General features: G+C 69.8%; 221 protein-coding genes and 4 tRNA genes (1 of these 225 cut by a window edge). 62 read left to right on the top strand and 163 right to left on the bottom strand.

The window, feature by feature from the left end; genetic code table 11:
- From BG418_RS25815 to tsaB, 6 genes are all read right to left on the bottom strand, one after another.
- A protein-coding gene (locus tag BG418_RS25815) for a YciI family protein (RefSeq protein ID WP_188276356.1) crosses the window boundary here: on the bottom strand, positions 1-14 show its start. Its footprint begins 343 nt before the window's first position; only the first 14 of its 357 coding nucleotides appear in the window; the start codon lies at positions 12-14; the stop codon falls past the left edge of the window.
- A gap of 159 nt (positions 15-173) precedes the next feature.
- Complete coding sequence (locus tag BG418_RS25820; protein WP_188276357.1) at positions 174-1,028, bottom strand: polysaccharide deacetylase family protein; 855 nt, start codon at positions 1,026-1,028, stop codon at positions 174-176.
- Between the two features lie 60 nt (positions 1,029-1,088).
- Entirely contained in the window at positions 1,089-1,355 is a 267-nt protein-coding gene (locus tag BG418_RS25825) for a hypothetical protein (RefSeq protein ID WP_188276358.1), read from the bottom strand.
- Positions 1,352-2,452, bottom strand: a complete 1,101-nt coding sequence (gene tsaD, locus BG418_RS25830; protein WP_188276359.1) for a tRNA (adenosine(37)-N6)-threonylcarbamoyltransferase complex transferase subunit TsaD — start codon at positions 2,450-2,452, stop codon at positions 1,352-1,354. The genes BG418_RS25825 and tsaD overlap by 4 nt, the downstream gene beginning before the upstream one ends.
- Positions 2,452-2,949, bottom strand: a complete 498-nt coding sequence (locus BG418_RS25835) for a GNAT family N-acetyltransferase (protein WP_188276592.1) — start codon at positions 2,947-2,949, stop codon at positions 2,452-2,454. Before BG418_RS25835 ends, tsaD begins: the two co-directional genes overlap by 1 nt.
- Before the next feature lie 20 nt (positions 2,950-2,969).
- Complete coding sequence (gene tsaB / locus BG418_RS25840; RefSeq protein WP_188276360.1) at positions 2,970-3,623, bottom strand: tRNA (adenosine(37)-N6)-threonylcarbamoyltransferase complex dimerization subunit type 1 TsaB; 654 nt, start codon at positions 3,621-3,623, stop codon at positions 2,970-2,972.
- Positions 3,624-3,741: 118 nt separating this feature from the next.
- Here tsaB and BG418_RS25845 point away from each other — a divergent pair, with 118 nt between their 5' ends.
- Positions 3,742-4,326: a hypothetical protein gene (locus BG418_RS25845; protein ID WP_317453757.1), complete on the top strand. Its 585-nt coding sequence runs from the start codon at positions 3,742-3,744 to the stop codon at positions 4,324-4,326.
- 84 nt (positions 4,327-4,410) lie between these two features.
- Here BG418_RS25845 and BG418_RS25850 read toward each other — a convergent pair whose 3' ends face one another.
- The 5 genes from BG418_RS25850 to BG418_RS25870 all read right to left on the bottom strand — a co-directional run bounded on the left by BG418_RS25850 (position 4,411) and on the right by BG418_RS25870 (position 8,684).
- A complete protein-coding gene (locus BG418_RS25850; protein ID WP_188276361.1) occupies positions 4,411-4,593 on the bottom strand; it encodes a hypothetical protein in 183 nt (60 codons plus the stop codon).
- Between the two features lie 166 nt (positions 4,594-4,759).
- Positions 4,760-5,266, bottom strand: coding sequence for a tRNA (adenosine(37)-N6)-threonylcarbamoyltransferase complex ATPase subunit type 1 TsaE (tsaE, locus tag BG418_RS25855; protein WP_188276362.1), 507 nt, complete (start codon positions 5,264-5,266; stop codon positions 4,760-4,762).
- Positions 5,238-6,449: an alpha/beta fold hydrolase gene (locus tag BG418_RS25860; protein ID WP_188276363.1), complete on the bottom strand. Its 1,212-nt coding sequence runs from the start codon at positions 6,447-6,449 to the stop codon at positions 5,238-5,240. The genes tsaE and BG418_RS25860 overlap by 29 nt, the downstream gene beginning before the upstream one ends.
- 70 nt (positions 6,450-6,519) lie before the next feature.
- Positions 6,520-7,674, bottom strand: a complete 1,155-nt coding sequence (gene alr / locus BG418_RS25865; RefSeq protein WP_188276594.1) for an alanine racemase — start codon at positions 7,672-7,674, stop codon at positions 6,520-6,522.
- A gap of 41 nt (positions 7,675-7,715) precedes the next feature.
- Positions 7,716-8,684: a L,D-transpeptidase family protein gene (locus tag BG418_RS25870; protein ID WP_188276364.1), complete on the bottom strand. Its 969-nt coding sequence runs from the start codon at positions 8,682-8,684 to the stop codon at positions 7,716-7,718.
- Between the two features lie 438 nt (positions 8,685-9,122).
- On the opposite strand from BG418_RS25870, the gene BG418_RS25875 reads away from it, so the two are divergent.
- Positions 9,123-10,553, top strand: a complete 1,431-nt coding sequence (locus BG418_RS25875; protein WP_188276365.1) for an NAD(P)H-hydrate dehydratase — start codon at positions 9,123-9,125, stop codon at positions 10,551-10,553.
- A gap of 319 nt (positions 10,554-10,872) precedes the next feature.
- Here the strand turns inward: BG418_RS25875 and BG418_RS25880 are convergent, their stop codons facing one another.
- Positions 10,873-11,241, bottom strand: coding sequence for a holo-ACP synthase (locus BG418_RS25880; protein ID WP_188276366.1), 369 nt, complete (start codon positions 11,239-11,241; stop codon positions 10,873-10,875).
- Positions 11,238-13,085 carry a glutamine--fructose-6-phosphate transaminase (isomerizing) gene (gene glmS, locus BG418_RS25885; protein WP_188276367.1) on the bottom strand — a complete coding sequence of 616 codons (1,848 nt, stop codon included), beginning with the start codon at positions 13,083-13,085 and terminating at the stop codon, positions 11,238-11,240. Before glmS ends, BG418_RS25880 begins: the two co-directional genes overlap by 4 nt.
- Positions 13,086-13,242: 157 nt before the next feature.
- Between glmS and coaA the strand changes: the two genes are divergently transcribed.
- On the top strand, positions 13,243-14,232 hold the full coding sequence (gene coaA, locus BG418_RS25890; RefSeq protein ID WP_188276368.1) for a type I pantothenate kinase: 990 nt from the start codon (positions 13,243-13,245) through the stop codon (positions 14,230-14,232).
- An 83-nt stretch (positions 14,233-14,315) separates the two neighbouring features.
- Here coaA and glmM read toward each other — a convergent pair whose 3' ends face one another.
- From glmM to BG418_RS25910, 4 genes are all read right to left on the bottom strand, one after another.
- Entirely contained in the window at positions 14,316-15,674 is a 1,359-nt protein-coding gene (gene glmM / locus BG418_RS25895) for a phosphoglucosamine mutase (protein ID WP_188276369.1), read from the bottom strand.
- A gap of 128 nt (positions 15,675-15,802) precedes the next feature.
- A complete protein-coding gene (rpsI, locus tag BG418_RS25900) occupies positions 15,803-16,327 on the bottom strand; it encodes a 30S ribosomal protein S9 (protein WP_188276370.1) in 525 nt (174 codons plus the stop codon).
- Between the two features lie 41 nt (positions 16,328-16,368).
- Complete coding sequence (rplM, locus tag BG418_RS25905) at positions 16,369-16,812, bottom strand: 50S ribosomal protein L13 (RefSeq protein WP_188276371.1); 444 nt, start codon at positions 16,810-16,812, stop codon at positions 16,369-16,371.
- 266 nt (positions 16,813-17,078) lie between these two features.
- Entirely contained in the window at positions 17,079-18,701 is a 1,623-nt protein-coding gene (locus BG418_RS25910; RefSeq protein ID WP_188276372.1) for an ABC-F family ATP-binding cassette domain-containing protein, read from the bottom strand.
- A 56-nt stretch (positions 18,702-18,757) separates the two neighbouring features.
- Here BG418_RS25910 and BG418_RS25915 point away from each other — a divergent pair, with 56 nt between their 5' ends.
- The gene (locus BG418_RS25915) at positions 18,758-19,612 is read left to right on the top strand and encodes a hypothetical protein (RefSeq protein ID WP_188276373.1); all 855 of its coding nucleotides are present in this window, start codon (positions 18,758-18,760) and stop codon (positions 19,610-19,612) included.
- Between the two features lie 7 nt (positions 19,613-19,619).
- On the opposite strand, the gene truA is transcribed toward BG418_RS25915, so the two are convergent.
- The 35 genes from truA to BG418_RS26090 form a co-directional block, all read right to left on the bottom strand.
- Entirely contained in the window at positions 19,620-20,486 is an 867-nt protein-coding gene (gene truA, locus BG418_RS25920) for a tRNA pseudouridine(38-40) synthase TruA (RefSeq protein WP_188276374.1), read from the bottom strand.
- Positions 20,487-20,571: 85 nt separating this feature from the next.
- On the bottom strand, positions 20,572-21,057 hold the full coding sequence (gene rplQ, locus BG418_RS25925) for a 50S ribosomal protein L17 (protein ID WP_188276375.1): 486 nt from the start codon (positions 21,055-21,057) through the stop codon (positions 20,572-20,574).
- Between the two features lie 180 nt (positions 21,058-21,237).
- Complete coding sequence (locus BG418_RS25930) at positions 21,238-22,260, bottom strand: DNA-directed RNA polymerase subunit alpha (protein WP_003956430.1); 1,023 nt, start codon at positions 22,258-22,260, stop codon at positions 21,238-21,240.
- 153 nt (positions 22,261-22,413) lie between these two features.
- Positions 22,414-22,818: a 30S ribosomal protein S11 gene (gene rpsK / locus BG418_RS25935; RefSeq protein ID WP_006376016.1), complete on the bottom strand. Its 405-nt coding sequence runs from the start codon at positions 22,816-22,818 to the stop codon at positions 22,414-22,416.
- Between the two features lie 66 nt (positions 22,819-22,884).
- Positions 22,885-23,265 carry a 30S ribosomal protein S13 gene (rpsM, locus tag BG418_RS25940; protein WP_188276376.1) on the bottom strand — a complete coding sequence of 127 codons (381 nt, stop codon included), beginning with the start codon at positions 23,263-23,265 and terminating at the stop codon, positions 22,885-22,887.
- 185 nt (positions 23,266-23,450) lie between these two features.
- Complete coding sequence (rpmJ, locus tag BG418_RS25945; RefSeq protein WP_003956441.1) at positions 23,451-23,564, bottom strand: 50S ribosomal protein L36; 114 nt, start codon at positions 23,562-23,564, stop codon at positions 23,451-23,453.
- Positions 23,565-23,592: 28 nt separating this feature from the next.
- Complete coding sequence (gene infA, locus BG418_RS25950; RefSeq protein WP_003956442.1) at positions 23,593-23,814, bottom strand: translation initiation factor IF-1; 222 nt, start codon at positions 23,812-23,814, stop codon at positions 23,593-23,595.
- 278 nt (positions 23,815-24,092) lie between these two features.
- Positions 24,093-24,938: a type I methionyl aminopeptidase gene (gene map / locus BG418_RS25955; RefSeq protein ID WP_188276377.1), complete on the bottom strand. Its 846-nt coding sequence runs from the start codon at positions 24,936-24,938 to the stop codon at positions 24,093-24,095.
- A 129-nt stretch (positions 24,939-25,067) separates the two neighbouring features.
- Positions 25,068-25,727 carry an adenylate kinase gene (locus BG418_RS25960; RefSeq protein WP_188276378.1) on the bottom strand — a complete coding sequence of 220 codons (660 nt, stop codon included), beginning with the start codon at positions 25,725-25,727 and terminating at the stop codon, positions 25,068-25,070.
- On the bottom strand, positions 25,727-27,040 hold the full coding sequence (gene secY, locus BG418_RS25965; RefSeq protein WP_188276379.1) for a preprotein translocase subunit SecY: 1,314 nt from the start codon (positions 27,038-27,040) through the stop codon (positions 25,727-25,729). Before secY ends, BG418_RS25960 begins: the two co-directional genes overlap by 1 nt.
- 216 nt (positions 27,041-27,256) lie before the next feature.
- On the bottom strand, positions 27,257-27,712 hold the full coding sequence (gene rplO / locus BG418_RS25970) for a 50S ribosomal protein L15 (RefSeq protein WP_188276380.1): 456 nt from the start codon (positions 27,710-27,712) through the stop codon (positions 27,257-27,259).
- Between the two features lies 1 nt (position 27,713).
- Positions 27,714-27,896, bottom strand: coding sequence for a 50S ribosomal protein L30 (gene rpmD / locus BG418_RS25975; protein WP_007826007.1), 183 nt, complete (start codon positions 27,894-27,896; stop codon positions 27,714-27,716).
- On the bottom strand, positions 27,896-28,498 hold the full coding sequence (gene rpsE / locus BG418_RS25980; protein ID WP_017239585.1) for a 30S ribosomal protein S5: 603 nt from the start codon (positions 28,496-28,498) through the stop codon (positions 27,896-27,898). The genes rpmD and rpsE overlap by 1 nt, the downstream gene beginning before the upstream one ends.
- Before the next feature lie 46 nt (positions 28,499-28,544).
- Positions 28,545-28,928, bottom strand: a complete 384-nt coding sequence (gene rplR / locus BG418_RS25985) for a 50S ribosomal protein L18 (protein WP_188276381.1) — start codon at positions 28,926-28,928, stop codon at positions 28,545-28,547.
- A 3-nt stretch (positions 28,929-28,931) separates the two neighbouring features.
- Positions 28,932-29,471 carry a 50S ribosomal protein L6 gene (gene rplF, locus BG418_RS25990; RefSeq protein ID WP_188276382.1) on the bottom strand — a complete coding sequence of 180 codons (540 nt, stop codon included), beginning with the start codon at positions 29,469-29,471 and terminating at the stop codon, positions 28,932-28,934.
- A gap of 21 nt (positions 29,472-29,492) precedes the next feature.
- Positions 29,493-29,891, bottom strand: coding sequence for a 30S ribosomal protein S8 (gene rpsH, locus BG418_RS25995; protein WP_067163170.1), 399 nt, complete (start codon positions 29,889-29,891; stop codon positions 29,493-29,495).
- A 212-nt stretch (positions 29,892-30,103) separates the two neighbouring features.
- Complete coding sequence (locus BG418_RS26000) at positions 30,104-30,289, bottom strand: type Z 30S ribosomal protein S14 (RefSeq protein ID WP_004571834.1); 186 nt, start codon at positions 30,287-30,289, stop codon at positions 30,104-30,106.
- Positions 30,290-30,294: 5 nt separating this feature from the next.
- Positions 30,295-30,852 carry a 50S ribosomal protein L5 gene (gene rplE, locus BG418_RS26005; RefSeq protein WP_188276383.1) on the bottom strand — a complete coding sequence of 186 codons (558 nt, stop codon included), beginning with the start codon at positions 30,850-30,852 and terminating at the stop codon, positions 30,295-30,297.
- Positions 30,852-31,175, bottom strand: a complete 324-nt coding sequence (gene rplX / locus BG418_RS26010; protein ID WP_067163164.1) for a 50S ribosomal protein L24 — start codon at positions 31,173-31,175, stop codon at positions 30,852-30,854. The genes rplE and rplX overlap by 1 nt, the downstream gene beginning before the upstream one ends.
- Before the next feature lie 2 nt (positions 31,176-31,177).
- Complete coding sequence (rplN, locus tag BG418_RS26015) at positions 31,178-31,546, bottom strand: 50S ribosomal protein L14 (RefSeq protein WP_053727611.1); 369 nt, start codon at positions 31,544-31,546, stop codon at positions 31,178-31,180.
- A gap of 105 nt (positions 31,547-31,651) precedes the next feature.
- The gene (gene rpsQ / locus BG418_RS26020; RefSeq protein ID WP_008739702.1) at positions 31,652-31,936 is read right to left on the bottom strand and encodes a 30S ribosomal protein S17; all 285 of its coding nucleotides are present in this window, start codon (positions 31,934-31,936) and stop codon (positions 31,652-31,654) included.
- Entirely contained in the window at positions 31,936-32,160 is a 225-nt protein-coding gene (gene rpmC / locus BG418_RS26025; RefSeq protein ID WP_014047786.1) for a 50S ribosomal protein L29, read from the bottom strand. Before rpmC ends, rpsQ begins: the two co-directional genes overlap by 1 nt.
- Entirely contained in the window at positions 32,160-32,579 is a 420-nt protein-coding gene (gene rplP, locus BG418_RS26030; protein WP_188276384.1) for a 50S ribosomal protein L16, read from the bottom strand. The genes rpmC and rplP overlap by 1 nt, the downstream gene beginning before the upstream one ends.
- A 5-nt stretch (positions 32,580-32,584) precedes the next feature.
- A complete protein-coding gene (gene rpsC / locus BG418_RS26035) occupies positions 32,585-33,427 on the bottom strand; it encodes a 30S ribosomal protein S3 (protein WP_067163157.1) in 843 nt (280 codons plus the stop codon).
- Entirely contained in the window at positions 33,427-33,774 is a 348-nt protein-coding gene (gene rplV / locus BG418_RS26040) for a 50S ribosomal protein L22 (RefSeq protein ID WP_004571827.1), read from the bottom strand. The genes rpsC and rplV overlap by 1 nt, the downstream gene beginning before the upstream one ends.
- Positions 33,775-33,817: 43 nt before the next feature.
- Complete coding sequence (rpsS, locus tag BG418_RS26045) at positions 33,818-34,099, bottom strand: 30S ribosomal protein S19 (RefSeq protein WP_030154697.1); 282 nt, start codon at positions 34,097-34,099, stop codon at positions 33,818-33,820.
- 12 nt (positions 34,100-34,111) lie between these two features.
- A complete protein-coding gene (gene rplB, locus BG418_RS26050) occupies positions 34,112-34,948 on the bottom strand; it encodes a 50S ribosomal protein L2 (RefSeq protein WP_188276385.1) in 837 nt (278 codons plus the stop codon).
- Positions 34,949-34,987: 39 nt separating this feature from the next.
- A complete protein-coding gene (gene rplW, locus BG418_RS26055) occupies positions 34,988-35,308 on the bottom strand; it encodes a 50S ribosomal protein L23 (protein ID WP_188276386.1) in 321 nt (106 codons plus the stop codon).
- Positions 35,308-35,958: a 50S ribosomal protein L4 gene (rplD, locus tag BG418_RS26060; RefSeq protein ID WP_188276387.1), complete on the bottom strand. Its 651-nt coding sequence runs from the start codon at positions 35,956-35,958 to the stop codon at positions 35,308-35,310. The genes rplW and rplD overlap by 1 nt, the downstream gene beginning before the upstream one ends.
- A gap of 7 nt (positions 35,959-35,965) precedes the next feature.
- Positions 35,966-36,610, bottom strand: coding sequence for a 50S ribosomal protein L3 (rplC, locus tag BG418_RS26065; protein ID WP_188276388.1), 645 nt, complete (start codon positions 36,608-36,610; stop codon positions 35,966-35,968).
- A 13-nt stretch (positions 36,611-36,623) separates the two neighbouring features.
- Entirely contained in the window at positions 36,624-36,932 is a 309-nt protein-coding gene (rpsJ, locus tag BG418_RS26070) for a 30S ribosomal protein S10 (protein ID WP_003948644.1), read from the bottom strand.
- 1,067 nt (positions 36,933-37,999) lie between these two features.
- The gene (locus BG418_RS26075; protein WP_188276389.1) at positions 38,000-38,977 is read right to left on the bottom strand and encodes a type VII secretion system-associated protein; all 978 of its coding nucleotides are present in this window, start codon (positions 38,975-38,977) and stop codon (positions 38,000-38,002) included.
- Positions 38,974-40,701 carry a putative T7SS-secreted protein gene (locus BG418_RS26080; protein WP_188276390.1) on the bottom strand — a complete coding sequence of 576 codons (1,728 nt, stop codon included), beginning with the start codon at positions 40,699-40,701 and terminating at the stop codon, positions 38,974-38,976. Before BG418_RS26080 ends, BG418_RS26075 begins: the two co-directional genes overlap by 4 nt.
- Positions 40,701-41,369, bottom strand: a complete 669-nt coding sequence (locus BG418_RS26085) for a hypothetical protein (protein ID WP_188276391.1) — start codon at positions 41,367-41,369, stop codon at positions 40,701-40,703. Before BG418_RS26085 ends, BG418_RS26080 begins: the two co-directional genes overlap by 1 nt.
- On the bottom strand, positions 41,366-41,791 hold the full coding sequence (locus tag BG418_RS26090; RefSeq protein ID WP_399000425.1) for an SseB family protein: 426 nt from the start codon (positions 41,789-41,791) through the stop codon (positions 41,366-41,368). Before BG418_RS26090 ends, BG418_RS26085 begins: the two co-directional genes overlap by 4 nt.
- Before the next feature lie 462 nt (positions 41,792-42,253).
- Between BG418_RS26090 and BG418_RS26095 the strand changes: the two genes are divergently transcribed.
- Complete coding sequence (locus tag BG418_RS26095) at positions 42,254-43,126, top strand: hypothetical protein (RefSeq protein ID WP_188276393.1); 873 nt, start codon at positions 42,254-42,256, stop codon at positions 43,124-43,126.
- A gap of 409 nt (positions 43,127-43,535) precedes the next feature.
- Positions 43,536-45,683, top strand: a complete 2,148-nt coding sequence (locus BG418_RS26100; RefSeq protein ID WP_188276394.1) for a PIG-L family deacetylase — start codon at positions 43,536-43,538, stop codon at positions 45,681-45,683.
- 102 nt (positions 45,684-45,785) lie between these two features.
- Here BG418_RS26100 and tuf read toward each other — a convergent pair whose 3' ends face one another.
- The 18 genes from tuf to BG418_RS26190 all read right to left on the bottom strand — a co-directional run bounded on the left by tuf (position 45,786) and on the right by BG418_RS26190 (position 66,699).
- Positions 45,786-46,979 carry an elongation factor Tu gene (gene tuf / locus BG418_RS26105; protein ID WP_188276395.1) on the bottom strand — a complete coding sequence of 398 codons (1,194 nt, stop codon included), beginning with the start codon at positions 46,977-46,979 and terminating at the stop codon, positions 45,786-45,788.
- A 162-nt stretch (positions 46,980-47,141) separates the two neighbouring features.
- Positions 47,142-49,268 carry an elongation factor G gene (fusA, locus tag BG418_RS26110; RefSeq protein WP_188276396.1) on the bottom strand — a complete coding sequence of 709 codons (2,127 nt, stop codon included), beginning with the start codon at positions 49,266-49,268 and terminating at the stop codon, positions 47,142-47,144.
- Positions 49,269-49,306: 38 nt separating this feature from the next.
- Entirely contained in the window at positions 49,307-49,777 is a 471-nt protein-coding gene (gene rpsG, locus BG418_RS26115) for a 30S ribosomal protein S7 (RefSeq protein ID WP_101389595.1), read from the bottom strand.
- A 2-nt stretch (positions 49,778-49,779) separates the two neighbouring features.
- Positions 49,780-50,151 (bottom strand): 30S ribosomal protein S12, encoded by a 372-nt coding sequence (gene rpsL / locus BG418_RS26120; RefSeq protein WP_007265893.1) that lies wholly within the window; start codon positions 50,149-50,151, stop codon positions 49,780-49,782.
- A 271-nt stretch (positions 50,152-50,422) separates the two neighbouring features.
- Positions 50,423-51,055: a hypothetical protein gene (locus tag BG418_RS26125; RefSeq protein WP_188276397.1), complete on the bottom strand. Its 633-nt coding sequence runs from the start codon at positions 51,053-51,055 to the stop codon at positions 50,423-50,425.
- Positions 51,056-51,150: 95 nt separating this feature from the next.
- A complete protein-coding gene (locus BG418_RS26130) occupies positions 51,151-51,576 on the bottom strand; it encodes a helix-turn-helix transcriptional regulator (RefSeq protein WP_188276398.1) in 426 nt (141 codons plus the stop codon).
- Positions 51,577-51,764: 188 nt separating this feature from the next.
- Positions 51,765-52,046, bottom strand: coding sequence for a hypothetical protein (locus BG418_RS26135; protein ID WP_188276399.1), 282 nt, complete (start codon positions 52,044-52,046; stop codon positions 51,765-51,767).
- A 111-nt stretch (positions 52,047-52,157) separates the two neighbouring features.
- Complete coding sequence (locus BG418_RS26140) at positions 52,158-56,057, bottom strand: DNA-directed RNA polymerase subunit beta' (protein WP_188276400.1); 3,900 nt, start codon at positions 56,055-56,057, stop codon at positions 52,158-52,160.
- Positions 56,058-56,153: 96 nt separating this feature from the next.
- Complete coding sequence (gene rpoB, locus BG418_RS26145) at positions 56,154-59,639, bottom strand: DNA-directed RNA polymerase subunit beta (RefSeq protein ID WP_188276401.1); 3,486 nt, start codon at positions 59,637-59,639, stop codon at positions 56,154-56,156.
- 604 nt (positions 59,640-60,243) lie between these two features.
- Positions 60,244-60,630 (bottom strand): 50S ribosomal protein L7/L12, encoded by a 387-nt coding sequence (gene rplL / locus BG418_RS26150; RefSeq protein WP_188276402.1) that lies wholly within the window; start codon positions 60,628-60,630, stop codon positions 60,244-60,246.
- A 110-nt stretch (positions 60,631-60,740) separates the two neighbouring features.
- Complete coding sequence (rplJ, locus tag BG418_RS26155; RefSeq protein ID WP_188276403.1) at positions 60,741-61,271, bottom strand: 50S ribosomal protein L10; 531 nt, start codon at positions 61,269-61,271, stop codon at positions 60,741-60,743.
- Positions 61,272-61,583: 312 nt separating this feature from the next.
- Complete coding sequence (locus BG418_RS26160; RefSeq protein ID WP_188276404.1) at positions 61,584-62,546, bottom strand: hypothetical protein; 963 nt, start codon at positions 62,544-62,546, stop codon at positions 61,584-61,586.
- 134 nt (positions 62,547-62,680) lie between these two features.
- The gene (locus BG418_RS26165; protein ID WP_188276405.1) at positions 62,681-63,592 is read right to left on the bottom strand and encodes a hypothetical protein; all 912 of its coding nucleotides are present in this window, start codon (positions 63,590-63,592) and stop codon (positions 62,681-62,683) included.
- Between the two features lie 202 nt (positions 63,593-63,794).
- Entirely contained in the window at positions 63,795-64,517 is a 723-nt protein-coding gene (gene rplA / locus BG418_RS26170) for a 50S ribosomal protein L1 (RefSeq protein ID WP_188276406.1), read from the bottom strand.
- 112 nt (positions 64,518-64,629) lie between these two features.
- Complete coding sequence (gene rplK / locus BG418_RS26175) at positions 64,630-65,064, bottom strand: 50S ribosomal protein L11 (RefSeq protein ID WP_053731185.1); 435 nt, start codon at positions 65,062-65,064, stop codon at positions 64,630-64,632.
- 179 nt (positions 65,065-65,243) lie between these two features.
- Positions 65,244-66,140 (bottom strand): transcription termination/antitermination protein NusG, encoded by an 897-nt coding sequence (gene nusG / locus BG418_RS26180; RefSeq protein ID WP_188276407.1) that lies wholly within the window; start codon positions 66,138-66,140, stop codon positions 65,244-65,246.
- A 77-nt stretch (positions 66,141-66,217) separates the two neighbouring features.
- The gene (gene secE, locus BG418_RS26185) at positions 66,218-66,520 is read right to left on the bottom strand and encodes a preprotein translocase subunit SecE (protein ID WP_188276408.1); all 303 of its coding nucleotides are present in this window, start codon (positions 66,518-66,520) and stop codon (positions 66,218-66,220) included.
- Positions 66,521-66,626: 106 nt separating this feature from the next.
- A tRNA-Trp gene (locus BG418_RS26190) sits at positions 66,627-66,699 on the bottom strand.
- Between the two features lie 226 nt (positions 66,700-66,925).
- Here BG418_RS26190 and BG418_RS26195 point away from each other — a divergent pair.
- From BG418_RS26195 to BG418_RS26205, 3 genes are all read left to right on the top strand, one after another.
- Positions 66,926-68,152 (top strand): pyridoxal phosphate-dependent aminotransferase, encoded by a 1,227-nt coding sequence (locus BG418_RS26195; RefSeq protein WP_188276409.1) that lies wholly within the window; start codon positions 66,926-66,928, stop codon positions 68,150-68,152.
- Positions 68,153-68,274: 122 nt separating this feature from the next.
- Positions 68,275-69,294 carry an adenosine deaminase gene (locus BG418_RS26200; RefSeq protein ID WP_188276410.1) on the top strand — a complete coding sequence of 340 codons (1,020 nt, stop codon included), beginning with the start codon at positions 68,275-68,277 and terminating at the stop codon, positions 69,292-69,294.
- Between the two features lie 148 nt (positions 69,295-69,442).
- Positions 69,443-70,081: an NAD(P)-dependent oxidoreductase gene (locus BG418_RS26205; protein WP_188276411.1), complete on the top strand. Its 639-nt coding sequence runs from the start codon at positions 69,443-69,445 to the stop codon at positions 70,079-70,081.
- 85 nt (positions 70,082-70,166) lie between these two features.
- Here BG418_RS26205 and BG418_RS26210 read toward each other — a convergent pair whose 3' ends face one another.
- From BG418_RS26210 to BG418_RS26245, 8 genes are all read right to left on the bottom strand, one after another.
- On the bottom strand, positions 70,167-71,231 hold the full coding sequence (locus BG418_RS26210) for a UDP-N-acetylmuramate dehydrogenase (protein ID WP_223185477.1): 1,065 nt from the start codon (positions 71,229-71,231) through the stop codon (positions 70,167-70,169).
- A gap of 113 nt (positions 71,232-71,344) precedes the next feature.
- Complete coding sequence (locus tag BG418_RS26215) at positions 71,345-72,802, bottom strand: DHA2 family efflux MFS transporter permease subunit (protein WP_188276413.1); 1,458 nt, start codon at positions 72,800-72,802, stop codon at positions 71,345-71,347.
- A 111-nt stretch (positions 72,803-72,913) separates the two neighbouring features.
- Positions 72,914-73,480: a TetR/AcrR family transcriptional regulator gene (locus tag BG418_RS26220; RefSeq protein ID WP_188276414.1), complete on the bottom strand. Its 567-nt coding sequence runs from the start codon at positions 73,478-73,480 to the stop codon at positions 72,914-72,916.
- A 136-nt stretch (positions 73,481-73,616) separates the two neighbouring features.
- Positions 73,617-74,051: a MaoC family dehydratase gene (locus BG418_RS26225; RefSeq protein ID WP_188276415.1), complete on the bottom strand. Its 435-nt coding sequence runs from the start codon at positions 74,049-74,051 to the stop codon at positions 73,617-73,619.
- A 2-nt stretch (positions 74,052-74,053) separates the two neighbouring features.
- Entirely contained in the window at positions 74,054-74,506 is a 453-nt protein-coding gene (locus tag BG418_RS26230; RefSeq protein WP_188276416.1) for a MaoC family dehydratase N-terminal domain-containing protein, read from the bottom strand.
- A gap of 185 nt (positions 74,507-74,691) precedes the next feature.
- Positions 74,692-74,856 (bottom strand): 50S ribosomal protein L33, encoded by a 165-nt coding sequence (gene rpmG, locus BG418_RS26235; RefSeq protein ID WP_003956487.1) that lies wholly within the window; start codon positions 74,854-74,856, stop codon positions 74,692-74,694.
- Between the two features lie 97 nt (positions 74,857-74,953).
- Positions 74,954-75,026: transfer RNA gene (locus BG418_RS26240), tRNA-Met, on the bottom strand.
- Between the two features lie 44 nt (positions 75,027-75,070).
- Positions 75,071-75,143: transfer RNA gene (locus tag BG418_RS26245), tRNA-Thr, on the bottom strand.
- Between the two features lie 533 nt (positions 75,144-75,676).
- On the opposite strand from BG418_RS26245, the gene BG418_RS26250 reads away from it, so the two are divergent.
- Positions 75,677-76,939 carry an amidohydrolase family protein gene (locus tag BG418_RS26250; protein WP_188276417.1) on the top strand — a complete coding sequence of 421 codons (1,263 nt, stop codon included), beginning with the start codon at positions 75,677-75,679 and terminating at the stop codon, positions 76,937-76,939.
- Positions 76,940-77,095: 156 nt separating this feature from the next.
- Positions 77,096-77,752 carry an SDR family oxidoreductase gene (locus BG418_RS26255; RefSeq protein ID WP_188276418.1) on the top strand — a complete coding sequence of 219 codons (657 nt, stop codon included), beginning with the start codon at positions 77,096-77,098 and terminating at the stop codon, positions 77,750-77,752.
- 161 nt (positions 77,753-77,913) lie between these two features.
- Here BG418_RS26255 and BG418_RS26260 read toward each other — a convergent pair whose 3' ends face one another.
- The 3 genes from BG418_RS26260 to BG418_RS26270 form a co-directional block, all read right to left on the bottom strand.
- The gene (locus tag BG418_RS26260; RefSeq protein ID WP_188276419.1) at positions 77,914-78,612 is read right to left on the bottom strand and encodes an LAETG motif-containing sortase-dependent surface protein; all 699 of its coding nucleotides are present in this window, start codon (positions 78,610-78,612) and stop codon (positions 77,914-77,916) included.
- A 751-nt stretch (positions 78,613-79,363) separates the two neighbouring features.
- Positions 79,364-80,062 carry a hypothetical protein gene (locus BG418_RS26265; RefSeq protein WP_188276420.1) on the bottom strand — a complete coding sequence of 233 codons (699 nt, stop codon included), beginning with the start codon at positions 80,060-80,062 and terminating at the stop codon, positions 79,364-79,366.
- Positions 80,063-80,321: 259 nt separating this feature from the next.
- Positions 80,322-80,403 (bottom strand) — tRNA-Tyr (locus tag BG418_RS26270).
- Positions 80,404-80,596: 193 nt separating this feature from the next.
- Between BG418_RS26270 and BG418_RS26275 the strand changes: the two genes are divergently transcribed.
- From BG418_RS26275 to BG418_RS26285, 3 genes are all read left to right on the top strand, one after another.
- Positions 80,597-81,085, top strand: coding sequence for a YajQ family cyclic di-GMP-binding protein (locus BG418_RS26275; protein ID WP_188276421.1), 489 nt, complete (start codon positions 80,597-80,599; stop codon positions 81,083-81,085).
- Between the two features lie 87 nt (positions 81,086-81,172).
- Positions 81,173-81,718 carry a methylated-DNA--[protein]-cysteine S-methyltransferase gene (locus BG418_RS26280; RefSeq protein ID WP_188276422.1) on the top strand — a complete coding sequence of 182 codons (546 nt, stop codon included), beginning with the start codon at positions 81,173-81,175 and terminating at the stop codon, positions 81,716-81,718.
- Positions 81,715-82,374 carry an alpha-ketoglutarate-dependent dioxygenase AlkB gene (locus tag BG418_RS26285; RefSeq protein ID WP_188276423.1) on the top strand — a complete coding sequence of 220 codons (660 nt, stop codon included), beginning with the start codon at positions 81,715-81,717 and terminating at the stop codon, positions 82,372-82,374. The genes BG418_RS26280 and BG418_RS26285 overlap by 4 nt, the downstream gene beginning before the upstream one ends.
- Positions 82,375-82,400: 26 nt before the next feature.
- Here BG418_RS26285 and BG418_RS26290 read toward each other — a convergent pair whose 3' ends face one another.
- Positions 82,401-82,673 carry a GlsB/YeaQ/YmgE family stress response membrane protein gene (locus tag BG418_RS26290; protein ID WP_188276424.1) on the bottom strand — a complete coding sequence of 91 codons (273 nt, stop codon included), beginning with the start codon at positions 82,671-82,673 and terminating at the stop codon, positions 82,401-82,403.
- An 85-nt stretch (positions 82,674-82,758) separates the two neighbouring features.
- On the opposite strand from BG418_RS26290, the gene BG418_RS26295 reads away from it, so the two are divergent.
- Positions 82,759-83,976: an APC family permease gene (locus BG418_RS26295; RefSeq protein WP_188276425.1), complete on the top strand. Its 1,218-nt coding sequence runs from the start codon at positions 82,759-82,761 to the stop codon at positions 83,974-83,976.
- Positions 83,977-84,328: 352 nt separating this feature from the next.
- Here the strand turns inward: BG418_RS26295 and BG418_RS26300 are convergent, their stop codons facing one another.
- The 13 genes from BG418_RS26300 to BG418_RS26360 all read right to left on the bottom strand — a co-directional run bounded on the left by BG418_RS26300 (position 84,329) and on the right by BG418_RS26360 (position 96,461).
- Positions 84,329-84,718 (bottom strand): YccF domain-containing protein, encoded by a 390-nt coding sequence (locus BG418_RS26300; RefSeq protein WP_188276426.1) that lies wholly within the window; start codon positions 84,716-84,718, stop codon positions 84,329-84,331.
- Entirely contained in the window at positions 84,715-85,575 is an 861-nt protein-coding gene (gene htpX / locus BG418_RS26305; RefSeq protein ID WP_188276427.1) for a zinc metalloprotease HtpX, read from the bottom strand. The genes BG418_RS26300 and htpX overlap by 4 nt, the downstream gene beginning before the upstream one ends.
- A 148-nt stretch (positions 85,576-85,723) precedes the next feature.
- Positions 85,724-86,179 carry an MscL family protein gene (locus BG418_RS26310; RefSeq protein WP_188276428.1) on the bottom strand — a complete coding sequence of 152 codons (456 nt, stop codon included), beginning with the start codon at positions 86,177-86,179 and terminating at the stop codon, positions 85,724-85,726.
- 219 nt (positions 86,180-86,398) lie between these two features.
- Complete coding sequence (locus tag BG418_RS26315; protein ID WP_317453759.1) at positions 86,399-87,979, bottom strand: NADH-quinone oxidoreductase subunit N; 1,581 nt, start codon at positions 87,977-87,979, stop codon at positions 86,399-86,401.
- The gene (locus tag BG418_RS26320; protein WP_188276595.1) at positions 87,976-89,532 is read right to left on the bottom strand and encodes an NADH-quinone oxidoreductase subunit M; all 1,557 of its coding nucleotides are present in this window, start codon (positions 89,530-89,532) and stop codon (positions 87,976-87,978) included. The genes BG418_RS26315 and BG418_RS26320 overlap by 4 nt, the downstream gene beginning before the upstream one ends.
- 27 nt (positions 89,533-89,559) lie before the next feature.
- On the bottom strand, positions 89,560-91,560 hold the full coding sequence (locus BG418_RS26325; RefSeq protein ID WP_188276429.1) for an NADH-quinone oxidoreductase subunit L: 2,001 nt from the start codon (positions 91,558-91,560) through the stop codon (positions 89,560-89,562).
- On the bottom strand, positions 91,557-91,916 hold the full coding sequence (gene nuoK, locus BG418_RS26330) for an NADH-quinone oxidoreductase subunit NuoK (RefSeq protein ID WP_188276430.1): 360 nt from the start codon (positions 91,914-91,916) through the stop codon (positions 91,557-91,559). The genes BG418_RS26325 and nuoK (BG418_RS26330) overlap by 4 nt, the downstream gene beginning before the upstream one ends.
- Positions 91,916-92,497: an NADH-quinone oxidoreductase subunit J gene (locus BG418_RS26335; RefSeq protein ID WP_188276431.1), complete on the bottom strand. Its 582-nt coding sequence runs from the start codon at positions 92,495-92,497 to the stop codon at positions 91,916-91,918. Before BG418_RS26335 ends, nuoK (BG418_RS26330) begins: the two co-directional genes overlap by 1 nt.
- On the bottom strand, positions 92,494-93,078 hold the full coding sequence (locus tag BG418_RS26340; RefSeq protein ID WP_188276597.1) for a 4Fe-4S binding protein: 585 nt from the start codon (positions 93,076-93,078) through the stop codon (positions 92,494-92,496). The genes BG418_RS26335 and BG418_RS26340 overlap by 4 nt, the downstream gene beginning before the upstream one ends.
- Positions 93,079-93,194: 116 nt before the next feature.
- Entirely contained in the window at positions 93,195-94,163 is a 969-nt protein-coding gene (locus BG418_RS26345) for a complex I subunit 1 family protein (RefSeq protein ID WP_188276432.1), read from the bottom strand.
- The gene (locus tag BG418_RS26350; protein WP_188276433.1) at positions 94,160-95,362 is read right to left on the bottom strand and encodes an NADH-quinone oxidoreductase subunit C; all 1,203 of its coding nucleotides are present in this window, start codon (positions 95,360-95,362) and stop codon (positions 94,160-94,162) included. Before BG418_RS26350 ends, BG418_RS26345 begins: the two co-directional genes overlap by 4 nt.
- Positions 95,359-96,072, bottom strand: coding sequence for an NADH-quinone oxidoreductase subunit B (locus BG418_RS26355; protein ID WP_188276434.1), 714 nt, complete (start codon positions 96,070-96,072; stop codon positions 95,359-95,361). The genes BG418_RS26350 and BG418_RS26355 overlap by 4 nt, the downstream gene beginning before the upstream one ends.
- Positions 96,063-96,461, bottom strand: coding sequence for an NADH-quinone oxidoreductase subunit A (locus tag BG418_RS26360; protein ID WP_188276435.1), 399 nt, complete (start codon positions 96,459-96,461; stop codon positions 96,063-96,065). Before BG418_RS26360 ends, BG418_RS26355 begins: the two co-directional genes overlap by 10 nt.
- Before the next feature lie 314 nt (positions 96,462-96,775).
- Between BG418_RS26360 and BG418_RS26365 the strand changes: the two genes are divergently transcribed.
- The 6 genes from BG418_RS26365 (at position 96,776) to BG418_RS26390 (ending at position 105,780) form a co-directional block, all read left to right on the top strand.
- Positions 96,776-98,029: a sensor histidine kinase gene (locus tag BG418_RS26365; protein WP_188276436.1), complete on the top strand. Its 1,254-nt coding sequence runs from the start codon at positions 96,776-96,778 to the stop codon at positions 98,027-98,029.
- A gap of 217 nt (positions 98,030-98,246) precedes the next feature.
- Positions 98,247-99,557 carry a sensor histidine kinase gene (locus BG418_RS26370; RefSeq protein WP_399000429.1) on the top strand — a complete coding sequence of 437 codons (1,311 nt, stop codon included), beginning with the start codon at positions 98,247-98,249 and terminating at the stop codon, positions 99,555-99,557.
- 239 nt (positions 99,558-99,796) lie between these two features.
- Positions 99,797-100,456: a response regulator transcription factor gene (locus BG418_RS26375; protein ID WP_317453767.1), complete on the top strand. Its 660-nt coding sequence runs from the start codon at positions 99,797-99,799 to the stop codon at positions 100,454-100,456.
- Between the two features lie 292 nt (positions 100,457-100,748).
- Complete coding sequence (locus BG418_RS26380) at positions 100,749-102,695, top strand: 2-oxoacid:acceptor oxidoreductase subunit alpha (RefSeq protein ID WP_188276439.1); 1,947 nt, start codon at positions 100,749-100,751, stop codon at positions 102,693-102,695.
- Complete coding sequence (locus tag BG418_RS26385) at positions 102,688-103,737, top strand: 2-oxoacid:ferredoxin oxidoreductase subunit beta (protein ID WP_188276440.1); 1,050 nt, start codon at positions 102,688-102,690, stop codon at positions 103,735-103,737. Before BG418_RS26380 ends, BG418_RS26385 begins: the two co-directional genes overlap by 8 nt.
- 87 nt (positions 103,738-103,824) lie before the next feature.
- Positions 103,825-105,780 carry an APC family permease gene (locus BG418_RS26390; protein WP_188276598.1) on the top strand — a complete coding sequence of 652 codons (1,956 nt, stop codon included), beginning with the start codon at positions 103,825-103,827 and terminating at the stop codon, positions 105,778-105,780.
- A gap of 19 nt (positions 105,781-105,799) precedes the next feature.
- Here BG418_RS26390 and BG418_RS26395 read toward each other — a convergent pair whose 3' ends face one another.
- Complete coding sequence (locus tag BG418_RS26395; protein ID WP_188276441.1) at positions 105,800-106,201, bottom strand: helix-turn-helix domain-containing protein; 402 nt, start codon at positions 106,199-106,201, stop codon at positions 105,800-105,802.
- Positions 106,202-106,326: 125 nt separating this feature from the next.
- On the opposite strand from BG418_RS26395, the gene BG418_RS26400 reads away from it, so the two are divergent.
- Both BG418_RS26400 and rarD read left to right on the top strand, forming a co-directional pair.
- Positions 106,327-107,181, top strand: a complete 855-nt coding sequence (locus BG418_RS26400; RefSeq protein ID WP_188276442.1) for an SDR family oxidoreductase — start codon at positions 106,327-106,329, stop codon at positions 107,179-107,181.
- A gap of 272 nt (positions 107,182-107,453) precedes the next feature.
- Positions 107,454-108,362: an EamA family transporter RarD gene (rarD, locus tag BG418_RS26405; protein ID WP_262928612.1), complete on the top strand. Its 909-nt coding sequence runs from the start codon at positions 107,454-107,456 to the stop codon at positions 108,360-108,362.
- Between the two features lie 289 nt (positions 108,363-108,651).
- Here the strand turns inward: rarD and BG418_RS26410 are convergent, their stop codons facing one another.
- Positions 108,652-110,058, bottom strand: a complete 1,407-nt coding sequence (locus BG418_RS26410) for an MFS transporter (protein WP_188276443.1) — start codon at positions 110,056-110,058, stop codon at positions 108,652-108,654.
- 99 nt (positions 110,059-110,157) lie between these two features.
- Here BG418_RS26410 and BG418_RS26415 point away from each other — a divergent pair, with 99 nt between their 5' ends.
- The 3 genes from BG418_RS26415 (at position 110,158) to BG418_RS26425 (ending at position 112,441) form a co-directional block, all read left to right on the top strand.
- Positions 110,158-110,601, top strand: coding sequence for a helix-turn-helix domain-containing protein (locus BG418_RS26415; RefSeq protein WP_188276444.1), 444 nt, complete (start codon positions 110,158-110,160; stop codon positions 110,599-110,601).
- A gap of 158 nt (positions 110,602-110,759) precedes the next feature.
- Positions 110,760-111,734 (top strand): M28 family metallopeptidase, encoded by a 975-nt coding sequence (locus BG418_RS26420; RefSeq protein WP_188276445.1) that lies wholly within the window; start codon positions 110,760-110,762, stop codon positions 111,732-111,734.
- 131 nt (positions 111,735-111,865) lie between these two features.
- On the top strand, positions 111,866-112,441 hold the full coding sequence (locus BG418_RS26425; RefSeq protein WP_188276446.1) for a flavodoxin family protein: 576 nt from the start codon (positions 111,866-111,868) through the stop codon (positions 112,439-112,441).
- Here the strand turns inward: BG418_RS26425 and BG418_RS26430 are convergent.
- From BG418_RS26430 to BG418_RS26450, 5 genes are all read right to left on the bottom strand, one after another.
- Positions 112,407-113,012, bottom strand: coding sequence for a TetR/AcrR family transcriptional regulator (locus BG418_RS26430; protein WP_188276447.1), 606 nt, complete (start codon positions 113,010-113,012; stop codon positions 112,407-112,409). The genes BG418_RS26425 and BG418_RS26430 overlap by 35 nt on opposite strands.
- A 194-nt stretch (positions 113,013-113,206) precedes the next feature.
- Positions 113,207-114,238, bottom strand: coding sequence for an ABC transporter permease (locus BG418_RS26435; protein WP_223185369.1), 1,032 nt, complete (start codon positions 114,236-114,238; stop codon positions 113,207-113,209).
- Positions 114,225-115,172 carry an ATP-binding cassette domain-containing protein gene (locus BG418_RS26440; protein ID WP_188276448.1) on the bottom strand — a complete coding sequence of 316 codons (948 nt, stop codon included), beginning with the start codon at positions 115,170-115,172 and terminating at the stop codon, positions 114,225-114,227. Before BG418_RS26440 ends, BG418_RS26435 begins: the two co-directional genes overlap by 14 nt.
- A 118-nt stretch (positions 115,173-115,290) precedes the next feature.
- Positions 115,291-116,535 carry an outer membrane lipoprotein carrier protein LolA gene (locus BG418_RS26445; protein WP_188276449.1) on the bottom strand — a complete coding sequence of 415 codons (1,245 nt, stop codon included), beginning with the start codon at positions 116,533-116,535 and terminating at the stop codon, positions 115,291-115,293.
- A gap of 247 nt (positions 116,536-116,782) precedes the next feature.
- Entirely contained in the window at positions 116,783-117,784 is a 1,002-nt protein-coding gene (locus BG418_RS26450; RefSeq protein ID WP_188276450.1) for a CHRD domain-containing protein, read from the bottom strand.
- Positions 117,785-118,000: 216 nt separating this feature from the next.
- Between BG418_RS26450 and BG418_RS26455 the strand changes: the two genes are divergently transcribed.
- Positions 118,001-118,567, top strand: a complete 567-nt coding sequence (locus BG418_RS26455) for a hypothetical protein (RefSeq protein WP_188276451.1) — start codon at positions 118,001-118,003, stop codon at positions 118,565-118,567.
- Between the two features lie 38 nt (positions 118,568-118,605).
- On the opposite strand, the gene BG418_RS26460 is transcribed toward BG418_RS26455, so the two are convergent.
- The gene (locus BG418_RS26460; RefSeq protein WP_188276452.1) at positions 118,606-119,616 is read right to left on the bottom strand and encodes a polyprenyl synthetase family protein; all 1,011 of its coding nucleotides are present in this window, start codon (positions 119,614-119,616) and stop codon (positions 118,606-118,608) included.
- Positions 119,617-119,794: 178 nt separating this feature from the next.
- On the opposite strand from BG418_RS26460, the gene BG418_RS26465 reads away from it, so the two are divergent.
- Positions 119,795-121,306 carry a peptide MFS transporter gene (locus tag BG418_RS26465; protein WP_188276453.1) on the top strand — a complete coding sequence of 504 codons (1,512 nt, stop codon included), beginning with the start codon at positions 119,795-119,797 and terminating at the stop codon, positions 121,304-121,306.
- A gap of 33 nt (positions 121,307-121,339) precedes the next feature.
- Positions 121,340-123,337 carry a CocE/NonD family hydrolase gene (locus BG418_RS26470; RefSeq protein WP_188276454.1) on the top strand — a complete coding sequence of 666 codons (1,998 nt, stop codon included), beginning with the start codon at positions 121,340-121,342 and terminating at the stop codon, positions 123,335-123,337.
- Positions 123,338-123,490: 153 nt separating this feature from the next.
- On the opposite strand, the gene BG418_RS26475 is transcribed toward BG418_RS26470, so the two are convergent.
- Together BG418_RS26475 and BG418_RS26480 are read right to left on the bottom strand one after the other, a co-directional pair.
- On the bottom strand, positions 123,491-124,690 hold the full coding sequence (locus BG418_RS26475; RefSeq protein WP_188276455.1) for an NAD(P)-binding domain-containing protein: 1,200 nt from the start codon (positions 124,688-124,690) through the stop codon (positions 123,491-123,493).
- A gap of 38 nt (positions 124,691-124,728) precedes the next feature.
- Positions 124,729-125,988, bottom strand: a complete 1,260-nt coding sequence (locus BG418_RS26480) for an ATP-grasp domain-containing protein (protein WP_188276456.1) — start codon at positions 125,986-125,988, stop codon at positions 124,729-124,731.
- Between the two features lie 181 nt (positions 125,989-126,169).
- Between BG418_RS26480 and fahA the strand changes: the two genes are divergently transcribed.
- Complete coding sequence (gene fahA, locus BG418_RS26485; RefSeq protein WP_188276457.1) at positions 126,170-127,390, top strand: fumarylacetoacetase; 1,221 nt, start codon at positions 126,170-126,172, stop codon at positions 127,388-127,390.
- Positions 127,391-127,737: 347 nt separating this feature from the next.
- Here the strand turns inward: fahA and recQ are convergent, their stop codons facing one another.
- From recQ to BG418_RS26560, 15 genes are all read right to left on the bottom strand, one after another.
- Positions 127,738-129,594, bottom strand: coding sequence for a DNA helicase RecQ (gene recQ, locus BG418_RS26490; RefSeq protein ID WP_188276458.1), 1,857 nt, complete (start codon positions 129,592-129,594; stop codon positions 127,738-127,740).
- 223 nt (positions 129,595-129,817) lie between these two features.
- Positions 129,818-131,473: an NADH-quinone oxidoreductase subunit NuoN gene (nuoN, locus tag BG418_RS26495; protein ID WP_188276459.1), complete on the bottom strand. Its 1,656-nt coding sequence runs from the start codon at positions 131,471-131,473 to the stop codon at positions 129,818-129,820.
- Positions 131,470-133,041: an NADH-quinone oxidoreductase subunit M gene (locus tag BG418_RS26500; RefSeq protein ID WP_188276460.1), complete on the bottom strand. Its 1,572-nt coding sequence runs from the start codon at positions 133,039-133,041 to the stop codon at positions 131,470-131,472. Before BG418_RS26500 ends, nuoN begins: the two co-directional genes overlap by 4 nt.
- A 3-nt stretch (positions 133,042-133,044) precedes the next feature.
- Positions 133,045-134,928 (bottom strand): NADH-quinone oxidoreductase subunit L, encoded by a 1,884-nt coding sequence (nuoL, locus tag BG418_RS26505; protein WP_188276461.1) that lies wholly within the window; start codon positions 134,926-134,928, stop codon positions 133,045-133,047.
- 14 nt (positions 134,929-134,942) lie between these two features.
- Complete coding sequence (gene nuoK / locus BG418_RS26510; RefSeq protein WP_067163047.1) at positions 134,943-135,242, bottom strand: NADH-quinone oxidoreductase subunit NuoK; 300 nt, start codon at positions 135,240-135,242, stop codon at positions 134,943-134,945.
- A complete protein-coding gene (locus tag BG418_RS26515; protein ID WP_188276601.1) occupies positions 135,239-136,051 on the bottom strand; it encodes an NADH-quinone oxidoreductase subunit J in 813 nt (270 codons plus the stop codon). Before BG418_RS26515 ends, nuoK (BG418_RS26510) begins: the two co-directional genes overlap by 4 nt.
- The gene (gene nuoI / locus BG418_RS26520) at positions 136,051-136,773 is read right to left on the bottom strand and encodes an NADH-quinone oxidoreductase subunit NuoI (protein WP_223185370.1); all 723 of its coding nucleotides are present in this window, start codon (positions 136,771-136,773) and stop codon (positions 136,051-136,053) included. Before nuoI ends, BG418_RS26515 begins: the two co-directional genes overlap by 1 nt.
- Entirely contained in the window at positions 136,697-138,016 is a 1,320-nt protein-coding gene (gene nuoH / locus BG418_RS26525; RefSeq protein WP_223185496.1) for an NADH-quinone oxidoreductase subunit NuoH, read from the bottom strand. The genes nuoI and nuoH overlap by 77 nt, the downstream gene beginning before the upstream one ends.
- Before the next feature lie 97 nt (positions 138,017-138,113).
- Positions 138,114-140,615 (bottom strand): NADH-quinone oxidoreductase subunit G, encoded by a 2,502-nt coding sequence (locus tag BG418_RS26530; RefSeq protein ID WP_188276464.1) that lies wholly within the window; start codon positions 140,613-140,615, stop codon positions 138,114-138,116.
- Complete coding sequence (gene nuoF / locus BG418_RS26535; protein ID WP_188276465.1) at positions 140,612-141,982, bottom strand: NADH-quinone oxidoreductase subunit NuoF; 1,371 nt, start codon at positions 141,980-141,982, stop codon at positions 140,612-140,614. Before nuoF ends, BG418_RS26530 begins: the two co-directional genes overlap by 4 nt.
- Positions 141,982-142,794 (bottom strand): NADH-quinone oxidoreductase subunit NuoE, encoded by an 813-nt coding sequence (gene nuoE, locus BG418_RS26540; RefSeq protein WP_188276602.1) that lies wholly within the window; start codon positions 142,792-142,794, stop codon positions 141,982-141,984. Before nuoE ends, nuoF begins: the two co-directional genes overlap by 1 nt.
- Positions 142,795-142,820: 26 nt before the next feature.
- Positions 142,821-144,164: an NADH-quinone oxidoreductase subunit D gene (locus BG418_RS26545; RefSeq protein WP_188276466.1), complete on the bottom strand. Its 1,344-nt coding sequence runs from the start codon at positions 144,162-144,164 to the stop codon at positions 142,821-142,823.
- Positions 144,164-144,913, bottom strand: coding sequence for an NADH-quinone oxidoreductase subunit C (locus tag BG418_RS26550; protein WP_188276467.1), 750 nt, complete (start codon positions 144,911-144,913; stop codon positions 144,164-144,166). The genes BG418_RS26545 and BG418_RS26550 overlap by 1 nt, the downstream gene beginning before the upstream one ends.
- A complete protein-coding gene (locus tag BG418_RS26555) occupies positions 144,910-145,464 on the bottom strand; it encodes an NADH-quinone oxidoreductase subunit B family protein (RefSeq protein ID WP_006382209.1) in 555 nt (184 codons plus the stop codon). Before BG418_RS26555 ends, BG418_RS26550 begins: the two co-directional genes overlap by 4 nt.
- 17 nt (positions 145,465-145,481) lie before the next feature.
- Entirely contained in the window at positions 145,482-145,841 is a 360-nt protein-coding gene (locus BG418_RS26560; RefSeq protein WP_007383963.1) for an NADH-quinone oxidoreductase subunit A, read from the bottom strand.
- An 817-nt stretch (positions 145,842-146,658) separates the two neighbouring features.
- Here BG418_RS26560 and BG418_RS26565 point away from each other — a divergent pair.
- Positions 146,659-147,477 (top strand): C40 family peptidase, encoded by an 819-nt coding sequence (locus BG418_RS26565; RefSeq protein WP_188276468.1) that lies wholly within the window; start codon positions 146,659-146,661, stop codon positions 147,475-147,477.
- Positions 147,478-147,632: 155 nt separating this feature from the next.
- Here BG418_RS26565 and BG418_RS26570 read toward each other — a convergent pair whose 3' ends face one another.
- Positions 147,633-148,919 carry a geranylgeranyl reductase family protein gene (locus BG418_RS26570; protein WP_188276469.1) on the bottom strand — a complete coding sequence of 429 codons (1,287 nt, stop codon included), beginning with the start codon at positions 148,917-148,919 and terminating at the stop codon, positions 147,633-147,635.
- A 101-nt stretch (positions 148,920-149,020) separates the two neighbouring features.
- Here BG418_RS26570 and BG418_RS26575 point away from each other — a divergent pair, with 101 nt between their 5' ends.
- Positions 149,021-149,569, top strand: a complete 549-nt coding sequence (locus BG418_RS26575) for a GNAT family N-acetyltransferase (protein WP_188276470.1) — start codon at positions 149,021-149,023, stop codon at positions 149,567-149,569.
- 261 nt (positions 149,570-149,830) lie between these two features.
- Here the strand turns inward: BG418_RS26575 and BG418_RS26580 are convergent, their stop codons facing one another.
- The 5 genes from BG418_RS26580 to BG418_RS26600 all read right to left on the bottom strand — a co-directional run bounded on the left by BG418_RS26580 (position 149,831) and on the right by BG418_RS26600 (position 155,340).
- On the bottom strand, positions 149,831-150,742 hold the full coding sequence (locus BG418_RS26580; protein WP_188276471.1) for a glutaminase: 912 nt from the start codon (positions 150,740-150,742) through the stop codon (positions 149,831-149,833).
- A gap of 21 nt (positions 150,743-150,763) precedes the next feature.
- A complete protein-coding gene (locus tag BG418_RS26585; protein ID WP_188276472.1) occupies positions 150,764-151,459 on the bottom strand; it encodes a demethylmenaquinone methyltransferase in 696 nt (231 codons plus the stop codon).
- Between the two features lie 267 nt (positions 151,460-151,726).
- Positions 151,727-152,266, bottom strand: coding sequence for an imidazolonepropionase-like domain-containing protein (locus tag BG418_RS26590; RefSeq protein WP_188276473.1), 540 nt, complete (start codon positions 152,264-152,266; stop codon positions 151,727-151,729).
- A gap of 7 nt (positions 152,267-152,273) precedes the next feature.
- Positions 152,274-153,473, bottom strand: coding sequence for a cyclic dehypoxanthinyl futalosine synthase (gene mqnC, locus BG418_RS26595; protein WP_188276474.1), 1,200 nt, complete (start codon positions 153,471-153,473; stop codon positions 152,274-152,276).
- A gap of 145 nt (positions 153,474-153,618) precedes the next feature.
- Positions 153,619-155,340 (bottom strand): serine/threonine-protein kinase, encoded by a 1,722-nt coding sequence (locus BG418_RS26600; RefSeq protein ID WP_188276475.1) that lies wholly within the window; start codon positions 155,338-155,340, stop codon positions 153,619-153,621.
- A 251-nt stretch (positions 155,341-155,591) separates the two neighbouring features.
- On the opposite strand from BG418_RS26600, the gene BG418_RS26605 reads away from it, so the two are divergent.
- Positions 155,592-156,632 (top strand): esterase family protein, encoded by a 1,041-nt coding sequence (locus tag BG418_RS26605; RefSeq protein ID WP_188276476.1) that lies wholly within the window; start codon positions 155,592-155,594, stop codon positions 156,630-156,632.
- Positions 156,633-156,650: 18 nt separating this feature from the next.
- Here the strand turns inward: BG418_RS26605 and BG418_RS26610 are convergent, their stop codons facing one another.
- Complete coding sequence (locus BG418_RS26610) at positions 156,651-157,499, bottom strand: menaquinone biosynthetic enzyme MqnA/MqnD family protein (protein WP_188276477.1); 849 nt, start codon at positions 157,497-157,499, stop codon at positions 156,651-156,653.
- 283 nt (positions 157,500-157,782) lie between these two features.
- Here BG418_RS26610 and BG418_RS26615 point away from each other — a divergent pair, with 283 nt between their 5' ends.
- Positions 157,783-157,986, top strand: coding sequence for a cold-shock protein (locus tag BG418_RS26615; RefSeq protein ID WP_003967102.1), 204 nt, complete (start codon positions 157,783-157,785; stop codon positions 157,984-157,986).
- A gap of 99 nt (positions 157,987-158,085) precedes the next feature.
- On the opposite strand, the gene BG418_RS26620 is transcribed toward BG418_RS26615, so the two are convergent.
- Positions 158,086-159,864, bottom strand: a complete 1,779-nt coding sequence (locus BG418_RS26620; RefSeq protein ID WP_188276478.1) for a long-chain fatty acid--CoA ligase — start codon at positions 159,862-159,864, stop codon at positions 158,086-158,088.
- A 95-nt stretch (positions 159,865-159,959) separates the two neighbouring features.
- Between BG418_RS26620 and BG418_RS26625 the strand changes: the two genes are divergently transcribed.
- The 3 genes from BG418_RS26625 to BG418_RS26635 all read left to right on the top strand — a co-directional run bounded on the left by BG418_RS26625 (position 159,960) and on the right by BG418_RS26635 (position 163,432).
- A complete protein-coding gene (locus BG418_RS26625; RefSeq protein ID WP_188276479.1) occupies positions 159,960-160,970 on the top strand; it encodes an AraC family transcriptional regulator in 1,011 nt (336 codons plus the stop codon).
- A gap of 133 nt (positions 160,971-161,103) precedes the next feature.
- Complete coding sequence (locus BG418_RS26630) at positions 161,104-162,255, top strand: lipase family protein (RefSeq protein ID WP_188276480.1); 1,152 nt, start codon at positions 161,104-161,106, stop codon at positions 162,253-162,255.
- Between the two features lie 244 nt (positions 162,256-162,499).
- Positions 162,500-163,432 carry an alpha/beta hydrolase gene (locus BG418_RS26635; protein ID WP_188276481.1) on the top strand — a complete coding sequence of 311 codons (933 nt, stop codon included), beginning with the start codon at positions 162,500-162,502 and terminating at the stop codon, positions 163,430-163,432.
- Between the two features lie 57 nt (positions 163,433-163,489).
- Here the strand turns inward: BG418_RS26635 and BG418_RS26640 are convergent, their stop codons facing one another.
- From BG418_RS26640 to BG418_RS26650, 3 genes are all read right to left on the bottom strand, one after another.
- Positions 163,490-163,909, bottom strand: coding sequence for an RICIN domain-containing protein (locus BG418_RS26640; RefSeq protein WP_188276482.1), 420 nt, complete (start codon positions 163,907-163,909; stop codon positions 163,490-163,492).
- 1,070 nt (positions 163,910-164,979) lie between these two features.
- Positions 164,980-166,302, bottom strand: coding sequence for a UDP-glucose/GDP-mannose dehydrogenase family protein (locus BG418_RS26645; RefSeq protein ID WP_188276483.1), 1,323 nt, complete (start codon positions 166,300-166,302; stop codon positions 164,980-164,982).
- A 1,081-nt stretch (positions 166,303-167,383) separates the two neighbouring features.
- Positions 167,384-167,857: an ATP-binding protein gene (locus BG418_RS26650; protein ID WP_188276484.1), complete on the bottom strand. Its 474-nt coding sequence runs from the start codon at positions 167,855-167,857 to the stop codon at positions 167,384-167,386.
- A 119-nt stretch (positions 167,858-167,976) separates the two neighbouring features.
- Between BG418_RS26650 and BG418_RS26655 the strand changes: the two genes are divergently transcribed.
- Together BG418_RS26655 and BG418_RS26660 are read left to right on the top strand one after the other, a co-directional pair.
- Positions 167,977-168,834: a helix-turn-helix transcriptional regulator gene (locus tag BG418_RS26655; protein WP_188276485.1), complete on the top strand. Its 858-nt coding sequence runs from the start codon at positions 167,977-167,979 to the stop codon at positions 168,832-168,834.
- On the top strand, positions 168,831-169,058 hold the full coding sequence (locus BG418_RS26660) for a DUF397 domain-containing protein (RefSeq protein ID WP_188276486.1): 228 nt from the start codon (positions 168,831-168,833) through the stop codon (positions 169,056-169,058). Before BG418_RS26655 ends, BG418_RS26660 begins: the two co-directional genes overlap by 4 nt.
- A gap of 53 nt (positions 169,059-169,111) precedes the next feature.
- Here the strand turns inward: BG418_RS26660 and BG418_RS26665 are convergent, their stop codons facing one another.
- The 6 genes from BG418_RS26665 to BG418_RS26690 form a co-directional block, all read right to left on the bottom strand.
- Positions 169,112-169,555 carry an RICIN domain-containing protein gene (locus BG418_RS26665; protein ID WP_188276487.1) on the bottom strand — a complete coding sequence of 148 codons (444 nt, stop codon included), beginning with the start codon at positions 169,553-169,555 and terminating at the stop codon, positions 169,112-169,114.
- 288 nt (positions 169,556-169,843) lie between these two features.
- Entirely contained in the window at positions 169,844-170,530 is a 687-nt protein-coding gene (locus BG418_RS26670; protein ID WP_188276488.1) for a TetR/AcrR family transcriptional regulator, read from the bottom strand.
- Between the two features lie 103 nt (positions 170,531-170,633).
- Positions 170,634-170,930: a DUF4229 domain-containing protein gene (locus tag BG418_RS26675; protein ID WP_188276489.1), complete on the bottom strand. Its 297-nt coding sequence runs from the start codon at positions 170,928-170,930 to the stop codon at positions 170,634-170,636.
- 81 nt (positions 170,931-171,011) lie between these two features.
- Positions 171,012-171,536: a GNAT family N-acetyltransferase gene (locus BG418_RS26680; protein ID WP_188276490.1), complete on the bottom strand. Its 525-nt coding sequence runs from the start codon at positions 171,534-171,536 to the stop codon at positions 171,012-171,014.
- A 10-nt stretch (positions 171,537-171,546) separates the two neighbouring features.
- Positions 171,547-172,725: an aminofutalosine synthase MqnE gene (gene mqnE, locus BG418_RS26685; protein WP_188276491.1), complete on the bottom strand. Its 1,179-nt coding sequence runs from the start codon at positions 172,723-172,725 to the stop codon at positions 171,547-171,549.
- 54 nt (positions 172,726-172,779) lie between these two features.
- Positions 172,780-173,229, bottom strand: coding sequence for an Lrp/AsnC family transcriptional regulator (locus BG418_RS26690; RefSeq protein WP_067160265.1), 450 nt, complete (start codon positions 173,227-173,229; stop codon positions 172,780-172,782).
- A gap of 144 nt (positions 173,230-173,373) precedes the next feature.
- Here BG418_RS26690 and BG418_RS40600 point away from each other — a divergent pair, with 144 nt between their 5' ends.
- Positions 173,374-173,499 carry a hypothetical protein gene (locus BG418_RS40600; protein ID WP_262928613.1) on the top strand — a complete coding sequence of 42 codons (126 nt, stop codon included), beginning with the start codon at positions 173,374-173,376 and terminating at the stop codon, positions 173,497-173,499.
- Here the strand turns inward: BG418_RS40600 and BG418_RS26695 are convergent.
- Genes BG418_RS26695 through BG418_RS26705 form a run of 3 tightly spaced genes read right to left on the bottom strand, consistent with a single transcriptional unit; the run spans position 173,496 to position 176,595 of the window.
- Positions 173,496-174,203 carry a UbiX family flavin prenyltransferase gene (locus BG418_RS26695; protein ID WP_317453760.1) on the bottom strand — a complete coding sequence of 236 codons (708 nt, stop codon included), beginning with the start codon at positions 174,201-174,203 and terminating at the stop codon, positions 173,496-173,498. The genes BG418_RS40600 and BG418_RS26695 overlap by 4 nt on opposite strands.
- Positions 174,204-174,241: 38 nt before the next feature.
- Positions 174,242-175,144, bottom strand: coding sequence for a menaquinone biosynthesis prenyltransferase MqnP (gene mqnP, locus BG418_RS26700; protein WP_188276492.1), 903 nt, complete (start codon positions 175,142-175,144; stop codon positions 174,242-174,244).
- On the bottom strand, positions 175,141-176,595 hold the full coding sequence (locus BG418_RS26705) for a menaquinone biosynthesis decarboxylase (RefSeq protein ID WP_188276493.1): 1,455 nt from the start codon (positions 176,593-176,595) through the stop codon (positions 175,141-175,143). The genes mqnP and BG418_RS26705 overlap by 4 nt, the downstream gene beginning before the upstream one ends.
- Positions 176,596-176,684: 89 nt before the next feature.
- On the opposite strand from BG418_RS26705, the gene BG418_RS26710 reads away from it, so the two are divergent.
- Positions 176,685-176,969, top strand: a complete 285-nt coding sequence (locus tag BG418_RS26710) for a PLD nuclease N-terminal domain-containing protein (protein ID WP_188276494.1) — start codon at positions 176,685-176,687, stop codon at positions 176,967-176,969.
- On the opposite strand, the gene BG418_RS26715 is transcribed toward BG418_RS26710, so the two are convergent.
- The 8 genes from BG418_RS26715 to hemL form a co-directional block, all read right to left on the bottom strand.
- Complete coding sequence (locus tag BG418_RS26715) at positions 176,966-177,478, bottom strand: SRPBCC domain-containing protein (protein WP_188276604.1); 513 nt, start codon at positions 177,476-177,478, stop codon at positions 176,966-176,968. The genes BG418_RS26710 and BG418_RS26715 overlap by 4 nt on opposite strands.
- Before the next feature lie 97 nt (positions 177,479-177,575).
- Positions 177,576-178,673, bottom strand: a complete 1,098-nt coding sequence (ccsB, locus tag BG418_RS26720) for a c-type cytochrome biogenesis protein CcsB (RefSeq protein WP_188276495.1) — start codon at positions 178,671-178,673, stop codon at positions 177,576-177,578.
- Entirely contained in the window at positions 178,670-180,439 is a 1,770-nt protein-coding gene (locus tag BG418_RS26725) for a cytochrome c biogenesis protein ResB (protein WP_188276496.1), read from the bottom strand. The genes ccsB and BG418_RS26725 overlap by 4 nt, the downstream gene beginning before the upstream one ends.
- A gap of 3 nt (positions 180,440-180,442) precedes the next feature.
- A complete protein-coding gene (locus tag BG418_RS26730; RefSeq protein WP_188276605.1) occupies positions 180,443-181,180 on the bottom strand; it encodes a cytochrome c biogenesis CcdA family protein in 738 nt (245 codons plus the stop codon).
- A gap of 49 nt (positions 181,181-181,229) precedes the next feature.
- The gene (locus BG418_RS26735) at positions 181,230-181,838 is read right to left on the bottom strand and encodes a TlpA disulfide reductase family protein (protein WP_188276497.1); all 609 of its coding nucleotides are present in this window, start codon (positions 181,836-181,838) and stop codon (positions 181,230-181,232) included.
- A 122-nt stretch (positions 181,839-181,960) separates the two neighbouring features.
- Positions 181,961-183,181: a hypothetical protein gene (locus BG418_RS26740; protein WP_188276606.1), complete on the bottom strand. Its 1,221-nt coding sequence runs from the start codon at positions 183,179-183,181 to the stop codon at positions 181,961-181,963.
- 252 nt (positions 183,182-183,433) lie between these two features.
- The gene (locus BG418_RS26745; protein WP_188276498.1) at positions 183,434-184,126 is read right to left on the bottom strand and encodes a histidine phosphatase family protein; all 693 of its coding nucleotides are present in this window, start codon (positions 184,124-184,126) and stop codon (positions 183,434-183,436) included.
- Complete coding sequence (hemL, locus tag BG418_RS26750) at positions 184,123-185,445, bottom strand: glutamate-1-semialdehyde 2,1-aminomutase (RefSeq protein ID WP_188276499.1); 1,323 nt, start codon at positions 185,443-185,445, stop codon at positions 184,123-184,125. The genes BG418_RS26745 and hemL overlap by 4 nt, the downstream gene beginning before the upstream one ends.
- A 142-nt stretch (positions 185,446-185,587) precedes the next feature.
- Here hemL and BG418_RS26755 point away from each other — a divergent pair, with 142 nt between their 5' ends.
- The gene (locus BG418_RS26755; protein ID WP_188276607.1) at positions 185,588-186,178 is read left to right on the top strand and encodes a hypothetical protein; all 591 of its coding nucleotides are present in this window, start codon (positions 185,588-185,590) and stop codon (positions 186,176-186,178) included.
- Positions 186,179-186,278: 100 nt separating this feature from the next.
- Here BG418_RS26755 and BG418_RS26760 read toward each other — a convergent pair whose 3' ends face one another.
- Entirely contained in the window at positions 186,279-186,968 is a 690-nt protein-coding gene (locus tag BG418_RS26760) for a YdcF family protein (protein WP_188276500.1), read from the bottom strand.
- 192 nt (positions 186,969-187,160) lie between these two features.
- On the opposite strand from BG418_RS26760, the gene BG418_RS26765 reads away from it, so the two are divergent.
- The 9 genes from BG418_RS26765 to BG418_RS26805 all read left to right on the top strand — a co-directional run bounded on the left by BG418_RS26765 (position 187,161) and on the right by BG418_RS26805 (position 200,751).
- A complete protein-coding gene (locus tag BG418_RS26765; protein ID WP_188276501.1) occupies positions 187,161-190,625 on the top strand; it encodes a type ISP restriction/modification enzyme in 3,465 nt (1,154 codons plus the stop codon).
- A gap of 423 nt (positions 190,626-191,048) precedes the next feature.
- Positions 191,049-191,444 (top strand): molybdopterin-binding protein, encoded by a 396-nt coding sequence (locus BG418_RS26770; RefSeq protein WP_188276502.1) that lies wholly within the window; start codon positions 191,049-191,051, stop codon positions 191,442-191,444.
- Positions 191,445-191,564: 120 nt separating this feature from the next.
- On the top strand, positions 191,565-192,368 hold the full coding sequence (gene modA, locus BG418_RS26775; protein WP_188276503.1) for a molybdate ABC transporter substrate-binding protein: 804 nt from the start codon (positions 191,565-191,567) through the stop codon (positions 192,366-192,368).
- Between the two features lie 123 nt (positions 192,369-192,491).
- A complete protein-coding gene (locus tag BG418_RS26780) occupies positions 192,492-194,480 on the top strand; it encodes an ABC transporter permease (protein WP_188276504.1) in 1,989 nt (662 codons plus the stop codon).
- A 130-nt stretch (positions 194,481-194,610) separates the two neighbouring features.
- Positions 194,611-194,973, top strand: a complete 363-nt coding sequence (locus BG418_RS26785) for a helix-turn-helix transcriptional regulator (protein ID WP_188276608.1) — start codon at positions 194,611-194,613, stop codon at positions 194,971-194,973.
- Positions 194,957-197,602 (top strand): HAD-IC family P-type ATPase, encoded by a 2,646-nt coding sequence (locus BG418_RS26790; protein WP_188276505.1) that lies wholly within the window; start codon positions 194,957-194,959, stop codon positions 197,600-197,602. The genes BG418_RS26785 and BG418_RS26790 overlap by 17 nt, the downstream gene beginning before the upstream one ends.
- 445 nt (positions 197,603-198,047) lie before the next feature.
- Positions 198,048-198,578 carry a GNAT family N-acetyltransferase gene (locus BG418_RS26795; protein ID WP_188276506.1) on the top strand — a complete coding sequence of 177 codons (531 nt, stop codon included), beginning with the start codon at positions 198,048-198,050 and terminating at the stop codon, positions 198,576-198,578.
- Between the two features lie 378 nt (positions 198,579-198,956).
- Positions 198,957-199,733 (top strand): metallophosphoesterase, encoded by a 777-nt coding sequence (locus tag BG418_RS26800; protein WP_188276507.1) that lies wholly within the window; start codon positions 198,957-198,959, stop codon positions 199,731-199,733.
- Between the two features lie 274 nt (positions 199,734-200,007).
- Positions 200,008-200,751: a Mut7-C RNAse domain-containing protein gene (locus tag BG418_RS26805; protein WP_188276508.1), complete on the top strand. Its 744-nt coding sequence runs from the start codon at positions 200,008-200,010 to the stop codon at positions 200,749-200,751.
- Between the two features lie 74 nt (positions 200,752-200,825).
- On the opposite strand, the gene BG418_RS26810 is transcribed toward BG418_RS26805, so the two are convergent.
- Positions 200,826-201,299, bottom strand: coding sequence for a hypothetical protein (locus BG418_RS26810; RefSeq protein WP_317453761.1), 474 nt, complete (start codon positions 201,297-201,299; stop codon positions 200,826-200,828).
- 194 nt (positions 201,300-201,493) lie between these two features.
- On the opposite strand from BG418_RS26810, the gene BG418_RS26815 reads away from it, so the two are divergent.
- A complete protein-coding gene (locus BG418_RS26815) occupies positions 201,494-201,829 on the top strand; it encodes a YnfA family protein (protein WP_188276509.1) in 336 nt (111 codons plus the stop codon).
- 187 nt (positions 201,830-202,016) lie between these two features.
- Positions 202,017-202,781: an SDR family NAD(P)-dependent oxidoreductase gene (locus BG418_RS26820; protein WP_188276510.1), complete on the top strand. Its 765-nt coding sequence runs from the start codon at positions 202,017-202,019 to the stop codon at positions 202,779-202,781.
- A gap of 62 nt (positions 202,782-202,843) precedes the next feature.
- Here BG418_RS26820 and BG418_RS26825 read toward each other — a convergent pair whose 3' ends face one another.
- Entirely contained in the window at positions 202,844-204,037 is a 1,194-nt protein-coding gene (locus BG418_RS26825) for an RtcB family protein (protein ID WP_188276511.1), read from the bottom strand.
- Positions 204,038-204,236: 199 nt separating this feature from the next.
- Between BG418_RS26825 and BG418_RS26830 the strand changes: the two genes are divergently transcribed.
- From BG418_RS26830 to BG418_RS26840, 3 genes are all read left to right on the top strand, one after another.
- Positions 204,237-205,112 carry a DUF3558 domain-containing protein gene (locus BG418_RS26830; protein ID WP_188276512.1) on the top strand — a complete coding sequence of 292 codons (876 nt, stop codon included), beginning with the start codon at positions 204,237-204,239 and terminating at the stop codon, positions 205,110-205,112.
- 56 nt (positions 205,113-205,168) lie between these two features.
- On the top strand, positions 205,169-205,930 hold the full coding sequence (locus BG418_RS26835; RefSeq protein WP_188276513.1) for a DUF3558 family protein: 762 nt from the start codon (positions 205,169-205,171) through the stop codon (positions 205,928-205,930).
- A 114-nt stretch (positions 205,931-206,044) separates the two neighbouring features.
- On the top strand, positions 206,045-207,310 hold the full coding sequence (locus tag BG418_RS26840) for a DUF2637 domain-containing protein (RefSeq protein ID WP_188276514.1): 1,266 nt from the start codon (positions 206,045-206,047) through the stop codon (positions 207,308-207,310).
- 143 nt (positions 207,311-207,453) lie between these two features.
- Here BG418_RS26840 and lysS read toward each other — a convergent pair whose 3' ends face one another.
- Complete coding sequence (gene lysS, locus BG418_RS26845) at positions 207,454-209,190, bottom strand: lysine--tRNA ligase (protein ID WP_188276515.1); 1,737 nt, start codon at positions 209,188-209,190, stop codon at positions 207,454-207,456.
- A 180-nt stretch (positions 209,191-209,370) separates the two neighbouring features.
- Between lysS and argS the strand changes: the two genes are divergently transcribed.
- On the top strand, positions 209,371-211,131 hold the full coding sequence (gene argS, locus BG418_RS26850) for an arginine--tRNA ligase (protein WP_188276516.1): 1,761 nt from the start codon (positions 209,371-209,373) through the stop codon (positions 211,129-211,131).
- A gap of 46 nt (positions 211,132-211,177) precedes the next feature.
- Here the strand turns inward: argS and BG418_RS26855 are convergent, their stop codons facing one another.
- Complete coding sequence (locus tag BG418_RS26855; protein WP_317453762.1) at positions 211,178-212,467, bottom strand: helix-turn-helix domain-containing protein; 1,290 nt, start codon at positions 212,465-212,467, stop codon at positions 211,178-211,180.
- A gap of 336 nt (positions 212,468-212,803) precedes the next feature.
- Between BG418_RS26855 and BG418_RS26860 the strand changes: the two genes are divergently transcribed.
- Positions 212,804-213,484, top strand: a complete 681-nt coding sequence (locus BG418_RS26860; protein WP_188276518.1) for a DUF4232 domain-containing protein — start codon at positions 212,804-212,806, stop codon at positions 213,482-213,484.
- Between the two features lie 217 nt (positions 213,485-213,701).
- Here the strand turns inward: BG418_RS26860 and BG418_RS26865 are convergent, their stop codons facing one another.
- From BG418_RS26865 to BG418_RS26875, 3 genes are all read right to left on the bottom strand, one after another.
- Positions 213,702-214,907 carry a PLP-dependent aminotransferase family protein gene (locus BG418_RS26865; protein WP_188276519.1) on the bottom strand — a complete coding sequence of 402 codons (1,206 nt, stop codon included), beginning with the start codon at positions 214,905-214,907 and terminating at the stop codon, positions 213,702-213,704.
- Positions 214,908-215,007: 100 nt separating this feature from the next.
- The gene (locus BG418_RS26870; protein ID WP_188276520.1) at positions 215,008-215,868 is read right to left on the bottom strand and encodes an SCO6745 family protein; all 861 of its coding nucleotides are present in this window, start codon (positions 215,866-215,868) and stop codon (positions 215,008-215,010) included.
- Complete coding sequence (locus BG418_RS26875; RefSeq protein ID WP_188276521.1) at positions 215,858-216,301, bottom strand: ATP-binding protein; 444 nt, start codon at positions 216,299-216,301, stop codon at positions 215,858-215,860. The genes BG418_RS26870 and BG418_RS26875 overlap by 11 nt, the downstream gene beginning before the upstream one ends.
- A 112-nt stretch (positions 216,302-216,413) precedes the next feature.
- Between BG418_RS26875 and BG418_RS26880 the strand changes: the two genes are divergently transcribed.
- The 3 genes from BG418_RS26880 (at position 216,414) to BG418_RS26890 (ending at position 218,510) form a co-directional block, all read left to right on the top strand.
- Positions 216,414-217,244 carry a helix-turn-helix transcriptional regulator gene (locus BG418_RS26880; protein WP_188276522.1) on the top strand — a complete coding sequence of 277 codons (831 nt, stop codon included), beginning with the start codon at positions 216,414-216,416 and terminating at the stop codon, positions 217,242-217,244.
- The gene (locus tag BG418_RS26885; RefSeq protein WP_188276523.1) at positions 217,241-217,537 is read left to right on the top strand and encodes a DUF397 domain-containing protein; all 297 of its coding nucleotides are present in this window, start codon (positions 217,241-217,243) and stop codon (positions 217,535-217,537) included. The genes BG418_RS26880 and BG418_RS26885 overlap by 4 nt, the downstream gene beginning before the upstream one ends.
- Before the next feature lie 61 nt (positions 217,538-217,598).
- Entirely contained in the window at positions 217,599-218,510 is a 912-nt protein-coding gene (locus BG418_RS26890) for a hypothetical protein (RefSeq protein WP_188276524.1), read from the top strand.
- Here the strand turns inward: BG418_RS26890 and BG418_RS26895 are convergent.
- The 7 genes from BG418_RS26895 to BG418_RS26925 form a co-directional block, all read right to left on the bottom strand.
- Positions 218,507-219,490, bottom strand: a complete 984-nt coding sequence (locus BG418_RS26895) for a molybdopterin-dependent oxidoreductase (RefSeq protein ID WP_188276525.1) — start codon at positions 219,488-219,490, stop codon at positions 218,507-218,509. The two genes, BG418_RS26890 and BG418_RS26895, sit on opposite strands and share 4 nt — an antisense overlap.
- Positions 219,491-219,508: 18 nt before the next feature.
- The gene (gene hemB / locus BG418_RS26900; RefSeq protein ID WP_188276526.1) at positions 219,509-220,495 is read right to left on the bottom strand and encodes a porphobilinogen synthase; all 987 of its coding nucleotides are present in this window, start codon (positions 220,493-220,495) and stop codon (positions 219,509-219,511) included.
- A 200-nt stretch (positions 220,496-220,695) separates the two neighbouring features.
- Complete coding sequence (locus BG418_RS26905; RefSeq protein ID WP_188276527.1) at positions 220,696-222,357, bottom strand: bifunctional uroporphyrinogen-III C-methyltransferase/uroporphyrinogen-III synthase; 1,662 nt, start codon at positions 222,355-222,357, stop codon at positions 220,696-220,698.
- Positions 222,354-223,340, bottom strand: a complete 987-nt coding sequence (gene hemC / locus BG418_RS26910; protein ID WP_188276528.1) for a hydroxymethylbilane synthase — start codon at positions 223,338-223,340, stop codon at positions 222,354-222,356. The genes BG418_RS26905 and hemC overlap by 4 nt, the downstream gene beginning before the upstream one ends.
- Positions 223,337-224,914 carry a glutamyl-tRNA reductase gene (locus tag BG418_RS26915; protein ID WP_188276529.1) on the bottom strand — a complete coding sequence of 526 codons (1,578 nt, stop codon included), beginning with the start codon at positions 224,912-224,914 and terminating at the stop codon, positions 223,337-223,339. The genes hemC and BG418_RS26915 overlap by 4 nt, the downstream gene beginning before the upstream one ends.
- Positions 224,911-225,693, bottom strand: a complete 783-nt coding sequence (locus tag BG418_RS26920; protein ID WP_188276530.1) for a redox-sensing transcriptional repressor Rex — start codon at positions 225,691-225,693, stop codon at positions 224,911-224,913. The genes BG418_RS26915 and BG418_RS26920 overlap by 4 nt, the downstream gene beginning before the upstream one ends.
- Before the next feature lie 291 nt (positions 225,694-225,984).
- The gene (locus BG418_RS26925) at positions 225,985-226,278 is read right to left on the bottom strand and encodes a glutaredoxin family protein (RefSeq protein ID WP_188276531.1); all 294 of its coding nucleotides are present in this window, start codon (positions 226,276-226,278) and stop codon (positions 225,985-225,987) included.
- 150 nt (positions 226,279-226,428) lie between these two features.
- On the opposite strand from BG418_RS26925, the gene BG418_RS26930 reads away from it, so the two are divergent.
- The gene (locus tag BG418_RS26930) at positions 226,429-227,382 is read left to right on the top strand and encodes an HAD family phosphatase (protein ID WP_188276532.1); all 954 of its coding nucleotides are present in this window, start codon (positions 226,429-226,431) and stop codon (positions 227,380-227,382) included.
- The last annotated feature ends 224 nt before the right edge of the window (positions 227,383-227,606 follow it).

Consider the following 227,606-nt stretch of genomic DNA (forward strand, 5'->3'; position numbering starts at 1 on the left):
AGGTAGCGGGGCATGGCGTTCTCCTCGGGTCGCGAGAGGGCGGATGCGGGGCTGTTCCCCGCCTCACTGCGCCTTCTCACTCATACGTCGAACGGCCGGACCCGGATTCGACACGACCCGCGGATTTTCTCGGAGATTTTTTCGCGGCCGCCTTCACGACCCCGCCGGACCTGTCAGACGTAGTCCTCCAGGCGCGCCACCGTGAACCCCTGCTCCTGGATGTGGCGGAGCATGTTCGCCGTCATCTCGGTCATCGTGTGGCCCTTGAGCTCACTCTTGCCCCGGAAGTGGGCGAGGATGATGTCGCCGGGGTGCAGCTTCTTGTCGCCGCGCTGGTACTGCATGTTCTGGATCTGCATCGACTCGCGCCACAGCACGATCGCCTGGGGCCCGCACGCCTTGACCGCCGCGCGCGTGGCCTCGTTCCAGTTGCCGTACGGCGGACGGAAGAGCCGGGGGGCCTTGCCGTACTCCTTGGTCAGCTTCTCCTGCTGGCCGCATACCTCGTGCTGCTGCTTCGAACCGCTCTCCGTACGCATGTTGGGGTGCGTCAGGGTGTGGTTCTCGATGGAGTTGCCGAGCTCCTGGAGGGGCTTGAAGTAGGCCTTGTTGTCGCTGATGGCCGCGTCGGTCAGGAACATCGTGAAGGGGATCTTCAGATCGCGCATCATCTCGACGAACTTGGGGTCCTTCTCGGCCCCGTCGTCGAAGGTCACGAAGACGATCTTCTTGTCCGTGGGGATGTCGCTGATCACCGGGACCTCGCCCGGCTTCGGCTTCACCGGCTTGTCGGCCGGGGGCGCGGGCGGCGCGGGGAACGGCTTGAGGCCCCACTTGCGGTACGCGGCCTCGCTCGCGGCGCCGTTGTCGTCGGCGGAGGCCGACGCGGAGGGCTTCCCGGGCGCCGCACTGTCGCCCGTCTTGGCCGGAGTGTCCCCGGAGCCGCCCGACGAACCGGACGAGCAGCCCGTGGCCAGCAACACCCCGCCAAGGACCAGTGCCGCCGCTGCCGCGCTCTTCTTACCCACTGTGAACCAACCGTCCGAACCGCCGACCCGTATATGCCTGCGTACAGATCGATGCAGAATTCAGGCCCGAGGTTCCACTTCAAGTGACTCGAACCGCCAGCGGTGCACCGCCCGGGTCACCAACTCGCCGTCGGGCTCGGGGAGTTCGGGCAGTTCGGCGTCGTACGCCGCGTCCCACCAGGTGATCACCAGGACGCGGTCCCGGGGCGCCGCGAAGACCTCCCGGCGCAGGGGCACGGACGGCAGCGGCTGGGCGCGGGCCCAGTCCAGCAGCTCCGCGCCCCGGCCCTCGACCGCCCGCGCCTCCCACATCAGAGCGACCGTCACGAGTACAGGTTCTCCTTGCTGATCTCGTGCACATGGTCGTGGTCGTGCGAGTGGCCCGGCACGTGCGGGTCCGTCACCGGCAGCGAGGAGTCCGCCGACAGCTCCAGGTCGGAGGCGGGCCGGTTGCGGGCCACCATCTCGGCGCCGAGCGCCGCCACCATCGCCCCGTTGTCGGTGCACAGGCCCGGCCGGGGCACCCGCAGCCGGATGCCCGCCCGCTCGCAGCGCTCCTGGGCGAGCGCGCGCAGCCGCGAGTTGGCGGCCACGCCGCCGCCGATCATCAGGTGGTCGACACCCTCGTCCTTGCAGGCCCGTACGGCCTTGCGGGTCAGCACGTCGACGACGGCCTCCTGGAAGGACGCGGCCACGTCCCGGACCGGAACGTCCTCGCCCGCCCGGCGCTTGGCCTCGATCCAGCGGGCCACGGCCGTCTTCAGACCCGAGAAGGAGAAGTCGTACGCCGCGTCGCGCGGGCCGGTCAGACCGCGCGGGAACGCGATCGCGGTCGGGTCGCCCTCCTTGGCGAGCCGGTCGATCACCGGGCCGCCGGGGAAGCCCAGGTCGAGGACACGGGCGATCTTGTCGAAGGCCTCGCCCGCCGCGTCGTCGATGGTCGCGCCCATCGGCCGTACGTCGGCGGTGATGTCGGGCGCGAGCAGCAGCGAGGAGTGGCCGCCGGAGACGAGCAGCGCCATCGTCGGCTCGGGCAGCGGCCCGTGCTCCAGCTGGTCGACGCAGATGTGCGAGGCGAGGTGGTTGACGCCGTACAGCGGCTTGTTCAGCGCGTACGCGTACGCCTTGGCCGCCGAGACGCCGACGAGCAGCGCGCCCGCCAGGCCCGGACCTGCCGTCACCGCGATGCCGTCGAGGTCCTTGGCGGAGATCCCGGCGGTCTTCAGGGCGCGCTCGATGGTGGGGACCATCGCCTCCAGATGCGCGCGCGAGGCGATCTCCGGCACCACGCCGCCGAACCGGGCGTGGGTGTCCACGCTGGACGCGACGGCGTCGGCGAGCAGCGTCGTCCCGCGCACGATGCCGACGCCGGTCTCGTCGCAGGAGGTCTCGATACCGAGTACGAGCGGTTCGTCAGCAGCCATCAGTCAGTCTCTTCTGTTTCTCGGTCGTGTTCCTGGACGATCAGTCGCATCACGAGCGCATCCACGTTGCCCGGCTGGTAGTAGCCGCGTCTGAAGCCGATGGGCTCGAAGCCGAAGCGCTCGTAGAGCTTCTGGGCCCGGGTGTTGTCCACGCGCACTTCGAGCAGGACCTCGTCGCACTCGAAGGCGGTGGCGTGCTTGAGCAGGTCGGTCAGGAGCCGGGCGCCGAGCCCGGTCCCCCACTGGTCGCGGGCGGCGGCGATGGTCTGCACATCGCCGAGCCCGCCGGCGGCCGCGAGGCCCGCGTAGCCCACAATGCGGCCTTCTCCCGCGGCGGAGCCGCTATCGGAAACAGTCTCGGCGACCACATAGCGACGGGTCGCGCCCGGTCCCCTGGCATGCGCCAGTTCCGACCAGAACATCCCGGCCGACCAGGCGTCCTCGGGGAAGAGGTCGTGTTCGAGGGCGAGCACCGGCGCTATGTCCCACCAGCGCATCTCCCGGAGCGCGACGCCGCTCACTGGGGAGTGACCACCTTGTAGTTCTTGGGCACCTGCGCGTCGGGGCGGCGCAGATACAGCGGGGTGGGCGGCAGGAACTCGGCGCCCGCCGCCAGCCGCTCGGCCGCGAGCGAGGCGAGAGCCGCCGACGACTGGTGCTCGGGGCCGCGCGCGTCCGGGAACACCTCGGGGTAGAGCAGCGCGCCCGCGCCGACCACCGGCACCCCGGCGACCTGCTCGGCGATGTCGGCGGGCCGGTCGACGGACGGCTCGCTCACGCGGGTGCGGAAGTCGTCGTAACGCGCCCAGTAGACCTCCTTGCGGCGGGCGTCGGTGGCGACCACGAACGGCCCCTCGATCCCACAGGCGTAGGCGAGGCCGTCGAGCGTGCACAGGCCGTGGACGGGCACCCCGAGCACCGAGCCGAAGGTCGCGGCCGTCACCAGACCGACGCGCAGTCCGGTGTACGGGCCGGGGCCGACCCCGACGACCAGGCCCGTGACGGCGTCGAGCTTCAGCCCGGCCTCGGCGAGCACCTTGTGGACGGCGGGCAGCAGCAGCTCCCCATGTCTGCGGGCGTCCACCTGACTGGTCTCGGCGACGACGTCCGTGCCGTCGTGCAGGGCGACGGTGACGGCGGGGGTGGCGGTATCAACGGCGAGCAAGAGCACGCGAACAGCCTACGGCCACGGCGCCGGGGGCACGGCGTCCCGTCCTGGCCGCCCCCGGCTGCTACCGTCAGCCGCAGATATATGACCGGCAGGTGTGTTCGTACGAAAGGGGAGCCAGGTGGCACGGAGCAGCTCGGGATTTGTGGCCGGGCTCACCGCGGCGGCGCTGGCGGTGGTCGGATTCCTCGCCTACCAGGCGTCGGCGAGCGCCCCCTCGGCGGCGGACCTCGCGGCCCCGGGAACCACCGTCTCACCGGCCCCGCACACCTCGGCCTCCGTACCGCCCAAGAGCTCGGGCCCCGGTAAGGCCGCGACGGCGCTCCCGGAGAACACCGGCATCGGCCCGCGCACCGTGTACTCGCTGAGCGCCAAGCGCGTCTGGCTGGTCGGCACCAAGGCCCTGAAGGGCCAGGCGCCGAAGAACTTCGACGTCATGCCCGCGACGGTCAACCCGAAGCCCGGCACGTACGCGGTGACCTCGCGCTCCAGCAAGGTCACCGGCTCGGACGGCGTGGAGATCGAGCACGTGGTCCGCTTCACCGCCGTCGACTCCGTGACGATCGGCTTCAGCGCCGCCGTCAACGGCGCGGTCGCCAGCCCCGACCCGAGCAAGCGCACCGGCGGCATCCGCATGAAGCGCGAGGACGGGAACGCGCTGTGGACGTTCGCCACGATCGGCTCGAAGATCGTCGTGGTGCCGTAGCCGATTAGGGGCGCGGGGAACTGCGCGAGCGACCCCCACCGGCCCGCAGACGAAACGACCACCTTCAAGACACACCCGAAAGGGTTACGCCGCATCCCGCCGCACGCCGCGTGCATCCTTCTCCGCGGCATCGGCCGAAGGCCGCTCCGGCTCCGAGGGTTTCGGCGGGGTCGAGACCGCGTTCGCGGCCGCGCAGGACGCCAGCAGATCGCTCATCGACACACCCTGCGCGCCCCTGGGCTGCGCCTTGGACTCCGACACGGTCATGGCGGCCTCCCGGCTCCTGGAGAAGGCGTGGTTAGGTAGACCTAACCAGGTCTCTGCCTCCATGTGACCACGCCCGGTGGGACCCGCGCAACATTTTGCCGACGGCTTGTCGGAACGTACGTATCCCCCTCACATCCCGCGCGCCGCAGCGGACTTCCCCCGGGGACTACAGCCCCTCGACCCCGGCCCCCGACCAGCGCGCGCCCAGACCCCGCACGGTGACCGCCCGGCGGTCGTCGTCCGTCTCGCCGACCACGCGGTCGATCACGACGTGCAGCCGGTCCTCCGACAGCTCCTCGACCTTGCCGTCGCCCCACTCCACGACCACCACGGACTCGGGCAGCGAGACGTCGAGGTCGAGGTCCTCCATCTCGTCCAGACCGCCGCCGAGCCGGTACGCGTCGACGTGCACGAGCGCCGGGCCGCCGGTCAGGGACGGGTGGACGCGGGCGATCACGAAGGTGGGGGACGTCACGGCGCCCCGCACCCCCAGGCCCTCGCCGAGGCCGCGCGCGAGCGTCGTCTTGCCCGCGCCGAGTTCACCGGTGAGCAGGACGAGGTCGCCGGGTCGCAGCAGTTTGGAGATCCGGCGGCCCAACTCCTGCATTTCGGCCGGGGAGTGGAGAGTGAGCCGGGTCGTGGCCTCAGCTGCCTGGCTGTGCGGTGCTTCCATACGTGCCAACGTTAGTCGCCTCCGGCACCGCCCCGACCCGCGCCAGCAGGTCCGCGAGGCGGTCGGTGACCGTCTCGGGGTGCTCCAGCATCACCAGGTGCCCGCCGTCCGGGACGATGACCAGCTCGGAGTCGGGCAGCCGGTCCGCGATGGACTCGCTGTGCGAGCTGGGCGTCACCAGGTCGCGGTCACCGGCGAGCACCAGGACCGGCACCTCGGCGAAGATCTGGAGCGCCGCCGCCTTGTCGTGGTCGTCGAACGCCGGATAGAACTCCGCCACCACGTCGATCGGTGTTCCTTCGATCATTCGCTCGGCGAAGCGTGCGATCGCCGGGTCGACGTCCTTCGAGGAGAACGAGTAACGCTTGATCGTTCCCGCGAACAGGTCGGCCGTGGCCCGCCGCCCCCGCTCCACCAGCTCCGCCTGCGAGCCGAGCGCCTTCAGGACGCCGGGCAGGATGCGGCGCACCGCGTTCACGCCCGCCACCGGCAGCCCGTAGCTGACCTCGCCGAGCTTGCCCGAGGACGTCCCCACGAAGGCGACGCCGACGACCCGGTCGCGGATCAGCTCCGGGTACTGGTCGGCGAGCGCCATGATCGTCATACCGCCCATGGAGTGCCCCACGAGCACCAGCGGCCCCTCGGGCGCCGCCGCGTCCAGGACCGCCTTGAGGTCGCGGCCCAGTTGGTCGATGGTGACGGGCTTGCCCTGGGCCTGCGCCTCGCCGCGCGCCGAACGGCCGTGGCTGCGCTGGTCCCAGTGGACGGTGCGCACGACCCCGCGCAGCGCGGCCCGCTGGAAGTGCCAGGCGTCCTGGCTGAGGCAGAAGCCGTGCGAGAAGACGACCGTGACGGGAGCCGGGGCCTTGCGGCCGAACAGCCGCCGCCTGCGCGGTCCGTCGCCGTTGCCGGCCGGCTCGACCTCGTCGCTCTCGTAGTAGAGCTCGGTGCCGTCGTCGGAGTAGGCGCGGCCCGGCATGCCGCGCAGGGCGCCGTACGGACCCGTCGCGTCCAGGGCGAGCCGGGCCTTCTTGCGCATGCCGCGCCCGACGGTGAGCCGCTCCACCGCGACCCCGGCCGCCGCGCCCGCCGCCACCACGCCTATCGCGGCACCGGCCAGACCCGCCCGGCGCCAGCCGCCCGTGGCCGCCTGCACCACGTCCCCCGCGCTGGTCTCGCTCACCGTGCCGCTCCCGTGGTTCTAGTGATCGGACAGTCGTACGTTCGCTTACTGGGCCCGTACGCTCATTCGCTCAGCCGTCGAGACGTTCGTCCGGACTCTCGTTCAGATAGACGCGCGGAACCCGCGAACCGATCCGCGTGACGATCTCGTACGCGATGGTGTCCGCCGCCCGCGCCCAGTCCTCGGCGCTCGGCTCGCCCCGGTCGCCGGGCCCGAACAGGACCGCGTCCGCGCCCGGCTCGACGGTGTCCCCGTCGAGGTCGACCACGAACTGGTCCATGGCGACCCGGCCCGCGACCGTGCGCACCTTCCCGCCGACGAGGACGGGCCCGCGCCCGGAGGCGTGCCGGGGAATCCCGTCCGCGTACCCGAGCGGGACCAGCGCGAGGTTGGTCTCGGCCCTGGTGACGTAGTGATGCCCGTAACTGACGCCGTGACCCGCCGGAACCTGCTTGGCAAGGGCCACCGACGCGGCCAGCGTCATCACCGGCCGCAGCCCGAAGTCGGCCGGGGTGCCGAGCTCGGGCGCGGGGCTGACGCCGTACATGGCGATGCCGGTGCGTACGAGGTCGAAGTGCGACTCGGGAAGGGTGAGGGTGGCCGGCGAGTTGGCGATGTGGCGCACCTCGGGCTGGACACCCTCCTTCTCCGCGTACGCCAGGAGCTCGCGGAAGACCGTGAGCTGGGCGGCGATGGAGGGGTGGCCGGGCTCGTCGGCGCAGGCGAAGTGCGACCAGAGGCCGGTGACACGGACCTCGGGCGTGGCGAGCGCCGCCTGGACGAGCTCGGGCCAGTCGGCGGGCTGGCAGCCGTTGCGGCCGAGCCCGGTGTCGGCCTTGAGCTGGATACGGGCGACGCGTCCGGCGGCGCGGGCGGCCTCGGTGACCTCCCGCAGCGCCCACATCCCGCTCACGGACACATCGATGTCCGCCTCGATCGCCTCGCGCCAGGGCCCGCCGGGCGTCCACAGCCAGCACAGCATCCGGCCACCGATCCCGGCCGCGCGCAGCGCCAGGGCCTCCTGCGGAGTGGCGGTGCCGACCCAGGCGGCGCCCGCCTCGACCGCGGCCCGGGCACACGGCAGCGCGCCGTGCCCGTACGCGTCCGCCTTCACGACGGCCATGAGCTGCGCGCCCGGGGTACGGGCACGCAGCGCACGGACGTTGGCGCGCAGCGCGGCGAGATCGATCTCGGCGCGGGCCCGGGTGTGCACTGTCTGAGTCATCGCGGTCATCGCGCCAAGTCTCTCAGAGCTGACACCCGGCCTCAGGAACCGGGCCGGTGCCCCCAGATGTGGACCGGGTCACCCTTGCGCAACACGCCCCACAGCCGCCGGGCGTCGGAGTAGGTCAGATTGACGCACCCGCGCGAGCCGACGGTGGAGTAGACGTTGTCGTAGATCCCGTGGAACGCCTGCCCGCCGCTGAAGAACTGGGCGTACGGCATGGGGGCGTGGTAGATCGTCGACCAGTGGTTCTTGTGCCGCCAGTAGACGGGGTAGGTGCCGGTACGGGTGGCGTAACCGGGCCGCCCGGAGCGGATGGGGACGGGCCCGAAGTCGACTTTCTGACCTTTCCCGCTCTGCACCCACATGAGCTGCCGATCCAGATCGACGCAGGCGATACGGCTTCTGCGTACGGGGCAGTGGCCGGCGGCGTTCGGGCGGTCCTTGGCGGCGAGCAGCCGGATGGCGCCCCAGGTGACGGGTCCGGCGAAGCCGTTGCTCGGCCGGATGCCGCGGTCGGTCTGGAACCGGCGGATCGCGGCGCAGTCGGCGACGGACTGCTTCCCGTCGACGGGCAGCTTGAGCCACCGCTCGACCTGCCGCTGGTAGGGCCCGGTCTGCTTGCTGCACGTGACGGCCCCGACCTCATTGCCCGGCACGTACTCGACGAGCCGTCCGGCGTTCTTCGGTGCGCCGGGCTCGACGGCGTCCTCGGCCGGGCTGGGCTCGTAGACGAGGGGCGGCAGCACCTGGTCGGGCGTGTCCATGAGATACGGGATGTCGCCGGGGGCGCGGGGCTCGCCGGGGACGAGGGAGTCGAGGCCGAGGGGGGCGGCTTCGCCGGGTCCGGGTGCGGGGGGCGCGGGGGCGGGTCCCGGGTGCGGGGGGACGGGGTAGGAGTCGGCCGGGGCGGCGGTGCCCAGGGCGAGGGTGACGGCGAGGGCGAGGCCGCCGAGGGCGCGTTTGCGTCGGTTGAGGGTGATGCGTGGCGGGATGCGTCGTTCGCTCATGGCCCCAGCGAACCGTCGGGCCCGGGCGTGTCGCGGACGCCGCGCGGGGTGGGGTGCGCGCCGTCATCCGGCCGGTCCTCAGCCCCCACCCCGCCCGTTCCCTTAACCCTCCGGGGGTGGGTGGGGGTGGAGGTGGTTTCCCGGGGGCTACGCCCCCGGACCCCTGGGCGGGGCCTGCGGCCCCTGCACCCCGCTTCGGCTGCGGACCGTGCTGGGTTGCTCGCGCAGTTCCCCGCGCCCCTAGGCAGTTAGGGGCGCGGGGAACTGCGCGACCAGCCCCCACCGGCTCGCAGGCGAAAAACGGGGTCCGGGGGCGCAGCCCCCGGGTAACCGCCTTCACCCACCACCCGGCCGCCCGCCCAGGGCCTTCGGGAAGGGGCGGGGTGGGGATCACCTCCCGGGGTGGCAGGCTGGCGCGGGATTCGGAAGGGTGGACCCATGCGTATCGCTTATCGCGTGGAGACCGTCCGGGCCGCCGAGCGGGAGCTGATGGCCCGGCTCCCTGAAGGCGCGCTCATGCAGCGCGCCGCCGCCGGACTGGCCGCAGCCTGCGCCGGCATCCTCGGCCGGGTGTACGGCGCCAGAGTCGTCGTCCTGGCGGGCAGCGGGGACAACGGCGGCGACGGCCTGTACGCCGGCGCCCGCCTGGCCCGACGCGGGGCGGGTGTCAGTGCCGTACTGCTCGCGCCGGACAGGGCACACCCCGGCGGGCTCGCGGCGCTGCTGCGGGCCGGCGGCCGCGTCGCCGACGACCCGTACGACGTACTCGCCGCCGCCGACCTCGTCCTCGACGGCATCACCGGCATCGGCGGCCACGGCGGTCTGCGCCCCGACGCGGTCCCCGTCGCCCGGGCGGCGCGCGGCTCCAACGCGCTCGTCGTCGCCGTCGACCTCCCCAGCGGTGTCGACGCGGACACCGGGCAGGTGGACGGCGAGGCGCTGCACGCCGACGCGACGGTGACGTTCGGGACGTACAAGCCGGGCCTGCTCATCGACCCCGCGCACGCGTACACCGGCGCAGTACGGCTCGTCGACATCGGGCTCGACGACTTCCTGCCGTCCGTGCCGGACTGCGAGGCGCTGCAACACGCGGACGTGGCGCAGCTGTTGCCGGTGCCGGCCGGGGAGAGCGACAAGTACCGGCGGGGTGTGGTCGGGATCGTCGCCGGGTCCGCGCGCTATCCGGGCGCGGCGGTGCTCGCGGTGGCGGGCGCGCTGAGCGGGGGCGCGGGGGCGGTGCGGTACGTGGGGCACGCGGCCGACGGGGTCGTGGCCCGGTTCCCGGAGACGCTGGTCTCGGAGGGGCCGCCGGCCAAGGCGGGGCGGGTCCAAGCGTGGGTGGTCGGACCGGGCCTCGGGGACGCGCCCGGCGTCGCCGACGTCCTCGCCTCCGATGTGCCGGTGCTCGTCGACGCGGACGGCCTGCGGGGTCTGGACGCGGATGCCGTACGGGCCCGGACCGCGCCCACCCTGCTCACCCCGCACGCGGGCGAGGCGGCGGCGCTGCTCGGCGTGAGCCGGGCGGAGGTGGAGGCGTCACGGTTGCGGTCGGTGCGCGAGCTGGCTTCTCGGTACGGGGCGACGGTGCTGCTGAAGGGGTCGACCACGCTGGTCGCCGACCCGGGCGGGCACTTGCCGGTCCGGGTCAACCCGACGGGTACGCCGTGGTTGGCGACGGCGGGGAGCGGTGACGTGCTGTCGGGTCTGGCGGGTTCGCTGCTCGCGGCGGGGCTTTCTGCGCGGGATGCGGGGTCGGTGGCGGCGTACCTCCACGGCCTGGCGGCCCGGCGCGCGGCGTCCGCCGCCCCTCTGACGGCCTCGGCGGTCGCCACCGCGCTCCCGTCGGCGTGGCACGACGTGTACGCGTGATCCACCCCGTCGGGGTCTCCGCCCCCGAACCCCGCGCGCCTCGCCTGCGGCGGGCGAATTCCCCCACCCCGCCCCTTCCCGAAACCCTGCCGGGGGCTGACGTTCGGCTGACCACCGGTGGGGGCTGAGCGCGCAGTTCCCCGCGCCCCCAAATACCTAGGGGCGCGGGGAACTGCGCGAGCAACCCACCACGGTCCGCAGGCAAACGGAGGCCGGGGCGCAGCCCCGCTCGGGGTGCCGGGGCCCCGCCCCGGGAAACCACCTCACCCCCACCCACCCACCCCCAGAGGGTTAAGGGAACGGGCGGGGTGGGGAATGGTCACCCCTCCGCGATCACCACCGCCGACGCCACCCCCGCGTCATGGCTCAGCGACACATGCCACCCCCGCACCCCCAACGCCTCCGCCCGCGCGGCCACAGTCCCCCGCACCCGGAGCCGTGGCTGCCCGCTCTCCTCCACGTACACCTCCGCGTCCGTCCAGTGCAGCCCCGCCGGCGCGCCCAGGGCCTTCGCCAGGGCCTCCTTCGCGGCGAAGCGGACCGCCAGGGACGCCGTGCCCCGGCGCTCCCCGCTCGGGAGCAACAACTCCTGCTCCACGAACAGCCGTTGGAGGAGGGCAGGTGTGCGCTCCAGGGACTCGCCGAAGCGCTGCACCTCGGCCACGTCGATCCCGACCCCGATGATCACTCGACGGTCACCGACTTCGCGAGGTTGCGCGGCTGGTCGACCTCGTTGCCCCGCGCCGTGGCCAGCTCGCAGGCGAAGACCTGGAGCGGGACCGTGGCGACGAGCGGCTGGAGGAGCGTCGGCGTGGCCGGGATGCGGATCAGATGGTCCGCGTACGGCACCACCGCCTCGTCCCCGACCTCCGCGATCACGATCGTCCGCGCCCCCCGCGCCCTGATCTCCTGGATGTTGGACACGATCTTGTCGTGCAGGACCGAGCGGCCCCGGGGGGACGGGACCACGACGACCACCGGCAGGTCCTGCTCGATCAGCGCGATCGGGCCGTGTTTCAGCTCCCCCGCCGCGAATCCCTCCGCGTGCATATACGCCAGTTCCTTCAGCTTCAACGCGCCTTCCAGCGCCACCGGGTAGCCCACATGACGGCCCAGGAAAAGCACCGTGTTCTTGTCCGACAGCGAGCGCGCCAGCTCCCGTACCGGCTCCATCGTCTCCAGGACCTGGTCGACGTCCTGCGCGATGGACGCCAGGTCGCGGATGACCGCCTGGATCTCGTCGCCCCACTTCGTGCCGCGCACCTGGCCCAGGTACAGGGCCACCAGATAGCAGGCGACCAGCTGGGTCAGGAACGCCTTCGTGGACGCGACGGCGACCTCGGGGCCCGCGTGCGTGTACAGGACCGCGTCCGACTCGCGCGGGATCGTCGAGCCGTTGGTGTTGCAGATCGCCAGCACCTTCGCGCCCTGCTCGCGCGCGTGCCGCAGCGCCATCAGGGTGTCCATGGTCTCGCCGGACTGCGAGATCGCGATCACCAGCGTGCGCTGGTCGAGGATCGGGTCCCGGTAGCGGAACTCGCTGGCGAGCTCCGTCTCGCAGGGGATCCGCGTCCAGTGTTCGATCGCCAGCTTCGCGATCATGCCCGCGTGGTACGCCGTACCGCACGCCACGATCACGACCTTGTCGACCTCGCGCAGCACCGCCGCCGGGATGCGCACCTCGTCGAGCGTCAGCGAGCCCGCCGCGTCGATGCGGCCGAGCAGCGTATCGGCCACGGCCTTGGGCTGCTCGGCGATCTCCTTGAGCATGAAGTAGTCATAGCCCCCCTTTTCGGCGGCCGACGCGTCCCAGTCCACGTGGTACGACCGCACCTTCGCGGGAGCCCCGTCGAAGTCGGTGACCGACACACCGTCCCGCCGCAGCTCCACGACCTGGTCCTGACCCAGCTCGATCGCGGACCGCGTGTGGGCGATGAACGCGGCCACGTCCGAGGCGAGGAAGGACTCACCCTCTCCAACGCCCACCACCAGCGGGGAGTTCCGCCGCGCCCCGACCACCACGTCCGGCTCGTCCGCGTGCACCGCGACCAGCGTGAACGCGCCGTCGAGCCGTCGGCACACCTGCCGCATCGCCTCGGCCAGGTCCTCGGTCGACGAGTACGCCTCGGCCAGCAGATGCGCCACGACCTCGGTGTCCGTCTCGGAGGCCAGCGCGTGGCCGCGCTCCTCCAGTTCGGCCCGCAGCGCCGCGAAGTTTTCGATGATCCCGTTGTGGACGACCGCGACCCGGCCCGCGTTGTCCAGGTGCGGGTGGGCGTTGGCGTCGGTGGGGCCGCCGTGGGTGGCCCACCGGGTGTGCCCGATGCCCGTGGTCCCGCTCGGCAGCGGGCCGTCGACCAGCGCCTTCTCCAGATTGACGAGCTTGCCCGCCTTCTTGGCGGCGGCCAGGCCCCCGTCGGCGAGGACCGCGACCCCCGCCGAGTCGTAGCCCCGGTATTCGAGGCGCTTCAGACCGGCGATGACAACATCGAGCGCTGACTGCGCTCCCACGTACCCGACGATTCCGCACATGGCGGCAGCCTACGACCGTACGGGCGCTCCATGGGCGCCACTCGCGCTGCCTGCCCGCAGGCGGGTCGGCACGTGCCCCACCGGCCTGCCCGCGCGCGGGTTCGCACGTGACCCACCCCACCCCCCACTTCCGGCCGCCACCCCCGACAATGGCCATGTGATCACTTCGCCGCCACGAAGCGCCCACCGCCGGGCGGACTCGACACCGTACGTAGACCTGACCCGCAGCGAGTGGAGCGCGCTGCGCGACAAGACGCCGCTGCCGCTGACCGCCCAGGAGGTGGAGCGGCTGCGCGGGCTCGGCGACGTCATCGACCTGGACGAGGTGCGGGACATTTATCTGCCGCTGTCCCAGCTGCTCAACCTGTACGTGCAGGCCACCGCCCAGCTGCGCGGCTCCCTCAACACGTTCCTGGGCGACGCGGGCAACGGCCACGGCGCCCAGCGCGGCACCCCGTTCGTCATAGGCGTGGCCGGATCGGTGGCCGTCGGCAAGTCCACGGTCGCCCGCCTCCTCCAGGCGATGCTGGCCCGCTGGCCCGAGCACCCGCGCGTGGAGCTGGTCACCACCGACGGCTTCCTGTATCCGATGGCCGAGCTGCAACGGCGCGGCCTGATGTCGCGCAAGGGCTTCCCCGAGTCGTACGACCGGCGGGCGCTCACCCGGTTCGTCGCCGACATCAAGGCGGGCAAGGACGAGGTCACCGCCCCCGTCTACTCGCACCTCATCTACGACATCGTGCCCGGTGAGCGGCTCACCGTGCGCCGCCCGGACATCCTCATCGTCGAGGGCCTGAACGTCCTGCAGCCCGCCCTGCCCGGCTCGGACGGCCGCACCCGGGTCGGCCTCGCCGACTACTTCGACTTCAGCGTGTACGTGGACGCCCGCCCCGAGGACATCGAGACCTGGTACCTGAATCGTTTCCGCAAGCTGCGCGAGACGGCCTTCCAGAACCCGTTCTCGTACTTCCGCAAGTACACCCAGGTCTCCGAGGAAGAAGCCCTCGACTACGCCCGCACCACCTGGCGGACCGTCAACCGGCCCAACCTGGTGGAGAACGTGGCACCCACGCGCGGGCGCGCCACCCTGGTCGTCCGCAAGGGACCCGACCACAAGGTCCAGAAGCTGTCCCTGCGCAAGCTCTGACGAGCGGGCGCGAGAACGAGTGGGCCCGCCGGGGAACTCCCCCGGCGGGCCCACTCGTTGAGCGTACGAAGTACGCGACTCGCCTAGCCCAGCGCGGACTTCACGACGTCGGCGAGGCGACCGGCCACCGCCCGCGCCTGGTCGATGTCGGCTGCCTCGACCATCACGCGCACCAGCGGCTCGGTGCCCGAGGGGCGCAGCAGCACGCGGCCGGTGGAGCCCAGCTCGCGCTCGGCCTCGGTGACCGCGGAGGTCAGCTCGGCGGAGGTGGAGACGCGGGACTTGTCGACGTCCGGGACGTTGACCAGGACCTGCGGCAGACGCTCCATGACGCCGGCCAGGTCGGCCAGCGTGCGGCCGGTCGCGGCCAGGCGCGCGCCCAGCATCAGACCGGTGAGCGTGCCGTCGCCGGTGGTGGCGTGGTCGAGGATGATCACGTGGCCGGACTGCTCGCCGCCGAGCGCGTAGCCGTGCTCCTTCATCGACTCCAGGACGTAGCGGTCGCCGACGCCGGTCTGGACGACGGAGACGCCCTCGCGCTCCATCGCGATCTTGAAGCCGAGGTTGGACATCACCGTGGCGACGACCGTGTTGCCGCGCAGGGTGCCCGCCTCGCGCATGGCGAGGGACAGGACGGCGAGGATCTGGTCGCCGTCGACCTCGTTGCCCTGCGCGTCCACGGCCAGGCAGCGGTCCGCGTCCCCGTCGTGCGCGATGCCGAGGTCGGCGCCGTGCTCGACGACGGCGGCCTTCAGCAGGTCCAGGTGGGTCGAGCCGCAGCCGTCGTTGATGTTGAGCCCGTCCGGCTCGGCACCGATCGTGACGATCTCGGCCCCGGCCCGCGTGAACGCCTCGGGCGAGACGTACGAGGCGGCGCCGTGCGCCTCGTCGAGGACGACCTTCAGCCCGTCGAGACGGTTGGGCAGCACACCGATGAGGTGGGCGACGTACTTGTCGAAGCCCTCCTCGTACGTACGGACGCGGCCCACACCGGCGCCGGTCGGCCGCTCCCACGGCTCACCCGTGCGGTGCTGCTCGTAGACGCGCTCGATGCGGTCCTCCAGCTCGTCGGCGAGCTTGTGGCCGCCGCGCGCGAAGAACTTGACACCGTTGTCCGGCATGGCGTTGTGGCTGGCGGAGAGCATCACGCCGAGGTCCGCGCCGAGAACGCCCGTGAGATACGCCACGGCCGGGGTCGGCAGCACACCGACGCGCAGCACGTCGACGCCCGCGCTCGCCAGACCCGCGACGACCGCGGCCTCCAGGAACTCCCCGGACGCGCGGGGGTCGCGACCGACCACCGCGGTGGGCCGATGGCCCGCGAACGTACCCGCCTCGGCCAGCACGTGCGCCGCCGCGACCGACAGGCCGAGCGCGAGCTCCGCCGTCAGATCCGCGTTGGCCACACCGCGTACACCGTCCGTGCCGAAGAGTCGTCCCACTGCTGTCCTCCATTGCGATCCACCAGGCGCCGCACCCGGACGCCCGCGACTGGGGTCGAAAAGAACGCCGCCCCGGCAGCACGGAGAGTGCTGCCGGGGCGACGATTTGCCGTACAGGCAGGCGCGGTTTAGCGCTTGCTGTACTGCGGAGCCTTGCGGGCCTTCTTGAGACCGGCCTTCTTGCGCTCGACCGCACGGTCGTCGCGGGAGAGGAAGCCGGCCTTCTTCAGCGCCGGGCGGTTGTTCTCGACGTCCGCCTCGTTCAGCGCACGGGCCACACCCAGGCGCAGGGCGCCGGCCTGGCCGGAGACGCCGCCACCCGAGATGCGGGCGATGACGTCGTAGCGGTTGTCAAGCTCGAGCACCTTGAAGGGCTCGTTGACTTCCTGCTGGTGGACCTTGTTCGGGAAGTAGTCCTCGAGCGTACGCCCGTTGATCTTCCACTTGCCGGTGCCCGGGACGATCCGGACGCGGGCGATGGCGTTCTTGCGACGACCCAGGCCGGCGGCCGGCTGCGGGTCACCGAAGCGGGAAGCCATCGACTCGGTGGTGTACTCGCCCTCGACGGGGACCTCGGACTCGAAGGTGGTGACCTCCGCGTAGGTCTCTTCGCCCTCGGTGTCGACGGGGGTCTCGACAGTGGTCTCGGCCACGATGCTCCTCAGATTCTTTTCTGTTTAGGGGGTGGCCGGAACTACTGCGCGACCTGGGTGATCTCGAACGGCACCGGCTGCTGGGCAGCGTGGGGGTGCTGGTCGCCCGAGTAGACCTTCAGCTTCGAGAGCATCTGACGGCCCAGGGTGTTCTTGGGGATCATGCCGCGGATGGCCTTCTCGACGGCCTTCTCCGGGTTGTTCGCCAGGAGGTCGTCGTAGCGCACGGCGCGCAGACCGCCCGGGTAGCCGGAGTGGCGGTAGGCCATCTTCTGCTCGCGCTTGTTGCCGGACAGGTGAACCTTGTCGGCGTTGATGATGACGACGAAGTCACCCATGTCCATGTGGGGCGCATACACGGGCTTGTGCTTGCCCCGGAGGAGGTTGGCAGCGGTCGTCGCCAGACGGCCCAGGACGACGTCCTGAGCGTCAATGACGTGCCACTGGCGAGTGATGTCGCCGGGCTTGGGGCTGTACGTACGCACGGTCGTAGCCTTCGCTTCTTCAGTGGTGGATGGGGTCCAGACACATTGCACCCTGAAGCGATATGCAGCTGGGACTCACAATGCCGGGGACGCTGCCCGTATGCGAGCCACTGGTAACTGCTCCAGAGAACCTACGTAAGGGCCCCTCGCGTGAGAACGACCAAGCCAATACGCATAACAAACCAGAAGAATACCCGGGCGCCCCGGGCGGGTCAAAACCGCCCGGGGCGACTCGGCCGGATCAAGCCCTGGCCTGCACAAACGCACTAGCGGGCGCGCTCCACCCGACGCTCGTCCCACACCGGCTCGGTGGTCTCCCGCACGACACCGTCCGAGCCGAAGACCAGATAGCGGTCGAACGTCTTCGAGAACCAGCGGTCGTGGGTGACGGCGAGCACCGTGCCGTCGTACGACTCCAGGCCGTCCTGAAGGGCTTCGGCCGACTCCAGGTCGAGGTTGTCCGTCGGCTCGTCCAGGAGCAGCGCGGTCGTGCCCGCCAGCTCCAGGAGGAGGATCTGGAAGCGGGCCTGCTGACCGCCGGAGAGCTTCTCGAAGGGCTGGTCGCCCTGGCGCTCCAGCTCGTACCGCCGCAGCACCGACATCGCCCCGCCCCGGTCCTTGGCGTGCTCGGTCCACAGGATGTCGACGAGCGTGCGGCCCAGGAGCTCCGGGTGCGCGTGGGTCTGGGCGAAGTGCCCGGGCAGCACCCGCGCGCCCAGCTTCCACGTACCCGTGTGCGCCACCGACGGGTCGCCCGCCAGCAGCCGCAGGAAGTGCGACTTGCCCGAGCCGTTCGAGCCGAGGACCGCGACCCGCTCGCCGTAGTAGATCTCCAGCGAGAACGGCTTCATCAACCCGGTCAGCTCAAGGTTCTCGCAGGTCACGGCGCGTACGCCGGTACGACCACCGCGCAGCCGCATGGTGATCTCCTGCTCGCGCGGCGGCTCCGGCGGCGGGCCGGCCTCCTCGAACTTCTTGAACCGCGTCTGCATCGCCCGGTACCGCGAGGCCATGTCCGGGCTGATCGCCGCCTGGTTGCGCAGCCGCAGCACCAGCGCCCGAAGCCGCGCGTGCTCCTCGTCCCAGCGCCGCTTCAGCTCCTCGAAGCGCGCGAAGCGCTCCTTGCGGGCGTCGTGGTACGTGGCGAAGCCGCCGCCGTGCACCCACACGTCCGTACCGGCCGGGCTCGGCTCCAGGCTCACGATCTTCTCGGCGGCCCGCGACAGCAGCTCCCGGTCGTGGGAGACGAAGAGGACCGTCTTACGGGTCTCCTTCAGCTTCTCCTCCAGCCAGCGCTTGCCCGGCACGTCCAGATAGTTGTCCGGCTCGTCCAGGAGCAGCACCTCGTCCGGACCGCGCAGCAGCGCCTCCAGGACCAGCCGCTTCTGCTCGCCGCCGGAGAGCGTGCGCACCTGGCGGAACTGCGCCTTGTCGTACGGGACGCCCAGCGCGGCCATGGTGCACATGTCCCAGACCGTCTCGGCCTCGTAGCCGCGCGCCTCCGCCCAGTCGCTGAGCGCCTGCGCGTACGTCATCTGCGCGGCCTCGTCGTCGACCGTCATGATCAGGTGCTCGGCCCGGTCCACCTCGGCCGCCGCCGCCCGGATCCTCGGCTGCGACACGGAAACCAGCAGGTCACGGACGGTGCGCTCGTCCCGCACCGACCCGACGAACTGCGGCATCACCCCGAGCCCGCCGCCCACGGTGACGCTGCCGCCGTGCGGCTGGAGCTCCCCGCAGATCATCCGCAGCAGGGTCGTCTTGCCGGCGCCGTTGGCCCCGACGAGGGCCACCACCGCGCCCTCCCCCACCCGGAACGAAGCGTCGCCGAGCAGCACCCGTCCGTCCGGCAGGTAGTACTCCAGGTGTGCGGCCTCTACATGTCCCATAGGCGGATTGTCGCCCACCGGGGACTCCGGACCACAACCGAATTAGGATGCGCGCCATGAGCTTTGGGCAAGGGGGACCCTCGTGGGGCCCGGGGGACAACGGCACGCCGGACTGGGCAGCGCTCGCCGACGAGGCCGCGGCGCGCAGCCGCCGCAAGCGATGGCTGCTGATCGGCGGTGGCGCGGTGGCCACGGCGGCCGTCGTGGCGATCGTCGCCACCGCGATCGTGACCACGGGCGGTTCCAAGGACGGCGGCGACAGCAAGTCCGCGAGCGAGCTGCCCTCGCCCCAGACCCTGCCGAGCGACACCGCCCAGCCGCAGCCGTCGTTCTCGTCGGTGGCGCCGCCTCCCCCGCCCAACCCGCACGACTTCATATCCAGCGCCAAGAAGGACAAGGCGCCGCTCAGCGCCGACACGCTCTTCCCGGGCAAAACGCTGAAGATGGGCGACCGCACCTACACCAAGGGCCCGACCGCCCGGACCACCAACTGCGCCTCGGCGACGCTCGGTTCGCTCGGCTCGGCCCTGGAGAACAACGGCTGCGAACAGGTCATCCGCGCCACGTACGTGAAGGACGGCGTCGCCGTCACCATCGGCGTCGCCACCTTCGAGAGCGAGGCGAAGGCCAACCAGGCCAAGCAGCAGGCGGGCATCGGCCTCGCGCCGCTCGCGGGCGAAGGGGTCCCCGGCTTCTGCGACGGCGGCCACTCCGTCTGCCGCAACCTCTCCAACTCGTACGGCCGGTACGCCTACTTCAGCATCACCGGCTACACCAACGGCAAGAGCGTCACCAGGGGCGACAAGAACGCCTTCGCCCCCGGCGACGACCTGTCCGAGTTCACGTTCCGTCAGATCGTCGCCCGGGGCGAGGCCCAGGCGTCGGCGGCGGCCACGGCACCCGCCCACTGACCGCTCGTCAGCAGCAGCCGGGGCTCTCTTCGCGCCCCGGCAGGGTGCGCATGTTGCGGGCCTCGCGGCTGCGCGCGGCCAGCAACTCGTCGGCGGGGTAACCGACTTCCTCCAACGTGAGGCCGTGTGGCTTCACCACGTGCACGGACGAGTCCCGCACGGCCGCGGCCAGCACCTTGCCCGGCCACTCCACGCCTCGGTGCCCGTCGCCCACGTACAGCAGCGCGCCCACCAGCGAGCGCACCATGTTGTGGCAGAAGGCGTCGGCGCGGACGGTCGCGGTGACGATGCCGTCCTCGCCCCGCACCCAGGAGAGCTGCTGGAGCGTACGGATGGTGGTGGCACCCTCGCGCTTCTTGCAGTACGCGGCGAAGTCGTGCTCGCCGAGCAGCGCGGTGGAGGCGGCGTTCATCGCCTCGACGTCCAACTCCCAGTCGTGCCACAGCACATGGCCGCGCAGCAGCGGGTCCACGCCGCCGGGGTTGTCGGTCACCCGGTACGCGTAGCGCCGCCAGATCGCGGAGAAGCGTGCGTTGAAGCCGCTGGGGGCCTCCGCGACCCGCCAGATCCGGATGTCGTGGGGCAGCCGCCCGGCGAGGCGCCGCAGCAGCTTCTCGCGGTGCTCGGCCCAGACGTCCTCGGGCAGGTCGACATGCGCCACCTGCCCACGCGCGTGCACCCCCGCGTCGGTGCGCCCCGCGACCGTCAGGTCGTACGTCTGTGCCGACCGCGTCACCGTGCGCAGCGCGGCCTCGATCTCGCCCTGGACCGTCCGCCGGCCGCTCGGCTGCTTGGCCCAGCCGGAGAAGTCCTTGCCGTCGTACGACAGGTCAAGCCGTGCCCGGACCAGGCCGGGCTCCACCTCATCACTCACGTAACAGATCCTCTCAGACCGGCAGAAAAGCGGAACGGGCCCGTCCCCCGAAGGGAACGGACCCGTCCGTCAGTCGTCGGAACGCTTAGGCGTCCTTGGACTCCTCCGCCGGAGCGGCGTCCTCGACCTCGGCGGTCTTGGCGGCCTCGTCGGCCTCCTTGACGGCGCGCTTCGCGGCGGCCTCGGCCTCGGCGACGGTCGCCTTCTTGGCGATCTCGCCCTCGACCAGCTCGATCACGGCCATCGGCGCGTTGTCACCACGGCGGTTGCCGATCTTGGTGATACGGGTGTAACCACCCGGACGCTCCGAGTAACGCGGCGCGATCTCGGTGAAGAGGGTGTGGACGATGCCCTTGTCGGTGATCGTCTGCAGCACCAGGCGACGGTTGTGGATGTCGCCCTTCTTCGCCTTGGTGATCAGGCGCTCGGCGACCGGACGCAGGCGGCGGGCCTTGGCCTCGGTCGTGGTGATGCGGCCGTGCTCGAAGAGCGACTTCGCCAGGTTGGCGAGGAGCAGCTTCTCGTGCGCGGCGGAGCCGCCGAGGCGGGCGCCCTTTGCGGGACGGGGCATTGCATTCTCCTAGGTGTCTGCCCTGGCCGTATCAGGTACCGGGGTCAGTATCCGAGCAAGGCGGTTGCCTGTCGGAGATCCGGGAGCACCCCCGAAGGGGCGCTTCCGGAGGGGGCGCGGAGAGCTGCGCGATCAAGCACAGCGCACCGCACCCGAGTACGGACCGTGAGGCCCGAGCTCTTAGTACTGCTCGGTCTCGACGAACCCGGCGTCCGCGTCGTCGTCGGCGCCGAAGGCGTCGGCGGCGGCGGTCGGGTCGAATCCGGGCGGCGAGTCCTTCAGCGCGAGGCCCATGCCGGCCAGCTTCGCCTTGACCTCGTCGATCGACTTCGCACCGAAGTTGCGGATGTCGAGCAGGTCGGCCTCGGAACGAGCCACGAGCTCACCCACGGAGTGGATGCCCTCGCGCTTGAGGCAGTTGTACGAACGAACGGTGAGCTCGAGCTCCTCGATCGGCAGCGCCAGGTCGGCGGCAAGGGCGGCGTCCGTGGGGGACGGGCCCATGTCGATGCCCTCGGCGTCGATGTTGAGCTCGCGCGCCAGACCGAACAGCTCGACCAGGGTCTTACCGGCGGACGCCATGGCGTCACGCGGGCGCATGGCCTGCTTGGTCTCGACGTCGACGATCAGCTTGTCGAAGTCGGTGCGCTGCTCGACACGGGTCGCCTCGACCTTGTACGTGACCTTGAGCACCGGCGAGTAGATGGAGTCGACCGGGATACGGCCGATCTCCTGGCCCACCTGCTTGTTCTGGACGGCGGAGACGTAGCCGCGACCGCGCTCGACGGTCAGCTCCATCTCCAGCTTGCCCTTGCCGTTGAGCGTGGCGAGGACCAGGTCCGGGTTGTGCACCTCGACACCGGCCGGGGGCGCGATGTCGGCGGCGGTGACCAGACCCGGGCCCTGCTTGCGCAGGTACATCACGACCGGCTCGTCGTGCTCCGAGGAGACGACCAGCTGCTTGATGTTGAGGATGAGGTCGGTCACGTCCTCCTTGACGCCCGGCACGGTGGTGAACTCGTGCAGAACGCCGTCGATCCGGATGCTGGTGACAGCGGCGCCCGGGATCGAGGACAGGAGGGTGCGGCGGAGGGAGTTGCCGAGGGTGTAGCCGAAGCCCGGCTCCAGCGGCTCGATCACGAACCGCGAGCGGTACTCGTCGACGACCTCTTCGGTCAGCGAAGGACGCTGAGCGATAAGCATGTGGTGATCCTTCAGTCGTGGGCACCCACTATTTGATGCCCGACAGCCACCGGGCGGAGCCCGATGTTTCCTTCAGTACAAGGGTACGGGCGGTACCGCCCCGAAGAGCCGTACCGCCCGAAACCTCAAGGCAATCCTTGAAGCAGCCGTGCGTCAGACGCGGCGGCGCTTCGGCGGACGGCAGCCGTTGTGCGGCGTCGGGGTGACGTCCTGGATCGAGCCGACCTCGAGGCCGGTGGCCTGGAGGGAGCGGATCGCGGTCTCGCGGCCGGAGCCCGGGCCCTTGACGAAGACGTCGACCTTGCGCATGCCGTGCTCCTGCGCGCGGCGGGCGGCCGACTCGGCGGCCATCTGCGCGGCGAACGGAGTCGACTTGCGGGAGCCCTTGAAGCCGACGTGGCCGGCGGACGCCCAGGAGATCACGTTGCCCGCGGGGTCCGTGATCGAGACGATGGTGTTGTTGAACGTGCTCTTGATGTGGGCGTGCCCATGAGCGACGTTCTTCTTTTCCTTGCGGCGCACCTTCTTGGCAGCGCCCTGACGACCCTTGGGGGGCATCTATTACTCCTACGGGAGGTGGTCGGTCCTACAGCGAAGACCGTGTGGTCAAGCGTCCGCTGAGGACTACTTCTTGCCCGGCTTCTTCTTACCGGCGATGGCGCGACGCGGGCCCTTGCGGGTACGGGCGTTCGTGCTGGTGCGCTGACCGTGGACCGGGAGGCCACGACGGTGGCGCAGACCCTGGTAGCAGCCGATCTCGACCTTGCGGCGGATGTCGGCCTGGATCTCGCGGCGGAGGTCACCCTCGGTGCGGAGGTTGGCGTCCACGTACTCGCGGATCTTGACCAGGTCCTCTTCGGCCAGGTCACGAACGCGGGTGTTCGGGTTCACGCCGGTGGTGGAGAGGATCTCCTTGGACCGGGTGCGCCCGATACCGAAGACGTAGGTGAGTGCGATCTCCACACGCTTTTCGCGCGGGATGTCAACACCGGAAACGCGTGCCATTCAATGGCTCCTGTGTGTTCGGGGGTCTTCCGCAGAACCACTCCCGACCGCCGTACTAGGTACGGATCGGGTCCCCGGCCCCCGCCGGAGGTGTCGCCGACCCTGTGTGGGCTGGGCGGGCTCTGCGTATGTACGTTTACGTGCGTCGCGCGAAGAACTGCGAAATGCAGGTCGGTCGGCGTGCGTCAGCCCTGGCGCTGCTTGTGGCGCAGGTTGTCGCAGATGACCATGACCCGGCCGTGACGGCGGATCACCTTGCACTTGTCGCAGATCTTCTTGACGCTCGGCTTGACCTTCATTGGATTCAGGTTCTCCGGGTCGTGAGATCTACTTGTACCGGTAGACGATCCGGCCACGCGTCAGGTCGTACGGAGAGAGCTCCACGACGACCCGGTCATCCGGGAGGATACGGATGTAGTGCATCCGCATCTTGCCGCTGATGTGCGCGAGGACCTTGTGACCGTTCTGGAGTTCCACCTTGAACATGGCGTTCGGGAGGGACTCGATCACGGTGCCCTCGATTTCGATGGCACCTTGCTTCTTGGCCACGCTTCGCCTTTCGAATCGGCTACCTTGATCGACTCCCGCGATCGTGTGCGGACACACGGGTACACGAGAGCCGACGCATCAGTCTACGTCAGGGCACCCGAAAAGACGAATCAGGGGAGTTTGCCCTCAAGCGTAGATCGTTAAGCGGGCTGCGCCGGGTCACTCAGCCCAGCGGGGCCCAATTCTCAACGCCGCTCTCGCGGGCTCGGCGCCAGGGGCGCCTCACAAGCTTCGAGCGGCTGCGCCGGCCTCCGACCGGCGGCCGCGGCCCGGGCAGCTCAGCCCAGCGGGTCGGGCGCGGTCGTCACGCCGTACTCCGCCAGCTTCGCCTTGCCGCAGTCCGGGGAGGTCAGGACGATCGGGCCCGCCTCGGTCAGCGCCACCGAGTGCTCCCAGTGCGAGGACCAGGTGCCGTCCGTGGTGATCACGGTCCAGTCGTCCTCCAGCACCTCGGTGCGCGGGGTGCCGAGCGAGACCATCGGCTCGATGGCCAGGCAGAAGCCCGGGACCAGCTTCGGGTTGTGGCGGCCGAGCAGACGGCGCTTGTCCACGTAGTTCAGCAGGTGCGGGTCCATGTGCATCTCGGAGCCGATGCCGTGGCCGCCGTACTCCTCGATGATCCCGTACTTGCCGGTCGAGGGGCGGGGCTGGCGGCGGATGTAGCCCTCGATCGCCCGGGAGATGTCCACCAGGCGGTTGCCCTTCTTCACCGCCGCGAGACCGGCCCACATCGACTCCTCGGTCACCCGGGAGAGCTCAAGCAGCTCCGGGGCGTGACCGGAGCCGACGAAAGCGGTGTACGCGGCGTCGCCGTGCCAGCCGTCGATGATCGCGCCCGCGTCGATGGAGATGATGTCGCCGTCCTTCAGGACGGTCTTCTCGTCCGGGATGCCGTGGACGACGACCTCGTTGACCGAGGTGCAGATGGTGGCGGGGAAGCCGCCGTACCCCAGGAAGTTCGACTTGGCGCCGTGCTCGGCGATCACCTTGCGGGCGACCTCGTCCAGGTCCTTGGTCGTGGACCCGGGCACGGCCGCCTCACGCGTGGCCGCGTGGATCGCGGCGACGACCAGGCCCGCCTCGCGCATCTTCGCGATCTGCTCGGGGGTCTTGATCTCCACCATGGCGGCTGACGCCTTTCTGAAACGGATACGGGGGTACGTCAACGATACGGCCACCCGTGCCCGGGTACGGCAACGGCCGCGATGCCCAGTGCGGGCACCGCGGCCGTGAGCCGTGAAAGGCAGGTGGCGTCAGGCGGTCTTCTCGGCGCGCAGCGCTTCCATCGCGCGCTCCGTGACCTCGTCGACCTTGCCGAGCGCGGAGATCGTCACGACCAGGCCCTGGGCCCGGTAGTAGTCGATGATCGGCTCGGTCTCGCTGTGGTAGACCTCAAGGCGCTTGCGGACGGTGTCCTCGGTGTCGTCGGCGCGCTGGTAGAGCTCACCGCCGCAGGCGTCGCAGACGCCCTCGGCCTTGGGCGCGTTGTAGGCGACGTGGAAGACGTGGGCGGAGTCGGTGCGGCAGATGCGCCGACCGGCGATCCGCTTGACGACCTCGTCCTCGGGTACTTCGAGGTCGAGAACGGCGTCCAGCTTCACGCCGTCCGTCTTCAGCGCCTCGTCCAGGGCCTCGGCCTGGACGACGTTGCGCGGGAAGCCGTCCAGGAGGAAGCCGTTCTCGGCGTCCGACTGGGCCATGCGGTCCTTGGCCATCCCGATGGTGACCTCGTCGGGCACCAGGTTGCCGGCGTCCATGTACGCCTTGGCCTGCTTGCCCAGGTCCGTGCCCTGGCTGATGTTGGCACGGAAGAGGTCGCCCGTGGAGATGTGCGGGATCGCCAGGTTCTTGGCAAGGAACGCGGCCTGCGTTCCCTTGCCGGCACCGGGCGGTCCGACGAGGACGATTCGCATCAGCGGAGGAACCCTTCGTAATTGCGCTGCTGGAGCTGGCTCTCGATCTGCTTCACGGTCTCCAGACCCACACCCACGATGATGAGGATGCTTGTCCCGCCCAGCGGGAAGCTCTGGTTGGCCCCGAAGATCACCAACGCCATCGTCGGTACGAGCGCGATCAGTCCCAGATACAGCGACCCCGGCCAGGTGATCCGGTTGAGCACGTAGCTCAGGTACTCAGCAGTAGGTCGACCAGCCCGGATACCCGGGATGAAGCCACCATACTTCTTCATGTTGTCGGCGACTTCCTCGGGGTTGAACGAGATCGCCACATAGAAGAAGGCGAAGAACACGATGAGGAGGAAGTAGCTGATGATGTAGTAGGGGTGGTCGCCCTTGACGAAGTTGTCCTTGATCCAGATCGCCCAGCCCGCAGTGGAGTTGGAGAACTGGACGACCAGCGCCGGGATGTAGAGCAGCGACGACGCGAAGATGACGGGAATCACACCCGCCTGGTTGACCTTCAGCGGGATGTACGTCGAGGTTCCGCCGTACGACCTGCGGCCGATCATGCGCTTCGCGTACTGCACCGGGATACGGCGTTGGGCCTGCTCGACGAAGACCACCAGGGCGACCATGACCAGGCCGACCAGGATGACGGTGCCGAACTCGATCCAGCCCTGGGCGAGGTGGCCCTGCGTCTTGATGGCCCACAGCGAGGTCGGGAAGCTGGAGGCGATCGAGATGAACATCAGGATCGACATGCCGTTGCCGATGCCGCGGTCGGTGATGAGCTCACCGAGCCACATGACGGCGGCCGTACCGGCGGTCATCGTGATGACCATGGTGATGGTGGTGAAGATCGACCGGTTCGGCACGATCTCGCTGGCCACCTGGCAGCCGCTGAACAGCGCGCCCGAGCGGGCGGTGGCCACCAGGCCGGTGCCCTGGAGGATCGCCAGGGCGACCGTCAGATAACGCGTGTACTGCGTGATCTTGGCCGTGCCCGCCTGACCCTCCTTCTTGAGGGCCTCCAGACGCGGGATCACCACGGTCAGCAGCTGCAGAATGATGCTCGCCGTGATGTACGGCATGATGCCCAGCGCGAAGATCGTGATCTGGAGCAGGGCACCACCGCTGAACATGTTGACCAGGCCGAAGAGGCTGTTGCCCGACTTCGCCTGGTCGACGCACACCTGTACGTTCTTGTAGTCCACCCCGGGGATCGGGATGTGCGTCCCCATCCGGTACAGCACGATGATGCCGAGCGTGAAGAGCAGCTTCTTGCGCAGGTCAGGCGTCTTGAACGCCTGGGCGAACGCGGTGAGCACGGTGCCTCCTGCGACCCCCGCGCTACGTGCGTCAAGGGTGACGGTCTTGAGGTTCGACGGATAGGAATGAGTCAGAGGAACCGGGCGGGCATACCGCACGGAAACTTAGACAGTGCACGCCACCTTACCGGCGACCCTGCCCCCCTAGGAACGACCAACCGGGGATGCCCCAATTGAGAGGCATCCCCGGTCGGATGTTCAGGCCAACGAGCTGTCTCAGACGAGCTCGGTGACGGTGCCGCCGGCAGCGGCAATCTTCTCCTTGGCGGAGCCGGAGACGGCGTCGACCGTCACCTGCAGCGCCACGGAGATCTCGCCCTGGCCCAGGACCTTGACGAGGCTGTTCTTGCGAACCGCGCCCTTGGCGACCAGGTCGGCCACCGTGACCTCTCCACCCTCGGGGTAGAGAGCGCCGAGCTTGTCCAGGTTCACGACCTGGAACTCGGTGCGGAACGGGTTCTTGAAGCCCTTGAGCTTCGGGAGACGCATGTGGAGGGGCATCTGCCCACCCTCGAAGCGCTCCGGGATCTGGTAACGGGCCTTCTGGCCCTTGGTACCACGACCTGCGGTCTTACCCTTGGACGCCTCACCACGACCCACACGGGTCTTGGCGGTCTTGGCACCCGGGGCAGGGCGGAGGTTGTGGGCCTTGAGCGGGGAGTTCTCCGCCATGTCAGTCGACCTCCTCAACCGTCACGAGGTGGCGGACGGTGTGCACCATGCCGCGGAACTCGGGACGGTCCTCCTTGACAACCGTGTCGTTCAGGCGCTTGAGCCCGAGCGAACGCAGGGTGTCGCGGTGGTTCTGCTTGCTGCCGATGTACGACTTCGTCTGCGTGATCTTGAGACGGGCCATTACGCACCCGCTCCCGCACGCGCACGAAGCAGAGCCGCGGGGGCGACGTCCTCGAGGGGCAGACCGCGGCGGGCCGCGATCTCCTCGGGACGCTGCAGGCCCTTGAGGGCCGCCACGGTCGCGTGCACGATGTTGATCGCGTTGTCGGAGCCGAGCGACTTCGACAGGATGTCGTGAACGCCGGCGCACTCCAGAACGGCGCGCACCGGGCCACCCGCGATAACACCGGTACCGGGGGAAGCAGGCTTCAGCAGGACAACGCCGGCCGCCTTCTCGCCCTGGATCGGGTGCGGGATGGTGCCCTGGATGCGGGGAACCTTGAAGAAGTTCTTCTTGGCTTCCTCGACACCCTTGGCGATGGCCGCGGGAACTTCCTTGGCCTTGCCGTAACCGACACCTACGGTGCCGTCACCGTCGCCCACCACGACCAGCGCGGTGAAGCTGAAGCGGCGACCACCCTTGACAACCTTGGCAACGCGGTTGATCGCGACAACGCGCTCAACATAAGCGGTCTTCTCGGCGGCAGCGCCACCGTCGCGACCCTTCCGGTCCCGCCGCTCGCCGCCACCGGCACCGCTTCCGCGGCGCTGGGGTCCAGCCATTGGATTTACCTCTCTCTGTTACGTCCGTTAGTCCCGGAACCGGGGCTTAGAACTTCAGCCCGGCTTCGCGGGCGGCGTCAGCCAGAGCGGCAATGCGCCCGGCGTACCTGTTGCCACCACGGTCGAACACGACGGCCTCGACACCGGCGGCCTTGGCGCGCTCGGCGACCAGGGCGCCGACCGACTTGGCCTGCGCGGACTTGTCGCCCTCGCCACCACGGATCGAAGCGTCCAGGGTCGACGCCGACGCCAGGGTGTGACCCTTGATGTCGTCGATGACCTGAGCGGTGATACCGCGGTTCGAACGCGTCACGACGAGGCGCGGACGCTCTGCCGTACCCGACACGTTCTTGCGGATGCGGATGTGGCGGCGCGCCTTGGCGGCCCGCTTGTAAGCGTCGCCCTTGGCGATCTTCACACCGTATGCCATGGCTTACTTACCAGCCTTTCCGACCTTGCGGCGGATGACCTCGCCGGCGTACTTGACGCCCTTGGCCTTGTACGGGTCGGGCTTCCGCAGCTTGCGGATGTTCGCCGCGACCTCGCCGACCTTCTGCTTGTCGATGCCCTCGACCGAGAACTTCGTGGGCGACTCGACCTTGAAGGAGATGCCTTCGGGCGCCTCGATCGTGATCGGGTGGCTGTAGCCAAGCGCGAACTCCAGGTTGGAGCCCTTCGCCTGGACGCGGTAACCGACACCGCTGATTTCGAGCGCCTTGACGTATCCCTGGGTCACGCCGGTGATCATGTTCGCCACCAGCGTGCGGGACAGGCCGTGCAGGGCCTTGTTCTGACGCTCGTCGTTGGGACGGGTGACGTTGAGAACGCCGTCCTCGCCCTTGACAATCTCGATCGGCGCGGCAACAGCGTGCGTGAGGGAACCCTTGGGGCCCTTCACGTGCACCGTACGGCCGTCGATGGTGACGTCCACACCAGCGGGAACCTGGATGGGGAGCTTGCCGATTCGCGACATTAGCTTTTCCTCCGTTCCCGACTACCAGACGTAGGCGAGGACTTCCCCACCCACGCCCTTCTTGCCTGCCTGCTGGCCGGTCAGGAGACCGTGGGACGTGGAGATGATCGCCACGCCCAGGCCACCGAGGACCTTCGGCAGGTTGGTGGACTTCGCGTACACACGCAGACCCGGCTTCGAGATCCGCTTGATGCCGGCGATCGAGCGCTCGCGGTTCGGGCCGAACTTCAGCTCGAGGACGAGGTTCTTGCCGACCTCGGCGTCCTCGACCTTCCAGCCGGTGATGAAGCCCTCCTGCTGGAGGATCTCCGCGATGTGCGACTTGATCTTGCTGTGCGGCATCACGACGGTGTCGTGGTACGCCGAGTTCGCGTTACGCAGACGCGTGAGCATGTCTGCGATGGGGTCAGTCATGGTCATGAATTGGCCTTCGGCCTCTCTCGCCGGGGTTTCCTGTATGCGCCATCCCTCTCCCCACTCATGGGCGGGACGGGTGCGGTGCGGGGACCTACGGCGTAGTAAGTCGTACGGGCGGCGGACGCCCAACCCTCCTAGCCTAAGCCATGGAGGGATGGGCCTCCGCCCACCCTTTGCTTACCGAGAGACTCCGGAAAAACCCGAAATTACGGGGTTTACCAGGAGCTCTTGGTCACGCCCGGCAGCTCGCCACGGTGAGCCATCTCACGAAGGCAGACGCGGCACAGGCCGAACTTGCGGTACACGGAGTGCGGCCGGCCACAGCGCTGGCAGCGGGTGTACGCGCGCACAGCGAACTTGGGCTTACGGGCAGCCTTCGCGATGAGAGCCTTCTTCGCCATCTCGCTTACGCCTCCTTGAACGGGAAGCCGAGGTGACGGAGAAGGGCGCGGCCCTCAGCGTCGTTGGTCGCCGTGGTGACCACGGTGATGTCCATACCCCGGGTACGGTCGATCTTGTCCTGGTCGATCTCGTGGAACATGACCTGCTCCGTGAGACCGAAGGTGTAGTTGCCACGGCCGTCGAACTGCTTCGGCGACAGACCACGGAAGTCACGGATACGCGGCAGCGCGAGCGACAGCGTACGGTCCAGGAACTCCCACATGCGGTCACCACGGAGGGTGACGTGGCAGCCGATCGGCTGACCCTCGCGCAGCTTGAACTGCGCGATGGACTTCCGGGCCTTCGTCACGGCCGGCTTCTGGCCGGTGATCGTGGTCAGGTCGCGGATGGCGCCGTCGATCAGCTTGGAGTCGCGGGCGGCGTCGCCCACACCCATGTTGACGACGACCTTGACGAGGCCGGGGATCTGCATGACGTTCTCGTACGAGAACTCCTCACGCAGCTTGCCCGCGATCTCCTCGCGGTACTTCGTCTTGAGACGCGGAGTCGTGGTGGTAGTCATCAGATGTCCTCACCCGTCCGCTTGGCAACGCGAACCTTGTTGCCCTCGTCGTCGAAGCGGTAACCGACACGCGTGACGACCTTGTTGCCGTCCTTCTCCACGACGAGCTGAACGTTGCTCACGTGGATCGGGGCCTCGGTGGTCACGATGCCGCCGGTCTGCGAACCGCGAGCGGTCTGACCGGCCTTCGTGTGCTTCTTGACCCGGTTGACACCCTCGACCAGGACGCGGTCCTCGCGGGGGAAGGCCGCGATGACCTTGCCCTGCTTGCCCTTGTCCTTACCGGTGATGACCTGAACCAGGTCGCCCTTCTTGATCTTCATGCTTACAGCACCTCCGGCGCGAGCGAGATGATCTTCATGAACTTCTTCTCGCGCAGCTCCCGGCCCACCGGGCCGAAGATGCGGGTGCCGCGGGGGTCGCCGTCGTTCTTCAGAATGACGGCGGCGTTCTCGTCGAAGCGGATGTACGAGCCGTCCTGACGACGACGCTCCTTGACGGTGCGCACGACGACAGCCTTGACGACGTCGCCCTTCTTCACGTTGCCACCGGGGATTGCGTCCTTGACGGTGGCGACGATGACGTCACCGATGCCCGCGTAGCGGCGACCGGAGCCACCGAGAACACGGATGCAAAGGATCTCCTTGGCACCAGTGTTGTCGGCGACACGCAGTCGCGACTCCTGCTGGATCACGTCTATCTCCTGATCGTCTGCCGGTTCCCGGCCGGGGCTGTCTCTTGCGAGAGAGCCCCGACCGAGCCTGGCGGAACTGACTTGAAGGGTTACCCCCTCAAGTAATTACTTGGCCTTCTCGAGGATCTCGACGATGCGCCAGCGCTTGCTCGCCGACAGCGGACGCGTCTCCATGATGAGGACGCGGTCGCCGACACCGGCAGCGTTCTGCTCGTCGTGCGCCTTGAGCTTGTTGGTACGGCGGATGACCTTGCCGTACAGCGCGTGCTTCACGCGGTCCTCGACAGCGACGACGACGGTCTTGTCCATCTTGTCGCTGACGACCAGACCCTCACGGGTCTTGCGGAAACCGCGCTGCTCAGTCGTCTCAGTCACATTCTTCTCGCTCATCAGACGCTCTCCACCGTCTCGATGCCGAGCTCGCGCTCACGCATCAGGGTGTAGATCCGGGCGATGTCCTTACGGACGGACTTGAGCCGACCGTGGTTCTCGAGCTGGCCCGTCGCCGCCTGGAAGCGGAGGTTGAACAGCTCTTCCTTGGCCTCGCGGAGCTTGTTGAGGAGCTCCTCGTTGCCCAGCTCGCGCAGCTCGGACGCCTTGGTTCCGGCCGACATCACGCCTCACCTGCCTCGCGCCGAACGATGCGGCACTTCATCGGGAGCTTGTGAGCAGCGCGGGTGAGCGCCTCACGAGCAATCTTCTCGTTCGGGTAGGACAGCTCGAACATCACCCGACCCGGGTGAACGTTCGCGATCCACCACTCCGGAGAACCCTTACCGGAACCCATGCGGGTCTCGGCAGGCTTCTTCGTCAGCGGGCGGTCCGGGTAGATGTTGATCCAGACCTTGCCGCCACGCTTGATGTGGCGGGTCATCGCGATACGAGCCGCCTCGATCTGGCGGTTGGTCACGTACGCCGGCGTGAGGGCCTGAATGCCGTACTCGCCGAACGCAACCGTCGTACCACCCTTGGCCTGACCGCGGCGCTTGGGGTGGTGCTGCTTGCGGTGCTTGACCCTACGGGGGATCAGCATTTCGGTCAGGCCTCCGTTCCGGTGCTCTCAGCCGGAGCGGCGGCGGCGGGAGCCTCGGCCTTGGGGGCCTCGGCAGCCGGCGCAGCCTGCTGCGGCTTGCGGCCGCGACCGCCACGCTCGCCGCCACGACCACCACGGCCACCGGCCGGACGGTCACTGGCGCCACCACGGGCCGGGCGGTTACCCGCACGGGCCGCTGCGTTCTCGGCGCGGACCTCGGCGATGTTCTTGACATCGCCCTTGTAGATCCAGACCTTCACGCCGATGCGGCCGAAGGTCGTCTTGGCCTCGAAGAAGCCGTAGTCCACGTTCGCGCGGAGCGTGTGCAGGGGCACACGGCCCTCGCGGTAGAACTCCGAGCGGGACATCTCGGCGCCGCCGAGGCGACCACCGCACTGGATCTTGATGCCCTTGGCGCCGGCCTTCATGGTGCCCTGCATGCTCTTGCGCATGGCACGACGGAAGGAGACGCGGGAGGAGAGCTGCTCGGCAACGGCCTGCGCGACCAGCTGAGCGTCCATCTCGGGGTTCTTGACCTCGAGGATGTTCAGCTGGACCTGCTTGCCCGTGAGCTTCTCGAGGTCGCCGCGGATGCGGTCGGCCTCGGCGCCACGGCGGCCGATGACGATGCCCGGACGCGCGGTGTGGATGTCCACCCGCACGCGGTCACGGGTGCGCTCGATCTCAACCTTCGAGATGCCGGCGCGCTCCATGCCGGACGTCATCATCCGACGGATGGCGACGTCTTCCTTGACGTAGTCCTTGTACAGCTTGTCGGCGTACCAACGGGACTTGAAGTCCGTGGTGATGCCGAGCCGGAACCCATGCGGGTTAACCTTCTGGCCCATTACCGGGTTCCTTCCTTGCTGCTGACGACCACGGTGATGTGGCTGGTCCGCTTACGGATCCGGTAGGCACGGCCCTGAGCACGCGGACGGAACCGCTTCAGGGTCGGGCCCTCATCCACGTACGCCTCGCTGATGACCAGCGAAGAGGCGTCGGTGTGGTCGTAGTTGTGCGCGGCGTTGGCAATGGCGCTGTCCAGCACCTTGCCAACCGGCACGCTCGCGGCCTGCGGGGCGAAACGCAGGACCGCCTGAGCCTCCGTGGCATCCATGCCACGGATGAGGTCCACCACGCGGCGGGCCTTCATGGGCGTGACGCGGATGTACCGCGCCTGGGCCCTGGCTTCCATGGTTGTCCCTTCGGTGTAAGTCATAGTCGTTTCCACCCCGCGTTTAGCGGCGCTTCGACTTCCGGTCGTCCTTGACGTGGCCGCGGAAGGTGCGAGTCGGCGAGAACTCGCCGAGCTTGTGGCCGACCATCGACTCGGTGACGAACACCGGGACGTGGGTCTTGCCGTTGTGCACCGCGATCGTGTGGCCGAGCATGGCCGGGATGATCATCGAGCGACGGGACCAGGTCTTGATGACGTTCTTGGTACCAGCTTCGTTCTGAGCGTCCACCTTCTTTACGAGGTGGCCGTCAACGAAGGGTCCCTTCTTGAGACTGCGCGGCATCTAAACCCGCTCCTAGCGCTTCTTGTTCGTCTTGCGGCGGCGGACGATGTACTTGCTCGATGCCTTCTTCGGCGAGCGAGTACGACCCTCCTTCTGACCCCACGGGGAGACCGGGTGGCGACCACCACTGGTCTTGCCCTCACCACCACCGTGCGGGTGGTCAACCGGGTTCATCGCGACACCGCGGACGGTCGGGCGAACGCCCTTCCAGCGCATACGGCCGGCCTTGCCCCAGTTGATGTTCGACTGCTCGGCGTTGCCGACCTCGCCGATCGTGGCGCGGCAGCGGGCGTCGACCAGGCGGATCTCACCCGACGGCATACGAAGGTGGGCCATGACGCCCTCCTTCGCCAGCAGCTGCACGGAGGCACCCGCGGAGCGGGCGAACTTCGCGCCGCCGCCGGGCCGCAGCTCGATGGCGTGGATGGTCGTACCGACCGGGATGTTGCGCAGCGCCAGGTTGTTGCCGGGCTTGATGTCGGCCAGCGGGCCGTTCTCAATCCGGTCGCCCTGCTGCAGACCGCGCGGGGCGATGATGTAGCGCTTCTCGCCGTCCGCGTAGTGCAGGAGCGCGATGCGCGCGGTGCGGTTGGGGTCGTACTCGATGTGAGCGACCTTCGCCGGAACGCCGTCCTTGTCGTGACGACGGAAGTCGATCACTCGGTAGGCGCGCTTGTGGCCACCGCCCTGGTGGCGGACGGTCACACGACCGGTGTTGTTACGGCCGCCCTTGCTGTGCAGGGGGCGGACCAGCGACTTCTCCGGCGTGGACCGCGTGATCTCGACAAAGTCGGCGACGCTGGAGCCACGACGGCCCGGAGTCGTCGGCTTGTACTTGCGGATACCCATTTCTCAGTCCTCGTCCGATATTCGGACCAGGGCGCTCCGTTAGGAGGCCTGGCCGAAGATGTCGATACGGTCGCCCTCAGCGAGGGTCACGATGGCGCGCTTCGTGTCGGCGCGCTTGCCGAAACCGGTCTTGGTGCGCTTGCGCTTACCCTGCCGGTTGATCGTGTTGACCCCGGTGACCTTGACCGAGAAGACCGCCTCGACGGCCTGCTTGATCTGGGTCTTGTTGGCGCCGGGCGCGACGATGAACGTGTACTTGTTCTCGTCCAGCAGCGCGTAGCTCTTCTCCGAGACAACCGGCTTGATCAGCAGGTCGCGCGGGTCAGTGAAGGTCTTGCTGGTAACGGTCGCCTCAGACATCAGGCGTCGCTCCCTTCGGTCTCAGCGGTCTGGGGGCCAGACACGAAGGACTCGAAAGCGGCCTGAGTGAAGACCACGTCGTCAGAGACGATCACGTCGTACGTGTTCAGCTGGCCCGGCTCCAGGATGTGAACCTGGGGCAGGTTGCGGGCGGACAGCCACGCGGCCTCGTCGGCGCGCTCGACGACCAGGAGCACGTTCTTGCGCTCCGAGATCTTGCCGAACAGCGTCTTGGCGGCCTTCGTGGAGACGGCACCCTCGACCACGCCGGTGACGACGTGGATGCGGGAGTGACGCGCACGGTCCGAGAGGGCACCGCGCAGGGCGGCGGCCTTCATCTTCTTCGGCGTCCGCTGCGAGTAGTCACGCGGCTGCGGGCCGTGGACGACGCCACCGCCGACGAACTGCGGCGCACGGGTCGAACCCTGGCGCGCGCGGCCGGTGCCCTTCTGGCGGTACGGCTTGCGGCCACCACCGCGGACTTCGCCACGGCGCTTGGTCTTGTGCGTGCCCTGACGGGCAGCGGCCAGCTGGGCGACGACGACCTGGTGGATCAGCGGAACGCTGGTCTTGGCGTCGAAGATCTCCGCGGGGAGCTCGACGGTCCCGGCCTTTTCGCCAGCCGGCGAAAGGATGTCAATGGTGCTCATCGGTTCCTCAAACCCCCTTGGCCGCGGTACGGACCAGGACGAGGCCACCGTTGGGACCGGGGACCGCGCCCTTGATGAGCAGCAGACCCTTCTCCGCGTCAACGGCGTGGATGGTCAGGTTCTGGGTGGTGACCCGCTCGTTACCCATGCGACCCGCCATGCGCATGCCCTTGAAGACACGCCCAGGGGTGGCGCAGCCACCGATCGAACCGGGGGAGCGGTGCTTGCGCTGGGTGCCGTGACCGGCGCCGAGGCCCTTGAAGTTGTGACGCTTCATGACACCGGCGAAGCCCTTGCCCTTGCTCTTGCCGGTGACGTCAACCTTGACGCCCGACTCGAACACGGCAGCGGTGATCTCCTGGCCGAGCGTGTACTCGCTGGCGTCGGAGGTACGGAGCTCCACCAGGTGGCGGCGCGGGGTGACGTCGGCCTTGGCGAAGTGACCCTTGAGGGGCTTGTTCACCTTGCGCGGGTCGATCTCGCCGAAGGCGATCTGGACCGACTCGTAGCCGTCGACGTCGTTCGTACGGACCTGGGTCACGACGCACGGCCCGGCCTTGACGACGGTCACCGGGACAACCCGGTTGTTCTCGTCCCAGACCTGGGTCATGCCGAGCTTCTCGCCCAGGACGCCCTTAATGTTCTTTGCCATCTCGCGCGTCACCTCAGAGCTTGATCTCGATGTCGACGCCCGCCGGCAGGTCGAGGCGCATAAGCGAGTCAACCGTCTTCGGCGTGGGGTCGAGGATGTCGATGAGGCGCTTGTGCGTGCGCATCTCGAAGTGCTCGCGCGAGTCCTTGTACTTGTGCGGCGACTTGATGACGCAGTACACGTTCTTCTCAGTGGGCAGCGGCACCGGGCCCGCGACCGACGCACCAGTGCGCGTCACCGTCTCGACGATCTTCTTCGCCGAGGAGTCGATGACCTCGTGGTCGTAGGCCTTGAGCCGGATGCGGATCTTCTGTCCCGCCATGGCTACCTAGTAGTCCTTTGTCTCGTAAACGCTCTGGAACCCGGGGGTTCTACCGACTCTGTCTCCGACCCACGCGGTCGGGCGTGTCGCACTCCCTCTACGCAGAAATCCCATACGGGATTTCCCAACCAAGGGGATGCGGGCCGTGGACCTCGCAAGCGGGGGCAGAACACCCACCGGGTGCCTGGCCGGAGCCCCGCTGACACTTCCCGAAAGATTCCCGTACGTCCGCTCCAGCGCCACCGCACGACGAAGCCGTACGACAGATGGGGCGACGAGTACTGTGGGACTCGCTTCCGGTCCTCCCGGCGGGAGGCGCGCAGCATCGGCACTCAACCGAGCAACCCCGACAGTCTGCCATACGGGGCGGTGGCCTGGCCAATCGAGCCGAGGATCGTACCCCACGTCACAGTGGGGGCGGCACGGGGCCGGGGGTGGGCGGGTCGGGGCCCCGGCCGGGGGGCGGCCCGGCAGGGGCGGGGTCCGGGGGCTGCCTCACAGAGGGCACCGCCGCCCACGGCCTCCGCGAGTCAGCGAGTACTCCCCTGACGAGCCGCCGAAGTCAGCGCCCGTCCTTGGGCACGACGACCGAGGCCGCCAGCATGGGCGTCTCGGGGTACCCCGGCTGTGATCGCCAGCCGATAGGGCGGAACACTCACGGAACTTCAGCCTCCTGCAGAGCCAAAGCCCCCCTCAAAGCTGCTCGACGTATTCCCGGACAGGAATGTGCGTCGGCGGGAAGTGCGGACCGGATCCGCCCTTGGGTACGACCACTACCCGCGTGAACGGTGCACGGGAAGGATCTCATCGCAGATGGGCGTAGCCGCAAGAAAAGCCAGTGCGGCGTCAACCGCCGTCTGCCTGTCAATCACAACACGCCCCCCGTTCGATTCGACCAAAATCCATCACACCGGATCCTCACGTGCTCCGGTACGGGATATCGCCGATCAACACCCCGACTCGGGGCCCGCTAAATAGCCCGGCTGCCGGTCCAGAAACACAACGCCATTGAGCGTATTCACCCTCGTACGTGATGACCGCCCCCGGCCGACGGGGGCACCCGGTCGTCACCCGGCCGCGCGCACATCCTGCGACGGGATGCGGACCGAGACGCGGCTGCCGGGGTTGAGCTTCAGCGCCACGTCCGCAGGCAGCGAGGCGAGGAGCGCGCGGCACGGGACCGCCTGGAGCTGCGGGGCCGTGGCGGGGGCGTGTCGTGGGTCCGTGAGGACCGGGACGAAGCGGCCCTCGGCGTCGGTGTAGAGGGTGATGCCCGGCTCAGCACCGGGAACGAGGTACACGGTTGCCTCGGCGAGCAGCCGCACCACCTCACCGTCTCCCCCGTGCCCCGTCGCCGCCCGCTGCATCGCCGCCTCGACGGCGTCCGTGGGCGCGGGCAGGCCGAGGCTCAGCGGGGACGGCCGGTAGTTCGGATTGCGCTGGAACGGCCCCGGACTCCCGTTCCCGTCCACCGGCCAAGCTCCGATGATCGCGTACGGCGGGACCTGCCCCGCCGGGTCGTACGCCGGGTCGATCGAATAGAGCCAGGTCCCGGGCGCGTGCCGCGCCTGTGCGAGGAGCTCGGGAGTGAGCTGGGGCTCCGGCGGCAGCCCGCTGCCTGCGCTCGGCGATCCCTTCCACGCCGCGTAGGCGGCCCTCTGCTCCTCGACGGACACCACTGGCTCGTCCCCCGCGTCGTCGAACAGCTCGACCATGTCGTCGCGGGACGGCTTGACGCCGGGGTGCAGTCGGTAGGCGCTGGCACTGCCCCCGTCGCGCAGCATCCCGCTCTGCGCGACATCGGGCCGGGCGCCGTTCACCCGCAGCCGCCACCCCGCGGGCTCAAGCTGCCGCCGCACTTCCTCCAGCGCAGCGAAGAGATCACCCTCGACGGCCTGGACGACCCCCCAAGGCCCTTGCGCCCGCACCCCGTACGGCGTCTCCCTCCGACTCCCGTCGAGCCACCACTCCAGCCCGCACACCGCCCGCTCGTCACCACGTACAGCAATGGCGTCGTCGCGACGCCCCAGCATCTTCTCGGTCACAGGGTCCATCCTGGCGGTAGTACGTCATTCGGTACCGGCGGGGGTACCGCCGGTGCGGGTGGTTTGTAGTGGGGGTTCGGAATGTAATTCCCCCAGGTGCGATCGGGCATCAACTCCCAGACCCCCTTGATGTGCTCCGCGCGCACACCTCCGGGAAACGCGATCTCCTGCTCCTTGGCGTACTTATTCTCGGGAATCGTCTTGTTCACATCGATTCCGCCCGGGGCATCGATGTCGTACCTGTACTGCGCTCCGCCCATTTCGGGATCACGGGTCGTGCCCACATATGCCGAGCTCACATTGTCCTCGACATAGCCCTCCAAATCGGTATTCCTTCGATTTCGTGGCATAAAACCCTCGTCGAAGATGGTGTCGGGCGGGCGCGTGTCGAAACGCCACAGCGGTTCCCGTGTGGTCCGCCACACCGCGTGATCCGGCAGCTTCGCAATGTCCACCGACCGGTCAGCCGCAGCCTCCAGCGGGTCGTGGGGCTCCGGAGGATGCCGAGGAACCTCCTCCGTGGCAGACCAGTTCGGCGCCTCTTTCGCCTCCGCACGCGCGGCCTCGGCAGCCAGCACGGCTCCCTCTTCCAGGCCCTCCTTCGCCCCGACCTTCAGGGTGGCCCGCACGCCGGCGACAGCCAGGGTCTCGGGGTCGACGAAATTGGGGACCATCCGACCGGTGAAGTCGGAGGGGTCCTTCTTGAATTCCTGCCACATGTCGGAAGCCGCGCGGTCCGGATGGGCGCCGGTGGAGGCCAGACCGGCCAGGGTCATGGTGACGTGACGGTAGTAGTCGGCCGGATGCGTGACGTTGTAGAGGTCCAGCGGATTGACACCGCGTACGAAATCGATCACGTCGGCAGTGCCCTTGGCGAGGCCACCACCTATGTGGGCGACCTCGATGGTCGTGCCGACGCCCTGGTCCACGACCTCGTCCAGGGCCCGCTGGAGCGGTGGAGGCTTCTGCGGAGCATGGGCCATCGCGGCCGTCACCGCGGTCTTCGCGAGGTTCGCCGCTTCGTCGCGCTGGCGCCTGGCTTCGCCGAGGATCTCGTGCGCACGGTCCCGCTGAGCCTTGCCCGGGTCGCTGAAGGGAGCCGGGGGCGGGCCCGGATCCTGGCCCGCCTTCACCTTGGCGTTGTAGGCACCGGCCTTCTCGTTGCAGTCGTCGCGCGCGGTCTCGGACGAATCCTTGCCCTGCTTGAAGAGACTGGCGGCCTCGTGGGCCTTGCCCTGTGCCCACGCGACAGTGGAGGCGTAGGACTCCAGCGCCTTGGCCGCGCCCGCGCAAGCCTCCGCCGCATACAGCCACTTGGCCGGATGCATGGAGAACTTACGGCGGAACGCGTCGGCTGCCTCTCCCTGCCAGTGCCAGGAATCCAGGCCCTTCATTCCCTGACCGACCCGCTCGAACGCCGCCTCGAACGCGTTCAGATGCTTGACGCTCTCACAGATCTTCGACGGGCTGCCGTGGATCAGCTCTTTCGGGTCCTCGGTCTGGCCAAGCTGCTGCTCGTCCACCGTTGCGCCCATGGCAGAGGCGAACCTGTCGCCGGCGTCCTCGATGGCGTGCGCGACACCTGCGGCACCCGCAGATTCCAGCATGTCGCCGGTCTGGTGCGCGGCCCAGTCGGCACCTTCTCCGAGCTTCTTCTTACCCCAGTCGACCCCGTGCTCGACCTTGCCGAGCCCCGAATCGATGAGGTGACCGATACCGGACATCAGCGATGCTCCCGCTCCCAGTGCGCTCGGTCGAGTACCGCCTGGTCCGGGTCAGTGGCCACCCGGGACACCTGGTCCACCTGTGCACGTGTCTGCTCGTCGATGACCCCGGCGTCGGCCAGATGGTCCATGAATCCAGCCTGCACGTCGTAAGCGGTGTTGTTCACGGTCCGCTTGACGTCTTCGTGTGCCTTCCTGAATGAATCGGCGCTGTAGTCCGCGTTGTCCGTCGGACTCTGCGTCAGGATGTCGCCCCAGCCCTTCTTGGCGAGCTCGTCCTCGGTCAGATTGGGGTCGCCGTTCAGCGAGTTGGCCAGCGTCTTCAGGCTGCTGCTGAGGTACTGGTCCTGCTCATGGAGCATGCCCGCCGACAGCCCTACGTCTGCCGCGAAGCCATTGCCCTCCTGCACCAGGGCGCGCACGCCCCACTCCCAGCGCTCGCAGAACGTCTTGAACTCACTCGTCAGCCCCGCGTGCCCCATGTCGAGGCCCGATAGCTCAAGTGCCGTGAACCCCCGACCCACGGACCCCTGGCCGACCATGCCGATGTCCTTCAGCTCGGCCAGGGATGCGTTGATCCCCGCCGTGATCGACGCCAGTGCCTGCTTCGGTGCGGCGAGATCCGGATTCCCTCCGGCAGTCGGATTCGGGCTGCCCCCGTCGCTCACGCCACTCCCCCGTTGCGCACCGCTCGCCCTCGTCCGTCCACTACCGCCGCGCGGTCCGGCACGATCCCGGCAACCGGCGGAAAGAGCGTGCCGTCTTCGCTCCCCGCATCCAGGGCCACCCCGGCCGGCACGCCCAGCGCGGGCACCACCGCGTCCAGCAGTCGCGCGCCCGGCATCGTGCAGTAAGTCCACTCGCGGTCAGCCGCGCCTCGTGCATACGCGAACCGGGCCAGCGCCGCTTCGTCCGAGAATGCGCAGATCCAGCGAACTCCGCCCCAGCCCTCTGTCCAGAGCGTGTCTCCGTCCACCAGCGGAACCAGCACCGCCGTACGCCGGAACTCGGCGAGGAGTGCCCTGAATTCGCGGTGGCCAACCGTAACGGTGGACTGTATGTCAGGCCGTGGTCCTGGTGATGCGGCCACCAGATCCGCCAGTCGCTGGCGCCTTTCAGGCCCGCCGGGCATCCCCATGTCGCATACATTCACATGGTCATGTTCCGGTGTGCAACGTGGGACGTACGGGGTGGCCGAAAGCTGTCAGGGGGCAGTTCTCGGTCGCGTACGAGATGAGTTCGCTCCATGCCCGAGGGGTGCAGCCGGGCCGGGGAAACGAGGGTTGGCGAACTCCCATGCCCGCAAAGGCCGTCCAGCAACGACACCTCAGGACGCGACCTGCCCCTGATCGAGGCACTGGCCACCTGCTGGTGCATCGAACACAGTCCGGCGTTCCAGGCAAGACGGCCTGGCCGGAACTCGGCTACCAGCCGACCACTCCGCCTCACTCGCATGGGTGAACATCGCCAACTTGCCTGCATTTAGGGGTAGTTGATCACCCTACTCTCGGCGCGTCGAACGCAGCGCCCCCTCCCGAAGGCAAGGAATCGCATGGTCAGCGCACCTCATGAAGCGATGCACCGCATCTTCCAGCAGGATCCCGGGCTCTTCAGTCGCGTCTCGCGCATCCTCGGGCTCACCATCCCCGCCCCCGTCGCGGTCACTGTCTTACCCACCGACCTCACCGAGACCAGTCCGATCGAACGTCGCGTGGACACGCTCTTACGTCTTCAGACCGCGGAGCACGGCGCCTTTCTCCTCGCCGTCGAGGCCCAGGGCAAGAAGGACCCCGACAAGCCGGCGAACTGGGCGTACTACACCTCGTTCCTCTGGACGAAATACCGGCTGCCCACCGCCCTCCTGGTCGTGTGCCAGGACAGCGCCACCGCTGAGTGGGCTCAGGGACCTGTTGCCAGCGGGCCGCCCCAGCTGCCCACGCTCACCTTGCGTCCCTCCGTTGTGGGGCCGCACAACATGCCGGTGATCACCGATCTCGACGAGGCCCGCCAGGACCTCGGGCTGGCCACCCTGTCCGCGATCACCCACGCGTCCAGTCCGGACATCGATGCCATACTGAAAACACTCTCCGCCGCGCTGCGGGACGCGCCCCAAGACCTGTCGTTCATCCTCTCCGAACTCACCGCGCAGGGCCTGGGCAAGCGCCCGGCCTCACACCTGTGGAGGAACCTGATGGCCGCCGACCTCTCCTTCTTCAAGTCCCCGATCTCGGAGGAAATCCGGGACGAGGGCCGCGCCAAGGGCCGCGCCGAGGACACCCTGCGCCTCCTGGAGCGCCGCGGAGTCGAGGTCCCCGACGAGGCCCGCGAGCGCATCACCACCTGCGACGACCTCGACACCCTCAGCCGCTGGTTCGACCTCGCCATCACCGCCACGACCATCGAAGAGGTCTTCGCGGACGCGTAGGCGCAGCAGTAGTCCCCGGCCGCTGGAGGCCGGGGACTGCGCACTTCACATCGAACCCCGCGCCCGGACCGCATCTGACCGCCTCGTCGCTCCGGGAACGGACGTGGCCGTCAGGCCGACGGTGAGGCCGCCCACGGGGCTGCGCGGCAGGAGACGTGTCCATCGGCGACTGGACGATCTCTACCGACGGGCTGCCCCGGTACGCGTAGTCCCGTACCCGGAGCACCGCCGCCGCCCCGCAGACAAATAGCGGGTGGCCGGAAAGAAAACTCCATTCGAAGTAAAGCGGACCACAATTCAAATCACCCCATAATCCAATTCCCCCGGGCAACCGCACGCCCTTTCTCCCCGTCTACTCCGGCGACCAGCAGACGCGCCGGATGGCGAATGAAGCAGACGGGGAACGTACGTGTACGGAGGAAAAAGGCGTTACCGCCCCACCAGACGCGCCGTCCTCGGGACGGCCGTCGGTGCCGGGGCCGCTGCCGTGGTCGGGGCGTGTTCCGTGCCCGAGGCGCAGCGGCATCGGGACGACGGGGCGACCGCCGCGCCGGGGCAGCCCGTGGCGGCCGGGAAGCGGGCCGTGTTGATGCAGATCGTGGCGCATCCCGACGACGACCTGTACTTCATGAACCCGGATACCCAGCACGCCCTCGACGGCGGGGCCAGGATCGTCAGCGTGTATCTCACCGGCGGCGAGGCCAACGGGGACAACCGGGTCGTCAGTGATCCCTCGACCATGCACTACGACAAGGCCGCCTACTCCTCCGCCCGCCACCAGGGGCTTCGACAGGCCTATGCCTCGCTCATCGGGCTGCCCGTCTTCGCTCCGTGGGAGAAGACCGTCCTGCGACTCCGCGGCGGGCACACGGCCGAGGCCAACACCCTTGCCCACAACGGCCGTCACGTCGAGCTCGTCTTCCTCAACACCGCCATGCACACCCTGCGCGGCGGCCGCATGGGGCTGCCCAGTCTCTGGGAGGACCGGGCCCTCACCCTGCCCGTCGTCATCGCCACGGGGTCGCCGGTCACCGCCGCCACCCCGTACACGTACGACGAACTCGTCGAGGTCGTCGCCGGGCTGCTCGACACGTACGCGCCCACGCTCGTCCAGACCCTCGACCCCGACCCGGACATCCAGCACAGCACCGAGAAGACGCGGCAGCACGACAGCGAGCAACCCGGCTACGCCGACCACGCCGACCACACCGCCGCCGCCTCCTTCGCCTGGGCCGGGATGGTGCGGTATGTCTCCCAGGCCACCCAGCAGCGCAAGGGCGTGCCCGGATTCGCCGTCACCTCCTATCGCGCCTACTACAACCGGCACTGGCCCAAGAACCTCCCCCCGGACGTCCTCGCCGAGAAAGCCGCCCACCTGGTCCCCTACGGCGGCGCCCCGGACTGGAAGTGCGGCAATCCCGGTGGCTGCGGGGACTACAACGTCGGCGGGAAGCGGCCCCTCACCAACTGGAAGGGGTGGGTCCGCTCGACCCACTACCGCTTCCCGGGGCCCCGGCCCGTCGTCGGCGACGAGCCCGACGGACGCCTCGCCGCGTACGGCGTGCTCGGGCTGCGGGCCGTGCGGTGGCGGGAGACCGCGCCCGGCAGCGGGCGCTTCGGCGCGCCCGACGACCTCGGCGGCGGGCCGCTCGCGCCCGTACTCGGCGGCGCCGCGCTCAAGGACGGGCGCCAGCTGCTGTTCGGGCTGCGGTTCTCCTCCGTGGCCGGGCGCGCCGGGGCCAACACCCGTGAGGTGGTGCTGCTCGAACAGGCCACGCCCGGTGGGAAGTTCGCCGCCTGGCGCGGGCTCGGCAACCCCGAACGCGGTGACGACCGCGGGCGCCGCATCGGCTCCCCCGTCGCCGTCACCGCCCCCGACGGCCGCGTCCATCTCTTCGTGCGCAACGCCGACAAGGGCGTCAGCACGCGGGTACGGGAAACCGACGGGTCCTGGGGGCCGTGGGGCGACCTCGGCGGCCAGATCGTTCAGGACGGGCTCGGTACCGCCGTCGACTCGGCCGGGCGCGTACATCTCTTCGCGCCCGGCTACGACTTCGTCCATCACTGGACCCAGGACGCCCCCGGACAGCCCCTCGCCTATGTGAAGAACGGGCCCCGGCTCCCGCTCGCCGTCGACGCGCCCGCCGCCGTCGGGCTCCCCGGCGAAAACGGCGTACAGCTGCTCTACCGCACCCTCACCGACCCCCGTAAGACCAAGGGCAAGGGCCTCGCCCCGGCCGACCCCAAGCTCGTCTCCATACGCGCGGACGGGACCCAGCCGGGCACGGACGAGCCGAAGTTCGACGGATACGGGCCCGTCAGCGCGCTCCACTCCCCCAAGGACGGCCTGGTCGTCCTCGGCAAGGACGCCAAGGGGCGGGTCCAGGCGCTGGTCGGGGACGGGCGCCGGACCCGCCCGCAAGGCGTGGTCCCCGTCGACGCGCCGACCCTCCACCTCACCGCGCGCGGCCCGGTCGCCGTCGGGCTCGGTGTGGACGGGACGCCCTGGGTGTGGGCGCTGGGGACCGGCGGGACCTCTGTGCACGCCGCCGGATGACCAGGTAGAACGATGACCACGTAGAACAGCGAAGGGCCCCGCACCTCTCGGTGCGGGGCCCTTCTTGGTGCTCAGTTGCGAGCTACCAGGTCAGAACACGAATTACTTCGTGATCTTGACGACCTGGCCGGCGCCCACGGTCCGGCCACCCTCACGGATGGCGAACTTGAGGCCCTCCTCCATGGCGATCGGCTGGATCAGCGCGACCGTCATGGCGGTGTTGTCGCCCGGCATGACCATCTCGGTGCCCTCGGGGAGGGTCACCACACCAGTCACGTCCGTCGTACGGAAGTAGAACTGGGGACGGTAGTTGTTGAAGAACGGCGTGTGACGGCCGCCCTCGTCCTTGGACAGGATGTAGGCCTGGGCCTCGAAGTCCGTGTGCGGCGTGACCGAACCCGGCTTGATGATGACCTGGCCGCGCTCGACGTCCTCGCGCTTGATGCCACGGAGGAGCAGACCGACGTTCTCACCGGCCTGGCCCTCGTCGAGCAGCTTGCGGAACATCTCGATACCGGTGACCGTGGTGGTGGTCTTCTCGGTCTTGATACCGATGATGTCGACGGTCTCGTTGACCTTGAGGATACCGCGCTCGATACGACCGGTGACGACGGTGCCACGACCGGTGATCGTGAAGACGTCCTCGATCGGCATCAGGAACGGCTTGTCGACGTCACGCTCGGGCTGCGGGATCGACTCGTCGACGGCCTTCATCAGGTCGAGAACGGTCTGGCCCCACTTGGCGTCGCCCTCGAGCGCCTTGAGCGCCGAGACCTGGACGACCGGAAGCTCGTCGCCCGGGAACTCGTACTCGGAGAGGAGCTCACGGACCTCGAGCTCGACGAGCTCCAGGATCTCCTCGTCGTCCACCATGTCGGCCTTGTTCAGGGCGACGACGATGTACGGAACGCCGACCTGGCGGGCCAGGAGCACGTGCTCCTTGGTCTGCGGCATCGGGCCGTCGGTGGCGGCGACCACGAGGATGGCGCCGTCCATCTGCGCGGCACCCGTGATCATGTTCTTGATGTAGTCGGCGTGACCCGGGCAGTCGACGTGCGCGTAGTGACGCGACTCCGTCTGGTACTCGACGTGCGCGATCGAGATCGTGATACCGCGCTGGCGCTCCTCGGGAGCCTTGTCGATCTGGTCGAAGGCCGAGGCCTCGTTCAGGTCCGGGTACGCGTCGTGCAGCACCTTGGTAATGGCGGCCGTGAGGGTCGTCTTACCGTGGTCAATGTGACCGATGGTGCCGATGTTGACGTGCGGCTTAGTCCGCTCGAACTTTGCCTTCGCCACTGAGTCCTCCTGCGGAGTGGTTCTGTACGCCTTGCTTCATCGGCGCCAGGTGATCTTTGCTGGGATGCCGGGTCCGGGGGCATTCGCCGCAATACTCTCGCATTGCGGCGAATGCCCCGCCGGACTCCGGTGACAAGCCTAAAGCGGGTGAACTCCGAAGAGTTACTCGCCCTTGGCCTTCGCGATGATCTCCTCGGCGACGTTCCGCGGAACCTCGGCGTAGGAGTCGAACTGCATCGAGTAGCTTGCGCGACCCGAGGTCTTGCTGCGGAGGTCTCCGACGTAGCCGAACATCTCCGAGAGGGGCACGAGGCCCTTCACGACGCGGGCGCCGCTGCGCTCCTCCATGGCCTGGATCTGGCCACGGCGGGAGTTGATGTCGCCGATGACCTCACCCATGTAGTCCTCGGGGGTGGTGACCTCGACGGACATCATGGGCTCAAGGAGCACCGGGGAGGCCTTGCGCGCGGCCTCCTTGAACGCCTGCGAACCGGCGATCTTGAACGCGAGCTCGGAGGAGTCGACCTCGTGGTAGCCACCGTCGAGAAGGATGACGCGGACGCCAGTCATCTCGTAGCCGGCCAGGATGCCGAACTGCATGGCCTCCTGGGCACCCGCGTCCACCGACGGGATGTACTCCCGGGGGATGCGGCCACCGGTGACCTTGTTCACGAACTCGTACGACGCCTCGCCGCCCTCGATGGGCTCGATCGCGATCTGCACCTTGGCGAACTGACCGGTACCACCGGTCTGCTTCTTGTGGGTGTAGTCGTGACGCTCGACGGTCTTGCGGATCGTCTCGCGGTACGCGACCTGCGGCTTGCCGACGTTCGCCTCGACCTTGAACTCGCGACGCATACGGTCGACGAGGACGTCGAGGTGAAGCTCGCCCATACCACCGATGATGGTCTGGCCGGTCTCCTCGTCCGAGTGAACCTGGAAGGAGGGGTCCTCCTCCGCGAGACGCTGGATGGCTACACCCAGCTTCTCCTGGTCACCCTTGGACTTGGGCTCGATGGCGACCTGAATGACCGGGGCCGGGAAGTCCATGGACTCCAGGATCACCGGGTTCTTCTCGTCGCACAGCGTCTCACCGGTGGTGGTCTGCTTCAGGCCCATGACGGCGACGATGTCGCCGGCGCCCACCGCGTCGATCTCCTCACGCTTGTTCGCGTGCATACGGTAGATCTTGCCGATGCGCTCCTTCTTGCCCTTGACGGAGTTCAGCACCGAGGTGCCGGCCTCCAGGCGACCGGAGTAGATCCGGATGAAGGTGAGCTTGCCGAGGTGCGGGTCGCTCGCGATCTTGAACGCGAGGGCCGACAGCGGCTCGTCGTCCGACGGCTTGCGCTTCACGACGACCTCGGCGTCCTTGACGTCGTGGCCCTCGATGGCCTCGACGTCCAGGGGCGAGGGCAGGTAGCGCACGACCGCGTCGAGCAGGGGCTGAACGCCCTTGTTCTTGAACGCGGTGCCGCAGAAGACGGGGGTCACCGTGGTGTCCCCGCCCTTGCCGGACGCGATGGTGATACGACGGACCGCGGCGTACAGCTGCTCCTCGGTGGGCTCGACGCCCTCGAGGAAGAGCTCCATGATCTCTTCGTCGTTCTCCGCGACGGTCTCGACCAGCTTCCCGCGCCACTCTTCAGCGGCCTCGGTGTGCGTGTCCGGGATGTCGACGACGTCGTACATCTCGCCCTTGGTCGCTTCCGCGGACCAGACCAGGGCCTTCATGCGGACCAGGTCCACAACGCCCTTGAAGTCGGCCTCGGCACCGATCGGCAGCTGCATGACGATCGGGGTGGCGCCGAGGCGGTCCACGATCATGTCGACACAGCGGTGGAACTCGGCGCCGGTGCGGTCGAGCTTGTTGACGAAGCAGATACGCGGCACGCCGTAACGGTCGGCCTGACGCCAGACCGTCTCGGACTGCGGCTCCACACCGGCGACACCGTCGAACACGGTGACGGCACCGTCGAGGACGCGGAGCGAACGCTCCACCTCGACCGTGAAGTCCACGTGACCCGGGGTGTCGATGATGTTGATGGTGTGGTCGACGTCCTCGAGCGGCCAGTGGCAGGTCGTCGCGGCGGACGTGATGGTGATGCCGCGCTCCTGCTCCTGCTCCATCCAGTCCATCGTGGCAGCGCCGTCGTGGACCTCACCGATCTTGTAAGACACACCGGTGTAGAACAGGATGCGCTCGGTGGTGGTCGTCTTGCCCGCGTCGATGTGGGCCATGATCCCAATGTTGCGGACCTTGGCCAGGTCAAGCGAAGTGGTGGCCATAAGGCTCAGTCTTCTCTCGGTCTCGATGTGGGTTGCGACTACCAGCGGTAGTGCGCGAAGGCCTTGTTGGACTCGGCCATCTTGTGCGTGTCCTCACGCTTCTTGACGGCCGCACCGAGGCCGTTCGAAGCGTCGAGAAGCTCGTTCATCAGGCGCTCGGTCATGGTCTTCTCGCGGCGGGCGCGGGAGTAACCCACGAGCCAACGGAGGGCCAGGGTCGACTGACGACCCGGCTTGACCTCGACCGGAACCTGGTAGGTCGCGCCACCGACACGGCGGGACTTGACCTCGAGCGACGGCTTGACGTTCTCCAGCGCGCGCTTCAGCGTGATGACCGGGTCGTTGCCCGTCTTCTCGCGGAGGCCTTCCATGGCGCCGTAGACGATGCGCTCGGCGGTGGAGCGCTTGCCGTCCAGCAGGATCTTGTTGATCAGCGACGTGACAAGAGGAGACTGGTAGACCGGGTCGATGATGACCGGGCGCTTCGGGGCGGGGCCCTTACGAGGCATTCTTACTTCTCCTTCTTGGCGCCGTAGCGGCTGCGGGCCTGCTTGCGGTTCTTGACAGCCTGCGTGTCAAGCGCACCGCGGATGATCTTGTAACGAACACCCGGCAGGTCCTTCACACGGCCACCACGCACGAGCACGATCGAGTGCTCCTGCAGGTTGTGACCCTCACCCGGAATGTAGGCCGTGACCTCGATGCCGGAGGTCAGACGCACACGCGCGACCTTCCGCAGCGCCGAGTTCGGCTTCTTCGGGGTGGTGGTGAAAACACGCGTGCAGACGCCGCGGCGCTGGGGCGAAGCCTCAAGCGCGGGCGTCTTCGTCTTCTCGACCTTGTCCTGCCGGCCCTTCCGGACCAGCTGCTGGATCGTAGGCACTACTTCTCCGGTTTCTGTGTGCCGTCGTTGTAACTAACCTGGAACATCGCCGACCCACGCGGTCGGGTGTGTCGAATACTGCAAGCTCTCGCCGAGGGCACGGAGAAAGCGCAGATTGCGGTGGCCGTTGACGAGCTCGTCCTGCGGACGTAGGCACGCAGGGGAGCCCAGGCACACCCCAGGCACAAGGTCTGAGCGTACCTACCTCATCGACTTGGGTCAAAACAAATACCCACACGCGGGACACCCCGAGGGACCGGTGAGACGCGTCTCACCCGGGCCCCTCCTCCGGCGGCTCCGCGCCCCCCTTGCCCCGCTCCCGTCTGGGCGCGGTCAGCCGGGGGATGGTGGGCACCTTGGAGTGCGGACTCTTGCGTACGAGGCCGGGGCGGCCGGGATCGCGCTCGGGCGCGGCGTCGGGGGCGGTGTCGGGCTCCGGTGTACGCCCGTGTTCGACTGCGGCGCCGCCGGGTATCTCGTCGGCGGCCGGGGGCGTACGGGACTCGGCCTGCTGCGGGAGGTCGCGGCGCAGCGGGATGACCTCGCCCCGGCCCGGGCGCCGGCCCGCCCGGCGCAGGGAGCGGGCCCTGGCGGCCGAGGCCGTCTCGTCCAGGGCGCGCTGGTACTGGGCCGCCGCGTCCCGCCAGCCGGCCGCGTACGCGCGCAGCTCGCGGTTCTCCAGCTCGGCGCGCAGCAGGACGACCAGCTCGTCGGCGGAGTGGCGTTCCAGGTGGGTCCCCAGGGCCGCGAGCAGCCCCGGCAGGTCGTCGGGGCCCGGCGGCAGCCCGGCGGGCCCGTCGGGCTCCTCGGGAGGCTCGTAGGGGCGCGGGCGGTCCTCGGGATCGCGGCCCGCACGCCCGGCCCGGTCGCCGCTGGGCCGGGAGATCCCGTCGCTCTCAGCCATGCACGGCTCTCTCTCGCGTCCCCATCGCTGCCAGGCCGTGTCAGCTTACGACTGTGTGCGACCGCGGAGGGGGCACGACTGCGGTTCCGGGCCACCTACCGGGACTCCACGGACCCCCGGGTCGCCGCGTCCGGCAGGAACTGCCCCGCGACCTTGATGAACATGGCCCGCTGCTCGGGCGGTACGCCGAGCCCCACCGCGGCCTCCTCCAGCGTGAGCTGCCAGGACGGGGCCGAGGCCCCGCGCAGGGACGGCAGGGGCAGGTCCTCCTCCGTGAGCCGCCCGGAACGGATCAGCATCTCCCGTACGGGGACTTCAAGGACGTGCGCGAGGCGCCGCGTCGTCTCCAGGTCCGGCATGCTCTGGCGCTGCAGCAGGCGGGTGACGGCGGCCCGGTGGACCCCGGCCTCGTCGGCGAGGCGCGACCTGCCGCCACCGCGCGGGCTGTCGATGTCGAAGCCGCGCCGACGGATCAGCTCTTCGATCCAGGTCGCGAACCGGTCCAGCTCGCTGGTGGTCATCGTGATCGCCTCCCTCCGAAGCAAGGACCAGACTATCGCGCTTGCGCGCAAGGAATTAATGGCTCGTCCGGCCACCGCTGTAAGGATTTTGTGGCGGGATTCCGGGGCTTGTCGCGCTCATCCCTGTTTGCGTGCACGCTCGCAAGGTTCACAGCGTGCGCCCCCGCAACTCCCGGGGTCCGTTCACCCTACCCCGGAGTAACCTCCCCGTCGCCCCCGCGCACCGGCATCCGCACCACCCGTCCACCGCCCTCCGCGCCACCGGCGGCGCACGCCATCGCCTCCCGCCAGCCGCTGCTGAACCCGCGCGCCTCCCCGTCGATCGCGATCCGCGCGCCCACCTTCGCCACGACCGCCCCGAGGGTGCGGCCCACGTCGGCGGTGTACGTCCCGGACTCCCCCGCCTCGGCGGCCACCTCCACCGCGGCCACCACCACCTCCACCAACCGCTCCTGGGCGCTCATCACCATGGGCCGCAACCGCCTTTCGAATATGTGTTCGACAAGCGCCACCCACGATACGCCGAAGGGCGCCCACCCCGTGTGAAACGGAGTGGGCGCCCTTCGGTTCAGACGTACGCCTTACTGGTTGTACGGACCGTAGTCGTAGTCCTCCAGCGGGACGGCCTGGCCGGAGCCGGTGCCGAACGGCGAGTAGTCGATGTCGTCGTAGCCGACGGCCGAGTACATCGCGGCCTTGGCCTCCTCGGTCGGCTCGACCCGGATGTTGCGGTAGCGGGACAGACCCGTACCGGCCGGGATGAGCTTACCGATGATGACGTTCTCCTTGAGGCCGATGAGGCTGTCGGACTTGGCGTTGATCGCCGCATCCGTCAGGACTCGGGTCGTCTCCTGGAAGGAGGCGGCCGACAGCCAGGATTCCGTCGCCAGCGAGGCCTTGGTGATACCCATCAGCTGCGGACGGCCGGAGGCGGGGTGACCGCCCTCGGTGACCACACGACGGTTCTCGGTCTCGAACTTCGAGCGCTCGACGAGCTCGCCCGGCAGCAGCTCCGCGTCGCCGGACTCGATGATCGTCACACGGCGCAGCATCTGCCGGATGATGATCTCGATGTGCTTGTCGTGGATCGACACGCCCTGCGAGTTGTAGACCTTCTGGACTTCGCCGACCAGGTGGACCTGGACCGCGCGCTGACCGAGGATCCGCAGCACGTCGTGCGGGTTGGTCGCACCGACGGTGAGCTTCTGGCCCACGTCGACCGCGTCGCCCTCGCCCACCAGCAGACGGGCACGCTTCGAGATCGGGAACGCCGTCTCGTCGCTGCCGTCGTCCGGGGTGACGACGATCTTCTTGGTCTTCTCGGTCTCCTCGATCCGGATGCGGCCCTTGGCCTCCGAGATCGGGGCGACACCCTTGGGCGTACGAGCCTCGAAGAGCTCGACGACACGGGGCAGACCCTGGGTGATGTCGTCACCGGCCACACCACCGGTGTGGAAGGTACGCATCGTCAGCTGGGTACCGGGCTCACCGATGGACTGGGCGGCGATGATGCCGACCGCCTCACCGATGTCGACCAGCTTGCCGGTGGCCAGCGAACGGCCGTAGCAGAAGGCACAGGTGCCGACGGCCGACTCACAGGTCAGGACCGAGCGGGTCTTGACCTCCTCGACGCCCGCGTTGACCAGCGCGTCGATGAGCACGTCACCGAGGTCCACGTTGGCCGGCGCGATGACCTTGCCGTCGACGACGACGTCCTCGGCGAGCATACGGGCGTAGACCGAGGTCTCGACGTCCTCCGTCTTGCGGAGCACACCGTCCTCGCCACGCACCGCGATCTTCAGCTTGAGGCCGCGGTCGGTGCCACAGTCCTCCTCGCGGATGATCACGTCCTGCGAGACGTCCACCAGACGACGGGTCAGGTAACCCGAGTCGGCGGTACGCAGGGCGGTGTCCGCCAGACCCTTACGGGCACCGTGCGTGGAGATGAAGTACTCCAGAACGGTGAGGCCCTCACGGAAGGACGCCTTGATCGGACGCGGGATGGTCTCGTTCTTCGCGTTCGACACCAGACCACGCATACCCGCGATCTGACGCATCTGCATCATGTTTCCTCGGGCACCCGAGTCAACCATCATGAAGATGGGGTTCGTCTTCGGGAAGTTCGCGTTCATCGCCTCGGCAACCTCGTTGGTCGCCTTGGTCCAGATCGCGATGAGCTCCTGCGTGCGCTCGTCCTTGGTGATCAGACCGCGCTCGTACTGCTTCTGGACCTTCTCGTCCTGCGCCTCGTAACCCGCGACGATCGCCTTCTTGGCCTCGGGGACCACGACGTCGGAGATGGCCACGGTGACACCGGAACGGGTCGCCCAGTAGAAGCCCGCCGCCTTCAGGTTGTCGAGCGTCGCCGCCACGATGACCTTGGGGTAGCGCTCGGCCAGGTCGTTGACGATCTCGGAGAGCTGCTTCTTGCCCACCGAGTAGTCGACGAACGGGTAGTCCTCGGGCAGCAGCTCGTTGAAGAGCGCGCGGCCCAGGGACGTACGCAGACGGAACGAGTCGCCCTGCTGCCAGGTCGTCTCGCCCTCCTCCTCGACCGGCGGGGTCCACTCACGCGGCGGCACGGTGCCGATCGGGAAGCGGATGTCGATCGGCGACTGCAGCGCGAGCTCACCGGCGTCGAACGCCATGATCGCCTCGGCCGTGGAGCCGAACGCGCGGCCCTCGCCCTTGGTGTCACGCAGCTCGCCGTCGGTGGTGAGGAAGAACAGACCCAGGACCATGTCCTGCGTCGGCATCGTCACCGGACGGCCGTCGGCCGGCTTGAGGATGTTGTTCGAGGACAGCATCAGGATGCGGGCCTCGGCCTGCGCCTCCGCGGAGAGCGGCAGGTGCACGGCCATCTGGTCACCGTCGAAGTCCGCGTTGAACGCGGTGCAGACGAGCGGGTGGATCTGGATGGCCTTGCCCTCGACCAGCTGCGGCTCGAAGGCCTGGATGCCGAGGCGGTGCAGCGTGGGCGCACGGTTCAGCAGAACCGGGTGCTCGGCGATGACCTCTTCGAGGACGTCGTAGACGACCGTGCGGCCGCGCTCGACCATCCGCTTGGCGCTCTTGATGTTCTGCGCGTGGTTCAGGTCGACCAGGCGCTTCATCACGAACGGCTTGAAGAGCTCCAGCGCCATGGCCTTGGGCAGACCACACTGGTGCAGCTTCAGCTGCGGACCGACGACGATCACGGAACGCGCGGAGTAGTCCACACGCTTACCGAGCAGGTTCTGACGGAATCGACCCTGCTTGCCCTTGAGCATGTCGCTCAGGGACTTCAGCGGACGGTTGCCGGGGCCCGTGACCGGGCGACCACGACGGCCGTTGTCGAAGAGGGCGTCGACCGCCTCCTGGAGCATCCGCTTCTCGTTGTTCACGATGATCTCGGGGGCACCGAGGTCGAGCAGACGCTTCAGACGGTTGTTGCGGTTGATCACACGGCGGTACAGGTCGTTCAGGTCGGAGGTCGCGAAGCGGCCACCGTCCAGCTGCACCATCGGACGCAGGTCCGGCGGGATGACCGGCACGCAGTCGAGCACCATGCCCTTGGGGCTGTTGCTGGTCTGCAGGAACGCGGAGACGACCTTGAGGCGCTTGAGCGCACGGGTCTTCTTCTGGCCCTTGCCGGTACGGATGATCTCGCGGAGGCGCTCGGCCTCCTCGTCGAGGTCGAACGTCTCCAGGCGCTTCTGCAGAGCAGCGGCACCCATCGAGCCGTCGAAGTACGTGCCGAAGCGGTCACGCAGCTCGCGGTAGAGCAGCTCGTCGCCCTCGAGGTCCTGGACCTTGAGGTTCTTGAAGCGCGACCAGACCTCGTCCAGACGGTCGATCTCGCGCTGCGCACGGTCGCGCAGCTGCTTCATCTCGCGCTCGGCACCCTCGCGCACCTTGCGGCGCACATCGGCCTTGGCACCCTCGGCCTCAAGCTCGGCGAGGTCCGTCTCGAGCTTCTTGGCGCGGGCTTCGAGGTCCGAGTCGCGACGGTTCTCGATCTGCTGGCGCTCGACGGAGACGTGCGCCTCCAGCGACGGCAGGTCGCGCGTACGGCGCTCCTCGTCCACGAACGTGATCATGTACGCGGCGAAGTAGATGACCTTCTCAAGGTCCTTCGGCGCGAGGTCGAGCAGGTAGCCAAGACGCGACGGGACGCCCTTGAAGTACCAGATGTGGGTCACGGGAGCGGCAAGCTCGATGTGGCCCATCCGCTCACGGCGCACCTTGGCGCGGGTCACCTCGACGCCGCAGCGCTCACAGATGATGCCCTTGAAGCGGACGCGCTTGTACTTGCCGCAGTAGCACTCCCAGTCCCGGGTCGGACCGAAGATCTTCTCGCAGAAGAGTCCGTCCTTTTCGGGCTTGAGGGTGCGGTAGTTGATGGTCTCCGGCTTCTTGACCTCACCGTGGGACCACTGACGGATGTCGTCAGCAGTGGCGAGGCCGATCCGCAGCTCGTCGAAGAAGTTGACGTCGAGCACTTGTCGTCAATCCCTCTTTCGGGGTCGATTCTTCAAGATGGTCTGAGGGGGGTCCGGGGACGACCGGGGCTTCTCACGAAGCCCCGGTCAGACCCGTCAGACCTCTTCGACGCTGCTCGGCTCGCGCCGGGACAGGTCGATACCGAGCTCCTCCGCAGCGCGGAAGACGTCCTCGTCCGTGTCGCGCATCTCGATGGACATACCGTCCGAGGACAGCACCTCCACGTTGAGGCAGAGCGACTGCATTTCCTTGATGAGCACCTTGAAGGACTCGGGAATGCCGGGCTCGGGGATGTTCTCGCCCTTGACGATGGCCTCGTAGACCTTCACACGGCCGGTGACGTCGTCGGACTTGATGGTCAGCAGCTCCTGGAGGGCGTACGCGGCGCCATAAGCCTCCAGCGCCCACACCTCCATCTCACCGAAGCGCTGGCCACCGAACTGGGCCTTACCACCCAGCGGCTGCTGGGTGATCATCGAGTACGGACCGGTCGAGCGGGCGTGCAGCTTGTCGTCGACCAGGTGGTGCAGCTTCAGGATGTACATGTACCCGATCGAGATCGGGTCCGGGAACGGCTCACCGGAGCGGCCGTCGAACAGGTTGGCCTTGCCGGACGGCTGGACCAGGCGGTCACCGTCGCGGTTCGGGATCGTGGCCTCGAAGAGACCGGCGATCTCGTCCTCACGGGCACCGTCGAAGACCGGGGTCGCGACGTTGGTGCCGGGGGCGACCTGGTCGGCACCGATGGCCTGGAGGCGCTGGGCCCAGTCGTCGGCGAGACCGGAGACGTCCCAGCCGCGGCTGGCGAGCCAGCCGAGGTGGATCTCCAGGACCTGTCCCGGGTTCATTCGGGACGGGACACCCAGGGGGTTGAGGATGATGTCGACCGGGGTGCCGTCCTCCAGGAACGGCATGTCCTCGATCGGCAGGATCTTCGAGATGACGCCCTTGTTGCCGTGACGGCCGGCGAGCTTGTCACCGTCGGTGATCTTGCGCTTCTGCGCCACGTACACGCGCACCAGCTGGTTCACACCGGGGGGAAGCTCGTCGCCCTCCTCGCGGTCGAAGACGCGGACGCCGATGACCTTGCCGGTCTCGCCGTGCGGCACCTTCAGCGAGGTGTCACGGACCTCACGGGCCTTCTCACCGAAGATCGCGCGGAGCAGGCGCTCCTCCGGCGTCAGCTCGGTCTCACCCTTGGGCGTGACCTTGCCGACGAGGATGTCGCCGGCGACGACCTCGGCACCGATACGGATGATGCCGCGCTCGTCGAGGTCGGCGAGGACCTCCTCGGAGACGTTCGGGATGTCCCGGGTGATCTCCTCCGGGCCGAGCTTGGTGTCACGGGCGTCGACCTCGTGCTCCTCGATGTGGATCGAGGAGAGGACGTCGTCCTGCACGAGGCGCTGCGACAGGATGATCGCGTCCTCGTAGTTGTGACCCTCCCACGGCATGAACGCCACGAGCAGGTTCTTGCCCAGCGCCATCTCGCCGTTCTCGGTCGCCGGACCGTCGGCCAGGACCTGGCCGGCGATGACCCGGGCGCCCTCGTCCACGACAACCTTCTGGTTGACCGAGGTGCCCTGGTTCGAGCGGGAGAACTTGTGCAGGCGGTACGTGGTGTACGTGCCGTCGTCGTTGGCGATGGTGATGTAGTCCGCGGAGACCTCCTGGACCACACCGTCCTTCTCGGCCTTGAGCACGTCGCCGGCGTCGGTGGCGCAGCGGTACTCCATGCCGGTGCCGACCAGCGGTGCCTCGCTCTTGATGAGCGGGACGGCCTGACGCATCATGTTCGCGCCCATGAGGGCACGGTTGGCGTCGTCGTGCTCGAGGAAGGGGATCATCGCGGTCGCGACCGACACCATCTGGCGCGGCGAGACGTCGATGTAGTCCACCTCGGCCGGCGGCACGTAGTCGACCTCGCCGCCACGACGGCGGACCAGGACGCGAGCCTCGGTGAGCTGGAGCTCGTCGTTGAGCGCGGCGTTGGCCTGCGCGATGACGAAGCGGTCTTCCTCGTCGGCCGTGATGTAGTCGACCTCGTCGGTGACCTGGCCCTCGACGACCTTGCGGTACGGCGTCTCGATGAAGCCGAACGCGTTGACGCGGCCGTAGGAGGCGAGCGAACCGATCAGACCGATGTTCGGGCCTTCGGGCGTCTCGATCGGGCACATACGGCCGTAGTGAGACGGGTGCACGTCACGGACCTCGAAGCCGGCCCGCTCACGGGAGAGACCACCCGGGCCAAGCGCCGACAGACGGCGCTTGTGGGTGAGACCCGACAGCGGGTTGTTCTGGTCCATGAACTGCGACAACTGCGAGGTGCCGAAGAACTCCTTGATCGACGCCACGACCGGGCGAATGTTGATCAGGGTCTGCGGCGTGATCGCCTCGACGTCCTGGGTCGTCATGCGCTCGCGCACGACGCGCTCCATACGAGCCAGACCCGTACGGACCTGGTTCTGGATGAGCTCGCCGACGTTGCGCAGACGACGGTTGCCGAAGTGGTCGATGTCGTCGGTCTCGACGACGATGTTCCGACCCGACTCGCCGACCGTCTCGGTCTCGCCCGCGTGCAGCTTGACCAGGTACTTGATGGTCGCGATGACGTCGTCCGTGGTGAGGACACCGGCATCGAGGGGCTCATCCGCGCCGAGCTTCTTGTTCACCTTGTAGCGGCCGACCTTCGCGAGGTCGTAGCGCTTCGGGTTGAAGTAGAGGTTCTCGAGCAGCGTCTGAGCGGCCTCGCGGGTCGGCGGCTCGCCCGGGCGCAGCTTGCGGTAGATGTCGAGCAGCGCGTCGTCCTGGCCCTGGGTGTGGTCCTTCTCCAGGGTGGCGCGCATGGACTCGTACTCGCCGAACTCCTCCAGGATCTGCTCGGTGGTCCAACCGAGAGCCTTGAGGAGGACGGTCACGGACTGCTTGCGCTTGCGGTCGATGCGGACACCGACCATGTCGCGCTTGTCGATCTCCATCTCCAGCCAGGCACCCCGGGACGGGATGATCTTGGCCGTGAAGATGTCCTTGTCGGACGTCTTGTCGATGTTGGAGTCGAAGTAGACACCCGGCGAGCGGACGAGCTGCGACACCACGACACGCTCGGTGCCGTTGATGACGAAGGTGCCCTTGTTGGTCATGAGCGGGAAGTCGCCCATGAAGACCGTCTGGGACTTGATCTCGCCGGTCTCGTTGTTGGTGAACTCGGCGGTGACGAAGAGCGGGGCCGCGAACGTGAAGTCGCGCTCCTTGCACTCGTCGATCGAGTTCTTCGGCGGCTCGAAGCGGTGGTCGCGGAAGGTCAGCGACATCGACCCGCTGAAGTCCTCGATCGGGGAGATCTCCTCGAAGATCTCCTCCAGACCGGACTTCGTGGGGACGTCCTGTCCGTTCTCGAGAGCGGCCTCGACGCGAGACTTCCAAGCGGCATTGCCGAGCAGCCAGTCAAAGCTCTCGGTTTGCAGCGCAAGGAGGTTCGGAACCTCGAGGGGCTCCTTGATCTTTGCAAAGGAGATGCGCAGCGGGGCGGTGCTGGCGCCGTTGTTCGTATTGGCGGTCGAGGCGTTGCGCGAGGCGGCCAAGAGGGGGTCCTTCCGAGGGCTCGGACTCACTACGCGCGTACCGGTCCCACGTGGGCACAGAGAAAGACGTTTCCCGATTCAGCCGGAGAAGGCCAGGTCAGGGCGGTTCGATCCGAGGTGCTCAAGCGAGGGCATGCCCCTGGTGACGGGCAGGGGGCAGCTAACAGGCAGCGCAAAGGGACAGTGTAGCCACTCGGCCCACTGATGTCCAGGGCGGATTCTTCGCGACCCTCATTGTTCTTCTCAGTACCTCGCAAGCCACGCGCTGTGAGGCGCACATCGATACTGCCCTCTTCGCCTTCGATCCATGCCTCGGATCCGGATCGATGTGACGACGCGTCCTGAGAATTGCGCGCTGCGTGCGGTTCGTCAAGACCCCTCAGCTCCGCGGAGATCGCTCCGTGACTGCTCGTGCGGCTACGAGGCGTACACGGGGCGTACGGCGATGATCACCATACTCCCTGTCGTCCCCCGCGCAAGGCAGCCGTGACGGCGCCGCCGGGGTACGCCGAAGGGCGACCACCCGGATGGGTGATCGCCCTTCAGTGTGTGCGTGTTACACGTCCGAAGACGTCACGCGCAGAGAGTCAGAAGACTCACAAGGTCACTTGACCTCGACGGCCGCACCGGCAGCCTTGAGGGACTCGGCAGCCTTCTCGGCGGCCTCCTTGGCGACCTTCTCGAGAACGGGCTTCGGGGCGCCGTCCACGAGGTCCTTGGCCTCCTTCAGACCCAGGGAGGTCAGCTCACGCACGACCTTGATGACCTGGATCTTCTTGTCGCCGGCGCCGGTGAGGATGACGTCGAACTCGTCCTTCTCCTCGACCTCGGCGGCGGCACCGGCGCCCGGGGCACCCGGGGCGGCAACGGCGACGGCCGCGGCGGCGGTGACGTCGAACTTCTCCTCGAAGGCGCTGACGAACTCGGAGAGCTCGATGAGGGTCATCTCCTCGAACTGGGCGAGGAGGTCGGCCTGAGAGAGCTTCGCCATGATGGGCGATCCTTCCACTAATTCGGCAGGTGCCGGATGTATATAGAGGCGGGCGTAACGGCCCGCTACGACCCGCGCACTAGGCGGCGCGGATCAATGCGCGAGCCGAGTTACTCGGCACCGCCCTGCTCGGCGAGCTTGACGCGAAGCGCTTCCGCGGTGCGGACGAACTTCGACGGCAGCGCCTGGAAGAGCGAGGCAGCCTGAGACTGCTTGCCCTTGAACGCGCCGGCCAGCTTGCTGAGCAGAACCTCGCGGGACTCGAGGTCCGCGAGCTTCTTGATCTCATCGGCGGACAGCGCCTTACCATCAAGGACACCGCCCTTGATGATCAGGTTCGGGTTCTCCTTGGCGAAGTCACGCAGACCCTTGGCCGACTCCACCGGGTCACCGGTGATGAAGGCGGCACCCGTCGGACCAGTGAACTGGTCGTCGAGCGAGGTGATCCCGGCCTGGTTGGCCGCAATCTTGGTCAGCGTGTTCTTCACCACGGCGTACTGGGCGTTCTCACCGAGCGAACGGCGCAGCGTCTTGAGCTGGGCCACGGTGAGACCCCGGTACTCGGTCAGCACGACGGCGTTCGAGCTGCGGAACTGGTCCGCGAGCTCGGCTACCGCGGCAGCCTTGTCGGGCCTTGCCATAGAGCGTCGGCCTCCTTCCGGGTGATGAGGACCGCTCAGAAGGGGCTGCGAAATACGAAACGCCCCGGCGCAAGTGCACGGGGCGTAGCTCGACCGGAACGAGTCCGGGAACTTTCCACAGTCACCTGCGCGGGTCGTCCGCTTGCAGCGGATCCTTCGGCCACCGCCCCTTCTTGCGAAGGCACGGCAACGACCAGCGGTCTTTGGCTTCTGTGGAAGAGTACGTGACGGGTGCCGGATCGAGCAAATCCGGTCGTACGGGACGGTCAGGCCCGGTCGTACGGAGCGATCGCGTCCCCTCGTACGGGATGGTCAGGCCGAGCCCGGGGTGCCGTTCTTTCCCAGGTCGCCCAGGCCCTTCAGCATCTCGAACAGGTCCAGGGTGTCGGCCGCCTCCGGGGCCTTGACCTCGGCCTTCGTGCCGTAGTCCGAGTAGTGCGTGGACGTCGTGACCTTGCCCTGGGGGCTGTCCATGTTGACGTCCATCTTGACCGGGTAGCCGTCCTTGTCGACCCAGACCTCGGTGTCGTAGCCCTTGACGCCCGACTTCTTCATGTTGGCGAGGAGCTGCTCGCGCTCCTTGGGGCCCAAGGTGTCGAGCATCTTGTTGCTCGCCGCCATCTCGTCGATGGTGAGCGTGCCCTTGTAGTGCTGGGTCGCCACCCCGTCCGCCTGCTCGGCGCCCAGGTGCTTGAGGTTCGGCGAGTCGAGCAGCAGGGCGAGCTGCTGGGACGGGTCCTGGTTCATGTTCTCCAGGCCGGACGTCATCGACTTGGTGAGCTGGTCGTTGCCGCCGGACATCTTGGCCGCGGCCGCCAGGTCGACCTTGATCCAGTGCTTGCCGTCGAGGCCCTTGGCGGCCTCGGTGCCCATCGAGCTCGCGTCCATGTACATGACGTTGCCGAGCCAGACCATGCGCGCCTTCTCGGGGGCGCCCGCGGCCTTGGTCTTCGGCGAGGAGTTGACCACGGTCAGGTCCATCGACGTCGGGTTCCACGCCATGACGCCGGTGACCTGGGTGTCGCCCGCGTCCTCCCCCATGGCGGCCGGCATCGACATGCTCATCCGGACCTTCGCGGACTTCGCGGCCGACGTCTTCTTGAAGGCCGCCGTCAGCATCTGCTGCGCGTCCGAACGCGACTGCTCGCCCACGACCGGCTTCTTGGCCGCGCCGTCCGCCTTCTTGCCGTCGCCGCCGCAGCCCGCGGCTCCGGCCACCACGACGGTGGCCGTCGCCAGCGAGAGCCCCGCCCGCGTCCATCCGGTCCTGGTCATGCGTCCCACCCCTTGTTTCCCCTGTTCCCCCGTGTCGCGACCTTTTGTCCCCCGTGTCGCGATCTTCCCGATCAGGCGTTCTCCTGCCACCGTATCCGACCGCTGTGACAGGTGAGACGGATTAAGACCGGGGCTCAGCCCTGCTGCTGGGTCGGGGTCTTGGGCTTGATCAGGGTCGTGAAGTCCAGGGTGTCGGCGGCCGGCGGGGCCTCGACGGCGACCTTGACGCCGTAGTCCGAGTAGAACGCCGTGGTGTTCAGCTCGCCGTTCTTCGTCGCCGCGCGCTCGGTCTTCTTGACCAGCAGGTCGTCCTTGTCCACCCAGATGTCGACGGTGTCCGTGCTGATGCCGCTCTGGGTCATCTGGGCCTTGAACGCGTCCAGCGTCTTGGCGTCGAGCCCGGAGCTGGAGCCCACCAGCTTGGCGATGTCGACCGTGCCCGAGTAGTGCGTCGCCTGCACTCCGCGGACGTCCTCGGTACCGACCTTCTTGACGTCACCCGAGGCCAGCAGCATCTTCACGCCCTGCTGGGGCGTCGAGTTCTGCATCTGGTCCTTCATGACGGCGCCGCTCGGGCCCATCAGCTTGGCCATGTCGTCGTAGCCGTAGCGGATCCAGTGCTTGCCGCCGACGGACTGGGCGAAGGTGGGGCCCATGTTGGCGAAGTAGGCGTCGCGCAGATAGCGGGCGTCGATGCTCTCGGCGCCTATCTGCTTCATCGTCTGGGCCATCGTGCCCTGCGTGTACTTCATGCGCATGGTGCCGGTCATGCCGCCGCCCCACGCCAGGTCGCCCGCGCCCTGAAGGCCCATGGTGGTGCCCATGGACATCGTCACCTCGACCTTCGAGGAGCCGGCCCCGTCGGTCTTCTTCTGCACCGCCTGGAGGGCCGCGACCGGGCTGAAGTCCGAGCCCGCCTTGTGCTGCTCCTTGGCGGGCGCGGCCGAGCCGGAGCCGCTGCCGGACCCGCAGGCGGCGACACCGGCGAGCGCAGCGCCGGCCGCCACCAGCGAGACACACGTACGCCGTACGGACCTGCTGTTCATGCCATCCCCCTCGAATACCTTTTCTCCTGGACATCGAAGGTAGCGCAGAGGTCCGACAACCCCGCGAGCGCCCGGGGCAGTTGGGACGCGGCTGGGACAAAGCCCGCCCCTTACCGGAAACGCGGGCAGCAAAAAAGCCGGGCCCCGCACCTGTGAACAGGTGCGGGGCCCGGCCCGGAATCAGCCGTTAGAGCGGTGAGGCTCAGACCGCGGCCGGGTCCTCCTCGACGAGGAGGTTACGGGTGCGGTTGGAGTCCAGCGCGATGCCGGGGCCCATCGTGGTGGTGATGGTGGCCTTCTTGATGTAGCGGCCCTTGGCGGCGGACGGCTTCAGACGGAGGATCTCCTCCAGCGCGGCGCCGTAGTTCTCCACCAGCTTGGCGTCGTCGAAGGACACTTTGCCGATGATGAAGTGCAGGTTCGAGTGCTTGTCGACGCGGAACTCGATCTTGCCGCCCTTGATCTCCTCGACCGCCTTGGCGACGTCGGGGGTGACCGTGCCGGTCTTCGGGTTCGGCATCAGACCACGCGGACCGAGCACGCGGCCGAGGCGGCCGACCTTGCCCATGAGGTCCGGGGTGGAGACGACGGCGTCGAAGTCCAGACGGCCCTTCGCAACCTCGTCGATGAGCTCGTCGGAGCCGACGATGTCGGCGCCCGCGGCACGCGCGGCCTCGGCACGGTCACCGGTCGCGAAGACCAGGACCCGGGCGGTCTTACCGGTGCCGTGCGGAAGGTTCACGGTGCCACGGACCATCTGGTCGGCCTTGCGCGGGTCGACACCCAGGCGGAAGGCGACCTCGACGGTGCCGTCGAACTTGGTCGAGGAGGTCTCCTTGGCGAGACGAACGGCCTCGAGCGGCGCGTACAGCTTGTCCGCGACGATCTTGGCGTCCGCAGCGCGGAGAGTCTTGCTGCGCTTCACTTCTGCTCCTGTGTTGGTTCAGGCATGGAGTCGTGGTGCGGGCCAGCGCTTGGCCCTACCACTGGAGTTCTGTCACCTCGCGGCTACCGCCGCGCGGCGGGGAAGGCTGAGATCAGCCCTCGACCGTGATGCCCATGGAACGGGCGGTGCCAGCGATGATCTTGGACGCGGCGTCCAGGTCGTTGGCGTTCAGGTCGGCGAGCTTCGTCGTGGCGATCTCGCGGACCTGGGCCTCGGTGATCTTCGCGACCTTGGTCTTGTGGGGCTCGCCGGAGCCCTTCTCGACACCAGCGGCCTTGAGGATCATCTTCGCGGCCGGCGGCGTCTTGGTGATGAAGGTGAAGGAGCGGTCCTCGTAGACCGTGATCTCCACCGGGATCACCCAGCCACGCTGCGACTCGGTCGCGGCGTTGTAGGCCTTGCAGAACTCCATGATGTTGACGCCGTGCTGACCGAGCGCGGGGCCGACCGGCGGGGCCGGGTTCGCCGCACCGGCGTTGATCTGGAGCTTGATAAGCCCCGTGACCTTCTTCTTCTTGGGAGGCATTGCTCTCTCCGGGTCCTAGTGAGAGTGAACCGCCTGCATCCGATCATCCGGATGGAGGCATACCGCACAACGATAACGGGTATCCCTGTGCGGCTAAAAACCGAGCAGGTCAGACAGGCTTTGAAGAGCCGGTCTGACCTGTTCGGAAGACGGGGTTCCGAGAGGAACCAGTTAAAGAACTAGTTCTTCTGGATCTGGTCGAAGCTGAGCTCGACCGGGGTCTCGCGACCGAAGATCTCGACGAGGCCCTTGACCTTCTTCGAGTCGGCGTTGATCTCGTTGATCGTGGCCTGCAGCGTCGCGAACGGGCCGTCGGTGACGGTGACCGAGTCGCCGACCTCGAAGTCCAGGACCTGGACCTCGACCTTGCGGGCCGGAGCCGGCTTGCCCTCGGCCTCGGCGGCCTCGCGGGCGGCCTTCTCCTCGGCCTCCGGGGCGAGCATCTTGACGATCTCGTCCAGGGTCAGCGGGTACGGGTCGTAGGCGTTGCCCACGAAGCCGGTGACGCCAGGCGTGTTGCGGACGACGCCCCAGGACTCGTTCGTCAGATCCATGCGGACGAGAACGTAACCGGGCAGCTTGTTCTGCCGGACGTTCTTGCGCTCGCCGTTCTTGATCTGGACGATCTCCTCTTCGGGGACCTCGGCCTGGTAGATGAACTCCTCGACGTTCAGCGAGACGGCACGCTGTTCGAGGTTGGCCTTCACACGCTTCTCGTAACCGGCGTACGTGTGGATGACGTACCACTCGCCGGGCAGACCGCGCAGCTCCTGGCGCAGGGCCTCGACCGGGTCGACGGGCGCGGCGGGCTCCTCGGGAGCCTCCTCGGCGGCCTCATCCTCGACGGTCTCGGCGTCGACGTCGGCGTCCTCGGACACGGCGTCGGCGGCCTCCTCGGCCTCCAGCTCGTCCTCGTCCTCGACGTGGAGCGCGGCTTCCTCGGCGGGCTCGCCCGCCTCGATGTCGGCAGTCTCGGCCTGGTCCGGGTCCACGGCGTCCGCCGCCTCGACGATGTCGATCTGGTCCTCCACGGACTCCGCCGACTCGATGGCGTCGTTCAGGTTCGGGTCAGACACGTGGCTGCTTCTTCCTGGCTACAGATGGGTGGAACAAATGCGAAAAAGGCGCCGGGTGGGCGCCCTTACGCGGCGGATCAGCCGAAGACGTACTTGACGACGTGCTGGAATCCGGAGTCGATCACGGTCACGATGCCGATCATGATGACGACGAACACGATCACCACGGTGGTGTACGTCGACAGCTGATTGCGCGTCGGCCAGACAACCTTACGAAGTTCGGCGACGACCTGCCGGTAGAAGAGCGCGAGACGGCCCAGGGGGCCCTTCTTGCCGCGCTTACCGCCCTTGCGGGCCTTCTTCTTGGAGTCCTTGTCCGCTGACGCAGACGCCTCGTCCTGGGCATCAGGCATGTCGATGGAGCCCACGGCGTCCGTCACGCTTCTCACCTGATTCCGGGTCGTGGCCGTGCCGCGCCCGGTGGAGCCGCACGGCGGTGCATAGAAGTACGTACATGCGCACACATCCTGGCGAAGGTGTGTGTAGCAGGGCCGGAGGGACTTGAACCCCCAACCGCTGGTTTTGGAGACCAGTGCTCTACCAATTGAGCTACGACCCTTTGTGGCTCCCCCAACCTACCGCATCCAACCGAGTGCACCGAGTGCCCGGAGTGGATTCGATCGGCGGAGGCCAACGACAGGTGAGTGTACGTGGTCCGGCGCCCGGCGTCGAACAGATAGCTCCTGACAGCTCCGTACGGACGCGATCGACGCACTGTGCAACTGCCCCGTCCGGTCCATGAAACCCGTGTACCCCGGCCCGGACAGGTCTGCGACGATGGCCGCATGAGCGCTGCAACTCCTCCCACCGAGCGCCGGGTGTCCGCCCGTATCGGCGCGATCTCCGAGTCCGCGACCCTCGCCGTCGACGCCAAGGCCAAGGCCCTCAAGGCCGCCGGGCGTCCGGTGATCGGCTTCGGCGCCGGCGAGCCCGACTTCCCGACTCCGGACTACATCGTCGAGGCGGCCGCCGCGGCCTGCCACGACCCCAGGTACCACCGCTACTCCCCGGCCGGCGGCCTGCCCGAGCTCAAGAAGGCCATCGCCGACAAGACCCTGCGCGACTCCGGCTACGAGGTCGACCCGTCCCAGATCCTGGTGACCAACGGCGGCAAGCAGGCGATCTACGAGGCGTTCGCGGCGATCCTCGACCCGGGCGACGAGGTCATCGTCCCGGCCCCGTACTGGACCACCTACCCGGAGTCGATCCGCCTCGCGGGCGGTGTCCCGGTCGAGGTCGTCGCGGACGAGACCACCGGGTACCGGGTCTCGGTCGAGCAGCTGGAGGCGGCCCGTACGGAGAAGACGAAGGTCGTCCTCTTCGTCTCCCCGTCCAACCCGACCGGCGCGGTCTACACCCGCGCCGAGACCGAGGCCATCGGCCAGTGGGCCGTCGAGCACGGCCTGTGGGTGCTCACCGACGAGATCTACGAGCACCTCGTCTACGGGGACGCCGTCTCCGTGTCGCTGCCCGCGATCCTGCCCGAGCTGCGCGACAAGTGCATCGTGGTCAACGGCGTCGCCAAGACGTACGCGATGACCGGCTGGCGCGTCGGGTGGGTCATCGGCCCCAAGGACGTCGTCAAGGCCGCGACCAACCTCCAGTCGCACGCCACGTCCAACGTCGCCAACGTCTCCCAGGTGGCGGCCATCGCGGCGGTCTCCGGCAACCTCGACGCGGTCGCCGAGATGCGCAAGGCGTTCGACCGCCGCCGCCAGACCATGGTGAAGATGCTCAGCGAGATCGACGGCGTGATCTGCCCGACCCCCGAGGGCGCGTTCTACGCGTACCCCTCGGTGAAGGGCCTGCTCGGCAAGGAGATCCGCGGCAAGCGCCCGCAGACCTCGGTCGAGCTCGCCGCGCTCATCCTGGACGAGGTCGAGGTCGCGGTCGTCCCGGGCGAGGCCTTCGGCACGCCGGGCTACCTGCGCCTCTCGTACGCGCTCGGCGACGAGGACCTGGTCGAGGGCGTCTCCCGCATCCAGAAGCTGCTGGCCGAGGCCCGCGACTGAGTCGCTCCTTCGGCCGAACGGTCACCGACTCACGTGAGTCGGTGACCGTTCGTGCGTTCGGGCAAGGTCCCGATCGGGGAAAGGGGCTGTCGGATGTCGGTGGCGTGCGGCAAGATCCTTCAATGGAGCACGTTCGTGACGTAACTGACCTTCCGAAGGCCCATCTTCACCTGCACTTCACGGGGTCGATGCGCCCCACGACCCTGCTGGAGCTCGCCGACAAGTACGGCGTGCATCTGCCCGACGCGCTGACCAGTGGCGAGCCGCCGAAGCTGCGGGCCACCGACGAGCGGGGCTGGTTCCGCTTCCAGCGGCTCTACGACATCGCCAGGTCCTGCCTGCGCACCCCCGAGGACATCCAGCGGCTGGTCCGGGAGGCCGCCGAGGAAGACGTACGGGACGGCTGCGGCTGGCTGGAGATCCAGGTCGATCCCACCTCGTACGCGCCGATGCTGGGCGGGCTCATTCCGGCCCTTGAGGTCATCCTGGACGCGGTCGACTCGGCGTCGCGCGAGACCGGGCTCGGTATCCGCGTGGTGGTCGCCGCGAACCGGATGAAGCACCCGCTGGACGCCCGCACCCTGGCCCGGTTGGCCGTCCGCTACGCGGACCGGGGCGTGGTCGGCTTCGGGCTCTCCAACGACGAACGCCGGGGCCTGGCGCGGGACTTCGACCGCGCCTTCGCGATCGCGCGCGAGGGCGGACTGCTGGCCGCGCCGCACGGGGGCGAGCTGGCCGGCCCCGCGTCCGTGCGGGACTGCCTGGACGACCTGCACGCCTCGCGCGTGGGCCACGGCGTGCGGGCCGCCGAGGACCCCCGGCTGCTGCGGCGGCTGGCCGAGCGCGGGATCACCTGCGAGGTCTGCCCGGCCTCGAACGTGGCCCTGGGCGTCTACGAGAAACCCGAGGACGTCCCGCTGCGCAGGCTGTACGAGGCGGGTGTGCCGCTGGCGCTCGGCGCCGACGACCCGCTTCTTTTCGGCTCCCGGCTGGCCGCGCAGTACGAGATCGCCCGCCGCCACCACGCCTTCACGGACGCCGAACTGGCCGAACTGGCACGGCAGTCGGTGCGGGGGTCGGCGGCGCCGGACGAGGTGAAGACGCGGTTGCTCGCGGGCGTGGACGCCTGGCTGGCGGCGTAGACGCCCGCGCACCGGCTGTGATGTGACCGACGGCCTGTTCGGCCCGCAGACGGGCGTCCAGGCCCGGGGTGGGCAAGTGCGGGCCGTCGACGACGCGGACGCGGCACTCTGGTGGCGAGCAATCACCTACCCACCTGGGGGAGACGTCATGAAGCTCACGGTTTTCGGCGCGACGGGCAGAATCGGCCGGCAGGTCGTCGAGCAGGCGCTGGCCGCCGGACACCAGGTCACGGCGGTGGTACGGGACCCCGCACGCTGCACGCTCACCGGCCCGGGCCTCGAAATCCTCCGGGGCGACCTCTCCGACCCCGAGAGCCTGCGCCCGGCCGTGGCGGGCAGCGACGCGGTCCTCTCGGGCCTGGGCGCCAACAGACGCGCGGACGCGGCGAGCGGCATCACGGCCCGGCTGACCCGTTCGATCGTGCAGGCGATGGACGCGGAGGGGACGCGCCGCCTGCTGGTGGTCAGCGCGGGCCCGGTCGGCCCGGACGCGCCCGGCGACCCGTTCTTCGACCGCCTCTCGCTGACGCTCGTCAACGTCTTCTTCAAGGACGTCTACACCGACCTGCGCCGGATGGAGGCGGAGCTGGCGTCCTCGGCCCTGGACTGGACCTCGGTACGCCCGGTCCGCCTCGTCGACAAGCCGCTGACCGGCAAGTACCGCAAGGCCGTCGCGTCGACCCCGCGCAGCGCCCGCAGCATCGGCCGCGCCGACGTGGCCCACGCGATGCTGAGCATGATCGACGACCCGGCGACGGTGAAGCAGGGGGTGTGCGTGGCGTACTAGGAGGTCCCGCGCACCTTAAGGGGCGCGGGGAACTGCGCGACCAGCCCAAGACGGCCCGCAGCCGAACGACAACGCTTCGCCCGCCCTAAATCTCCGCGTTCACCGTCACCGGCTCGTTGACCAGCGTCACGCCGAACGCCTGCTCCACGCCCGCGACGACCTCGCGGGCGAGGGCCAGCAGGTCCTCGGTGGTGGCGCCGCCGCGGTTGGTCAGGGCGAGGGTGTGCTTGGTGGAGATTCGGGCGGGGCCGGTGCCGTAGCCCTTGGTGAACCCGGCCTTGTCGATGAGCCAGGCGGCCGAGGTCTTGGTCCGCCCGTCGCCGACGGGGAACGCGGGCGGGGCGACGTCGGCGCCGAGCCGGTCGTGCACGCGCGCGAGGAAGGCGGCGAACTCGCCCTCGCCCAGGATGGGGTTGGTGAAGAAGGACCCGGCCGACCAGGTGTCGTGGTCCTCCGGGTCGAGCACCATGCCCTTGCCGGCCCGCAGCCTGAGCACCGTCTCGCGCGCGGTGGCGGCCGGAACGCGGTCGCCCGCCTCGACGCCGAGCGCCCGCGCGGTCTCGGGGTACTTGATCGGCGCGGACAGCCCGCCCGCGTCCTCAAGATCGAACCGGACGCGCAGCACCACGTAACGCTCGGGGTGCGCCTTGAAGAGGCTGTGGCGGTACGAGAAGGCGCACGCGGAGTTGGGGAGCGTGACCGTGGCCCGCTCGACCCGGTCGTACGCGACGACCTCGCTGATCGTGGCGGAGACCTCCTGGCCGTACGCGCCCACGTTCTGGATGGGGGTGGCCCCGGCCGACCCGGGGATCCCGGCCAGGCACTCGATCCCGGCGAGCCCGGCCTCGACGGTACGGGTCACGGTGTCGGTCCAGACCTCACCGGCGGCCACTTCGAGCCGTGTGCCGTCGAGGGAGAAGCCCGTGGTGGCGATCCGCAGCGCGGTCCCGGCGAACCCCTTGTCCCCGATGAGCAGATTGCTGCCGCCGCCGACGACGAGCAGCGGCGTCCGGCTCTCGTCGGCCTCGCGTACGGCCGCGATCACCTCCTCGTCGGTCCCGGCCACAACGAGCCGGTCGGCCGGCCCGCCGAGCCGGAAGGTGGTGAGGGGAGCGAGGGGAGCGTCGTGAAGTACCTGCACGGGGTCCAGCGTACGGGGCGGGTGGTGAGGGGGTGGGTGACCGGGTCGTACGGCTCCCGTCGGCCACGCGCGCGTAAAGGGGGCGGGGGTCGCGACCCCCGCCCCCACCGAGCACTCCCCCGTCACCCCACGAGCACGTCCTCCCGAGCCGCCCCCGACGGCGCCTCCACCGCAGCCCCGGCCGTCCGGCGCGGCAGGAACATCGCGCTCGCCGCGGCCAGCGCGACCGCTCCCGCGCCCACCCACAGGGCCGGGCGCAGTCCGTCCACGAAGGCCTGGCCGGAGGTGTAGCCGCCCTGGGCCGAGAAGACCGCCGCCAGGACGGCGACGCCGAGCGAGCCGCCGACCTCCCGCAGCGCGTTGTTCGCGCCGGACGCGATGCCCTGCTCCGAGGGCCGCACGCTGGACATCACCAGGTTCGCGGCGGGCGCGAAGTACAGCGCCATCCCGGTCCCGCTGACGATCAGCGCCGGCAGCTGGGCCGTGTACGACACGCTCGTCGACATGATCATGGCGAACCAGCCGAGCCCCACGGCCTGGAGCGCGAGCCCGACCGCCACCACCGGACGTCCGCCGATCCGGTCGGAGAGGATGCCCGCGACCGGCGCGACCAGCAGCGGCATCCCGGTCCACGGCAGCATCCGCAGCCCGGCCTCGGTCGGCGAGTAGCCGAGCACGCCCTGCAGGAACTGGCTGAGCAGGAAGATCGAGCCGAACATCCCGACGTACATCAGCAGGCTGGACAGGTTGATCGCCGAGAACGCGCGGCTGCGGAAGAGCCGCATCGGCAGCAGCGGCGCCTCGGCGCGCATCCCGTGGCGGACGAAGGCGCCCAGGAGCATCGTGCCGACGACGAGCCCGGTGAGCACGGTCGGGCTGGTCCAGCCGTCGATGTTGCCCCGGATCAGGCTGTAGACGATCCCGAAGAGCCCACCGCTCGCGAGCACCGTGCCGAGGACGTCGAGCCGCGCCCCGGACCCGTACGACTCGGACAGTCGCAGCCGTGCGAGCGGGAGCGCCAGCACCCCGAGCGGAACGTTCAGCCAGAAGATCCACTGCCAGGAGAAGTGCTCGGTCAGCGCGCCGCCGATGAGCGGGCCGCTGGCGACGGCGAGGCCGTTGACGGCGCCCCATATCCCGAACGCCATCCCGCGCTTGGCGGCCGGGACCGCCGCCGTGAGCAGCGTCAGGGTGAGCGGCATCATGATCGCCGCGCCGACGCCCTGGACCGCACGCGCGGCGACCAGACCCTCGATGCCGGGCGCCAGCGCCGCGGCGGCGGACGCCCCGGTGAAGATCGTCAGGCCCGTCATGAACAGCTTCCGGCGGCCGAACCGGTCACCCAGCGCCGCGCCGAACATCAGCAGGACGGCGAAGGTGAGGGTGTACGCGCTGACCGTCCACTCCAGGTCGTCGAGCGCCCCGCCGAGGTCCTTGCGGATGGACGGCAGGGCCGTGGTGACGACGAGGTTGTCGAGCGCCGCCATGAACCCGGCGACGCTGGTGATGAGCAGGGCCCATGCCGCACTCCCGCGACGGGCCGTTCCCGTTCCCTGCTCGGACGTTCCTTGCTCGGACATCGCTTCCCCTGTTGGACGGTTGGTTAGTTATGCATTACTAACTTTCGTGGCCACGCGTGTGCGCCGGAACATCGCCACCGCGAGTCCCCCCGTGTACGGCCACCCCCGGAGCTACTTCTCCTGCGGATCCTTGATCCGCGCGGACGGATAGACATCCGCCCAGACCCGGTGCTCGGGCGGGAACCCCATCGCCACCAGGTTGTTGATGAGCATGCCGTAGGCCAGAAACGTGGTCGTGTCCTCGTAGCCCTCCAGCGGGATGCTGACGGTGTCCCACAGCTCCATCCAGTCGCGCCGAACAGCCTCGCCGAAGGTGTGGTCCCCCGCCGCCTCGGCCGCGGCGACCGCCACGTAGACCTGCATCTGCATGAGCAGCCGCTCGGGCTCGTCGGCGATGACCTGCGTGTACGCGCTCGCCATCGCGTGCACCGCCTCGTCGCCGTGCAACCCCTCGGACGCCTCGGCGAACATCTTGACCGTGTCCTCCATGCAGCGGTGCGTCGCGGCGAGGAAGATCGCGGGCTTGTTCGGGAAGAGCCTGAACAGGTACGGCTGCGAGACGCCCACGCGTTTGGCGATCGCCTCGGTGGACGTTCCGTAGTAGCCGCGGTGAGCGAACTCACTCATCGCCGCCCGAATGACGCTCTCGCGCCTCTCTTCCGCGCTCATCCTGACCATGCATTCAAAGTTAGTGGCTGATAACTAACTTCGTCAAGCGGTACGGCGGGACGAGTGCGGGCCGACTCGTACGGGACGACGGGAGCGGCCGCCGGGGTCTCCCCCGACGGCCGCTCCCGTACCGCTCGTACGCAGGTCAGGCGAGCGCGACCACCGCGCGCGACATGCCCAGGACCTTCTGGCCCGCGCACATCGCGGTGAGGTCGACCCGGACCGTACGCGCCTCGTCGTCCAGCTTGGCCGCGACCTTGGCGCTGACCTCGATGAGCGCGCCCGTGCCGTCGTTCGGCACGACGACCGGCTTGGTGAAGCGCACGCCGTACTCGACGACGGCGGCCGGGTCACCGGCCCAGTCGGTCACCACGCGGATCGCCGAGGCCATGGTGAACATGCCGTGCGCGATGACGTCCGGCAGCCCGACCTCCTTGGCGAACTTCTCGTTCCAGTGGATCGGATTGAAGTCACCCGAGGCACCGGCGTACCGGACGAGTGTGTCGCGAGTCACGGGGAAGGACTGCGCGGGCAGCTCGGTGCCGGCCTCGACGTCCTCGTAACGGATCTTTGCGGTCATCGTCACTCCCCCTCGGCCGCGCGGGACACGAGCTTGATCCAGGCGGTCACGACGTGCTCGCCCGCCTCGTCGTGGACCTCGCCGCGGATGTCCACGATGTCGTTGCCCGCGAGGGACTTCACGGCCTCGATGGTCTGGCTCACGGTGAGCCGGTCCCCCGCCCGCACCGGGCGCCGGTACGCGAACTTCTGGTCGCCGTGCACGACCCGGCTGTAGTCCAGGCCGAGCTGCGGGTCCTGGACGACGACGGCCGCCGCCTGGAACGTGATGGCGAACACAAAGGTCGGCGGCGCGATCACGTCCGGGTGCCCGAGCGCCTTGGCGGCCTCCGGGTCGGTGTACGCGGGGTTGGCGTCCCCCACGGCCTCGGCGAATTCGCGGATCTTCTCCCGGCCGACCTCGTACGGCGCGGTGGGCGGATAGGTCCGCCCCACGAAGGACTGGTCGAGCGCCATGGGCTCACAACCTCCTGCTGTCGGGACCCCGGGGGTAGGGGTGTCGGCTTGGGACATGTGCTCAGGGTGTGTGGAACGTCACCGCTGAGCAGCGAGGCTACTGGGCGGCTGCCGCAGGAACGACGAGAGGCCGCTCCCCGGAAGGGAACGGCCTCTCGTACGAGCCTGTAGTGCTAAACCCCTGATTAGCGGGTCTCGCGGTGCGCGGTGTGCGAGTTGCAGCGCGGGCAGTGCTTCTTCATCTCAAGGCGGTCCGGGTTGTTACGCCGGTTCTTCTTGGTGATGTAGTTCCGCTCCTTGCACTCCACGCAGGCCAGCGTGATCTTCGGGCGGACGTCGGTGGCAGCCACGTGAGTGCTCCTTGACGGACGGATAGACGGATGAACGCATAAAAGAGTAGCCGATCGGGAGACCGACCCCACAATCGGCTACTGGTGCTACTTGGAGTAGCGGTGACCGGACTTGAACCGGTGACACAGCGATTATGAGCCGCTTGCTCTACCGACTGAGCTACACCGCTTTGATGATCAAGTCCCCGCTTGTGGGCGGGGACCCTCTCACCAGAGCCCCAATACGGAATCGAACCGTAGACCTTCTCCTTACCATGGAGACGCTCTACCGACTGAGCTATTGGGGCGAGCGATGAAGACATTACACGGTCGGTCGCCGATCGCCCAAATCCGTTTCGCCGGGCCGCCGGAAGGGGCTGGAGGGGCCCGCCACCGGGGTGGCTTCCGCAGGGGGCGGGTGCGGCGCGCGGGGCGGATGGGGCGGCTTGTGGGGCAGGTGGGGCAGGTGGGGCGACGGGGTGAGCGGGCACCGAAGCGAGGGGCCGGCCGACGGATTCCTGCGTACGGACGCACCGCGGATCCCGCGTACGGACGCACCGCGGATCCTGCGTACGGGCGCACCTCGGGGGCGGCCTTCGGACGCGACGCGCTGACGCCCCCGGGCGGACCCCGGACGTAACCCTGAGCGCGACCCCCGGGCCACCTCTCGGCCACCCCGTTGGCCTCACTCCGCCCCACCCGTCCCGTAGGCCACTCGTGCCCACACCGGTACGACTATTTCGCTCCTCCTCGTTGCGCGAGGGGCTCGCCCCTAGGCTCGGATCACGCTGCGTGATCTTGCCCTGAAGCCCCGCGGGGCCCGAGGACCACCTGGAGCGCGATGTCCGACAGCCAGTCGCAGCCGGCGCACTCACCCGGCACCGGGGACGGCCCCGCCGAGGCCGCCGCCACGCTCCTGCTCTCCGGCGCCCGGCTCGCCGACGGCCGGACCGTGGACGTCCGGCTCGGCGGTGGCCGGATCGAGGCGGTCGGCACGGCGGGCAGCCTCGCCGCCCACTTCTCCCGGGTCGACCTGAACGGCTTCCTGCTGCTGCCCGCCCCCGCCGAGCCGCACGCGCACAGCGACACTGCGCTGACCGCGTTCGGCCCCGAGGGGCCGGTCTCGTACGCGACGGAGGACGTCCAGCGACGCGCGACCGAGGCCGCGCTGCTCCAGTTGGGCCATGGCGCGACCGCGCTGCGCTCGCACGTACGCATCGACGACGTACGGGGCTTGGAGCCGCTGGAGGCCGCGCTGCAGACCCGCAGGTCGCTGCGGGGGCTCGCCGAGCTGAGCGTGGTGGCGGTGCCCCGGCTGCTGACCGGCGTCGCGGGCGCGGACGGCCTGGCGATGCTGCGGGACGCGGTGAAGATGGGCGCGTCGGTGGTCGGCGGGTGTCCGGATCTCGACCCCGATCCCGCCGGGTACACCGAGGCGGTCCTGGAGATCGCCGCCGAGCACGGCTGCGCGGTCGACCTGCACACCGACGGGGACGACCCGGCGCGCCTGTCCCGGCTCGCAGCGATGAGCGGCGGACTGCGCCCCGGCGTGGTGATCGGCCCGTGCGCGGGCCTGTCCCGGCTGCCCCGCGAGGCAGTTGCGCGCGCGGCGGACCAACTCGCGGCGGCGGGCGTCACGGTGGTGTGCCTGCCGCAGGGCGTCTGCGGCATGACGGACCGTCAAGGCACGCCTCCCGTACGGATGTTGCGGGCGGCGGGCGTACGCGTCGCGGCGGGCAGCGGCGCCCTGCGCGACATCTCCAACCCGGTCGGCCGGGGCGACCCGCTGGAGGCCGCGTATCTGCTCGCGTCCCAGGCGGGCCTGCGCCCCGAGGACGCGTACGGCGCGGTGAGCACCGCGGCCCGGGAGGCGATGGGCCTCCCCGAGGTCCGCGTGGAGGCCGGCTTCCCGGCCGAACTCCTGGCCGTACGCGGCGAACGCATCGCGGGCGTCCTGTCCCTCGCGTACAGCCGCATCGTCATCCACCGCGGCCGGGTGGTGGCCCGCACGAGCGCGGTACGGGAGTACTGCGACTCGGCGGCGGCGGTGGCCCTGGACCTGCCTCGACAGGGGCGGGCGGACGGGGGACGTGAGGGGGCGTGACGGGGTGTGAGGGGGCGTGATGGTTGCGCGCGGGGGTGGGTGCGGGGATCGGCGAAGGCATCCGCGAGGGTGGCGCGGGGCCGGGCTCCGGGCGGCGCACCCGCGTGGCCGGTCGCGGGGACGCGCGAGGCGGCGCACCGGCGTACGGTCGTGAGCATGCGCATTGTCATCGCAGGAGGCCACGGTCAGATCGCGCTGCGCCTTGAACGGCTGCTGGCGGCGCGCGGGGACGAGGTCGCAGGCATCATCCGCAAGCCCGAGCAGGCCGACGACCTGCAGAAAGCGGGCGCCGAGCCGGTCGTACTCGACCTGGAGTCGGCGTCCGTCGACGAGGTCGCGGCGGCCCTTCAGGGCGCGGACGCGGCGGTGTTCGCGGCGGGCGCGGGCCCGGGCAGCGACGCGGCCCGCAAGGAGACGGTGGACCGCGCGGCGGCGGTCCTGTTCGCCGACGCGGCGGAGCGCGCGGGCGTACGCCGCTACATCGTCGTGTCCTCGATGGGCGCCGACCCGCGCCACGAGGGCGACGAGGTCTTCGACGCGTACCTGCGCGCCAAAGGCTCGGCCGACGAGGCGGTACGGTCCCGCCCCGGCCTCGACTGGACGATCCTGCGCCCCGGAATGCTCACCAACGACGCCGGCAAGGGCCTGGTCACCCTCGCCGCCGCGACCGGCCGGGGCCCGATCCCCCGGGACGACGTGGCCGCGACCCTGGCCGAACTCCTCGACACCCCCGCCACGGCGGGCCTGACCCTGGAACTGATCAGCGGCTCGGTCCCGGTGACGGTGGCGGTCAAGGACGTGGCGGGCAACTGAGGGAGCCGGGCGCCCGGGTTCTGCGGTCCCACGAATAGCCCGTGTTCCGCTGCTCCGGGTCTCCGCATCTCCGCAGAACAAGGGCGGCCCAAGCGCCGAGGCATCGCCCACGACGGGTTCACCAAGTGGGCAGTCCGGCTCCCGCACTTCGTGTTGCCGCGTCAGTGCTGCCCGGTACGGCGCCGAGTGGCCACGAACAGGCCCGCACCGGCAGCCAGCGCGATCGCGCTGCCACCGGCCACCCACGGGAGATGCGAACCGGCACCCGTGTCGGCGAGCTCCGAGCCGGTGTGTGCCGCGGTCGGCTGCGTAGCGGTAACGGGCTTGCCGGTCGAGCCGCCAGGGGTCTTCTCACGGCCTGCGGCGGGCTTGCTGTCGGGCTTGGCCGTCGACGGCTTGCTGATCTCAGGCTTGGGCGTCTCGGGCTTGGTGTCCGGCTTTCCGGTGTCGGGCTTTCCGGTGTCCGGCTTCTTCTCTGTAGCGGGAGAGGGCCAGAAGTAGAAGAACGGATATTCGTCGGCCTCGCGGTTCGGGTCCGGCTTGGCCACATGCGGGTAGACGAAGCCGTTCTTGCCGTCCTGGTAGATGAGGCGTGCGGCGAGCCGCAGCCGCAGTTCGACGGTCGCGCTGCCACTCTTTTCGATCGTCGGCACTTCGAGCTCGAAGTGGTTTACGGCGTAGTCGAGCGGCTGCGGGAGCGGCTGCCACGAGCCGTCCTGGGAACGGCGCTCCAGCTCGACCTCCCCCTTCTTGGGGGCCTTACCGCTGTACCCGACCGTCAGGCCCAGGACAAAGCCGGAGAGTGGGGCGTCGTCCGGGTTGGTGACGGCTATTCGGGCCTTCAGCCACTGTCCGGCCACAACCTTTTTGTCACCGGTGAAGCTGATCGGTACAACGGGGAGCTTCTTCGCTTCCGTGGGCTTCTCACCAGTCGACTGCTCAGTCGATTGAGCAGTTGACGGAGCGGCCGGAGCGCCGTTGGCCCAGGCCGGAGACGCAAGAAAAACAGTGGGAGCCAACACGGCCGCTGCGACAGCGGCTGCGGAGCGCGGGAACTTCATGTAACAGACTTTCATGCCGATTCAGCGGTACACGACCCTGACGCAACCATCGAACTCATGGTTGATTGCGGCATAAGTGAACCATTGCCGATGAATCCCTTATCCACCGGCCTGACCCACTGCGTTCACTCAAGGCAGCGCATAGCCGCTCACACCACCCAGCGCTTTGCTACCCGAAGGCCCGGGGAAGGGTTCTTCCGTGCCATCAAGTTGCCTTCCCGGGGCGGATGATGCTCTTCACTCCCACGTCCTTTTGAGCGCCATAAGTGCCGTACCCGGACGAGCGCGAACGCGGCCCCGCCCGACGACGCAGCGGCTGGAAGGCAGACGAACGGGGTCTGCTGATTCCCGCGGGACCGCGCCGACTGCTGCACCCCGTACGAACTCCACATCGGCCCGATACGGGTGTACACATGCGATGCCGAGCCGGGGTGGCCGGCCCCGCCGCGGAGAGCCGACTACGACTGAGCGGCGGCGAATTGGTCCGGGAGCCGGAAACCCAGGCCGCTCCACTGACAGTGGGGCAACAACCGCCTCCGCCGGGGATCGGTCAACTCGCCTCCGGAGCCGAGACCTTCACCGGCGGCTCGAAGTCCCGTAGCGTGACGGTGCTTTGGATGGTCGCGCCGCCACGAGGGCCGACGAACTTTTGCTCAACCCGTACGACCCGCCCCTGGTCGTCGAGCCGGACCTCGGTGTCGATCACCCCGACCCCGTCGAGGTTGCCTGCGGCGACCGCGTCCACCGGCTTCAGATCGACGGGCCGAATCCGGGCGGCCAGCAGTTGCACAGGCCCGACGCCCTCCTCGTCCGCCACCACAGGCCGGGCACCGTGGTCGACGAGCAGTTGTGCGTAGCCGCGCAGATTCTTCAAGGGGATGCCGCCCTCGGCCGTGGAAGCGTCGAACGACTCCCAGGGGCCTCCCGCGCGGCCACGAGGCGCGGGCCGGCGGTAGACGCGGGCGTCCGTCACGACCACCTCTTCGCCCCCGTACGCCTTGGTCTCCTCGTCGAACCGTCCCGTCAGCGGGGCGTTGAAGTTCGCGCGGCCCTGGCTCAGGTACACCCGTGCACCGGCCTCGGACGAAACCGTCCTCAACCGAGCCGAGTAGGGCTCCTTGCTCGCACCGGACAGGAGCTTTACGACGTCTCTGGGGGCTGCGCCCTTGGCGCCGCCCGAAGCCCCGCATCCGGAAAGCAGGAGACCGAGCGCGGCGGACGCGATGGCCACGGTTCTTCGAGTACGCATACGTGGTGCCCTCTCACCCGACCCTGGATCCGCCCTCGGGCCATGCCGCGAGGACTCTAGGCGACGCCCGCCGCAGCGACCACCATGGGGTGGCCAAGGCCCGTGCCTGGCCCGCACGCCCTGGTCAGGCCCCGGATCCGGGCCGGCAAAAGTGAGACAGGCCACTCATCTTCGACTCGGATCGAAAGATCGCACCCGGACAACGAGAAGACCCCCGCCGATCTACGTTTCCGCAGATCAACAGGGGTCTCACATCGCGTGGCGGCGCCAGGATTCGAACCTGGGTAGGCTAAGCCGACGGATTTACAGTCCGCTCCCATTGGCCACTCGGGCACACCGCCATGGGATGTCGCCGTGTGGATCACCGTTTTCGCGGTGCTCCCTGGCAACGACGTAAACGATACCTGATGCCCAGGGGTGCTTCGCCACCCGATTGATCAGCGCTTCGCGCGGGCACGGGTGGCTAGGCTTTGGGGCAGTAGGTCCGGCAGCGAGGCCGTACCCCCACGCACCCGATACAAGGAGCCACAGGACATGGCCGACTCCAGTTTCGACATCGTCTCGAAGGTCGAGCGGCAGGAGGTCGACAACGCCCTCAACCAGGCCGCGAAGGAGATCTCGCAGCGCTACGACTTCAAGAACGTGGGCGCGTCGATCGCCTGGTCCGGCGAGAAGATCCTGATGGAGGCCAACTCCGAGGACCGCGTCACCGCGATCCTCGACGTCTTCCAGTCCAAGCTGGTCAAGCGCGGGATCTCGCTCAAGGCGCTGGACGCCGGCGAGCCGCAGCTGTCCGGCAAGGAGTACAAGATCTTCGCGACCATCCAGGAGGGCATCTCCCAGGAGAACGCCAAGAAGGTCGCCAAGGTCATCCGTGACGAGGGCCCCAAGGGCGTCAAGGCCCAGGTCCAGGGCGAGGAGCTGCGCGTCACCTCCAAGAGCCGCGACAACCTCCAGGCCGTCCAGACCCTGCTCAAGGGCCAGGACTTCGACTTCGCGCTGCAGTTCGTGAACTACCGCTGACCCCTCGGACGCGCTGTCCGATTTCCGCCAGCACGGCACGGGCGGGGGTCGCAGACTCGATCTCGTACGCAAGGAAAGGAACGTGCGATGACCGTCTACGCGACCCTCGACAGCCCCCTGGGCGAACTGCTTCTCGTCGGTGAGGAAGCCCCCGCCGCCCCGGGCGGGACCGCTCTGGTCTCGCTGTCCATGCCCGGCCAGAAGGGCGGCGCCGCCGTCCGGGACGAGTGGCGGCGGGCGCCAGAGGCCTTCGAGGAGATCGTCCGCCAACTGCGGGCGTACTTCGCAGGCGAGCTGACCCGCTTCGACATCCCGTACGCGCCCGGTACGGGCACCGACTTCCAGCGGCAGGTCTGGGCGGAACTCGACGCGATCCCGTACGGGGCCACCACCTCGTACGGGGAGATCGCCCGCCGCCTCGGCGCCTCCTCGGTGAAGGTGCGCGCGATCGGCACCGCCATCGGACGCAACCCCCTGCTGGTCGTACGCCCCTGCCACCGCGTCATCGGCTCCGACGGCACCCTCAAGGGCTACGCGGGCGGGCTGGAGCGCAAGGAGCAGCTGCTGCGGCTCGAAGGCGCGCTGGCCACCGACGGCGCGGTGACGGGCGACGGCGGGCGCGCTGCCGGGTGAGCGACACGCTGTTTCCCCGGCCGCGCGCCGTCGTCGCACCCGGCGCCGTGCATGTGCCGGGGTGGCTCCCGCCGGACCGCCAGCGCGAGGTGGTGGCGGCCTGCCGGGAGTGGGCGCGCGGGCCCGTACCCATTCGGCACACCCGGCTACCGGGCGGCGGTGTCATGTCCGTGCAGACGGTGTGCGTCGGCTGGCACTGGCAGCCCTACCGGTACACCCGCACCGCCGACGACGTGAACGGCCTGCCCGTCGCCGAGTTCCCCGACTGGCTCGCCGCGCTGGGACGCGCCGCGCTGGCCGACGCGTACGACGACCCCGCCGCCGGGGACGGCTACTCCCCCGACACCGCGCTGATCAACTTCTACGACGGCGACGCGCGGATGGGCATGCACCAGGACAAGGACGAGCGGTCCGGCGCGCCCGTGGTCTCCCTCAGCATCGGCGACAGCTGCGTCTTCCGGTTCGGCAACACCGAGGACCGGGGCCGCCCCTACACCGACGTGGAGCTGGCGTCGGGCGACCTCTTCGTCTTCGGCGGCCCATCGCGCTTCGCCTATCACGGCGTACCGAAGGTCCTGCCCGGCACGGGCGGACCGGCCACCGGCCTGCCCACCGGCCGCCTCAACCTGACGCTCCGCGAGACCGGCCTGAGCTGACGGGCGCGTCGAGCGAGTCGGCAGCCTCAGCGGCGCTCGCGCGAGTTGCCGAAAAGTATCCGGTAGACGATCAGCAGCACGAGCGAGCCGCCGATGGCCGACGCCCAAGTGGCGCCGTCGTAGAAGTGGTTGGCGATGGGTCGGTCCAGCCAGCGCGACGAGATCCAGCCGCCGACGAACGCGCCCGCTATGCCTATGACGGTCGTACCGATCAGGCCGCCCGGATCGCGCCCGGGGAGCAGAATCTTGGCGATTGCTCCGGCGAGCAGGCCGAGGATGATCCAGCTCACGATGCCCATGTCCTGAACCTGCCTTTCATTGGTGTCGTTCCGGAAGACGTTCCGCGTCCCTTGCACGGTTGCGCAGGTAACTAAGGTGCGGCCCATGACACAGGAGCTGCGCCGCACACTCGGCGTGTTCGACGCCGTGGTCATCGGCCTCGGGTCGATGGTCGGGGCGGGTATTTTCGCCGCGCTCGCCCCGGCGGCCGGTGCGGCCGGGACCGGGCTGCTGCCCGCCCTGGCGCTGGCCGCGGCCGTGGCGTACTGCAACGCCATGTCCTCGGCGCGGCTCGCCGCCCGCTATCCCGCGTCCGGTGGCACCTATGTGTACGGGCGGGAGCGGCTGGGGCCGTTCTGGGGCTGGCTGGCGGGCTGGGGCTTCGTCGTCGGCAAGACCTCCTCGTGTGCGGCGATGGCTCTGACCGTGGGCGCCTACGTCTGGCCGGGGCAGGCGCGGCCGGTGGCGGTGGCGGCCGTCGTGGTGCTGACCGCCGTGAATTACGGGGGTGTTCAGAAGTCGGCGTGGCTGACGCGGGCGATCGTGGCGGTGGTGCTCGCGGTCCTCGCCTCGGTGGTCGCGGTCTGTCTGGGCTCGTCCGGCGCCGGGCACCTGGGCGTCGGGCTGTCCGGAGGCGGCGCGGGGCTGCTCCAGGCGGCGGGGCTGCTGTTCTTCGCGTTCGCCGGGTACGCCCGGATCGCGACGCTCGGTGAGGAGGTGCGCGATCCGGCCCGGACGATCCCGCGCGCCGTTCCTCTGGCGCTGGGCATCGCGCTGGCCGTCTATGTCTGTGTCGCGGTGGCTGTCCTTTCCGTTCTGGGCGCGGAGGGGCTGGGTCGGGCGACGGCGCCGCTCGCCGACGCGGTACGGGCGGCGGGCGTGCCGGCGCTGGTGCCGGTGGTGCGGGCGGGGGCGGCGGTCGCGGCGCTCGGGTCCCTGCTCGCGCTCGTTCTGGGTGTATCGCGCACGGTGCTCGCGATGGCCCGTGACGGCCATCTGCCGGGCACGCTGGCCGCCGTGCACCCCCGGTTCCGGGTGCCGCACCGGGCGGAGGTCGCGGTGGGCCTGGTCGTGGCGGTACTGGCGGCGACAACCGATCTGCGCGGGGCGATCGGCTTCTCGTCGTTCGGTGTGCTGGTCTATTACGCGATCGCCAACGCGTCGGCCTGGACGCTCGGTTCGGGCCGCGCCGGGCGCCTGCTGCCGACCTGCGGGCTGGCCGGATGCCTGCTCCTGGCCTTCGCGCTACCGCCGTCGTCGGTGGTGGCGGGCAGCGCGGTGCTGGCCGTGGGAGCGGTCGCGTACGCCATGCCGCGGCGCTGAGGCGCGGGCCCACCGGTCGGGACGGTCGACGGTCGGTGCGGCCCCTGCGAACCATCCATCACACGGCAGGGCGGTCGACGCGGGCCCACCCGTCGGGTGGTCGGCCCGGTCATCTGCGAACCGCCCGTCACACGGCGGGGCGCGGCCTCATATTCGGCGTGCTCGGCGTATCCGGGCGTGGCACCCCGCAGGGAACGGCCGGGACATCTTCTCGTTCTCGGTCATGGCTCCATGGTGGGCCACGTCACCGACATCCCGCTCGGAGCCGCCCCAGCCTGTGGATAACTCCCGCCTGCCGACCCGTTGGTGACCGGGCGCCGACCGGGCCGCGACCTCTCGGCCCTCGGTTCGGCTACTGGTAGAACGGCTGGTCGGTCGGCACGATCTGCTTGCCCAGCGGGAGCAGCGAGACCGGGATCAGCTTGAAGTTCGCGATGCCCAGCGGGATTCCGATGATCGTGAGGCAGAGCATGAAGCCCGTGACGATGTGGCCGATGGCCAGCCACCAGCCCGCCAGGATCAGCCAGAGCACATTGCCGATGCAGGACGCGGCACCCGCGTCGGGCCGCTCCACGACCGTGTAGCCGAACGGCCAGAGCGCGTACAGCCCGATGCGGAAGGCGGCCAGGCCGAACGGGATGCCGATGATGGTGACGCACAGCAGGACACCCGCGAGCACATAGGCCAGGAACATCCAGAAGCCGCACAGCACCAGCCAGATGACGTTCAGGATTGTTTTCACGGGCGGCCTGCCATCTGTTCGAGTCGGGCGATGCGCTCCGCCATCGGCGGGTGTGTCGAGAACATCTTGGAGACACCCTGGCCCGGGCGGAAGGGGTTGGCGATCATCATGTGGCTCGCCGTCTCGATCCTGGGCTCGGGCGGCAGCGGGAGCTGCTTGGTGCCCGCGTCGAGCTTGCGCAGAGCGCTCGCCAGGGCCAGCGGGTCGCCGGTGAGCTGGGCGCCGGACGCGTCCGCCTCGTACTCGCGCGAACGGCTGATCGCCAGCTGGATGACGGACGCCGCGAGCGGCCCCAGGATCATGATCAGGAGCATGCCGACGATACCCGGGCCCTCGTCGTCGTTGGAGCGGCCCACCGGGATCAGCCAGGCGAAGTTCACCAGGAACATGATCACGGAGGCGAGCGCTCCGGCGACCGACGAGATCAGGATGTCGCGGTTGTAGACATGGCTCAGCTCATGGCCGATCACCCCGCGCAGCTCGCGCTCGTCGAGGATCTGCAGGATCCCCTCGGTGCAGCACACGGCCGCGTTGCGCGGGTTGCGGCCGGTCGCGAAGGCGTTCGGCGCCTGGGTCGGCGAGATGTACAGGCGCGGCATGGGCTGGCGCGCGGCGGTCGAGAGCTCGCGGACCATCCGGTAGAGCGCCGGGGCCTCGAATTCACTGACCGGGCGGGCGCGCATGGCCCGCAGCGCCAGTTTGTCGCTGTTCCAGTACGCGTAGGCGTTGGTGCCCAGCGCCACGAGCAGCGCGACGATCAGCCCCGTACGCCCGAAGAAGCTGCCGATGACGATGATGAGCGCGGACAGTCCTCCGAGAAGAACGGCAGTCCTCAACCCGTTGTGCCGGCGGTGCACGGTACGCCCTCCAAGTGGTGCGGCAGGGGAACCCTTTGCCTGATGGTCCTTCCACTTTCCAGTGGACGCTCCCGTACTGGTCAACGCCAGACGGGCGGCGCTGGTTCCCTTGTGCGCGCTGGAGGGCGGCTCGGCCGTACGGGTGGCGTCAGCGCTGCGCGGGCAGTCCGGCCAGTTCAAGGGCCTTCGGGTCGGGCTCCAGCTCGCTGGTGCAGTGCGCGCAGCGGGTGGCGATACCGGGCACCTGGGTGTAGCAGCGGGGGCAGTCGCGCAGGGCGGCCTTGATGTCGACCGGCTTGTCGCGGTCGAGCCGCGCCTGGACCTTCATCATCGGGACGACGACGAGGAAGTAGAGCACCGCGGCGGTGATCAGGAAGGCGATGGCGGCGGCGATGAATTTCCCGTAGGGAAATACCACGCCCTCGGCCTTGAAGGTCGCCGTGCTGAAGTCGCCGCTGGAGCGGGTGGCGAGGCCGATGAGCGGGGTGATGAAGGCGGTACTGAAGCCGGTGACCACGGCGGTGAACGCCGATCCGACGGCCAGACCGACGGCCATCGTCACGATGTTCCCGCGAAGGATGAAGTCCTTGAACCCGCTCAGCACTGCTGTCGCTCCTTGGTGATGTCCGGCTGCCCGTACGGACACCGTCGGCGTCCGGGCACGCGTGCGTACACGTACGCGCGTACGACAGTGCCTTGTTCGGGTGCCCGAGTTCAAACCCGGTGCGTACGGAGGGGCCGATCGGCGTAGTCGGCCCCTCGTAAGAGGCCGACCGAGTGCGTCGAAAAGGGTGCTCAGAAGCAGGTGTTCGGAAGCGGGTGCTCAGAAGAGGCTGATCGACGCGAAGTGCAGGGCCACCTGGGGCATGCCCGACAGGGCGACGCCCGCGACGGCCGTCAGCACGATGGCGACGGTGAGCGGGGCCGGGACGCCGGGACGCGCCGGGCGCGGTGCGAGTGTCACAGCCGCCTCCTCGGTCCCCTCGGTCCCCTCGGCCTCGACGACCGCCTCCGGTTCGCGGAACAGCACCGCCGTCCACCGCAGGTAGTAGTACAGGGCGATCACGACGTTGAACGCCATGACGACCGCCAGCCAGCCCAGGCCCGCGTCCACCGCCGCCGAGAAGACGGTCACCTTGGCGAACAGGCCGATGATGCCCGGCGGCAGACCGGCCAGGCAGAGCAGGAAGAAGCCCAGCGCGAGCGCGGCGAACGGCCGCTCGGCGTACAGGCCCCGGTAGTCGGAGAGACGGTTCAGCGGCCGCGTACGGGCGACCAGCGCGGCCACCGCGAACGCGCCGAGGTTCACCACGGCGTACATCAGGGCGTACGCGACGGTGGCGCCGACCTGGGCGTCGCTGGAGTACGCGGCCGCCGCGATCGGCACGAGGAGGTAGCCGGCCTGGCCCACCGAGGACCAGGCGAGCAGCCGGATCGCGCTGTACGCGCGCGTGGCCGACTGCCGCAGCGCCGCCACATTGCCGATGGTCATCGTCAGGGCGGCCACGACCGCGAGGGCCGGACCCCACACGTCCGCGTACGCGGGGAAGGCGATGACGGTCACCAGGATGAGGCCGGAGAAGCCGACCGCCTTGCCGACCACCGACAAGTAGGCGGCGACAGGCAACGGCGCGCCTACGTAGGTGTCGGGCACCCAGAAGTGGAAGGGCACGGCGGCCGTCTTGAAGGCGAAGCCCACCAGGGTGAGCGCGACGCCCGTCTGGGCGAGCGTGTCCAGCTGGAAGGGCACGTCGGCGAGGCGGTTGGCGATCTCGTTGAGGTGCAGGGTGCCGGTCGCCGCGTACACGAAGCTGACGCCGAGGAGCATCACGGCGGTCGCGGTGACCGAGGAGAGGAAGAACTTCAGAGCCGCCTCGGAGGACAGCCGGTCGCCCCTCTTGAGGCCGACGAGCGCGAAGGCCGGCAGCGAGGCGACCTCCAGGGCGACCACCAGGGTCGCCAGGTCGCGCGAGGCGGGCAGCAGGGCGGCGCCGGCCGCCGAGGAGAGCAGCAGGAACCAGAACTCGCCCGCGGGCAGCTTCTCCTTGGTCTCCGTCATCGACAGCAGCGCGGTCAGCAGGGCGCCGCCGAGCACGATGAACTGGAGCACCAGCGTGAAGCGGTCGACGGTGTAGCTGCACGCCTCCGGGTTGGTGGTGAGGCAGAAGGTCGAGCGCGTCGACTTGTGCAGCGGGATCAGGAAGAGCAGCGCGGCGACGAGCCCCGCGACCGCGCCCCAGCCGAGCAGCGGCTTGCGGCTCTTGGGCACGAACAGGTCGGCGACCAGCACGATCAGCGCGACGGCCGCGGTGATCACCGGCGGGGCGATCGCGACCCAGTCGACGGACTGGACGACGCCCGCGGCGCCGGTGACGGATGCGGCGCTTACGGCGGCCACGGTCACGACTTGCCTCCTGCGAGGAGCTTGTGGACGGCCGGATCGGTGAGGCCGAGGAGGACCGCGGGCCAGAGGCCGGCGAGGACGGTGAGGGCGACGAGCGGGCTCCAGGAGGCGACTTCGTACCCCTGGACGTCGACGAGCCGCGGCTCCTGCGGCTGGGTGCCCGGCGTGCCCATGCAGACACGGCGCACGACGACGAGCAGATACGCGGCGGTGAGCAGCGTGCCGACGGCCGCGATCGACATGAACGTGACGAACGCGGGGCGGCTCAGACCGTCGGCGGGGTTGAACGCGCCGAACATCGACAGCATCTCGCCCCAGAACCCGGCCAGTCCGGGCAGTCCGAGCGAGGCGACGGCCGCGAAGGCGACCAGGCCGCCCAGGCGCGGGGCCCGGCCGTAGAGCGCGGCGCCGGTCGCGCCGGAGAGGGTGTCCAGGTCGGCGGTGCCGTAGCGGTCCTTGAGGGCGCCGACCAGGAAGAACAGCAGGCCGGTGATCAGGCCGTGGGCGATGTTCGCGAAGAGCGCGCCGTTGACGCCGGTGGGGGTCATGCTCGCGATGCCGAGGAGCACGAAGCCCATGTGGCCGACGGAGGAGTACGCGATGAGGCGCTTCAGGTCGCCCTTGTTGCCCCGCTTGGCCAGCGCCAGGCAGGCCAGCGAACCGTAGATGATCCCGGCGACCGCGAAGGCCGCCAGATACGGGGCGAACCGGTGCATTCCCTCAGGCGCGATGGGCAGCACGATGCGGACGAACCCGTACGTACCCATCTTCAGCAGCACGCCGGCCAGCAGCACCGAGCCGACGGTCGGCGCGGCGGTGTGGGCGTCCGGGAGCCAGCTGTGCAGCGGCCACATCGGGGTCTTCACGGCGAGCCCGATCCCGATCGCCAAAACGGCGATGACCTGCACGGATGTGGTCATCCCCCGGCCGTTGTCAGTGGCGAGTGCCACCATGTCGAAGGTGCCGGTCTTCAGCCCGATCAGCAGCAGGCCGAGCAGCATGACGACGGAACCGAGCAGGGTGTAGAGGATGAACTTCCAGGCGGCGGCCTGCCGTTGCTCACCGCCCCAGCGGGCGATGAGGAAGTACATCGGGATGAGCACCATCTCGAACGCGAGGAAGAAGAGCAGCAGGTCGAGGACGGCGAAGGTGGCGAGGGTGCCGGACTCCAGGACGAGCAGGAGAGCGACGAACGCCTTCGGGGACGGGCCCGCGGGCATCTTGAAGTAGCTGTACAGCGCGCAGAGGAAGGTCAGCAGCGCGGTCAGGACGAGAAGGGGGAGCGAGATGCCGTCGATGCCGAGGTGGATGCGCACGTTCAGCGTGGGGATCCACTTGATGTCCGTCGTGGCCTGCATCGTCGACGGGTGGTCGCGGTCGAAGCCGAGCGCGAGGACGATCGCCGCGAGCAGGATCGCGCCGGTGACGGTCACGCCGTGGCGGAGCACGGCCTGGTCGGGGGACTTCCCCTTCAGCCCGGGCGGGGCGGGCAGGAGCGCCGCGACCGCGCCGAGGAGCGGGCCGACCACGAGGAACGCGAGAAGGAACTGCATCACGGACGCGCTGATATCAATCACGGCTCACGATCCGGCGTTGACGTTGGCAAGGACGACGGCGACGAGCGCCAGGACGGCGGAGCCGGCGAGCAGCGCGCTGAGATAGGTCTGCACATTGCCGGTCTGGGCCTTGCGGACGGCCGCGCCCAGCCAGCGGGGAAGGGCGCCCGCGCCCTGTACGTAGGTGTCGACGACCTCGCGGTCCAGGAAGCGGACCAGCGCGGCGGCGGCGAGCACGGGGCGGACGAAGAGCGTCCGGTAGACCGCGTCGAGGTGGAAGCCGGTGGCCGCGTGGCGGTGCAGCGGGCCGAGCAGCAGCCGTCCCGGGTCGGCGGGGTCGGGAGCCGAGGCAATGTCGCCGTACGCCGGGGTGTGGCTGGCGATGGCCGCTTCCTCGACGAGCCCTCCGTCCGCCTCCGGGTGGGCGGCGACCGCACCGAGCGGGGTGCGGGCGGCCAGGGTGCTGGTGTGCCGCCAGGTGGCGTAGGTGACGAGCCCGCCGACCAGGGCGACGCCGGTCGACAGGACCGACGTGGTCAGGGCCGGGGTGAGCGCGTGGCCGTCGAACCAGTCGTCGATGTAGCCGGTGGTGAGACCGAAGGCGAGCGACGGGATGGCCAGGACCCAGAGCACGGCGTTCATGGCGAGGGGCTGGCGGCCGTGGTCCGGGGCGGGTGAGCCCTTGCCCCGGAAGGCCATCAGCCACAGGCGCGTGGCGTACGCGGCGGTGAGCAGGGCGGTCAGCAGACCGGCGAGCAGCACGATCCAGCCGGTGGCCTCCGGGGCGACCGTGCTGTCCCCGAGGGCGGTGTGCTCGGCGGCCGACAGGACGGCTTCCTTGGAGAAGAAGCCGGCGAAGGGAGGGATCGCGGCGAGCGCGAGCAGGGCGACGGTCATCGTCCAGTACGCGTCGGGGATGCGCTTGGCGAGGCCGTCCATACGGGACATGGCGGCCAGGGAGTTGGTGCCGGCGGCGTGGATGATCACGCCGGCCGCGAGGAACAGCAGCGCCTTGAAGGCGCCGTGCGAGAGGAGGTGGAAGACGGCGGCACCGCGGTCGCCGACGGCCAGGGCGCCCGACATATAGCCGAGCTGACCGATGGTCGAGTAGGCGAGGACGCGCTTGATGTCGTCCTGCGCGAGGGCGGCGAGCGCGGAGCCGACCATCGTGACGGCGGCCATCACGGCGAGCACGGTCAGCGCGGCGGCGGAGGCCGCGAAGACGGGGAGGAGGCGGGCCACGAAGTAGATACCGGCGGCGACCATCGTCGCGGCGTGGATCAGCGCGGAGACGGGGGTCGGGCCCGCCATCGCGTCGGGCAGCCAGGTGTGCAGCGGGAACTGCGCGGACTTGCCCGCCACACCGGCCAGGAGCAGCAGGGCGATCAGCGTGGGGTGGTCGATCCCGCCGGTGAGGGCGGCCTGGACGACCCCGGTGATGCGGAACGTTCCGGCGTCCGTGGCCAGCGCGAACAGACCGATCAGGAAGGGGACGTCACCGAGCTTGGTGACCAGGAAGGCCTTCAGCGAGGCGGCACGGGCCTCGGGGGTCTCCCAGTAGTGGCCGACCAGGAAGTACGAGCAGATGCCCATGATCTCCCAGCCGACCAGGAGCACCATCAGGTCGCCGGAGTAGACGACGAGCAGCATCGCGGAGGTGAACAGGGAGACGAGAGCGGCGTACGAGGGGTAGCGCGGGTCGTCGCGCAGATACCCGGTGGAGTACAGCTGCACGCAGGTCGCCACCAGGCCGACCAGGACCGCGACGAGGACGGCGAAGCCGTCGAGGTGCAGGTCCAGGTCGATCGGGACGGACCCGGTCGGGGTGAGCCGCCGGGAGGCGTCGATCGACTTGCCGCCGCCCTGGTCCACGGCGACGACGACGGCCAGGACGAACGCGGCCAGCGTCGGCAGTACGGCCAGCGGGCGTACGTAACCGGGAGCGGTGCGGCCGAGCAGGAGTCCGGCCGCGGCGCCCAGGAACGGAAGGAGGGGGACGAGGACGGCGAGGGTCGTGGTGGTCACGCGGCGGCCTCAGCCTTCTGTGCCGGGGCGGCGGGGTCGTCGGGGCCGGAGCCCTCGGCCGTGTCACGGAGCTTGTCGATGTCCGCGGTGCCGCGGTTGCGGTACACGGCCAGCACGATCGCCAGGCCGATGCCGATCTCGGCGGCGGCGATGGCGATCGTGAACAGGGTGAGCGCCTGGCCGGCGTGCAGGGTGTCGCGCAGCCATACGTCGAAGGCGACGAGGTTGAGGTTGACGGCGTTGAGCATCAGCTCGACGGACATCAGGACCAGGATCGCGTTGCGGCGCGCGAGCACCCCGTACACACCGGTGCAGAAGAGGAGGACGGCGAGAGCGGCCGGATAGATCAGGTGCATCAGCGCTGCTCCTCGTCTCTGGGGGCGTCGTCGTCGCTCTTGCGGGACATGACGATGGCGCCGACGAGTGCGGCGAGAAGGAGGACCGAGAGCGCTTCGAACGGCAGCACCCAGTGCCGGAACAGGATCGAGCCGGTGACCTTGGTCGAGCCCTGGCCGGGGCCGTCGACGTTGATCCAGGTCGTCCGGAAGGCGTCCAGGACGACCCAGAGCAGCGAGCCGGCGGCGGCGAGGGCGACGGCGAGGGCGGCCCACCGGTTGCCCGAGTCGGCGTCCGGGGAGCGGCCGATCGGGGCCCTGGTCAGCATCAGCCCGAACAGGAGGAGGACCACGACGGAACCGACATAGATGAGGACCTGCACCCACGCGATGAACTCGGCGGTGAGCAGGAGGTACTCGACGGCGATGCCGCCGAGCGCCACGACCAGCCAGAGGGCGGCGTGCACCAGCTGCTTCGTCGTGACCGTGAGGACGGCCGCGCCGAAGGTCACGGCGCCGACGAGGAGGAAGGCGATCTCGACCCCGGTCGGGGAGAGAAAGCCGTGGTGCACGGCGTGCGGACCCTGCGCGAGGAGCATCATGCCTGGCCCTCCTCGGGCTCAGTGGCCTTGGGCTCGGCGGTCTTGGGCTCGGGGGCGGCGGCCCCGGCAGCTGCCTCGGGGGAAGCGGCGGGTTCGGTGGTCGCGGCTGCCTCGGCCGCTGCGGCGAGCTTCTCCGCCGTCTTGCGGGCCGACGCGACCTCCTTCGGCTCTTCCGCCGCCGGGTCGAGCGCGGGCGGGGCCGGGACCGTCCACATCCAGTCGCGGAGCTTGTCGCGCTCGTGGGTGAGTTCGTGGATGTCCGTCTCCGCGTACTCGAACTCGGGCGACCAGAACAGCGCGTCGAAAGGACACACCTCGATGCAGATACCGCAGTACATGCAGAGCGAGAAGTCGATGGCGAAGCGGTCGAGGACGTTGCGGCTGCGCTCGCGGCCGCCTTCGACCGCCGCCGGGACCGTCTCCTTGTGGGAGTCGATGTAGATGCACCAGTCGGGGCACTCACGGGCGCAGAGCATGCAGACCGTGCAGTTCTCCTCGAACAGGCCGATCACGCCCCGGCTGCGGGGCGGGAGTTCGGGCTGGACGTCCGGGTACTGCGCGGTGACCGTCTTCTTGGTCATCGTGCGGAGCGTCACGGCCAGGCCCTTGGCGAGGCCGGAGCCGGGGAACCGGGAGCGGGCGGGCGGGAGGTCCGCCGGGTTCGCGGTGTTCGCCGCGTTCGCAGGGTTTGCAGCCATCAGCTGATCGCCACCTTCACGATGCCGGTGAGCGCGATCTGCGCGAGAGCGAGGGGGATGAGCGTGGTCCAGGCGAGTTTCTGCAACTGGTCCTCGCGGAGCCGGGGGTAACTGACACGCAGCCAGATGACGATGAAGGCGAGGACCGCGGTCTTGAGGAGCGTCCACACCCAGCCGAGCCCGTCGGCGCCGAAGGGGCCGTGCCAGCCGCCCAGGAACAGGACGGTGGTGAGGCCGCACAGGACGACGATCCCGGCGTACTCGGCGAGCAGGAAGAGGGCGAAGCGCAGGCCCGTGTACTCGGTGTACGCGCCGAAGATGATCTCGGAGTCGGCGACCGGCATGTCGAAGGGCGGGCGCTGGAGTTCGGCGAGGCCGGCCACGAAGAAGACCAGGGCGCCGACGATCTGCCAGGGCAGCCACCACCACTCGAAGGCGTTGAGGATGCCGGGCAGCGAGACCGTACCGGCCGCCATCGCCACGGAGGCGGCGGCGAGCAGCATCGGCAGCTCGTACGCGAGGAGCTGGGCGGCGGTGCGCAGTCCGCCGAGGAGGGAGAACTTGTTGGCCGAGGCCCAGCCCGCCATCAGCGAGCCGAGCACGCCGACGCCCATGACGGCGAGTACGAAGAAGATGCCCGCGTCGACCACCTGGCCGACCGCGCCCTCGCTCGGGCCGACGGGGATCGCGACCAGGACGAGGAGGTACGGGAGCAGGGCGACGGCGGGGGCGAGCTGGAAGACGCGGCGGTCGGCGTCGGCCGGGACCACGTCCTCCTTCTGCGCGAACTTCACGCCGTCCGCGACGAGCTGGGCCCAGCCGTGGAAGCCACCGGCGTACATCGGGCCGAGGCGGCCCTGCATATGGGCCATGACCTTGTGCTCGGTCTGTCCGATGACGAGGGGCAGGACGAGGAACACGCCGAAGACGACGAGGAGCCGGAGGGCGACGTCGAGTGCGTCGTTCACGCGGTTTCGCCTCCGGCGGGGGTGTCGTGGTCGTCGGGGTCGGCCTTGGGCTTGGCGTCGGGCTCGGGCTTGGCCTCGGGCTTGGCATCGGCCGAAGTGGTCGGCTCTGCGGGGCCGTCGGGTCGAGCCGGTTTGACCTCGGGCCCGGTGCCGGTCTCGGTGTCCGTCGGGCTCGGGGTGGCCGGAGGCTCCGCGGGCTCGTCGAACGCCGGGCGGGGGTTGTTCCAGGGCGCGTCCGTACTGCGGGTGCGCGGCGGAGGGGTGGCTTCCGGGCTCGCGGGCGGCTGCGCCTGGGAGGCCGAGCCGTCGGCGGCACTGCGGCTGCGGCGCGGGGTACGCGGTGGTGCCCCGGCTTCCGGGGCGGCCGGCGCACCGGCTTCCGTGGTCTGCGAGGCCGAGCCCTCCGACGCGCTGCGTGTGCGGCGCGGCGACGGGGCAGGTGCGTCCGCCACCGGCGGAGTCGCCGCCTCCGGGGCCGCCTCGGACACCGGGGCCGCCTGCGACGCCGAGCCCTCCGCGACCGTGCGGGTGCGGCGGACCGGGCGGTCGCCCGCGGCGCGCGGGGTGCGGGCCGGGCGGTCGCCCGCTGCTCGGGGCGTGCGGGTGGGGGCCGGGGGGAGCTGGCCCTTCAGCGGGCCCCACTCGTTCGGGTCCGGGACGCCCGGCGGGAGCATCTGGCGGCGCTTGGGGCCGCCGTGGTCCGACTCCCCCGGCTCCTTCGCGCCCGGCCACGCCTTCGCGACCCGCGCCGCGAGGACGAAGTCCTTGCGCAGCGGGTGGCCTTCGAAGCCCTCGGGGAGGAGAAGGGGGATCAGGTTGGGGTGGCCCTCGAAGTCCACGCCGAACATCTCGTGGGTCTCGCGCTCGTGCCAGGCCGCGCCCGCGTAGACGTCGACGGCGGAGGCGAGGACGGGTGCGGTGTGCGGCACGGTCGTACGGACGAGGAGGCGGCGCACCCGGCGGCCCTCAAGCGCGACGACGTGGGCGCAGACGCGGAAGCCGGTGCCGGGCTCGTCGACCGCGCTCAGCCAGTCGAAGTACGTGCAGCCCAGCTTGTCGCGTGCGATCTCCAGCGCGGCGATCCAGGAGCCGACCGGGACGTCGACCGTGAGCAGGCCGTACGCCTCCTCGGCGGTGGCCTCCTCGCCGAAGATCTCCGTGACGGCGTCCGGCAGACGGTCGTACGCGGTCGTGGTCACTGCGCGTCCCCCGGCGTCGGCGTGTCGCCCGAACCGTCGGAGCCGTCCGAAGCCCCACCGGCCTCGGCGCCGGAGGCAGCGCCCGGTGCCGTCGGAGCCTTGACCAGGCCGCTCGTCAGCTGCGCCGTCGTCGCCGTCGTGCTGTAACGCTCGCCGAGCGACTCGTGGGCGATCTTCTCCTGGAGCTTGAGGATGCCCTGGAGGAGCGCCTCGGGGCGGGGCGGGCAGCCGGGGACGTACACGTCGACCGGGATGATCTGGTCGACGCCCTTGGTCACCGAGTACGAGTCCCAGTACGGGCCGCCGCAGTTGGAGCAGGCGCCGAAGGAGATGACGTACTTCGGCTCGGGCATCTGCTCGTACAGGCGCTTCACGGCCGGTGCCATCTTGTCCGTCACCGTGCCGGAGACGATCATGAGGTCGGCCTGGCGCGGGCCGGGCGCGAAGGGGATCACGCCGAGCCGGATGAAGTCGTGGCGGGCCATCGAGGCCGCGATGAACTCGATGGCGCAGCACGCGAGTCCGAAGTTGAACACCCAGAGGCTGTAGCGGCGGCCCCAGTTGAGGACCACCTTCATCGGCTCGGGGGCCAACCGGGAGAGCACGCCCAGGCGCTGACCCTGTCCGCCCGCAGAAACACCCGCGGAGGAACCGTTTTCGGCCACGGTCGGCGTGGGCAGGAACTGGGGATCCGGAGTCGTCACGTCCATTCGAGGACGCCCTTCTTCCATGCGTAGAGCAGTCCCACGGCCAGGAAGCCGAGGAAGATGAACATCTCGACCAGCGTGGCCGCGCCGTATCCGGGGGCGGCGAAGACCGTCGCCCACGGGAAGAGGAAGATCGAGTCGACGGCGAAGATCACGTACAGGAAGGCGTAGACGTAGTAGCGCACCTGCGTGTGCGCCCAGCCCTCGCCGACGGGGTCCACCCCGCACTCGTACGTGAGCAGTTTCTCCGGTGTCGGGACCACGGGCCGCAGCAACCGCCCGGCTCCGAAGGCCACCGCGACGAAGAGCACGCCGACAATGGCGAGCAGTCCGACGACGGAATAGCTGTGGAAGTAGCCCGCCGACAGCTGGGTCACGGTCGGTTCCGGCACGTCCGCCCCTCGCTCCCTGACCTCGTTGCAGTGTGTTCGACGATCTGTACGCACGGGAGTCTAGGCCCTGCTAAGGGCACGGTAAGCAGGTGTCTCATCCAGGTTGCACACCTGGCGCCCGCACGGCGGCGTCCCGGCGGGTGTCCGGAAGACGACCGGGGCCGTGTCCTGATCATGACGGCGTACGGGCCCGGACCCACGCGCGGGCGCTCGCGATCCGCACACGCCCCGCGCCCGGTGGTGGGGTTTTCCCCAGGAGAACGCGCATACCTACCCCATGGCGCCCGGCCCGGCGGCCCGGCAGGCTTGGCCCCATGACCAGCACCTTCCGCGACGAGCAGCGACCCGGCCGACGGCCCGAGAGGCCGCACGACCAGGCGTACGACCAGGGACACGAGGCGGACGACGGCACCCCGCCCCCCGTGCGGTTCGCGTACGACGCGTACACCTGGAAGGAGATCGCGCATCTCCTCGCCAATCTGCCGATGGCGCTCATCGGCTTCGTCTATGTCGTCGTGCTCGTCTTCACCGGCGCCGGGCTCTCCGTCACCGTGATCGGCCTGCCGCTGCTCGCGGTCGGTCTGGTCGGCGCGCGGCAGTTGGGCAAGCTGGAGCGCGCGCGGGCGCGCGCGCTGCTCGGCGTACGGATCGAGGAGCCCACGCCGATCCCGGCGGGCGGGTTGCGGCCGGGCGGGCGCGGCGGCGGGCTGCGCTGGCTGTGGGCGAGTCTGAAGGACCCGGTCGGCTGGCGGAATGTTCTGTACGAGTTCATCCGGCTGCCGTGGGGCGTGCTGACGTTCGGGGTCACGCTCACCGCGTTCTTCGTGGCCTGGCCGTTCCTCGGGCTCATCGCCCGGGGGCTCACCAATGTCGACCGGATGATGGTGCGCGGGCTGCTCTCGCCCTCGGACGATCTGGAGCGGCGGATCGCCGAACTGGAGTCGGACCGCGGGGTGGTCGTGGACACGGCGGCCGCCGATCTGCGCCGGATCGAACGCGATCTGCACGACGGCGCCCAGGCCCGGCTCGTCGCCCTCGCCATGGGGCTCGGCCTCGCCAAGGAGAAGCTCCTGGAGGACCCGGACACGGCGGCCGCGATGGTCGACGAGGCCCACGGCGAGGTCAAACTCGCCCTCCAGGAACTGCGCGACCTGGCCCGGGGCATCCACCCTGCCGTCCTCACCGACCGCGGCCTGGACGCCGCGCTCTCCTCCGTCGCCTCCCGCTGCACCGTCCCGGTGCGGGTCATGTGCGACGTGAAGGAACGCCCGGCGGCCGCCATCGAGGGCATCGCCTACTTCACCGTCTCCGAGCTGCTCCAGAACGTCAGCAAGCACAGCGGCGCGAAGTCCGCGTCGGTCGAGGTGTGGCGGTCGGGCGACCGGCTGCTCATCCAGGTCGAGGACGACGGGCGCGGGGGCGCGCGGCTCGACGGCGGTACGGGCATGGCGGGCCTCGCCGAACGCCTCGGCGCGGTGGACGGGCTGTTCGTGCTCGACTCGCCGGTGGGCGGCCCGACGATCGTCACGGCCGAGCTGCCCTGGCGCGCGCGGGGGCCGAAGGAGTAAGGCCTCGGGGCCACGCGGTCGGCGGGGGTAGGGAAAACCCCCGGTCGTACACGGTGACCGGCTCCATGGTCCGGATCCGCCGCAGGCAGCAGTCTGGATACGTACGACAGCGCGGTCACCCCGTACAACGCACCACGCACGCCCCACCACGTACGCCCCCCCGTACGCATCCCCCGCGTACAACAGCGTCAGAGACGGAACGGACGGACCGATGATCATGGACACGGACTACGGGCGGCGGCCGACTCGGCGGCACTTCCTTCCGTCGGCGCTGCGCGCGCCGCTGGAGGCCCGGACCTTCCGTGAGTTCGGCTATCTGCTGCTCAGCCTGCCGATCAGCATCGTGATGTTCACCTGGGCGGTCGCCATCGTGTCGCTGGGCGCGGGGCTGCTGATCACGTTCCTCGGGATTCCGGTGCTCGCGGGCGGGCTCGTCGCGTGCCGGGCGTTCGGCTCGATGGAGCGGACCCGGGCGCGGGCGCTGCTCGGCGTGGACGTCGCAGCGCCGCAGCCGATCCGCTCCAAGGGCGGGCCGATGGGGTGGATCGGGGCCGTCCTGAAGAGCGGCGTGTCCTGGCGCCACCTGCTGTACTCGCTGTTCCACTTCCCGTGGGCGGTGTTCGCCTTCGTCGTCTCGCTGTCGCTGTGGGTGTACGGCTGGGCGCTGCTGACGTATCCGCTGTGGCAGTGGGTGTTCCCGACGTACACCGGGCACGACGGCATCCAGCTCTACGGCGACGGGACGCACAACTTCTATCTGGACTCGCCGTTCGAGATCACGCTGACCTCGATCGTGGGGCTCGCCGTGACGCTGGCCGTGCCGTGGCTGATCCGGGGGCTCGCGCATGTGGACCGGGGCCTGGTCGTCGGGCTGCTCGGGCCGTCGCGCCTTGAGGAGCGGGTGGTGGAGCTGGAGTCGGACCGGGGCGTGGTCGTGGACACCTCGGCGGCCGATCTGCGGCGCATCGAGCGGGATCTGCACGACGGGGCCCAGGCCCGGCTCGTCGCCCTCGCCATGGATCTCGGTCTCGCGAAGGAGAAGCTGATCGAGGACCCGCAGGCCGCGGCGAAGATGGTGGACGAGGCGCACGGCGAGGTGAAGGTGGCGCTCCAGGAGCTGCGCGACCTGGCCCGGGGCATCCACCCGGCCGTCCTCACCGACCGGGGCCTGGACGCGGCCCTCTCCTCCGTCGCCTCCCGCTGCACCGTTCCGGTGCAGGTGGAGGTGGATCTGCCGGGTCGGCCGGTGCCGGCGATCGAGGGCATCGCGTACTTCACCGTCTCCGAGCTGCTGCAGAACGTCAGCAAGCACAGCGGGGCGAACCGGGCCATCGTCGATGTGTGGCGGGCGCAGGACCGGCTGATGCTCCAGGTCACGGACAACGGGCGGGGCGGCGCGGCGGTCGACGGCGGCTCGGGCCTCGCGGGCCTGGCCGAGCGGCTGGACGCGGTGGACGGCATCCTCGTCGTCGACTCGCCCCCCGGCGGCCCGACCGCGATCACGGCGGAGCTGCCGTGGCGCGCGTAGGAACGATTTCCCGGCGGCCGTAGCAACGCCTTTCCAAACAACTTTCCAGAGGTCTGCGGGGGCTCCGGCGCGAGCCCCCGCCGGGGTACGCGGGCATCGAGCTCCCGAACCCCGCCGCTCCCCAGGGCTGGATTTCACCCGGCCCGGTCCGGATGCTGGGATGCTGGGGTGTGCACAACCACAGGGAGTGCACAGCCGAGCAACACCGAGCCGGGGGGCTGCAGATCGTGGAGGACAGGGTGCGGGTCGTCATCGCCGAGGATTCAGTGCTGCTTCGGGAGGGCCTGACCCGGCTCCTGACCGACCGGGGCCACGATGTGGTCGCCGGGGTCGGCGATGGAGACGCGCTGGTCAAGACCGTGGGCGAGCTCGCCGACGAGGGCGCGCTGCCGGATGTGGTGGTCGCGGACGTACGGATGCCGCCGACCCACACCGACGAGGGCGTACGGGCCGCGGTGCTGCTGCGGAAGCTGTACCCGGGGGTCGGGGTGCTGGTGCTGTCGCAGTACGTGGAGGAGCGGTACGCCACCGAACTGCTGGCCGGTTCCAGTCGCGGGGTGGGTTATCTGCTCAAGGACCGGGTGGCCGAGGTCAGGGAGTTCGTGGACGCCGTGGTCCGGGTCGCGCAGGGCGGCACCGCGCTGGACCCCGAGGTGGTGGCCCAGCTGCTCGGCCGCAGCCGCAAGCAGCATGTACTGGCCGGGCTCACGCCGCGCGAGCGCGAGGTCCTCGGGCTGATGGCCGAGGGACGCACGAATTCCGCGATCGCGCGGCAGCTGGTGGTCAGCGACGGCGCGGTGGAGAAGCACGTGAGCAACATCTTCCTGAAGCTCGGGCTCTCCCCGAGTGACGGGGATCACCGGCGGGTACTCGCGGTGCTGACCTATCTCAACTCCTGAACACCTGACACCCTGTCAGATACGGCAGGCGGCCGGACACGGCACACAGGGCGGGGCGCGTAGGTCCGGGGACCTAGCACCAAAGGATGAGCTCGACCGAACGAGGGGCGACACGCGGGAAGACGCCGGGGGGCGACTGAACCATGACAAACCAGGACACTGGATCGTCCCAAAAGGGCGTCCAGGATGTGACCGGTCCAAGGAAGGCGACCCTTACCGACGTAGGGTGGGCTGTGGAGCGACCGGTACGCCCGGCGCGCCCGAGCAGCCCGTCCGAGGGAGGTCCAGTTCAGTGACCAGCCAGGTCAGTACGCCAGCCGAGCAGGCCGACGGGGCCAATGAGGCCGTCGTCGGGGAACCGCGCAAGCCCGTCGGCGAAAAAGGCGAAAAAGAGGTCAAGCGTCTCGACCGGGTGATCATCCGTTTCGCGGGTGACTCGGGCGACGGCATGCAGCTGACCGGTGACCGCTTCACCTCGGAGACCGCCTCGTTCGGCAACGACCTCTCCACGCTGCCGAACTTCCCGGCCGAGATCCGCGCCCCCGCAGGCACCCTCCCGGGCGTGTCCAGCTTCCAGCTCCACTTCGCCGACCACGACATCCTCACCCCCGGCGACGCACCCAACGTCCTCGTCGCGATGAACCCCGCCGCCCTCAAGGCCAACCTCGCGGACGTGCCGCGCGGCGCGGACATCATCGTCAACACCGACGAGTTCACCAAGCGCCCCATGGCGAAGGTCGGCTACGCCACCAGCCCGCTGGAGGACGGCACCCTGGACGCCTACCGCGTCCACCCGGTGCCGCTCACCACGCTGACGGTGGAGGCGCTGAAGGACTTCGGGCTCTCGCGCAAGGAGGCCGAGCGCTCCAAGAACATGTTCGCGCTCGGCCTGCTGAGCTGGATGTACCACCGGCCCACCGAGAACACCGAGGCGTTCCTGCGCCGCAAGTTCGCGAGCAAGCCGGACATCGCCGAGGCGAACGTGACCGCCTTCCGGGCAGGCTGGAACTTCGGGGAGACCACCGAGGACTTCGCCGTCTCCTACGAAGTCGCCCCCGCCACCACCGCGTTCCCGCCCGGCACCTACCGCAACATCTCCGGCAACCTCGCCCTCGCGTACGGCCTCATCGCCGCCTCCCGCCAGGCCGACCTGCCGCTCTTCCTGGGCTCGTACCCCATCACCCCCGCTTCCGACATCCTCCACGAGCTGTCCAAGCACAAGAACTTCGGCGTCCGCACCTTCCAGGCCGAGGACGAGATCGCCGGTATCGGCGCGGCCCTCGGGGCAGCCTTCGGCGGATCGCTGGCCGTGACCACCACCTCCGGCCCGGGCGTGGCCCTGAAGTCGGAGACCATCGGGCTCGCGGTCTCCCTGGAGCTGCCGCTGCTGATCGTGGACATCCAGCGCGGCGGCCCCTCCACAGGTCTGCCCACCAAGACGGAGCAGGCCGACCTGCTGCAGGCGATGTACGGGCGCAATGGTGAAGCCCCCGTCCCGGTCGTGGCCCCGAAAACGCCCGGTGACTGCTTCACGGCCGCCCTGGAGGCGGCCCGGATCGCGCTCACGTATCGCACGCCGGTGTTCCTGCTCTCCGACGGTTACCTGGCCAACGGTTCGGAGCCGTGGCGAGTTCCCGACGCCGAGGAACTCCCGGACCTGCGCACCCAGTTCGCCACCGGACCCAACCACACCCTCGCCGACGGCACCGAGGTGTTCTGGCCGTACAAACGCGACCCGCACACCCTCGCCCGCCCCTGGGCGATCCCCGGCACCCCCGGCCTCGAACACCGTATCGGCGGGATCGAGAAGCAGGACGGCACCGGCAACATCTCGTACGACCCGGCCAACCACGACCTCATGGTCCGCACCCGCCAGGCCAAGATCGACGGCATCCAGGTCCCCGACCTCGAAGTCGACGACCCGGACAAGGCGAGCACGCTGGTGCTCGGCTGGGGCTCCACGTACGGACCCATCACCGCCGCCGTGCGTCGGCTGCGCGCCCAGGGACAGCCCATCGCCCAGGCCCATCTGCGCCACCTCAACCCCTTCCCGGGGAATCTCGGCGAGGTGCTGAAGCGTTATTCCAAGGTGGTGGTTCCGGAGATGAACCTCGGCCAGCTGGCCACGCTCATCCGCGCGAAGTACCTGGTGGACGCGCAGTCGTACAACCAGGTCAACGGAATGCCGTTCAAGGCCGAGCAGCTCGCGACGGCCCTCAAGGAGGCCATCCATGTCTGAGGCGCTGAAGCTGGTCCCCAAGGCCGAGGCCAAGCAGTCGATGAAGGACTTCAAGTCGGACCAGGAAGTCCGCTGGTGCCCCGGCTGCGGTGACTACGCCGTCCTCGCCGCCGTCCAGGGCTTCATGCCCGAACTCGGCCTGGCCAGGGAAAACATCGTCTTCGTCTCCGGCATCGGCTGCTCCAGCCGCTTCCCGTACTACATGAACACCTACGGGATGCACTCCATCCACGGCCGCGCCCCGGCCATCGCCACCGGTCTCGCCACCAGCCGCACCGACCTCTCCGTCTGGGTCGTCACCGGCGACGGCGACGCGCTCTCCATCGGCGGCAACCACCTCATCCACGCGCTGCGCCGCAACGTCAACCTGAAGATCCTGTTGTTCAACAACCGGATCTACGGGCTCACCAAGGGCCAGTACTCGCCGACCAGCGAGGTCGGCAAGATCACGAAGTCGACGCCGATGGGCTCCCTCGACGCGCCCTTCAACCCGGTCTCCCTCGCGATCGGGGCCGAGGCGTCGTTCGTCGCCCGCACCATCGACTCCGACCGCAAGCACCTCACCGACGTACTGCGCCAGGCCGCCGACCACCCCGGCACCGCGCTCGTCGAGATCTACCAGAACTGCAACATCTTCAACGACGGCGCCTTCGACACCCTCAAGGACCACGAGCAGGCCCAAGAGGCCGTCATCCGCCTGGAGCACGGGGAGCCGATCCGCTTCGGGACCGACCAGCACAAGGGTGTCGTACGCGATCAGGCCACCGGGGATCTGCGGGTTGTCGAGGTCACGGCGGACAACGAGGCCGACATCCTCGTCCACGACGCCCACAACCCCTCCCCCACCACCGCGTTCGCCCTCTCCCGCCTCGCGGACCCCGACACCCTGCACCACACCCCCATCGGCGTCCTCCGCAGCGTCCAACGGCCCGTCTACGACACCCAGATGGCCGACCAGCTCGACACCGCCATCGAGCAGCGCGGCAAGGGCGACCTCACCAACCTCCTCACCGGCAACGACACCTGGACCGTCATCGGGTGACGAACAAAGCGGGGGCAACCGGCTGAATCAGTACGGGTGCCCGGCCGGGGAGTCTGCGTGGTCCCCCGGCCGGGCACCCGTACTCATATGACCATGGACCGTCTCGCGTACCGCGTCAAACGGCGGCTGCTCGGCAAGCCGCTCACCACCGAGCGCATCAGCGACGAGAAGCTGGACAACCGCACGGCGCTCGGGGTGCTCGCCTCCGACTGCATCAGCTCGTCGGCGTACGGCTCCGAGGAGATGCTGCGGGTGCTGGTGCCGGTCGTCGGGGCGGCGGCGTTCAGTCTGCTGATGCCCGTGACCGGCGCGATCCTGTTCGTCCTCGTCCTTCTGACGCTCTGTTACAGCGACGTCGTCACGATCTACACCCGGGCCGGCGGCTCGTACGTCGTCGCCCGGGAGAACTTCGGGCCGGACATCGCGCAGATCGCGGCCGTGGCGCTGCTCGTCGACTACATCGTGACGGTCGCGGTCCAGGTGTCGGCCGGGACCAACGCGATCATCTCGCTGGCCCATCTCCTCGGCGGCCAGTGGACCGGCATGGACCACCTCCAACTCCCCATCTCCGCCGGGGTGATCCTCTTCCTGGCGTACGGGAACCTGCGCGGGGTGCGGGAGGCGGGGCGGCTCTTCGCGCTGCCCGCCTACCTGTTCATCACGGCGGTCGCGCTGGTACTGATCGCCTCGGCCGCGCGCGGGCTCACGAGCGGGCTGCCGCGCGCCGATCTGCACGCCCCCGGCGCGATTCCGGTCGGGAGCGCGGGCAGTGGCTGGCTGTACGGGGCCTCGCTGTTCATGGTGCTGCGGGCGTTCGCCAACGGCGGGTCGTCGCTGACCGGGCTCGAAGCGATCTCCAACGGGATCTCGGCATTCCGCGAGCCGCAGGGCCGCAACGCGCGCCGCACGCTGATCGCGATGAGCTGCGTACTGGGCATTCTGGTGCTCGGCGTGTCGACGCTGGCCCACTACACGCACGCGGTGCCGTACGTCGACGGCACCCCGACCGTCATCGCGCAGGAGGCCCACTTCGCCTTCGGGGGCGGGGTGCTGGGGACGGCCGGGCTGGTCTTCGTCCAGCTCGCGACCGCGCTGATCCTCTACACCGGCGCCAACACCCCGTTCACCGGCTTCCCCTACCTCGCGAGCTTCGTGGCCGAGGACCGGTTCCTGCCACGGCAGTTGACCCGGCGCGGGCACCGGCTGGCGTTCTCCAACGGGATCATCGCGCTGACCGTCGTCTCGATAGCGCTGCTGCTCGTCACGCGTGCCAATGTCGACAAGCTGGTGGCGCTGTACGCGATCGGGGTGTTCACCGCCTTCACCATGGCCGGGGCCGGGCTCACCGCGTACCACCTGCGGCGACGCGAGCGCAGGCGGCGGCTGAAGGTCGCCGTCAACGTGGCGGCGGCCGTGGTCTCGGCGGCCGTCGTGCTGATCTTCGCGGTCACCAAGTTCACCGAGGGCGCCTGGCTGGTGGTCGTGGTGTTCCCGCTCGGGGTGTGGGCGCTGACGCGGATCAACCGCGAGTACCGGCGCGAGGCCGCGGCCCTGAACACCCTCCAGGCCCCGGGCGCCGATCTGCCGCACGGCCGCCGCCATCTGGTCCTCGTCCTGGTCGAGACGATGGACCTGGCCGCCCTCAAGGCCCTGCGGTACGCGCATGAGCTGCGGCCCGACGAGCTCCGGGCGGTCCACTTCGCGATCGACGAGGCGCATGCGCGGCGCCTCGCCGCGCAGTGGGAGGACACGGCGGCGACCTCGGTGCCGCTGGAGCTGGTGGAGTGCCCGGACCGGCGGCTGCGGCACGCGATGGTGGAGCTCGCGGCCCGGACGACCGAGGACGACCGGACGTGGCTCACGGTCCTGGTCCCGCACCGCACGTACACCGGTTTCCTCGGCAGGCTGCTGCACCGGGGCACGGGCGAGGCGATGGCCAAGGCCCTGGAGCATCTGCCGTCGGTCGCGGTGACGGTGCTGCCGTTCGACGTCTCGCGGGCGCTGCGGTCGCTGGAGGCGGGGCGGGAGCCTCAGCCGGAGTAGGGGTGTAGGCGTGCAGGCGTTACGCGGACTTCGACCCGCGGGCCGTGTCGTACGCGGCGCGGGCCTCCTGCACCTGCTCCATCCGCACCCCGGTCCACTCGGCCAGGGCCCCTACGCGCTCGGCGGCCTCGCGGCCCAGCGGGGTCAGCGAGTAGTCGACGCGCGGCGGGATGACCGGCTTGGCGTCACGGTCCACGAAACCGTCGCGCTCCAGCGTCTGCAGGGTCTGGGCCAGCATCTTCTCGCTGACCCGGCCGACGTGCCGGCGCAGCTCGCTGAACCGGAACGACCGCTCCGTCAGCGCGAGCAGGACGAGGACGCCCCAGCGGCTGGTGACGTGCTCCAGGACGAGCCGGTGCGGACACATGGCCTCGCGGAGGTCCTCGGCGGGCCGGGCATGGGGCGGGGTACTTACTGCCATACCAGTACCTTACTTCAAAGTGTGTACTTACGAAAGGTTAGCGCTAGCCGTACGGTGAGTGTCACGGGTTCCGCACGGGGACCTCGGGTTCCGCGCAGGAACCCAGAGCCAAGGAGTCAGCAGCCATGAGCATCGTCGTCACCGGAGCCACCGGATCCCTCGGCCGTCTCGTCATCGACGAGCTGCTCACCGCGGGCGTTCCGGCGGACTCGATAGCCGCCGTCGTACGGAACAAGGAGAAGGCCGCCGAGATCGCCGCGCGCGGAGTGGAGCTGCGGATCGCGGACTACAGCGCGCCCGAGACGCTGGCCGGGGCCTTCCACGCCGGTGACCGGGTGCTGCTGATCTCGGGCAGCGAGGTCGGGCAGCGCGTGGCGCAGCACACCGCCGTCATCGAGGCCGCGAAGGCCGCCGGGGTCGCACAGCTCGCGTACACCGGAATCCTGGGCGGGCCCGCCGCCGACTTCACGCTCGCGGACGAGCACCGGGCCACCGAGCAGCTGATCCTCGACTCGGGCCTGCCGTACACGTTCCTGCGCAACGGCTGGTACACCGAGAACTACACGGCCAACCTCGCGCCGGTCCTGGCGCACGGGGCCGTCGTCTCCAACGCGGGCGAGGGCCGCGTGGCCTCGGCCGCCCGCGCCGACTACGCCGCCGCCGCTGCCGCCGTCCTGACCGGCGAGGGCCACCTGGGCAAGGCGTACGAGCTGAGCGGCGACGTGGCGTGGTCGTTCGCGGAGTACGCGGCGGAGGTCGCGCGGGCGACCGGCAAGGAGATCGCGTACCAGGCCGTGGCGCCCGAGGTGCACCTCGGCATCCTCACCGGCGCGGGCGTCCCGGCCCCGTTCGCCGAGATCCTGGTCGACGTGGACCTGGCGATCGAGCGCGGCCGCCTCGCGGCCACGTCCGGCGACCTGGCCCGGCTGATCGGCCGCCCGACGACCCCGATCGCGACGACGATCGCGACGGCCGTCTGAGGTTCTGAGCGGACGCGGGACACGGGGCGGGCGACCGGTAATCGGAACCGGCCCCCCGATAAACGGAACCGGTCCGGCCGTCAGGACCGTTTTCGGATATAGGGCATGACAGAAATGGCCCGCTGGCGCTACCTTCAACAAGGTTGACGCGCGCGCAGGGAGGGCCAGTGGCCGAGGAACCGAAAACCGCCGCCGGGGCCGGTGTTACCGGTGACACCGGTGCCGCCGGTGAGCAGCGGGCAGGACTGCTGTACGGGATCGGCGCCTACGGGATGTGGGGGCTGGTCCCGCTCTTCTGGCCGCTCCTGAAGCCCGCCGGCGCGATCGAGATCCTGGCCCATCGCATGGTGTGGTCGCTGGCGTTCGTCGTCGTCGCGCTGCTCGCGCTGCGCCGCTGGGCGTGGATCGGCGAGCTCGTACGCCAGCCGCGCCGCCTCGCCCTGATCGGCCTCGCGGCCGCGGTGATCACCGTCAACTGGGGCGTCTACATCTGGTCGGTGAACTCCGGCCACGTCGTCGAGGCGTCGCTGGGCTACTTCATCAACCCGCTGGTCACCATCGCGATGGGCGTGCTCCTGCTGAAGGAGCGGCTGCGGCCGGTGCAGTGGGCGGCGGTGGCGATCGGCGCGGGCGCGGTCGTCGTCCTTGCCGTGGGGGCCGGGCGGCCGCCGTGGATCTCGCTGACGCTGGCGCTGTCGTTCGCCACGTACGGGCTGGTGAAGAAGAAGGTCAACCTCGGCGGGCTCGAATCGCTGGCGGCCGAGACCGCGATGCAGTTCCTGCCGGCGCTCGGGTATCTCGTGTGGCTCGGGGCGTCCGGGAACGCGACGTTCGGGTCCGAGGGCGCGGGGCACTCGGCGCTGCTCGCGGCGACGGGTGTCGTCACGGCGGCGCCGCTGGTGTGCTTCGGCGCGGCCGCGATCCGGGTGCCGCTGTCGACGCTCGGCCTGCTCCAGTACCTGGCGCCGGTGTTCCAGTTCGGCCTGGGCATCCTGTACTTCCACGAGGCGATGCCGCCGGAGCGCTGGGCCGGCTTCTCCCTGGTCTGGCTCGCCCTCACCCTCCTGACCTGGGACGCGCTGCGCACGGCGCACCGGGGGCGGGTGGCGCTGGCGGCGGCGACGGAGTCCGCGGCGGCGGTTCGTCCGGACGCGACGCCGACCCGCGAACCGGCGGCTTAGCCCCCACCCCGCCCCTTCCCTGAACCCTCCGGGGGTGGGTGGGGGTTGAGGTGGTTTTCCCGGGGCTAAGCCCCCCGGACCCCCGGGCGGGGCCTGCGGCCCCTGCACCCCGCTGGGGTGGGTGGGTACGCGGGGTTGCGCCCCTGCGCCCCGCTTCGGGTGCGGATCGTGCTGGGTTGCTCGCGCCCACGCGGCGGAGCCGCAAATCGACACAGCCCCGCGCCCCTTGATGGGCCCTGCGGGCCCCCCTAGGGGCGCGGGGAACTGCGCGACAAGCCCCCACCGGCGGTCAGCCGACGAACTCGGCCGCTCGCCCAGAGCTTTCGGGAAGGGGCGGGGTGGGGGACGAACCCCGCAGCCCCCACGCCGTGAGCACCGCCCCCAACACCACCATCCCCACCGGCACCACCAGCGCCGCCCGAAACGCCTCCAGGCGGTCGTGGCCGGACGACACCGCCCCGTACACCGCCGTCACCGCCGAAATCCCCACCGCCGACCCGAACTGTGTCGACGTGTGGAGCAGGCCGCCGGCCAACCCCTGCTCCGACTCCGCGACCCCCGACGTCGCCGCGATCGCCAACGGCCCGTACGCGAGCGCGAACGCCACCCCCGTCAGCACCAGCGTCGGCAGCATCGCCACGTACGACCAGTCGTCGCCGACCGGCACGAACAGCCCGTACGACACGATCGCCAGCAGGAATCCGCCCAGGATCACCCGCGCGTTGCCGAACCGGTTCACCAGCCGGGGCGTGAGCGTTGGCGCAAGCACCGCGTCGCACCCCATCACCACCAGCGCGAGCGCCGTCCGCATCGACGACCAGCCGCGCAGCTCCTGCAGGTACAGCGTGGCGATGAACTGGAAGCCGAAGAACGAGCCGACGAAGAGCAGGGCGCCCGCATCCGCCCGTACCGTCGCGGCGTTGCGCAGGATGCCGAGCCGGACCAGCGGGGCCGGGGCGCGGCGTTCGACCGCGACGAACACCCCCGCGAGCAGCAGCCCCGCCGCGAACGACCCGGCCGTCAGCCACCACCCCGCCGCGCCGTGCTCCAGGCGCACGATCCCGTAGGCGAGGAGCACCATCGTCCCGGCCGCCGCACCCGCCCCCGCCACGTCGAAGCTCCCGCTGCGCGACGGGCGCGCCTCGGCCGGGACCAGCCGTACCGCCGCCGCGAGCAGCGCCCCGGCGAGCAGCACCGGCGCGAAGAACACCCACCGCCAGCCGAATCCGGTGAGCAGCCCGCCGATGACCAGCCCCAGCGAGAAGCCCCCGGCGGCGGTCCCCGCGAAGACCAGCAGCGCCCGGTTGCGCTCGGGGCCCTCCTCGTACGAGGTCGTGATGATCGACATCGCGGCGGGCGTCATGAAAGCCGCCGACACCCCGGTCACCAGGCGCGCGGCGATCAGCATCCATCCGGTGGTGGCGAATCCGCCGAGGCCGGAGAAGAGCAGGAAGACCGTGAGCGCGCCCAGGAACATCCGGCGCCGCCCGAGCAGATCGGCAGCGCGCCCGCCGAGCAGGGTGAAGCCCGCGTAGCCGAGCACGTACGCGCTCATCACCCACGCCGCCTCGGACGTCGAAAGCCCCAGATCGGACCGGATGGTCGGCACCGCCACCGCGAACATCGCGACGTCGATGCCCTCCAGAAAGATCGTGCCGCAGAGGACCAGCAGCAGCACCCGGGCGCGTACGGGCATGACGACTCCCATCAAGGAGGTACGGGAAGGGGGCGGTTACCGGAACGGTGGTCAGTTCCCTCTTGTAACCAAGGACAGCCTGCGGCACGATAACGGCCCATGGAAGAAGGCACTTTGAGGTCACCCGGGCACTGCGAAGTAACCGACCCGGCCGCCCCGGACGCCCAGGGCGACACCGATCCCTTCCAGTGGGACACCCGCGAGGGATGCGAGGTGCGGCAGATCCTGGACCGCGTGGCCGACAAGTGGTCACTGCTGGTCATCGCCCTGCTCGACCGCCGCGTGCTGCGCTTCACCGAGCTGCGCCGGGAGATCGACGGCATCAGTCAGCGCATGCTGACCGTCACGCTGCGCCAGTTGGAGCGCGACGGCCTGGTCAGCCGCACGGTCCACCCGGTGGTGCCGCCCCGCGTCGAGTACGCCCTGACGCCGCTCGGCCAGACCCTGCACCACACCATCCGCTCGCTGGTCACCTGGACCGAGGAGCATCAGAGCGAGATCGCGGCCGCTCGCGCGTCGTACGACGCGTACAACGCCCCGTAACGTCGTCGAGTTCCGGCCAGCGGCCTCGGCATTCTCCCCAGTCGGCGTCCGGTCCGCGAACTCCCGTGTCCGGAATCCATTCTTGACGGTGGGTCAGATACTCCTTGAACATCGGGCTCGCGCTTCCGTCCCATCTCCTACGGAACACGGAGCCCCCCATGCGCACGAAACACAGCAGGCACGCCCTCACCACGGGCGCGGCCTTCGCCGCCGCGATGACGCTCGGCCTCGCCGCACCCACGGTCCAGGCGGCCCCACCCGCCGCATCGACCACGTCCGCCACGCCGATCGCCGCGACCGCCCCCGACATCCCCGTCGCCAACGTCAAGGCGCACCTCGCACAGTTCCAGCAGATAGCCGACGCCAACGGCGGAAACCGCGCCCACGGCCACGCCGGCTACAAGGCCTCGCTCGACTATGTGAAGGGCAAGCTGGACGCGGCCGGATTCACCACCTCCGTCCAGCAGTTCACCTCCTCCGGCGCCACCGGCTACAACCTGATCGCCGACTGGCCGGGCGGCGACACCAGCAGGACCGTGATGGCCGGCGCCCACCTCGACTCGGTCGACGAGGGGCCCGGCGTCAACGACGACGGCTCCGGCTCGGCCGGGATCCTGGAGACCGCGCTCGCCGTCTCCCGCGCCCAGCTCAAGCCCGCGAAGCATCTGCGGTTCGGCTGGTTCGGCGCCGAGGAACTGGGGCTGGTCGGTTCGAAGTACTACGTCGACAGCCTCTCCTCCACCGAGCGGGCCAAGATCTCCGGCTATCTCAACTTCGACATGATCGGCTCACCGAACCCGGGCTACTTCGTCTACGACGACGACCCGGCCCTGGAGAAGGTCTTCAAGGACTACTTCGCCAAGCTCTCCCTGCCCACCGAAGTGGAGACCGAGGGCGACGGCCGCTCCGACCACGCCCCGTTCAAGAACGCCGGGATACCCGTCGGCGGCCTCTTCTCCGGCGCCGACTACATCAAGACCCCGGCCCAGGCCCAGAAGTGGGGCGGCACGGCGGGCAAGGCGTTCGACGCCTGCTATCACCAGTCGTGCGACACCAGCGCGAACATCGACGACACGGCACTCGGCCACCACACCGACGCCATCGCCTACGCACTCTGGCAGCTGGCGTCATGAGGCGGCTCCGGGACTCCGAGGCGGTTCCGGGGGACTGACCCCCCTCAGCCCTCCTCCCGCAAAAAGCATGCGCGTGCATATACTGCACGCGCATGCTTTCGCGTGCCCACGCTTTGTGTACGGAGGGGACCATGGCCCGCAACTTCCTTTTCCTGCTCGGCAGTACGCGTCCCGGTGGCAACACCGAGGCGCTGGCCCGGCTCGCCGCCGAGCAGTTGCCGGCCGGTGCCGGGCAGCGCTGGCTGGATCTCTCGGCGCTGCGGCTGCCCGAGTTCGTCGACCGGCGCCACGACGGCGAGGGGCACTACGCCGAGCCGACCGGCGACGCCGCCACGCTGCTCGACGCGACCCTGGAGGCGACCGACCTCGTCATCGCCTCGCCCCTGTACTGGTACAGCGTGTCCACCCCGGTCAAGCACTACCTCGACCACTGGTCGGGGTGGATGCGGGTGCCGGGTCTGGAGTTCAGGCCGCGGATGGCCGGGCGGACCCTGTGGGGCGTCACCGCGCTGGCCACCGCCGACCCGTCGGTGGCGGACCCGCTGGTCGGGACCCTGCGCCACACCGCCGCGTACATGGGCATGAACTTCGGCGGTGTCCTGCTCGGCCGCGCCAACCGCCCCGGCACCATCGGGGAGGACGGCGAGGCGACGACCCTCGCCAAGACCTTCTTCAGCCCCGAGCCGGTGCCCGCAGCGCGCGCATGACATGCGCCACGAGCTCCACGAGCCGCTCCTCGTCGTGGAACGGCCGCTTCAGGGCGTGCCGGTAGTACAGCGGGCCGTACAGCATCTCCACGGCCAGCTCCAGATCCGCGTCCGGCGGCAGCTGCCCCTGGCGCCGGGCCGCGTCCAGCCGCTGATGGACCAGGGCGACGCGCGGGGCCACCAGCTCCTCGTTGACCGCCCTGGCCAGCGCCTCCTCGTGCAGCAGCTCGGAGAGGATCCCGGTGTACGCGGGGCCGATCACCGGCGAGGTGAAGAGCCGCATCACGCTGGTGACATGGGTGACCATGTCCGCGTCGATGTTCCCGGTGTCCGGCAGCGGCGAGGCACTGACCACCTCCTCGATCACCGCCTCCAGGAGCACCGCGCCCTTGGTCGACCACCAGCGGTAGATCGTCTTCTTGCTCACACCCGCGTGCGCCGCGACACCCTCGATGGTGACTTTGCCGTATCCGTTTTCCGCGCACAGTTCGAGGGCTGCGGAGAGGATCGCGCGGCGCGATCTCTCGCTCCGGCGCCGGGGGTTGGGGGCTGGACGCGGCGAGTCGGTCACGTGCCGAGTCTACGAGGACGACCCGAAGCGTATTGACAGCGGAATGGTCTGATCCAACAATGTGCCGAGGAAACGGTACGTGTCGTGTCGAGCCGCCACGGGGGTCGGCTCGCACGACCGTTCCGTTGCCCGCCTCCGTTGTCCGGTTCCGTAGCCCGGCCGCACCCGGAAGTCGCCACCGGGTCAGGCCACCGTCACGCCGTGATGTCCTTGGCCGTGAAGCGCGCCCACGCCGCCGATCCGAAGACCGCCACGTACAGCGCCTGAAGCTCCAGGTTCTTCACCAGCTCGTCCCAGTAGACCGGCACCCGCAGCAGGTCCGCGAAGGACAGCCAGTAGTGCGGGAACAGATACGGGTGTATCGCGTGCAGCTGGGGTATCTGGTCCAGGATCTGCACGGTGATCAGCAGGCCCACGGTCGCCGCCATCGCCGCGATGCCGCTGCCGGTGAGCGTGGAGATGAACAGGCCGAGCGCGGCCACACCGGTCAGCGACAGGGCCACCACCCCGGCGATCGCCAGTGAGCGCACCAAACCGTCCGCGAACGATATCTGTGTGCCGGAGATCGTCGTGACCTCGCCGAGCGGGAAGAGCAGCGCGCCCACCGCCAGCGCGGACGCGGCCACGACCAGCGTCGCGAGCAGGCAGAACGCCAGCGTCGAGGCGTACTTGGCGAGCAGCAGCCGGGTCCGGCCCGCCGGGGCGACCAGCAGATAGCGCAGGGTACCCGCGTTGGCCTCGCCCGCTACCGAGTCGCCCGCGACCACGCCGATCGCCATCGGCAGGAAGACCGGGAGGGTCGCGGCGAGCCCGGCGAAGACGAGGAAGAGCCCGTTGTTGGTGACCTGCGAGATGAACGCGGGACCGTCGCCTCCGCTGGGGCCCGCCGTTCCGCCGTTCCGGGTCTCGATCTTGACGGCCACGCCGATGAGGATGGGGACGGCCGCCAGCACGCCGAGCAGCGCGAGCGTGCGCCACCGCCGCACCACGGTGACCAGCTCGGACCAGAACAGTCCGAGCGCCCACAGGGGGCTGGGGCGCGGCAACGCGAGCGCCGCCGACGCCACACCCTCACCCCGGTCCGGGGCATGGTTCGTGGCATCGGACGCGGTGGGCGTGGGGGCGGGTGGCGCCGCCGCATCACCGGGCGCCTTCGGGACGTCCGGCTCCCCCGCGACACCGGCCGCCTCCGCGGCTCCCGTCGCCTCCGTCTCAGCCCGCGACATCGAACCCCTCCCCCGTCAGCGCGACGAACGCGTCCTCCAGCGAGGCCCGTTCGACCCCGAAGGCCCTCACCCGTACGCCGGCGTGCACCAGCGCCGCGTTCAGCTCCGCCAACTCCACGTCGTCCGGCGGGACTTCGCCGGTCACCCGGTCGCCGTCCACGGTCACGTCCGCGATGCCGCGCTCCTTGAGGAGCCGGGCCGCGTCGGCCGGGTCCGGTGTGGTGACGGCGAGGCGTCCCCGGTTGCCCGCCGAGAGCTCGGAGACCTCGCCCTGGACGACCAGGCGGCCCTGGGTCATCACCGCCGCGTGCGTACAGACCTGCTCGATCTCGTCGAGGAGGTGCGAGGAGAGGAAGACCGTGGTGCCGTCGGCGGCCAGCTCCCGCACCAGGGAGCGGATCTCCCGCATGCCCTGCGGGTCGAGACCGTTGGTCGGCTCGTCCAGGACCAGCAGCTTGCGGGGCTGGAGCAGCGCGGCCGCGAGCCCGAGCCGCTGCTTCATGCCCAGGGAGTACGCCCGCGCCTTCTTGCCGGACGCGGCGGCGAGCCCGACCCGCTCCAGCGCGTGGGCGACCCGGCGCGCGCGGGTGCGGGGGTCGGCCGTCGGATCGGCCGAGTCGTACCGTACGAGGTTGTCGCGGCCGGAGAGGAAGCCGTACAGCGCGGGACCCTCGATCAGGGCGCCCACCTGCGGCAGGACCGTCCGCCCCGCGCGGGGCATGGGGCTGCCGAGGACCCTCGCGGTGCCGGAGGTCGGCTCGATGAGGCCCATCAGCATGCGGATGGTCGTCGTCTTGCCCGAGCCGTTGGGGCCCAGGAAGCCGAAGACGCTGCCGCCGGGGACCGTGAGATCCAGGCTGTCCACGGCGAGTTGGCCACCGCGGTATCGCTTGCTGAGTCCGTGCGTCTCGATCACCGATGCTGAGTTCCCCACCCCGCCCCTTCCCGTAACCGGTGCTCCGCCCCAGACCCCCTCGACTGATCGCCGCCGGCGGAGGCACTGGGAGTTCAGGGGGGTTGCGAGGGGGGACCCAAGTCCCCCCTCCCGCCCACTACTTCGCGGCGTTCGCCGCGTTCACCAGCGCGTCCTTGGTGACCGCGCCCACGTAGACCTTGCCGTCGTCCGTCACCAGCGCGTTGATCAGGCGGGTCTTGTAGACCGTGCCCGAGCCGAACTTGCCCGTGACCTTGTCGCCCAGGGAGTTGAGGAACTTCTGGGCCTCCGGCGAGCCACCGCCCTTGCCGCCCTTGTCGGAGTGCGCGGACGGGATGCCCTTACCTCCTGGAACGTCGAGGCGGGCGATGGAGTTCCAGCCCTTCCCGATGACGTTCAGGCCCTTGAACTCCTTGCCCTGGCCCTTGCCCTGGGGGGCCTTGCCCGCGTGCGCCTTGCCGTCGTCCTGCGTCACCTTCGCGCCCTTGGGCGGCGTGAAGTCGAAGGTCGACGCCGAGGGCTTGGCGAAGTCGACCTTGCTGAAGCCCGCGTCGATCACGGCCTTGCCGCCGCCCGCCGGGGCGAGCGTGAACTTCAGCGGCACACCGTTCTTCGCGTCCACCGCGATCCGGATCGCGCCGATGGTCGAGCCGGACTGCTTCGGCTTGATCACCAGCTGGTACGCGTCCCGGCCCGCCACGTGCACCGTGCCGTCGACCGTCACCGACGTGGTGGGGTCGACTGCCTTGAGGGCCTGCTCGGCCATCGCCTTGGGCGTGGTCGGCATCGACTCCGGAGCCTTGCCCGGGTGGCCCTTCTCGACGCCGCCGCGGAACTCCTTCTTGCCGTCGGCCGCGCGCTTCGAGTGGTACACCTGGTTCGACGCGCTGTCGTACGCCCACACGTCGGTGCCGCTGTGGATGACGCTGTACTCCGACGCCTTGTCGAGCACCGACAGCTTCTGCTTGTCCTGGCCGTCGGTCGCGACCCGCAGGGTGTGCGAGCCCGAGGCCAGTTCCATCAGCTTGCTGTCGGGCGAGGCCGACGAGCCGCCGCCCGGGCCGCCCTTGGGGGCGAAGGAGCCCGCCAGGCCGCCGAAGGACGGGAGTCCCAGGTCCGTGTTGATCTTCACCGTGCCGGAGAGCTGCTGGGCGTCCGACGCGGCGATCTTCTCGATGAGCTGCTGTGCGCTGATCTTCGGCAGATCGGGGTCACCTGAAGCCGCGAGCGCCGGGACCAGCCCGATCGTCGCGGCCGCCACCCCCGCCACCCCGACCGGGACCAGATAGCGCGCTGCCTTGCGGCGGCCCGCGACGAGGTCCCCGGCCTCCTCGGTGGTGTGTGCGCTGTCGTTCGGTGCCATGTGTGCCTTACCTCCGTGGTCGGCGGCGTCCGTCCGTAGTGCTGCGCTCTGTCCACTCCGCGCCGCCATTCTCACCCGAATTGGTCAGGAGTGGTGTTTCCCATCTGACCAAATCGGCCGTGTGAACGCGTCAGCCCCCGGGAGCAACCTCGTGTACCTCTCTGGGATGACACAGGCACGCGACACCGCCCCCGCCCAGTAGGGGTAGGGCGTCGCGTACCTGTCAGAAGCGCCAAAGACGTTGAGGTCAGCGGGCGATGAAGACGTAGTCCGCCCGATACGGAACCCCGACGACCGCACCCGTCGAGCAGGCGCCCGCCGGTGCGACACCACCGGCCGTGTTGAGCCGGAGGATCTCGTCCGTACGCGCCAACAGGCCGTGGCGCGCGCCCGATTGCGTCGCTTGGAGGTCCAACTCGGGGATGTTTCCGTCCCCGTTGGGGGACTTGATGAGCACCTTGCCGGTGACGGCGCTGGGGTCGGGGGCGATCCACTGCGGTGTACCGGAGTTGGGGGCGGTGAAGGTGTGCCGGATGCCGCCGCCGAGCACGGCCGCGACATCGCGCTGGGCGAACGCCGTCGTACCGTCCGCGCCCTTCTTGCACTCGTACACCTGGCGGCCCTGCACCACGGACGCCTGGAAGACCCCGCCGTCGACCGCCTTGGAGAGGTCGTACGGCTCGACCTTGTGCAGCTGGCCCCGGACCGCGCCGCCGGGGAACTCGGCGGTGTGGAGATTGGCGTAGAACCCACTGGGATCGCTCTTCAGAGAGGCGAGCAGCGCCGTGTCCTTGACGGTGACGGAGCCTGCGGCCCGCTGCCAGCCGCCGCCACCCGTGACGCTCCCCAACTGGTCGCTGAAGTCGACTTTCACAGCGCCGTTGACCCCGCGTACGCCCTGGTGGATGTGGAGCATGGTCGGCTTGCCAGTGCCGCGCCACTTCACCGCGAACGTGACGGTGTCGCCCTGGACGCGGACGAACTCGAGGGCGACGCCGTCCGGGTCGCCGACCGCCGGTTTGCCCGCCACGGGCACCTCGTTGGCGCTGCGCAGACTGGCCACGAAGTAGGTGGCGCCCTCCTTGGTGTTGCCGCTGCTCTGTACGACCGCGGATCCCGCACCCTCGCGCGCGTGGTCGTTGCCGCCGCCCCCTCCGGCGGCGAATGCCGGGATGATCGCGAAGGCGATTCCGGCGGCGGCCGCCACAGCGGTGGCGCCGACAAGGATGCTCTTGCGATTCCGTTTCATTATCGTTTCCCCCTGTATGCAGATGTTCGTTGACTTCTGCACTGCCTTCGACTGATGCGTAGGCTTCCGGGCAGGGGTACGGCATCGATCTCAGTCTGGACTCATTCCAACAGTGTGATCTGGGTCACATAACTGTCAGTAGAAGTGTTCGAGTGGCACTTGGCCGGAATCCGTACACCTGAGTGAGAGCAACCGGCACCACCAAAGGGGATCGCCATGCTCACCGTCCATCGCATCGCCCTAGGCGCGGCAGCGGGGACCGCCGTCCTCGCGCTCGCCGCCACGGGATGCGGCAGCAGCAACAGCAGCAAGACCGAAAAGCCGTCGACAGGCACCACGGCCCCGGCGACCCCGGCCGGCTCCACCCTCAGCGCCACCAAGGTCGACAAGGTCGGCACGGTGGTCACCGACAGCAAGGGGTACGTCCTCTACCGCTTCGACATGGACACCGCGAAGCCGTCCCACTCGGCCTGCCTGGCCGCCTGCGCCGCGATCTGGCCACCGGCCCCGGCGCCCGCCACCGACAAGCTGAGCGTCAAGGGCATCGACAAGGCCCTGGTCGGCACGCTCACCCGGCCCGACGGCAGCAAGCAGCTGACGCTCGCCGGCTGGCCGGTCTACCGGTACTCCAAGGACGACCAGCCTCGGGAGGCGTACGGGCAGGGTGCGGGTGGTACGTGGTTCGCCATCACCCCGACCGGCGCGAAGGCGACCGCCGACACCGGTGGCGGCACCACGTCCGGCGGTACGAACTCCACCCCGTCGAGCGGCTCGGGCTACTGAAGCGACACAGCCCCGCGCCCCTTTAGGGGCGCGGGCCCCTAACCCGCCCGGTGCACCACCGCGTCGCACAGCTCCTCCAGAGCCGACTTCGCGTAGCCCTCGGGGAGCGGGGCGAGGGTCGCGCGGGCCTCTTCGGCGTAGCGGACGGTGTCGCGGCGGGCCTGCTCCAGGGCCGGGTGGACCCGCAGGCGGCGCAGGGCCTCCGCGTGCCGGGCGTCGTCCGTCAGGTCGCCGTCGAGCAGCGCGACGAGCTCCAGGTCCTCCGGGCGGCCGTGCTGGGCGGCCAGCGCCCGTACGTGCAGCACCGGCAGGGTCGGGATGCCCTCGCGCAGGTCCGTGCCGGGGGTCTTGCCGGACTCGTGCGAGTCGCTGGCGATGTCCAGGACGTCGTCGGCCAGCTGGAACGCGGTGCCGAGCCGTTCGCCGTACTGGGTGAGGATGTCGACGACCGTCTCGTCCGCGCCGGACATCATCGCGCCGAACCGGCCCGAGACGGCGACCAGCGAGCCGGTCTTGCCGGCGAGCACGTCGAGGTAGTGCTCGACCGGGTCGCGGCCGTCGCGCGGGCCCGCGGTCTCCAGGATCTGGCCGGTGACCAGCCGTTCGAACGCCTCGGCCTGGATCCGTACGGCCTCCGGGCCGAGGTCGGCCAGTATGTGCGAGGCGCGGGCGAACAGGAAGTCACCCGTGAGGACCGCGACGGAGTTGTCCCAGCGGACGTTGGCGCTGGCCACTCCGCGCCGCACCTCGGCCTCGTCCATCACGTCGTCGTGGTACAGCGTCGCCAGATGCGTCAGTTCGACCACCACCGCCGAGGGCACGACACCCGGCGCGTAGGGGTCGCCGAACTGCGCGGCGAGCATCACTAGCAGCGGCCGGAACCGTTTGCCGCCCGCACGCACGAGGTGCTGCGCGGCTTCCGTGATGAAGGGGACCTCGCTCTTGGTGGCATCGAGCAGGCCCGCCTCGACTGCCGCCAATCCGGTCTGGACATCGGCTTCAAGAGCCTGGTCCCGCACGCTCAGCCCGAACGGCCCGACGACGGTCACGAGGGGTACTCCTGTCTGCTGACGATCACACGGATTGTCGATGTGTCGCTGTCTTCACTCAAGTCAGCGTATCCGGTCGCTGTTCGATCACCGTGGGCGCCTTCCCGTCACCCCACGCGCACAGTCCGATGGACCCCGGTATGTTCGTGATCGGCTTATACGATCAGGAGTGGACCTTTTGTCCGAGACGACGACCGACACCGCGCCGGAACCGGGAGCCGAGCAGCCGCCGCCCGAAGACGACCATGCTTTCCTGGGCCACCCGAAGGGATTGCTCACCCTCTCCGGCCTGGAGGTGTGGGAACGTTTCTCCTTCCTCGGCATGCAGGCGATCCTGGTCCTCTACTTCGCCGACACGGTCGCGCACGGCGGCATGGGCATGGACGCCGCCACGGCCGCCTCGGTCTCGGCGGCGTACGGAACGCTCGTCTATCTGGTCTCGGTCGCGGGCGGCTGGCTCGCCGACCGCATCCTCGGCTCGTACCGCGCGGTCCTCTACGGCGGCGTCCTGATCGCCTGCGGCCACTACACGATGGCCGTCCCCACCCCGGCCGCGACCTGGGTCGGCCTCGGTCTCATCAGCGCGGGCACGGGGCTGCTCAAGCCCAATGTCGCCTCCATGGTCGGCAAGCTCTACCGCACCGACGACGAGCGCCGCGACGCCGGTTTCGCGCTCTACTACATGGGCATCAACATCGGCGCCTTCGCCGGCCCGCTGATCACCGGCTGGCTCGGCGACCACCAGGGCTGGCACTGGGGCTTCTCGGCGGCGGCGATCGGGATGACGTTCGGCCTCGTCCAGTACGTCGCCGGGCGGCGCCATCTGGCCGGGCGAAAGCACGCGGCCGAGTACGCGCTGCCGCCCGAGGGCATGCGTCGGGCCGTGCGCCTGATGGCGGGCGGGGCGGTCGTGGCCGGACTGCTCGCCACCGCGCTGTCGCTGGCCGGGTGGCTGACGATGGGCCGGTTCGTCGACGTGCTCACCGTCGTCTCCGTGATCGCGCCCGCCGTCTACTTCACGGTGATGTTCCGCAGCCCACGAGTGAACGCCGAGGAGCGCGCCCGGCTGCGGCCCTACCTCGTGCTCTTCGCGGCCTCGGTCGTCTTCAACTTCATCCTCTTCCAGGCGTACTCGACGATGATGCTGCTCGCGTCGTCCAACGCGCGCACCGAGATCCTCGGCTTCCACTTCCCGGCGAGCTGGTACGCCTCGGCGCTCGGCGCGTTCGAGGTGGCCCTCGCGCCGGTGGTCGCGACGGTCTGGTCCCGGCTCGGACCGCGTCAGCCGCACGCCTCCAACAAGATCGCCTTCGGTGTGGTCCTGGGCGGGCTCTCCTTTCTGCTGATGGTGGTGCCGACGGCCGGGCACGACTCCGACACGTACAAGATGGCGGCCTGGTGGATCGTGGGCTCCTATCTGCTGCTCGGGCTCGGTGATGTGCTGCTTGAGACCTCCGGCATGTCGGCGACCACCAAGCTCGCGCCCCGGGCGTTCGCCAGCCAGACGATGTCGCTCTGGTTCCTCTCCCTCGCACTCGCCAACGGCATCCAGGCACAGACCGTGAAGGTGTACGGAAAGGTCTCCAACGCGGCCTACTTCGGGGTCAACGGCGCGATCGCGGTGGCCGCCGGCCTCGCGGTGATCGCGTCCGCGCCCTGGCTCAGACGCACCATGCACCCCGTCCACTGACGTCCCCGCACCCCTTGACCGAGGTGTTCCGCCATGCAGATCCGCACCGAATTCCCGTACGAGACCCGGCGCGAGGACATCCGTATCCCGCTCGCGGACGGGACGCGGCTGTACGCGCGCGTCTGGCGGCCCGAGACGGACGAGCCCGTCCCGGCGCTGCTCGAATACCTGCCGTACCGGCTCACCGACTGGACCGCGCCGCGCGACTGGCAGCGCCATCCCTGGTACGCGGGGCACGGCTACGCGTCCGTACGCGTCGATGTGCGCGGGCACGGCAACAGCGAGGGCCTGCCGGGTGACGAGTACGACGCGCGGGAGCTGGCGGACGGCGTCGAGGTCGTCGAGTGGCTGGCCCAACAGCCATGGTGCGACGGCGGCGTGGGCATGTTCGGGATCTCCTGGGGCGGCTTCAACTCCCTTCAGATCGCGGCCCTCGCGCCCGAGCCGCTCAAGGCGGTCGTCACGGTCTGCTCATCGGACGACCGCTATGACAACGACGTGCACTACATGGGAAGTTCCGTCCTGGCGGTGGACATGCACGCATGGGCGGCGACGATGCTGGCCTTCACCGCGCGCCCGCCCGACCCGGCGTACGTGGGAGAGAAGTGGCGGGAGATGTGGCTGCGGCGCCTGGAGAGCGTCGAGCCGTACATCCACACCTGGCTGGCGCACCAGACCCGCGACGAGTACTGGAAGCACGGCAGCGTCTGCGAGGACTACGGGGCGATCGGCGCGGCGGTGCTCGCGGTGGGCGGCTGGCACGACCCGTACCGGGACACGGTCCTGCGCCTGGTGGAACATCTGCCTCCCGAGCGCGTACGCGGTCTGATCGGGCCCTGGTCGCACCAGTACCCGGACCGGGGGCTTCCGCCGGGACCTGCGATCGGCTTCCTCCAGGAGACGCTGCGCTGGTGGGACCACTGGCTCAAGGGCAAGGACACGGCAGTGATGGCCGAGCCGCTGCTGCGCTCCTGGATCAGCGAGTCGCACCGCCCCGCCACCGTCTACGACGAGCTGCCCGGCCGCTGGGTCGGCGACCCGGCGTGGCCGTCACCGCATGTCACACCCGTCTCGTACGCTTTTGGTGGCACCCCGGTACGGATCGACTCGCCGCAGCACACCGGCCTGGACGCGGGCCGCTTCTTCCCGTTCGGCAACGACGCCGATCTGCCGCCCGACCAGCGCGGCGAGGACGCCCACTCGGCGGCGTTCGACTTCGCGGTGCCGGACGACGGGCCGCCGCTGGAGATCCTCGGGCGCCCCGAGGTGACGCTGCGGCTGCGCATGGACGTCCCGTTCGGGCAGGCGATCGCCCGGCTCTCCGATGTGGCGCCGGACGGCTCGTCCACGCTGGTCACACGGGGCGCGCTCAACCTCTCCGCGCGCGAGGGACGCGACCGCGTGGACGCGTGGCCGCTGGGTGCCACCCAGGACGTGACGTTTCTGCTCAACGGCATCGGCCACTCCTTCCCGCCCGGCCACCGCATCCGCCTCGCCGTCTCCTCCGCGTACTGGCCATGGATCTGGCCGCAGGCGGACTCGGTCGGCTTCACCCTCGACCCGGTCGGCAGCTCGCTCCGACTCCCGCTGCGGGAGCGGACGTCGGACGCCCTCACCTTCGAGGCGCCGGAGCAGTCGGCGCCGCTGGGCGTGGTCTCGCCCGAACCGCTCGACGAGCCGCGCCCCGAACGCCTGGTGATCCGCGATGTGGCCAAGGGCGAGTGGCGCCTGGAGGTGGACCCGAGGTACGGCGGCACCCGGGTCTACCCCGACGGCCTCGAATTCACCGAGGAGGCCCTGGAGACGTACACGATCGAGGAGGGCGACCCGCAGTCCGCGCGGACCCGCTCCGACTGGACGATCCGACTCCACCGACCGGAGCTCGCCTGGGACGTCACCATCACCACACGCTCCGAAATCCGCTGCGACGCGGCGGACTTCCTCACCTCCGACGAGGTGGTGTGCCGCGACCGCGGGGAGATCGTGTTCCACCGGACATGGGAGAAGAAGATCCCGCGCACGGCGGGGTGAGGCGCCCGGCACCCGGTGGCAGGATGAGGCCCCGGCGTCTGGTGGCGGGATGGGCCCCCGGCGTCCGGCGCGCACGCCGTGGTGAAGTCCCGCCGCGCGCGCCGTCGATGGTCAAACCGCCGTCGCAAGGCCCCAGTTGTCTCGTCCCCGGCCTCAGTTCCCCGCCGCCACCGACGCCGCCAGCCTCGGCGACGCGTACTGCGTCCCGCACACGAAGCGCATCACGGGGCCGAACGACGAGGCCGCCGGCAGGCCCGTGAAGTAGAGGCCCGGGACCGTGGAGCGGTAGCCCGCGTCCAGGACCGGCGCGCCGCGCGAGGTGGTGAGCTGGGTGCGCAGCCCCGGGCCGAGGTAGTCGAGCGCGGCCACGTCCATGCGGTAGCCGGTCGCGGCCATCACATGGTCGGCGGCGAGTTCGCGCTGCGCCCCGCTGCCGCCGCTCAGGGTCAGGACGGGGCGCCCGGACTCGACGCGCGCCCGCACCACCCGGCGGCCGTCGGTCACCGCGACCCGGCCCATGAACCGCTCGCGCAGCCACCACGCGCCCAGCGGCCCGAGCACCTTGCGCACCAGGTAGTGGCGGGTGGGCGCGGGCAGATGGCGGAAGTGGGTGGCGTGGTACGAGAAGGCGTACAGCGACCAGGCGCGGCCGAACGGCGAGTCGGGGCTCAGCCGGGGCTGCTGGTCGGGGGCGGCGCCGAAGCGGACGGCTCCGGCCCGGCGCGCCACGATCCGTACGCTCGCGCCCGCCTCCGCCATCAGCACCGCGTTCTCCAGGGCCGACTGGCCCGCGCCCACGACCAGCACCTCGCGGCCCGCGAACCGGGAGAGGTCGGCGTGCTGGGAGGCGTGCGAGATCGGGCCGGTGGCGGACGGGCCGTCGGGGACGGCCGCCGCCAGCTCGCGGGGCATCCGGGCCAGGCCCGCGAGCCCGGTCGCGACCACCACCGCGCGCGCTTCGAACGCCTCCCCCGAGTCGAGTTTCACCTCGAAATGGCCGTCCCGGGCGCGGTCCACGGAGACCACCCGCACCTGCTCCAGATCGGGCAGCAGCCGCTGCGCGAACCACTGCCCGTACGCCGCGAAGTCCGCCCCCAAGATGAGGTCCCAGTCGGACTCGTACCGTCGTACGCCCGTATCCGCGCAGAAGTCGACCAGGTCGTGGCCCGGTTGGGGCGCGTCGATGCTGGACGCGGACGGCGTCGACTTCAGCACCATGCCCTGGGGCATGTGCTCGCGCCAGCTCACCATCGGCGAGCCGAAGACGCGGACGGGAATGCCGCGCCCGCGCAGATGCGCGGCGGTGGACAGACCGAAGGGTCCCGCCCCGATGACAGCTACCGGACGAATCACGTGAAGTCCCTCCCCAGGGTGTTACGCGTGCGGTTGGTCTAGTCGGCCGCCCGGGCGGTCGCGTGGCGGGAGCTCCGCCACAGCTGGTAGAGATGCGCCGCTCCCGGGCGTACGAAGCGGGCGAGCATCGTGAAGAAGGGCCTGGGGTCGTCCCGCGCGAGCCACGCGAGTTCCGTGCCGGAGGGGCGCGCGGGAGCGTGCGGGGTGGTGTAGCCGCTGCGGCGATACGCGATGAGCGCGGGCAGGTCGATGTTCTCGACGACATAGCGCCGCCCGGAGAGCTGCTCGCCCTCGGGGACCGCGCGCCCGGTGAGATGCAGATGCTGCGCCCGTACGACGTCGACGCCCGGCTCGTTCTCGAAGAGCCGGAACTGGGCGCCCATCCTCGGATTGAAGTCGAGCAGCTTGTACTGCCCGTCGCGCCGGTCGAAGCGCAGATCGAGGTCGACGATCCCGCTGAACCCGATCCGCTTCACGAACTGCTCGGCGAGGAGCGCGAGTTCGGGGTTGTCGACGACGTACGCGGTGGCGGTCATCCCGGCGTGCGGCGGCCAGGAGCGCACCTTGACCCCGGTGAACATCGCGAGCGGCGCCGCGTTCTCGTCGAAGTAGGCGTGCACGATCCAGTCCTCGGCCTGCTCGCGCGGCAGATACTCCTGGAGGATCACGCCCGGCCGCTCGCCCCAGCGGCGCGCGAGCGCCAGCAGATGCGCGGCGCTCTCGATCCGGGTGGTGCCGCGCACGGCGGGCCGCTCGCGCCGTACGAACGCCTCGCGGTTCTTGGCGACCACCGGGAAGCGCGCGTGCCGCGCGAAGTCCTCGACGTCGTCGTACGTGTCGGGAAAGGCAGCCGCCGGAGAAGGCACCCCGTGCTCGACGCACAGCTCGTGCAGGCCCTGCTTGCTGGCGAGCCGGCGGGGCAACTCCGGGGCCACGGAAGGGAACAGGAAGCTGTCGGCGAGCTCTTTCTGGTGCTCCGCGATCAGCACCGCCGCCTCTTCGTCGGTCGGGACGAGCACGGCCGGGCGGCCGATCCGGCGGCCGATCCGCAGCAGCCCGTCGACCAGCGCGTCCGGGTTCTCGCGGCCGGTGGTGGGCCACGCGAAGGCGTGCCGCAGATAGCGGGAGTGGGCCGCCGGGGTCCAGCGGTCCTCGGTGATCGCGTACATCGGCACGCCGAGCCTGCCGAGACTGCGAATGGCTCCGACGCCGCCGTGGTGCAGCGGATAGTTCCCGATCTTCACGATCAGTCCGGGCACGGTCCGGTCGGCCGTGAACAGCGCATTACTGCTCGCCACCTGTCCCCCCTCGGAACGCACGGCCCCCTCGCCGCGTTCGTGTCCCGGCAAGGACGGTAAGGGGGAATCACTCCTTCCGGAGGCGGAGTTTCCGGACATTACGAACTCTTTAGACACTGCCTACGCAACCATCGCCGACGTAACGTGTCCTCCACACCCGTGGAAAGCGAGGCAGGCACAGATGTCCGAGCAGAGCCCGCTCGACCTGGCCGAGGGCGACCCCTTCGGCCCGCACAACCTTCCGTACGGCGTCTTCTCCACCGCCGACGCGCCCGACCACCGCCGGGTCGGCGTCCGCATCGGCGACCACGTCCTGGACGCGGGGGCCGCCGCGCACGCGCTCGGCTCCCCGTACGCGGCGCTGCTCGCGCAGCCGACACTCAACCCGCTGCTCGCGGCGGGGCGCACGGCCTGGCGCGATGTGCGGCGCGCGCTCACCGCGTGGGTGACGGTCCCGGCCCATCGGCCCGATATAGAGCCCCTGCTGCACCCGCTGGACACGGTCACCCTGCACCTGCCGTACGAGGTCTCCGACTATGTCGACTTCTACGCGAGCGAGCACCACGCCACCAATGTGGGCCGGATCTTCCGTCCGGACGGGGACGCGCTGACGCCCAACTGGAAGCATCTGCCGATCGGTTACCACGGCCGCTCGGGCACGATCGTGGTCTCCGGGACCGATGTCGTACGTCCGCACGGGCAGCGCAAGGCGCCGAGCGACCCCGCGCCGGTGTTCGGTCCTTCGGTGAAGCTGGACATCGAGGCGGAGGTCGGCTTCGTGGTCGGCACCCCGTCCGAGCTGGGCCGGCCGGTGGAGCTCGGCGCGTTCGACGACCACGTCTTCGGGCTCTTCCTGCTGAACGACTGGTCGGCGCGGGACATCCAGGCGTGGGAGTACGTGCCGCTGGGTCCGTTCCTGGGCAAGTCGTTCGCCACGTCCGTGTCGGCGTGGGTCACCCCGCTGGAGGCCCTGTCGGCGGCCCGTGTGGTCCCGCCGACGCGTGACTTCCCGCTCCTGCCCTACCTCGACGACGCGGACGCCGAGGTGCCGGGCGGCTTCGACATCCACATCGCCGTCGCGATCAACGGCCAGCTGGTGGCCGAGCCGCCGTTCGCGGGCATGTACTGGACCGCGGCGCAGCAGCTCGCCCACATGACGGTGAACGGGGCGTCGCTGCGCACCGGCGACGTCTTCGGCTCGGGCACGGTCAGCGGCCCCGAGCGCGACCAGCGCGGCTCCCTGCTCGAACTCACCTGGAACGGCACGGAGCCGGTCGAACTCGCCTCCGGCAAGCGCACGTTCCTGGAGGACGGCGACATCGTCACGATGACGGCGTGGGCCCCGGGGGCGGACGGGGTCCGGGTGGGACTGGGAGAGGTGACGGGCCGGATCGTGGGGTAGTTCCCCCCACCCCGCCCGTTCCCTTAACCCTCCGGGGGTGGGTGGGGGTGAAGGTGGTTTCCCGGGGGCTGCGCCCCCGGACCCCCTTGCGGGGCCTGCGGCCCCTGCACCCCACTCGAGGCTCCGCCCGGGGCCCCGGCTGGGGTGGGTGGGTAAGCGGGGCTTCGCCCCTGTGCCCCGTTTCGCCTGCGGACCGATGCTGGTTGCTCGCGTAGTGCCCCGCGCCCCCAGGAGGGCCCGAAGGGCCCATTTAAGGGGCGCGGGGAACTGCGCGACCAGCCCCCACCCGCCCGCAGCCGCGAACCCGGCCGCCCGCCCAGGGCTTTCGGGAAGGGGCGGGGTGGGGGCTACGCCTCCGCCAGAACGGACAGCACACCCTCCCCATACGTCGCCAGCTTCTTCTCGCCCACGCCGGCGATCGTGCCCAGCTCGTCCACCGAGGTGGGCCGGGCGACGGCGATCTCCCGCAGGGTCGCGTCGTGGAAGATCACGTACGCCGGGACACCCTGCTCCCGGGCCTGCGCGGCCCGCCACGCGCGCAGGGCCTCGAAGAGCGGGGCCGCCTCCTCCGGGAAGTCGGCCGGGGCCGCCTTCACCTTGGCCGCACCCCGTGCGCGGGGCGCGCGCTCCGGCTTCGCCGGTTCCGAGCGCAACCTGACCTCGCGCTGGCGCCCCAGCACCTCCGCACTCGTCTCCGTCAGGACCAGCGTCCCGTACTCCCCCTCCACGGCCACCAGACCCTGCGCCAGCAACTGCCGCACCACGCCCCGCCATTGGGCCTCGGAGAGCTCTTCGCCGATACCGAAGACGGACAGCGAGTCGTGGTCGAACTGGATCACCTTCGCCGTCTTGCGGCCGAGCAGGATGTCGATGACCTGGCCCGCCCCGAACTTCTGGCGCCGCTCGCGCTCAAGCCGGACGATCGTGGACAGCAGCTTCTGGGCCGCCACCGTGCCGTCCCACGTCTCCGGCGGGTTCAGGCACGTGTCGCAGTTGCCGCAGTGCTCGGCGGTCGCCTCCTGGCCGAAGTAGCCGAGGAGCTGGGCCCGGCGGCACCCGGCCGTCTCGCAGAGCGCCAGCATCGCGTCCAGGTGGGACGCGGCCCGGCGCCGGAACGCCTCGTCGCCCTCACCGCCCTGGATCATCTTGCGCTGCTGGACCACGTCCTGCAGCCCGTACGCCATCCACGCCGTCGACGGCAGCCCGTCGCGGCCCGCGCGGCCGGTCTCCTGGTAGTAGCCCTCGACCGACTTCGGTAGATCGAGATGGGCCACGAACCGTACGTCCGGCTTGTCGATGCCCATGCCGAACGCGATGGTCGCCACCACGACAAGACCCTCCTCCCGCAGGAAGCGGGACTGGTGCGCCGCGCGCGTCCCCGAGTCCAGACCCGCGTGGTACGGGACCGCCGCCACCCCGTTGTCGCACAGGTACTGCGCGGTCTTGTCCACCGACGCCCGGGACAGGCAGTAGACGATGCCCGCGTCGCCGTCGTGCTCGTCCTTCAGGAAGGTGAGCAGCTGCTTCTTGGGGTCGTTCTTCGGCACGATCCGGTACTGGATGTTCGGCCGGTCGAAGCTCGCCTCGAAGTGGCGCGCGTGCGGCATCACGAGCCGGTCGGTGATCTCCCGGTGCGTGACCCGCGTGGCCGTCGCCGTCAGCGCGATGCGCGGCACGTCCGGCCAGCGCTCGCCCAGCAGCGAGAGCGCCAGGTAGTCGGGGCGGAAGTCGTGGCCCCACTGCGCCACACAGTGCGCCTCGTCGATCGCGAAGACGGAGATCTTGGCCCGGGAGAGCAGATCGAGGGTGGCCTCCACGCGCAGCCGCTCGGGGGCGAGGTAGAGCAGGTCGAGCTCGCCCGCGAGCAGCTCCGCCTCCACCGTGCGGCGCTCGTCGAAGTCCTGCGTGGAGTTGATGAACCCGGCGCGCACGCCCAGCGCACGCAGCGCGTCCACCTGGTCCTGCATCAGGGCGATAAGAGGGGAGACCACGACGCCCGTACCCGGTCTGACCAGGGCCGGGATCTGGTAGCAGAGCGACTTTCCGGCGCCGGTCGGCATGAGCACCACGGCATCCCCGCCGGCCACCACATGCTCGATGACCGCGCCCTGGTCACCGCGGAAGCTCTCGTACCCGAAAACCCGCCGCAGCGTCCGCAGCGCCTCGCTCTCGACCACCACGCCCTGCTCGTCCGTCCCGATCATCGCTGCGTCCCCGCCCGTCGTCCTCGTAACTCCACCACCCCTGCCACGATAGGGGCCCGGGCCGACACACCCCCGCGCCGTCGTGCCAGATCTCCCTCGTACGGGTACGAAACCGCAGGTCAGAGCGGACAAAAAGTTATCCACAGGGGGGTGGCAAAGGGGGCGCACAGCACGGGCCCCGGCACGTCACACGCGCCGGGGCCCAGCCGTACCGCTCGACCACCTATCGGACGAACACCCCCGCCTGGCTCGCCAGGTCCAGGAAGTACTGCGGCGCCACACCCAGCACCAGCGTCACCGCGACGCCGACCCCGATCGCCGTCGTCGTCAGCACCGACGGAACGGCCACCGTCGGCCCGTCCGCCTTCGGCTCGCTGAAGAACATCAGCACGATCACCCGGATGTAGAAGAACGCGGCGACCGCCGACGAGACCACACCGACCACGACCAGCGCGCCCGCGCCGCCTTCCGCCGCCGCCTTGAAGACGGCGAACTTCCCGGAGAACCCGGAGGTCAGCGGGATGCCCGCGAAGGCGAGCAGGAAGACCGCGAACGCCGCCGCCACCAGGGGTGAACGCCGGCCCAGGCCCGCCCACTTGGACAGGTGCGTCGCCTCGCCGCCCGCGTCCCGTACCAGCGTGACCACCGCGAACGCGCCGATCGTCACGAACGAGTACGCGCCCAGATAGAACAGCACCGACGAGATGCCGTCCGCGTTGGTCGCGATCACACCGGCCAGGATGAACCCGGCGTGCGCGATCGAGGAGTACGCGAGGAGGCGCTTGATGTCGGTCTGGGTGATGGCGACGACCGCGCCGCCCAGCATCGTGATGATCGCGACGCCCCACATCACCGGCCGCCAGTCCCAGCGCATCCCGGGCAACACCACGTACAGCAGCCGCAGCAGCGCGCCGAAGGCGGCGACCTTGGTGGCGGCCGCCATGAAGCCGGTGACCGGGGTCGGGGCGCCCTGGTAGACGTCGGGCGTCCACATGTGGAACGGCACCGCACCGACCTTGAACAGCAGCCCCACCAGGATCATCGCGCCGCCGATGAGCAGCAGCGCGTCATTGCCCATGGTGCCCGCGAGCGCCGGGTCCACCGTCTGGACCGTGCCGTCGACGACGTCCGCGATCGTCGCGTACTGCACGGAACCCGCGTAGCCGTACAGGAGCGCGATGCCGAACAGCAGGAACGCGGACGAGAACGCGCCGAGCAGGAAGTACTTCACGGCCGCTTCCTGCGACATCAGCCGCTTGCGGCGGGCCAGCGCGCACAGCAGGTACAGCGGAAGCGAGAAGACCTCAAGGGCCACGAAGAGCGTCAGCAGGTCGTTCGCCGCCGGGAAGACCAGCATCCCGGAGATCGCGAAGAGGGCGAGCGGGAAGACCTCGGTGGTCGTGAACCCGGCTTTCACCGCGGCCTTTTCGCTGTCGCTTCCGGGGACGGACGCGGCCTGCGCGGCGAACGAGTCCACCCGGTTGCCGTGCGCCTCGGGGTCGAGGCGGCGCTCGGCGAAGGTGAAGATCGCGACGATCGAGGCGAGGAGAATGGTGCCCTGGAGGAAGAGCGCCGGGCCGTCGACGGCGATCGCGCCCATCGCCGCGATGTGCGCCTTGGTCGTGCCGTATCCGCCGGCCGCGAGCGCGACGACCGCGGCGAAGGCGGCCGCGAGAGCGACGACGGAGAGGAAGACCTGGACGTAGTAACGGCTCTTGCGGGGGACGAACGCCTCGACCAGCACGCCGAGCACCGCCGCACCGACCACAATGAGCGTGGGCGCCAGCTGCGCGTACTCGATGTGCGGCGCCGGGATCTTGGTCACCTTGCCGTCGGCCGCCGTCGTCCACAGGCTGTGGACAGCTGTTGCTGTGCTCACTGGGCCGCCTCCACCACGGGCTTGGGGTCCTTCTTGTGTACGTCGGACATGGTGTGGCCCACCGCCGGGTTGACGATGTCGGTGAGCGGCTTCGGGTAGACGCCCAGGAAGACTAGGAGCGCGATCAGCGGGGCGACCACCAGGAGTTCACGGACCTTCAGGTCCGGCATGCCCTGCACCTCGGCCTTGACCGGGCCCGTCATCGTCCGCTGGTAGAGGACCAGGACGTACAGCGCGGCCAGCACGATGCCGAGCGTGGCGATGACGCCGATCGCCGGATAGCGGCTGAACGTGCCCACCAGGACCAGGAACTCACTGACGAAGGGTGCGAGCCCCGGCAGCGAGAGGGTGGCCAGACCGCCGACCAGGAAGGTGCCCGCGAGCAGCGGCGCCACCTTCTGCACCCCGCCGTAGTCCGAGATCAGCCGCGAGCCGCGGCGCGAGATCAGGAAGCCCGCCACCAGCATCAACGCGGCTGTCGAGATCCCGTGGTTGACCATGTAGAGCGTGGCGCCCGACTGGCCCTGGGTGGTCATCGCGAAGATGCCCATGACGATGAACCCGAAGTGCGAGATCGACGCGTAGGCCACCAGGCGCTTGATGTCCCGCTGGCCGACCGCGAGCAGCGCCCCGTAGATGATGCTGATCACGGCGAGCACCAGGATCACCGGCGTCGCCCACTTCGACGCGTCCGGGAAGAGCTGGAGGCAGAAGCGGAGCATCGCGAACGTGCCGACCTTGTCGACAACCGCCGTGATCAGCACGGCGACCGGGGCGGTCGCCTCGCCCATCGCGTTCGGCAGCCAGGTGTGCAGCGGCCACAGCGGGGCCTTCACCGCGAAGGCGAAGAAGAAGCCGAGGAAGAGCAGCCGCTCGGTGTTGGTCGCCATGTCGAGCGAGCCGTTCGCGCGCGCCGCCGCGATCTCGTCGAGCGAGAACGTCCCGGCGACCACATAGAGGCCGATCACCGCGGCCAGCATGATCAGACCGCCGACCAGGTTGTAGAGCAGGAACTTGACCGCCGCGTACGACCGTTGGGTCGCGGCGGCCTGGTCGCCGTGCTCATGGGCGCGGTCGCCGAAGCCGCCGATGAGGAAGTACATCGGGATCAGCATGGCTTCGAACAGGATGTAGAAGAGGAAGACGTCGGTGGCCTCGAAGGAGAGGATCACCATCGCCTCGACGGCGAGGATCAGGGCGAAGAAGCCCTGGGTGGGCCGCCAGCGGCTGTTGTGGGTCTCCAGGGGATCGGCGTCGTGCCAGCCCGCCGCGATGATGAACGGGATCAGCAGCGCGGTGAGCGCGATCAGCGCCACCCCGATGCCGTCCACACCCAGTTCGTAGCGGACGCCGAAGTCCTTGATCCAGGCGTGCGACTCGGTGAGCTGGTACCGGTCGCCGCCGGGCTCGAACCGTACGAGCTGGGCCGCGCCCAGCGCGAGCGTGCCGACCGAGACCAGCAGCGCCAGCCACTTGGCCGCGGTGCGCCGCTCGGCCGGGACGGCGGCGGTGGCGATCGCGCCGACCGCAGGTAGCGCCGCCGTCGCGGTAAGGAGGGGGAACGACATGTCTTACACCGCCCTCATCAGCAGGGTCGCGGCGATGAGCACCGCCGCACCTCCGAACATGGAGACCGCGTAACTGCGGGCGAAGCCGTTCTGCAGCTTGCGCAGCCGGCCCGAGAGCCCGCCGACCCCTGCGGCGGTTCCGTTGACCACTCCGTCGACCAGGGTGTGGTCGACGTACACCAGCGAACGGGTCAGGTGCTCGCCGCCGCGGACCAGGACCACATGGTTGAAGTCGTCCTGGAGGAGGTCGCGGCGGGCGGCCCGGGTGAGCAGCGAGCCGCGCGGGGCGAGGGCCGGGACCGGCCTGCGTCCGTACTGCGCGTACGCGATGCCGACGCCGATCAGGAGCACCACCGTCGTCGCCGCGGTGACCACGCCGGAGCTGATGGGCGAGTCACCGTGGGAGAGGCTCGTGACCGGCTCCAGCCACTTCACGAACGACTCGTTGATGCTGAACAGGCCGCCCGCGAAGACCGATCCGAAGGCCAGCACGATCATCGGGAGCGTCATGGTGCGCGGCGACTCGTGCGGATGCACCTCGTCCTCGTTCCAGCGCTTCTCGCCGAAGAAGGTCATCAGCATCACACGCGTCATGTAGAACGCAGTGATGGCCGCGCCGAGCAGGGTCACCGCGCCGAGGATCCAGCCCTCGGTGCCGCCCTTGGCGAACGCCGCCTCGATGATCTTGTCCTTGGACCAGAAGCCGGACAGGCCCGGGAAGCCGATGATGGCGAGATAGCCGAGACCGAAGGTCGCGAAGGTGACCGGCATGTACTTACGGAGGCCGCCGTACTTGCGCATGTCGACCTCGTCGTTCATGCCGTGCATCACGGAGCCCGCGCCGAGGAAGAGCCCGGCCTTGAAGAAGCCGTGGGTGACCAGGTGCATGATCGCGAAGGCGTAGCCGATGGGGCCGAGGCCGGTGGCGAGGATCATGTAACCGATCTGCGACATGGTCGAGCCGGCCAGCGCCTTCTTGATGTCGTCCTTGGCGCAACCGACGATCGCACCGAACAGGAGCGTGACCGCGCCGACGATCACCACCACTGTCTGGGTGTTCGGCACCGCGTTGAAGATCACGCCGGAGCGGGTGATGAGGTAGACGCCCGCGGTCACCATCGTCGCCGCGTGGATCAGGGCCGAGACCGGGGTCGGGCCCTCCATCGCGTCGCCGAGCCAGGACTGCAGCGGCACCTGCGCCGACTTGCCGCACGCGGCGAGCAGCAGCATCAGGCCGACGGCGGTGTTGCGGCCCCAGCCGGTCTCGCCGACCTGGTTGAAGACGGTCGAGAAGGCGAAGGAGCCCCAGGTGGTGAACATGACCATGATGGCGATCGACAGGCCCATGTCGCCGACCCGGTTGACCAGGAACGCCTTCTTGGCGGCCGTCGCCGCGCTCGGCTTGTGCTGCCAGAAGCCGATGAGCAGGTAGGACGCCAGACCGACGCCCTCCCAGCCGACGTACAGCAGAAGGTAGTTGTCGGCCAGGACCAGCAGCAGCATCGCCGCCAGGAACAGGTTGAGGTAGCCGAAGAAGCGGCGGCGGTTCTCGTCGTGCTCCATGTAGCCGACCGAGTACAGGTGGATCAGCGTGCCCACACCCGTGATCAGCAGGACGAACGTCATCGACAGCTGGTCGAGCTGGAAGCCGACGTCGGCCTGGAAGCCCTCCACCGGGACCCAGCTGAACAGGTGCTTGTGCACCGCCCTGTTGTCGGCCGAGCGGCCGAGCATGTCGACGAAGAGCGTGACGCCCAGGCCGAACGACACGGCCGCGAGCAGCGTGCCCAGCCAGTGCCCCACGGCGTCGAGCCGACGCCCGCCGCACAGCAGTACGGCCGCTCCGAGCAGAGGCGCCGCGATGAGCAGCGCAATCAGGTTGTCCACGATTCAGCGACCCCTTACAGCTTCATCAGGCTGGCGTCGTCGACCGAGGCCGAGTGGCGGGAACGGAAGAGCGACACGATGATCGCGAGCCCGACGACGACCTCCGCGGCGGCGACGACCATCGTGAAGAACGCGATGATCTGGCCGTCGAGGTTGCCGTGCATCCGGGAGAAGACCACGAACGCCAGGTTGCAGGCGTTGAGCATCAGCTCCACGCACATGAAGACCACGATCGCGTTCCGCCTGATCAGCACCCCGGCCGCGCCGATGGTGAACAACAGGGCGGACAGATACAGGTAGTTGACGGGGTTCACTTCGCGGCCTCCTCTTCCCGGCCCAGACGCTCGGCGGAGCGCTGCTCCAGCGCCTTGAGGTCACTCAGCGCCTCGCTGGACACATCGCGGATCTGACCCCGGCCGCGCAGCGTCTGGTTGACGGTGAGCTCGGAGGTCGTGCCGTCGGGCAGCAGGCCCGCGACGTCCACCGCGTTGTGCCGGGCGTAGACGCCGGGGGCGGGCAGCGGCGGCAGGTGCTTGCCCTCGCGCACACGCTCCTCGGAGCGCTCGCGCTGGGTCTTGGCGCGCTCGGTGCGCTCGCGGTGCGTGAGCACCATCGCGCCGACCGCCGAGGTGATCAGCAGGGCGCCGGTGATTTCGAAGGCGAACACGTACTTGGTGAAGATGAGGGTGGCCAGACCCTCCACGTTGCCGTTCGAGTTGGCCTGGGAGAGGCCGTCGAAGTGCTTCAGGGAGGCGTTGGCGAGGCCCGCGATCAGGAGCACTCCGAAGCCGAGCCCGCAGACCGCGGCCCAGATCCGCTGCCCCTTGATGGTCTCCTTCAGCGAGTCGGCGGCTGTGACGCCGACCAGCATGACGACGAAGAGGAAGAGCATCATGATCGCGCCGGTGTAGACGACGACCTGGACGATGCCCAGGAAGTACGCCCCGTTGGCGAGGTAGAAGACCGCCAGGATGATCATGGTCCCGGCGAGCGACAGCGCGCTGTGCACGGCCTTCTTCATCAGTACGGTGCCCAGCGCGCCGATGACGGCGACCGTGCCCAGCACCCAGAACTGGAAGGCCTCCCCGGTGGAGGTGGTCGTGGCGGAGACGGCGAGCTGCATCACGCGTCCACCTCCTCGGGCTGCTCCCCGTTGGCGGACCCGGCGGGCTGCTCGCCCCGGGAGACGGCGACCTGGCGGACCGTGCCGGGCGCGGCCTCGGTGACCAGGCCCCGGTAGTAGTCGCCCTCCGTCATGCCCGGGTAGATGGCGTGCGGCGAGTCGACCATGCCCTCTTCGAGCCCGGCGAGCAGCTGCTCCTTGGTGTAGATCAGGTTCGCGCGGCTGGTGTCGGCCAGTTCGAACTCGTTGGTCATCGTCAGCGCGCGCGTGGGGCACGCCTCGATGCACAGCCCGCACAGGATGCAGCGGGCGTAGTTGATCTGGTAGACGATGCCGTACCGCTCGCCCGGCGAGTAGCGCTCCTCGTCCTTGTTTTCCGCGCCCTCCACATAGATCGCGTCGGCGGGACAGGCCCAGGCGCACAGCTCGCAGCCGACGCACTTCTCCAGGCCGTCCGGATGCCGGTTCAGCTGGTGGCGCCCGTGGAAGCGGGGGGCCGTGGTCTTCTGCTGTTCCGGGTACTGCTCGGTCAGCCGCTTCTTGAACATGGCCTTGAAGGTCACGCCGAAGCCGGCCACCGGGTTCAGGAACTTGCCCTCGGACGAACCCTCGGGCTCCCCCGAAGTCCCTTCCGGTTCCGATGACTTAGACACCCTCGTCCTCCCTTCCGTCACGGTCACTCTCAGTATCGGACCCACCACTGACAACGAGCTCCCGCTCATGCCTCGGGCGTCGCCTGGGCACGGGTGGAAGGGTCTGTCCGGGCAGTGGTGGCACCGGGAATCCGCCCGCCATCGGGTCGAAGGCGGCGGGCTCCTCCTCCGGTTCCTCGGCCTTGCGGCCCCGGAAGACATCGGCGACCAGGGAGATCAGCAGGACGGCGACGACCGCGCCCCCGACGTACAGCACGATCTTGGAGAAGTCGTGGCCGTCGTTGCGCAGCGCCCGCACGGTCGCGACCAGCATCAGCCAGACGACCGAGACCGGGATGAGGACCTTCCAGCCGAGCTTCATCAGCTGGTCGTAGCGGACGCGGGGCAGCGTGCCGCGCAGCCAGATGAAGAAGAAGAGCAGCAGCTGGACCTTGATGACGAACCAGAGCATCGGCCACCAGCCGTGGTTGGCGCCCTCCCAGAAGGTGGAGATGGGCCATGGGGCCCGCCAGCCGCCCAGGAAGAGGGTGGTCGACACCGCCGAGACGGTGACCATGTTGACGTACTCGGCCAGCATGAACAGCGCGAACTTGATCGACGAGTACTCGGTGTTGAAGCCGCCGACCAGGTCGCCCTCGGACTCCGGCATGTCGAAGGGGGCGCGGTTGGTCTCGCCCACCATCGTGACGACGTAGATGATGAAGGAGACCGGCAGCAGCACGATGTACCAGCGGTCGTGCTGCTGGGCGACGATCTGCGAGGTCGACATCGACCCCGAGTAGAGGAAGACCGAGGCGAACGCCGCACCCATCGCGATCTCGTACGAGATCATCTGCGCGCAACTGCGGAGCCCGCCGAGCAGCGGGTACGTCGAGCCGGACGACCAGCCCGCGAGCACGATCCCGTAGATGCCGACCGAGGCGCACGCGAGGATGTAGAGCATCGCGATCGGCAGGTCGGTGAGCTGCATCGTGGTGCGGTGGCCGAAGATCGAGACCTCGTTGCCGGACGGCCCGAAGGGGATCACGGCGATCGCCATGAACGCCGGGATCGCGGCGACGATCGGGGCCAGGACGTAGACCACCTTGTCGGCCCGCTTGACGATGACGTCTTCCTTCAGCATCAGTTTGATGCCGTCGGCGAGCGACTGGAGCATGCCCCACGGACCGTGCCGGTTGGGGCCGATGCGCAGCTGCATCCAGGCGACGACCTTGCGCTCCCAGACGATCGAGAACAGCACGGTCACCATCAGGAACGCGAAGCAGAACACGGCCTTGAGGGCGATGAGCCACCAGGGGTCGCGGCCGAACATCGAGAGGTCCTCGGCCGCGAGGAAGGTCGGGGTCACGCTCGCACCTCCGGTACGTGGACGGCGGCGCCCGGTGCCGCGGGGCGGACGGGGAAGTCGGTCACGGCTGCACCTCCGGTGCGGCGGTGGCGGCGTCCTGCGCCGCCGGGCCGATACGGACGACCTGGCCCGGGACCGCGCCCGTGTCCGCGAGGACGCCGCCGCCGGTCGAGTTGAGCGGCAGCCACACCACCCGGTCGGGCATCTCGGTGACCTTCAGGGGCAGTTGGAGCGCGCCCGCGCTGCCGCTCACCCGAAGGAGGTCGCCGTCCTTGACGCCGGTCTCGGCCGCCGTCGCCGCCGAGAGCCGGGCGACGGCCGCGTGCCGGGTCCCGGCCAGCGCCTCGTCGCCCTCCTGGAGGGTGCCGTGGTCGAGCAGCAGCCGGTGGCCCGCCAGGACCGCCTCGCCCTCACCGGGCCGGGGCAGCGGCAGGGCCGTCTCCAGCGGCTCGGTGGCGCGCGGCCCGTCCCAGTGGCCCAGGCGCTGCAACTCCGCGCGCGCGGAGCGGTTGTCCGGCAGCGCGAAGTGCACATCCATGGCGTCCGCCAGCATGTGCAGCACGCGCGCGTCGGTGGGCGGCAGGCGCCGGGTCATCTGCTCGGGCTTGAGCGCGGCCTCGAACATCCGCGCCCGGCCTTCCCAGTTGAGGAAGAAGCCGGACTTCTCGGCGACGGCCGCGACCGGGAAGACCACGTCCGCGTGCTCGGTGACCATGCTCGGGCGCAGCTCCAGAGACACGACGAACGCCCCGGCGAGCGCTTCACGCGCGCGTGAAGCGTCCGGCAGATCGGCCGGGTCGACGCCCGCGACGAGCAGCGCCCCGAGCTCCCCGGTGGCCGCGGCCTCCACGATCTGGCCGGTGTCCCGCCCGAAGCGGTGCGGGAGTTCGCGTACGCCCCAGACGGCGGCGACCTCTTCACGCGCGCGTGGATCGGTCGACGGACGCCCGCCCGGCAGCAGCGCCGCCAGGGCACCCGCCTCAAGCGCGCCCCGCTCACCGGCCCGGCGCGGGATCCACGCAAGCTCCGCGCCGGTCGCGGCGGCGGCCCGTACGGCCGCGGTCAGCGCGCCCGGGACGGCCGCGAGGCGTTCGCCGACGACGATGACGGAGCCGGTGGCCCGCAGCGCCTCGGCGGCGGCCGAGCCGTCGCCGTCCAGGCCGACCCCGCCCGCCAGCGCGTCCAGCCACTCGGTCTCGGTCCCGGGGGCGGCGGGCAGCAGCGTGCCGCCCGCCTTCTCCAGGCCCCGGGTGAGGTGGGTGGCGAGCGAGAAGGTGCGCTGGCCGTGCTTGCGCCAGGCCTTGCGCAGCCGCAGGAAGACGCCCGGCGCCTCCTCCTCGGCCTCGAACCCGACGAGCAGCACCGCCGGCGCCTTCTCCAGCGCGGTGTACGTGACGCCCTCGCCGGTGAGATGGCCGCGCCCGGCGACCTTCGCCGCCAGAAAGTCGGCCTCCTCGGCGGAGTGCACGCGCGCGCGGAAGTCGATGTCGTTGGTGTCGAGGGCGATCCGCGCGAACTTGGCGTACGCGTAGGAGTCCTCGACGGTCAGCCGTCCGCCGGTGAGCACCCCGGCCCGGCCCCGGGCCGCCATCAGCCCGGTCGCGGCCGCCTCCAGCGCCTCGGGCCAGGAGGCGGGCCTCAGCTCACCGTCGTCGTCGCGGACAAGGGGCGTCGTCAGACGGTTCGGCTGCTGCGCGTACCGGAAGGCGAACCGGCCCTTGTCGCACAGCCATTCCTCGTTGACCTCGGGCTCGTTGGCCGCGAGCCGCCGCATGACCTTGCCGCGCCGGTGGTCGGTACGGGTCGCGCAGCCGCCCGCGCAGTGCTCGCACACCGACGGCGACGACACCAGGTCGAACGGGCGGGAGCGGAACCGGTACGCCGCCGAGGTCAGCGCGCCGACCGGGCAGATCTGGATGGTGTTCCCGGAGAAGTACGACTCGAACGGGTCGCCCTCGCCGGTGCCGACCTGCTGGAGCGCGCCGCGCTCCAGCAGCTCGATCATCGGGTCGCCCGCGATCTGCTCGGAGAACCGGGTGCACCGCGCGCACAGCACGCACCGCTCGCGGTCGAGCAGCACCTGCGTGGAGATCGCCACCGGCTTCTCGTACGTACGCTTCTTGCCCTCGAAGCGGGTGTCCGGGTCGCCGACCTGCATCGCCTGGTTCTGCAGCGGGCACTCGCCGCCCTTGTCGCAGACCGGGCAGTCCAGCGGGTGGTTGATGAGCAGCAGCTCCATCACCCCGCGCTGGGACTTCTCGGCGACCGGCGAGGTCAGCTGCGACTTCACCACCATGCCGTCGGTGCAGGTGATGGTGCAGGACGCCATCGGCTTGCGCTGGCCCTCCACCTCCACGATGCACTGGCGGCAGGCGCCGACCGGGTCGAGCAGCGGGTGGTCGCAGAACCGGGGGATCTCGATGCCGAGCTTCTCGGCGGCCCGGATCACCAACGTGCCCTTGGGGACGCTGATCTCTACGCCGTCGATGGTCAGCGAGACCAGGTCCTCGGGCGGCACCGCCGCCTCTCCGCCGCCGGAGGGAGCGCCAGTGGTCACCGTCATGCGTTCACCTCCGTGGTGCGGTGGGGGCCGTCGGCCCACAGGGTCGACCTGGCCGGGTCGAAGGGGCAGCCCTTGCCGGTGATGTGCTGCACGTACTCCTCGCGGAAGTACTTGAGCGAGGAGAAGATCGGGGCCGCGGCGCCGTCGCCGAGCGCGCAGAACGACTTGCCGTTGATGTTGTCGGCGATGTCGGAGAGCTTGTCGAGGTCGCCCATCGCGCCCTTGCCGGCCTCGATGTCGCGCAGCAACTGCACCAGCCAGTACGTGCCTTCGCGGCACGGCGTGCACTTGCCGCAGGACTCGTGGGCGTAGAACTCGGTCCAGCGGGTGACCGCCCGCACCACGCAGGTCGTCTCGTCGAAGCACTGCAGGGCCTTGGTGCCCAGCATCGAGCCGGCCGCGCCGACGCCCTCGTAGTCCAGCGGCACGTCCAGGTGCTCGTCGGTGAACATCGGGGTCGAAGAGCCGCCCGGGGTCCAGAACTTGAGCCGGTGGCCCGGGCGCATCCCGCCGCTCATGTCGAGGAGCTGGCGCAGCGTGATCCCGAGCGGGGCCTCGAACTGGCCGGGGTTGGCGACATGCCCGCTGAGCGAATACAGCGTGAAGCCCGGGGACTTCTCGCTTCCCATCGACTTGAACCAGTCTTTTCCTCGATTGAGGATCGCGGGAACGCTGGCGATGGACTCGACGTTATTGACAACAGTGGGGCACGCGTAGAGACCGGCGACCGCAGGGAAAGGAGGACGCAGCCGGGGCTGACCGCGACGGCCTTCCAAGGAGTCCAGCAGGGCGGTCTCTTCACCGCAGATGTACGCGCCCGCGCCCGCGTGCACGGTGATGTCGAGGTCGATTCCGCTGCCGAGGATGTCCTTGCCGAGGTAGCCCGCCGCGTAGGCCTCCCGCACGGCCTCGTGCAGCCTCCGCAGTACGGGGACGACCTCCCCGCGCAGATAGATGAACGCATGCGACGACCTGATCGCGTAACAGGCGATCACCATGCCCTCGATGAGGCTATGCGGGTTGGCGAACAGGAGCGGGATGTCCTTGCAGGTCCCGGGCTCCGATTCGTCGGCGTTGACAACTAGATAGTGCGGCTTGCCATCACCCTGCGGGATGAACTGCCACTTCATGCCCGTCGGGAACCCCGCGCCGCCACGGCCGCGCAGACCGGAGTCCTTCACATACGCGATGAGGTCGTCCGGTGACATGGCCAGCGCCTTGCGCAGCCCCTCATAGCCGTCGTGCCGACGGTAGGTCTCCAGGGTCCAGGATTCGGGCTGGTCCCAGAAGGCCGACAGCACGGGTGCCAGCAGCTTCTCGGAGCTGCTTCCGTTCCCGTTCCCACTCAGTTCGGCTGCCAAGGTCATCACTCCCCCTCCTCGTCGACCGGGCCCGCCGGGTGTGCGGGGTCGGACGCAGAGGTCTGGTGCGGTGCGTCGTGCGAGCTCAAGTGCTGGGAACCGGGCTGGGGTTCGTCGCGGGGGCCCTCGCCACGGGGGTGGACCACGCGTGCGTGCGGGGCCTCGCCCCGGGCCAGGCGCAGGCCCACCAGTGAGGCCGGGCCCGCGCCCCCGCTCGCCGCGACGGCGCCGGGGCGCTCGTCGGGGAAGCCGGCCAGGATCCGGGCCGTCTCCTTGTAGGTGCACAGGGGCGCGCCCCGGGTCGGCTCCACCGGCCTGCCCGCGCGCAGGTCGTCGACGAGGCGCTTGGCGGACTCTGGGGTCTGGTTGTCGAAGAACTCCCAGTTGACCATCACCACGGGCGCGAAGTCGCAGGCGGCGTTGCACTCGATGTGTTCGAGGGTGACCTTGCCGTCGGCGGTCGTCTCGTCGTTGCCGACGCCGAGATGGCGCTTGAGCTCGTCGAAGATGGCGTCCCCGCCCATCACCGCGCACAGGGTGTTGGTGCAGACGCCGACCTGGTAGTCGCCGGAGGACTTGCGCCGGTACATCGTGTAGAAGGTGGCCACCGCGGTGACCTCGGCGGTGGTCAGGTCCAGCATCTCGGCGCAGAAGCGCATCCCGGTGCGGGTGACGTGCCCCTCCTCCGACTGCACGAGGTGCAGCAGCGGCAGCAGCGCGGAACGGCTGTCGGGGTAGCGGGAGATGACGTCCTTGGCGTCCGCCTCCAGCCGGGCCCGGACGTCGGCCGGGAAGTCGGGCGCGGGCAGCTGGGGCATGCCCAGGCTCGTCGGGGTGCTCTCGGTCACCGGTCGACGCCTCCCATCACGGGGTCGATGGACGCCACGGCCACGATGACGTCGGCGACCTGGCCGCCCTCGCACATCGCCGCCATGGCCTGGAGATTGGTGAACGACGGGTCGCGGAAGTGGACCCGGTAGGGGCGGGTGCCCCCGTCGCTGACGACATGCACCCCGAGCTCGCCCTTGGGCGACTCGACGGCCGCGTACGCCTGTCCGACGGGGACCCGGAAGCCCTCGGTGACCAGCTTGAAGTGGTGGATCAGGGACTCCATGGAGGTGCCCATGATCTTCTTGATGTGGTCCAGGGAGTTGCCGAGTCCGTCCGGGCCGAGCGCGAGCTGGGCGGGCCAGGCGATCTTCTTGTCGGCGACCATGACCGGCCCGGGCTCAAGCCGGTCCAGGCACTGCTCGACGATCCGGAGCGACTGGCGCATCTCCTCCAGGCGGACCAGGAAGCGGCCGTAGGAGTCGCAGGAGTCGGCGGTGGGGACGTCGAAGTCGTAGGTCTCGTAGCCGCAGTACGGATCGGTGCGGCGCAGATCGTGCGGCAGGCCCGCGGAGCGGAGGATCGGTCCGGTCGCGCCGAGCGCCATGCAGCCGGTCAGGTCGAGGTAACCGACGTCCTGCATACGGGCCTTGAAGATGGGGTTGCCGGTGGCGAGCTTGTCGTACTCCGGCAGGTTCTTCTTCATGGTCTTCACGAACTCGCGGAGCTGGTCCACCGCGCCCGGGGGCAGGTCCTGGGCGAGTCCGCCCGGCCGGATGAACGCGTGGTTCATCCGCAGGCCGGTGATCAGCTCGAAGACGTCGAGAATGAGTTCACGATCGCGGAAGCCGTAGATCATGATCGTGGTGGCGCCGAGTTCCATGCCGCCGGTGGCGATGCAGACCAGGTGCGAGGAGAGCCGGTTGAGCTCCATCAGCAGGACCCGCAGGACCGAGGCACGGTCCGGGATCTGGTCGGTGATGCCGAGCAGCTTCTCCACGCCCAGGCAGTACGCCGTCTCGTTGAAGAACGGCGTCAGATAGTCCATGCGCGTGACGAAGGTGGTGCCCTGCGTCCAGGTGCGGAATTCGAGGTTCTTCTCGATGCCGGTGTGCAGATAGCCGATGCCGCAGCGGGCCTCGGTGACCGTCTCGCCGTCGATCTCCAGGATGAGTCGGAGCACGCCGTGGGTGGAGGGGTGCTGGGGGCCCATGTTGACGACGATGCGCTCGTCGTCGGCGCGGGCCGCGGTCTGGACGACCTCGTCCCAGTCGCCGCCTGTGACTGTATATACAGTCCCCTCGGTGGTCTCCCGGGCGGAGGCGGCCGAAGCGCGGGGAGCTTCGCTGGACGTGTTCATCAGCTGTACGACCTCCGCTGGTCCGGAGCCGGGATCTGGGCGCCCTTGTACTCGACGGGAATGCCGCCGAGGGGGTAGTCCTTGCGCTGCGGGAAGCCCTGCCAGTCGTCCGGCATCATGATCCGGGTGAGGGCGGGGTGGCCGTCGAAGACCAGGCCGAAGAAGTCGTAGGTCTCGCGCTCGTGCCAGTCGTTGGTCGGATAGACCGCGACCAGGGACGGCACATGCGGGTCGCTGTCCGGGGCGGTGACTTCGAGCCGGATCAGCCGGCCGTGGGTGAGCGAGCGCAGATGGTAGACGGCGTGCAGCTCGCGGCCCTTGTCGCCCGGGAAGTGGACGCCGCTGACGCCCGTACAGAGCTCGAAGCGCAGGGCCGGGTCGTCGCGCAGGGTGCGGGCCACCTGGACGAGGTGCTCGCGCGCGATGTGGAAGGTGAGCTCGTCGCGGTCGACGACGGTCTTCTCGATGGCGTTGCCGGGGAGCAGGTCCTGCTCCTCCAGGGCGCCTTCGAGTTCGTCGGCCACCTCGTCGAACCAGCCGCCGTACGGGCGGGAGGCGGCGCCGGGCAGGGCCACGGTGCGCACCAGGCCGCCGTAGCCGCTGGTGTCGCCACCGTTCGCGGCACCGAACATGCCCTTGCGTACGCCGATGACGTCGCCGGTGTCCTCGCGCTGGGCGGGGAGAGAGCCGTTCTGGCCGGGGGGCTCTGGAGTCTCCGGCGTCTCGGGGGTCTTGGGAGTGTCGCTCACCGCAGCAGCCCCTTCATCTCGATGGTGGGGAGCGCCTTGAGGGCGGCTTCCTCGGCCTCGCGGGCCGCTTCCTCCGCGTTCACACCGAGCTTGGAGCTCTGGATCTTCTGGTGGAGCTTGAGGATCGCGTCGATGAGCATCTCGGGCCGGGGCGGGCAACCGGGCAAATAGATGTCGACCGGAACGATATGGTCGACACCCTGCACAATCGCGTAATTGTTGAACATTCCGCCCGAGGATGCGCAAACGCCCATGGAGATGACCCACTTGGGGTTGGGCATCTGGTCGTAGACCTGCCGCAGGACCGGCGCCATCTTCTGACTGACCCGGCCCGCCACGATCATCAGGTCGGCCTGGCGCGGCGAGCCGCGGAAGACCTCCATGCCGAAGCGGGCCAGGTCGTAGCGGCCCGCCCCCGTCGTCATCATCTCGATGGCACAGCAGGCCAGGCCGAAGGTGGCGGGGAAGACGGACGCCTTGCGCACCCAGCCCGCGGCCTGTTCGACGGTGGTCAGCAGAAACCCGCTCGGCAGTTTCTCTTCGAGTCCCATAGGTGCCCCTCAGCCCCTCAGTCCCATTCCAGGCCGCCGCGCCGCCACACATACGCGTAGGCGACGAAGACGGTGAGCACGAAGAGCAGCATCTCCACGAGCCCGAAGACCCCCAGGGCGTCGAACGTGACGGCCCAGGGGTAGAGGAAGACGATCTCGATGTCGAAGACGATGAAGAGCATCGCCGTCAGGTAGTACTTGATGGGAAAGCGGCCGCCTCCGGCCGGCGTGGGAGTCGGTTCGATGCCGCACTCGTACGCCTCAAGTTTTGCCCGGTTGTACCTTTTTGGGCCGATAAGCGTGGCCATGACCACGGAGAAGATCGCAAACCCTGCCCCGAGGGCGCCGAGCACGAGGATGGGCGCGTAGGCATTCACGCTCCTCGCTCCTTCCAGTCGTCCTTGACCGTTGGACCGCACAGCGGGCGCCGCTACCACCCCCCTCGCCACGCGAAGTTCGCGTCGCTACGCGAAGATCGCGCACATGTGAGGCAGTTCACAAGCCCGACTGCACCGCATCCTATGCCCGGTGGTCTGTGATCTGCGACACGGGGTACGTCAACGGCTTTGTGATCTCCACCACCTGACGAAGGATCATGAAGTCGGATGAGCAGTGATCTTCACACCCGAAGCGGCCGAGTGATCACAAGGCGTAGCATCCGCCCTTGTTACCGCTGGTCGCAAGGGGTGCGGCACTATCAAGACATGAGCCCTACAGGCAAATTGGCGATGGACTCGTTCGGGTGGTAAAGGATCTCGGCTCACTCATGCGGGTGAAGTGTTCGCCGGAGGGTGGACCTGTGCACGCGTTCACGAACTCCGGATCACGCTCCGGATCGGCTTGAACCGACCCCGGCCGAACCGAAGCGACAAGACGGGTCGACCGGTTCGCCGCCCCATCGATCACGGGCCGGTTACGGGATGGCCGAGGGGCGGCTACGAAGTGACCTGCGTCACACGATTTGGTCACCGAATAAACCGGGCTTGGCCAATGGTGTGAACGGATGGTAGGCGGCAGGCAATTCGGACCTTTTATAAAAACCACATGATCACAGCCATGATCGCGCCTGCCCGGATTGCCCGTTACGGCGTCAATAAAGGTGCAGAGGAAGCGGATTCGTCCCTTCCGAGCACAACTGTGGCGCAGCACACGTTTCTTGAAGGGAACCGTGAACCCCTGATAGCGGTTGTCCTCATGTCCCACACCGCTCACATACCCAGCCACCGGAAGCCCCGCCGAAGCGCCTCGAAGCTCGCGCTCCGGGCCGGAGTTGCCGGTGGCGTCCTCAGCACCCTCGCGGTGGCCGGTGCCACTGGACCGGCGCAGGCCGCCGAGCCGGTGACCGAGACCATCGAGATGCCCACGCTCACGGCCGGGCTCGCCACCACCGCCGCCGCGTCCGCCGAGGCCACCCAGCAGGTCGCCAACGACCTCCAGCTGCAGGCCCAGCAGAACGCGGCCGCCTCCAGCGCCGCCAAGGTCGCCAAGAAGGCCAAGGCCGACGCGGACGCCAAGGCCGAGGCGGAGAAGCAGGCGAAGGCCGAGGCCGACGCCAAGGCGAAGGCCGACGCCTCCGCGCGCGCCTCCCGCTCCTCCGAGCGCACCACGCTCAGCGCGTCGACCGGTGGCAGCAGCTCTACCGTGTCCTCGTCCGCGACCGGCTCCGCCGCGTCCATCGTGGACTTCGCGCTCGCCCAGGTCGGCAAGGCGTACGTCTCGGGTGCCACGGGCTCCAGCGCGTACGACTGCTCGGGCCTCGTGCAGGCCGCGTACCGCACGGTGGGCGTCGACCTGCCGCGCGTCTCGCAGGACCAGTCGGCCACCGGCCGCCAGGTCTCGCTGTCCAACCTGCAGCCCGGCGACATCCTCTACTGGGGCAGCTCCGGCTCCGCGTACCACGTGGCGATCTACGTGGGCGGCGGCAAGTTCGTGGGCGCGCAGAACTCCTCGACCGGTGTGGTCGAGCGCGGTCTGGACTGGGACCAGCCGACGGGCGCGGTCCGCGTTCTCTGACGCGTAGGCACATAGCAGGCAGAACCACACATACAGCTGAGGGCCGTCACCCGCTCGGGGAGTGACGGCCCTCGGCTGTATGCCGGTTGGCGGGGGGTCAGGCCTTCGGAGCCACCTTGGTAAGGCCGGGTCAGTGATGATCCGGCCTTGAATGATCAAGCTTTGGGTGCCACCTTGGAGAGGCCGTTGATGATGCGGTCCATCGCGTCGCCGCCCGTGGGGTCGGTGAGGTTCGCGAGCATCTTCAGCGTGAACTTCATCAGGACCGGGTGCGTGAGACCGCGCTGGGTGGCGATCTTCATGACCTTCGGGTTGCCGATGAGCTTCACGAAGGCGCGGCCGAGCGTGTAGTAGCCGCCGTACGTGTCCTTCAGGATCTTCGGGTAGTTGTGCAGGGCCAGTTCGCGCTGGGCGGGGGTCGCGCGGGCGTGGGCCTGGACGATGACGTCGGCCGCGATCTGGCCGGACTCCATGGCGTACGCGATGCCCTCGCCGTTGAACGGGTTGACCAGGCCGCCCGCGTCACCGACGAGCAGCAGGCCCTTGGTGTAGTGCGGCTGGCGGTTGAAGGCCATGGGGAGGGCGGCGCCGCGGATGGGGCCGGTCATGTTCTCCTCCGTGTAGCCCCAGTCGGCGGGCATGGAGGCGCACCAGGCCTTCAGCACCTCGCGCCAGTCGAGCTCCTTGAAGGAGGCGGAGGTGTTGAGGACGCCGAGGCCGACGTTGGAGGTGCCGTCGCCCATGCCGAAGATCCAGCCGTAGCCGGGCAGCAGCCGGTCCTCGCCCGGGCCGCGCCGGTCCCACAGCTCCAGCCAGGACTCCAGGTAGTCGTCGTCGTGGCGGGGCGACTCGAAGTACGTACGCACCGCGACGCCCATCGGGCGGTCCTCGCGGCGGTGCAGGCCCATCGCGAGGGAGAGACGCGTGGAGTTGCCGTCGGCGGCGACCACGAGCGGCGCGTGGAAGGTGACTTCGGTCTTCTCCTCCCCCAGCTTGGCGTGGACGCCGGTGATACGGCCCGTACGGTCGTCGATGACGGGGCTGCCGACATTGCACCGCTCGTACAGCCGCGCGCCCGCCTTCTGCGCCTGGCGGGCCAGCTGCTCGTCGAAGTCGTCGCGCTTGCGGACGAGTCCGTAGTCGGGGTAGCTGGCGAGGTCCGGCCAGTCCAGCTGGAGGCGGACGCCGCCGCCGATGATCCGCAGGCCCTTGTTGCGCAGCCAGCCGGCCTCTTCGGAGATGTCGATGCCCATCGCCACCAGCTGCTTGGTGGCGCGCGGGGTGAGCCCGTCGCCGCACACCTTCTCGCGCGGGAAGGCGGTCTTCTCCAGCAGCAGTACGTCGAGTCCGGCCTTGGCCAGGTAGTACGCGGTGGTCGACCCGGCGGGGCCGGCCCCGACGACGATCACATCCGCGGTGTGTTCGGAGAGGGGCTCGGTCACAGCGGGTTCTCCCGAAGACTCGATTTTGCGTGCCGGAATGCACAGGACATGTGCAGTCTATGGGTGGCTGTTGATCGACATCGCGAAGGGTTGGCCCCGCCATGAGCTCCACCGACTCCACTGAGTCCACCACTGACTCCGCTCAGGAGACGTCCCTGCCGGTCGTACGGCTGCGGGTGCCGACCGAGGAGGACGCGTACGCGTGGCACGAGGTGTTCGACGATCCGGAGGTCATGGAGTTCCACGGGGGCGCGTCCGCGGAGGTGTCGGTGTACGAGGAGTTGACCGCGCGCCAGCGCAAGCACGACGCGGAGCGGGGGTTCTGTCTGTGGACCCTCCTGGGCGAGGACGACGAGGTCCTCGGCTTCACCGGGGCGCAGCCGTGGCCGCACGCGTGGGGCCCCGTGGGGGAGGTGGAGATCGGGTGGCGGCTCGCCCGTTCGGCGTGGGGCCGGGGCTACGCCACGGCCGCGGCGCGCGTAGCCGTCGACCGGGTGCGTGCCGCCGGGGTCGACCATGTCGTGGCGATGGTCGACGCCCGGAACGCGCGGTCCGTCGCCGTGACGCGGCGGTTGGGGATGACGCTGGCGGAGACGTTCACGACGCCGGTGTCGCAGCGGACGGGGTATCGCTTCCAGCTGTCGCTGTGACGACGGCGGCTTTGGCCGTGCGGTTCGTCGGCGGGCCGGTTTGGGCTGGTCGCGCAGTTCCCCGCGCCCCTGATCTTGCCTGCGGACCGTGTTTGGTTGCTCGCGCAGTTCCTCGCGCCCCTAAACCCCGGTCGATGGGTGTCTTTCGGACAAGTTGAGCCAGCAACCCCCTAGGGGCGCGGGGAACTGCGCGACCGGCCCCCACCGGCCCGCAGGCGAACGGGATCCCTCGGAGAGTTTCGGGAAGGGGCGGGGTGGGGGTCAGAACACCGACAAGCCCGTCAGCGTCGTGAAACGGTCCAGCGCCGCCACGCCCGCGACCGAGTTGCCCCGTGCGTCCAGGCCCGGGCACCACACGCACAGCGTGCAGTGACCCGGGACGACGGCGACGATGCCGCCGCCGACGCCGCTCTTGCCGGGCAGGCCCACCCGGTACGCGAAATCACCCGCCGCGTCATACGTCCCGCAGGTCATCATCACCGCGTTGATCTGCTTCGCCTCGCTACGGGTCAGCAGACGCGAGCCGTCCGCGCGCAGCCCGTGGCGGGCCAGGAAGCGGGCCGCGAGCGCCAAGTCCTCGCAGCTCATCTCGATCGCGCACTGCCAGAAGTAGTGGTCGAGCAGCGTCGGAACGTCGTTGGCGATGTTGCCGTACGAGGCCATGAAGTGCGCGAGCGCGGCGTTGCGGTCGCCATGCGCCGACTCCGACTCGGCGACGTCCGCGTCGAACGCGAGGTCCGGGTTCCCGGTCTCCTCCTTCAGGAACTCCAGGATCTCGCTGCTCGCGTCACCGGTGAGGGTCTGGAGCCGGTCCGTCACGACGAGCGCGCCCGCGTTGATGAACGGATTGCGCGGAATGCCGTTCTCGTACTCCAGTTGTACGAGGGAGTTGAACGGGTTGCCCGACGGCTCGCGGCCGACGTGCTCCCAGAGGCTGTCGCCGCCGCGCGCGAGCGCGAGGGCGAGCGTGAAGACCTTGGTGATCGACTGCGCGGAGAACGGCCGCTGCCAGTCCCCCACTCCGTACACCTTGCCGTCGAGGTCGGCGACGGCCATGCCGAAGCGGGACGGGTCGACGTCCGCGAGGGCGGGGATGTACGCGGCGGGGGTGCCGCTGCCGATGAGCGGCGCGACGTCGTCCGCGATCCGCTCAAGGACGGTCTGGTAGTCCACGGTGGTGTGCTGCCCGCCCGGTTACTGGGGCTTGTAGCCGCGGTGCAGGGCCACGACGCCGCCGGTGAGGTTGCGCCAGGCGACCTTCGACCAGCCGGCCCGCTGGAGCTTCGCGGCGAGCTCGGGCTGGTCGGGCCAGGCGCGGATGGACTCGGCGAGATAGACGTACGCGTCGGGGTTGGACGACACGGCCGTCGCCACCGGGGGCAGCGCGCGCATCAGGTACTCGGTGTAGACCGTACGGAACGGCTTCCAGGTCGGCTGCGAGAACTCGCAGATGACGACGCGGCCGCCGGGGCGGGTGACGCGGAAGAGCTCGCGCAGGGCGGCGTCGGTGTCCTGCACGTTGCGCAGGCCGAAGGAGATGGTGACGGCGTCGAAGGTGTCGTCCTTGAACGGCAGCTTCGTGGCGTCGCCGGCGGTGAGGGGCAGGTGCGGGTGGCGCGCCTTGCCGACCTTCAGCATCCCGATGGAGAAGTCGCACGGGACGACGTACGCGCCGGTCGCGGCGAATGGGAGGGACGACGTGGCCGTGCCCGCCGCGAGGTCGAGGATCTTCTGCGCCGGGCGCGCGTCGACCGCCTTCGCGACCTCCTTGCGCCAGAGGCGGGCCTGGCCGAGGGAGAGCACGTCATTGGTGAGGTCGTAGTTCGCGGCGACGTCGTCGAACATCGAGGCGACTTCGTGCGGCTGCTTGTCCAGGGATGCGCGGGTCACCCCCACATTGTGCCCCCGGGGCTCCGCCCCGCCGCCCACGCCCCCCGTGTTGCCGTGCGGCGTCCCCTACCCCGCCCCTTCCCGAAACTCTCCGAGGGAGCTCTCCGTCTGCGGACCGTGCTGGGTTGCTCGCGCAGTTCCCCGCGCCCCTAAAGATGGGCCCTTCGGGCCCTCCTAGGGGCGCGGGGAACTGCGCGACAAGCCCCCACCGGCGGCCAGCCGAACGACACCCGCCGGAGGCTTTAGGGAAGGGGCGGGGTGGGGGAATCAACGCGCCCGATACACCAGCCGACCATCCAGCACCGTCACCACACACACATCCCCGTCAAAAACCGCAAACCGCGCCGCCCCACCCACCCGCAGCGGCGGCAGGGCAACACCCGCACCAAGGGACGGCGTCCCGGACGGAACAGACCCGGGCAGCACACCCAGCCCCGACCGCCGCACCGCCTCCACCACCACCCGAGACCGCAGCTCCCCCGAAACCGCCACCACCCCGTGCGCCAACAACCGCTGCACCCCCCGCCGAGCACTCCCGCCCCGACGCGCCTCGTCGACCGGGAAGTCCGGGGACAGGATCGGCTCGGTGCCCAGCGCGGAAGCCTCGCGCGGATCCGGGTGATACGCCCGCTCCAGCAGCTCCGCCCCGTACGGATTGACCAGCCCGGGCAGCAGCACACCGGGCCACCGCCGCACCCGCGCCCCCGGATACGCCGCCACCAGCTCCGGATACGGCCCGATCGCGGCCACCAGCGCGCCCTCGACCACCACCGCATCCCCCACCGAAGGGGCGTGAATCGTCAGCATGCGCAGGCTAGTTGGAGGCCAGCAGCTTCAGCTCGGGGTGGGCGGTGCCGCCCTCGATCGCCGTCGACGAGATGTGGGACATGACCCGCTCGTCGACCGGGTCGTTCGCCGGGTCGTCGTGGACCAGCAGGTGCTCGTACGTCGTCGCCCGCTGCGCCGGCACGCGCCCCGCCTTGCGGATCAGCTCGATGATCTCCATGCGGTTGGAGCGGTGCTTGGCGCCCGCCGAGGAGACGACGTTCTCCTCCAGCATGATCGAGCCCAGGTCGTCCGCGCCGTAGTGCAGCGACAGCTGGCCCGCCTCCTTGCCGACGGTCAGCCAGGAGCCCTGGATGTGGGCGACGTTGTCGAGGAAGAGCCGCGCGATCGAGATCATCCGCAGGTACTCGAAGACGCTCGCCTGCGTACGGCCCTTGAGGTGGTTGTTCTCGGGCTGGTACGTGTACGGGATGAAGGCCCGGAAGCCGCCCGTCCGGTCCTGGACGTCGCGGATCATCCGCAGGTGCTCGATGCGCTCGGCGTTCGTCTCGCCGGTGCCCATCAGCATCGTGGACGTCGACTCGACGCCGAGGCCGTGCGCCGCCTCCATGATCTCCAGCCAGCGCTCACCGCTCTCCTTGAGCGGCGCGATCGCCTTGCGCGGCCGCTCGGGCAGCAGTTCGGCGCCCGCGCCCGCGAAGGAGTCGAGACCGGCCGCGTGGATACGGGTGATGGCCTCCTCGACCGTCACCCCGGAGATACGGGCCATGTGCTCGACCTCGGACGCGCCGAGGGAGTGGATGACCAGCTGCGGGAAGGCCTGCTTGATGGCGCTGAAGTGCTTCTCGTAGTACTCGACGCCGTAGTCCGGGTGGTGGCCGCCCTGGAACATGATCTGGGTGCCACCCAGTTCGACGGTCTCCGCGCAGCGGCGCAGGATGTCGTCGAGGTCGCGCGTCCAGCCCTTCTTGGTGTCCTTGGGGGCCGCGTAGAAGGCGCAGAACTTGCACGCCGTGACGCACACGTTGGTGTAGTTGATGTTGCGCTCGATGATGTACGTCGCGATGTGCTCGGTCCCGGCGTACCGGCGGCGGCGCACCGCGTCGGCGGCGGCGCCCAGCGCGTGCAGCGGGGCGGAGCGGTAGAGGTCGAGGGCCTCTTCGGGGGTGATGCGTCCACCCGCCGCGGCACGGTCGAGGACGGACTGAAGCTCGGCCTTCTCAGTCACCGGAGTGTCCCTTTCGGCGGGGTTCGGACGGACCGCGCCAGCCTACGCCAGCACGGTTGCCCCGCCTCGGTCCGGGTGGCGGGCGGGCCACCCGCGCCCCCGGTCCGGCCGCCGGGCGCACGCCGGGTGACCCCACCGCGCGCCCCTACTTCTTCACCAGCGTCGCGTACGGCTTGCCCGCGCCCTCCTCCTGGGATTCGTACTTGAGGGTGCCGTCCGCGTTGCGCGTGAAGACCAGCGTGGCCGTGCCGCTGGTGCACAGGCCCGCCGTCCCCGGCTTGGCCGGGTCCGTACGTTCCTCGATCGTCACCTTGTCCGCCGTGCCGGACACGAGCTTGCCGACGCCGAAGCACTCCACGGTCGTACCGATGACGGTGATCTTCGACGAGGAGTGCAGCACGTCCTCGCCCTTGGCTCCCGCCGTGAACACCGCCGTCAGATCGCCGTGCGGCTGCCCGGTCGTGGACTCCGTCATCGGGCCCTGCCAGGTTCCGATGAACGCCTGCGGCAGCGCGGACACCGTCGGCCCGCCGGTCCCGCCGGGAGACGACCCCGGAGGCACGGGCGAGGACGCCGAGCCACTGGACTTCGCGCCGCTGTCGCCGCCTCCCGGCAACAGGTCGAACATGAACGCGCTCCCGACCGTCACCGCCGCCAGCGCACCCGCGACCGCGAGCGCCACCGTGCAGCTGATCCGCCGCCCCCGCCCCCGTTCCCCCGGCTCGACCGCCGTACCGACGGAGAGCGAGACCCGGGGCAGCGCGGCGGGCGGCTCGGGCGTACGCGGCCCGGGCACGGCATCGGCGACGCCCGCACCCGTACTACTGGCGGCCCCGTTCCCGTACGTATAAGAGCCACCGCTCTGCGCGACCGGCGCAGCCGCCCCGTACGACGCGTCCGGCGGACCGAACACCCCCACCGAGGGGCTGGTGAACGCCACCGGACCCGAGATATCCGGGGCCGGCGCCTCCGGTTCCAGATCCAGCAGCCGTACCGCCGACCGGCTCACCTCCTCCACCAGCGCGCCCGGCAGCCAGCCGGTGGCGACCAGGGCGGCGGCGCCGGCCGGGGCCAGGGCGCGGGCGAGTTCGGCGGGAACCGGGCGGTCCGGCGCCGACTTGGCCAGGCACGCGGCCACCGCCGCCCGCAGCTCGCCGCCGAGTCCGCCGCCCAGCTCCGGCTCCTCGTGCACCACCTTGTAGAGGAGGGCGGCCGAGGAGTCGCCCGGGAACGGCGGCGCACCCGTGGCCGCGTACGCGAGCACCGCGCCCAGCGAGAACACATCGGCCGCCCCGGTGACCCCCTTGCCCAGGATCTGCTCGGGCGACATATAGCCCGGCGAACCGATCGACACACCTGACGCGGTGAGCGAGGCCGTGCCGTCCGTGGCGCGGGCGATACCGAAGTCGATCAGCCGGGGCCCGTCCAGCGTGAGCAGCACATTGGAGGGCTTCACATCCCGGTGGACGAGACCAAGCGCGTGTACCGCAGCCAGCGCCTCCGCGAGCCCGGCGCCGAGCGCGCGCACCGCGTGCTCGGGCAGCGGGCCGTGCGCGGTGACCGCCTGGGCGAGCGAGGGGCCCGCGACATAGCCGGTGGCCACCCACGGGACGGCCGCTTCGGGGTCGGCGTCGAGGACCGGCGCGGTCCAGGCCCCGCCGACCCGCCGGGCCGCCTCCACCTCGTGGCGGAAGCGGGCCCGGAACTGCTCGTCGAGCGCGAAGTGCGGGTGGACGACCTTCACCGCGACCGTACGGCCGCCGGCGCTGCGGCCCAGATAGACGCGGCCCATGCCGCCCGCGCCGAGTCTGCCGAGCAGACGGTAGGCGCCGATGGTGCGCGGTTCGTCCGCTTCGAGCGGCTGCATCGCGATCTGCTCCCCCAAGGCGACAGGACCGGGCGACAGGCCCGGGACGAAATACCCTGGCCGACCGGCCCGGGCCGTCAAGTACGGTCGAACAGCAGCGTAGAGCGCGACGTGGGCGGGATCACTGACTCGTGTCGGATCCGAGACGTACGGCGACGAACCGTATCGAACGAATGGTCGTCTCTCCCTGCGGAGATCGCACGAGAAACGCACACTTGGCCTGTAAGCGACAAAACACCTCGGAGCACCGTATGAATCGCCGTCCCGCCGCGCTGATAGCCGCCGCCGTCCTCGGCTCGGTCGTGCTGGTCACCGGCTGCTCGGACGAGAGCAAGCCGGTCAGCTTCGACAGCCCGAGCGCCCAGTCGGCTGCGCCCAAGAGCGGCAGCAAGGCGCCCCAGACGCCGCAGGACAAGAACGCCTCCGAGGTCAGCGCCAAGACGCTGCTGCCGACCGGCCCCAAGGCCGAGTTCACCACGCAGAACACCCTTGAGGACGGCACCAAGATCGGCGTGACCACACTGCACGGCAAGAAGTCGGGCTTCACCGGCAAGGTGTGGGTGTGGGCGCCGAAGCAGTACTTCGACCCCAAGTACGCCCAGAGCGGCTTCCCGGTCCTCATCGCGCTGCCGGGAGGAAACGGTTACCCCAAGAACTACTGGATGGGCACCGACCTCAAGCTGCAGAGCAGCATCACCGAGTGGTCGAAGGAGGGCAAGAGCGTCCCGTTCGTCGTGGTGATGCCGGTCCTCAACCCGGACGCGAAGTACTACTACGACGGCAGCGACATCCCGGGCCACCCCAAGATGGGCACCTGGATGACCGAGGACGTGCCGGACTTCGTGAAGGCGAACTTCCGCACCTTCAAGTCCCGTGACGGCTGGGCGTTCATGGGCTCGTCCTCCGGCGGCTTCGTCGGCCTGAAGTCGGTGCTCAAGCGCCCCGACCAGTTCCGGGCCGTGATCGCCTCGGGCCCCGACACCGTGCCGGACTCGCCGCTGTGGGCCGGCCACGAGGCCGAGAAGCAGGCGAACAACCCGGAGAAGCTCGCCCAGCAGCTGATCGACACCAACGGCCCCGAGGTCGACCTCGCCTTCCAGATAGGCACCAAGGAAGGCGGCATGGCGAACCTGAAGGGGTTCATCGACCGCTACGGCAAGGGCCCGGTCAAGACCCATCTCCAGGTCATCCAGGGCGGCAAGCACAACGCCCACACGTACATCAAGGGAATGGGCGACGGGACCATGCAGTGGATCAGCCAGCACCTGATGGCCCCGATCCCGTCGTCCTGACCCACGGAATCCAGGCGATTACGCGCCGAGCAGCGCGACCGCCACGTCCGCCGGGAACCCGGTGGTCGGACCGGTCCGGCGGGCGAACTCCCGTACGCCCTCCAGCTGCGCGGCGCCGAACCGGAAGTCCAGCGTCGTGAAGTAGCGCTCCAGGAGCTCCGCGTCGAAGACCTCCCAGCGGGCGGCCTGCTCGGCGACCTTGGTGACCTCCTCCAGGGAGAGGTCACGGGAGGCCAGGAACGCCTCGTGGACCTCGCGCACCATCGCGGGCTGGCGGGCCAGGTAGTCCTTGCGGGTCGCCCACACGGCGAAGACGAACGGCAGGCCCGTCCACTGCTTCCACATGGTGCCGAGGTCGTGGACCTGGAGCCCCAGACGCGGGGCCTCGTGCAGCGAGGCGCGCAGCGCGGCGTCCCCGATCAGCACCGCCGCGTCCGCCTCCTGCATCATCAGGCCGAGGTCGGGCGGGCACGAGTAGTAGTCGGGCTGGACCCCGTAGCGCTCGGCGAGCAGCAGCTGCGCCAGGCGTACGGAGGTGCGCGAGGTGGAGCCGAGGGCGACCCGGGCGCCGTCGAGCCGGTCGAGCGGCACCTGAGAGACGATCACGCAGGACATGACCGGCCCGTCACAACCGACCGCGAGGTCGGGAAACGCCACCAGGTCGTCCGCGTTGCGCAGGAACTCCACGAGGGTGATCGGGGCGATGTCCAGATCGCCGCGGACCAGCTGCTCGCTGAGCTTCTCGGGACTGTCCTTGGTGAGTTCGAGGTCAAGGAGGGTGCCCGTACGGGCGAGGCCCCAGTACAGCGGCAGACAGTTGAGGAACTGGATGTGCCCGACCCGTGGCCGGGTGGTTGTTTGGTCCACATCGCGAGACTAGACCTGTCCGGTTTGTCCAGCTACGGCGGGTCTCTCCGTCGGCGCGCGAAGGGCTTCTTCGTCAGCGCATCAAGGGGTCGTCAAACGTCCGGGTGACGTGATCTTTCCCTCTACCGCACCCCCGATCCTGCGTGCTACGCTCAGCGCAAGTTGCAGTTTGGTTTCCCTTGCAGTACAGAGCCTGCGGAGCATGTAACCCGCAGGCTTTTGTAGTTTTCAGACTTGTTTGCAGGTTCTGGAGCAGGGCAACCCTTTGGCCCAAGGAGGGCTTATGGCTACCGGAACCGTCAAGTGGTTCAACGCTGAAAAGGGCTTCGGCTTCATCGCCCAGGACGGCGGCGGCCCGGATGTCTTCGTCCACTACTCCGCGATCAACGCGTCTGGCTTCCGCTCCCTTGAGGAGAACCAGGTCGTGAACTTCGACGTCACGCAGGGTCCGAAGGGCCCGCAGGCGGAGAACGTCACCCCGGCCTAGTTGCCCGGGTCGGCGATCGCTGACTAGCAGTACCCAAGGAGCCCTTTCCCGTACGGCGACGTACGGGAAAGGGCTCCTGCCTTTGTGCGGCGCTTTTTATCAGTACAGCCGTTCTATTTCTTCCGCGTACCGCTCCGCCACTGCCCGGCGGCGGACCTTGAGCGTCGGGGTCAGCACCCCGCTCGCGATGGTGAAGTCCTCGTCCAGGACCGCGAAGGCGCGTATACGGGCGGGGCGCGAGACGCGGGCGTTGGCCTCGTCGACGGCCTCCTGGACCAGGGCCCGTACGGCGGCCGCGTCCTTCCCCGCGGCTTCCTCCGGATCGACCGTGATCAGCGCGACCGGGTACGGGCGGTGGTCGCCGATCATCACCGCGTGCGAGACGAAACGCGAGCGCTCGATGGCGAGCTCCACCTCGGACGGGGTGAGGTTCTTCCCGGCGGACGTGATGATCAGGTCCTTCTTGCGGCCGGTGATGCTGAGGAAACCGTCGGGGTCGAGGGCGCCCAGATCCCCGGTGTGCAGCCACCCGTCCGCGTCCAGCGCCTCGGCGGTGCCGGCCGGGTTGGCGTGATAGCCGGGGAAGACGTTCGCCCCGCGCGCCAGCACCTCGCCGTCCTCGGCGATCCTGACCTCGCACCCGTCGACCGGCCGCCCGACCGTCCCGTACCGCACGGCGCCCGGGTGGTTGAGCGTGATCACCCCGCCCGACTCGGTCATCCCGTACCCCTCGAACACCGCGATGCCGCTGGCCCGCAGGAAGTCGAGGGTGGCCGGGGCGATGGGGGCGCCGCCGGTGAGCGCCCAGCGCAGACGGCCCCCGAACGCGGCCCGCACCAGCGCGAACAGCTCCTTGTCGGCGGCGGCGTGGGCCTCGTGCAGGTCGGGGGGCAGCCGGCCGTCGGCGGCGAGTACGCCGAGCCGTACGGCCTCCTCGAACCGCGCCCTTCCGTTCTCCTGGGTCTCCGCGAGTCCCAGAACGGTCTGGTGCACCTTCTCGAACAGCCTTGGTACGGAGGGGAGATGAGTGGGCTGTGCCTCGGCCAGCTCCTTCACCACGTCCTCGACTCGGCCGCCGAAGTAGCAGAGTTCGCCGCCGTAGAGGAGCGTGGAGAACTGGATGAGCTGGGCCAGGAGGTGGGCGAGGGGGAGGTAGAGGTACGTTCTGTCGCCCGGGCCGCCTTCGGTGAGGGGCAGTGTGGCGTCCTGGACCGCGCCGATGTTGGCGTGGGTGAGGCGGCAGCCTTTGGGTGGGCCTGTGGTGCCGGATGTGTAGACCAGGGTTGCGGTGTCCTCTGGGCGGACGGCTTTCTGGCGGGCCAGCAGGTCGTCAAGCGGTGTGCTCGCCCCTTCCCCCAGTAGCGCCCACGGGGGTGTTGCTTTCGTCTGCGGGCCGGTGGGGGCTGGTCGCGCAGTTCCCCGCGCCCCTGTAGGGCGGCCGGTAGCGCACAGCACACGCAACTCCCGCAGGTCGGGGAGGCGAGGGCGTAAGGAGGTCACGCGGGCCGCCTGCGTCGCGTCCTCGCACAGAACAACGCTCGCCCCCGAATCCTTCAGCACCCACTCCACCTCCTCCTCCCCCGCAGTCGGGTAGATCGGGACGACCACCGCGCCCGTCGCCAGGCAGGCGAGGTGGGTGTGGGTCCACTCGGGGCGGGTCTCCGCGAGGATCGCTACTCGATCGCCCGGGCTCAGCCCCAGGCCCAGCAGGGCGCAGGCCGTGCGGCGGACGGTGTCGCGGAGGTCGGTGTACGAGGTGGAGGTCCAGGCGCCGTCCGCCGTGCGGAACCGCTGGGCCGGGTGGGACGCGTACCGTTCGCCCACCCACTCCGCGAACAGGGCCAGCGTCCTGGGGCGTCGTGCGCTCGGGTCCGTCATATACCCGACGGTAACGACGGGGTTCGGCCGCGTGGGATGACGGGAAACGTCACCCCCACTGACCGCACCGCTCAATCCCGCTACGGTCGTCGACCATGGGCAAGGGGACGATCACCGTGCACCATGTACGCGCCGTGCTGCGCGGCGCCGAGCGGCGCGGCGTCGACACCGTGCCGCTGCTGCAAGCGGCAGGCATCCCGCCCTCGCTCCTAGGCGACGACCGGGCGCGGGTGACGCCCGCTCAGTTCGCGTTGCTGTTCAGGGCGTTGTACCGGGCGACGGGGGACGAGTTCCTCGGGCTCGGCACGGCCCCGAGCCGCCCCGGCACGTTCGCCATGATGTGTTACGCGTCGCTGGCCTGCCGCGATCTGGGGGCGGCGATGAAGCGCGGGATCACGTTCTACGGCCTGTTCCCGGGCGGCCCGGTCCTGTCGCTGACCGTCACCGACACCGAGGAGGCGGTCTTCTCCGTACGAGGTGACCTCGGCGGGCGGGACACGGACCACTTCCTCACCGAGTGCCTGCTGATCATCTCGCATCGGCTGTGCAGCTGGCTGGTGGGCCGCCGCATCCCGCTGCTGCGGGCGTCGTTCGGCTATCCGCCGCCCCCGCACAAGGACGAGTACCCGTCACTGTTCGGCTGCCCGGTCCGCTTCGGGGACGCGCGTACGGAGGCGGTGTTCGACGTCCGCTGGCTGACCGCACCGCTCGTACGGGACGAGGCCGCGCTGGAGCAGATGCTGCGGCGTGCACCCTTCGAACTGCTGAGCCGCCGTGCGTACGGGACGACGGTGGCCGAGCAGGTCCACCGCGATCTCGCCCGGGTCCTCCAGGACTCCCCGCGGCTGCCGTCCCTCGACGCCACGGCGGCCCGGCTCGCCCTGTCCCCGGCCACGTTGCGGCGCCGCCTCCAGCAGGAGGGGACGTCGTTTCAGCAGCTCAAGGACGCGGTACGGCGGGACGCGGCGATCGCGGGCCTGGCGGAGGGGCGCGAGCCGATCGCCGATCTGGCGGCACGGCTGGGCTTCTCCGAGGACACGTCGTTCCACCGGGCGTTCCGCCGCTGGACGGGGACGACGCCGGGGGCGTACCGGCTGGGCCGGTGAAGGCGGGCCGGTGGGGCCGAGGCTGTCCGGCCCGGTCAGTGAAGGTGAGCGGTACGGTCAGCGCCGTACCTACTGACGGGTCACTACTGTCTCCCCAACTACCCCCACCCCACAGCACGTTGGGAGAGCCGCAATGCCCATCCGAACCAGAGTCGCCGGCGCGGTCGCCGCCGGTCTCCTCCTCTCGGCAGCCACCCCCACGGCGTTCGCAGCCGCCGACACCTCCACGAGCCCCGGGGACGTGGTCACGTCCGCCCCCACCGAGTTCCACCCCCTGCCCGGCCAATGGACCAACACCAAGGCCTGGCACGTGACATACCGCTCGACGACGGCCAAGGGCGGCCCGAACGTCGTGTCCGGCACGGTGATCGTCCCCAACGACGGCCGTACGGGACCGCGCCCGCTCGTGACGTACGCGGTCGGCACGGTCGGCATGGGCGACTCGTGCGCGCCGAGCGCGGGATTCCCGTACGGGACGACCATCGAGGCCACCCTCATCAACCAGATCGTGCAGCGCGGCTGGGCGGTCGCGGTGACCGACTACGAGGGCCTGGGCACGCCCGGGGACCACACGTACACGGTCGGCCGGGCCGAGGGCACGGCCATGCTCGACGCGGCCCGCGCCGCCCAGCGCCTCGGCATCCCCGGCGTGGACGTCAACTCCCCCGTCGGGATCATGGGTTACTCCCAGGGCGGCCAGGCCAGCAGCTGGGCGGCCGAACTCCACGACTCGTACGCCCCCGAGCTCAAGGTCAAGGGCACGGCGACCGGCGGCGTCCCGGCCGACCTCCTGAAGGTCGCCCACGCCAACGACGGCGGCCTCGGCTCGGGCCTGATCTTCATGGCGGCGGCGGGCCAGAACGCGGCGTTCCCGGAGCTGAACCTGGACTCGTACCTGAATACGGCGGGGAAGTCGCTGGTCGACTACTTCCGGACGAACTGCGTGGCGATCGATTCGGTCGTGGGCTCCTTCAAACACATCACCGACCTGACGGTGAAGAACCCCTTGGAGCAACCGGACTGGCAGGCCCGCCTCAACGAGTCCCGCCTGGGCACCCACGCCCCCGACGCCCCGGTGTACCTGTACCACGGCACCCTGGACGAGCTCATCCCGTACGCGGTGGGCCAGGGCCTGCGGTCGGACTGGTGCGCGCGAGGAGCGAACGTCTCCTGGCACGCGCTGCCGCTGCTGGGCCACATCGGCGGGGTGACGGTGGGCGCGCTGCCGGCGGCGGACTGGCTGGCGGACCAGTTCGCGGGGCGTGGGACAGGGGGCAACTGCTAGGCCCCGGGCGCTTAGGGGCGCGGGGAACTGCGCGAGCAACCAAGCACGGTCCGCACCTTCCAGGGGGTTAAGGGGCGCGGGGAACGGCGCGAGCACCACGCACGGTCCGCACCTTCAAGAGGGTTAAGGGGCGCGGGGAACGGCGCGAGCAGCCACAGACGGCCCGCACCCAAACGACCGCATCCAGCGAACCAACGGCGCGGCCCCGATGCGCAAGGACCGCAAAGGGGTCCATCCTGAAGCCATGCCGATGGACCCGGAAATCGCGGCCCTGCTAAAGCAGTACGGCGTAGACGGCCCCGCGCCCGACGCCCCACCCCCCGTCGCCGACATGCGCGCAGGCAACCGCATGCTGTCGCTGGCCGTCGCCCCGGACCCACCGATCGAGGTGGCCGAGGTGACGGACGGCAGAATCGCAGGCGTACCCGTACGTACGTACCGTCCCGAAACGGCGGGCCCGGCCCCCACGGTCGTGTTCTTCCACGGCGGCGGCTTCATCGTCGGCGACCTCGACACCCACGACGGGGTCTGCCGCAGACTGTGCCGGGACCTGGGCGCGGTCGTGGTGAGCGTGGGCTACCGCCTGGCCCCCGAGTTCCCGTTCCCGGCGGGCTTCGACGACTGTGTGGCGGTGACGAGCCATGTCGCGGAGGCGATCGAGGAGTACGGGGGCGGGGTGCTCGGGGTGGCGGGCGACAGCGCCGGGGGCAGTATGGCCGCCGGGGTGGCCCTGGCGTTCCGCGACGAGGGCCGCGAACTGGCGGCGCAACTCCTGGCGTACCCCTCCACGGACCTGAGCCCCGACCGCACCCACGCGTCCCTGACGGAGAACGCCACGGGCTACCTCCTGACCACGTCAGAGGTGGAGAACAACATCCGCCTCTACCTTGGCGAGATGCCGGCCGCGGCCGCGTACCCCCCGGCGTCCCCACTCCTCGCCACCAACCACGCGCGCCTGGCCCCGGCGGTGATCGGCTGTGGCGACTGCGACCCGCTACGGGACGAGGGCCTGGCGTACGCGGACGCGCTGGCGGCGGCGGGCGTGACAGTACGTAAACACCGCTACCCGGGCCTGATCCACGGCTTCCTGAGCTTCGACACGAGGTCGAAGGCGGCGGATGCGGCGGTGACGGAGATGTTCAGAGAGTTCGGCGAACTGCTGAACCGGGCGGGCTGAAACGAGAAGGCCCGCCGCTCCGAAGACAAGAAGCGGCGGGCTGACCCAACTCCCGCATCAGATCCCGAAGTTGGTCCCGACGAACTTCTGGTCGGAGTTGTTGTTGCAGTCCCAGACGATCGCGGTGTTGCCGTTCCACGTCCCGCCGTTGTTGAGGCCCAGGCAGAGCTCCTGGTGGTACGTCGAGTGGAGGCGGACCATGCCGCCACCGACCGGCTCGACGTTCCACTGCTGGTCGGGGTTGCCGTTGCAGTCCCAGGCGGAGGCGCCCGCACCCCGGCGGACGTCGCCGCCCCAGACGCCGAGGCACTGGTTGTTGTCGTTGACGAGGTGAACGGTGTCCGGCAGCCCGTTGTTGAGGTTGAACGACACGACGTCGGCCGACCAGCGCTGGTCCGGGTTGCCGTTGCACTCCCACACGATCACCGACGAGGAGTCCTCACCGGGCAGGTAGTCCTGCCCGAGGCAGGGACCCATGGTGCTGCCGACCTGGGACCACCCCCGCACACGCGGGGACCACTGCCGCTCGTTCGAACAATTGCGCGATTTTGAGGGACCACCCCCGCACACGCGGGGACCACTTCTGCTCGGTCCACCGCTGAAGGGTGTTCATGGGACCACCCCCGCACACGCGGGGACCACCCGCTGGGGGTACCGGTCGTGGCGTACTCCATGGGACCACCCCCGCACCCGCGGGGACCACTAGACGTGGTACGCGGAGGCGCCGGCCACCGCGGACCACCCCCGCACCCGCGGGGACCACAGGCAAAGCCGATACCCACCCAAAAGCCGTTAGGGACCACCCCCGCACGCGCGGGGACCACTGCGCGCTGCGCTTCACCAATGGCCAACTCTTGGGACCACCCCCGCACGCGCGGGGACCACAAGGCCATCGGCAAGGTGGGCTCGAAGCTCGGGGGACCACCCCCGCACGCGCGGGGACCACTCACGCCCGATCTCGGAGAACGAGTTGGCCGAGGGACCACCCCCGCACGCGCGGGGATCACTACCGCCGCTGCTCCTGGACCCACGGGCCGACGGGACCACCCCCGCACGCGCGGGGATCACAACACCTTGGACTGGCGCATCAGGTCCCGGAGGGGACCACCCCCGCACGCGCGGGGATCACGGGTCAATGATCGTCCCGTCCCGCATGATCCTGGGACCACCCCCGCACGCGCGGGGATCACGCGGTCTAGGGCGTTGATGTTCGCTTCCGTGCGGGACCACCCCCGCACGCGCGGGGATCACCCGGCCACGGACTCCGCCCGTCCGCCGGGCTGTGGACCACCCCCGCACGCGCGGGGATCACCCGTACTCACACGCGAAAAGCCCCGGCGGACAGGGACCACCCCCGCACGCGCGGGGATCACAGCGCCCGACCTGGGGCTTCAGCTCATCCCGCCCCCGTTTTTACTCACTTCCACGGATTCCGGCATACACCCCATCCCCCTCACATCCCCCAAGAGGTCAACCCCGCAGCCCTGCCCGGGTGTCGGCCACAGGCTAGTGTGCCCAGGCCTTCCTCCGGGGCCGGTTCGCGGGGCTCAGGTCAGGGCCGGGCGGCCCAGCTGGCGCACCCTCCATCCCGCCACCCGCCACGCGTCCGCGCACAGGACGTTCCGCAGGTCCACCACAACCGGGGCTGCGACGACACGACCCAGAGCCTTGGGGTCGGCCGCCCGGAACTCAGGCCATTCCGTGGCGACCACGATCAGCTCGGCACCGCGCGCGGACTCGTCCAGGCCCTCGGTGTAGTCGAGTTCGGGGTGCCGCGCGAGGGCCGTGCGGACGGCGTGCGGGTCGTGAACGGTGACCTGCGCGCCGCGCCGGTGCAGCAGCGCCGCGACGGCCAGCGCCGGGGATTCCCGTACGTCGTCGGTCCCGGCCTTGAACGACGCGCCCCACACGGCGATCCGTACGCCCTCGACCGCCCGCCCGAGCATGTCCTCGATCAGGGCGACGGCGGCCGCCGGGCGGGACTCGTTGACCTGTTCGGCGGCCCGCAACAACGCGGCGGCTTCGACCGCGCCCAGCGCCCGCGCGGACGCGGTGAACGCCCGTACGTCCTTGGGCAGACAGCCCCCGCCGTACCCCGGCCCGGCGTGCAGCCCGCCCCGGCCGATACGCGGGTCGAGCCCGATGGCCTCGGTGAGCTCGACCACGTCCGCGCCCGCGGCTTCGCACATGTCGGCGACGCCGTTGATGAACGACACCTTCATGCCGAGGTACGCGTTGGCCGCGCCCTTGATCAGCTCGGCCGTGGCCGGGTCGGTCACGAACAGCGGGATACGTTCGCGCAACATCGGTGCGTAGACCTCCCGTACGACGTCCTCGGCGTGCGCGCTCGGCACTCCAACGACGATGCGGTCGGGCCGCAACGTGTCCTCGACGGCATGGCCCTCCCGCAGGAACTCGGGATTCCACACCACCTCCACGCCGTCGCCGACGGGGGCGAGGCGGGCCAGGAGCGCGGCGAGGTCGCGGGTGGTTCCGACGGTGACCGTCGACTTCCCCATGATCACGCAGGGGCGAGTGAGGTACGGGGCCAACGCGCGGGCGACGCCGAAGATCTGACCGGTGTCGTACGAGCGACCGTCCGCGTCGATCGGGGTCCCGACGGCCAGAAAGTGAACGTCGGCGAAGTCGGCGGCCTCGGCCAGGTTGGTGGTGAACCGGAGGCGACCGCTGCGGGTGTGCGCGGCGAGCAGTTCGGGCAGGCCCGCTTCGTAGATCGGCCACTCACCCGCGTTCAGCCGGTCGACCTTGACCTGATCGATGTCGACCCCGATCACGTCGTGCCCGATCTCGGCCATACCGGCGGCGTGCGGGATACCCAGGTGGCCGAGGCCGATGACAGAGACGCGCATGAGCGTCCTACCTTCCATCGCTCTCACCCGGGGCGACCCGGGCCGGTCCAAGCGCGCCACGCTAGCGTCCAACGACCGGGCCGTAGCGAATTGCGCAGGTAAATCAAGTGCTGCTCTTCGCAGGGATGTTGACGAGTTTGGGTAGTCAAGTGCGGGAGCGCTCACCTCCATGGCTTTCGCTCTCTCCCCGCGTGCGCGGGGACCGCAGCAGGCCGGGCAGCCCGTTCAGCTGGACCCAGGGACCATCCCCGCACACGCGGGGACCACGTCTGGTGGATCAGCTCGCGGGTCCGGTCCGGGGGACCACCCCCGCATGCGCGGGGACCACATGGCCGAGGGACTGACCCACGTGCCCTACGAGGGACCACCCCCACGTGCGCGAGGACTAGACAGGCCGTGCCCCACGCAGCGCGGCAGTGTCGGGGCCACCCTGCTACGCGGGGACCACTCACAGCCAGGCCACGCCTCAACGTCACCGGGCGGACCATCCCCGCGTGCGCGGGGACCACAGGCTCTGGACGGCCTCACACAAGGCACGGTCGGGACCACCCCCGCGTGCGCGGGGACCACGTAACCGGTGCGTCCGCCCCGTACACCACCACGGGACCACCCCCGCACGCGCGGGGACCACTACGACCCCCACGAGCCCGGCGACCCGGTCAAGGGACCACCCCCGCACGCGCGGGGACCACTCGTCGTCGATCTCGTTCAGGCCCCGGGACAGGGGACCACCCCCGCACGCGCGGGGACCACGCCCACATCAAGGCCCGACAGGCCGTTGAGGCGGGACCACCCCCGCACGCGCGGGGACCACATCACGGGCGGGCACGGCGGGCAGGAGAACAGGGGACCACCCCCGCACGCGCGGGGACCACAGTGCTCGACCTGGGGCTTCAGCCCGCCCCTACCCCGTTTTTGCTCACGTTCATGGCTTCCGGCATACGCCCCATCCCGCACGTGAGCCACAGGCTAGCGGGCCACGACCTCCCCCGGCCTGCGTCGCCGCAATCCGCACCTCGCGACGTCGTCACGTTCGACCTCAACAGCCTTTAACAGGCCGCCACTTCACCCCCTCCCCACCTCACCCCACCTCCGCCCAAACCACCTTCCCCACCGCCCGCTCCTCCACGCCCCACGCCAACGCCAGCGCCGCAACCAGCACCAACCCCCGCCCCCTCTCCGCAACCGCGCCCCCGCCCACCACGCCCGGGACCGCGACCGCACCCCCACCCACCGCACCCGCACCCGCACCCGCCCCCGGATCCGCCACGCACGGCACCCGCTCGCCCCGGGTGTCCGTGACCTCGATGCGGAGTACCGTGCCGAGTACGAGCCGGAGTTCGAAATCGCGGCCCGGTACGTGGCCGTGCAGCACCGCGTTCGCCGCCAGCTCCGCGACGATGAGTGCGGCTGTGTCGGAGCGTTCGCTGCCGTGCGGAACGCCCCACGCGTCCAACTGCCCGAGAGCCACCTTCCGGGCACTGCTCGCACCCCGGCGCGTACTGCTGAAACGCCGTACGAACTCGGTTGCACGGGTGGTGATTTGAGGATTCATGTCACCGAGCGTGACGAGATGTGCGTACGCTGAACAGGGGCGTCGGCGCGCCACCGTTTTCCTGTACGGGTACGGCCTCCGCTCTGTACGAGTCATCGGCCGTGACCACGGAGGCACCCATGGACCGGGAAGAACGACCCGAGTCGGCGATCGAGGAAGACGGTACGTCGGAGCTCTTCATCGCCGTCGGCGAGCAGCTGAAAGTGCTCCGCATCCGCGCCGGGTTGACTCAGCGCGAGTTCGGCAAACTCGTCGGCTACACCGAAGGCCAGATCTCCGCCCTGGAGCGAGGCGTACGCATCCCCCAGCCCGACTTCCTCGACCGCGCCGACCAAATCCTGAACGCCGGTGGGGTGTTGATCGCCGCCAAGCGCGCGATCGAGAAGGCCCAGGCGAAGGCCCGCGTGCGACACCCTGGTTGGTTCCGCGATTACGTAAACGTGGAGGCCCAGGCCGTCTCACTTCACGACTACAGCACCCAGGCGGTGCCCGGACTGCTCCAGACCGAGGACTATGCCCGAGCCGTGTTCACACAGCGTCGACCGCTACTGGACGAAGGAACCGTCGAGAAGCGAGTGACGGACCGCCTGTCCCGGCAGCAGATCTTCGATCGCTGGCCCGCTCCGACCTTCAGCTTCGTACTGGAACAGTCCATGCTGTCCCGGCCAGTTGGCGGGCGGACTGTCCAAATGAACCAGCTTCAGCGGCTGCTGCACTTGGGTAGCCTTCGAACAGTTGAACTTCAGGTGATGCCGACCGATCGCGAAGACCACGCCGGGCTCGGCGGGCCGTTCATCGTGCTGACGCCCAAGGGGAGGCAGCAGGTTGCGTACACGGAGATCTACGGGCACCCCCGGCTGATCACCGACCAGGACGAAGTCCGCGTCTTCGCAGACCGCTATGGGATCATCCGGGCGCAGGCTCTCACCCCACGGGAGTCTCTGTCCCTGATCGAGAAGATGCTGGGAGACTCATGAACTGGTTCAAGAGTAGCTATAGCGACGGCGAGGGCGGCGCGTGCGTCGAAGTCGCCTACTACTGGCGCAAGTCGAGCTACAGCACCGGCGAAGGTGGTGACTGCGTTGAGGTCGCCACCCACCCCTCCGCCATCCGCATCCGCGACTCAAAGAACACCCCCGGCCCCGAAATCACCATCGCCCCCACCGCCTGGGTCACATTCATCACGTACGCCACTCGCTAAAACAAAAAAGCGGCTACGCCGATTGATAATCGGCGTAGCCGCTATCCCATCCGTCACACGTTCTCGAAGCGCCATTTCTGGTTCTCGCGGCCTTCCCAGGGCTCAATGGTGAGCTGGGTCTTCTCCGTCTCCTGGCGCAGGGTCACCACGCCGTCCATGTACGGGAAGTGGATGCGGTACTGGCCGCCGCCGACCGGCTCGATCGACCACTGCTGGGGGTACGGCTGCGTCGCGACCAGCGGCGGGAAGATCTTGATCAGGCTCAGCGCGAAGAAGAGCTCGCCGAACTCGCCGCCGTGCAGCTTGCTCTTGAGGTGGTACTGGTTGCCCGGGAGGAATTCGATCTCCCACTGCTGGTTGTCACCCTTGTGGTACGGGTACCCGATGATGGGCGTGTTGGGCTCGGTACGGGCGTCACGTACGTCGACCACACGGTCGTCGTACGCCGCGTTCTTGATCACGTACAGACCCGGGGACAGAATGAAGGTCTCGGCCATGAATCCTCCTTGGCTACCAGGGACGGATGGCGATCGAGCGACCCTCAACCTAATCCGCGCCGACCCGCCCCGTAACGGGGGCTTCAAGTCGCGCGTCGGAATTCATTTTGGCCGGGGCACGGCGCATATGCCCGTTCCCTTTCGACCTGAATTCGGGGACCGTTGGCCTATTCAGGTCTTCCATCCCCCGGAACGCCAAAGCTCCTCGCCGCTCACCCGCCGTCAAGACAACAGACGCGGAACGTACGCCCGCCCCACCGCCTTCAGCCGAAAGAATCCGGCGCCTTCTCAGCCCCCGAGCATCCCCCCGGGCATCCCCCCGGGCATCCAGCGCTCGCCCTCCCGCAGCTTCCCCAGCCCCACCCACGCGAAGTTCATCAGCGTCGCCGCCGCCTCCTTCGCGGAGACCCCCTCAGTCGCGTTGGCCCAGTCCGCCAGGGACTCCGCCGCGCCGACCAGCGCCTGGGCGAGGCCGCCGACGTCACGGGACGCCAACTCTGGCTCCGACGAGTGGGCCTCCCGCGCCGCCGCCGCGATCAGGAGCGTCACGAACGCCACCATCTCCTCCCGCATCACCGTGACCTCGGCGGCGAACGGTTCCCCGTGCGTACGGGCCTGGCGGTGCAGGACCGACCAGCCGTCGGGGTTCTCGGCGGTGTGGAGGAAGAAGGCCCGCAGGCCGGCCCACAGGCGCGCGTCGGCGGGGGCTTTCGGCTCGGCACCTGCCCGTACCGCGCTCACCAGCGCGCGGGCCTCCCGCCGGATCACGGCGGTGAAGAGTTCTTCCTTGGAGTTCAGATAGAGGTAGACGAGCGGCTTGGAGACGCCGGCCACCTCGGCTATCTCGTCCATCGAGGCGGCCCGGTACCCGCGCCGGCCGAAGATCCGTACCGCCGCGTCCAGCATCTGCTGCTCGCGCACGGCCCGCGGCATCCGCTTGGCCTTCCCCGCACCCGAAGCTGCACCCGCACCCATCAGACCGCATCCTCCCCGGCGCGCCGTCCTACGTCCGGGTAAGGGTAAGCGCGGGGGAAGTCGGTCCTGTTACGCGGGCCAACGGGCCCAAGAACCAAGCCTGTTACTGCGTCACGCCGTCTTCCTGCGTGCGGTTCGCCTCAAGCTTCGCCTTCGCCGACTCCACCTTGGTGACGATCTGCGCCGACATCTCGTCGCGCTGCTTGCGCAGCAGGACGAAGCTCAGCGGGGCGGAGAGGACCAGGGCGAGCAGCACGACCCAGATGGCGTTGGCGTCGCCGAGACCGGCGGGCATGACCCCGAAGTGGACCAGGGCCGCCACGAAGACCATGCAGCCGACGAAGACGGCGATGCGCATCGCGGTGTACCGGACGGTGGCGCTCGGCTTGGCGATGTTCACGGCTGACCTTCTCTCTGGGTTCGGCGTTCCCTGTACGTCCAATGAAGCTTGTCCGTCCAGTGAAGCATGTCCCCTATTGGATCAATTCAGCGGGAGCAGCATGAAGATGTCGTCGCGGTCGTCCCCGGGCGCCACACGGATCGCGCCGGGCACCCGCCCGACCTCCTTGTAGCCGCAGGACGCGTAGAACCGCTCCAGGCCGAGCCCGCCCCGGCAGGTCAGGCGTATCGCCTCGACCCCGTCGAAGGAGCGGGCCGCGTCGGCGACGGCCGCCATCAGGTCCTGCCCGTACCCCTTGCCCTGGTGGCGGGGGTGGATCATGACGGTGTACGCCCAGATCCAGTGCCGCATCAGGGCGTGGGTGTTCGATACGAGGAACGTGGTCGCGGCGACCGTTCCGTCCTCGTCGTACCCCACCAACAGCCGGACCCGGCCCTCGGCCATCCCCGTCAGGTGCTTGAGCAGCTCGGGGCGTACGTCCTCGGCCGTGACCGGCGGCACGAAGCCGACCGCTCCCCCGGCGTTGGAGACGTCCGCCCAGAGCTGTACGACCCCGTCGCGCAGCTCTGGAGTGACGGACGGATCCAGTTCGAAGGTCAGCGACACAGTCCGGTCCTCAGATCCGCATCGCCTGCGGCGACTCGCGCAGCGCCGGGTCCGGGCCGTCGTACTCGCGGATGATCTCGTACCGGGTGTTGCGCTCGACCGGGCGGAAACCGGCCTCGCGGATCAGGTCGAGGAGGTCGTCACGGGTCAGCTTGTTGGGCGTGCCGTAGTTGTCCGCGTCGTGCGTGATCTTGTACTCGACGACCGAGCCGTCCATGTCGTCGGCGCCGTGCTGGAGCGCGAGCTGGGTGGTCTGCAGGCCGTGCATCACCCAGAAGCACTTCACGTGCGGCACGTTGTCGAAGAGCAGGCGCGAGACCGCGAAGGTCTTCAGGGCCTCGGCGCCGGTCGCCATCGTGGTGCGCGCCTGGAGCTTGTTGCGGACCTTGCCGTCCTGCATGTCCACGAAGTCGTGCTGGTAGCGCAGCGGGATGAAGACCTGGAAACCGCCGGTCTCGTCCTGGAGCTCACGCAGACGCAGGACGTGGTCGACCCGGTGCCGGGGCTCCTCGATGTGCCCGTACAGCATCGTCGAGGGGGTCTTGAGACCCTTCTCGTGCGCCAGGCGGTGGATACGCGACCAGTCTTCCCAGTGGGTGTTGTGGTCGACGATGTGCTGACGGACCTCCCAGTCGAAGATCTCGGCGCCGCCGCCGGTCAGCGATTCGAGGCCCGCGTCGATCAGCTCGTCGAGGATCTCGGAGGCGCTCAGCCCCGAGATCGTCTCGAAGTGGTGGATCTCCGTCGCCGTGAACGCCTTCAGGCCGACGTTCGGCAGCGCCTCCTTGAGGGCCTTCAGCGAGCGCGGGTAGTAGCGCCAAGGGAGCGTCGGGTGGAGCCCGTTGACGATGTGCAGCTCGGTGAGGTTGTCGTTCTCCATCGCCTTGGCGAGGCGGACGGCCTCCTCGATGCGCATGGTGTACGCGTCCTTCTCGCCCGGCTTGCGCTGGAACGAGCAGTACGCGCACGACGCGGTGCACACGTTCGTCATGTTGAGGTGCCGGTTGACGTTGAAGTGGACGACGTCGCCGTTCTTCCGCGTCCGCACCTCGTGCGCGAGGCCGCCGAGCCAGGCCAGGTCGTCCGACTCGTAGAGCGCGATGCCGTCCTCGCGGGACAGCCGCTCCCCGGCCCGGACCTTAGCCTCCAGCTCACGCTTGAAGCCCACATCCGTGATCGATGCGGTCATGCGGCGGCCTCCCAAATATCTCCGTACACAGGCCCCACCACCGTACGCCCCCACTTACTCCGGAAGTTCGCCGACCCGGTTCTCCCACTTGGTGGAGAGCACGATGGTCGTACGGGTCCGCGAGACGCCCTTGGTGGAGCCCAGGCGCCGGATGGTCTTCTCCAGACCGTCCACGTCCGAGGCCCGGATCTTGAGCATGTACGAGTCGTCGCCCGCGATGAACCAGCAGTCCTCGATCTCCTCCAGATCGCGCAGCCGGCGGGCCACGTCCTCGTGGTCGGCGGCGTCGGAGAGCGAGATGCCGATGAGCGCGGTCACGCCGAGGCCGAGCGAGGCGGCGTTGACGGTGGCGCGGTAGCCGGTGATGACGCCGGCCGCCTCAAGACGGTTGATGCGGTCGGTGACGCTGGGCCCGGAGAGACCGACGAGCCGGCCGAGCTCGGCGTAGGAGGCCCTGCCGTTCTCCCGCAGGGCCTGGATGAGCTGCCTGTCCACGGCGTCCATATGCCTGAAGCCTTCCATTGTTCAGCAATACCGCGAGTTTAGGTGTAGAATCTAAGGTACACAGGGTCGACGCCCTGTGAATCATTCAGCTGCTTGCATCATTTTCCAGCAGATCAAAGACGATCTTTCAGGAGTGTTGACACCGTGTACACGATCGAGATGGCCTACGCCCGTATGCGCGAGCTTCAGGACCAGGCCAACCGCTCGCGTGCCCACCAGCCCACCGCCGCTCAGCGCCGCGCTCTGAAGCGCGCCGCGAAGAAGCGCTAACTCGGAGGACGAGAGCTCCCGAGCTCTCCCTCCCAACGGCGGTACAAGCTGTGCGGCACGCCTGCCGCGTCCAGCACCCGCCCGGCGACGAAGTCCACCAGATCCTGGATGTGCGTCGCCCCCGCGTAGAACGCCGGAGAGGCGGGCAGCACCACTGCGCCCGCCTCGTCCAGCGCCACCAGGTGCTTGAGGGTCTGCCCGTTCAGAGGCGTCTCCCGCACCGCGACCACCAGCTTCCGCCGCTCCTTGAGCGTCACGCTCGCGGCCCGCTGCAACAGGTCCTTCGAAAGCCCGAGCGCCACCCCGGCCACCGACGCCGTACTGGCGGGCACGATCAGCATCCCGCGCACGGCGTACGAACCGGACGACGGCCCGGCGCCGAGATCCCCGGCGCTCCAGTACCGCACGTCGTCGAGGTAGGCCCCGCCCACGTCGAAGGTCCCCGGCTTCCCGTCCGCCCCCCGCGCCAGCCACTTCGCGAGATCGTCGCGCCAGTGCGCGTCACGGAAGGCGATCCCCGTCTCGTCGAGCAGGGTCAGCCGCGAGGCCCGCGACACGACGAGATCCACGCTCTCGCCCGCGTCGACGAGCCCCCGCAGCACGGCAGCCGCGTACGGCGTCCCCGACGCACCGGACACCCCGACGACCCAGGGCGTACGAGCCCCCCGCGCTTCTCGCTGACCGTGTATGTTCACCTGCTCCACGTGTCCGAGCCTATCCGGCGGCACGGGGGCGGGAGCCGTCACACCGAGAGCCCGCGGACCAGCAGGTCGAGGAGCGCGCAGACGAACAGCGAGATCCCGATGAAACCGTTGGTCGTGAAGAACGCCCGGTTGAGGCGGGACAGGTCGTGGGGCTTGACGATCGTGTGCTCGTAGAGGAACGCCGCCGCCACGATCACCAGGCCGATCCAGAAGAACGTCCCGGCGTCGGTCACCACCGCGTACCAGACCAGCAGGGCCGTGGTGACGGCGTGACAGCCCCGGGCGCCGCGGATCGCGTTCGGGACGCCGAAGCGGGCCGGGACCGAGAGGACTCCGGTCTCGTGGTCGGACTCGACGTCCTGGCAGGCGTAGATCAGGTCGAAGCCGCCGATCCAGACGCCGACCGCCAGGCCCAGGATCACCGCGTGCCAGGACCACTCGCCGGTGATCGCCAGCCAGCCGCCGACCGGGCCCATGGCCTGCGCGAGACCGAGGATCGCCTGCGGGAAGTTGGTGAACCTCTTGCCGTACGGATAGACCACCATCGGGATCACCGCGATGGGGGCGAGCGCCAGGCAGAGCGGGTTGAGCAGTCCGGCGGCGCCCAGGAAGACGACGAGCGCGATGAGCGCGCCGGTCCACGCGGACCTCACCGACACGGCGCCGGTGACCAGTTCACGGTGGGCCGTGCGCGGATTGCGGGCGTCGATCTCGCGGTCGATGATCCGGTTGCAGGCCATCGCGAAGGTGCGCAGGCCCACCATGGCGACGGTGACCAGGAGCAGCTTGACCCAGTGGATCTTCTCGTCCAACTGGAACATCGCGGTCAGCGCGGCGATGTAGGCGAAGGGCAGCGCGAAGACCGAGTGCTCGATCATGACCAGGCGCAGGAAGGCTTTTGTGCGGCCCGGCTGCGGGACGGCTGCGGCAGATGCGCTCACTTGAGCCCGTACTCCTTCCAGCGGCGGTCGACCTTCGCCGCCGTGTCCGGGTCCGACTCGACCATGTGCGGCCAGCCGCCGTCCCGGGTGTAGCCCTCCTCGGGCCACTTCGCCGTCGCGTCGATCCCCGCCTTGCCGCCCCAGAACTGCTGGTACGAGGCATGGTCGAGGTGGTCGACCGGGCCCTCCACGACGGTGAGGTCACGGGCGTAGTCGGTGTTGCCGAAGGCCCGCCAGGACACCTCGTGCAGGTTGTGGACGTCGCAGTCGGCGTCCACGATCACGATCAGCTTCGTCAGCGACATCATGTGCGCGCCCCAGATCGCGTGCATCACCTTCTGCGCGTGCTTGGGGTACTTCTTGTCGATCGAGACGATCGCGCAGTTGTGGAAGCCGCCCGACTCCGGCAGGTGGTAGTCCACGATGTCCGGGACGATGATCTTGAGGAGCGGGAGGAAGAAGCGCTCGGTCGCCCTGCCCAGCGGGCCGTCCTCCGTCGGGGGGCGCCCGACCACGATCGACTGGATCAGCGGACGCTTCCGCATCGTCACGCAGTCGATCGTCAGCGCCGGGAACGGCTCCTGCGGGGTGTAGAACCCGGTGTGGTCGCCGAACGGGCCCTCGGGCAGCATCTCGCCCGGCTCCAGCCAGCCCTCGATGACGACCTCGGCGTTGGCCGGGACCTGGAGCGGCACGGTCTTGCAGTCGACCATCTCGATCCGCTTGCCCTGGATGAACCCGGCGAACAGGTACTCGTCGATGTCCCCGGGCAGCGGCGCGGTCGAGGCGTACGTCACGGCGGGCGGGCAGCCGAAGGCGATCGCGACCGGCAGCCGCTCGCCCTTCTTCGCCGCCACCGCGTAGTGGTTGCGGCTGTCCTTGTGGATCTGCCAGTGCATGCCGATGGTGCGCTTGTCGTGGCGCTGGAGGCGGTAGAGCCCGAGGTTGCGCACGCCCGTCTCGGGGTGCTTGGTGTGGGTGAGGCCGAGGTTGAAGAACGAGCCGCCGTCCTCGGGCCAGGTGAACAGCGCGGGCAGCATGTCGAGGTCGACGTCGTCGCCGGTGAGGACGACCTCCTGGACAGGGGCTTCCTTCACCTTCTTCGGCGGTACGTGGACCATCGAGCCGAGCTTGCCGAACGCCTCGCGGACCCCGACGAAGCCCTGCGGGAGCTCGGGCTTGAGCAGCCCGCCGATCTTCTCGCTGATCTCTTCGTACGCCTTGAGGCCGAGGGCCTTCAGCAGGCGCCGGTCGGTCCCGTACACGTTCATCGCGAGCGGCATCGAGGCGCCCTTGACGTTCTCGAAGAGAAGCGCCGGGCCACCCGCCTTGTTGACCCGGTCGACGATCTCCCCGACCTCCAGGTACGGGTCGACTTCGGCCTTGATGCGGATGAGGTCGCCCTCGCGCTCCAGCGCGCGGAGCAGCGAGCGGAGATCGTCGTAAGCCATGGGGTCAAGTATCGGGCACCGGTTACCCTGGGCCGGTCACCGGGGCCGCCACAAGCCCCGTCGCCGTTCCCTGGGGGGACCTTCCGAACATGCTCAGGTATCTGCCGTTCCTGCTGGTCCTGGCGCTGTGGATCTACGCGTTCATCGACTGCCTCAACACCCCGGAGAACGAGGTCCGCGGCCTGCCGAAGGTCGTGTGGGTCATCGTGATCCTGCTCTTCGGCGAGGTCCTGCTCGGCCCGATCGCCTGGCTGGTGGCGGGCCGGCCGCGCCGCACGGCCGCGCGGCGCGGCGGCTGGACGGCGCCGGACGACAACCCGGAGTTCCTGGCGTCGCTGAACAAGCGCGACGAGGACGATCCGAAGGGCCGTTAACGAGCCAGTGCGGTGCGCTCGTACGTGTCGCGCAGCTCGCGCCAGCGCTCCAGGGACCACGTGGACCAGTCCTTGGGGCGGCCGTCGAGCGCGTCGGCCAGGAACTCGAAGTGCTGGTGCCACCCGGCCAGGCAGTCCAGGCGCAGGGCGTCCTCGCCCGGGAACTCGTTGGTGAAGCGCAGCACCGTCCCCGTCGGGCCCTCCGGCTCCAGGTGGAAGCGGATGCGGCCGTGCAGGTCCACCGTGTACTCGGCGACGCGCTCCGGGAACCAGGCCGTGACCTGCCCGGAGTGGACGGCGTCGGGCTCCCCGTTCAGCCAGCGCAGCGTCACCGCACCGCCGAGGCGCGGCTCCAGTACGTCGGCGGCGCACAGCCAGCCGGGCAGGCCTTCGGGGGTGGCGACTGCGGCCCAGACCCGGGTCCTCGGGTGCGGGAGATGGAGCTCGTAGCGCAGGAGCCAGGCGCCGTCGTGGGGCTCGCTGGTGCCATGAGGGATCACGTCCGTCATGTGCGTCATGCCATCAGTGTCACCGAAGCCGGGCCCGAACGCCTGTGCTGGCGGTCGGGCCCGGCTTCAGAGGCTTTGCGTCCCTGTACGGGAGGGCTCAGACGCCCGCGTACGAGTGCTTGCCGGTCACGAAGATGTTGACGCCGTAGTAGTTGAAGAGCCAGCAACCGAAGGCGATCAGCGCGAGCGTCGCCGCCTTGCGGCCCTTCCAGCCCGCCGTGGCGCGCGCGTGGAGGTAGCAGGCGTACGCGACCCAGGTGATGAAGGACCAGACCTCCTTGGGGTCCCAGCCCCAGTAGCGGCCCCACGCGTCACCGGCCCAGATCGAGCCCGCGATGATCGTGAACGTCCACAGCGGGAAGACCGCCGCGTTGACGCGGTACCCGAACTTGTCGAGCGAGGCGGCCGAGGGCAGCCGCTCCATGACCGACGTGGCGAACCTGCCGGGCTGTCCGCCCGACGCGAGCTTCGCCTCGTACTTGTCGCGGAAGAGGTAGAGCAGGGTGGCGACGCCGCCGACGTAGAAGACCGCGCCGCAGAAGATCGCGGTGGAGACGTGGATCCACAGCCAGTACGAGTGCAGCGCGGGCACCAGCTGGTCGCTCGCGGTGTAGAGGACCGTGACCGCGAGGCCGAGGTCGAGCAGGACCGAGGTGACCAGCGGAAGGCCGAGCCAGCGCACGTCCTTCTTCATCGCCAGCAGGCCGAGGTACACGGCGACGGCCATCGTGGAGAAGGTGATGTTGAACTCGTACATGTTGCCCCACGGCGCCCGCTGCACGGACAGCGCGCGGGTGAGGACGCCGCCGAACTCGACGAGGAACGCGAGGACGGTGAAGGACACCGCGATACGGCCGTACAGGTCGCCCTTGACGTCGCCGCCGGCGGCGCCGGGGCCGTCCGGGACGTCACGGTTGCCGGTGGCGGAGCGGGTGACGACCTTGGGGCGCTCCAGGACCGCGGTGCCGCCGCCCTTCTTGGCGACCTGCACCTTGACCGTGCCGGAGCCGGTCTCGGCGGCGGCGTCCGGGCCCGCGGTGAGCGCGGCCGCCGTGCGGGCGACCTTGCTGCGGCTGCCCAGGATCCACTCGGCCATGTGCGCGAAGAACGCCAGCAGATAGACCGCCATGGCGGAGTAGATCAGGTAGTTGCTGGTGTGCGCGAGGTTCTCGTTGGTGGTGGCGGCGAGATTCACTTCTCAGCCCCTTCGGAGGTGGCAGGTACGGCAGCCTTGTCCTCGGCGGGCTCAGCTGCGGGATCGGGCGCGGTCGGCGCCTCGGGGATGAGCGTGACCGCGAGATCGGCCAGCTCCTCGGGGAGCCTGGCGGACTCACTGCGTCCCAGGCCCGCCATCTCGACGACGGTGACGCCGTCCTTTCCGGTGACGGCCCGGACCCAGATCCGGCGCCGCTGGATGAAGAGCGAGCCGGCCAGGCCCGCGATGGCCAGGATCGCGCCGGTCAGCGCGAGCTCGTTGCCCGGCTGCTGCGAGATCTGGAAGCTCGCCCACTGCTTGATGTCCTTGTCGAAGGTGATCGACCCGGCACCGTCGGGCAGGTCCAGGGACTCGCCGGGCAGCAGGGTCTTCTTGAGCACCTTGCCGTCGGGGTCCTTGAACGGCTTCATCTTGTCGGTGTCCAGCTGGTACACGTTCTGCGGAAGCCCGGAGTTGACCCCGAGGCTGCCGTGGTACGCGCCGACGTTGAGCACCGGGAAGTCGAGCGCGGGGAACTGGGAGAACATCGTCCCGTTGCCCTTGCCGCCGTAGGTCGGCACGAAGAACGCGGCGAAACCGAGCTGGTCCCACTTGCCCTTGGCGTCGGTGTAGCCGTCGTACACCTTGATGGCGCCGCTGGAGGAGATGTTGTTGTCGATGGGCAGCAGCGGCACCGAGCCGTGGAAGACGACCTTGCCGCGCCCGTCCTTGACGGTGACCGTCGGCGCGTAGCCGTGGGCCAGCAGGTAGACCTTCGAGCCGTCGACGATCAGCGGCTTGTTGACCTCGATGGCCTTCTTCTTCGGCTTGCCGTCGGCGCCCTCGGAGTACGTCACGTGGGCGACGAACTCGCGCGCGGTGCCGCGGTTGGGCCCGTTGCGCTCGTACGTGGCGTCGAAGCGGTCCAGGGTGAAGCTGAAGGGCGCCAGGTCGTCGCTCTTGAAGAGCGAGCCGGACTTGAAGTCGTCGTACTGGGTCAGGGTGTTGGAGAACCCGTCGCCCTGGACGATCAGCTTGCCGCCCTCGGACTTGAAGAGCTGGCCGACGGCGAACGCCACCAGGATCAGGATCAGCGAGACATGGAAGATCAGGTTCCCGGCCTCGCGCAGATAGCCCTTCTCGGCGGCGACCGCGTCGCCGACCACATGCGTACGGAAGCGGCGCTTCTTCAGCATCGCGGCCGCGGCCTCGCGGACCTGCTCCGGGTCGGCCTCGGTGCGCCACGTCGTGTACGCGGGCAGCCGGGTCAGCATCCGGGGCGCGCCCGGCGGGCGGCCGCGCAGCTGGCCGATGAACTGCCAGGTGCGCGGGACGATGCAGCCGATCAGCGAGACGAACAGCAGGATGTAGATCGCGGAGAACCACACCGAGCTGTAGACGTGGAACAGGCCGAGCTTCTCGTAGATCGGCGAGATCGTGCTGTGCCGCTTCTCGAAGTCGGCGACCTTCAGCTCGTCCACCCGGGTCTGCGGGATGAGCGAGCCGGGGATCGAGCCGAGCGAGAGCAGCAGCAGGAGCAGCAGCGCGATCCGCATCGAGGTGAGCTGGCGCCACAGCCAGCGGATCCAGCCGATCACGCCGATGCCGACGGGGCCGTTGGAGAGCTCCTCGGACGGGGCCGTGGAGAGCTGCGCGCCGGCCTCGCCGAGATCGTGCTCGGCGCTCCTCTTGGCCCGGTCCTCGGCCTCGCTCGTATCCGTGTCCTGCTCCGACGCCCGCTCCGGGGCCGCTTCGGTCCTACTCATGTATCAGACACCCACCTGGAAGCCGTTGGACCACACCTGCACCTGCTGGATGAGCTCCGCCCAGGCACCGGTGAGCAGCAGCAGACCGGTGGCGATCATCATGCCGCCGCCGGTCCGCATCACCCACACGTAGTGCCGCTTCACCCAGCCGAAGGCGCCGAGGGCCTTGCGGAAGGCGACCGCCGCCAGCACGAACGGCAGTCCGAGACCGGCGCAGTACGCGACGGTCAGTATGGCCCCGCGACCGGCGCTCGCCTGGTCCATCGCCAGGACGTTCACCGAGGTGAGCGTCGGGCCCAGGCACGGCGTCCAGCCGACGCCGAACAGGGCGCCGAGTATCGGCGCGCCCGCGAGACCGCTCACCGGCCGCTTGTGGAACCGGAATTCGCGTTGCGTCAGCCAGGGCATCAGGCCCATGAAGAAGACGCCCATCAAGATCATGAGTACGCCGAGGATCTTGGAGATCGTGTCGTTGTACTCCTGGAGCGTCTGGCCGAAGAAGCCGAACAGGGCGCCGCCGGAGACGAAGACGGCGGTGAACCCGAGGACGAACAGACTCGCCCCGGCGACCATCCGGCCGCGCTTGGCCTCCGCGAGATCGGTGCCGGTCACTCCTGTCACGTACGACAGGTAGCCCGGCACGAGCGGCAGGACGCAGGGCGAGAAGAACGAGATCAGGCCGCCGAGCACGGCGACCGGCAGGGCGACGAGCAGGGCCCCGCTGAGGACCGTGTCGTTCATGCCGGGCGTCGACTGGGCGGCCAGTACGGTCAGGGACGCGTCCACGAGATCACTTCTCCGCGATCAGCGGGTCGATCATCTGGTGGAGCTTGGTGTCGTCCAGCGCCAGCAGCGCCCGGGCCGCGATCTTCCCGTCCCGGTCGAGCACGATCGTGGACGGAATGGCCTGCGGATTCAGACTTCCCTTCGGGAAGCGGAGAATGAGCTTGCCGATCGGGTCGTACAGGCTCGGATAGTCGACGCCGAATTGCTGCTCGAACGCGACCGCCGGGCCCTTGTCCGTGTCGCGGGTGTTGATTCCCACGAACTCGACGCCCTTGGCTCTGGTGTCCTTGGCGACCTTGGCGAGATACGGGGCCTCGGCCCGGCAGGGCGCGCACCACGAGCCCCACACATTCAAGACGACGACCTTGCCCTTGAGGTCGGCGACGTCGATCTTCTTGCCGTCGACGGTCTCGCCGGACAGATCCGGGGCGTTGTGCCGGTCGCCCTTGGCGACCGTCGCGATGCCGCCGGTGCCGGTGACGAACTTGGTGTCGCCCGAGCCGCCGGACGTACCGCCGGAGCTGCACGAGGTCAGGGTCAGCGCACCGGCGGCCGCGGCTGCCGTGACCAGCAGGAAGGCGCGACGGCGGGGATGGGCAGGACTCACGGACATGTGAAAAGTTTCGCATGACCGTTTGGGGGATCTTGGGCACCCCCCTGGGTGCCCGTAAAGACCCTTGTCAACGCCGCCTAAGAAGTCCTGCCCGGTTCACAGATTCCGCGCGGGCCTCCTGGTCAGGCCGCCTTGAGGAACGTGTTCCAGCCGCCGGCGGGCTTCTGGCCGACCCCGAGCGAGCGCAGCTTCTGCAGCACCTTCGGGTCCTGGACGTCGAGCCAGTCGCAGTACTGCCGGAAGGAGACCAGGCGTACGTCCTGCTTGCCCGCCATTCCCTTCAGGGCCTCCTCGACGGCGTCCATGTAGATGCCACCGTTCCACTGCTCGAAGTGGTTGCCTATGTAGAAGGGGGCGCGATTCGTCTCGTACGCGCGCTTGAATCCGGCGAGATAGGCCTCGGTCGCCTGCTTGCGCCAGCCCGGATAGTTCGCCGGCGGCGCCTTGGTCGAATTCTTCGACTGGTTGGCGAGGATGTTGAAGTCCATCGAGAGGACCCCGAAGGAGTGCCCCGGGAACGGTATCTCCTGGAGCGGCAGGTCCCACAGGCCGTGGCGCTTGACCGGCCAGACCTGGGTGCCGCCGGGCGAGGAGGCGTCGTAGCGCCAGCCGAGCTTCTGCGCGGTCGGCAGCAGGTTGTCCTGGCCGAGCAGACACGGGGTGCGGCCGCCGACGAGCTCGCGCTTGTAGTCGAAGGGCAGCGGGTCCTCGTCGGTCAGACCGGTGTTGGTCTTCCAGTTGGTGACGAACGACATCGCCTGGTCGATCTCGCTCTGCCACTGGGCGGGGGTCCAGTTGGCGACGGTGCCGTGACCGGAGCAGAAGTGGCCGTTGAAGTGCGTGCCTATCTCATGGCCCTCGTTCCAGGCCCGGCGCACGTTCTGGAGGGTCGCCTTGAGGTGGTCGTCGCTGAGGTAGCCGATGTCGGAGGCGCCGACGTTGTTGTTCGGCGGGTGGTAGAGCCGCTTCTTCGACTCGGGCAGCAGATAAAGCCCGGAGAGGAAGAAGGTCATCGAGGCGCCGTGGTCCTTGGCGAGGTCGAGGAAGCGGGGGAAGAGGCCGTTGCCGACCTCGCCCGCGCCGTCCCAGGAGAAGACCACGAACTGCGGTGGGGTCTGGCCGGGTTCGAGGGGGACGGGCTTGGGAGGCTGGTGCGGCTGCTTGCCGGTGTCGGCGGTGGAACCGTCGCCGATCAGTTTGGCGTCGGGCTTCTTGGCGGCCCCGTCCTTGCCCGAGCCGGCGTTCCCGCCCGAGCCGTCCTTGCTGCCGCACCCGGCGATACCCGCCGCGGCGGCGGCACCCAGTCCCAGCCCGAGCATTCCCCTTCGACTGAAATCGCGCATTCCGTCCGTCCCCATCGCATCGTCGTCCCCGGCGTCCACACCGGCCACGGCCAGGAGCGGACAACAGGTGAGATGCGGCGGGGAGCGCGATGGTTCCGGCCAGTCGCACAAATCTTCGTAAATCGTACGGTTCATCAGAATCCGTACACGCAGGGCGACGAGGGGCGGTTCGGGCGTCCGGGGCGAGTGCGCGGCCCGGCGGAACGGGGTGCTCCGCCGGGCGAAACGATTCGCGCGTGGCTGCGGCTCGGCTCAGGCGCCGAACGCCTTCGCCTTCCCCTTCACGGGCTTGGCGCCCGCGAGCAGGTGGGAGGGGACCAGATCGCGGGCGGGCTCGCTGTAGCCCACCGAGACGATCTTGTCGCCCTGGTACGTGAACGTCGTCAGCGAGGCGAGCGTGCACTGCCGCTTGCGCGGGTCGTGCCAGAGCCGGCGCCGCTCCACGAACGACCGCACGGTCCAGATCGGCAGCTGATGGCTGACCAGAACCGCCTCATGGCCGCGGGCCGCGTCACGGGCCGCGTCCAGCGCGCCCATCATCCGCACGACCTGCTCCACGTACGGCTCGCCCCAGGACGGGCGGAACGGGTTGGTCAGGTGCTTCCAGTTGGCGGGCTTGCGCAGGGCGCCGTCGCCGACACCGAAGGTCTTGCCCTCGAAGACGTTGCCCGCCTCGATCAGCCGCGCGTCGGTGGCGAGGTCGAGCCCGTGCGCCTTGGCGATCGGGGTGGCGGTCTCCTGGGCGCGCTCCAGCGGGGACGCGACGACGTGCGTGATGTCGCGGCCCGCCAGGTGCTCGGCGACCCGGTCGGCCATCTGCCGCCCGAGCTCGGAGAGGTGGTACCCGGGCCGGCGCCCGTAGAGCACGCCGTCGGGGTTGTGCACCTCGCCGTGGCGCATGAGGTGGACGACGGTGATGTCGCCGGCGGTGTTGTCGACGGTCATGCGGTGGCCTCCGCTGCGGCACGGGCGGCGACGGGCAGCGCGGCCGCGATGCGCTCGATCGCCCGCTCGTCGTGGGCGGTCGAGACGAACCAGGACTCGAAGGCGGACGGCGGCAGGTAGACGCCGTTGGCGAGCATGGCGTGGAAGAAGGCGTTGAACCGGAAGGCTTCCTGGTTCCTGGCGCCCTCGTAGTTCCGTACTTCACGGTTGGTGAAGAAGACGGAGAACATGTTGCTCGCGGTCTGGAGGCGGTGGGCGACGCCTTCCTTGGTGAGCGCGGCGGTGACGAGACCCTGGATCTCCTTCGAGACCGCGTCGACCTTCGCGTACGCGGCGTCGTCGAGCAGCCGCAGCTGCGCGAGGCCGGCGGCGGTGGCGACCGGGTTACCGGAGAGCGTGCCGGCCTGGTAGACGGGACCGGCGGGCGCGAGGTGGCCCATCACGTCGGCGCGGCCGCCGAAGGCCGCGGCCGGGAAGCCGCCGCCCATGACCTTGCCGAACGTCATGAGGTCGGGCTTGACGCCGTCGACGCCGTACCAACCGGCCTTGCTGGTCCGGAAGCCGGTCATGACCTCGTCGGAGATGTAGAGCGCGCCGTTCTTGGCGCAGGCGGCCTTGAGCCCCGCGTTGAAGCCGTCGGCGGGCGGGACGACGCCCATGTTGCCGGGCGAGGCCTCCGTGATGACGCAGGCGATCTCGCCGGGGTGCGCGTGGAACGCCGCGTGCACCGCCTCCAGATCGTTGTACGGCAGCACGATCGTGTCGCCCGCCTGGGCGCCGGTGACACCCGGGGTGTCCGGCAGCGCGAAGGTGGCAACGCCGGAACCGGCGGCGGCGAGCAGCGCGTCGACATGGCCGTGGTAGCAGCCGGCGAACTTGATCACCTTGGCGCGGCCGGTGAAGCCGCGGGCGAGCCGGATCGCGGACATGGTCGCCTCGGTGCCCGAGGACACCAGGCGGACCTGCTCGACGGGCTCGATCCGGGCGACGATCTCCTCGGCGAGCGCGACCTCGCCCTCACCGGGCGTACCGAAGGAGGTGCCGCGGGCGACGGCGGCCTGGACGGCCGCGATCACCTCGGGGTGCGAGTGCCCGAGGATCATCGGACCCCACGAGCACACCAGGTCGACGTACTCACGTCCGTCGGCGTCGGTCAGGTAGGGACCCGCACCGGACACCATGAACCGGGGCGTACCGCCCACGGCGCGGAAGGCACGGACGGGAGAGTTGACGCCGCCGGGCGTCACGAGGGACGCGCGGTCGAATAGCGTCTGCGAAACTGGGGCGTCGTATTCGTACGGATAGCTCACACAGGCCATGGTGGCAGAGGCCCGGACGTTCTTGCGGACAGGTGTTTCACCGCACCCCGGTGGGGGAGGTCACTGACACGATGATCGGGTTGCGCGGCGGGGGCCGCGCCGTCTACAAAGCAGTCGGGCTACAAGCAATCGGGTGAAAGATATGCATCGCGGTGGCGGACTGGGCGAGGGGACCGACGACCGGGGTCCCGAGCGCGCCCGTCGGCGGGGACGGCACCGGCGCGACGCGGAGGAACGGGTCGAGCGGTTCGAGCGGATCGACCCCGTCACGGGTCCAGGGAACGGGAGCGGCCGAGTGGGGGTGACCTACAAGTACTTCGGCGCGCCCGACGGAGCCACCGCGGCCCGGGTGCCGATCTCGATGCGCCCCGAGGAACTCGGCGGCGACGAGCTCGGCATGGGCGGCATGTTCACCAAGATCAAGCCGGAGACGGTGGCGGCGATGGTCCTCACCGGAATCCAGGGCATACCGCTGCACAAGGTCCCCCCACTGGAGCTCGTCGTCCTGCACCCCGACTACGCGGTGGTCAAACTCCCGATGACGGTGGTCGACCCCCTGCGTGGGGTGGGCGAGGAGACGGTGGGAGCGGCGGCCTTCATCTGGTCCACGGTCCCGGACCGCGGCGGCCCCCGCGACGCGTTCAACGTGTACCAGCTGCTGCACGAGTGGCAGGACTTCTCGGTACGGCTGCATGAGGCTGGGCATCAGCCTTATTGCTTGGTTTGGCCGTAGGGCCGGTCGGGGGCGTCTGGGGGGGACGGGTGCGGCCGTCGGATCGTGCTCACTCGGCCGGGTGGCGCGGACCGGCGTGCGCCGGGCGCCTCGGGGTGCGTCAGGCGCCGATGAGGCGGCTGTCGAACCCGGCGCGCAGAAGACGTGCGTAGGCGCCCTGTACATCCCCCGGTACGTCCTGCTCGACCGCGAAGCCGAGCTTCGGGTACTCGATCAGCCGTTGCAGGTCGCCGACGAGCATGTCCACGACGAGCTTTTCGTCGCCGATGGACTTGAGGTAGTCGTCCAGTTCCAGCGGCTCGGAGGCGCAGACGACGTCGACCGCGGGCCACAGCTTGCGGCAGGTCGCGTACGAGCGGCGTTCCATGTACGGCTTGGAGATCAGCAGCAGCGACTCGACCTCCACACCGGCCCCGGCCAGCAGCTCCCGGGAGAAGGCGATGTTCTGCCCGGTGTTGGCGGCCCTCGGCTCGACGAGGACGGCCGCGTCCGGCACGCCGAGGCTCAACGCGTGCTCGCGGTAGTGGACAGCCTCGCCGCGCGGGAAGCGGGCGCGGGTGGTGGGGCTGTTGCCTCCGCTGAACACCACGAGGGGGAAGAGTCCGGCGCGGTGGAGCTCGGCGGCCCTGGTGGCCACGCCCAGGTCGTGGCTGCCGAGCCCGATCGCCGCCGAGCAGGGGCGGACCTCGTGGCCCATCTGGTGGTAGTTCCAGATCAGCGTCGCGTCACGGAACTGCTCGTCGCTGATCTGTCGCTGCGCGCGCTCCGGCACTGGCACTCCCTGGCTCATCCCTGCAGCGCTGGCGGCACCGACTGAGCAAAGCGGCGACGAATTGCTGCCCCTGGGGCTCGTGCGCCTGCCGATGCACATCGGCAAGTCGCAGACTTACCCAACTCTGAACAACCTCTCGACGAAGCGTAACGCCACGTTTACTGTGGGTTGCTTGGCGGATGTGGGGTGTGCCGACCTTCGGGGGGCGGGATGCAGCGCAGAGACCAGTTTCGACACATCGTCAGCGAGTTCGGTGCGACGTGCAAACAGGCGTTGCTGCACGGCCAGAAGGAAGCGGCAATACGCCGAGCAGTGGAAACACTTCTCGTCGACGGGGCCGGAGTGTTGGGGTTGCAGGCTGTCCTGCATGCCGAGGTCGCGATTGCCGCGCACCGGATCCGCCCCGATCTGGCAGTGCGCATCGGGAAGTTACCGCGCAACATCGTCGGCTATGTCGAGCTGAAAAGCCCGGACAAGAGCGCAATTCATCCCGGCGGGCTGAACCAGCGCGACCGTCGACAATGGGAAGGCATGGCGAAGCTCCCCAATCTGATCTACACCAACGGCCAAACGTGGATCATGTATCGCTCGGGCCGCCAGTACGGCGACACCGTCCACCTCGAAGGCGATCTGCGCACCGCAGGCTCCCGCTTGCGACTGCCGGCTGCCGGCGAGGCGGCCTTCGAAGCGATGCTGACTGCCTTCTTCGGCTGGCAGCCGCAGCCGCTGACGTCGATGCGGGAAGTCGTCGCGCAAGTAGCTCCCTTGTGCATTCTGCTGCGCGACGCCGTCCACGACCGCCTCGATGCTGAAGCCTGTCTCCCGCGTCACCAGCGTCCCTTCACCGACCTGGCTGCCACTCTCGAAGTCGATCTCTTCCCCACTACCGACGACCGGGACAAACGCACGGCCTTCTCCGACCGCTACGCCCAGTCCGTTACATTCGCACTCTTGCTCGCCGGCTCGGACGCAGCCCGTGGACATGACGGCGCACTGGCAGGCATGAGCCTGCATGAGGTCGGCCGACGCCTGGGGGTGGAGCACTCCGTGATGGGACGTGCTCTGCAGATCCTCACTGACCAGGTCGAGGGGGAATTCCGCGACAGCCTCGACATGCTCGTCCGGGTCATCGACGCCATCGACTGGAGGAAGGCCCTGGCCGGCGAACCGGGCTTCCATATTCATCTCTACGAACACTTCCTCCAGGAGTACGACGCCGACCTGCGCAAGGACTCCGGCACGTACTACACCCCGGCCCCACTGGTGGCCGAGATGATCCGCCTGGTCGACGAGGTACTGGCCACCATGCTGGACTGCCCGGACGGCTTCGCCGATCCCGGCGTGTCCATCATCGACCCGGCCATGGGCACCGGCACCTTCCTCACCGGCATCATCGACCTCGTCGCCCGCAAGCAGTCCGAGGGCGGCAATGAAGGCTTCCGCGCCGAGTCCGTGCAAGAACTCGCGGGCCGACTGATCGGGTTTGAAAAGCAGATGGGCGCCTTCGCCGTCGCCCAAATGCGTGTCGGGCAGATGCTGCGTTCCCTCAACACCCGGGTCCCACTGGCCGATATGCGCCTGCACCTGGCCGACACACTCGCCGATCCCTGGCGGCCCAGCGAACTCTTCGACCGTTACGGCGCGCTGTGGGGGCCCCTGCGTGAAGACGCGAAAAAGGCCAGGACCATCCAGCGCGACGGACGCATCACCGTCGTCATCGGCAACCCTCCCCACCGCGAACAAGCAGAGGGACAGGGCGGATGGATCGAGAACGGCTCACCCGGCCGCGGCGACCCGCCGCTGGACGCCTTTCGGTTGCGCGGCGCGGCAGGCGTGTACGAGAACAAGCTGAAAAGCCTGTGCACCTACTTCTGGCGCTGGGCGACTCACAAAGTTTTCGATCAGTACGACGACCATCGCCACGGCGTCGTCTGCTTCGTAAGCACCGGCGGATTCATCCGTGGCGCCGGCTTTCAGGGCATGCGCTCGTACTTGCGGCGCACCTGTACCGAGGGCTGGGTCATCGACCTGACACCTGAGACGAAGAGGCCGCCGATCAACAGCCGCTTCTTCCCTGGCGTCCAACAGGAGTTAGCCATCGGCATCTTCGTTCGCCGCCAGGGCGAACAGCAGGGCGTACTGGCCCCCGTTCACTATGTAGCCGTCCACGGCACCCGCCAGAACAAGGAACAGCAACTGCACGACTTGCACATCAATGATCCGAGCTGGCGCACGTGCCGCTCTGTGAAGCCCGCGCCCTTCACACCTGCGTCCCTGAGCGGCTGGGATACCTTCCCGGCCCTCACCGACCTGATGCCGTGGTTCAAGCCCGGCATCAAACCCAACCGGAACTGGGTCATCAGCCCGTCCAGAGCCACCTTGTGCCGACGCTGGAACCGCCTAATCCAAGAACGTGACCCCACAGCAAAACAAGCTCTGTTCAAAGAGACCCGTGACCGCACCCTGGACAGGGAAGCCCTTCAGATTCCCGGGCATCCCCACCCTTCAGCCCTCCTTCGCGACGAACGAAACGCCTGTCCTCCACCGATACGCATCTCCCGCAGAGCCCTGGATCGGCAGTGGCTCATACCCGATGGCCGGGTCATCGACTTCGCCCGTCCCGAGCTTTGGCAAGCCGCCATCCACGGCCAGATCTTCGTCGCGGAACAGCACACCCAGCGCCTGCAGAGTGGGCCGGCGCTGCTCTTCACAGCGCTCGTCCCCGACATGCATTACTTCAACGGAAACGGTGGTCGCGTCCTCCCGCTTCTGCACGCCGACGGCACCCCCAACGTCGCTCCGGGGCTGTTGCGCCACCTGGCCAACTCCTACGGTCTCCAAGAGGTCCTTCCCGAGGATCTGCTCGCCTACATCGCCGCTATCACCGCTCACCCGAACTTCAGCGAACGCTACGCGGATGACCTCAACTCACTCGGCGTACGCGTGCCCCTGACCGCAGACACCAGCCTTTGGCACGAGGCCGTCAGTCTCGGGCGCCACACCCTGTGGGCCTCTACATTCGGCGTACGCTGCATCGACCGTGACAACGACCGCCCGGCTGGCACATCGAACTGGTGGCGGCGCATGTATCCCGAAATCACCTATGCCAGAAACGTCGCATCGGTGAAGCTCCCGAGAGCCATCACTTATGACGGCGAACGCGAACACTTGGTCATCCAAGGCGGCATCTTCACCGGCGTCACGCCGCTCATGCGCAACTACACCACCGGCGGGCGCAACGTACTCGACAGCTGGCTCGCCTACCGCAGCGACCGCACCACGGGAAAGGTGTCGAGCGAACTCGACCGTGAACGCCCCGAGTGCTGGGAGCACGAGTGGAGCCGGGAACTCGTCGAAATGCTCGCCGTACTCCGCCACCTAACCGACCTGGAACCACAACAGGCGGAGCTACTCGATCGCATCGTGGCCGCCCCGCTGATCGACGTCGGCGAACTCGCCCGGCGTCGCATCCTCCCGGTGCCCGAGCGTGCCAAACGCGCTCACACCGGCCCGGATCACGCGTTCCTGCCCGGCTTGGAAACCATCGATGGCCAACCACCGGGCCCCGTCGACCCGCTATCCCTCCCGGAAGAGCCCTCGGGCACGGCGCCACCCGAGCCACATTCGGCTGCGCGCCCGCGTCCACGCAGCCGACGGCACCGCGGCCCGGCCTGATCGGCGAGGCCGACCACTCTGCGCGGAGCAGGGGTGGAAGGCCGCGCCCGACCCGATCCACTGGCAGGAAGGCGTCGAGACTAGAGAGGCGCTACTGGTTCTCAGCAGCGCCTCTGATACGTGATCCGGGGAATCCCGGGGAGGCAGCGTCCCGGGTATGCGGGGACCGACGGGTCAAGGAACCGGTCAGCCGTGCTTCGTCCGGTCGACGGACGCAACAACCCACGTCCCCGTCCGCGTGCTCACCGCCCCACACCCCGCCGAACAGCAGCGCGCGACCCAGAGCCCGGACCTGGACTCACGCCCCCCGCCCACCCCACCAGTCACACCCCTTGGAGCTTCCTCCAACCCCCCTCGCACCTGCGATGGAGCTAAGGCCAATTCATCTGTAAATGCGAGCTGAACTGGCCTATCTTGTGGCGCATGCAGTCCTACACCATCGGTCAGGCGGCTCGTCTGCTCGGCGTCAGTCCGGATACCGCGCGGCGCTGGGCCGACGCGGGGCGCGTCGCCACCCATCGCGACGAGAGCGGGCGTCGGCTCATCGACGGCCGTGATCTGGCCGCGTTCTCCGTCGAGGTCGCACAGAACGGCACCGGCGAGGACGACGTCTCGTACACCTCCGCCCGTAACGCGTTCCCCGGCATCGTCACCGCTGTGAAGCTCGGCGATGTCGCGGCGCAGGTGGAGATCCAGGCGGGCCCGCACCGGCTGGTGTCGCTGCTGACCCGGGAAGCCGTCGAGGAGCTCGGTCTGGAGGTCGGCATGCAGGCCACCGCCCGCGTGAAGTCCACCAGCGTGCACATCGACCGCACCTGACGCATCCGACGCATACGTACGCACGCGTCGCACACCTGCGCACGCGTCGCCTCCGTACGCACCATCGCGTCGTCCGTCACCGGCGCGGCCCCGAACCGCATCCAAGGAGTACCAGTCCCCATGACCCGAGTTCTCACGCCCCGCCGGGCCGCCGCGGCCGTCATCACCGCCGCCCTCCTCGTTCCGCTCGCCGCCTGCGGCAGTGACAAGAAGGACGACAGCAAGACGGACACCCCCGCGTCCGGCGCCGCCGCGCCCAAGGCGCATCTCACCGTCCTCGCCGCCGCCTCCCTCACCGACGTCTTCAAGACCGTCGGCGCTGCGTACGAGAAGGAGCACCCGGGCACCAAGGTGAAGTTCTCCTTCGCCGGGTCGCAGGAGCTCGCCGCCCAGGTCAAGCAGGGCGCCCCCGCCGACGCGCTGGTCACCGCCGACACCAAGACCATGGACGGGCTGAAGTCGGACACCGGCGCCGCCACCGTCATCGCCAAGAACCGGCTGGTCATCGCGACCGGCAAGGGCAACCCGAAGAAGGTCGGCGCACTGAAGGACCTCGCCGACACCAAGCTGAAGGTCGTGCTCGCCGCCCCCGAGGTGCCGGTCGGCCGCTACAGCAAGAAGGTCCTGGACGCGCAGAAGATCACCGTCAAGCCGGTCTCGCAGGAGCCGAACGTACGGGCCGTCCTCAGCAAGGTCGAACTCGGCGAGGCCGACGCGGGCATCGTCTACAAGACCGACGCCGCCACCGCCACCGCCAAGGTCGAGGCCGTCGACATCCCGGACGCGCAGAACGCGGTGGCCTCCTACCCGGCCGCCACGCTCAAGACCTCCAAGAACGCCGCCGCCGCGACCGCGTTCGTGCAGTGGCTCAGCACCCCTGAGGCGCAGAAGATCCTCCAGGACGCGGGCTTCCAGAAGCCGTGACCCCCAGGGCGTAACCCCTAAGCCCGGCCCGCCTGATCGGGGGACAGGCGGGCCGGACATCCTTCGGTCGGGGCGGAACTCCCCTTCCGTCCCGGCCGGACTCCCCTCCGTCAGGAATGCGCGATGAAACGCTTCAGCGCCCGCACCCGCCGCTTCGGCACCCGCACCCCCCTCGCCCTCGTCGCACCCGCGCTGCTCGCCGTCGCGTTCCTGCTGATGCCGCTCATCGGCATCCTCGCCCGGACCTCCTGGAGCGACCTCGGTACGCATCTGAGCAGCCCCGGTGTCACCGAGGCGCTGCGGCTCTCGCTGGTCGTCTCGTTCTGGGCGCTCGGTCTCTCCCTCCTCCTCGGGGTGCCGCTGGCCTGGCTGCTCGCGCGCGTCGACTTCCCCGGCAAGGCGCTCGTACGCTCGCTGGTGCTGCTGCCGATGGTGCTGCCGCCGACCGTCGGCGGTGTCGCGCTGCTGCTCGGCTTCGGGCGGCGCGGGCTGCTCGGGCCGTGGCTGGAGGACACGTTCGGCATCACGCTGCCCTTCCACACCTCCGGCGCGGTCGTCGCCGCCACTTTCGTGGCCATGCCGTTCCTGGTGATCAGCCTGGAGGGCGCGCTCGGCGGGCTGCGGCCGCGTTACGAGGAGACGGCCGCCTCGCTCGGCGCCTCCCCGTTCCGGGTCTTCACCACGGTCACCCTGCCCATGGTCGCGCCCGGCCTCGCCGCCGGGGCCGCGCTCACCTGGGCACGCGCGCTCGGCGAGTTCGGCGCCACGATCACCTTCGCCGGCAACCTGCCCGGCACCACCCAGACCCTCCCGCTCCAGGTCTATCTGCTGCTCCAGGACTCCCCCGAGGCCGCCACCTCCGTCTCACTGCTGCTGCTCGCCATCGCGATGGCCGTCCTCATCGCCCTGCGCGGCAGCTGGACCGGGGGCGCGGCCCGTTCCGTACGCGGGGCGAGTCGGACGCATACACCTTCGCGTTCGGATTCGTCTTCGTACGAGGAGAACGAAGCGGATGCGGCAGAAGGTTCCGGAGATTCCGAACTTTCCGGCTCCGGGAAATCGCCTGCCCCGTACGAAAGTTGGGCCCTGCACGCCGACGTCACCGGGTTCACCGAGCTGACCCTCGACGCCGCTCCCGGCACCACCATCGCCGTCGTCGGCGAGAACGGCGCCGGCAAGACCACCCTGCTGCGCGCGCTGCTCGGACTCACGCCACGCGCGCGTGCCGAGCTGCGGCTCGGCGACCAGGACGTCACCGGTCTCGCACCGCACCGGCGCGGGGTCGCCTGGGTGCCGCAGGACGGCGCGCTCTTCCCGCACATGACCGCGCTCGGCAACACCGCGTACGGGCTGCGGGCCCAGGGTGTGGCGCGCGGCGAGGCCCGGCGTCGCGCGCAGGAGTGGCTGGACCGGCTCGGGGTGGGCGCGCTCGCGCACCGCAGGCCCGGCCAGCTCTCCGGCGGGCAGGCCCAACGGGTGGCGCTGGCCCGGGCGTTGGCGGCCCGGCCGCGGCTGCTACTGCTCGACGAGCCGCTGGCCGCGCTCGACCAGACGACCCGCGCGCGCGTGCGCCACACCCTGCGCACCCATCTCGACGGCTTCGGCGGGGTCTGCCTGATCGTCACGCACGACCCGGTCGAGGCGGTCTCGCTGGCCGACCGCGTCCTGGTGCTCGACGGCGGCCGCGCCCTCCAGGACGCCCCGCCCGCCGAGGTCACCCGGCAGCCGCGCTCCCCCTGGGTCGCCCGGATGCTCGGCCGCAACGCCTGGCCGGGCGAGGCCGCCGCCGACGGGCTGAAGCTGGTGGGCGGCGGGCGGATCGTCGCCGCCGAGCAACTGGCACCCGGCACGCGCGCGTTGGCGATCGTCGCGCCCGAGTCGGTCTCGGTCCACCGCGACCGCCCCGGCGGCAGCCCCCGTAACACCTGGCCCGGCACGGTCCGCGAGATCACCGCGTCCGGCAGCAGGCTGCGCGTCCTGATCACCTCGGCGGGCGTGCCGGACCTGGTCGCCGAGATCACCCCGGACGCGGCCGCCGAGCTGCGCCTCGCGGAGGGCGTGGCGGTCTGGTCGAGCGTGAAGGCGACGGAGGTCACGCTCGTGGGGCTGTGACGCGGCGCGCCGCTCCTCGACGAGCCCGGTTCCGCCGACGTCGGCCGCGTTGTCAGTGGCCGCCTCTAGACTGGGCCGCCTGACTTCATCACGTACGTACGGACATGGGCAGGAGGCGTCGGTGAGGAATCTGACCACCCCGTCCGCCGACCGCTGCGCCGACCCGTCCGGCCCTGCGCTGGGCGAGGCGGCCGGGGTCTTCGGGCTGCTGGCGTCGCCCGCGCGGCTGCACATCGTGTGGGCGCTGAGCCACGGCGAGTCGGATGTGACGGGGCTGGCCGAGCGGGTCGGCGGTGCGCTGCCGGCCGTGAGCCAGCATCTGGCGAAGCTCAAGCTGGGCGGGCTCGTGCGGTCGCGCCGCGAGGGCCGCCGGGTGGTGTATCTGGTGGACGACCCGGACGTGGCGGAGATGGTGGGCTGGCTGATAGCCCGCCTGGACACCCGCCCCGACGCGGGCGAGACTCCGGGACTCGTCCGTGACCTGGGCGCCTGAGCGGCAGACCCCGCTGCAGGTGTTGCGCGCGCTCGACGCCGGGCCGCGCGGACTGCTGGAGTCCGAGGCGGACGCCCGCCTCGCGCTCCACGGCGAGAACGTGCTGCCCACCCGGCGTCCGCCGTCCTGGCCGCTGCGTTTCGTACGGAGTCTGCGCGACCCGTTCACGGCGGTGCTCGCCAGTCTGGCCCTGGTGTCGGCCGCCGTCGCCGCCTGGGGCACGGCCTCGGTGATCGCCGTCCTGGTCGGGGTCAGCTGCGCGCTGCGCGCGGCCGGGGAGTATCGGGCGGACCGCTCGGCGGCCGGGCTGCGCGAGCTGGTGGCGACCACGGCGACGGTCGTGCGCCGCTCGGGCCCGGACGCGGATCCGGCGCCGCGCGAGATCCCGGTGGACCAGGTGGTCCCGGGCGATGTGATCCGGCTCGGCCCCGGCGACCTGGTCCCGGCGGACCTGCGGCTGCTGCGGGCGACCGGCCTGACGATGCATCAGGCGGCGCTGACCGGGGAGTCGGCTCCCGCGCACAAGTACCCGGCCGACGAGCCGTCGTCCGGCGGCGCCTTCACCGGCTTCGACCGGCCCGAGCTGTGCTTCCAGGGCAGCAGTGTGGCCTCCGGCAGCGGTACGGGAGTGGTCGTCGCGACCGGTGCGGACACGCGGTTCGCGCTGGCCTACGGGTCGCGGCCGGGGGGTGCGTGGCTGCGGTGGGGCAGACGGCGGGCGGCCGATACGACGCCCGGCGACCGCCGGGCCGCTCGGGCCGCGCGGTTGGCTTACGAACGCCGGACGACCGCTTTCGACCGTTCCGTGTACGGGATCTCCTGGATCCTGATCAGATTCATGCTGCTCACGCCGCCGCTCGTCCTGATGGCGAACGCGGCGCTGCGCGGGCGCGGCCTGGAGACGCTGCCGTTCGCGGTCGCCGTCGCCGTCGGGCTCACCCCCGAGATGCTGCCGGTGATCGTGACGACGGCGCTCGCGCGCGGTGCGGCGACCCTGGCCCGTACGCACGAGGTGATCGTCAAGCGGCTGCCCGCGCTGCACGATCTGGGCGCCGTCGACGTCGTCTGCGTCGACAAGACCGGCACGCTCACCCAGGACCGTCCGGTCCTCGACCGGGCCGTCGACGCGCGCGGCGCCGAGGACGCGGACGTGCTGCACTGGGCGGCCGTCAACAGCCTGTGGACACTCCAGCTCGCCGAGATGCCCAGCACCGACGCGCTGGACGAGGCGCTGCTGGACGCCGCCGCGACACTGCTGCCGGACGGGCTCGACGCGCTGGAGTACGACGCCGTCGCGGCCCTCCCCTTCGACCCGGTGCGCCGCCTGTCCACCGCCGTCGTGCGCACCCCGGACCGCCTCGGCAGCCACACCCTGGTCGTCAAGGGCGCCGTCGAGGACGTACTGGAGCGGTGCACGCTCGACGACGGCGAACGCGCGCGCATCACCGCGCTCGCCGCCGCGCAGGCGGACGACGGGCTGCGGGTGCTCGCGGTCGCGCTCGCCGAACGGCCGGCCCGTACGCGCGCGTACACGACGGCCGACGAGCGCGGGCTCTCCTTCCGCGGCCTCGTCGCGCTGCGCGACGCGACCGCCGAGACCGCCGCCGACGCGCTCACCGCGCTCGCCCGCAGCGGGGTCGCGGTCAAGGTCCTCACCGGCGACCACCCCGGCACGGCCGCGCGCGCGTGCCGCGAGCTGGGACTTGCGCCCGGGACCCCCGTCACCGCCGAGTCCATAGACGGCCTCGGCGACGCCGAACTGGCCGCGCTCGCCGCCCGTACGACCGTGTTCGCGCGCTGCACACCCGAGCACAAGGCCCGGATCGTACGGGTGCTGCGTGAGCAGGGGCATGTCACCGGGTTCCTCGGCGACGGCGTCAACGACCTCCCCGCGCTGCGCGCCTCGGACGTCGGGATCTGCCCGCGCGACGCGGTGGATGTGGCGCGGGAGGCGGCGGACGTGGTGCTCGCGGCGAAGGACCTCACGTCGCTGGATCACGCGATCGCGGCGGGCCGGCGGAGCGGGAGCACGATCGCGGGCTATCTGCGGATCACGCTCTCGTCCAACTTCGGCAACGTGATCGCGATGCTGACGGCGGGTCTGCTGCTGCCCTTCCTGCCGATGCTTCCGGCCCAGGTGCTGGTGCAGAACCTGTGCTTCGACGCGGCGCAGTTGGCGTTCGCGTACGACCGTCAGGATCCGGCGTCGCTGCGGCGTCCGCTGCGCCTCGCCCCGGGGGAGGTGCTGCGGTTCGTCACCGGGTTCGGGCTGCTGAACGCGGCGGCCGACCTCGCGACGTTCGCGGTGCTGGCGTGGGCGGTGCACGCGGGGGCCGACGCGTCGGGGCAGGCGTCGTTCCACACCGGGTGGTTCACCGAGAACCTGCTGACGCAGGCGCTGGTGATGGTGCTGCTGCGTACGGGGCGGGGCGCGGTGGCGGGGCGTCTCGGCCCCGTGCCGCTGGCGGCGGCGGTGCTGGCCACGGTGGGTCTGTTGCTGCCCCTCACCCCTGTGGGGGCGGCGCTGGGGATGGCGGCGTTGCCGGTCGTGTACTACCCGCTGTTGGGTGTGGTGTTGGCGTTGTATGCGGCGGGGTTGGGGTGGTGCGGCAGGGGACGCACGGGGTGAGCTCCCCCACCCCGCCCGTTCCCTTAACCCTCCGGGGGTGGGTGGGGGTTGAGGCGGTTTTCCCGGGGGCGGAGCCCCCGGACCCCGGCTGGGGTGGGTGGGTTGCGGGGCTGCGCCCCTGCGCCCCGTTCTTCGTCTGCGGATCGTGCTGGGTTGCTCGCGCAGTTCCCCGCGCCCCTCAAGATGGGCCCTTCGGGCCCTCCTAGGGGCGCGGGCGGCACGGTCCTTGATGGGCCCGAAGGGCCCATTTAGGGGCGCGGGGAACTGCGCGACCAGCCCCCACCGGCGGTCAGCCGAAGAACGGGGTCCGGGGGCGTAGCCCCCGGGAGACCGACCTCGCCCACCACCCGGCCGCCCGCCAAGGGCTTTCGGGAAGGGGCGGGGTGGGGAATCACCCCCGGGCCACCGGCCCGCCACTGTCACACCCCCCACCTAAAGTCCCCCCATGGCCACCCACAACGCCCCCGACATCCGCCTCACCCCCTGGTCCCCCGACGACCTCCCCCTCCTCCGCCGGTCCAACTCCCCCGAGATGACCGCCCACGTCGGCGGGCCCGAGGACGAAGAGATGCTGCTCACGCGGCAGTGGAAGTACGTCGAGCTCAGCGCGCGGCCCGCCGCGGAAGGGCGGATGTTCCGGGTCGGGCTCGCCGAGAGCGGGGAAGCCGTGGGGTCCGTGGGGTACTGGCCCCGCGTGTGGCAGGGCGAGGACGTGTACGAGACGGGGTACGGGATTCTGCCCGAGTTCCAGGGGCGAGGGCTCGCCGTCGCCGCGATCCGGGCCGCCGCCGACGCGGCGCGCGACGCGGGCGGGCGCCGCCACCTGCACGCTTTCCCCTCCGTCGACAACGCCGCCTCCAACGCCGTCCTGCGCAAGGCCGGCTTCCACCTCCTGGCCGAGGTCAAGTTCGAGTACCCGCCGGGCCATTGGCTCACCTCCCACGACTGGTGCCGCGACCTGACCCAAGCGGACTGACCCGGCCACTCCACCTCCCCCACGAAGCCAACTCCACGCACCCGCCCGGCCGCTGACCCACCTCCCACGACTGGCCCCGCACCTGACCCGGGTGGACTGCCCCGGCCACTCCACCCGGCCCGGACTCGCCCTCGCCGCCGCCGACGCCGCGCCGAGGCAGACTGCTCCGGCCACCCCACCCTCCCCCACAAGGCCAACTCCCCACATCAACCCGGCCGTTGACTCACCTCCCACGACTGACACCTGGATCCGGTAGGCCACTCCGCGGCGATCGGCCCTTGAACCCCGTGCCCCGCACCCCCTAGAGTCCCCTCCGTACGAGCTAATGGCAGAGCATCAATCAACCATTAGCCTCCATGAGTCGCCCAGGGGGATCCCGTGCTGCTGGCCCACATCAGTGATCTGCATCTCGACGGGGGCGCGCGGGCCGCGCAACGCGCCGCGCGTGTCGTCGAGTTCATCAACGCGATGTCCCGCCACCCCGACGCCGTCCTGGTCACCGGCGACATCGCGGACCACGGCGCCCCGGCCGAGTACGCCGAGGCGGCCGAACTCCTCGCCCGTATCGACGCCCCCGTCCTCACCTGCCCCGGCAACCACGACGACCGCGCCGCGTACCGCAAGGGCCTCCTGGACCTGCCGGGCGACCGGCCGGGCGGGGCGAAAAGCGCCGCCCCGGACCCGTACGCACCCGTCAACCGCCTCCACCGCGTGGGCGATTACGCGATCCTCATGCTCGACTCGACGATCCCCGGCGAGGACCCGGGCGTGTTCGAGGACGCCACGCTGGAGTGGCTGGCCCACACGCTCGACACGCTCGGCGACACCCCCGTACTGCCCGCCTTCCACCACCCGCCCGCCGTGATCCACCACGAGTACCTGGACTCGACGAACCTGACCAACGCGGACCGGTTCGCGGAAATCCTCGCCGGGCGCGACAACATCCCCGCCGTGCTCGTCGGGCACGCCCACACCCCGGCCGCGACCACGTTCGCGGGGCGGCCGCTGCTGATCGCGCCGGGCGTGACGTCGACGCTGCGGCTGCCGTGGGAGCCGGGCGAGGGCCTGGTCAACCGCACGTCGCCGCCCGGCATCGCCTTCCACGTCCTCGACGCGGACCGGCGGATCATGACCCACTTCCGGGTGGTCGAGTAGCACCCCGCCGTACGCATCCAGCCGTACCCACCCAGCCGTACGCATCCACCGAAGGCCCACCCTGAAACGCGCTTGACCGGTGGGCCTTCCTCGACCACTTCGCCGCGTACGACGGCCGCCCGGACACCGTCACCCGGGGCGTCGAGGAGCTGACGGCCCGTCCGGCCCGTACGTTCGCCGAGTGGGCCGCCGAGAACGCGGACACGTTCCGTCCATAGGGAGCAAGAAGCGAAATGCGTGGCCCGGGCCCGTCGCCCGATGGCATCCTGGCGGCGTGAACGGACCGGAGATCACCTGCCACTTCGCCCCTGAGCTGCACCTCTTCGTCGCGGCCGAGCGCCGCGAGGGGCGTACGGCCGTGGCCACCGACGGCTCGTCGACGCTCGGCCATGTCGTCGAATCGCTCGGCGTCCCGCTGACCGAGGTCGGGCGGCTGCTCGTCGACGGCCACGAGGTTCCCGTCTCGCACATCCCGCGCGTGGACGAGAGCGTCGAAGTGCTCCCGGTCACCCGCCCCCAGCAGGTCCCCGGCGCCCCGCTCCGCTTCCTCCTGGACGTCCATCTCGGCACGCTGGCACGCCGGTTGAGGCTGCTCGGCGTCGACGCCGCGTACGAGAGCGAGGACATCGGCGACCCGGCGCTCGCCGCGCGGTCGGCGGCCGAGCGGCGCGTGCTGCTCTCCCGGGACCGCGGGCTGCTGCGGCGCCGCGAGATCTGGGCGGGCGCGTACGTCTACAGCCACCGGCCCGAGGACCAACTCCGCGACGTACTGGAGCGGTTCGCCCCCGTCCTCGCCCCCTGGACCCGCTGCACCGCCTGCAACGCGCCGCTGCGCGCGGCCGACAAGGACACCGTCCGCGAGCGCCTGGAACACGGGACGCGCAGCTCGTACGACGTCTTCGCCGCGTGCACCTCCTGCGACCGGGTGTACTGGCGCGGCGCCCACCACTCCCGCCTCGAAGCGATCGTCGACGGGGCGATGGCGGAGTTCGGCGGGGCGGCGGCACGGGACCACTGACGGTCCGCCAGATGCGGAGCGGTTACATATGCACCGCACGGTCGAGCTCTTCGGGAGCGCGCCGGTCGGCGGGCTCAGTACGCGTACTTGTCCCCGGTCGCCGGGGCCAGCACCCGGTGCGTGTTGTTGTTGGGGTTGCGGTCCCGCGCGCCGCCGCTCCACGAGGTGCTGATGTTCACGACCACCTCGGCCGGGCTGCCCGCGACCCGAAGGTCGAGCGCGAACGGCCGACCCGCCCCGGCCGCCCGCATCGGTCCGGTCGAGCAGAACACGGTCTCCGGGCTCCCACGCAGGCACCCCGGCGGCAGCTCCTCGACACCGGCCAGTGGCACGGAGAACCGCAGCCGCACGGTGGCGTCCGGGACCGCGCCCGGCCCGTGGTTGGACGGCTCGACCCACACGCCGACGCGTCCGTTCCAGAAGGAGACGTGCCCGTGGTACGCGAGATCGGCCTCGACGCCGGGTACGGCGACGGCCGTGGCGACGGCCGTGGTGACGGGCGGGGCGACGGGCGGGGCGACGGCATCAGGGCCCACAGCGCGCCCCACCGGATCACCCACACCATGAGCCGCCCCGGCGGACGGCCCCCACAACGCCACCAGCCCGACAACAGCCCCCACCCACAAGCCTCTGGACCCCCTGAGCATCCCAAGCATGCCCGAAAGATACCTTTAACGGCTAATATTCCCGGTTTGCCACCCCGACACGCACCACACAGCTGCCGGCATGCGACGCTGACCCCATGCTCGTCGCCCGCTCCATCGCCCTCTTCCTCCTCGCCGCCGTCTTCGAGATCGGCGGCGCCTGGCTCGTCTGGCAGGGCGTCAGGGAGCACCGGGGCTGGATCTGGATCGGGGCGGGGATCATCGCGCTCGGCGTGTACGGGTTCGTGGCGACCCTTCAGCCGGACTCCGAGTTCGGCAGGATCCTGGCCGCGTACGGCGGAGTGTTCGTCGCCGGGTCGCTGGCGTGGGGCATGGTCGCGGACGGCTACCGCCCGGACCGCTGGGACGTCACCGGCGCGCTGATCTGCCTGGCCGGGGTCGCGGTCATCATGTACGCCCCACGCGGCCGCTGAACGTACACCTCGCGCGGCCGCTGAACCGCCGAGGCCCGCGCGGCCGCTGAACGTACGCCCCACGCGGCCGCCGAACCGCACAGGCCGCGCGGCCGCCGAGCGGGACGGGCTCCCGGCACCATCTCCCCCCGTCCGCCTATCCTGGCCGCAATACGATCATCACGATCATCCGCGCGAGGAGTACGCCATGACCGCCACCGGGACCCCCATCGCCGTCGTCACCGGAGCGAGCAGCGGCATCGGTGCCGCCACCGCACGGCAGCTCGCCGCCGCCGGCTACCGCGTGGTGCTCACCGCGCGCCGCAAGGACCGCATCGAGGCACTGGCCGCCGAGATCAACGAGGCGGGCCACCAAGCCACCGCGTACCCCCTCGACGTCACCGACCGCGCCGCCGTCGACGCCTTCGCCACCGCGTTCCGTACGATCGCGGTCCTCGTCAACAACGCGGGCGGCGCGCTCGGCGCCGACCCGGTCGCCACCGGCGACCCGGCCGACTGGCGCCAGATGTACGAGACGAACGTCATCGGCACCCTCAACCTCACCCAGGCCCTGCTCCCCGCCCTGGACGCGTCCGGCGACGGCACGGTCGTCGTCCTCTCCTCGACGGCGGGCCACGGCACGTACGAGGGCGGCGCGGGCTATGTCGCCGCGAAGAACGGCGCCCGGATCATCGCCGAGACCCTGCGCCTGGAGATCGTCGGCCGCCCGGTCCGCGTGATCGAGATCGCGCCCGGCATGGTCAAGACGGAGGAGTTCGCCACCACCCGCTTCGGCGGCGACACCGAGAAGGCCGCCAAGGTCTACGCGGGCGTGGCCGAACCGCTCACGGCCGACGACGTGGCCGAGACGATCACCTGGGCGGTAACCCGCCCGCCCCACGTCAACATCGACCTCCTGATCGTCCGCCCCCGCGCCCAGGCCTCGAACACGAAGGTGCACCGGGAGCTCTGAGCGATACGCGAAGTGGGCCGCCGGGCACCCGCCCGACGGCCCACCTCACCGGTCACAATCGATCAGCCCTTCACACACACGACCTGCTTCAGCTTCGCGACGACCTCCACCAGGTCCCGCTGCTGCTCGATGACCTTCTCGATCGGCTTGTACGCGCCCGGGATCTCGTCCACGACGCCGGAGTCCTTGCGGCACTCCACGCCCCGCGTCTGCTCCTCCAGGTCCCGCGTCGAGAACTTCCGCTTCGCCGCGTTCCGGCTCATCTTGCGGCCCGCGCCGTGCGAGGCCGAGTTGAAGGACGCCGCGTTGCCGAGGCCCTTGACGATGTACGAGCCGGTGCCCATCGAGCCGGGGATGATCCCGTAGTCGCCGGAGCCGGCCCGGATCGCGCCCTTACGCGTGACCAGCAGGTCCATGCCGTCGTACCGCTCCTCCGCCACGTAGTTGTGGTGGCAGGAGATGACCTCCCCGAAGGTCACCTTGGCCTTCTTGAATTCGCGGCGGATCACGTCCTGCGAGAGCGCCATCATGATCGCGCGGTTGTACTTCGCGTACTCCTGCGCCCAGAAAAGATCGTTCCGGTACGCCGCCATCTGCGGGGTTTCCGCGATGAAGACGGCGAGATCGCGGTCGACGAGACCCTGGTTGTGCGGCAGCTTCTGCGCCTCGCCGATATGGAAGTCGGCGAGCTCCTTGCCGATGTTCCGGGACCCGGAGTGCAGCATGATCCAGACCGAATTGTCCGAGTCGAGGCAAAGCTCCCAAAAGTGATTGCCCGCGCCAAGTGTTCCCATTTGCCTAACGGCCCGCTGCTGACGGAACTTGACCGCATCCGCCACCCCCTCGAACCGCCCCCAGAAGTCCTCCCACCCCGCCGTCGCGAAGCCGTGGAAGCGGGTCGGGTCCACCGCGTCGTCGTGCATCCCGCGCCCGACCGGGATCGCCTCCTCGATCTTGGAGCGCAGGCGGGACAGGTCGCCCGGGAGGTCGTTCGCGGTCAGGGACGTCTTCACCGCCGACATTCCGCAGCCGATGTCGACGCCGACCGCCGCCGGGCAGACCGCGCCGTGCATCGCGATGACCGAGCCGACGGTGGCGCCCTTGCCGTAGTGGACGTCCGGCATCACGGCCAGGCCCTTGATCCACGGCAGCGTCGCCACATTGCGCAGCTGCTGCATCGCCACGTCCTCGACCGTCGTGGGGTCCGCCCACATCCTGATCGGGACCTTTGCGCCCGGCACCTCTACGTACGACATAATTCCTCGTTCCCCCGTGGAGCTGATTCATCTGAAAAGTCTCTATGGCGCCAGCATGCGCCCGAAGCGCAATAACCGTCACCAAAGACCACAAACAGGACAGTGGACCGGCGTTCACGGCAGCGCGTGCGATAGACATTGTGTCCAGCGGCCGCCCCCCGGCGGCAACCGTTTTTCTCCCGAAAGGAGCCTGGGAACCGTGCAGCGAAAGGCGTACGTGACCGGTGTGGCGCTCCTCGTGGCGCTGACCGCGGGCTGCTCCTCGGGCTCCGGCGGTGGCGGGCCGAGCGGCGACTCCAAGGCGGGCGTGCCCAAGGCGGCCGCCGCGCAGCCCGGCCGGTACCGGACGCTGCCCGAGCCGTGCCGGGCCGTGAACAAGGGTGTCCTCAAGGACATGCTGCCGGGCGCCGCCGAGCTGCCGGACGACCAGAAGGCCAAGGCGTACGAGGGGGTCGCGGAGCTCACGTACGACACCGACCGGCGCGTGGGCTGCCGGTGGAAGGACGAGGCGCCGGACGGGGTGCGCAGGCTGTACGTCGACTTCGAGCGGGTCGTCTCGTACGCCCCGGCCGTCAGCGACGACGACCAGGCGAAGGCGGTGTACGGCAAGAAGCAGACGGCCGCGAAGCTGCCCGCCCCGACGGACGGCGACAAGGGCGGCGCGCACACCGGCGGCGCCGGCAAGGGCACCACCGGGCCGGGCGGCTCCCCGTCCCCGACCCCGTCGCCGAAGTCCTCCGGGCTGAACGCCCTGAGCGGGGCCGCCTCCCCGGCCGCGTCCGCACCCGTCTCCCCGCCCGCCTCCGGCGGTCCCGCCGGGCCCCCCGACGGGCTCCAGCCCCGTGTGCTCAGCGGGCTCGGCGACGCGGCCTTCCTGAACGACGTGCTGGTGACGAGCGGCTCGGCCGTGCAGCGGCGTACCGTCACCGTCGTCTTCCGCACCTCCAACGTGATCGTGACCGTCGAGTACACGGAACAGCCCACCTCCCCGAACGCCCTCGCCCCGGACAGTCAGGAGCTCCAGGAGAAGTCCCGGGCCCTGGCCGCCAAGCTCGTCGAGATCTTCGGCGAGTAGGCGAGCAGGCAAGTCGAAGCCAAGCGAACAGCGAACAGCTAAGGACGCGTAGAACCATGCACCGAACCGCCCCGGCCACCACCCCGCGCACGCGGCTCGCCCGTGTGCTCGCCTGCGCCGCCGTCCCCGTGATGCTCGTCGCCGTCGGCTGCTCGTCGGACTCCGGCGGCGGGGACAAGAAGAAGGCCGACGACGGCGCCTCGTCGTCGGCCGCAGCGCCGAGCGGCAAGCAGTCCTCGGCCCCGACCGTCGCGCCCGCGAAGTACGCCAAGCTGCCCGACCCGTGCAAGGCGCTCTCGGCGAAGACGATCGACAACCTGGTGCCGAAGGCGAAGTCCAAGTCGGGCACGGCGGGCAATTCCACGGACGTGTCCTCGCAGGGCACCTGCTCCTGGAACGGCCTGGACGACAAGGGCGTGAAGGGCTCGCAGTACCGCTGGCTGGACGTCTCGCTCAAGCGGTTCGTCTCGGACCAGGCCGTCGGCAGCGGCGACCGGCGCGCCGGCAAGGAGTACGCCCGGGTGCTGACCGCGACGAAGGCGACCGACGGCGCCAAGAACGTGAAGTCGACGTCGGTCAGCGGCATCGGCGACGAGGCGACGGCCTTCTCCTTCGACCTGAAGAAGACCGACGAGGACTTCAAGAACGTGGTGATCGTGGCGCGTACCGCGAACGCCGTCGTCGTGCTCGACTACAACGGCGCGGGCTACCAGGGTGCGGACGCCCCGGACGCCGGTGATCTGATGAAGGACGCGCAGGCCGCGGCCAAGGAGGCCGTCGCCTCGGTCGCCGCCGCGAACGGCGGCGCCAAGCAGTAGTCCAACTGGTAACGAGCCGGGCTCGATACGGAGTCCTGCCCTCCCCTGTGGGCGGGACTCCGTGGTCATGTGCCAGGCTTTGCGCGCCGGTTGTCGAACGGAGGGGGATCGCGGGTGGCCGCGACGCAGCTCACGCGCACGCATCGCATACTCATCGGGGTGGTGGTCGCGGGTGCGGTGGTCATTGCCGGGATCGGGTTCGCCGGTTCTTACGCGGCGGTGCGGGCGCTCGCCGAGAAGAAAGGTTTCGGGAACTTCTCCCTCGTCTTCCCGATAGGCATCGACGCGGGCATCTGTGTGCTCCTCGCGCTCGACCTGCTGCTGACCTGGATCCGTATCCCGTTCCCGCTGCTCCGCCAGACGGCCTGGCTGCTGACGGCCGCCACCATCGCCTTCAACGGCGCAGCCGCCTGGCCCGACCCGCTCGGCGTCGGCATGCACGCGGTGATCCCCGTCCTGTTCGTCGTCGCCGTCGAAGCCGCGCGCCACGCGGTGGGGCGGATCGCGGACATCACCGCCGACAAGCACATGGAAGGCGTCCGGCTCACCCGCTGGCTGCTCTCCCCCGTGCCGACCTTCCGCCTCTGGCGCCGGATGAAGCTGTGGGAGCTGCGCTCGTACGAGCAGGTCATCAAGCTCGAACAGGACCGCCTCGTCTACCGCGCCCGCCTCCAGGCCCGTTACGGGCGCGCGTGGCGGCGCAAGGCGCCGGTCGAGTCGCTGATGCCGCTGCGGCTGGCGCGGTTCGGTGTCCCGCTGTCCGAGACCGGCCCGGCGGGCCTCGCCGCCGCCGGGATCGAGCCCACCCTGCTGCCGACCGCCCCGCCGGTGAAGCCCGTGGTGAGCGCGACGCCGCAGCCGGTCGAGCTCCCGGCGGCGCCCGCGCCCCAGCCCGAGCCGGTGGCCGCCGCAGAAGCCCCTGTCCAGCCCCAGCAGGCCCAGGAGCAGCCCGGGGCCGTCCCTGCGGGCGTGCCCGACGAGAGCCCGTGGTTCGCCGCGCAGCAGCTCTCCCAGGACGCGTACGAGGGCACGTACGACCCGCAGTACGTCGAGGGTCTGGAGCCGACCCCGGTCATGGTCCCGGCGGGCCCGGGCCGCACCCGGCCGCTGGGCAACGCGCCCGAGCATCCGATGCCTGCTCCGATGGCGCACGCCGAGGAGACCATGCCGGAGGACATCGCGTTCGCCGACCTGGCGTACAAGGTCTTCGTCGAGTTCGTGAACGAGCACAACGACTATCCGGCCGTCGAGGCGCTGGAGATACACCTCGCGGACGGCCATGGCGCGACGCATCCGCGTGGCGCGGCGCTGCTGCGGCGCCTGATGCCGGAGTTCAAGCAGCGCTACCACGCGGAGCTGGAAGCCGACCACATCGCGTAGCCCCCGCGCTGCGCTCCGCGTGGTGCCGTTGATACGACTGCGGGCCGTCTTGGGCTGATCGCGCAGTTCCCCGCGCCCCTCAATACCCAGGGGCGCGGGGAACTGCGCGACCGGCCACAGACGGCCCGCAGTCAAATACCCGCTTACGCCGCCAGCAGCTTCCTCACCCGGTCCGCCCCCACGGCCAGCAACAGCGTGGGCAGGCGCGGGCCCGTGTCGCGGCCGACCAGCAAGTGGTACAGCAGCGCGAAGAACGTGCGCTGGGCCGTCTTGATCTCCGGCGGGAGCTCCTTGGGCGTGGCGTCGGCGGAGAAGCCGGCCTGGACCTTCGGGACGCCGTAGACCAGGTGGGTCAGGCCGTCGAGCGACCAGTGGTCGTCGAGGCCGTCCACCAGGAGCCGCAGGGACTCGCGGGCCGCCTCGTCGAGCGTGGCCAGGAGCTCGGTGTCGGGCTCCGAGCGCACCACGGTCCGCTGGTCGGCCGGGACCTGCGTGTTGATCCACGCCTCCGCCTTGTCGAGGCGCGGGCGCACCTCGTCCAGGGAGGACAGCGGGTTCGCCGGGTCCAGGTCGCTGAGGATGCGGATGGTCTGCTCGTCGTGGCCGGCGGTGATGTCGACGACCGAGGCGAGCGTGCGGTACGGCATCGGGCGCGGGGTGCGCGGCAGCTCACCGGCGGCGGTGCGCACCGCGCGCGAGTACGCGGCCGCGTCGGCCGGGAGCACCGAGCCGTCGGCGACCTTCGCCTCCAGCTTGTCCCACTCGTCGTACAGCCGCTGGATCTCCTGGTCGAAGGCGATCTTGAACGACTGGTTGGGACGGCGCCGCGCGTACAGCCAGCGCAGCAGCTGCGGCTCCATGATCTTCAGCGCGTCGCCCGGGGTCGGCACGCCGCCCTTGGACGAGGACATCTTGGCCATGCCGCTGATGCCGACGAACGCGTACATGGGGCCGATCGGCTGCTCGCCGCCGAAGATCGACACGATCTGGCCGCCGACCTGGAACGAGGAGCCGGGCGAGGAGTGGTCGACGCCCGAGGGCTCGAAGATCACGCCCTCGTACGCCCAGCGCATCGGCCAGTCGACCTTCCAGACCAGCTTGCCGCGGTTGAACTCGCTGAGCTTCACGGTCTCCGCGAAGCCGCAGGCCGAGCAGGTGTAGGCGAGCTCGGTGCTCTCGTCGTCGTACGACGAGACCGTGGTGAGGTCCTTGCCGCAGCCACCGCAGTACGGCTTGTACGGGAAGTAGCCCGCGGAGCCCGTGCCGTCGTCCTCGCCCGCGGCGCCGGAGCCCTCGGCGGCCTCCAGCTCGGCCTCGTCGACCGGCTTCTGGCCCTTCTTGACGGGGGCCTTCTTGGTGCGGTACTGCTCCAGGATCGCGTCGATGTCGCCGCGGTGCTTCATCGCGTGCAGGACCTGCTCGCGGTAGACGCCCGAGGTGTACTGCGCGGTCTGGCTGATCCCGTCGTACTCGACGCCGAGCTCGGCCAGGGCCTCGGTCATCGCGGCCTTGAAGTGCTCGGCCCAGTTCGGGTACGCCGAGCCGACCGGGGCCGGGACGGAGGTCAGCGGGCGCCCGATGTGCTCGGCCCACGACTCGTCGACACCGGGGACGCCGCCCGGCACCTTGCGGTAGCGGTCGTAGTCGTCCCAGGAGATCAGGTGACGGACCTCGTGGCCGCGCCGGCGGATCTCGTCGGCGACCAGGTGCGGGGTCATGACCTCACGGAGATTGCCCAGGTGAATGGGTCCGGAGGGGGACAGTCCGGACGCGACGACGACCGGTTTGCCAGGCGCACGACGCTCCGAGTTCTCGATGACCTCGTCCGCGAAACGGGAGACCCAGTCGGTCTCGGTGCTGCTCTGAGCCACGGTCGGCACGTCCTTCTTTCTCGTACGCAATAGAGAGGCTGGCGTGCCCATTGTCCCAGACGGAAGCAACCGCTCAGGGGTTGCGTGGACAACCGGAGATACGGGAGTGGCCACCATGGGAGAATCGGCCTGTACGTATCCACGCCCGCGCCCGGCGCGCGTGCGGCCAACCGACAGGAAACGGCACCCATGGCATCGGTCCCTTCCCTCGCTTCCACAGTCCAGCAGCGCCTGGCGGACGCCCTCTCGGCAGCCCTGCCGGAGGCCGGCTCCACCGACCCGCTGCTGCGACGAAGCGACCGGGCCGACTTCCAGGCCAACGGCATCCTGGCGCTCGCGAAGAAGCTCAAGGGCAACCCGCGCGAGCTGGCGACGAAGGTCACCGACGCGCTGGAGGCGGGTGACGTCCTCAAGGACGTCGAGGTCTCGGGCCCCGGCTTCCTCAACATCACGCTGACCGACGCGGCGATCACGAGGACGCTGGCCGCGCGCGCGGCCGACGACCGGCTCGGCGTGCCGCTGAAGGCGAACCCGGGCATCACGGTCGTCGACTACGCCCAGCCGAACGTGGCGAAGGAGATGCACGTCGGCCATCTGCGCTCGGCGGTCATCGGCGACGCGCTGCGCGGCATGCTCGACTTCACCGGCGAGAAGACGATCGGCCGCCACCACATCGGCGACTGGGGCACCCAGTTCGGCATGCTCATCCAGCACCTGATCGAGAACCCCGGCGAGCTGGCCCCGGCCGGGGACGTCGACGGCGAGCAGGCCATGTCGAACCTGAACCGCGTCTACAAGGCGTCCCGCGCGGTCTTCGACTCCGACGACGCGTTCAAGGAGCGCGCCCGCAAGCGGGTCGTCGCCCTGCAGTCGGGCGACAAGGAGACGCTGGAGCTGTGGCAGCAGTTCGTGGACGAGTCGAAGGTCTACTTCTACTCGGTCTTCGAGAAGCTGGACATGGAGATCCGCGACGACGAGATCGTCGGTGAGTCCGCGTACAACGAGGGCATGCCCGAGACCGCCCGCCTCCTGGAGGAGATGGGCGTCGCGGTGCGCTCCGAGGGCGCGCTCGTCGTCTTCTTCGACGAGATCCGTGGCAAGGACGACAAGCCCGTCCCGCTGATCGTCCAGAAGGCCGACGGCGGCTTCGGCTACGCGGCCTCCGACCTGACCGCGATCCGCAACCGCGTCTCCGACCTGAACGCCACCTCGCTGATCTACGTCGTGGACGTACGCCAGTCGCTGCACTTCAAGATGGTCTTCGAGGCGGCGCGCCGCGCGGGCTGGCTGACCGACGACGTCACCGCCCACAACATGGGCTACGGCACGGTCCTGGGCGCGGACGGCAAGCCGTTCAAGACCCGTGAGGGCGAGACGGTCAAGCTGGAGGACCTTCTCGACGAGGCCGTCGAGCGGGCCACGGCGGTCGTGCGCGAGAAGGCCGAGAAGGTGGGCCTGACCGAGGACGAGATCGTCGAGAACGGCCGGTACGTGGGCATCGGCGCCGTGAAGTACGCGGACCTGTCGACCTCGGCCAACCGCGACTACAAGTTCGACCTGGACCAGATGGTGTCGCTGAACGGCGACACGTCCGTCTACCTCCAGTACGCGTACGCCCGGATCAGGTCGATCCTGCGCAAGGCCGACACCGCGCAGCCGACGGCCCACCCCGAACTCGCGCTCGCCCCGGCCGAGCGGGCCCTTGGCCTGCACCTGGACGCGTTCGGCGAGCTCCTTGCGGAGGCCACGGCCGAGTACGCGCCGCACAAGCTGGCCGCGTACCTGTACCAGCTGGCGTCGCTGTACACGACGTTCTACGACCAGTGCCCGGTCCTGAAGGCCGAGTCGCCGGAGCTGGTGGAGAACCGTCTGTTCCTGTGCGACCTGACTGCCCGGACGCTGCACCAGGGCATGGCCCTGCTGGGCATCCGGACGCCCGAGCGTCTGTAACTCCCGCTCAGGGAGCGGCTGTTGACTTTCTTCTGACCCTACGGGGTCACGTCGTCAGCCGCTCCCACACGTTCGTGTCGTTCCGGTACTCGTACGCCGGGCGGCCCTTGGTCGCGCTGCTGTGGAACGGCTTGCCGTCGTCGTAGACCGGGACCTTGCCGGAGCGGTCGCCGCTGCTCCAGTCGACCTCCAGGTACCAGGTCACATCGTGCGCGTCGGTGTGCACATCGAGGTTGAGCACCTGCGGATCGCTGGTCGACACCTTGTACGGGAAGTCCGTGGCGGGCACCTTCGTGTCGGCCTGCATGCCCCCGACGGGCTTGGCGCGCGGCTGGGCCGCGTCCAGGTCGATGTCGAGGAACGACGGCGTGACACCACCGCCGCACCCCGACCCCATGGAGTACGCGGTCCAGTCGAGCGGCGCCCCGCGATCGACGACCTTCACATGTACGTCGTTGATGACGACGGACTCGTCCGTCTTGCCGGTGACGGTCAGCTGCACGGTCAGATGCCCGCCGTCGACCCCGCCGAGCACCCGCGCCCAGGGCCGGCTCTCGTCCGGGGCGGGCGGCCGCGGCACCGCGCCCGGCTGCTGGTCGAGCAGATAGAACTTCCCGCAGGGCCCGTCCCATTGGTACGAGCTGACGCCGACGCCGATGGGGGTGCCCCCGGTGCTGGGCGCGCGGTTCACCGGCGCGCTGGGGGACGGCTTCTTGGCGGGCGTGCCGCTGGCGGACGGACTCGCCGAGGAGGAGCTCGGCGAGGGCGACTTGGAGGCCGGTGCCTTGTCGGGCTTGGCCGCGCCCCCGGTCTCCTTGGCGTCGGCGACGGCGGAACTCCTCTCGTCCTTCCCGTCGCCCGACCCCCCGGACAGCGTCTCGTAGGCGACGGCGGGGACGGCGAGCGCGAGGACGACGGCGGCGCCGATGAGGGCGAGACGGGTGCGGGGCCGCCGGGAGGCGGGTTCGGGGGTGACGGCGACGACTTGGGGTTCGTCGGGGACGGGTGCGGGTGCGTCGGTGACGGGCGCGACGGGTTCGGGGGCGGGTTCCACAGCCTCGGCAACCGTCGCTGCACCGCGTCCCCGCCGCCGGGCGTCATCGGCGAGGATCCAGCGCCGATGGAGCTCGACGGACTCCTCCCGGGTGGCGCCGCAGAGGCGGGCGAGCCGGTCGACGGGGGCGTACTCATGGGGCACGGCGTCGCCGTTGCAGTACCGGTGGAGCGTGGACGTACTCAGATGGAGCTTGCCCGCGAGGACGCCGTAACTCCGTCCGGAACGGTCCTTCAGCTCCCTGAGCAGCGCCGCGAAATCCTCGGTCTCAGCCGTTGCCACGAGCTGTTCCCCTCCCCTGTCCATCCCGGGAACGCGTTCCAGGGGAAGGTCATTTCCCCAGGTCAGAGCATGTGTCAGCGTTCCAGCTTCCCCCATTGTCCCTTGTGGATTGCGACCGGCTCAGCCCGCCCCACAAGGTAGTTGCAGCAAGCAGCCACAACGTCACCACCGGGACCGGTCCATGCGAATCCGCATCCGGGTCGACCTGACGGACTGGGTGGCCGCCGTGATGCTGGCCGCCTCGGTGGCGACGGTCATCGCGCTGGTCCTCCACCTTCACGGCTGACTCAGCAGTACTCACTCACTTCCACACCTCAACGGGGAGCTAGATCCACCATGCGCACCAACTTCCGTATTACGGCCGCCGCGACGACCACGCTGATCGCGGCGCTGGCGCTGACGGCGTGCGGCAGCGACGGCGGTTCGAAGGCGTCGGAGAAGCCGACGCCTTCGGCCTCGGTCTCGGCGCCCGCGACGGGCGGAACGGAGACCGGCACGGACGGCGGGTCCGGCGGGACCGGTGGCCACACCACGGCGAAGCCGGCGAAGTCGAAGCCGGAAACGAAGAAGCCGGGTTCGGGCGGTACGGGTTCGAGCAAGCCGGTCACGTGCACGGGCTCGAACGTCAAGCTGACGGCGACGGTCGTGTCCCGCCCGATCAACCACGTCCTGCTGACGGCGACGAACATCGGCAAGACGTCCTGCTACGCGTACGACGCGCCCGCCGTCGGCTTCTCCAACGCCCAGTCGCCCATTCCGGTGGACCCGGAGACTCAGCCGCAGGCGGTGGTCACATTGGCTCCGGGCCAGTCGGCGTACGCGATGGTGCGTACGCAGGGTGCGGGCTCCGACCCTTACAAGACGAGCCAGGTCGTCGTGTACTTCCGCGGCGCGGTCGGCATGGAGTCGGTGGGCCGCTCCGCGTACGCGACGCTGTCGAAGCCGGTCGGCGTCATCGACGCGGAGGCGATGGCCACGTACTGGCAGTCAACCCTGACCCCCATCCAGTCCTGGTAGCCACCAGCCGCCTGCGGCGGGCACTTCCCCACCCCACCCCTTCCCGAAAGCCTCCGGCGGGTGTCGTTCGTCTGCGGGTGAGTGGGGGCTGGTCGCGCAGTTCCCCGCGCCCCTAAGGAGGGCCCGAAGGGCCCATTTAAGGGGCGCGGGGAACTGCGCGAGCAACCCACCACGATCCGCAGACGACCACCCCCACCCCCACCCACCCCCGGAGGGTTTAGGGAAGGGGCGGGGTGGGGGACAAAGCACGCCCCAGACGCCGCAACCCCTCCTCGATCTCCTCCACCCCCGACGTAACAAAGCACAACCTCAACGCCGCCCGATCAGGCGCACCCGCAAAGAACGGCGCCCCCGGCACATACGCCACATCGTGCGCAACAGCCGTCCGCAACAGCGAAGTCGCATCGCACCCCGCAGGCAACCGCGCCCAGAGGAACATCCCGCCCGACGGGCGATTCCACGAAGACCCCGGGGGCAACGCGGCCGACAGACCCGCCAGCATCGCGTCCCGACGCGCACCGTAAGCCGAACGGACACGGGCGACGTGCGCGTCCAGGTCACGGTCGACCAAGTACCGAGCCGCGGCCATCTGGACGACCGTCGACGTATGCAGATCCGCCGCCTGCTTGGCCACCACACACGCCCGCAGCAGCCCGACAGGCCCCCGCATCCACCCCACCCGCAACCCCGGCGCCATGATCTTCGAGTAGCTGCCGAGCAGCACGGTCCGGTCCACCGCATCCGGGAAGGACGAGATCCACGGGACCGGATCGCCCTCGTACCGCAGCTCCCCGTACGGATCGTCCTCGACCACCCACAGCCCCAACCGCGAGGCCACGTCCGCGACGGCCCGACGCCGCGAGGCGGTCATGGTCCGACCGGTCGGGTTCTGGAACGTCGGCACGCAGTAGAAGAGCTTCGGACGCTCTCGGAGCACCAGGGATTCCAGAGCGTCCGGATCCGGACCGTCCTCGTCCGACGGCACCGCCACCACCCGCGCCCCCGCAAACCCGAACACCTGCAACGCCGCCAAGTAGCAGGGGTCTTCGACCAGCACCACATCGCCGGGCTCCACCAGCGCCGCCGCCAGCAGCGTCAACCCCTGCTGCGAACCCGTGGTGATCACCAGCTGATCCGGCTCGGTCGACAGCCCCCGCTTCGACAGCCGCGCGGCCGTCGCGGCCCGCAGCTCGGGGTCCCCCTCGGTGGTGGAGTACTGGAGCGCCGCCCCGGGCCGGTCCGCGAGGACCGACGCGAACGCCGCCGCGATCCCCTCCTCGTCGAACAGTTCGGGCGCGGGCAGCCCGCCCGCGAAGGAGATGACCTCGGGGCGGGCGGTGAGCGCCAGGATCTCGCGTACGGGCGAGGACCCGACGGACGTGGCACGCGCGGCGAGCGCGGGAACGGCGGCGTGGACGGACATGAAGCGACCCCCCGGGCAGTTACTCAGGTACTGGGACTTCCAACTAACCCGGCAGCGTACGCACTTCAGTGCACCCTGCACATGCCCGTCCACCCACCGATCACGCCCTCGGCACCCCGATCGGATTCGGCACCGGCATCACCCCCGTGTCCATGAGGTGACGGCTCAGCGGCGCCGCCAGCGCCACCGCCTCCTCGACGCCAGACGGCCCAAGCCGCGCCACCGGCCCCACCGCCAGCCGGTCCGTCGCCGACTCGACCGACTCACGCACCAGTGCCCCCTCCGCCGTCAGCCGCCCCGCCGAGTCCACAAGGCCCCGCACCCGCAGCCGCCACACCCCCGCCTCCCACTCCTCCTCGCTCCACCCCCGCGTGGTCTGAATCTGCTCCCGCGTGGCCCCACCAGCGGCAACATGCGTGATCCCGGCGTCCAGCCCGCCCAACCCGTGCTGGGCGAGAGCCATGACGTGCCCGTCCCCCCGGTGCTCGCGCAGCACCGTCGCCGCCAGCCACAGCCGCGCGAGCGGATCGGAGGGCCGCGCCACCCCCGACCAGGCGGCTGCGAGCACCCGCCCCTCGTACGTACACCCCTCGGCCGCACTCTCCAGCACCTGAGTGAGTCGTACGACATCGGCAGACGGCGGCAACGCCCTCCCCAACACCGCCGACACCGCATCCAGCCGCGCCGCCAGCACCTCCTCCGGCGACGCGTACGTCCACGCGTCCGGCAGCGCCCGCGCCACCCTCCCCGGCGCGAAGGCGAACGACAGGGCGTGCCCGGCGGGCGCGTCCAGGGGACCGACCGGGCAGAGGCGCCCGGCGAAGTACCCCATGTAGTAGCCCTTGAGCCCGAGCCGCCGCAGCGCCTCGACCGACTCCTCGGCGAAGTACACGATGCCGTGCAACGGTTCGACCGCCGCCCACAACCGGCGCGCGAGTATCTCCTGTGAATCAACTGCCATGATCCTGGCTCCCTCCAGCCGTCCCGCCGATCATCATGCGCGGCCCGAACTCGCACCACACCACCTTTCCGGGCCGCCGCTCCCCCACCCCCCACTTGTCCGCCACCGCCGCCACGAGCAGCAGCCCCCGCCCGCCCTCGTCCGCCGACTCCGGCACCCGGGGCGTCCCGCCGCCGCTGTCGTGCACCTCCACTCTCAGCAGCCCGCCCGCGTACAGCGCGAGCCTCAGCAGATACCCGCGCCCGGGCGGCACGCCGTGGATCAACGCGTTCGTGGTGAGTTCACTGACGCACAGCAGTACGTCGTCGGCGCGCCCGCCGATCCCCCACCCGTCGATCGCCCGACGGCTGAACTCCCGCGCCGCCCGCACCGATTGCCGCTCCCGCAGCCAGAACCGCTCGGTCACCAGAAGGGGTTGTCCGTTCTCGTTCATGAGACGAGGGTTACGGAGCGTGATTAGCGTGATGCAGTGCGCCGACCCGTACAGATTTTTTGTACGGGCTGGATACGCGTAACTGACGTACGGGCACGGGGAGTTCGCAGGCATGCACCCAAGTAATCGGCGGCGGCGTCGCAAGAACGCGTCAGCAATGCGGATGGTGGGCGCCCTGGTGGCGCTGTTCAGGGAGTTGGCCGGGCTCACCCAGCGCGAACTCGCCCAGCGGGCCGGGTTGCACGAGGAGACGATCGCCTCGATCGAGCAGGGCCGACGCGCGTTGAAACCTGATCTGGCGGAGCAGCTGGACGCCATCCTGGGCACCAGGAAAGTCCTGGAGACGGCGGTCGAGAACCTGCCGGAGGTCGACCTGATCCCGGCCTGGGCGGAGCAGTACCTCGACCTGGAGAGGGAGGCCATGGCGCTGTCCTTCTACGAGAACCAGGTGCTGCCGGGTCTGCTCCAGACGGAGAGTTACGCCCGTTCGGTGTTCCGGAGCCGGGTCCCGGCGTTCAGCGAGGAGGAGCTCAACACTCAGATCAACACGCGGCTGTTGCGCCAGAAGATCCTGCACCGCAAGGACCCGCCGACCGTAAGTTTCGTCATCTCCCAAGCGGTGCTGATGGACCGTCTCGGCGGCGACGAGGTGTACGTGGGGGCCATACAGCATCTCCGTCGCTGCGCCGATCTGCCCGGCATCGCCTTGCAGATCATGCCGATCGGCAGGGAGTCCCATGCCGCGCTCGACGGCCCGTTCGTCCTCCTGGAAACTCCGGAACACCAGCACCTCGGCTACGCAGAAACCCAGCGCGGCAGCCAGATCATCTCTGATCCCGACGAAGTGAGCATCCTGGCGCAGAGGTATGCAATGCTGCGGACTCAGGCCCTCAACCCCGAGGACAGCAAGGGCCTGTTGGACCGTTTGCTAGGAGAGCAATGAGCGCCGGACTGAAGTGGTTCAAGTCCAGCTACAGCGGCAGCGATGGCGGCAACTGCCTCGAAGTCGCGTACACCTGGCGTAAATCCAGCTACAGCAGCGAGGAGGGCGGCAACTGCCTCGAAGTCGGCTATGACTGGCACAAGTCGAGCCACAGCGGCAGCGACGGAGGCGAGTGCGTCGAGGTATGCGCGCACCCCGCCGCCGTACACGTCCGGGACTCCAAGAACCCGGACGGACCCTCCCTCACCGTCACCCCCTCCACCTGGTCGTCGTTCGTCACGGGCGTGCGCTGACCGGGTGACCCGGCCGCGCCGCGCGCGACGACACGCCCTCGGGGTCGGTACTCCTTGAGGCGTGAGCCAGAACGAAGAGCAGTACAGCGGGTCGACCGTCGTACAGGCCCTCGCGGTCCACCCCGGCGGCGACTGGCTCTTCGTGGGCGGGCCGCACGGGGTCCACCGTATTGCGCTGGGCGACGACGGGCGCCCGGAGGCGCCGGCCGAGTGGACGGCCGGGAGAAGGCCGCACGGGGTGGCCGTGCACCCCACGGGCGCGTATGTGTACCTCACCGACGCCGATCCCGGGCGGCGGGTGCTGGGGTGGCAGTCGCTCGACCGGAGCGGGCGGCCACGGCACGGGACGGGGTGGCAGGCCGTCACCCTGACGCGGCGGCCGGGCGCGCTCGTGGCGCACCCCACGCGCGCGTGCCTGTACGTCGCCAACGAAGACGAGAGCGCGCCCGTTTCCTGGCTGCACCTGGGTACGGACGGACGGCCGCAGGACGGCGAGACCGTGCTCACCTGGCTCGGCGGCCCCCGCCACAAGAGCCTGGCCGTCCACCCGCACGGCACCCACCTGTACGTGGGCGACCCTCAGGCCCGCGCTCTGGGCGTACTGCGGCTACGGGACGACGGCGGCGCGGACGGCGACGGCCCGCTCCCCCTCTGGAAGCTGACCATCGCCCCGGGCCCGCTCACGGTCCACCCACGCGCGCGGTGCGTCTACTTCACCGAACAGGGCACGGGAACGGTCTACCGGGTCCCCCTCGCCGCCGACGGAACCTTCGGCCAGGAGGCCGCGCCCGAGCCCGTACGCAACGCGGCGATCCTCGACTGCACGGGCGTCGTGGTCCACCCCAAGGGCACGTACCTGTACGCGAGTTCGGACATCACGCTCACCGTCATCGAACTCGACGCGGCGACCGGCCACCCCAAGGGCCCACCGATCCCGATGCCCCTGCCGCACCGCAACCATCACCCTCGCTAGGGGACGGCCGGGACGGTGACCGTGATCTCGTGGATCGAGTTGCGCAGCCCCGGCGGGGGCTGAATCCGCCCCGCGCGGTCGGTGGCCCGTATACGTACGGTGTGCTCGCCCGGGGTCAGCTCGCGGGTGACGGTGAACGGCTGCCAGGCCGGATCGACCCCGGCGGGTTCGAGATCGACGACAGGCTCCCAGGGCCCGTCGTCGACCCCCACCTCGACCAACACCACCTCGGTGGTGCTCCAGGCCCGCCCGATCAACTCAAGCTTTCCACCGGGGAGTTGATCCCCGTCCTGCGGACTGAGGATCTTGCTGCTGACGTCGATCTCGCGTACGGGGACGCTTACGGTCTCGCCGGGGAAGACCCGGGTGTAGAAGCGCGTCGTGAACATATGGTCCGGGCGCTCGTCGGAGACGATGATCCGGGTCAGCCACTTCACCGAGTTGGTCCCGAACATGCGCGGGACGACGGCCCGTAGCGGGTATCCATGGCGGACGGTCAACGGCTCGCCATTCATGCGATGTGCAAGAAAGACGTCGTCCATTGCCGCCTGCAACGGCAGGTCCTTGAGATACGAGAGCCCGTCCACGCCGTCGAAAGATCCCGTGTCGGCGCCCTCCAACCACACGTGGCGGGCGGACGCGAGCGGCTTGGCGCGCTCCAGGAGGGGGACCAGCGGGGTGCCGGTCCACTCCAGGTTGGCCACCGCGCGCGTCGGCACGTCCGGCACGAAGGGGTTGCCGAAGCACTCGTGGACCGCGGTGAACTTCCGCGTGGGCAGGGCGAGTACGTCGGCGAGGCTGATGGTGAAGGGGTTCTCGACGAGCCCCTCCACCGACAGCGTCCAGTCGAAGTCGGCGAGCTCAGCGGCGGGTTCAAGGTCCGGGACGCCCAGATGGGCCCGTACGAAGACGTTGTCCACCGGCGTGTAGTAGTCGGTGACATCCGAGAAGTCCCGGACGTCCAGCGACTTTTCCCCCATGCGAGCTCCCTCGTAGTGCTACAACCCCCGGGCGACTTCCGTTGCCCAGTACGTAAGGATCATGTTCGCACCGGCCCGCTTGATCCCCGTCAGGGTTTCCATGATCGCCCGGTCGCGGTCGATCCAGCCCTTCTCGGCGGCGGCCTCGATCATCGCGTACTCACCGCTGATCTGGTACGCGGCGACGGGGACGTCGACGGACTCGGCGACCTTGGCGAGGATGTCGAGGTAGGGCCCGGCGGGCTTGACCATCACCATGTCCGCGCCCTCTTCGAGGTCGAGGGCGAGCTCGCGCAGCGATTCGCGGGCGTTGGCGGGGTCCTGCTGGTACGTCTTGCGGTCCCCCTGGAGGGAGGAGCCGACGGCCTCGCGGAAGGGCCCGTAGAAGGCGGACGAATACTTCGCGGTGTAGGCGAGGATGGAGACGTCCTCGTGCCCGGTCTGGTCGAGGGCGTCCCGGACGACGCCGACCTGACCGTCCATCATGCCGCTGGGGCCCACGACGTGGACGCCCGCGTCGGCCTGGACCTGGGCCATTTCCGCGTAGCGCTCCAGGGTGGCGTCGTTGTCGACGCGGCCGTCGGCGTCGAGGACGCCGCAGTGGCCGTGGTCGGTGTACTCGTCCAGGCACAGGTCGGACATGACGACGAGGTCGTCGCCGACTTCCTGGCGGACGGCGCGGATGGCGACCTGGAGGATGCCGTCGGGGTCGGTACCGGCGGTACCGGCGCCGTCCTTCTTCTCGTCCTCCGGCACCCCGAAGAGCATGATCCCGGCGACCCCGGCCTCCACGGCCTCCACGGCGGCCTTCCTCAGCGTGTCCATCGTGTGCTGGACGACGCCGGGCATGGCGCTGATGGGGACGGGGCGGTCGACCCCTTCGCGTACGAACGCGGGGAGGATGAGGTCGGAGGGGTGCAGCCTGGTCTCCGCGACCATTCGACGCATGGCGGGGGTGGTGCGGAGCCGCCGGGGGCGGGCACCGGGGAAGGATCCGTAGGTCATGCCACCACGCTACGCCCGGGTGCGGACGGCTTTGTCCCGGGGGCTCCGCCCCGGGGCCCCGTGTTCGGCCGCGGGCCGGTGGGGGCTTGTCGCGCAGTTCCCCGCGCCCCTTAGATGGGCCCTTCGGGCCCTCCTGTAGGGGCGCGGGGAACTGCGCGAGCAACCCAGCACGGTCCGCAGACGAACAGTTCCCCGACCGGTCAGGTCGTACGGCGGCGCCTCGCGCCCGGGCGACGCTCGCTCGGGCGGGTGACGTGCTCGCCCGCTTCCACCGCCGCCGCGCGCCGCGCCGCGCCGAACTCCGCCAACGCCTCCGCCAGCTTCAGCACCGACGGCTCCGGAGCCATGACGTCGACCCGGAGACCGTGCTCCTCCGCCGTCTTCGCCGTGGCGGGACCGATACACGCGATCACCGTCACGTTGTGCGGCTTCCCCGCGATACCGACCAGGTTGCGGACCGTGGACGACGAGGTGAAGAGGACCGCGTCGAAGCCGCCCCCCTTGATCGCCTCGCGCGTGTCCGCCGGCGGCGGCGACGCCCGCACGGTGCGGTACGCCGTGACGTCGTCGACCTCCCAGCCCAGCTCGATCAGACCCGCCACCAGCGTCTCGGTGGCGATGTCCGCACGCGGGAGGAAGACGCGGTCGATCGGGTCGAAGACCGGGTCGTAGGGCGGCCAGTCCTCAAGAAGGCCCGCCGCCGACTGCTCGCCGCTCGGCACCAGGTCCGGCTTCACGCCGAACTCCACCAGAGCGGCAGCCGTCTGCTCACCCACCGCCGCGACCTTGATGCCCGCGAACGCGCGCGCATCAAGACCGTACTCCTCGAACTTCTCGCGGACGGCCTTCACCGCGTTGACCGAGGTGAACGCGATCCACTCGTAGCGGCCCGTCACCAGGCCCTTGACCGCGCGCTCCATCTGCTGCGGCGTACGCGGGGGCTCGACGGCGATCGTCGGGACCTCGTGCGGCACCGCGCCGTACGAACGAAGCTGGTCGGAGAGCGACGCCGCCTGCTCCTTGGTGCGCGGCACGAGCACCCGCCAACCGAACAGCGGCTTGGACTCGAACCACGACAGGCGGTCGCGCTGCGCCGCGGCGCTGCGCTCACCGACCACGGCTATCACCGGCTGGTGCCCGTCCGGCGAGGGCAGCACCTTGGCCTGCTTGAGGACCTGGGCGACCGAGCCGAGCGTCGCGTTCCAGGTGCGCTGGCGCGTCGTCGTACCGGCGACGGTGACCGTCATCGGGGTGTCGGGCTTGCGGCCCGCCGCGACGAGTTCACCGGCGGCGGCCGCGACCGTCTCCAGGGTCGCGGAGACGACGACGGTGCCGTCGCTCGCGCCGACCTCGGTCCAGCAGCGGTCGTTCGCGCTGCGCGCGTCGACGAAGCGGACGTCGGCGCCCGTCGTGTCGCTGAGCGGGACACCGGCGTACGCGGGTACGCCCACCGCCGTCGCGACACCGGGCACGACCTCGAAGGGGATGCCCTCGGCGGCGCAGGCGAGCATCTCGTCGCCCGCCCTGCCGTCGAGGCCGGGGTCGCCGGAGACGGCACGGACGACCCGCCTGCCGGAGCGCGCGGCCTCCATGACAAGATTGGCCGCGTCCCGCAAAACGGGGACGGCAACGGTTGCTGACGTGTCGTCAACAACCGTCAGCTGAGGCGTGTCCACACCTGCCCGCGCATGCGCGCGAACCACGTCGAGCACAGCCGGCTCGGCGATCAGGACATCGGCCGACGCGAGCGCTTCCACGGCGCGCAGCGTCAGCAGTCCCGGGTCCCCTGGGCCGGCACCGAGGAAGGTGACGCACCCGTGCGCGGAGACGGCGGGAAGGTTCGAGGAGTTGGTGGGGCTCAAAGTGCTCGCTCCCCCATAAGACCGGCCGCACCCTTGGCAAGCATCTCGACCGCGAGTTCGCGACCGAGTGCCACGGCTTCGTCGTGCGACGTGGGTACGGGACCGGTGATGGACAGCTGCACCAGCGTCGAGCCGTCGGTGGTACCGACGACGCCGCGCAGGCGCATCTCATGAACAACCTGTCCGTCGGCCAACAGGTCGGCGTACGCACCCACAGGTGCGGAACAGCCGGCCTCCAGGGCGGCGAGCAGGGATCGCTCGGCGGTCACGGCGACCCGGGTGTACGGGTCGTCGAGCTCGGCGAGCGCGGCGGCGAGGGCTGTGTTCTGGCCGTTGGTAACGGCCCTGCACTCGATCGCCAGTGCCCCCTGGCCGGGGGCGGGCAGCATGGTGTCGACCGGAAGGAAATCGGTCACCTCACCGATCCTGCCGATACGGTTCAGCCCGGCCGCGGCGAGTACCACCGCGTCGAGTTCACCGCTGTGCGCGAATCCGATCCGGGTGTCGATGTTCCCCCGGATCGGCACGGTTTCGACGGCCAGGCCGTGGCTGCGCGCGTACGCGTTCAGCTGCGACATGCGCCGGGGCGAGCCGGTGCCTATACGGACCGGACGGCCCTCGCTCGCGGCGGCCAGCTCGGTCAGCGTCAGCCCGTCGCGCGCGACCAGCACGTCGCGCGGGTCCTCGCGGACCGGCACGGCGGCCAGCACCAGGTCGTCGGGCTGCGCGGTCGGCAGGTCCTTGAGCGAGTGCACGGCGAAGTCGACCTCGCCGTTCAGCAGCGCGTCGCGCAGCGCGGTCACGAAGACGCCCGTGCCGCCGATCTGCGCCAGGTGCTCGCGCGAGGTGTCGCCGTACGTGGTGATCTCCACCAGCTCGACCGGACGGCCGGTCAACTGCCGTACGGCGTCGGCCACCTGGCCGGACTGGGCCATGGCGAGCATGCTGCGCCTGGTCCCGAGCCTCAGTGCTTTCTCGGTCATGACCGCCCTCGGTTCTTGGCATCGGCGTCGTTCAGATCGGCCCGGGACACGGCGGCGACCGTCTCCGGGTCGAGGTCGAAGAGGGTGCGCAGCGCGTCCGCGTACCCGGCGCCGCCCGGCTCGGCGGCGAGCTGCTTGATGCGCACGGTCGGCGCGTGCAGCAGCTTGTCGACGACACGGCGCACGGTCTGGGTGACCTCGGCGCGCTGGCGCTCGTCGAGGTCCGGAAGGCGTCCTTCCAGGCGTGCGACCTCGCCCGCGACCACGTCGGCGGCCATCGCGCGCAGCGCGACCACGGTCGGCGTGATGTGGGCGGCGCGCTGGGCAGCGCCGAAGGCCGCGACCTCGTCGGAGACGATCGAGCGCACCTGGTCCACGTCGGCCGCCATCGGCGCGTCGGCGGACGCCTCGGCCAGCGACTCGATGTCGACGAGCCGCACACCGGGAATCCGGTGTACGGCCGCGTCGATGTCGCGCGGCATGGCGAGGTCGAGCAGCGCGAGCCGCACGGGCCCGGTCTGCGCGGGGATACGGGGGGCCGCGGGCCGGGTGCCGGTGGCGTTGTCGACCCAACTGCCGTGCAGTTCCAGGGAGTTGACGTCGACCTCGGCCTCGTCGGCCCGGGCGCCGTCGGCGGCCTCGGTGACGGCGGTGTACGCGGCGAGGCCCGCGCCGGAGGCGGCGGTGGGCGACGCGAAGTCGACCGGGCAGCCCTCGGGGGCGGCGGCCGGGGCCTCGGGGGCCGCGACGCCGACGGCCTCGGCGACCGTCTGAGCCGTCAGGACCAGACCGGTCGCTCCCGTACAGGAGACGGCCACGTCGACTCGTGTCAGTTCGCGCGAGACGTCGGCCATCGCGACGGCGCGGGCGGGCGTGCCCGACTCGGCCAGGATCTCGACCAGGCGCTCGGCGCGCGCGGGCGTGCGGTTGGCGACGATCACCTCGGCGACCCCGGCGCGCGCCAGCGTGGCTGCGGCGAGCGAGGACATCGAGCCCGCGCCGATGACCAGCGCGCGCTTGCCCTTGGCCCAGGACTCCACCGGCTCCCCGGCGGCCAGCTGCTCCAGGCCGAAGGTGACCAGGGACTGTCCGGCCCGGTCGATGCCGGTCTCGCTGTGGGCGCGCTTGCCGACCCGCAGGGCCTGCTGGAACAGGTCGTTCAGGAGGCGCCCCGCGGTGTGGAGCTCCTGCCCCAGCGCGAGCGTGTCCTTGATCTGGCCGAGGATCTGGCCCTCGCCGACGACCATCGAGTCCAGCCCGCACGCCACCGAGAAGAGGTGGTGGACGGCCCGGTCCTCGTAGTGCACATAGAGATACGGAGTGAGCTCTTCCAGACCGACGCCGCTGTGCTGGGCGAGCAGCGTGGAGAGCTCGGCGACGCCCGCGTGGAACTTGTCCACGTCCGCGTACAGCTCGATGCGGTTGCAGGTGGCGAGGACCGCAGCCTCGGCCGCGGGCTCCGCGGCCAGGGTGTCCTGCAACAGCTTGACCTGCGTTTCCGCCGAGAGAGAGGCCCGCTCAAGGACGCTCACCGGGGCACTGCGGTGGCTGAGACCGACGACCAGGAGGCTCATGCCGGCATCACGGCGGGCATGTCCCCGTCGGGTCCCTTCCGGTCCACGGCGGCGCCGCCGCGCACCGCGGGCGCCACTACCTCGGAGACGCCGCCGACCTCGGCGGCCGCCGCGTCCTCACCGGCCTTGCGCTGCTCGTGGAACGCGAGGATCTGCAGCTCGATGGAGAGGTCGACCTTGCGCACGTCGACGCCCTCGGGCACCGACAGGACCGTCGGCGCGAAGTTCAGGATGGAGGTGACCCCGGCCGCGACCAGGCGGTCGCACACCGGCTGGGCGGCGCCCGCCGGGGTCGCGATGACGCCGATGGAGACACCGTTCTCGGTGATGATCTTTTCCAGGTCGTCGCTGTGCTGGACCGGGATACCGGCGACGGGCTTGCCCGCCATCGCGGGGTCGGCGTCGATCAGCGCGGCGACCCGGAAGCCACGGGAGGCGAAGCCGCCGTAGTTGGCCAGGGCGGCGCCGAGGTTACCGATGCCGACGATGACGACCGGCCAGTCCTGGGTGAGCCCGAGCTCGCGCGAGATCTGGTAGACGAGGTACTCGACGTCGTAGCCGACGCCCCGGGTCCCGTAGGAACCGAGGTACGAGAAGTCCTTGCGCAGCTTCGCGGAGTTGACCCCCGCGGCTGCGGCCAGCTCCTCGGAGGAGACCGTGGGCACGGAGCGCTCCGACAGTCCGGTCAGCGCACGCAGATACAGCGGAAGCCTGGCGACGGTGGCCTCGGGGATTCCTCGGCTACGGGTCGCCGGTCGGTGAGTTCGGCCAGTTGCCACGGTGCTCCTGCGGGATGAGCGAGGCAGGCGGCCATGTGTCCCAGGACCGCCCCGTCGAATGCAGGCTATGTCTTTGTGAACGCGTGCACAAAGATGGTGTCCGCTTTGTCCGAGCAAAGTGACCGGGCTCACGCGAACCGGTGCCGATTTCCGGGAACCGACGACGAGGTCGGACCGTTGAAGTCCCGAAGGGGGCAAAACCGTACACACCTCTCCACGATGTCACCCCCGAACGCGACAAAACGACCTCGATGGTAACCACAACTACCACCGACACCCTAGTTCGTTGCTTCAGGCTCCCAGTGCACTCCTGAGACGCGCGGGGTCCACGCGCCAGAAGGTGTGCTGAGCGCCGTCGACCAGGACAACCGGAATCTGCTCCCAGTACTCCTTGTGCAGCGCCTCGTCCTCGGTGATGTCCTTCTCCTCCCACGCCGCACCGGTCTCGGCGCACACGCTCTCGACGACGGCACGCGCATCGTCGCAGAGGTGACAGCCGGGCTTCCCGATCAGCGTGACGAGCCGGTCGGCGGGGCGGACGGGGCTCGGGGAGGGCTTCTTGGTGCGGCGCAACAAGGGAGTCATGGGCCCTATTCTCCGCCGTGGGGCGGCAGGCTCCCATCCCTATGCCTGATTGGTTGCGGATTGCCCGTTTAACAGTCCGGTCTCGGAGAGTTCACGCCATCGCATCCCGGCGTGTCGGGTGCGACCGAACAGACTGGCTATGCTCACGACATGGCCGTACTGGGATGGCTCACCCCTCGTAGGCGCTCGGCGACAGCACGCAGCGTGCTGGCCGGCGAGGCCGCAGCCGAGGCAGCCCGCAAGTCCTCGCAGGAACTCGCGGAACTGGCGGAAGCGGAAGCAGCGGCGGCAGCGGTCGGAGCGCCGTCGGAGCCGGAGTTCCCCGTCGTCGGGGACTCACTGGCAGCCGCCTTCTTCGATCTCGACAACACGGTGATGCAGGGCGCGGCGATCTTCCACTTCGGGCGGGGCCTGTACAAGCGGAAGTTCTTCCAGCGCCGCGACCTCGCACGGTTCGCCTGGCAGCAGGCGTGGTTCCGGCTCGCCGGGGTCGAGGACCCCGAGCACATGCAGGACGCGCGCGAGAGCGCTCTCTCCATCGTCAAGGGCCACCGCGTCTCCGAGCTGATGACCATCGGCGAGGAGATCTACGACGAGTACATGGCGGACCGCATCTGGCCCGGCACGCGCGCGTTGGCGCAGGCGCATCTGGATGCGGGGCAGAAGGTGTGGCTGGTGACGGCCGCGCCGGTCGAGACCGCGACGATCATCGCCCGCCGGCTGGGGCTGACCGGTGCGCTCGGCACGGTCGCCGAGTCGGTCGACGGTGTCTATACGGGGCGGCTGGTCGGCGAACCGCTGCACGGGCCTGCGAAGGCGGAGGCTGTACGCGCGCTGGCGGCGGCGGAGGGCCTGGACCTCACGCGGTGCGCCGCGTACAGCGACTCGCACAACGACATCCCGATGCTGTCCCTGGTGGGGCATCCGTACGCGATCAACCCCGACGCGAAGCTGCGCAAGCATGCGCGGGCTCGGGAGTGGCGCCTGCGGGACTATCGGACGGGGCGGAAGGCGGCGAAGGTCGGCATTCCGGCGGCGGCCGGGGTCGGCGCGCTGGCCGGGGGTACGGCGGCGGCCGTGGCGCTGCATCGCCGCAGGCGATAGTTCCCCCACCCCGCCCCTTCCCGAAAGCCCCCGGCGGATGTCGTTCGTCTGCGGGCCGGTGGGGGCTGGTCGCACAGTTCCCCGCGCCCCTGACTGCCTAGAGGCGCGGGGTGGGGCAAACCAACGCCACATACCCAGCCACACACCCCACCACCCCCACCCCCCGCACTCGGCCACATCACACCGACCACCCGATCATTTTCGATCAGCACTCAGTCAATCCA

The sequence above is a fragment of the Streptomyces sp. CBMA152 genome, from assembly GCF_014596475.1.
In the GTDB taxonomy this organism is placed as follows: Bacteria; Actinomycetota; Actinomycetes; order Streptomycetales; family Streptomycetaceae; genus Streptomyces.

What these genes read in the sequence shown, in the direction of transcription:
- tsaD (WP_188276359.1), bottom strand. Translation starts at nt 2,452, where the DNA reads ATGGCTGCTGACGAACCGCTCGTACTCGGTATCGAGACCTCCTGCGAC.
- BG418_RS25835 (WP_188276592.1), bottom strand. Translation starts at nt 2,949, where the DNA reads ATGCGCTGGTGGGACATAGCGCCGGTGCTCGCCCTCGAACACGACCTC.
- BG418_RS25850 (WP_188276361.1), bottom strand. Translation starts at nt 4,593, where the DNA reads ATGACCGTGTCGGAGTCCAAGGCGCAGCCCAGGGGCGCGCAGGGTGTG.
- tsaE (WP_188276362.1), bottom strand. Translation starts at nt 5,266, where the DNA reads ATGGAAGCACCGCACAGCCAGGCAGCTGAGGCCACGACCCGGCTCACT.
- alr (WP_188276594.1), bottom strand. Translation starts at nt 7,674, where the DNA reads ATGACTCAGACAGTGCACACCCGGGCCCGCGCCGAGATCGATCTCGCC.
- BG418_RS25870 (WP_188276364.1), bottom strand. Translation starts at nt 8,684, where the DNA reads ATGAGCGAACGACGCATCCCGCCACGCATCACCCTCAACCGACGCAAA.
- BG418_RS25875 (WP_188276365.1), top strand. Translation starts at nt 9,123, where the DNA reads ATGCGTATCGCTTATCGCGTGGAGACCGTCCGGGCCGCCGAGCGGGAG.
- glmS (WP_188276367.1), bottom strand. Translation starts at nt 13,085, where the DNA reads ATGTGCGGAATCGTCGGGTACGTGGGAGCGCAGTCAGCGCTCGATGTT.
- BG418_RS25910 (WP_188276372.1), bottom strand. Translation starts at nt 18,701, where the DNA reads ATGGGACATGTAGAGGCCGCACACCTGGAGTACTACCTGCCGGACGGA.
- BG418_RS25915 (WP_188276373.1), top strand. Translation starts at nt 18,758, where the DNA reads ATGAGCTTTGGGCAAGGGGGACCCTCGTGGGGCCCGGGGGACAACGGC.
- rplQ (WP_188276375.1), bottom strand. Translation starts at nt 21,057, where the DNA reads ATGCCCCGTCCCGCAAAGGGCGCCCGCCTCGGCGGCTCCGCCGCGCAC.
- BG418_RS25930 (WP_003956430.1), bottom strand. Translation starts at nt 22,260, where the DNA reads ATGCTTATCGCTCAGCGTCCTTCGCTGACCGAAGAGGTCGTCGACGAG.
- rpsK (WP_006376016.1), bottom strand. Translation starts at nt 22,818, where the DNA reads ATGCCCCCCAAGGGTCGTCAGGGCGCTGCCAAGAAGGTGCGCCGCAAG.
- rpsM (WP_188276376.1), bottom strand. Translation starts at nt 23,265, where the DNA reads ATGGCACGCGTTTCCGGTGTTGACATCCCGCGCGAAAAGCGTGTGGAG.
- rpmJ (WP_003956441.1), bottom strand. Translation starts at nt 23,564, where the DNA reads ATGAAGGTCAAGCCGAGCGTCAAGAAGATCTGCGACAAGTGCAAGGTG.
- map (WP_188276377.1), bottom strand. Translation starts at nt 24,938, where the DNA reads ATGGTGGAGATCAAGACCCCCGAGCAGATCGCGAAGATGCGCGAGGCG.
- BG418_RS25960 (WP_188276378.1), bottom strand. Translation starts at nt 25,727, where the DNA reads ATGCGAATCGTCCTCGTCGGACCGCCCGGTGCCGGCAAGGGAACGCAG.
- rplO (WP_188276380.1), bottom strand. Translation starts at nt 27,712, where the DNA reads ATGGCGGAGAACTCCCCGCTCAAGGCCCACAACCTCCGCCCTGCCCCG.
- rpmD (WP_007826007.1), bottom strand. Translation starts at nt 27,896, where the DNA reads ATGGCCCGTCTCAAGATCACGCAGACGAAGTCGTACATCGGCAGCAAG.
- rpsE (WP_017239585.1), bottom strand. Translation starts at nt 28,498, where the DNA reads ATGGCTGGACCCCAGCGCCGCGGAAGCGGTGCCGGTGGCGGCGAGCGG.
- rplR (WP_188276381.1), bottom strand. Translation starts at nt 28,928, where the DNA reads ATGGCATACGGTGTGAAGATCGCCAAGGGCGACGCTTACAAGCGGGCC.
- rplF (WP_188276382.1), bottom strand. Translation starts at nt 29,471, where the DNA reads ATGTCGCGAATCGGCAAGCTCCCCATCCAGGTTCCCGCTGGTGTGGAC.
- rpsH (WP_067163170.1), bottom strand. Translation starts at nt 29,891, where the DNA reads ATGACCATGACTGACCCCATCGCAGACATGCTCACGCGTCTGCGTAAC.
- BG418_RS26000 (WP_004571834.1), bottom strand. Translation starts at nt 30,289, where the DNA reads ATGGCGAAGAAGGCTCTCATCGCGAAGGCTGCCCGTAAGCCCAAGTTC.
- rplE (WP_188276383.1), bottom strand. Translation starts at nt 30,852, where the DNA reads ATGACTACCACCACGACTCCGCGTCTCAAGACGAAGTACCGCGAGGAG.
- rplX (WP_067163164.1), bottom strand. Translation starts at nt 31,175, where the DNA reads ATGAAGATCAAGAAGGGCGACCTGGTTCAGGTCATCACCGGTAAGGAC.
- rpsQ (WP_008739702.1), bottom strand. Translation starts at nt 31,936, where the DNA reads ATGAGCGAGAAGAATGTGACTGAGACGACTGAGCAGCGCGGTTTCCGC.
- rpmC (WP_014047786.1), bottom strand. Translation starts at nt 32,160, where the DNA reads ATGTCGGCCGGAACCAAGGCGTCCGAGCTGCGCGAGCTGGGCAACGAG.
- rplP (WP_188276384.1), bottom strand. Translation starts at nt 32,579, where the DNA reads ATGCTGATCCCCCGTAGGGTCAAGCACCGCAAGCAGCACCACCCCAAG.
- rpsC (WP_067163157.1), bottom strand. Translation starts at nt 33,427, where the DNA reads ATGGGCCAGAAGGTTAACCCGCATGGGTTCCGGCTCGGCATCACCACG.
- rplV (WP_004571827.1), bottom strand. Translation starts at nt 33,774, where the DNA reads ATGGAAGCCAGGGCCCAGGCGCGGTACATCCGCGTCACGCCCATGAAG.
- rpsS (WP_030154697.1), bottom strand. Translation starts at nt 34,099, where the DNA reads ATGCCGCGCAGTCTCAAGAAGGGACCCTTCGTTGACGGCCACCTCGTA.
- rplB (WP_188276385.1), bottom strand. Translation starts at nt 34,948, where the DNA reads ATGGGTATCCGCAAGTACAAGCCGACGACTCCGGGCCGTCGTGGCTCC.
- rplW (WP_188276386.1), bottom strand. Translation starts at nt 35,308, where the DNA reads ATGTCTGAGGCGACCGTTACCAGCAAGACCTTCACTGACCCGCGCGAC.
- rplD (WP_188276387.1), bottom strand. Translation starts at nt 35,958, where the DNA reads ATGAGCACCATTGACATCCTTTCGCCGGCTGGCGAAAAGGCCGGGACC.
- rplC (WP_188276388.1), bottom strand. Translation starts at nt 36,610, where the DNA reads ATGGCAAAGAACATTAAGGGCGTCCTGGGCGAGAAGCTCGGCATGACC.
- rpsJ (WP_003948644.1), bottom strand. Translation starts at nt 36,932, where the DNA reads ATGGCGGGACAGAAGATCCGCATCCGGCTCAAGGCCTACGACCACGAG.
- BG418_RS26080 (WP_188276390.1), bottom strand. Translation starts at nt 40,701, where the DNA reads ATGTCCGGTATCGGTCACCTCATCGATTCGGGGCTCGGCAAGGTCGAG.
- BG418_RS26095 (WP_188276393.1), top strand. Translation starts at nt 42,254, where the DNA reads ATGGTCAGCGCACCTCATGAAGCGATGCACCGCATCTTCCAGCAGGAT.
- fusA (WP_188276396.1), bottom strand. Translation starts at nt 49,268, where the DNA reads ATGGCCACCACTTCGCTTGACCTGGCCAAGGTCCGCAACATTGGGATC.
- rpsG (WP_101389595.1), bottom strand. Translation starts at nt 49,777, where the DNA reads ATGCCTCGTAAGGGCCCCGCCCCGAAGCGCCCGGTCATCATCGACCCG.
- BG418_RS26125 (WP_188276397.1), bottom strand. Translation starts at nt 51,055, where the DNA reads ATGGCTGAGAGCGACGGGATCTCCCGGCCCAGCGGCGACCGGGCCGGG.
- BG418_RS26130 (WP_188276398.1), bottom strand. Translation starts at nt 51,576, where the DNA reads ATGACCACCAGCGAGCTGGACCGGTTCGCGACCTGGATCGAAGAGCTG.
- BG418_RS26135 (WP_188276399.1), bottom strand. Translation starts at nt 52,046, where the DNA reads ATGGTGATGAGCGCCCAGGAGCGGTTGGTGGAGGTGGTGGTGGCCGCG.
- rplL (WP_188276402.1), bottom strand. Translation starts at nt 60,630, where the DNA reads ATGGCGAAGCTCTCTCAGGCCGACCTCCTCGCCCAGTTCGAGGAGATG.
- rplJ (WP_188276403.1), bottom strand. Translation starts at nt 61,271, where the DNA reads ATGGCAAGGCCCGACAAGGCTGCCGCGGTAGCCGAGCTCGCGGACCAG.
- BG418_RS26160 (WP_188276404.1), bottom strand. Translation starts at nt 62,546, where the DNA reads ATGACCAGGACCGGATGGACGCGGGCGGGGCTCTCGCTGGCGACGGCC.
- BG418_RS26165 (WP_188276405.1), bottom strand. Translation starts at nt 63,592, where the DNA reads ATGAACAGCAGGTCCGTACGGCGTACGTGTGTCTCGCTGGTGGCGGCC.
- rplK (WP_053731185.1), bottom strand. Translation starts at nt 65,064, where the DNA reads ATGCCTCCCAAGAAGAAGAAGGTCACGGGGCTTATCAAGCTCCAGATC.
- BG418_RS26195 (WP_188276409.1), top strand. Translation starts at nt 66,926, where the DNA reads ATGAGCGCTGCAACTCCTCCCACCGAGCGCCGGGTGTCCGCCCGTATC.
- BG418_RS26200 (WP_188276410.1), top strand. Translation starts at nt 68,275, where the DNA reads ATGGAGCACGTTCGTGACGTAACTGACCTTCCGAAGGCCCATCTTCAC.
- BG418_RS26205 (WP_188276411.1), top strand. Translation starts at nt 69,443, where the DNA reads ATGAAGCTCACGGTTTTCGGCGCGACGGGCAGAATCGGCCGGCAGGTC.
- BG418_RS26215 (WP_188276413.1), bottom strand. Translation starts at nt 72,802, where the DNA reads ATGTCCGAGCAAGGAACGTCCGAGCAGGGAACGGGAACGGCCCGTCGC.
- BG418_RS26220 (WP_188276414.1), bottom strand. Translation starts at nt 73,480, where the DNA reads ATGGTCAGGATGAGCGCGGAAGAGAGGCGCGAGAGCGTCATTCGGGCG.
- BG418_RS26225 (WP_188276415.1), bottom strand. Translation starts at nt 74,051, where the DNA reads ATGACCGCAAAGATCCGTTACGAGGACGTCGAGGCCGGCACCGAGCTG.
- BG418_RS26230 (WP_188276416.1), bottom strand. Translation starts at nt 74,506, where the DNA reads ATGGCGCTCGACCAGTCCTTCGTGGGGCGGACCTATCCGCCCACCGCG.
- BG418_RS26250 (WP_188276417.1), top strand. Translation starts at nt 75,677, where the DNA reads ATGTCCGACAGCCAGTCGCAGCCGGCGCACTCACCCGGCACCGGGGAC.
- BG418_RS26255 (WP_188276418.1), top strand. Translation starts at nt 77,096, where the DNA reads ATGCGCATTGTCATCGCAGGAGGCCACGGTCAGATCGCGCTGCGCCTT.
- BG418_RS26265 (WP_188276420.1), bottom strand. Translation starts at nt 80,062, where the DNA reads ATGCGTACTCGAAGAACCGTGGCCATCGCGTCCGCCGCGCTCGGTCTC.
- BG418_RS26275 (WP_188276421.1), top strand. Translation starts at nt 80,597, where the DNA reads ATGGCCGACTCCAGTTTCGACATCGTCTCGAAGGTCGAGCGGCAGGAG.
- BG418_RS26280 (WP_188276422.1), top strand. Translation starts at nt 81,173, where the DNA reads ATGACCGTCTACGCGACCCTCGACAGCCCCCTGGGCGAACTGCTTCTC.
- BG418_RS26290 (WP_188276424.1), bottom strand. Translation starts at nt 82,673, where the DNA reads ATGGGCATCGTGAGCTGGATCATCCTCGGCCTGCTCGCCGGAGCAATC.
- BG418_RS26295 (WP_188276425.1), top strand. Translation starts at nt 82,759, where the DNA reads ATGACACAGGAGCTGCGCCGCACACTCGGCGTGTTCGACGCCGTGGTC.
- BG418_RS26320 (WP_188276595.1), bottom strand. Translation starts at nt 89,532, where the DNA reads ATGCAGTTCCTTCTCGCGTTCCTCGTGGTCGGCCCGCTCCTCGGCGCG.
- nuoK (WP_188276430.1), bottom strand. Translation starts at nt 91,916, where the DNA reads ATGCACCTGATCTATCCGGCCGCTCTCGCCGTCCTCCTCTTCTGCACC.
- BG418_RS26335 (WP_188276431.1), bottom strand. Translation starts at nt 92,497, where the DNA reads ATGATGCTCCTCGCGCAGGGTCCGCACGCCGTGCACCACGGCTTTCTC.
- BG418_RS26340 (WP_188276597.1), bottom strand. Translation starts at nt 93,078, where the DNA reads ATGACCAAGAAGACGGTCACCGCGCAGTACCCGGACGTCCAGCCCGAA.
- BG418_RS26355 (WP_188276434.1), bottom strand. Translation starts at nt 96,072, where the DNA reads ATGGACGTGACGACTCCGGATCCCCAGTTCCTGCCCACGCCGACCGTG.
- BG418_RS26365 (WP_188276436.1), top strand. Translation starts at nt 96,776, where the DNA reads ATGACCAGCACCTTCCGCGACGAGCAGCGACCCGGCCGACGGCCCGAG.
- BG418_RS26370 (WP_399000429.1), top strand. Translation starts at nt 98,247, where the DNA reads ATGGACACGGACTACGGGCGGCGGCCGACTCGGCGGCACTTCCTTCCG.
- BG418_RS26385 (WP_188276440.1), top strand. Translation starts at nt 102,688, where the DNA reads ATGTCTGAGGCGCTGAAGCTGGTCCCCAAGGCCGAGGCCAAGCAGTCG.
- BG418_RS26390 (WP_188276598.1), top strand. Translation starts at nt 103,825, where the DNA reads ATGACCATGGACCGTCTCGCGTACCGCGTCAAACGGCGGCTGCTCGGC.
- BG418_RS26395 (WP_188276441.1), bottom strand. Translation starts at nt 106,201, where the DNA reads ATGGCAGTAAGTACCCCGCCCCATGCCCGGCCCGCCGAGGACCTCCGC.
- BG418_RS26400 (WP_188276442.1), top strand. Translation starts at nt 106,327, where the DNA reads ATGAGCATCGTCGTCACCGGAGCCACCGGATCCCTCGGCCGTCTCGTC.
- rarD (WP_262928612.1), top strand. Translation starts at nt 107,454, where the DNA reads ATGTGGGGGCTGGTCCCGCTCTTCTGGCCGCTCCTGAAGCCCGCCGGC.
- BG418_RS26410 (WP_188276443.1), bottom strand. Translation starts at nt 110,058, where the DNA reads ATGCCCGTACGCGCCCGGGTGCTGCTGCTGGTCCTCTGCGGCACGATC.
- BG418_RS26415 (WP_188276444.1), top strand. Translation starts at nt 110,158, where the DNA reads ATGGAAGAAGGCACTTTGAGGTCACCCGGGCACTGCGAAGTAACCGAC.
- BG418_RS26420 (WP_188276445.1), top strand. Translation starts at nt 110,760, where the DNA reads ATGCGCACGAAACACAGCAGGCACGCCCTCACCACGGGCGCGGCCTTC.
- BG418_RS26425 (WP_188276446.1), top strand. Translation starts at nt 111,866, where the DNA reads ATGGCCCGCAACTTCCTTTTCCTGCTCGGCAGTACGCGTCCCGGTGGC.
- BG418_RS26435 (WP_223185369.1), bottom strand. Translation starts at nt 114,238, where the DNA reads ATGTCGCGGGCTGAGACGGAGGCGACGGGAGCCGCGGAGGCGGCCGGT.
- BG418_RS26445 (WP_188276449.1), bottom strand. Translation starts at nt 116,535, where the DNA reads ATGGCACCGAACGACAGCGCACACACCACCGAGGAGGCCGGGGACCTC.
- BG418_RS26450 (WP_188276450.1), bottom strand. Translation starts at nt 117,784, where the DNA reads ATGAAACGGAATCGCAAGAGCATCCTTGTCGGCGCCACCGCTGTGGCG.
- BG418_RS26455 (WP_188276451.1), top strand. Translation starts at nt 118,001, where the DNA reads ATGCTCACCGTCCATCGCATCGCCCTAGGCGCGGCAGCGGGGACCGCC.
- BG418_RS26470 (WP_188276454.1), top strand. Translation starts at nt 121,340, where the DNA reads ATGCAGATCCGCACCGAATTCCCGTACGAGACCCGGCGCGAGGACATC.
- fahA (WP_188276457.1), top strand. Translation starts at nt 126,170, where the DNA reads ATGTCCGAGCAGAGCCCGCTCGACCTGGCCGAGGGCGACCCCTTCGGC.
- recQ (WP_188276458.1), bottom strand. Translation starts at nt 129,594, where the DNA reads ATGATCGGGACGGACGAGCAGGGCGTGGTGGTCGAGAGCGAGGCGCTG.
- BG418_RS26500 (WP_188276460.1), bottom strand. Translation starts at nt 133,041, where the DNA reads ATGTCGTTCCCCCTCCTTACCGCGACGGCGGCGCTACCTGCGGTCGGC.
- BG418_RS26515 (WP_188276601.1), bottom strand. Translation starts at nt 136,051, where the DNA reads ATGCAGCTCGCCGTCTCCGCCACGACCACCTCCACCGGGGAGGCCTTC.
- nuoI (WP_223185370.1), bottom strand. Translation starts at nt 136,773, where the DNA reads ATGAGCGGGAGCTCGTTGTCAGTGGTGGGTCCGATACTGAGAGTGACC.
- nuoH (WP_223185496.1), bottom strand. Translation starts at nt 138,016, where the DNA reads ATGTTCGGCCGCGACCCCTGGTGGCTCATCGCCCTCAAGGCCGTGTTC.
- BG418_RS26530 (WP_188276464.1), bottom strand. Translation starts at nt 140,615, where the DNA reads ATGACGGTGACCACTGGCGCTCCCTCCGGCGGCGGAGAGGCGGCGGTG.
- nuoF (WP_188276465.1), bottom strand. Translation starts at nt 141,982, where the DNA reads ATGACCTTGGCAGCCGAACTGAGTGGGAACGGGAACGGAAGCAGCTCC.
- nuoE (WP_188276602.1), bottom strand. Translation starts at nt 142,794, where the DNA reads ATGCCCCAGCTGCCCGCGCCCGACTTCCCGGCCGACGTCCGGGCCCGG.
- BG418_RS26545 (WP_188276466.1), bottom strand. Translation starts at nt 144,164, where the DNA reads ATGAACACGTCCAGCGAAGCTCCCCGCGCTTCGGCCGCCTCCGCCCGG.
- BG418_RS26555 (WP_006382209.1), bottom strand. Translation starts at nt 145,464, where the DNA reads ATGGGACTCGAAGAGAAACTGCCGAGCGGGTTTCTGCTGACCACCGTC.
- BG418_RS26565 (WP_188276468.1), top strand. Translation starts at nt 146,659, where the DNA reads ATGTCCCACACCGCTCACATACCCAGCCACCGGAAGCCCCGCCGAAGC.
- BG418_RS26575 (WP_188276470.1), top strand. Translation starts at nt 149,021, where the DNA reads ATGAGCTCCACCGACTCCACTGAGTCCACCACTGACTCCGCTCAGGAG.
- BG418_RS26590 (WP_188276473.1), bottom strand. Translation starts at nt 152,266, where the DNA reads ATGCTGACGATTCACGCCCCTTCGGTGGGGGATGCGGTGGTGGTCGAG.
- BG418_RS26600 (WP_188276475.1), bottom strand. Translation starts at nt 155,340, where the DNA reads ATGCAGCCGCTCGAAGCGGACGAACCGCGCACCATCGGCGCCTACCGT.
- BG418_RS26605 (WP_188276476.1), top strand. Translation starts at nt 155,592, where the DNA reads ATGAATCGCCGTCCCGCCGCGCTGATAGCCGCCGCCGTCCTCGGCTCG.
- BG418_RS26615 (WP_003967102.1), top strand. Translation starts at nt 157,783, where the DNA reads ATGGCTACCGGAACCGTCAAGTGGTTCAACGCTGAAAAGGGCTTCGGC.
- BG418_RS26620 (WP_188276478.1), bottom strand. Translation starts at nt 159,864, where the DNA reads ATGACGGACCCGAGCGCACGACGCCCCAGGACGCTGGCCCTGTTCGCG.
- BG418_RS26625 (WP_188276479.1), top strand. Translation starts at nt 159,960, where the DNA reads ATGGGCAAGGGGACGATCACCGTGCACCATGTACGCGCCGTGCTGCGC.
- BG418_RS26630 (WP_188276480.1), top strand. Translation starts at nt 161,104, where the DNA reads ATGCCCATCCGAACCAGAGTCGCCGGCGCGGTCGCCGCCGGTCTCCTC.
- BG418_RS26635 (WP_188276481.1), top strand. Translation starts at nt 162,500, where the DNA reads ATGCCGATGGACCCGGAAATCGCGGCCCTGCTAAAGCAGTACGGCGTA.
- BG418_RS26640 (WP_188276482.1), bottom strand. Translation starts at nt 163,909, where the DNA reads ATGGGTCCCTGCCTCGGGCAGGACTACCTGCCCGGTGAGGACTCCTCG.
- BG418_RS26645 (WP_188276483.1), bottom strand. Translation starts at nt 166,302, where the DNA reads ATGCGCGTCTCTGTCATCGGCCTCGGCCACCTGGGTATCCCGCACGCC.
- BG418_RS26650 (WP_188276484.1), bottom strand. Translation starts at nt 167,857, where the DNA reads ATGAATCCTCAAATCACCACCCGTGCAACCGAGTTCGTACGGCGTTTC.
- BG418_RS26655 (WP_188276485.1), top strand. Translation starts at nt 167,977, where the DNA reads ATGGACCGGGAAGAACGACCCGAGTCGGCGATCGAGGAAGACGGTACG.
- BG418_RS26660 (WP_188276486.1), top strand. Translation starts at nt 168,831, where the DNA reads ATGAACTGGTTCAAGAGTAGCTATAGCGACGGCGAGGGCGGCGCGTGC.
- BG418_RS26665 (WP_188276487.1), bottom strand. Translation starts at nt 169,555, where the DNA reads ATGGCCGAGACCTTCATTCTGTCCCCGGGTCTGTACGTGATCAAGAAC.
- BG418_RS26670 (WP_188276488.1), bottom strand. Translation starts at nt 170,530, where the DNA reads ATGGGTGCGGGTGCAGCTTCGGGTGCGGGGAAGGCCAAGCGGATGCCG.
- mqnE (WP_188276491.1), bottom strand. Translation starts at nt 172,725, where the DNA reads ATGACCGCATCGATCACGGATGTGGGCTTCAAGCGTGAGCTGGAGGCT.
- BG418_RS26690 (WP_067160265.1), bottom strand. Translation starts at nt 173,229, where the DNA reads ATGGACGCCGTGGACAGGCAGCTCATCCAGGCCCTGCGGGAGAACGGC.
- BG418_RS26705 (WP_188276493.1), bottom strand. Translation starts at nt 176,595, where the DNA reads ATGGCTTACGACGATCTCCGCTCGCTGCTCCGCGCGCTGGAGCGCGAG.
- BG418_RS26710 (WP_188276494.1), top strand. Translation starts at nt 176,685, where the DNA reads ATGCTCAGGTATCTGCCGTTCCTGCTGGTCCTGGCGCTGTGGATCTAC.
- BG418_RS26715 (WP_188276604.1), bottom strand. Translation starts at nt 177,478, where the DNA reads ATGACGGACGTGATCCCTCATGGCACCAGCGAGCCCCACGACGGCGCC.
- BG418_RS26725 (WP_188276496.1), bottom strand. Translation starts at nt 180,439, where the DNA reads ATGAGTAGGACCGAAGCGGCCCCGGAGCGGGCGTCGGAGCAGGACACG.
- BG418_RS26730 (WP_188276605.1), bottom strand. Translation starts at nt 181,180, where the DNA reads ATGAACGACACGGTCCTCAGCGGGGCCCTGCTCGTCGCCCTGCCGGTC.
- BG418_RS26735 (WP_188276497.1), bottom strand. Translation starts at nt 181,838, where the DNA reads ATGTCCGTGAGTCCTGCCCATCCCCGCCGTCGCGCCTTCCTGCTGGTC.
- BG418_RS26740 (WP_188276606.1), bottom strand. Translation starts at nt 183,181, where the DNA reads ATGCGCGATTTCAGTCGAAGGGGAATGCTCGGGCTGGGACTGGGTGCC.
- BG418_RS26745 (WP_188276498.1), bottom strand. Translation starts at nt 184,126, where the DNA reads ATGACCGTCGACAACACCGCCGGCGACATCACCGTCGTCCACCTCATG.
- hemL (WP_188276499.1), bottom strand. Translation starts at nt 185,445, where the DNA reads ATGGCCTGTGTGAGCTATCCGTACGAATACGACGCCCCAGTTTCGCAG.
- BG418_RS26755 (WP_188276607.1), top strand. Translation starts at nt 185,588, where the DNA reads ATGCATCGCGGTGGCGGACTGGGCGAGGGGACCGACGACCGGGGTCCC.
- BG418_RS26760 (WP_188276500.1), bottom strand. Translation starts at nt 186,968, where the DNA reads ATGAGCCAGGGAGTGCCAGTGCCGGAGCGCGCGCAGCGACAGATCAGC.
- BG418_RS26765 (WP_188276501.1), top strand. Translation starts at nt 187,161, where the DNA reads ATGCAGCGCAGAGACCAGTTTCGACACATCGTCAGCGAGTTCGGTGCG.
- BG418_RS26770 (WP_188276502.1), top strand. Translation starts at nt 191,049, where the DNA reads ATGCAGTCCTACACCATCGGTCAGGCGGCTCGTCTGCTCGGCGTCAGT.
- modA (WP_188276503.1), top strand. Translation starts at nt 191,565, where the DNA reads ATGACCCGAGTTCTCACGCCCCGCCGGGCCGCCGCGGCCGTCATCACC.
- BG418_RS26780 (WP_188276504.1), top strand. Translation starts at nt 192,492, where the DNA reads ATGAAACGCTTCAGCGCCCGCACCCGCCGCTTCGGCACCCGCACCCCC.
- BG418_RS26795 (WP_188276506.1), top strand. Translation starts at nt 198,048, where the DNA reads ATGGCCACCCACAACGCCCCCGACATCCGCCTCACCCCCTGGTCCCCC.
- BG418_RS26815 (WP_188276509.1), top strand. Translation starts at nt 201,494, where the DNA reads ATGCTCGTCGCCCGCTCCATCGCCCTCTTCCTCCTCGCCGCCGTCTTC.
- BG418_RS26820 (WP_188276510.1), top strand. Translation starts at nt 202,017, where the DNA reads ATGACCGCCACCGGGACCCCCATCGCCGTCGTCACCGGAGCGAGCAGC.
- BG418_RS26825 (WP_188276511.1), bottom strand. Translation starts at nt 204,037, where the DNA reads ATGTCGTACGTAGAGGTGCCGGGCGCAAAGGTCCCGATCAGGATGTGG.
- BG418_RS26835 (WP_188276513.1), top strand. Translation starts at nt 205,169, where the DNA reads ATGCACCGAACCGCCCCGGCCACCACCCCGCGCACGCGGCTCGCCCGT.
- argS (WP_188276516.1), top strand. Translation starts at nt 209,371, where the DNA reads ATGGCATCGGTCCCTTCCCTCGCTTCCACAGTCCAGCAGCGCCTGGCG.
- BG418_RS26860 (WP_188276518.1), top strand. Translation starts at nt 212,804, where the DNA reads ATGCGCACCAACTTCCGTATTACGGCCGCCGCGACGACCACGCTGATC.
- BG418_RS26865 (WP_188276519.1), bottom strand. Translation starts at nt 214,907, where the DNA reads ATGTCCGTCCACGCCGCCGTTCCCGCGCTCGCCGCGCGTGCCACGTCC.
- BG418_RS26870 (WP_188276520.1), bottom strand. Translation starts at nt 215,868, where the DNA reads ATGGCAGTTGATTCACAGGAGATACTCGCGCGCCGGTTGTGGGCGGCG.
- BG418_RS26875 (WP_188276521.1), bottom strand. Translation starts at nt 216,301, where the DNA reads ATGAACGAGAACGGACAACCCCTTCTGGTGACCGAGCGGTTCTGGCTG.
- BG418_RS26880 (WP_188276522.1), top strand. Translation starts at nt 216,414, where the DNA reads ATGCACCCAAGTAATCGGCGGCGGCGTCGCAAGAACGCGTCAGCAATG.
- BG418_RS26885 (WP_188276523.1), top strand. Translation starts at nt 217,241, where the DNA reads ATGAGCGCCGGACTGAAGTGGTTCAAGTCCAGCTACAGCGGCAGCGAT.
- BG418_RS26895 (WP_188276525.1), bottom strand. Translation starts at nt 219,490, where the DNA reads ATGGGGGAAAAGTCGCTGGACGTCCGGGACTTCTCGGATGTCACCGAC.
- hemB (WP_188276526.1), bottom strand. Translation starts at nt 220,495, where the DNA reads ATGACCTACGGATCCTTCCCCGGTGCCCGCCCCCGGCGGCTCCGCACC.
- hemC (WP_188276528.1), bottom strand. Translation starts at nt 223,340, where the DNA reads ATGACCGAGAAAGCACTGAGGCTCGGGACCAGGCGCAGCATGCTCGCC.
- BG418_RS26915 (WP_188276529.1), bottom strand. Translation starts at nt 224,914, where the DNA reads ATGAGCCTCCTGGTCGTCGGTCTCAGCCACCGCAGTGCCCCGGTGAGC.
- BG418_RS26925 (WP_188276531.1), bottom strand. Translation starts at nt 226,278, where the DNA reads ATGACTCCCTTGTTGCGCCGCACCAAGAAGCCCTCCCCGAGCCCCGTC.
- BG418_RS26930 (WP_188276532.1), top strand. Translation starts at nt 226,429, where the DNA reads ATGGCCGTACTGGGATGGCTCACCCCTCGTAGGCGCTCGGCGACAGCA.